This is a genomic window from Mammaliicoccus sp. I-M35 (genome assembly GCF_022386455.1).
GTDB lineage: Bacteria > Bacillota > Bacilli > Staphylococcales > Staphylococcaceae > Mammaliicoccus > Mammaliicoccus sciuri_A.
On sequence record NZ_JAJNIL010000001.1, the window covers coordinates 346,029 to 530,342 of the forward strand.

General features: G+C 32.4%; 174 protein-coding genes, 1 other RNA gene, 2 riboswitches and 4 other annotated features (1 of these 181 cut by a window edge). Of the genes, 38 read left to right on the top strand and 137 right to left on the bottom strand.

The genetic code is table 11. The features are described 5' to 3' along the window. Nucleotides 1-287: the 5' portion of a cysteine metabolism transcriptional regulator CymR gene (gene cymR / locus LQ679_RS01725; RefSeq protein WP_025904248.1), read on the bottom strand. Its footprint begins 133 nt before the window's first position; 287 of the gene's 420 nt are visible here — the first part of the coding sequence; its start codon is at nt 285-287; its stop codon lies beyond the left edge, outside the window. An 89-nt stretch (nt 288-376) separates the two neighbouring features. Between cymR and LQ679_RS01730 the strand changes: the two genes are divergently transcribed. After that, nucleotides 377-1,639 (top strand): replication-associated recombination protein A, encoded by a 1,263-nt coding sequence (locus LQ679_RS01730; protein WP_204188553.1) that lies wholly within the window; start codon nt 377-379, stop codon nt 1,637-1,639. 44 nt (nt 1,640-1,683) lie between these two features. On the opposite strand, the gene LQ679_RS01735 is transcribed toward LQ679_RS01730, so the two are convergent. The 61 genes from LQ679_RS01735 to LQ679_RS02035 all read right to left on the bottom strand — a co-directional run bounded on the left by LQ679_RS01735 (nt 1,684) and on the right by LQ679_RS02035 (nt 69,178). Further along, nucleotides 1,684-2,451 carry a tRNA threonylcarbamoyladenosine dehydratase gene (locus LQ679_RS01735; RefSeq protein WP_025904250.1) on the bottom strand — a complete coding sequence of 256 codons (768 nt, stop codon included), beginning with the start codon at nt 2,449-2,451 and terminating at the stop codon, nt 1,684-1,686. A gap of 53 nt (nt 2,452-2,504) precedes the next feature. After that, a non-coding RNA gene (gene ssrS, locus LQ679_RS01740) (6S RNA) lies at nt 2,505-2,697 on the bottom strand. A gap of 57 nt (nt 2,698-2,754) precedes the next feature. Beyond that, nucleotides 2,755-4,527 (bottom strand): aspartate--tRNA ligase, encoded by a 1,773-nt coding sequence (aspS, locus tag LQ679_RS01745; RefSeq protein WP_126477546.1) that lies wholly within the window; start codon nt 4,525-4,527, stop codon nt 2,755-2,757. Continuing rightward, nucleotides 4,527-5,792 carry a histidine--tRNA ligase gene (gene hisS / locus LQ679_RS01750; RefSeq protein ID WP_037588417.1) on the bottom strand — a complete coding sequence of 422 codons (1,266 nt, stop codon included), beginning with the start codon at nt 5,790-5,792 and terminating at the stop codon, nt 4,527-4,529. The genes aspS and hisS overlap by 1 nt, the downstream gene beginning before the upstream one ends. A gap of 322 nt (nt 5,793-6,114) precedes the next feature. Further along, a complete protein-coding gene (locus LQ679_RS01755; protein WP_204170021.1) occupies nt 6,115-6,987 on the bottom strand; it encodes an N-acetylmuramoyl-L-alanine amidase family protein in 873 nt (290 codons plus the stop codon). After that, nucleotides 6,984-7,436, bottom strand: a complete 453-nt coding sequence (dtd, locus tag LQ679_RS01760) for a D-aminoacyl-tRNA deacylase (RefSeq protein WP_025904254.1) — start codon at nt 7,434-7,436, stop codon at nt 6,984-6,986. The genes LQ679_RS01755 and dtd overlap by 4 nt, the downstream gene beginning before the upstream one ends. Before the next feature lie 13 nt (nt 7,437-7,449). Next, a complete protein-coding gene (locus LQ679_RS01765) occupies nt 7,450-9,639 on the bottom strand; it encodes a RelA/SpoT family protein (protein WP_025904255.1) in 2,190 nt (729 codons plus the stop codon). A gap of 119 nt (nt 9,640-9,758) precedes the next feature. Then, on the bottom strand, nt 9,759-10,277 hold the full coding sequence (locus LQ679_RS01770) for an adenine phosphoribosyltransferase (RefSeq protein ID WP_025904256.1): 519 nt from the start codon (nt 10,275-10,277) through the stop codon (nt 9,759-9,761). Beyond that, nucleotides 10,277-12,571, bottom strand: coding sequence for a single-stranded-DNA-specific exonuclease RecJ (gene recJ, locus LQ679_RS01775; protein ID WP_239762013.1), 2,295 nt, complete (start codon nt 12,569-12,571; stop codon nt 10,277-10,279). The genes LQ679_RS01770 and recJ overlap by 1 nt, the downstream gene beginning before the upstream one ends. A gap of 415 nt (nt 12,572-12,986) precedes the next feature. Continuing rightward, nucleotides 12,987-15,278: a protein translocase subunit SecDF gene (secDF, locus tag LQ679_RS01780; RefSeq protein WP_239762014.1), complete on the bottom strand. Its 2,292-nt coding sequence runs from the start codon at nt 15,276-15,278 to the stop codon at nt 12,987-12,989. Nucleotides 15,279-15,447: 169 nt separating this feature from the next. Then, nucleotides 15,448-15,711 (bottom strand): preprotein translocase subunit YajC, encoded by a 264-nt coding sequence (gene yajC, locus LQ679_RS01785; RefSeq protein ID WP_025904259.1) that lies wholly within the window; start codon nt 15,709-15,711, stop codon nt 15,448-15,450. Between the two features lie 12 nt (nt 15,712-15,723). Further along, the gene (gene tgt, locus LQ679_RS01790; protein WP_025904260.1) at nt 15,724-16,863 is read right to left on the bottom strand and encodes a tRNA guanosine(34) transglycosylase Tgt; all 1,140 of its coding nucleotides are present in this window, start codon (nt 16,861-16,863) and stop codon (nt 15,724-15,726) included. 15 nt (nt 16,864-16,878) lie between these two features. Then, entirely contained in the window at nt 16,879-17,904 is a 1,026-nt protein-coding gene (gene queA, locus LQ679_RS01795) for a tRNA preQ1(34) S-adenosylmethionine ribosyltransferase-isomerase QueA (protein ID WP_204170023.1), read from the bottom strand. Between the two features lie 16 nt (nt 17,905-17,920). Then, entirely contained in the window at nt 17,921-18,901 is a 981-nt protein-coding gene (ruvB, locus tag LQ679_RS01800) for a Holliday junction branch migration DNA helicase RuvB (RefSeq protein WP_411814786.1), read from the bottom strand. Nucleotides 18,902-18,929: 28 nt separating this feature from the next. Further along, a complete protein-coding gene (ruvA, locus tag LQ679_RS01805; protein WP_025904263.1) occupies nt 18,930-19,520 on the bottom strand; it encodes a Holliday junction branch migration protein RuvA in 591 nt (196 codons plus the stop codon). Between the two features lie 14 nt (nt 19,521-19,534). Next, entirely contained in the window at nt 19,535-19,996 is a 462-nt protein-coding gene (locus tag LQ679_RS01810; protein ID WP_025904264.1) for an ACT domain-containing protein, read from the bottom strand. 12 nt (nt 19,997-20,008) lie between these two features. Next, a complete protein-coding gene (gene obgE, locus LQ679_RS01815) occupies nt 20,009-21,298 on the bottom strand; it encodes a GTPase ObgE (RefSeq protein WP_204170026.1) in 1,290 nt (429 codons plus the stop codon). Between the two features lie 2 nt (nt 21,299-21,300). Next, nucleotides 21,301-21,867, bottom strand: a complete 567-nt coding sequence (locus LQ679_RS01820; RefSeq protein WP_232193780.1) for a Spo0B domain-containing protein — start codon at nt 21,865-21,867, stop codon at nt 21,301-21,303. A 157-nt stretch (nt 21,868-22,024) separates the two neighbouring features. Next, the gene (gene rpmA / locus LQ679_RS01825) at nt 22,025-22,309 is read right to left on the bottom strand and encodes a 50S ribosomal protein L27 (protein WP_025904267.1); all 285 of its coding nucleotides are present in this window, start codon (nt 22,307-22,309) and stop codon (nt 22,025-22,027) included. A gap of 10 nt (nt 22,310-22,319) precedes the next feature. Then, entirely contained in the window at nt 22,320-22,640 is a 321-nt protein-coding gene (locus LQ679_RS01830) for a ribosomal-processing cysteine protease Prp (protein WP_037588433.1), read from the bottom strand. Between the two features lie 3 nt (nt 22,641-22,643). Next, nucleotides 22,644-22,952, bottom strand: a complete 309-nt coding sequence (rplU, locus tag LQ679_RS01835) for a 50S ribosomal protein L21 (protein WP_016911517.1) — start codon at nt 22,950-22,952, stop codon at nt 22,644-22,646. A gap of 12 nt (nt 22,953-22,964) precedes the next feature. Next, nucleotides 22,965-23,038: a sequence feature (ribosomal protein L21 leader region), on the bottom strand. Nucleotides 23,039-23,097: 59 nt separating this feature from the next. Next, on the bottom strand, nt 23,098-23,601 hold the full coding sequence (gene mreD, locus LQ679_RS01840; RefSeq protein WP_037588435.1) for a rod shape-determining protein MreD: 504 nt from the start codon (nt 23,599-23,601) through the stop codon (nt 23,098-23,100). Further along, nucleotides 23,601-24,458 carry a rod shape-determining protein MreC gene (mreC, locus tag LQ679_RS01845; protein ID WP_037588437.1) on the bottom strand — a complete coding sequence of 286 codons (858 nt, stop codon included), beginning with the start codon at nt 24,456-24,458 and terminating at the stop codon, nt 23,601-23,603. Before mreC ends, mreD begins: the two co-directional genes overlap by 1 nt. 101 nt (nt 24,459-24,559) lie before the next feature. Next, nucleotides 24,560-25,003, bottom strand: a complete 444-nt coding sequence (locus LQ679_RS01850) for a DUF4930 family protein (protein ID WP_239762015.1) — start codon at nt 25,001-25,003, stop codon at nt 24,560-24,562. A gap of 369 nt (nt 25,004-25,372) precedes the next feature. Further along, a complete protein-coding gene (locus tag LQ679_RS01855; protein ID WP_037588440.1) occupies nt 25,373-27,121 on the bottom strand; it encodes an ABC transporter ATP-binding protein in 1,749 nt (582 codons plus the stop codon). Continuing rightward, on the bottom strand, nt 27,118-28,857 hold the full coding sequence (locus LQ679_RS01860) for an ABC transporter ATP-binding protein (RefSeq protein ID WP_204170028.1): 1,740 nt from the start codon (nt 28,855-28,857) through the stop codon (nt 27,118-27,120). Before LQ679_RS01860 ends, LQ679_RS01855 begins: the two co-directional genes overlap by 4 nt. Before the next feature lie 273 nt (nt 28,858-29,130). Continuing rightward, nucleotides 29,131-29,409 (bottom strand): hypothetical protein, encoded by a 279-nt coding sequence (locus LQ679_RS01865; protein ID WP_204170029.1) that lies wholly within the window; start codon nt 29,407-29,409, stop codon nt 29,131-29,133. A 44-nt stretch (nt 29,410-29,453) separates the two neighbouring features. After that, the gene (gene radC, locus LQ679_RS01870; RefSeq protein ID WP_037588446.1) at nt 29,454-30,170 is read right to left on the bottom strand and encodes a RadC family protein; all 717 of its coding nucleotides are present in this window, start codon (nt 30,168-30,170) and stop codon (nt 29,454-29,456) included. Then, complete coding sequence (locus LQ679_RS01875; RefSeq protein ID WP_239762016.1) at nt 30,160-30,885, bottom strand: prepilin peptidase; 726 nt, start codon at nt 30,883-30,885, stop codon at nt 30,160-30,162. Before LQ679_RS01875 ends, radC begins: the two co-directional genes overlap by 11 nt. A 176-nt stretch (nt 30,886-31,061) precedes the next feature. Further along, nucleotides 31,062-32,459: a YfcC family protein gene (locus tag LQ679_RS01880; RefSeq protein ID WP_204189006.1), complete on the bottom strand. Its 1,398-nt coding sequence runs from the start codon at nt 32,457-32,459 to the stop codon at nt 31,062-31,064. A 138-nt stretch (nt 32,460-32,597) separates the two neighbouring features. After that, nucleotides 32,598-33,860, bottom strand: a complete 1,263-nt coding sequence (locus tag LQ679_RS01885; RefSeq protein ID WP_126477556.1) for a bifunctional folylpolyglutamate synthase/dihydrofolate synthase — start codon at nt 33,858-33,860, stop codon at nt 32,598-32,600. Between the two features lie 8 nt (nt 33,861-33,868). Next, nucleotides 33,869-36,499, bottom strand: a complete 2,631-nt coding sequence (locus LQ679_RS01890) for a valine--tRNA ligase (RefSeq protein WP_204189008.1) — start codon at nt 36,497-36,499, stop codon at nt 33,869-33,871. A 40-nt stretch (nt 36,500-36,539) separates the two neighbouring features. Further along, nucleotides 36,540-36,752 (bottom strand) — a binding site (T-box leader). A gap of 48 nt (nt 36,753-36,800) precedes the next feature. Beyond that, entirely contained in the window at nt 36,801-37,871 is a 1,071-nt protein-coding gene (locus tag LQ679_RS01895; RefSeq protein ID WP_204189010.1) for an AbrB family transcriptional regulator, read from the bottom strand. 55 nt (nt 37,872-37,926) lie between these two features. Then, nucleotides 37,927-39,216, bottom strand: a complete 1,290-nt coding sequence (gene hemL, locus LQ679_RS01900; protein WP_037588456.1) for a glutamate-1-semialdehyde 2,1-aminomutase — start codon at nt 39,214-39,216, stop codon at nt 37,927-37,929. Nucleotide 39,217: 1 nt separating this feature from the next. Further along, nucleotides 39,218-40,201 (bottom strand): porphobilinogen synthase, encoded by a 984-nt coding sequence (gene hemB / locus LQ679_RS01905; RefSeq protein WP_025904284.1) that lies wholly within the window; start codon nt 40,199-40,201, stop codon nt 39,218-39,220. Beyond that, nucleotides 40,198-40,881 (bottom strand): uroporphyrinogen-III synthase, encoded by a 684-nt coding sequence (locus LQ679_RS01910; protein WP_191835664.1) that lies wholly within the window; start codon nt 40,879-40,881, stop codon nt 40,198-40,200. Before LQ679_RS01910 ends, hemB begins: the two co-directional genes overlap by 4 nt. A 15-nt stretch (nt 40,882-40,896) precedes the next feature. Continuing rightward, on the bottom strand, nt 40,897-41,820 hold the full coding sequence (hemC, locus tag LQ679_RS01915; protein WP_204189012.1) for a hydroxymethylbilane synthase: 924 nt from the start codon (nt 41,818-41,820) through the stop codon (nt 40,897-40,899). An 18-nt stretch (nt 41,821-41,838) separates the two neighbouring features. After that, on the bottom strand, nt 41,839-42,672 hold the full coding sequence (locus LQ679_RS01920; protein WP_037588464.1) for a cytochrome C assembly family protein: 834 nt from the start codon (nt 42,670-42,672) through the stop codon (nt 41,839-41,841). Nucleotides 42,673-42,692: 20 nt separating this feature from the next. Continuing rightward, on the bottom strand, nt 42,693-44,030 hold the full coding sequence (gene hemA / locus LQ679_RS01925) for a glutamyl-tRNA reductase (protein WP_204189014.1): 1,338 nt from the start codon (nt 44,028-44,030) through the stop codon (nt 42,693-42,695). A 74-nt stretch (nt 44,031-44,104) separates the two neighbouring features. Continuing rightward, the gene (yihA, locus tag LQ679_RS01930) at nt 44,105-44,692 is read right to left on the bottom strand and encodes a ribosome biogenesis GTP-binding protein YihA/YsxC (protein WP_025904289.1); all 588 of its coding nucleotides are present in this window, start codon (nt 44,690-44,692) and stop codon (nt 44,105-44,107) included. Between the two features lie 149 nt (nt 44,693-44,841). Continuing rightward, the gene (clpX, locus tag LQ679_RS01935) at nt 44,842-46,104 is read right to left on the bottom strand and encodes an ATP-dependent Clp protease ATP-binding subunit ClpX (protein WP_025904290.1); all 1,263 of its coding nucleotides are present in this window, start codon (nt 46,102-46,104) and stop codon (nt 44,842-44,844) included. Between the two features lie 123 nt (nt 46,105-46,227). Next, nucleotides 46,228-47,508, bottom strand: coding sequence for a trigger factor (gene tig, locus LQ679_RS01940; protein WP_025904291.1), 1,281 nt, complete (start codon nt 47,506-47,508; stop codon nt 46,228-46,230). Nucleotides 47,509-47,601: 93 nt separating this feature from the next. After that, nucleotides 47,602-48,531 carry a hypothetical protein gene (locus LQ679_RS01945; protein WP_126477560.1) on the bottom strand — a complete coding sequence of 310 codons (930 nt, stop codon included), beginning with the start codon at nt 48,529-48,531 and terminating at the stop codon, nt 47,602-47,604. Between the two features lie 2 nt (nt 48,532-48,533). Continuing rightward, complete coding sequence (locus LQ679_RS01950; RefSeq protein ID WP_239762017.1) at nt 48,534-49,157, bottom strand: NUDIX domain-containing protein; 624 nt, start codon at nt 49,155-49,157, stop codon at nt 48,534-48,536. Between the two features lie 149 nt (nt 49,158-49,306). Then, the gene (rplT, locus tag LQ679_RS01955; protein ID WP_025904294.1) at nt 49,307-49,666 is read right to left on the bottom strand and encodes a 50S ribosomal protein L20; all 360 of its coding nucleotides are present in this window, start codon (nt 49,664-49,666) and stop codon (nt 49,307-49,309) included. Between the two features lie 42 nt (nt 49,667-49,708). Beyond that, complete coding sequence (rpmI, locus tag LQ679_RS01960) at nt 49,709-49,909, bottom strand: 50S ribosomal protein L35 (protein WP_016910907.1); 201 nt, start codon at nt 49,907-49,909, stop codon at nt 49,709-49,711. Between the two features lie 25 nt (nt 49,910-49,934). Then, nucleotides 49,935-50,465: a translation initiation factor IF-3 gene (gene infC, locus LQ679_RS01965; protein WP_025904295.1), complete on the bottom strand. Its 531-nt coding sequence runs from the start codon at nt 50,463-50,465 to the stop codon at nt 49,935-49,937. A gap of 23 nt (nt 50,466-50,488) precedes the next feature. Beyond that, nucleotides 50,489-50,614 (bottom strand) — a sequence feature (ribosomal protein L20 leader region). Nucleotides 50,615-50,666: 52 nt separating this feature from the next. Beyond that, entirely contained in the window at nt 50,667-52,160 is a 1,494-nt protein-coding gene (locus LQ679_RS01970; RefSeq protein WP_159315695.1) for an amino acid permease, read from the bottom strand. An 88-nt stretch (nt 52,161-52,248) separates the two neighbouring features. Next, a riboswitch (Lysine riboswitch) is annotated at nt 52,249-52,421 on the bottom strand. Between the two features lie 69 nt (nt 52,422-52,490). Beyond that, nucleotides 52,491-54,419, bottom strand: a complete 1,929-nt coding sequence (thrS, locus tag LQ679_RS01975; RefSeq protein WP_037588475.1) for a threonine--tRNA ligase — start codon at nt 54,417-54,419, stop codon at nt 52,491-52,493. A gap of 314 nt (nt 54,420-54,733) precedes the next feature. Further along, the gene (gene dnaI / locus LQ679_RS01980; protein WP_204189016.1) at nt 54,734-55,654 is read right to left on the bottom strand and encodes a primosomal protein DnaI; all 921 of its coding nucleotides are present in this window, start codon (nt 55,652-55,654) and stop codon (nt 54,734-54,736) included. Beyond that, entirely contained in the window at nt 55,654-57,036 is a 1,383-nt protein-coding gene (locus tag LQ679_RS01985) for a replicative helicase loading/DNA remodeling protein DnaB (RefSeq protein WP_239762018.1), read from the bottom strand. The genes dnaI and LQ679_RS01985 overlap by 1 nt, the downstream gene beginning before the upstream one ends. A gap of 11 nt (nt 57,037-57,047) precedes the next feature. After that, nucleotides 57,048-57,506: a transcriptional regulator NrdR gene (gene nrdR / locus LQ679_RS01990; RefSeq protein WP_025904300.1), complete on the bottom strand. Its 459-nt coding sequence runs from the start codon at nt 57,504-57,506 to the stop codon at nt 57,048-57,050. Nucleotides 57,507-57,685: 179 nt separating this feature from the next. Then, nucleotides 57,686-58,720 (bottom strand): glyceraldehyde-3-phosphate dehydrogenase, encoded by a 1,035-nt coding sequence (locus tag LQ679_RS01995; RefSeq protein WP_191835670.1) that lies wholly within the window; start codon nt 58,718-58,720, stop codon nt 57,686-57,688. A 162-nt stretch (nt 58,721-58,882) separates the two neighbouring features. Then, the gene (coaE, locus tag LQ679_RS02000) at nt 58,883-59,479 is read right to left on the bottom strand and encodes a dephospho-CoA kinase (protein WP_191835671.1); all 597 of its coding nucleotides are present in this window, start codon (nt 59,477-59,479) and stop codon (nt 58,883-58,885) included. An 8-nt stretch (nt 59,480-59,487) separates the two neighbouring features. Then, a complete protein-coding gene (mutM, locus tag LQ679_RS02005) occupies nt 59,488-60,360 on the bottom strand; it encodes a bifunctional DNA-formamidopyrimidine glycosylase/DNA-(apurinic or apyrimidinic site) lyase (RefSeq protein WP_126477565.1) in 873 nt (290 codons plus the stop codon). 21 nt (nt 60,361-60,381) lie between these two features. Next, complete coding sequence (gene polA / locus LQ679_RS02010; RefSeq protein ID WP_191835672.1) at nt 60,382-63,003, bottom strand: DNA polymerase I; 2,622 nt, start codon at nt 63,001-63,003, stop codon at nt 60,382-60,384. A 191-nt stretch (nt 63,004-63,194) separates the two neighbouring features. After that, nucleotides 63,195-64,901: a two-component system histidine kinase PnpS gene (gene pnpS, locus LQ679_RS02015; protein ID WP_191835673.1), complete on the bottom strand. Its 1,707-nt coding sequence runs from the start codon at nt 64,899-64,901 to the stop codon at nt 63,195-63,197. Beyond that, the gene (locus LQ679_RS02020) at nt 64,894-65,604 is read right to left on the bottom strand and encodes a response regulator transcription factor (RefSeq protein WP_037588492.1); all 711 of its coding nucleotides are present in this window, start codon (nt 65,602-65,604) and stop codon (nt 64,894-64,896) included. Before LQ679_RS02020 ends, pnpS begins: the two co-directional genes overlap by 8 nt. Nucleotides 65,605-65,748: 144 nt before the next feature. Then, the gene (mdh, locus tag LQ679_RS02025; RefSeq protein WP_191835674.1) at nt 65,749-66,681 is read right to left on the bottom strand and encodes a malate dehydrogenase; all 933 of its coding nucleotides are present in this window, start codon (nt 66,679-66,681) and stop codon (nt 65,749-65,751) included. Between the two features lie 62 nt (nt 66,682-66,743). Then, the gene (icd, locus tag LQ679_RS02030; protein ID WP_025904308.1) at nt 66,744-68,012 is read right to left on the bottom strand and encodes an NADP-dependent isocitrate dehydrogenase; all 1,269 of its coding nucleotides are present in this window, start codon (nt 68,010-68,012) and stop codon (nt 66,744-66,746) included. A 47-nt stretch (nt 68,013-68,059) separates the two neighbouring features. Further along, a complete protein-coding gene (locus tag LQ679_RS02035; protein ID WP_037588495.1) occupies nt 68,060-69,178 on the bottom strand; it encodes a citrate synthase in 1,119 nt (372 codons plus the stop codon). 427 nt (nt 69,179-69,605) lie between these two features. Here LQ679_RS02035 and LQ679_RS02040 point away from each other — a divergent pair, with 427 nt between their 5' ends. Continuing rightward, complete coding sequence (locus LQ679_RS02040) at nt 69,606-70,961, top strand: amino acid permease (RefSeq protein ID WP_037588496.1); 1,356 nt, start codon at nt 69,606-69,608, stop codon at nt 70,959-70,961. 189 nt (nt 70,962-71,150) lie between these two features. Here the strand turns inward: LQ679_RS02040 and pyk are convergent, their stop codons facing one another. The 8 genes from pyk to LQ679_RS02080 all read right to left on the bottom strand — a co-directional run bounded on the left by pyk (nt 71,151) and on the right by LQ679_RS02080 (nt 81,939). Then, complete coding sequence (pyk, locus tag LQ679_RS02045) at nt 71,151-72,911, bottom strand: pyruvate kinase (RefSeq protein WP_126477570.1); 1,761 nt, start codon at nt 72,909-72,911, stop codon at nt 71,151-71,153. Nucleotides 72,912-72,941: 30 nt separating this feature from the next. Next, the gene (gene pfkA / locus LQ679_RS02050) at nt 72,942-73,907 is read right to left on the bottom strand and encodes a 6-phosphofructokinase (RefSeq protein ID WP_204168615.1); all 966 of its coding nucleotides are present in this window, start codon (nt 73,905-73,907) and stop codon (nt 72,942-72,944) included. A gap of 238 nt (nt 73,908-74,145) precedes the next feature. Beyond that, nucleotides 74,146-75,090, bottom strand: a complete 945-nt coding sequence (locus LQ679_RS02055) for an acetyl-CoA carboxylase carboxyltransferase subunit alpha (protein WP_239762019.1) — start codon at nt 75,088-75,090, stop codon at nt 74,146-74,148. Beyond that, nucleotides 75,083-75,952, bottom strand: coding sequence for an acetyl-CoA carboxylase, carboxyltransferase subunit beta (gene accD, locus LQ679_RS02060; protein WP_025904314.1), 870 nt, complete (start codon nt 75,950-75,952; stop codon nt 75,083-75,085). The genes LQ679_RS02055 and accD overlap by 8 nt, the downstream gene beginning before the upstream one ends. A gap of 18 nt (nt 75,953-75,970) precedes the next feature. Beyond that, nucleotides 75,971-76,426: a FadR/GntR family transcriptional regulator gene (locus LQ679_RS02065; RefSeq protein ID WP_025904315.1), complete on the bottom strand. Its 456-nt coding sequence runs from the start codon at nt 76,424-76,426 to the stop codon at nt 75,971-75,973. 19 nt (nt 76,427-76,445) lie between these two features. Continuing rightward, nucleotides 76,446-77,675 carry an NADP-dependent malic enzyme gene (gene ystJ / locus LQ679_RS02070; RefSeq protein WP_239762043.1) on the bottom strand — a complete coding sequence of 410 codons (1,230 nt, stop codon included), beginning with the start codon at nt 77,673-77,675 and terminating at the stop codon, nt 76,446-76,448. 134 nt (nt 77,676-77,809) lie between these two features. Then, the gene (locus LQ679_RS02075; protein WP_239762020.1) at nt 77,810-81,001 is read right to left on the bottom strand and encodes a DNA polymerase III subunit alpha; all 3,192 of its coding nucleotides are present in this window, start codon (nt 80,999-81,001) and stop codon (nt 77,810-77,812) included. A gap of 11 nt (nt 81,002-81,012) precedes the next feature. Beyond that, on the bottom strand, nt 81,013-81,939 hold the full coding sequence (locus tag LQ679_RS02080; RefSeq protein WP_204252566.1) for a DHH family phosphoesterase: 927 nt from the start codon (nt 81,937-81,939) through the stop codon (nt 81,013-81,015). 74 nt (nt 81,940-82,013) lie between these two features. Here LQ679_RS02080 and LQ679_RS02085 point away from each other — a divergent pair, with 74 nt between their 5' ends. Further along, on the top strand, nt 82,014-82,364 hold the full coding sequence (locus LQ679_RS02085) for a YtpI family protein (protein ID WP_049318664.1): 351 nt from the start codon (nt 82,014-82,016) through the stop codon (nt 82,362-82,364). Between the two features lie 34 nt (nt 82,365-82,398). On the opposite strand, the gene LQ679_RS02090 is transcribed toward LQ679_RS02085, so the two are convergent. Together LQ679_RS02090 and LQ679_RS02095 are read right to left on the bottom strand one after the other, a co-directional pair. Next, nucleotides 82,399-83,694 (bottom strand): DRTGG domain-containing protein, encoded by a 1,296-nt coding sequence (locus LQ679_RS02090; protein ID WP_037588511.1) that lies wholly within the window; start codon nt 83,692-83,694, stop codon nt 82,399-82,401. A gap of 195 nt (nt 83,695-83,889) precedes the next feature. After that, nucleotides 83,890-84,579: a metal-dependent hydrolase gene (locus LQ679_RS02095; protein WP_037588512.1), complete on the bottom strand. Its 690-nt coding sequence runs from the start codon at nt 84,577-84,579 to the stop codon at nt 83,890-83,892. Between the two features lie 111 nt (nt 84,580-84,690). Between LQ679_RS02095 and LQ679_RS02100 the strand changes: the two genes are divergently transcribed. Both LQ679_RS02100 and LQ679_RS02105 read left to right on the top strand, forming a co-directional pair. After that, entirely contained in the window at nt 84,691-85,746 is a 1,056-nt protein-coding gene (locus LQ679_RS02100; protein WP_103354277.1) for a M24 family metallopeptidase, read from the top strand. Further along, the gene (locus LQ679_RS02105) at nt 85,743-86,372 is read left to right on the top strand and encodes a copper homeostasis protein CutC (RefSeq protein ID WP_239762021.1); all 630 of its coding nucleotides are present in this window, start codon (nt 85,743-85,745) and stop codon (nt 86,370-86,372) included. The genes LQ679_RS02100 and LQ679_RS02105 overlap by 4 nt, the downstream gene beginning before the upstream one ends. A gap of 501 nt (nt 86,373-86,873) precedes the next feature. On the opposite strand, the gene LQ679_RS02110 is transcribed toward LQ679_RS02105, so the two are convergent. Together LQ679_RS02110 and ald are read right to left on the bottom strand one after the other, a co-directional pair. After that, nucleotides 86,874-87,767 (bottom strand): nuclease-related domain-containing protein, encoded by an 894-nt coding sequence (locus LQ679_RS02110; RefSeq protein WP_239762022.1) that lies wholly within the window; start codon nt 87,765-87,767, stop codon nt 86,874-86,876. Nucleotides 87,768-87,891: 124 nt separating this feature from the next. Further along, on the bottom strand, nt 87,892-89,004 hold the full coding sequence (gene ald, locus LQ679_RS02115) for an alanine dehydrogenase (RefSeq protein ID WP_204252562.1): 1,113 nt from the start codon (nt 89,002-89,004) through the stop codon (nt 87,892-87,894). Between the two features lie 232 nt (nt 89,005-89,236). Between ald and LQ679_RS02120 the strand changes: the two genes are divergently transcribed. Further along, on the top strand, nt 89,237-89,743 hold the full coding sequence (locus LQ679_RS02120) for a universal stress protein (protein WP_025904325.1): 507 nt from the start codon (nt 89,237-89,239) through the stop codon (nt 89,741-89,743). A 571-nt stretch (nt 89,744-90,314) separates the two neighbouring features. Here LQ679_RS02120 and LQ679_RS14765 read toward each other — a convergent pair. The 6 genes from LQ679_RS14765 to sppA form a co-directional block, all read right to left on the bottom strand. Next, entirely contained in the window at nt 90,315-90,443 is a 129-nt protein-coding gene (locus LQ679_RS14765) for a hypothetical protein (protein ID WP_257213200.1), read from the bottom strand. Nucleotides 90,444-90,571: 128 nt separating this feature from the next. After that, nucleotides 90,572-91,768: an acetate kinase gene (locus LQ679_RS02125; RefSeq protein WP_037588517.1), complete on the bottom strand. Its 1,197-nt coding sequence runs from the start codon at nt 91,766-91,768 to the stop codon at nt 90,572-90,574. 75 nt (nt 91,769-91,843) lie between these two features. Beyond that, the gene (locus LQ679_RS02130) at nt 91,844-92,788 is read right to left on the bottom strand and encodes a class I SAM-dependent methyltransferase (RefSeq protein WP_037588518.1); all 945 of its coding nucleotides are present in this window, start codon (nt 92,786-92,788) and stop codon (nt 91,844-91,846) included. Between the two features lie 60 nt (nt 92,789-92,848). Further along, nucleotides 92,849-93,349, bottom strand: a complete 501-nt coding sequence (gene tpx, locus LQ679_RS02135) for a thiol peroxidase (RefSeq protein ID WP_025905504.1) — start codon at nt 93,347-93,349, stop codon at nt 92,849-92,851. 79 nt (nt 93,350-93,428) lie between these two features. Beyond that, on the bottom strand, nt 93,429-93,980 hold the full coding sequence (locus LQ679_RS02140; RefSeq protein ID WP_204170161.1) for an RDD family protein: 552 nt from the start codon (nt 93,978-93,980) through the stop codon (nt 93,429-93,431). Between the two features lie 12 nt (nt 93,981-93,992). Further along, nucleotides 93,993-94,988: a signal peptide peptidase SppA gene (gene sppA, locus LQ679_RS02145; protein WP_204170162.1), complete on the bottom strand. Its 996-nt coding sequence runs from the start codon at nt 94,986-94,988 to the stop codon at nt 93,993-93,995. 85 nt (nt 94,989-95,073) lie between these two features. On the opposite strand from sppA, the gene LQ679_RS02150 reads away from it, so the two are divergent. Then, a complete protein-coding gene (locus tag LQ679_RS02150) occupies nt 95,074-95,877 on the top strand; it encodes an NAD kinase (RefSeq protein WP_025905507.1) in 804 nt (267 codons plus the stop codon). Between the two features lie 57 nt (nt 95,878-95,934). Here LQ679_RS02150 and LQ679_RS02155 read toward each other — a convergent pair whose 3' ends face one another. From LQ679_RS02155 to ezrA, 4 genes are all read right to left on the bottom strand, one after another. Next, complete coding sequence (locus LQ679_RS02155; protein ID WP_025905508.1) at nt 95,935-96,708, bottom strand: sulfite exporter TauE/SafE family protein; 774 nt, start codon at nt 96,706-96,708, stop codon at nt 95,935-95,937. Nucleotides 96,709-96,755: 47 nt separating this feature from the next. Then, complete coding sequence (thiI, locus tag LQ679_RS02160; RefSeq protein WP_037588526.1) at nt 96,756-97,973, bottom strand: tRNA uracil 4-sulfurtransferase ThiI; 1,218 nt, start codon at nt 97,971-97,973, stop codon at nt 96,756-96,758. Further along, nucleotides 97,963-99,108 carry a cysteine desulfurase family protein gene (locus LQ679_RS02165; protein ID WP_204252559.1) on the bottom strand — a complete coding sequence of 382 codons (1,146 nt, stop codon included), beginning with the start codon at nt 99,106-99,108 and terminating at the stop codon, nt 97,963-97,965. The genes thiI and LQ679_RS02165 overlap by 11 nt, the downstream gene beginning before the upstream one ends. A 145-nt stretch (nt 99,109-99,253) precedes the next feature. Beyond that, the gene (ezrA, locus tag LQ679_RS02170; protein ID WP_037588531.1) at nt 99,254-100,948 is read right to left on the bottom strand and encodes a septation ring formation regulator EzrA; all 1,695 of its coding nucleotides are present in this window, start codon (nt 100,946-100,948) and stop codon (nt 99,254-99,256) included. Between the two features lie 136 nt (nt 100,949-101,084). On the opposite strand from ezrA, the gene LQ679_RS02175 reads away from it, so the two are divergent. Together LQ679_RS02175 and rpsD are read left to right on the top strand one after the other, a co-directional pair. Further along, nucleotides 101,085-101,549, top strand: a complete 465-nt coding sequence (locus tag LQ679_RS02175; protein ID WP_037588533.1) for a GAF domain-containing protein — start codon at nt 101,085-101,087, stop codon at nt 101,547-101,549. Between the two features lie 225 nt (nt 101,550-101,774). Then, nucleotides 101,775-102,377 carry a 30S ribosomal protein S4 gene (gene rpsD / locus LQ679_RS02180; RefSeq protein WP_037588534.1) on the top strand — a complete coding sequence of 201 codons (603 nt, stop codon included), beginning with the start codon at nt 101,775-101,777 and terminating at the stop codon, nt 102,375-102,377. A gap of 54 nt (nt 102,378-102,431) precedes the next feature. Here rpsD and LQ679_RS02185 read toward each other — a convergent pair whose 3' ends face one another. Further along, on the bottom strand, nt 102,432-103,184 hold the full coding sequence (locus tag LQ679_RS02185; RefSeq protein ID WP_037588537.1) for a glycerophosphodiester phosphodiesterase: 753 nt from the start codon (nt 103,182-103,184) through the stop codon (nt 102,432-102,434). A 73-nt stretch (nt 103,185-103,257) separates the two neighbouring features. Between LQ679_RS02185 and LQ679_RS02190 the strand changes: the two genes are divergently transcribed. The 3 genes from LQ679_RS02190 to serA all read left to right on the top strand — a co-directional run bounded on the left by LQ679_RS02190 (nt 103,258) and on the right by serA (nt 106,548). Then, nucleotides 103,258-103,701 (top strand): SACOL1771 family peroxiredoxin, encoded by a 444-nt coding sequence (locus LQ679_RS02190; RefSeq protein ID WP_037588539.1) that lies wholly within the window; start codon nt 103,258-103,260, stop codon nt 103,699-103,701. 101 nt (nt 103,702-103,802) lie between these two features. Then, nucleotides 103,803-104,960 (top strand): pyridoxal-phosphate-dependent aminotransferase family protein, encoded by a 1,158-nt coding sequence (locus LQ679_RS02195; protein WP_239762023.1) that lies wholly within the window; start codon nt 103,803-103,805, stop codon nt 104,958-104,960. Next, nucleotides 104,953-106,548 (top strand): phosphoglycerate dehydrogenase, encoded by a 1,596-nt coding sequence (gene serA / locus LQ679_RS02200; protein ID WP_025905517.1) that lies wholly within the window; start codon nt 104,953-104,955, stop codon nt 106,546-106,548. The genes LQ679_RS02195 and serA overlap by 8 nt, the downstream gene beginning before the upstream one ends. A 53-nt stretch (nt 106,549-106,601) precedes the next feature. Here the strand turns inward: serA and LQ679_RS02205 are convergent, their stop codons facing one another. The 3 genes from LQ679_RS02205 to LQ679_RS02215 form a co-directional block, all read right to left on the bottom strand. Next, the gene (locus LQ679_RS02205) at nt 106,602-107,135 is read right to left on the bottom strand and encodes a hypothetical protein (RefSeq protein ID WP_239762024.1); all 534 of its coding nucleotides are present in this window, start codon (nt 107,133-107,135) and stop codon (nt 106,602-106,604) included. 144 nt (nt 107,136-107,279) lie between these two features. Next, nucleotides 107,280-108,395, bottom strand: a complete 1,116-nt coding sequence (locus tag LQ679_RS02210; RefSeq protein WP_159315528.1) for an HAD family hydrolase — start codon at nt 108,393-108,395, stop codon at nt 107,280-107,282. Between the two features lie 154 nt (nt 108,396-108,549). Beyond that, on the bottom strand, nt 108,550-109,179 hold the full coding sequence (locus LQ679_RS02215; protein WP_126477584.1) for a lysophospholipid acyltransferase family protein: 630 nt from the start codon (nt 109,177-109,179) through the stop codon (nt 108,550-108,552). Nucleotides 109,180-109,346: 167 nt separating this feature from the next. Between LQ679_RS02215 and LQ679_RS02220 the strand changes: the two genes are divergently transcribed. Further along, nucleotides 109,347-110,603, top strand: coding sequence for a S1C family serine protease (locus LQ679_RS02220; protein WP_239762025.1), 1,257 nt, complete (start codon nt 109,347-109,349; stop codon nt 110,601-110,603). Between the two features lie 59 nt (nt 110,604-110,662). Here the strand turns inward: LQ679_RS02220 and LQ679_RS02225 are convergent, their stop codons facing one another. The 3 genes from LQ679_RS02225 to tyrS all read right to left on the bottom strand — a co-directional run bounded on the left by LQ679_RS02225 (nt 110,663) and on the right by tyrS (nt 113,478). Next, complete coding sequence (locus LQ679_RS02225) at nt 110,663-111,517, bottom strand: TPM domain-containing protein (RefSeq protein WP_239762026.1); 855 nt, start codon at nt 111,515-111,517, stop codon at nt 110,663-110,665. Beyond that, on the bottom strand, nt 111,517-112,095 hold the full coding sequence (locus tag LQ679_RS02230; protein WP_049318639.1) for a LemA family protein: 579 nt from the start codon (nt 112,093-112,095) through the stop codon (nt 111,517-111,519). The genes LQ679_RS02225 and LQ679_RS02230 overlap by 1 nt, the downstream gene beginning before the upstream one ends. A gap of 120 nt (nt 112,096-112,215) precedes the next feature. After that, a complete protein-coding gene (gene tyrS / locus LQ679_RS02235; RefSeq protein ID WP_103361687.1) occupies nt 112,216-113,478 on the bottom strand; it encodes a tyrosine--tRNA ligase in 1,263 nt (420 codons plus the stop codon). Nucleotides 113,479-113,527: 49 nt separating this feature from the next. After that, nucleotides 113,528-113,717, bottom strand: a binding site (T-box leader). Nucleotides 113,718-113,817: 100 nt separating this feature from the next. Between tyrS and LQ679_RS02240 the strand changes: the two genes are divergently transcribed. Next, nucleotides 113,818-116,274 (top strand): transglycosylase domain-containing protein, encoded by a 2,457-nt coding sequence (locus LQ679_RS02240; protein ID WP_107565170.1) that lies wholly within the window; start codon nt 113,818-113,820, stop codon nt 116,272-116,274. Nucleotides 116,275-116,354: 80 nt separating this feature from the next. Here the strand turns inward: LQ679_RS02240 and LQ679_RS02245 are convergent, their stop codons facing one another. Continuing rightward, a complete protein-coding gene (locus LQ679_RS02245) occupies nt 116,355-118,022 on the bottom strand; it encodes a formate--tetrahydrofolate ligase (RefSeq protein ID WP_239762027.1) in 1,668 nt (555 codons plus the stop codon). Between the two features lie 165 nt (nt 118,023-118,187). Continuing rightward, complete coding sequence (acsA, locus tag LQ679_RS02250) at nt 118,188-119,900, bottom strand: acetate--CoA ligase (protein ID WP_239762028.1); 1,713 nt, start codon at nt 119,898-119,900, stop codon at nt 118,188-118,190. 149 nt (nt 119,901-120,049) lie between these two features. On the opposite strand from acsA, the gene LQ679_RS02255 reads away from it, so the two are divergent. Genes LQ679_RS02255 through LQ679_RS02265 form a run of 3 tightly spaced genes read left to right on the top strand, consistent with a single transcriptional unit; the run spans nt 120,050 to nt 122,483 of the window. Further along, the gene (locus tag LQ679_RS02255) at nt 120,050-120,685 is read left to right on the top strand and encodes a GNAT family N-acetyltransferase (RefSeq protein ID WP_239762029.1); all 636 of its coding nucleotides are present in this window, start codon (nt 120,050-120,052) and stop codon (nt 120,683-120,685) included. Between the two features lie 15 nt (nt 120,686-120,700). Further along, entirely contained in the window at nt 120,701-121,345 is a 645-nt protein-coding gene (locus LQ679_RS02260) for a CBS and ACT domain-containing protein (RefSeq protein ID WP_075578034.1), read from the top strand. After that, nucleotides 121,338-122,483: an acetoin utilization protein AcuC gene (locus LQ679_RS02265; protein ID WP_204189080.1), complete on the top strand. Its 1,146-nt coding sequence runs from the start codon at nt 121,338-121,340 to the stop codon at nt 122,481-122,483. The genes LQ679_RS02260 and LQ679_RS02265 overlap by 8 nt, the downstream gene beginning before the upstream one ends. A 52-nt stretch (nt 122,484-122,535) precedes the next feature. Here the strand turns inward: LQ679_RS02265 and ccpA are convergent, their stop codons facing one another. From ccpA to LQ679_RS02335, 14 genes are all read right to left on the bottom strand, one after another. Then, nucleotides 122,536-123,525: a catabolite control protein A gene (ccpA, locus tag LQ679_RS02270; RefSeq protein WP_025905288.1), complete on the bottom strand. Its 990-nt coding sequence runs from the start codon at nt 123,523-123,525 to the stop codon at nt 122,536-122,538. 260 nt (nt 123,526-123,785) lie between these two features. Next, a complete protein-coding gene (locus LQ679_RS02275; protein ID WP_037588564.1) occupies nt 123,786-124,865 on the bottom strand; it encodes a bifunctional 3-deoxy-7-phosphoheptulonate synthase/chorismate mutase in 1,080 nt (359 codons plus the stop codon). Nucleotides 124,866-125,122: 257 nt separating this feature from the next. Further along, nucleotides 125,123-125,785 (bottom strand): YtxH domain-containing protein, encoded by a 663-nt coding sequence (locus LQ679_RS02280; RefSeq protein ID WP_159315524.1) that lies wholly within the window; start codon nt 125,783-125,785, stop codon nt 125,123-125,125. Between the two features lie 91 nt (nt 125,786-125,876). Next, nucleotides 125,877-126,428: a DUF948 domain-containing protein gene (locus LQ679_RS02285; RefSeq protein WP_025905285.1), complete on the bottom strand. Its 552-nt coding sequence runs from the start codon at nt 126,426-126,428 to the stop codon at nt 125,877-125,879. 90 nt (nt 126,429-126,518) lie between these two features. Next, complete coding sequence (gene murC, locus LQ679_RS02290; protein WP_025905284.1) at nt 126,519-127,826, bottom strand: UDP-N-acetylmuramate--L-alanine ligase; 1,308 nt, start codon at nt 127,824-127,826, stop codon at nt 126,519-126,521. A 22-nt stretch (nt 127,827-127,848) separates the two neighbouring features. Beyond that, a complete protein-coding gene (locus tag LQ679_RS02295; protein ID WP_345772992.1) occupies nt 127,849-131,106 on the bottom strand; it encodes a DNA translocase FtsK in 3,258 nt (1,085 codons plus the stop codon). Further along, entirely contained in the window at nt 131,090-131,695 is a 606-nt protein-coding gene (ytpR, locus tag LQ679_RS02300) for a YtpR family tRNA-binding protein (protein ID WP_126477592.1), read from the bottom strand. The genes LQ679_RS02295 and ytpR overlap by 17 nt, the downstream gene beginning before the upstream one ends. Nucleotides 131,696-131,707: 12 nt before the next feature. Beyond that, nucleotides 131,708-132,586 (bottom strand): DUF1444 domain-containing protein, encoded by an 879-nt coding sequence (locus LQ679_RS02305; protein ID WP_025905281.1) that lies wholly within the window; start codon nt 132,584-132,586, stop codon nt 131,708-131,710. 155 nt (nt 132,587-132,741) lie between these two features. Next, the gene (locus LQ679_RS02310) at nt 132,742-133,056 is read right to left on the bottom strand and encodes a thioredoxin family protein (RefSeq protein ID WP_239748113.1); all 315 of its coding nucleotides are present in this window, start codon (nt 133,054-133,056) and stop codon (nt 132,742-132,744) included. Then, nucleotides 133,053-134,069, bottom strand: coding sequence for a PTS sugar transporter subunit IIC (locus tag LQ679_RS02315; RefSeq protein ID WP_159315521.1), 1,017 nt, complete (start codon nt 134,067-134,069; stop codon nt 133,053-133,055). The genes LQ679_RS02310 and LQ679_RS02315 overlap by 4 nt, the downstream gene beginning before the upstream one ends. Nucleotides 134,070-134,156: 87 nt before the next feature. Further along, nucleotides 134,157-134,885 (bottom strand): amino acid ABC transporter ATP-binding protein, encoded by a 729-nt coding sequence (locus LQ679_RS02320; protein ID WP_025905278.1) that lies wholly within the window; start codon nt 134,883-134,885, stop codon nt 134,157-134,159. Further along, nucleotides 134,882-135,601, bottom strand: a complete 720-nt coding sequence (locus LQ679_RS02325) for an amino acid ABC transporter permease (protein ID WP_191835880.1) — start codon at nt 135,599-135,601, stop codon at nt 134,882-134,884. Before LQ679_RS02325 ends, LQ679_RS02320 begins: the two co-directional genes overlap by 4 nt. Continuing rightward, a complete protein-coding gene (locus LQ679_RS02330) occupies nt 135,582-136,361 on the bottom strand; it encodes an amino acid ABC transporter substrate-binding protein (protein WP_058611995.1) in 780 nt (259 codons plus the stop codon). The genes LQ679_RS02325 and LQ679_RS02330 overlap by 20 nt, the downstream gene beginning before the upstream one ends. Before the next feature lie 87 nt (nt 136,362-136,448). Beyond that, entirely contained in the window at nt 136,449-137,525 is a 1,077-nt protein-coding gene (locus tag LQ679_RS02335; RefSeq protein ID WP_204258594.1) for a M42 family metallopeptidase, read from the bottom strand. A gap of 79 nt (nt 137,526-137,604) precedes the next feature. Between LQ679_RS02335 and LQ679_RS02340 the strand changes: the two genes are divergently transcribed. Further along, the gene (locus LQ679_RS02340) at nt 137,605-137,919 is read left to right on the top strand and encodes a hypothetical protein (RefSeq protein WP_204258595.1); all 315 of its coding nucleotides are present in this window, start codon (nt 137,605-137,607) and stop codon (nt 137,917-137,919) included. Between the two features lie 67 nt (nt 137,920-137,986). Here LQ679_RS02340 and LQ679_RS02345 read toward each other — a convergent pair whose 3' ends face one another. The 9 genes from LQ679_RS02345 to LQ679_RS02385 all read right to left on the bottom strand — a co-directional run bounded on the left by LQ679_RS02345 (nt 137,987) and on the right by LQ679_RS02385 (nt 147,206). Then, nucleotides 137,987-139,186 carry a MalY/PatB family protein gene (locus LQ679_RS02345; protein ID WP_037588582.1) on the bottom strand — a complete coding sequence of 400 codons (1,200 nt, stop codon included), beginning with the start codon at nt 139,184-139,186 and terminating at the stop codon, nt 137,987-137,989. After that, nucleotides 139,176-140,018, bottom strand: coding sequence for a YtnP family quorum-quenching lactonase (locus LQ679_RS02350; protein ID WP_232193771.1), 843 nt, complete (start codon nt 140,016-140,018; stop codon nt 139,176-139,178). Before LQ679_RS02350 ends, LQ679_RS02345 begins: the two co-directional genes overlap by 11 nt. A gap of 132 nt (nt 140,019-140,150) precedes the next feature. Next, a complete protein-coding gene (gene trmB, locus LQ679_RS02355) occupies nt 140,151-140,786 on the bottom strand; it encodes a tRNA (guanosine(46)-N7)-methyltransferase TrmB (RefSeq protein ID WP_025905271.1) in 636 nt (211 codons plus the stop codon). Nucleotides 140,787-140,799: 13 nt separating this feature from the next. Continuing rightward, a complete protein-coding gene (locus tag LQ679_RS02360) occupies nt 140,800-141,591 on the bottom strand; it encodes a phosphotransferase family protein (RefSeq protein ID WP_025905270.1) in 792 nt (263 codons plus the stop codon). Between the two features lie 263 nt (nt 141,592-141,854). Next, nucleotides 141,855-142,703: a D-amino-acid transaminase gene (gene dat, locus LQ679_RS02365; RefSeq protein WP_239748112.1), complete on the bottom strand. Its 849-nt coding sequence runs from the start codon at nt 142,701-142,703 to the stop codon at nt 141,855-141,857. After that, nucleotides 142,700-144,118 (bottom strand): dipeptidase PepV, encoded by a 1,419-nt coding sequence (pepV, locus tag LQ679_RS02370; RefSeq protein WP_037588588.1) that lies wholly within the window; start codon nt 144,116-144,118, stop codon nt 142,700-142,702. Before pepV ends, dat begins: the two co-directional genes overlap by 4 nt. Nucleotides 144,119-144,371: 253 nt before the next feature. After that, nucleotides 144,372-144,797: a YtxH domain-containing protein gene (locus tag LQ679_RS02375; protein WP_025905267.1), complete on the bottom strand. Its 426-nt coding sequence runs from the start codon at nt 144,795-144,797 to the stop codon at nt 144,372-144,374. A 63-nt stretch (nt 144,798-144,860) separates the two neighbouring features. After that, on the bottom strand, nt 144,861-145,568 hold the full coding sequence (locus LQ679_RS02380; protein WP_239762045.1) for a pseudouridine synthase: 708 nt from the start codon (nt 145,566-145,568) through the stop codon (nt 144,861-144,863). A gap of 3 nt (nt 145,569-145,571) precedes the next feature. Then, a complete protein-coding gene (locus tag LQ679_RS02385) occupies nt 145,572-147,206 on the bottom strand; it encodes a putative polysaccharide biosynthesis protein (RefSeq protein ID WP_025905265.1) in 1,635 nt (544 codons plus the stop codon). Nucleotides 147,207-147,328: 122 nt separating this feature from the next. Between LQ679_RS02385 and LQ679_RS02390 the strand changes: the two genes are divergently transcribed. Then, the gene (locus LQ679_RS02390) at nt 147,329-148,588 is read left to right on the top strand and encodes a BaiN/RdsA family NAD(P)/FAD-dependent oxidoreductase (protein ID WP_037588590.1); all 1,260 of its coding nucleotides are present in this window, start codon (nt 147,329-147,331) and stop codon (nt 148,586-148,588) included. A gap of 285 nt (nt 148,589-148,873) precedes the next feature. Here LQ679_RS02390 and LQ679_RS02395 read toward each other — a convergent pair whose 3' ends face one another. From LQ679_RS02395 to LQ679_RS02405, 3 genes are all read right to left on the bottom strand, one after another. Further along, a complete protein-coding gene (locus tag LQ679_RS02395; RefSeq protein WP_037588592.1) occupies nt 148,874-149,185 on the bottom strand; it encodes a rhodanese-like domain-containing protein in 312 nt (103 codons plus the stop codon). A 21-nt stretch (nt 149,186-149,206) separates the two neighbouring features. Continuing rightward, nucleotides 149,207-151,591 (bottom strand): leucine--tRNA ligase, encoded by a 2,385-nt coding sequence (gene leuS / locus LQ679_RS02400; protein WP_126477596.1) that lies wholly within the window; start codon nt 151,589-151,591, stop codon nt 149,207-149,209. Nucleotides 151,592-151,881: 290 nt separating this feature from the next. Next, a complete protein-coding gene (locus LQ679_RS02405) occupies nt 151,882-153,057 on the bottom strand; it encodes an MDR family MFS transporter (RefSeq protein ID WP_204168633.1) in 1,176 nt (391 codons plus the stop codon). Nucleotides 153,058-153,176: 119 nt separating this feature from the next. Between LQ679_RS02405 and mnmL the strand changes: the two genes are divergently transcribed. Then, nucleotides 153,177-154,136, top strand: coding sequence for a tRNA modification radical SAM protein MnmL/YtqA (gene mnmL / locus LQ679_RS02410; protein ID WP_204173750.1), 960 nt, complete (start codon nt 153,177-153,179; stop codon nt 154,134-154,136). After that, nucleotides 154,133-154,690, top strand: coding sequence for a tRNA 5-(aminomethyl)-2-thiouridylate-methyltransferase MnmM (mnmM, locus tag LQ679_RS02415; RefSeq protein ID WP_204168635.1), 558 nt, complete (start codon nt 154,133-154,135; stop codon nt 154,688-154,690). Before mnmL ends, mnmM begins: the two co-directional genes overlap by 4 nt. Nucleotides 154,691-155,407: 717 nt before the next feature. Here the strand turns inward: mnmM and LQ679_RS02420 are convergent. Together LQ679_RS02420 and LQ679_RS02425 are read right to left on the bottom strand one after the other, a co-directional pair. Next, nucleotides 155,408-155,815, bottom strand: coding sequence for a transcriptional regulator, SarA/Rot family (locus tag LQ679_RS02420; RefSeq protein WP_025905249.1), 408 nt, complete (start codon nt 155,813-155,815; stop codon nt 155,408-155,410). An 81-nt stretch (nt 155,816-155,896) separates the two neighbouring features. Continuing rightward, nucleotides 155,897-156,715: an alpha/beta fold hydrolase gene (locus tag LQ679_RS02425; RefSeq protein ID WP_025905248.1), complete on the bottom strand. Its 819-nt coding sequence runs from the start codon at nt 156,713-156,715 to the stop codon at nt 155,897-155,899. An 84-nt stretch (nt 156,716-156,799) separates the two neighbouring features. Here LQ679_RS02425 and LQ679_RS02430 point away from each other — a divergent pair, with 84 nt between their 5' ends. Continuing rightward, nucleotides 156,800-157,309 (top strand): gamma carbonic anhydrase, encoded by a 510-nt coding sequence (locus LQ679_RS02430; protein WP_037588601.1) that lies wholly within the window; start codon nt 156,800-156,802, stop codon nt 157,307-157,309. 42 nt (nt 157,310-157,351) lie between these two features. Here the strand turns inward: LQ679_RS02430 and LQ679_RS02435 are convergent, their stop codons facing one another. Continuing rightward, complete coding sequence (locus LQ679_RS02435; protein WP_025905246.1) at nt 157,352-157,687, bottom strand: hypothetical protein; 336 nt, start codon at nt 157,685-157,687, stop codon at nt 157,352-157,354. A gap of 499 nt (nt 157,688-158,186) precedes the next feature. Between LQ679_RS02435 and LQ679_RS02440 the strand changes: the two genes are divergently transcribed. Together LQ679_RS02440 and LQ679_RS02445 are read left to right on the top strand one after the other, a co-directional pair. After that, nucleotides 158,187-158,642 (top strand): DUF805 domain-containing protein, encoded by a 456-nt coding sequence (locus tag LQ679_RS02440; protein WP_239762030.1) that lies wholly within the window; start codon nt 158,187-158,189, stop codon nt 158,640-158,642. Between the two features lie 245 nt (nt 158,643-158,887). Next, nucleotides 158,888-159,892: a proline dehydrogenase family protein gene (locus LQ679_RS02445; protein ID WP_107577375.1), complete on the top strand. Its 1,005-nt coding sequence runs from the start codon at nt 158,888-158,890 to the stop codon at nt 159,890-159,892. Between the two features lie 40 nt (nt 159,893-159,932). Here LQ679_RS02445 and ribH read toward each other — a convergent pair whose 3' ends face one another. The 5 genes from ribH to LQ679_RS02470 all read right to left on the bottom strand — a co-directional run bounded on the left by ribH (nt 159,933) and on the right by LQ679_RS02470 (nt 165,640). Beyond that, nucleotides 159,933-160,403, bottom strand: coding sequence for a 6,7-dimethyl-8-ribityllumazine synthase (ribH, locus tag LQ679_RS02450; protein WP_025905243.1), 471 nt, complete (start codon nt 160,401-160,403; stop codon nt 159,933-159,935). 20 nt (nt 160,404-160,423) lie between these two features. After that, nucleotides 160,424-161,596: a bifunctional 3,4-dihydroxy-2-butanone-4-phosphate synthase/GTP cyclohydrolase II gene (locus LQ679_RS02455; RefSeq protein WP_037588609.1), complete on the bottom strand. Its 1,173-nt coding sequence runs from the start codon at nt 161,594-161,596 to the stop codon at nt 160,424-160,426. An 11-nt stretch (nt 161,597-161,607) separates the two neighbouring features. Beyond that, nucleotides 161,608-162,240, bottom strand: coding sequence for a riboflavin synthase (locus LQ679_RS02460; protein ID WP_204168594.1), 633 nt, complete (start codon nt 162,238-162,240; stop codon nt 161,608-161,610). 4 nt (nt 162,241-162,244) lie between these two features. Beyond that, nucleotides 162,245-163,291, bottom strand: a complete 1,047-nt coding sequence (gene ribD, locus LQ679_RS02465) for a bifunctional diaminohydroxyphosphoribosylaminopyrimidine deaminase/5-amino-6-(5-phosphoribosylamino)uracil reductase RibD (RefSeq protein WP_204168595.1) — start codon at nt 163,289-163,291, stop codon at nt 162,245-162,247. Between the two features lie 143 nt (nt 163,292-163,434). Beyond that, a riboswitch (FMN riboswitch) is annotated at nt 163,435-163,567 on the bottom strand. Between the two features lie 558 nt (nt 163,568-164,125). After that, nucleotides 164,126-165,640: an FAD/NAD(P)-binding protein gene (locus tag LQ679_RS02470; protein WP_103361433.1), complete on the bottom strand. Its 1,515-nt coding sequence runs from the start codon at nt 165,638-165,640 to the stop codon at nt 164,126-164,128. Nucleotides 165,641-165,892: 252 nt separating this feature from the next. On the opposite strand from LQ679_RS02470, the gene LQ679_RS02475 reads away from it, so the two are divergent. From LQ679_RS02475 to LQ679_RS02500, 6 genes are all read left to right on the top strand, one after another. Further along, nucleotides 165,893-167,047, top strand: coding sequence for a betaine/proline/choline family ABC transporter ATP-binding protein (locus tag LQ679_RS02475; protein ID WP_159315506.1), 1,155 nt, complete (start codon nt 165,893-165,895; stop codon nt 167,045-167,047). A gap of 13 nt (nt 167,048-167,060) precedes the next feature. After that, the gene (locus LQ679_RS02480) at nt 167,061-167,696 is read left to right on the top strand and encodes an ABC transporter permease (RefSeq protein WP_037588619.1); all 636 of its coding nucleotides are present in this window, start codon (nt 167,061-167,063) and stop codon (nt 167,694-167,696) included. 15 nt (nt 167,697-167,711) lie between these two features. Then, on the top strand, nt 167,712-168,662 hold the full coding sequence (locus tag LQ679_RS02485) for an osmoprotectant ABC transporter substrate-binding protein (RefSeq protein WP_037588621.1): 951 nt from the start codon (nt 167,712-167,714) through the stop codon (nt 168,660-168,662). Nucleotides 168,663-168,664: 2 nt separating this feature from the next. Continuing rightward, nucleotides 168,665-169,354 (top strand): ABC transporter permease, encoded by a 690-nt coding sequence (locus LQ679_RS02490; protein ID WP_025905235.1) that lies wholly within the window; start codon nt 168,665-168,667, stop codon nt 169,352-169,354. Between the two features lie 169 nt (nt 169,355-169,523). After that, nucleotides 169,524-169,883 (top strand): hypothetical protein, encoded by a 360-nt coding sequence (locus tag LQ679_RS02495; RefSeq protein WP_239762031.1) that lies wholly within the window; start codon nt 169,524-169,526, stop codon nt 169,881-169,883. 18 nt (nt 169,884-169,901) lie between these two features. Beyond that, complete coding sequence (locus LQ679_RS02500; protein WP_239762032.1) at nt 169,902-170,357, top strand: DUF6612 family protein; 456 nt, start codon at nt 169,902-169,904, stop codon at nt 170,355-170,357. Between the two features lie 930 nt (nt 170,358-171,287). Here the strand turns inward: LQ679_RS02500 and sagB are convergent. Together sagB and LQ679_RS02510 are read right to left on the bottom strand one after the other, a co-directional pair. Continuing rightward, a complete protein-coding gene (gene sagB / locus LQ679_RS02505; RefSeq protein ID WP_159315504.1) occupies nt 171,288-172,217 on the bottom strand; it encodes a peptidoglycan release complex glucosaminidase SagB in 930 nt (309 codons plus the stop codon). Between the two features lie 186 nt (nt 172,218-172,403). Next, nucleotides 172,404-172,625 carry a hypothetical protein gene (locus LQ679_RS02510; RefSeq protein WP_025905232.1) on the bottom strand — a complete coding sequence of 74 codons (222 nt, stop codon included), beginning with the start codon at nt 172,623-172,625 and terminating at the stop codon, nt 172,404-172,406. Between the two features lie 278 nt (nt 172,626-172,903). Between LQ679_RS02510 and LQ679_RS02515 the strand changes: the two genes are divergently transcribed. Continuing rightward, nucleotides 172,904-173,380 carry a sigma-70 family RNA polymerase sigma factor gene (locus tag LQ679_RS02515; RefSeq protein ID WP_037588628.1) on the top strand — a complete coding sequence of 159 codons (477 nt, stop codon included), beginning with the start codon at nt 172,904-172,906 and terminating at the stop codon, nt 173,378-173,380. A 76-nt stretch (nt 173,381-173,456) separates the two neighbouring features. Further along, entirely contained in the window at nt 173,457-173,927 is a 471-nt protein-coding gene (locus LQ679_RS02520; RefSeq protein WP_239762033.1) for a competence protein ComK, read from the top strand. Between the two features lie 42 nt (nt 173,928-173,969). Here LQ679_RS02520 and LQ679_RS02525 read toward each other — a convergent pair whose 3' ends face one another. Both LQ679_RS02525 and LQ679_RS02530 read right to left on the bottom strand, forming a co-directional pair. Then, nucleotides 173,970-174,791, bottom strand: a complete 822-nt coding sequence (locus LQ679_RS02525; RefSeq protein ID WP_037588630.1) for a DUF5996 family protein — start codon at nt 174,789-174,791, stop codon at nt 173,970-173,972. 24 nt (nt 174,792-174,815) lie between these two features. Next, nucleotides 174,816-175,271: a hypothetical protein gene (locus LQ679_RS02530; protein ID WP_126477607.1), complete on the bottom strand. Its 456-nt coding sequence runs from the start codon at nt 175,269-175,271 to the stop codon at nt 174,816-174,818. Between the two features lie 97 nt (nt 175,272-175,368). Between LQ679_RS02530 and LQ679_RS02535 the strand changes: the two genes are divergently transcribed. Then, nucleotides 175,369-176,040: a helix-turn-helix domain-containing protein gene (locus LQ679_RS02535; protein WP_239762034.1), complete on the top strand. Its 672-nt coding sequence runs from the start codon at nt 175,369-175,371 to the stop codon at nt 176,038-176,040. Here LQ679_RS02535 and LQ679_RS02540 read toward each other — a convergent pair. Both LQ679_RS02540 and LQ679_RS02545 read right to left on the bottom strand, forming a co-directional pair. Then, nucleotides 176,031-176,663, bottom strand: coding sequence for an HAD family hydrolase (locus tag LQ679_RS02540; protein ID WP_239762035.1), 633 nt, complete (start codon nt 176,661-176,663; stop codon nt 176,031-176,033). The two genes, LQ679_RS02535 and LQ679_RS02540, sit on opposite strands and share 10 nt — an antisense overlap. Nucleotides 176,664-176,730: 67 nt before the next feature. Then, on the bottom strand, nt 176,731-177,120 hold the full coding sequence (locus tag LQ679_RS02545; RefSeq protein ID WP_185805829.1) for a hypothetical protein: 390 nt from the start codon (nt 177,118-177,120) through the stop codon (nt 176,731-176,733). Between the two features lie 211 nt (nt 177,121-177,331). Between LQ679_RS02545 and LQ679_RS02550 the strand changes: the two genes are divergently transcribed. Then, nucleotides 177,332-178,681: a PepSY-associated TM helix domain-containing protein gene (locus LQ679_RS02550; RefSeq protein WP_239762036.1), complete on the top strand. Its 1,350-nt coding sequence runs from the start codon at nt 177,332-177,334 to the stop codon at nt 178,679-178,681. Nucleotides 178,682-178,777: 96 nt separating this feature from the next. Here the strand turns inward: LQ679_RS02550 and LQ679_RS02555 are convergent, their stop codons facing one another. From LQ679_RS02555 to LQ679_RS02565, 3 genes are all read right to left on the bottom strand, one after another. After that, nucleotides 178,778-178,942 (bottom strand): hypothetical protein, encoded by a 165-nt coding sequence (locus LQ679_RS02555; protein WP_162841912.1) that lies wholly within the window; start codon nt 178,940-178,942, stop codon nt 178,778-178,780. Nucleotides 178,943-179,038: 96 nt separating this feature from the next. Next, nucleotides 179,039-179,896, bottom strand: a complete 858-nt coding sequence (locus LQ679_RS02560) for a cation diffusion facilitator family transporter (protein ID WP_126477611.1) — start codon at nt 179,894-179,896, stop codon at nt 179,039-179,041. Between the two features lie 362 nt (nt 179,897-180,258). Next, nucleotides 180,259-180,969, bottom strand: coding sequence for a transaldolase (locus tag LQ679_RS02565; RefSeq protein WP_037588645.1), 711 nt, complete (start codon nt 180,967-180,969; stop codon nt 180,259-180,261). Between the two features lie 193 nt (nt 180,970-181,162). Between LQ679_RS02565 and LQ679_RS02570 the strand changes: the two genes are divergently transcribed. The 4 genes from LQ679_RS02570 to LQ679_RS02585 are packed head-to-tail and all read left to right on the top strand — an operon-like array spanning nt 181,163 to nt 183,116. Continuing rightward, nucleotides 181,163-182,014: an MBL fold metallo-hydrolase gene (locus LQ679_RS02570; RefSeq protein ID WP_037588647.1), complete on the top strand. Its 852-nt coding sequence runs from the start codon at nt 181,163-181,165 to the stop codon at nt 182,012-182,014. Nucleotides 182,015-182,060: 46 nt separating this feature from the next. Beyond that, entirely contained in the window at nt 182,061-182,363 is a 303-nt protein-coding gene (locus LQ679_RS02575; RefSeq protein ID WP_239762037.1) for a hypothetical protein, read from the top strand. A 43-nt stretch (nt 182,364-182,406) separates the two neighbouring features. After that, nucleotides 182,407-182,772, top strand: coding sequence for a fluoride efflux transporter CrcB (gene crcB, locus LQ679_RS02580; protein ID WP_126477612.1), 366 nt, complete (start codon nt 182,407-182,409; stop codon nt 182,770-182,772). Continuing rightward, the gene (locus tag LQ679_RS02585) at nt 182,769-183,116 is read left to right on the top strand and encodes a fluoride efflux transporter FluC (protein WP_037588653.1); all 348 of its coding nucleotides are present in this window, start codon (nt 182,769-182,771) and stop codon (nt 183,114-183,116) included. The genes crcB and LQ679_RS02585 overlap by 4 nt, the downstream gene beginning before the upstream one ends. A gap of 125 nt (nt 183,117-183,241) precedes the next feature. Here LQ679_RS02585 and LQ679_RS02590 read toward each other — a convergent pair. Next, the coding region (locus LQ679_RS02590) for an LPXTG cell wall anchor domain-containing protein (RefSeq protein WP_239762038.1) at nt 183,242-184,314 on the bottom strand (1,073 nt) is incomplete at its 5' end.

Genomic DNA, 184,314 nt, shown 5'->3' on the forward strand with positions numbered 1-184,314 from the left:
TCGTCTTCTATACCTTCAACAGGTGTAATTGGCCCCTCTAACAATCTAATCACATCACCAGCTGTAATTTCTGATGGTGCTTTTTGTAATTGATAGCCCCCTTTGGCACCTCTTACACTTTTAATAAGACCAGCATTACGTAGCGGTCCTACTAATTGTTCTAAATATAAATCACTTAAATTGTTTTCTTCAGCGATTGACTTTAAAGATGTACATCCTTGACCATAACGCTTAGTCAACGATATCATAAGTGTTAAGCCATATCGTCCTTTAGTAGAAATTTTCATGTACTACACCTCTTATTTTCTAAAAAAATATTATTAATTCATTTTATCATTTTTTGTACACTTTGAGTAATTAGAAAGGTTGATTCCAAATGAAAAACGAACCATTAGCTTATAGAATGCGTCCCCAAACGATTGACGATGTGATAAGCCAAGAACATTTAGTCGGTCCAAAAGCCATTATTAGAAGAATGGTTAACACTAAAAAGTTAACTTCTATGATATTTTATGGACCTCCGGGAATTGGAAAAACGAGTATCGCCCAAGCTATTGCCGGGAGTACTCAATATAAATTTAGACAACTTAACGCTGTCACTAACACTAAAAAAGATATGCAACTTGTCGTTGAAGAAGCCAAAATGTCTGGACAAGTTATACTTTTACTAGACGAAATTCATCGTCTAGATAAAGCAAAACAAGATTTCTTATTACCGCATTTAGAATCTGGCAAAATCGTTCTTATTGGCGCAACGACGTCAAACCCATACCATGCTATCAACCCAGCTATACGAAGCAGAACGCAAATCTTTGAACTATATCCTCTTAATGAAGATGATATCATCATTGCTTTAAACAGAGCAATTGAAGATGAAGAAAATGGATTAGCATCATACGCTCCTGTTGTAGACAAAGATGCTTTAGAATATTTCGCAAAAGCAAGTTACGGCGATGTGAGAAGCGCTTTAAATGCACTCGAACTTGCTGTACTAAGTGCTGATGTTCAAGATGACAAACGTCATGTCACGATTGAAGATGCGAAAGTTTGTATTCAAAAGAACGCTTTCCAACACGATAAAGATGGTGATCAACATTATGATGTTATGAGTGCATTCCAAAAATCTATTAGAGGTAGTGATGTCGACGCAGCGCTACATTATTTAGCTAGATTAATTGAAGCGGGAGATTTACCTACTATTGCAAGACGCCTTCTCGTAATTAGCTATGAAGATATCGGTTTAGCTTCTCCGGGTGCTGCAGCTAGAACATTATCAGCTATTGAAGCGAGTGAACGTCTCGGCTTTCCAGAAGCACGTATACCATTAAGCCAAGCGGTCATCGAGCTATGCTTATCACCTAAATCTAATTCAGCTATTGTATCTATTGATGAAGCTCTATCAGACATCAGAAAAGGTAAAGCCGGTTTAGTTCCGAAACATTTGAAAGATGGACACTATCAAGGTGCAAAAGAATTAGGAAATGCAATTGGTTATAAATACCCACATAATTATGAAAATGGATATGTAGAACAACAATATTTACCTGATACTTTAAAAGGCAAACAATATTATCAACCTAAACTCACATCTAAATCTGAACAAAAATTAGCAGAAATATATCGCAACTTAAAAAAATGAGGCTGGACGTATCCAGTCTCATTTTTTATTATCAAAGCTGTTAGCTATTTATCTTTGATTCTTTTTACTGGGATATCTTTCAAAATATCATTCACAACATAGCTTGCACAAATTAAACCAACAACGCTTGGTACAAAAGCATTAGATGATGGTGGCATTTGCGCCTTTCTAACTTTTGCGTTTTTATCGCCTACAACTTCTTTTACATCTTCTCTTATCATAATTGGACTTTCATCACTAAATACAACATTAATACCTTTATGAATGCCCATTTTTCTTAATTTTAGACGTATAATTTTCGCCATAGGATCTGTATGTGTTTTAGAAATATCAGCTATTTCAAATTTAGTAGGGTCTGTTTTGTTTGCAGCACCCATACTTGAGATAACATTAATACCTCTTTCTAAACACTCTTTCATAAGATGAACTTTATACATGATTGTATCACTAGCATCTACAAAGTAATCAATGTCGTATTCATTAAATAAAGCTTCGTAAGTTTCTTCAGTATAGAACATATGCAATGAAGTGACTTTACAATCAGGATTAATTAATTTAATACGCTCTTCCATTAAATCTACTTTTGATTGACCAATTGTTGTTGTTAATGCATGTAATTGTCTATTTACATTTGTGATATCTACATCATCTTTATCTATTAATATGATATGACCAATATTAGTTCTCGCTAGTGCTTCAGCAGCAAATGAACCTACACCGCCTACACCAAGGACAACTACTGTTTTACTTTTTAATAAATCTAAGCCTTCTTTACCAATCGCTAATTCATTTCTTGAAAATTGATGCTTCATCATTATTTACTCCTTTACACAAAAATACGCAAGACATAAAGTCTTGCGTACCGATAGAATCCAATTGTGCCGTAATATTAAGTGCTAGATCATTTTGGCCTGCTATATACAGGTGGGTGCCCTGTTTCTTATTTTGCATGTCCTCCTTACGAGGCGTATGCGCTATTAAGAAAACCAATTAGGCTCCCTTGATCAAAAGTGTTAGGTCAAAATATAAAAAGCTTATTACGAACACTTCAGATGACTACCTTATAAATTTATTTTATCATAATTCTTCTAAATAACAAGTATTTATACTTTTAATTATTTTTCATCTAAATCAAGTTGCAAATGTAATTCATGTAACTGACTGTTAGATACTTCACTTGGCGCATCTGTTAATAGACAAGAAGCACTTGCTGTTTTAGGGAATGCAATTGTATCTCTTAAGTTTGTTCTTCCTGACAATAACATAACTAATCTATCTAAACCTAAAGCAATTCCGCCATGTGGTGGTGCACCATATTTGAACGCTTCAATTAAGAATCCAAATTGTTCTTGTGCTTGTTCTTCAGTAAATCCAAGCGCTTTAAACATTTTTTCTTGTAGTTCTGATTTATGAATTCTAATAGATCCTCCACCTAATTCAAAACCATTTAAAACGATATCGTATGCATTCGCTTCAACATTTGTTGGATCAGTTTCAAGCATTTCTTCATGCTCTTTTTTAGGTGCAGTAAATGGATGGTGCGCTGCAACATAACGTTCTGATTCTTCATCGTATTCAAATAATGGCCAATCAGTTACCCATAAGAAATTATATTTATTTGGATCAATTAAACCACGATCTTTACCAAGTTTATTTCTTAACTGCGCTAAACTTGCTGCTACAACATCTTTTTTATCTGCTACAAATAATACTAAGTCTCCAGTTTTAGCTTCAGTTTGTTTTAATAATTCAGCAGTAATATCTTCATCAAAGAATTTGCTAATTGGACCGTTTAAGCCTTCTTCTGTTACTTTAACCCAAGCTAAACCTTTAGCTCCATATATACTTGCAAATGATTGTAATTGGTCGATATCTTTTCTAGAGTAATCAGCCGCACCATCTTCAACGACGATTGCTTTAACTTCTCCACCATTTTCAACTGCAGATTTAAACACTTTAAAGTCCATTTTTGAAGCAAGTTCTGATAAGTTAATCAGTTCCATACCAAATCTTGTATCTGGCTTGTCAATTCCGTATCTTTCCATTGCTTCAGCGTATGTCATACGTGGGAATGGCGTTGTAATATCAATACCTTTTACATCTTTCATGATACGTTTCATAAGACCTTCATTCATTTTGATAACGTCTTCTTGATCTACAAAGCTCATCTCGATATCGATTTGCGTAAATTCAGGTTGTCTATCCGCTCTTAAATCTTCGTCTCTAAAACATTTAACGATTTGATAGTATTTATCAAATCCACCAATCATTAATAATTGTTTAAATATTTGTGGAGATTGAGGTAAAGCATAGAACTCTCCATCATGTACACGAGATGGTACTAAATAGTCTCTCGCACCTTCTGGCGTAGATTTAGTTAACACAGGTGTTTCTACTTCGTAAAACTCACCTTCATCTAAGTAATTTCTTACTGCACGTGTAATTTGATGTCTCATTTTGAATGTTTGAGCTAAACTTTCTCTTCTTAAGTCAATATAACGATATTTTAATCTTACATTTTCATCAATATCATTCATATCTGTTATAGAAAATGGAGGTGTTTCAGATTCATTTAAAATTGTAATTTCAGAGACTTGTACTTCAACTTTACCCGTCTTGATTTTGTCATTAATTGATTTCTCGTCTCTTTTAGTTACTAAACCTTTAACTTGAATAACATATTCAGAACGGATTTTCTCAGCAACACTTAAAGCTTCTTGAGAGAAGTCTGGGTTAAAGACAATTTGTACAACGCCTTCGCGGTCACGTAAATCAATAAATATTAAACCGCCTAAGTCACGTCTTTTTTGTACCCAACCATTTAAAGTAACGGTTTGACCAATATATTCTTCAGTTATTTTACCAGCATATGTTGTTCTTTTTTCCATTATGATTCCACCTTTAAATAATTCTCTAATTCTGATAACGAAACAAGTGTCTTTTCACCAGTTTCCATATTTTTAACTTCCACTTCTTGTTTTTCTAATTCATTCTCACCTAATACAATCGTATATTTCGCATTTAATCTATCGGCTTGTTTCATTTGACCTTTTAATTTACGTTGTAAATAGTCTTTATCACAACTAATACCAGCCATTCTTAATTGATTGATTAATTGAACTGACATTCTATCCGCTTCTTCACCCATTGTTGCAATAAATAAGTCGATAGTTTCTTCTTCTTCAATTTCAATACCTTCAGCTTCAAGCGCTAGTAACAAACGTTCAATACTCAATGCAAAACCAATACCTGTTTCTTTAGGACCATCAAGTAATTCTAGTAAGCCGTTATATCTACCGCCACCACATAAAGTTGTAATAGCACCAAATCCTTCAGCATTACTCATTACTTCAAATGCTGTGTGTGTATAATAATCTAACCCACGTACTAAATTCGTATCTATTTCATACTCGATACCAAGTTCGTCTAATAAACTTTTTACCTCTTCGAAATATTGTTTAGAATAGTCATTTAAGTATTCCGTAATTTTAGGCGCATTTTTAACTGCTTCTTTATCTCTGTCTACTTTACAGTCCAATATACGCATTGGATTTGTGTGTAATCGACTTTGACAATCGCTACAGAAAGTATCAATTACTGGTTCAAAGTGCGCTTGTAATGCCTTAGTGTAATCAGCTCTTGATTCTGCATCACCAATACTATTGATGACTAATTTTAAGTCTTTCAATCCGAAAGATTTGTATATGTGTACGAGCATTGAAATAATTTCAACATCAATAGCAGGATTTTCTGATCCTATAGCTTCTACCCCGAATTGAACGAATTGACGATAACGCCCTTTTTGTTTTCTTTCATATCGGAACATTGGACCATTGTAATAAAGCTTAACTGGTTGATTAGGTTCACCTTGCATTTTGTTTTCGATGTAACTTCTAACAACACCTGCAGTGCCTTCAGGTCTTAATGTAATGCTTCTATCACCCTTATCTTTAAATGTGTACATTTCTTTTTGTACAACATCTGTTGAATCACCGACACCTCTACTAAAAAGTTCAGTACTTTCAAATATTGGTGTTCTAATTTCTTTATAATTATATATTTTCATTAACTCATGTAATTTGTTCTCAATGTATTGCCATTTATAAGTGTCTTTTGGTAATAAATCTTGTGTACCGCGTGGTATATTAATCATAATATTTCCTCCTTTAAAATATAAAAAGTCCCTTGTATGCATATACATACAAGGGACGAATTATCCGTGTTGCCACCCTAATTAGTATTTAATGATCCATTAAATACTCACTTAACAACATTATAACGGATGTTAACCGATCTTATTTTCGTAAGATTCCCTCTTCTTGTGTTCAAAAGTATACGCAGTATTCATATAACTTTCAGCAAATGTTATACTCTCTGTCTCCTACTATATCGGCATACTATTCAAGAATAAACGGTATATAATCTATTTCATAATTTATATTAATATTAAACCCATAATCTGTAGTAGTCAATATCTAATTTGAAAAGTAAACTTTCAAACCGTCAACAATACCTGTTTCTACAATGTGTCTATATTTTCTATCAACAATTAAATCTTCATCTGTAGGATTACTAATATAACCTAACTCTAACAATACAGCAGGCATTTTAGTTTGACGAATCACTTGGAAGTTTTCGTTTCGTACACCTCTATCAGATAGTATGGATTTTTGATTGATTGAAGTTTGTAACGTATCTGCAAATTCTTTTTGAGAATCATGATGGTAATAAACTGTTAAACCATGTGGTGCTGATGAATCTAATGCATCATTATGGATACTAATAAAGACATCTCCATCACCTTGTCTATCTTTTAATTTAACATATTCATCTTTAGTTCTCGTCATTTTCACTTTAGCGCCTTCAGCTTCAAGCATTTCTTTAAGTTCTTTTGCAGTTTTTAATGTAATGACTTTTTCGGTTACATCTTTATGTTTTGAACTCGATGCACCTTGGTCACTTCCACCATGACCAGGGTCTAAAATAATCACTTTTCCTTTTAATGGTTTTAATACTGGATTAACATCTTCTTTAATATCAAGATTTGTATGCCAACCAGCAATCCAGCCTTTTTCATTTTGATCATTTTTGACTTCGAACCATTTTCCTTCTCTATCTGTTATATCAAAACTATCTCCCTTTTTTACATCAAAGATAATAGGATAATAAGCGGCAGGGCCAGTTCTTAACTCACCATCTTCTTTCATAGATAATGTTTTAGGTTCGTCCTCTTTAGGAATCAATAAATAAATAATAATGATTAACAAAACAATCAGTAAAATGACAACACTGATGACAGGAACAGGCTTTATTCTCCTCTTTTTAAACCATAAATTAATTCGGTTCATTGAATGTTACCATCCTTACTTTCGAATATAATCGTAATTGGTCCATCATTGATTAATGACACATCCATATGTGCGCCAAACTCTCCTGTTTTCACGTTAATGTTATAAGAAGCTAACTGTTCATTAAAATATTCATAAATCTTTAATGCTTCATCTGGACTTTTAGCATTTGTAAATCCAGGTCTATTACCTTTTTTTACTGAAGCATATATTGTAAATTGTGATATCGACAAGATTTCACCACCGACTTGGTGTATATCTAAATTCATTTTACCTTCTTGATCTTCAAAAATTCTTGTCTTTGCTATTTTCTTAGCGATAACATCTGCATCTGCATAAGTAGATTCTTGTCCAACACCGACTAATAATAAGAATCCTTGTTTAATTTCATTTTGAGTATTTTCAGATGTCACTTTAGCTTGGCTTACTTTTTGTAGAACAACTTTCAAAAAAATTCACCTCTTAATTCCATACACGACTTACTGTATAAATATCGCCTAATTGTTTAATTCGATCAACAATTCTATATACGTCATTCACATTTTTAACCATTACGCTAATGTTAATAACAGCATTTTTATCTATATCAGCTTTACCTGAAACTTTTACTAATTGTACTTTAATGGCATTCACAACTTGAAGTACTTCGTTTAATAAACCATTTCTGTCGTAACCTGTAATTTCTAAGTCTACTTGATAATTTTTTTGTTCATTTGTATTTTTAACCCATTCAACATCGATTAATCGTTCGTTTTCGTTAACGATGTTTGGGCAATCTTTACGATGAACTTTAACGCCGTGACCTTTTGTAATATAGCCAATGATTTCATCACCAGGTATTGGATTACAACATTTAGAAAGTTTAATAAGCATGTTATCTAAACCTTCGACATAAACACCAGTATCTGTTCTAATATCTTGTTTAATTGGAATGGATTTATTGACTTCTTGCACTTGGTTAAGCGATTGTTTCTTACGTTCAAGTCTAAGCTTTTCTGTAAGTCTGTTAACAGCTTGTAAGGCAGTTATGCCACCAAAACCAACTGCAGCATATAAATCATCTTCATTTGAAAAATTATATTTTTCGTTAACAAGTTTAATGTTTTCAGCATTTAATACTTCATCTACATTGTAGCCATGCTCTTTAATTTCCGCTTCAATCATGAATTTACCTTTTTCAATATTGGCAGAACGGTCTTGTTTCTTGAAGAAACTGCGGATTTTACTTTTCGCACTTGAAGATCGAACGATTTTTAACCAATCTCGACTTGGCCCATATGAATGTTTACTCGTTCTAATCTCAACAATATCACCAGTAGATAACTTATAATCAATAGGAACGATTTTGCCATTAACTTTCGCACCTATCATTTTATTACCTACTTCACTGTGAACAGCGTATGCAAAATCAATTGGAACTGCACCATATGGCAATTCAACTACATCACTTTCAGGTGTAAAGACATACACTTTATCACTTTGAAGGTCATATTTTAAAGATTCCATAAATTCTTCTGCATCAGGTGATGTATTGTCAGTTTCAGCGATTTCTTGTAGCCAACTCATTTTTTGTAAATATTCTTCTGATTTATTGCTTAAATTTTTGCCTTCTTTATATGCCCAGTGTGCAGCAACCCCATGTTCTGCAATTTCATGCATTTCAAATGTTCTGATTTGTATCTCTAACGGATCTCCATTTGGACCAACGACTGTAGTATGCAGCGATTGATACATATTCTGTTTAGGCATAGCAATATAGTCTTTAAATCGACCAGGCATTGGTTTCCATAATGTATGGACAAGACCTAGCACGGCATAACAATCTTTGATTGAAGGAACGATTACTCTGATCGCAAGTAAGTCAAAAATTTGTTCGAATTGCTTTTTCTGTTTGACCATTTTTCTATAAATACTATAGATATGTTTAGGTCTACCACTTATGTCACCAGAAATATTCATAACTTCCATTTCAGACTCTATATCTTTAATCGCATTTGCAATATACGTTTCTCGTTCGCTTCTTTTCTTTTTCATCAAATTAACAATTCTAAAATATTGAACACTATCAATATATCTTAATGAGATGTCTTCAAGTTCCCACTTAATTGTATTGATCCCTAATCTATGCGCAAGTGGTGCATAGATTTCTAACGTTTCTTTAGCAATACGTTTTTGTTTTTCTTTAGGCATCGCTTTTAAAGTACGAACATTATGTAATCTATCTGCTAATTTAACTAATATAACTCGGACATCTTTAGCAATTGCTATAAATAATTTTCTATGATTTTCAGCTTGTTGCGTTTCTTTAGATTTATATTTAACTTTTTTTAATTTTGTAACACCATCTACAATAATGGCTACTTCTTCATTAAACATTTCTACCAAATCATCATACGTATAAGGTGTATCCTCAATTACATCATGAAGGAATCCAGCAACTATAGTTGGACCATCCAATTTCATTTCGGTTAAAATACCCGCTACCTGAATAGGATGCATGATATATGGCAAATTATTTTTTCTAATTTGTCCTTGATGTGCTTTAAAAGCCAAATCATAACTCTTTTCTACTAAACGATATGCATCTTCAGATAAGTAACTTTTAGCTTTATATAAAACATCATCAGCACTGTATGGATATTCTTTATTCATAGGGACACCACCTCATCAAATAAAATTCTCTTGAATATTACTATTATAGCAATTTTCAATAGTAATATGCCACCGTTAATTATAATAATTAAAAATAAAATAGCCACAAAGTGACTATTTTATTCATCGTATGAAATTAACGAAACAACATCGTAACCTTTTAATTTTTCAATGCCGTTTAAATATTTAAGTTCAATTAAAAATGCGATACCCACTACGATTCCACCTAATGATTCTACTAAGTGAATTGCCGCTTCAATTGTACCACCTGTTGCTAATAAATCATCTGTAATCAATACACGTTGACCTGGTTTGATTGCATCTTTGTGCATCGTTAACACATTTGATCCATATTCAAGATCATATTCATAACGAATTACTTCACGAGGTAATTTCCCTTCTTTACGTACTGGTGCAAAGCCAATACCCATTGCGTATGACACAGGACAACCAATAATAAATCCTCTTGCTTCTGGTCCAACTACAACATCAACTTGTTTGTCTTGAGCATATTGTACGATTTGGTCAGTAGCATACTTGTATGCTTCACCATTATCCATAATTGTCGTAATATCTTTAAAGTTAACACCTTGTTTTGGCCAATCTTGTACTTCTGAAACGTATTGTTTTAAATCCATTATACTTCCTCCTCAACATCACTTAACAATGAATGCATCCACTTAATTAATGATTGGCTATCATTGTACAACAATGTCTTTTCTATTTCTATTTGTTGTTTTCTTGCTTGATATAACGGTGCGTTTTGAATGTCATTTTTTCCCGCATCTTTATTTATTTCAATTATACCACGATTCATTGTAATAAAGTTTAACTCATAAAAGCAATTCAAAATGAATTTCAATTGATCAGGTTTAATTTTTAATGCTTCACATAATTTCATGCCATCATTTTGAATATTTGTTGATTGATTCATATATAAAGCTTTATAAGCTTGTTTGAACTTTTCATCACTTGGAATACCTTCAAAGTATGAATTTGTTTGCCCTTTAAATACTAAATAATATTTTTCGGCTTTAATATTAGATAAAGTTTGTTTGAATGATTCTAAATCTTGTGGTAAATCTCTTAACACACACGTTTCGACTTCATTTGGATACGTATCACCATAATATATATATTGCTCATTTATTTTCTCTGATGATGAGTTAATAACAAACAATGCATTTTCTTGATCAATTTTTAACAAGTCATGTTTATTTTTACTTCTATAATCAAAAATAGCATGGTTATTACTCAACGCTAAATCTTTAAGAATAATTTGTGGTGATTGATGTCCATTCCATTCATTAACATTTAAACTACCTGCAACATTGATTGTCGTATCATTAGAAATATCATGAATGAGATGTCCCGCATTCCAATGTAAAGCTGCAATATTTTTGTCTGTTAAAGTTAATTTAAGGTGTTTATTACCTTGACCGATACCTTTAACAGATTTAACCGAAACATTACTAATTGAAAATAGTGGTGCTAATAAATCAGTACCAAAAGGTCTTAATCTTTCTAAATCAAATATGTTATCAACCGTAATATCTGAAGTTTCTATTTCTGCATCAACGATTAACTGTGGTAATAATTTTTTACCTTCTGTTATGTTGTGCATATCTTCATTCAAAGCTTTCTTCAATGGTTCAATCGCGTCAATATCTAATGTCATACCAGCTGCCATATGATGGCCACCAAATTTACGAATTAAGTCGCTATGGTTTGTTAGAAATTCAAACATTGAAACTTGTTCAATACTTCTTGCTGAACCTTTAGCGTGGTTTTGCTCAATATCAACATTTAATACAATTGTTGGTAAATGATACTTCTCGACTATTCTTGAAGCCACAATACCTAATACACCTTCATTCCAATCTTCTTTTGCAAGTATTAGAAATTGGGCATTTTGTTGCATTTCAATTTCAGCTAGCTCCATAGCTTCATTCGTAATATTTTCAACGATTGCTTTACGTTCTGTATTAAATTGGTCCACTTCTTCAGCTAAGAACATCGCTTCATCGTCATCATCGCTCATAAGCAACTCTCCAGCTAATCTGGCATCATCTAATCGACCAACTGCGTTCAAACGAGGTCCGATAATAAAGCCAACTGTTTGTTCACTTACTTCATCCGTAAAATCAGCTACGGATAATAAACTTTTTATCCCTGGTAAAGGTTGTTCATTTAATATGCGTAACCCTTGTTTAACCATATATCTATTTTCATCCGTTAAGCTCACTAAGTCGGCAATCGTACCGATAGCAACTAGTCCTAAGAATGCATCTGATATATCTGATTTAAGTGCTTTAGAAAGTTTATATGAAACACCTACACCAGCTAAATATTTAAACGGATAATTAAAATCAGGGTGCATAGGGTGAACAATCGCATATGCATTAGGCTTTGTTTCGCCAAATTCATGATGGTCTGTCACAATCACATCAATACCAAGTTCATTGGCAATATCAATTTCGTGATGACCTTGAATACCATTATCCACTGTAATGATAAGAGAAACACCTTCATCATGTGCATTTCTAAATGCCGCTTCACTTGGTCCATATCCTTCAGTAAATCTATTCGGAATATACCAACCTACTGTAGCGCCCATAGACTCTAAAGTCTTAACGAGAATCGTTGTAGATGTGACACCATCTGCATCATAATCACCATATACTAATATTCTTTCATCATTTTCAATAGCTTTATGTATTCTCGAAGTTGCCTTTTCCATATCACTTAGTAACATCGGATCGTGGAATAACACTTCATTAGATAATAAACTTTCAATTTGTTCTTCAGACGTATAGCCTTTTGAAATTAAAGTTTTTTCTAAAAGTGGCGAAATTTTATATTTTTTTATGATTTGCGGATCAATATTTTGATTGAGCTCTGATTTTTTCCATTGATAACAAGCTTTAGTCATATCAAATCTCCTCATTTCTACTCAAAACATTATACATGAAATATCATACTTTCTCTACTAAACAAATAAAACATGAGCAAAGAGTATGTATGAATAAAAAGGCAGCTGTTAGTTACAATTTGTCGGGATTTTGTAATTATAGGGTTCCATAGTTACAATTCAGACGACTTTTGTAATTATGGGGCGCCTTAGTCACATTTCCTCCGACTTTTGTTACTATGGCACTCCTTAGTTACAATTCCCCGGACTTTTGTTACTATGGCACTCCTTAGTTACAATTCAGACGACTTTTGTTACTATAGGCTGCCTTGGTTACATTTCTATGGACTTTTGTAATTATGGGGCGCCTTAGTTAAACCTATATTCTAAAATAAAAAAGCACCTGCCCTTTTACTAAGGACAGGTACATGATTTATTAAACTAATATTTTTTCATCGTTAGATTTTTTCTCAGTATATACAACTAATTTACCATTTTCTGATTTTTTAAGTTGTCGTTTTTTCAAGATACCCCATAAAGGTACTGCGACGAATACTGATGAGAACACCCCGGATACTAAACCGATTAATAGTGCTAATGAGAAGTTGAAGATACTTGATGATCCAAGTATTAATAATGCGACAACTACGATTACAACTGTTAATACGGTATTGATTGATCTTGTCATCGTTTGTCTAATAGATGAGTTAACGATCATATCAACAGTTTCTGGTTTCGTTATCACTTTCACTTTACGTAAATTTTCCCTTACGCGGTCAAATGTAACGATTGTGTCATTAATTGAATAACCAATTATTGTTAGAACTGCTGCAATAAACGTAATATCCACTTCGAGTCTGAATAAACTGAATACTGCTACAATCATAAATACGTCATGTAATAACGCAAGTACTGCAGTTGTACCCATTCTCCATTCAAATCTAAAGGATACGTATAATACAATTCCTATTGCTGCATAAAGCATTGCTTTTAATGCGTTTCCAGCTAACTCTTGACCAACAACTGGTGAAACCGTACTTACGTTTGGATCATGACCCAATGATTTACCAAAGTCAGATTTAACTTTTTGTATTTCAGATTTGTTTAATGCATCTTTAAATTGTACGGTTGCCATTTTGTTTCCAGTTCCACTTGTTGTAACTTGTGATGGTTCTAACCCCATATCTTTAAACTGTTTTGAAACTTGTTCAGTCTTGATAGCTTGATCAGATTGTAAGTCAACACGTGTACCACTTGTGAAATCAATACCTAAATTCAATCTGAATATTGATACGATGATGGCACCAACTATGATTGTAATAATACTAAATGTTAATAATGGTTTAGCAAGTTTTACGAAATTAATTTTGTCATAGACTGTTCTTAAATCATGAACATCTAATCTTTCACTAATATCATGTCTATCTTTCTTAGAAACACCAAACCAATTGTATTTTTTCTTGAAGTAATTTGAGTTTACTAGTAAACCTAATAATATTCTTGTGAAGAATACTGAAGTTACAAAACTCATTAGAATCGCAAGTAATAACATTGTTGCGAAACCTTTTACTGAACTTTCACCAAATACGAATAATACGAGCGCTGCTAAAATTGTTGTTAAGTTAGCATCTAATATCGTAATAAATGAAGAACCAGAACCTTTTTTGAAGGCTTGTTGTAGTGTCCTTCCGATCCGTAATTCATCTTTTATCCGTTCGTACATGATGATGTTAGCATCAACGGCCATACCTACACCTAATACTAAGGCTGCAAGTCCAGGCAATGTTAATACCCCTGAAATAAAGTTAAATGCTACTAATGTTAAGTAAACATAAGCACTTAATGTAATGACTGCTACAACACCAGGTAATCGGTAGTAAATAAGCATGAATAAGAATATAATACCTACACCTATTGTAGAAGCAAGTACTGTTTCATCTAATGCATCTTTACCGAATTGCGCACCTACTGATGTAGAATACACTTCATCTAATTTAACAGGTAGTGAACCTGAATTTAATAAGTCTGCAATTTGTTTTGCTTCTTTAACGCCTTGTTCACCATTAAATCCACCAGAAATTTCAACATTTTCTGAATTGATTGGTTGGCTTACAGTTGCTGCAGAAATATATTTTGGCTCTTTACCTTCTTGTTCTTTTTTAGCTTCTTTCTCGTAACTGTCTCCTTTTTCATAGTCCATCCAAATGACCATTAAATTAGGATTCATTTTAGAAACTTTTTCAGTTACTTCTTTGAACTTTTTGGCATCTTTAAGCTTAAGTGTAACGGCTACTTCGTTTGTATTGTCCTTAAAGCCTTGCTTAGCGCCACCTTGAACTAAATCTTTACCAGATAGTAAAACTCTATCCTTTGCATCTCTGATTGTTAAATTCGCTTGTGTTGAAAGTACTTCACGAGCTTCATTCTGGTCTTTAATACCAGCTAATTGAACTCGAATACGATTACCTTCCTCAACTTGAATTTTCGGCTCAGAAACACCTAATACGTTTACACGTGACTCTAAAGTCTTTGCAGTAGATTTAACCGCATCATTATCAATCTTATCACCTTTGTCTAAAGGATTAACTTGATATAATACTTCAAAACCACCTTGTAAGTCTAGACCTAAATTTACATTCTTTGTTATATCTTTTGTTGTTGATCCTATTAAACTAAAAACCAACACTGCAAGAAGTAAAAAGGCTATAATTCTACTCCGCTTTTTCACGATAACACCTCTTACATATATTTAATTCACTATATATGTTATAGCATACATCAACTATAGTTGAATAGCCATAACATTCATGAATGAAAAAAAGACATGGATAACCATGTCTTTTAACATCAAATATGATACATAATATTAAACCAATTTCCTAAAAAAGTAAACTATTTTATGAAGGGTCTACTTGTTTGATAGCTGGTTTTTCAAATGTAATTTCGTGTCCTTTATCGTTTACAGAAACAACAACGATAGACTCATCAACTGCTCTAACTGTACCTTTGATACCACCGATTGAAGTTACTTTTTGACCCACTTCTAAACGGTTTAATAATTCACGATGTTCTTTAGCACGCTTTTGTTGTGGTCTGATCATTAAGAACCAAACAAGCGCAAAAATTAAGATAATAGGTAATAATTGTACTAATACTTCCATATTCAATCTCCTTTAAAAGTTTTTGGGGTTATCTACATTTAGTCCATACTGCTCGAAAAATTCATCTTTGAAATCAAGTAATCGATCTTCTCTTATTGCTTGGCGAATGTTCTCCATAAGTTTTAATAAGAAATACAAATTATGATATGTAGTAAGACGAATTCCAAATGTTTCATCTGCTTTAATCAGATGACGCAAATATGCTTTAGTATAGTTTCTACATGTATAACAATCACACTCTGGATCAAGTGGAGATAAATCTTGCTGATATTTAGCATTTTTTATAACGACTCTACCTTGAGATGTCATACATGTACCATTTCTAGCTATACGTGTAGGTAATACGCAATCAAACATATCGATGCCCCTAATAGAACATTCGATTAATGCGTCTGGAGAACCAACTCCCATTAAATATCTTGGTTTATTAAATGGCATTAATGGCGTTGTATGTTCAACCATTCTATACATGACAGGTTTAGGTTCACCAACAGACAAACCACCAATTGCATAGCCAGGAAAATCAAGTGAAACGAGGTCTTTAGCACTTTGCTCTCTAAGATCCTTATATTCTCCACCTTGGATAATACCAAATAAAGCTTGATCTTCAGGGCGACGATGAGCTTCTAGACATCTTTCCGCCCATCTTGATGTTCTCTCAATTGAATTTTTTACATATTCATATTCAGATGGCATTGGAGGACATTCATCAAACGCCATCATAATATCTGAACCAAGATCATTTTGAATATGCATCGCTTTTTCAGGACTTAAGAACAATTTAGAACCATTTAAATGATGTCTAAAATGTACACCTTCTTCTTCGATTTTTCTCATATCACTTAAGCTGAATACTTGAAAACCACCAGAATCAGTAAGTATAGGTCCATCCCAATTCATAAACTTATGTAATCCACCCACTTTAGAAATGATATCACTTCCAGGTTGTAACCACAAATGATAGGTATTACTAAGTATAATTTTTGCTTCCATTTGTTTAAGCTCTTCAGGGCTCATTGTCTTAACGGTTGCTTTAGTTCCAACAGGCATGAACATTGGCGTCTCAAATGAACCATGAGGTGTATGCACAATCCCGAGTCTTGCACCTGATTGCTTACAAGTTTTAATGTGCTCATATGTTACTGCAGGCATATTGTTACTCCTTTTCTATATTAAAATCATTGCATCGCCAAAACTAAAGAATCTATACTTTTCTTCAACAGCATGTTTATATGCATTTAAAATATGTTCTCTAGTTGATAATGCAGATACCAACATGATAAGTGTTGATTTTGGTAAATGGAAATTGGTAATTAATCCATCTATCGCTTTAAATTCATATCCCGGATAAATAAATATATCTGTCCAACCACTTTCTTCAACAAATTGGTCATTTTTAGATCGAATTGTTTCTAGCGTTCTTGTAGATGTTGTACCTACAGATATGATTTTATGACCACTTGCTTTTACACGATTTAATAAATCAGCCGTTTCAGCAGTCATTTGGTAATATTCTGAATGCATCTCATGATCATCTATATTATCTACACTAACTGGTCTAAATGTACCTAAGCCAACATGTAATGTAATAAAAGCAATGTGGACGCCTTTATCAGCGATTTCTTGTAATAAATGTTCAGTGAAATGTAAACCTGCTGTAGGCGCAGCTGCAGACCCAACTGCTTTAGCATAAACTGTTTGATATCTATCTTGGTCATCTAAACGTTCTTTAATATATGGTGGTAAAGGCATTTCACCTAGTTCATCTAATCTTTCTTGTAAAATACCTTCGTATGAAAGTTTCATAATGCGTCCACCTTGTTCAAGTTCTTTGACACAAGTCGCAATAATTTTACCTTCTCCAAATGACACAGATTGACCAACTCTAATACGTTTAGCTGGTTTAATCAATACTTCCCATTCATTATCTTCTTGTTGCGTTAGCATTAGCATTTCTACTTTTGCACCAGTTTCTTCTTTGATACCAAATAACCTTGCTGGCATAACTTTCGTATCATTTAATACTAAACAGTCCCCTGGTGAAAGTTGATTGACAACTTCTTTAAATGTTAAATCTTCTAATTCACCTGTTACTTTATTACATTTTAATAACCTACTGCTTTCTCTATCTAACAGTGGTGTTTGTGCAATTAATGATTCAGGTAAATCAAAATCGAAATCTTCAATATTCACAAACTTTGCCTCTTTCCTAATCCTTTTTTACGTCGAAGTGATCATAACTTAATGCAGTTGCACGACGACCTCTTGGCGTTCTTTCTATAAATCCTTTTTGGATGAGATAAGGTTCATAAACGTCTTCAAGTGTTATACGTTCTTCACCTATTGTAGCTGCTATTGCATCTAATCCAACTGGACCACCTTTATAATTATTCAGGATACAGTGCATAATTTTATAGTCTATATGGTCGAGTCCTTCTTCATCTACTTGCAATAAATCTAAAGCATGCTTTGTAATATCTATAGAAATTGCTTCGTCACCTTCTACTTGAGCAAAATCACGCACTCTACGTAATAAACGATTTGCTATACGAGGTGTCCCTCTACTTCGTTTAGATAACTCAACCGTGCTATTTTGATCAATGTCTACTTCAAATACTTCAGCAGTACGCTTTATAATTTCTTGTAAACTATTATCGTCGTAATATTCTAATCTAAGATGCACACCGAAACGATCTCTCAAAGGTGCTGAAAGGCTCCCGACACGCGTTGTGGCACCTACTAGCGTAAATGGCGGCAAATCGATTCTAATACTTCTTGCTTCTTCACCTTTACCAACAACGATATCTAAGAAGAAATCTTCCATTGCAGGGTATAACACTTCTTCAACAACTCTGCTTAATCGGTGTATCTCATCTATGAAAAGTACATCTCCAGGTTGTAGCGCAGAAAGTATGGCTGCTAAATCACCGGGTCTTTCAATAGAAGGTCCGCTTGCAGTTCGTAAATTAACATTCATCTCATTAGATATAATATGAGCTAAAGTTGTCTTACCTAGACCAGGTGGACCGTAAAGTAAACAATGATCTAAAGGTTCTTCTCTTAACTTAGCAGCTTTAATAAATATATCTAAGTTTGATTTAATATTGTTTTGACCAATATATTGATTTAAAGTATCTGGTCTTAATGAAAGTTCACTTTGGATATCATCTTCGTGCCCATGTTCATCCATTAATCGCTCATCCAAAAAATCACCTCATTTACTGAATAAGTAATGCTAAACCTCTTTTAACACAAGCATCTACTGAATCAAATGATTCTTTTTCTAGGTTCTTCTTAACTTTTGTAATTTCTCGTTTAGAGTAACCTAATGCTTCTAAAGCTAACAAAGCTTCTTCTAATACATCTTGACCGGCATCTTTACTTTCTGGGAATAACTCAGACTCTTCTGTGATGATTAATTTCCCTTTTAAATCAAGAATAATTTGTCTTGCTGTTTTTTTACCGATACCTGGAAACTTTGTTAAATATGATTCATTTTCATTTTCTATAGCAATTGCTACTTCATTAGGCGTGCTTGTCGCTAAAATTGCTAAAGCTGACTTCGGTCCAATACCTGTCACTTTAATTAAGCTTAAAAACATATCCTTTTCTTCAAGATTCACAAATCCATATAATAATTGGGCATCTTCACGCACAATTAATTGTGTATATACTTGCGTTTCTTTATCTAATTGAGATTGAAAACGATATGAGTTAGGTGTTTGAATTTCATAACCTATACCATTTGCCTCAACTACAATATGAGAAGGATATAATTGTGTAACGATTCCTTTTATATATGCATACATTTAGACAACTTCCTTTACATACTCATTCCAATAATTTCTACTTCATCAACATATGGACTTTCTTTAATTGCATCCATTAACTCTTCTAATGATAACTCAATATTTGCAGCATTAAGAGAAATAGTAATCGTTGCTCTATCCTTTATTGGTAGACTTTGATGTATGGTAAGTACAGAACCTTTAACTTCAGCAATTTTATTCAAGACAGTTGCGAGCATTCCCACTTCATCTTGTACATATAAAATTAATGTTAAATTTTTGGTCTGTTCTTCTAATCTATCAATTGGAAATATTGTATCTTTATATTTATAAAAAGCACTTCTAGATAAATTAAATTCTTTAACTGCATCATAAATCGTTAAATTATTATTTTTTAATAATGCATTTTTAACTTTGATTGTCTTTTGCACTGACTCTGGCAAAACATCTTCTCTGATTAAATAAAACCTTTTTGTTGATTCATTTGATTTTTTCAATTGGAACACGCCCTATTCGACAAATTCAAATTCTCCACCTAAAATTCTTACAATATCACCATTTGAAGCACCGCGTTCTCTTAAGGCATCATCAATACCCATTGAACGCATTTGTCTTGCAAATCTTCTAACTGCTGCATCACGATTAAAGTCCGTCATTTTGAATAATCTTTCAATCGAATTACCTGATACAACATAGGCACCATCGTCATCTCTTGTAATAACAAAATGATCTCGTGATTTTTCGTGTTTATAGACAACACGATGTACGCCAGTTTCTTCTTCGACTGAATCGAAGTCCATTCCTTCAGTTTCATCTAATAAATCAGCAATTTGATATAGTAGTTTATCAACGTTATGACGTGTAACTGTACTAATAGGAATAATATTAACATCTTCTTGAAGTTGTTCTTTAAACATTTCTAATTGTGTTTCTGAATCTGGTAAATCCATTTTATTCGCAACAACAATTTGTGGTCTTCTAGAAAGATTTTCATTATATGATTTTAATTCTTGATTAATTGTAACATAATCTTCATATGGGTCTCTGCCTTCCATACCACTCATATCAATTATATGAACAATTACTCTTGTACGTTCAATATGTCTTAAGAATTGATGGCCTAAACCAACACCTTCTGAAGCACCTTCAATTAAACCCGGTAAATCTGCCATTACAAATCCTCGACCATCATTTGTTTGGACAACACCTAAATTAGGTTTAATTGTCGTAAAGTGATAAGCACCGATTTTTGGTTTTGCTTTGGAAACGATAGATAATAATGTTGATTTACCAACGCTTGGATAACCTACTAAACCTACATCTGCCATAAGTTTAAGTTCTAACATGACTTCAAGTTCTTCACCAGGTTCACCATTTTCACAGAAATCTGGTGCCGGATTACTTGCTGAAGCAAATCTTGAGTTACCTCTACCACCACGGCCACCTTTAGCGACTGTAGCGCGTTGACCATGTTCAACAAGGTCAGCTAAAATCTCTTCATTTTCAGCATTTTTAATAATTGTACCAGGTGGTACTTTTAATATTAAGTCGTCTGCTCCACGACCGTGCATATTACTACTTTGTCCATTTTCACCTTTATCAGCTTTAAATTTTCTTTGGAATCTAAAGTCTAATAAAGTACGTAAACCTTCATCTACCTCAAATACGACTGACGCACCTTTACCACCGTCGCCACCTGCTGGTCCACCAAATGGAACATACTTTTCACGACGAAAAGCTACTAAACCGTTACCGCCATCACCAGCTTTTAACGATATTTTGACCTGATCTATAAACATGTTTACACCTCTATTTCTTTTATGTTAATAAAAAATTCTAATTCTATATGATTTTGACTTTCTGATAAAATTTCAACGTTATATTTAGAAAATGATTGTTCAATTTGATTAAGCTCCTGATTAGTCGCACTTAACCAAATAATCATTGTGACAAATTCCTCTTCTACTGTAAGACTAATATGAATATTTTTTTCATCCATATCGTTAATCACAACATATTTCAAATCATTAAATATATTTGCTAAAGTATTATCTGTTCTTTCTAAGTTCTTTTGATAATAATCGATATTTGAGTTGTCAATTTCAAATGTCCACTTAGAGCCTGACAAAGATAGTTTGTATTCAAATACATTATGAACAAATTTTCTACACGGTGCATTTAAAAACAACTGTTCTTGCTTGAGATTTTTGTACAATTCATCAATTAATAAATCAACCTCTTCATGTTTTCCTAACTGTTTATATGTATATAACAATTGGAACTGATTCACAAAATCATGTCTAGACTTTAAATACACATCTAAATTATTCATTCCATCACCTTTATTATCATTATTCATAACACTCATTATAACATTTTAATATTATGAATAAAAAAAGAAACTGCATTTCTGAATACCTTCATTATAAATAAAACGTACCATTCATATTTATATAAATAACTGCCAACATAATGATTGAGGCTGGGACAATTATACATGTCCCAGCCTCATCTAAATATAAAGATTATTCAGCAGCTGCGTATACAGATACTTTCTTTTTGTCACGACCAAAACGTTCGAATTTAACAACGCCGTCGATTTTAGCGAATAATGTATCGTCTCCACCGCGACCTACGTTTTCACCAGCGAAAACTTTAGTTCCACGTTGACGATAAAGAATAGAACCACCAGTAACGAATTGACCGTCAGCACGTTTAGCACCTAAACGTTTTGATTCAGAGTCACGACCGTTCTTTGTAGAACCTACCCCTTTTTTCGATGCGAAAAATTGTAAGTTTAATTTTAACATGAGTTACACCTCACTTGTAATTTAGTTTAATATATTGCCCATATTCTTCTTCGATTGTTTTCAAAGAAACGATAAGGCCTTGTAATAATATTTGCGCTTGTTCATTTTCTAAGTTTACACTACGTATATGAAAATATCCACCGTCGTCACTGTAATCTATATCAGGCGACTCATCAGTTAATCCAATGATAGCATTTGTTGTACCAAAGACAACTGCTGAAGCACCGGCACAGACTAAGTCTTTACCGTATTCACCTGAATCAGCATGTCCAGACATTTCAATATCTGTAACTTGCCCTTCTTGATTCAAACTAACATCTACATTAATCATAAATTATGCGTTGATTTTTTCGATTGTTAATTTAGTGTAAGGTTGACGATGACCTTGTTTACGTTTGTAGTTTTTCTTAGCTTTGTATTTGAATACAGTGATTTTTTTACCGCGTCCTTGTTTTTCAACTTTAGCAGTAACTGAAGCACCTTCAACAACAGGTGATCCAACTTTAACTGAATCTCCACCTACAAATAATACTTGGTCAAATGTGAATGAATCACCTTCATTTACGTCTAATTTCTCAACCCAAATTGTTTGACCTTCTTCTACTTTAACTTGCTTTCCGCCAGTTTCAATTATAGCAAACATACTTGCACCTCCTAATTTTTTAAGTCACGCCATTCATAGGTGACATACGTACTTTAAGACCTATGATCGAGCGGTTGTATGTAGCTAGAAACTACTCAACTTCAATAGAGTACCACCTACAGCTATTGATGTCAATAATCTTTCATTAATTAGTATTTCTTTCTAATAATTTTAATACAAATGGGAAAATGATGATTAAACATATTAAATTAAATATGACAGTTGGAATTAATCTAAATAGAATAATTTGGCCAATATTAATAGAGGCAATGCCTAAAAATCCATAAAAAACCATGACCCATATTTCAAGTAATACAACTGAAGATATTAAGAGAATAACCATCATCAAAATATCTCTATAAAATACTTTAAATAGTTTATCCATCATAATCACAAAAATAGCATATCCAAATGTATAGACACCGTATATACCGCCATAATAAATATCTGTAAAAATACCTGTAACGATTGCTAAAATAATGGCAACTTTAGGATTTTTGTATACAGCAATTATGAGTAAGTACAAAAATGTTAATCGAGGCACGATAATAAATGTCTCACCAAATAAATGTAAAGGTGATAAACGTGTTAATAATGAATCTAAGTAAAATAATAAGACACCAATTAAAGGAATAACGTAAAATCTCATTATTCCTCACCACTTTCTTCAGATGAAGGTATCGTTTCTGGATCACGTTTAGCAACATATACATGGTTTAATTCTTTAATGTTTGTAGATGTCTTGATGTAAGCAACTTTAGATAAACCATATTCATCATTTTCTACTTTTTCAACTTTACCAACTAATATACCTTTAGGAAGTTGGTCACCTAAACCATTTGTTACAACTTTAGATCCTTTTTTGATACTGTATTTATTATCGATATCACTAATAACAAGTAAATCTTTATCTTCGTCATATCGATTAATCATACCAAAGATATTATCATCATCTTGCTGTATATCTACTGAAAGCTTACTCGTTTTAACACTTGTAGATATTAATTCAACTTGTGAAGAAAATTGGTTTGCTTTTTTAATTCTACCTACTAAACCTTCACTCGTAATGACAGCCATATTTTCTTTCATGCCGCTCTTTTTTCCTTTATCAATAATGATTGTATTCATCCATTGATCTGGACTTCTACCGATTACAGTAGCTGATATTGGATTGAATTGCGAAATATCCTTCATATCCAATTCTTTTTTTAAGGCTTTGTTTTCTTTTTCTAATCTTGCTTTATCAGCTTTGATTTGATCTGTACTTTTTACTTCTTCTTTTAGTTTATCAACGTCTTCGTCTGAAGTGAAAATTCCAGAGAAGAAATCAGAAACAAAAGTAACTGGATAAGATACGATTCTTCCACCAAACGATGATGTATCACTCGCATATTGTTCACTAAGCGATGCAGATTGCGCTCTCACTGAATAACCAACAATTACAATTAATAAAACCATAGAAATTAGAAAAATCATTATTTTATTATTTTTAAAAAAATTCGACAATCCGAACACCTCTTAATCTTCAAATGACTCATTAACAATGATATTACTATTTTAGCTTACACAGCACTTTAAATAAAGTAAGAGACTGCCGAAATAAAAATTTAATATGCAGTTTTAGGTAATAATTCTATATTTGAGTGCATTGCACTTAAATCATTCATTAAATCTTGCTCTGTTTGATAAACATACATCTTTGGTTCCCCAAATTTATACAAGATATACTCTGTTCCTCTTTGCCCTGCAACATAGTTGTCGTCAAATCCCATACGTTCTAGTCCTGAAACATCCATGAATTCACTTTTATTGATCCAATTAAATGCTTGTTTAGTTTGACCTAATGGTACATTTTGTAATAATGGATTATCTTCAATTTTATAAGTTGCATTTGCATGTTGTGGAGCCATTTCTTCAGTCGTTTGTTCATTACTATGATCAAACGGATTTAAATCACTCAATGCTGGTACGTTTCTATATACAATAACAATGATAATGACAATTGCTAATAACGCTAATAAATTTCTAATTAATCTAAATAACCATCTCAAAATTATAGACACCTCTCATTCATTTATATTATACGAAAATTGCTCAAATATCATCATCGGGCTTTAGACCTAAATCTTTAATCATTCTGTAGTCTGATGTATTTAATGAGTTTATTCTTTATAATGAATTCAAGAGGTGATAAATTTGGAATTAATATATATATTTTTAGCTATCTTGTTTTTAATTATCTTTTTTAGATTTTTCGTTGGATTATTAAGAGTTGTAATAAAATTAGCAATCATCGCTTTAGTTATTTACTTCATATATCAAGGCGTACTTTACTTTATGTGACCGCAATGATGAGTTTAAAAAATATAAAACAATGGCCTGGGATAATATATCCCAGGCCATTAGTTTGTTTAACACGATTAATCTGTTAAAGACTGCATTTGATACATTTTGTAATATTGCCCTTCTAACTTGATTAACTCATCATGATTGCCTTTTTCAATAATGCGACCTTTATCAAGAACAATAATTTGATCAGCATTCTTAATCGTTGAAAGTCGGTGCGCAATAATAAATGATGTTCGTCCTTTAGACAACACAGTCATTGCTTTTTGTATAATTTCTTCCGTTTCAGAATCAATACTTGATGTTGCTTCATCTAAAATCAAAATTTCTGGATCAAATGCAAGTGCTCTCGCAAATGAAATGATTTGTCGTTGTCCAGAACTTAGTGTTCGACCCCTTTCTATAACTGGCTCATCAATACCTTTTTTAAAGTGTTCTAACACTCTATCTCCACCTACTGCATTTAAACTTTCAACAGCTTTTTCTCGTGTTACTTTAGGATCGTCTAATGTAATGTTGGATAAAATAGTCCCTGTATATAAGTATGGGTCTTGTAATACAATGCCCATATGTTTACGCATATCTCTTTTATCAGTCTTAATGGTCGGTATACCATCAATTTCAATTGTTCCATTAGTAGGATCATAGAATCTGAATAGTAAATTCATAATAGAACTTTTCCCAGAACCTGTATGTCCAACTAACGCAATTGTTTGTCCTTTATCGACATCTAAATTGATATCTTCCAAGACGTATTCACCTTCATTATAAGCAAACGATACATCTTTAAAATGTACACGACCTTCTATTTTTTTAGGCAACTGAATTTGATGTTCTGGCATCTTTTCTTCAGAGACATTCATCATTTCAAATACTCTTACGCAAGAAACTCTTGCCTGTTCTAATTGCCCCAATACATTTAATACACCAAACAATGGATCAAACAATCTTGTTATATAATTTACAAGAATATATAACGTTCCGACTGAAATTGCAACAGAAGAATTTAGAAATTGTGTTCCAAATACGACAATTAACATTAAAAACACAATACTTCTAATCGTACTTAACAAATTATGTTCTGTCAGCGAATCAAATTGTATGATTTTTTTATAATTGTTTAAATACGCTTGATTCATTTCATCAAAATCATTCATAATTTGTTTTTCCTGTTTAAATGCTTGAATGATATTCATACCATTTATAGATTCATTGATAAGTGCATTCATATCACTATTTTTTTCTCGAATGACATAGTTGTATTTACCCGTTACTTTTTTGTACCACAATAACCAAAGTATTACGAAAGGTATTGTAATCAATGCGATAAAACCAATTTTAATATTAATAAAGAATATCGCAATAATGACACCTATCATCGTAATAAAAGCTGAAATAAAGTTTGGTAATATAACAGTGAATAGTTCGAGTATCATTTGCGTATCATTCGTTATTCTAGCTACTACTTTTCCAGCTGGTAAATTATCAAAGTATTTAATCGGTAACTTTTGAACGTGTTCAAAGAGCTTAATTCTTAACTCTTTAATTACATCTGATCCTGCACGTTGAAGAACGAGTGTTTGAAAATAACTTAATATCGCATGAATAAGTGACACTACAAAGAACAAACTCAATAATAGTAGCACTGGTCGTAATTGTATAATTTGTGAAGCAGATGTTTTAACATAATGATCAATAATATACATCGCAACCAATGGCCCTAATAATTCGAACCCCACTGCTCCAATTAATATAACAATACCAATGATGAATCTTTTCTTATATTTGCTAACAAATGGAAAGAGTTGATTTACAATACTCACTTGCTATACACCTCCTTCAACCGTTGTCTTTCAAATTGAGATTTGTACCAACCATTCATTTGGAGTAATTGATCATGTGTACCTGACTCCGTGATTTCTCCGTGGTCCATGACAACAATTTGATTAGCATGTTTAACACCAGATAATCGATGTGTCGCAATAATGGTTGTTTTACCTTGTCTATATTTTTGTATATTTTGTATAATTTTCTTTTCAGTTTTTGCATCAACAGCCGATAGTGCATCGTCTAAAATTAATATTTTAGGATCCATTATCAATGCTCTAGCAATTGCTATTCTTTGCTTTTGACCTCCAGAAATAGCTATACCTTTTTCTCCTACTAATGTTTCTAATCCTTGAGGTAAACGTTCGATATCTTTTTCAAAGTATGCTAATTTGATCGCTTCTTCGATTTCATTGTCGGTAGCATTCGATTTACCAAATCTAATGTTATCTCTAATAGATCTAGAGAATAAAATATTTTCTTGAGATACATAACCAATTAAACTTCTTAAATCACTTTTTGAAATTTGATTAATATTAGTATCTCCAAGTACGATTTCTCCATCACCAGTAGGATATTCTTTCAAAATTTGTTTGATTAACGTCGTCTTCCCAGAACCAGTTGCACCAACAATACCTAAAGTTTCACCTTTACCTAGTATAATATTGATGTTGTTCAAGTTTATGGATTCACTTGATGGATATTTAAACACAACCGAATTCATACCTATATCATGTGAAGGCATACCTTTATTTTCTACATCAATTACTGTTTCCGCTTCATTTAATGTTTCTTCAACACGATCTATAGACGCATTACCTCTTTGCATAATATTAATCAAAATACCAACTGAAAACATTGGCCATACGAGCATATTTAAATATACGGTGAATGAAATTAGTCCACCAATTGTCATTTCACCACTGTTAACGAGAAATGCTCCATAACCTATTCCGATCACTTGACTCATAGCAGTGATAATAATCGTTATTGGTTGAAAAAACGCATCCATTTTTTCAACATTCATAAATTTTTCTACGACACTTTCGGTCATATTTTTGAAATCTTTGTTGAGTTTATCTTCTTGTACATACGCTCTTGTAACACGTACACCTTCAATAGACTCAAGAACACTGTCATTCATATCACCAAACGATTTTTGTGAAACTAAATAGCGTTTATGAATTCTTTTACCTAATTCAATTTCTAATATGGCTAGTAAAGGTAATGGAATCAGTGCAAATAGTGTAAGCTTCCATGACACTGTAATACCCATCGTTAATATTATCGTTCCCATAAATGTCGTAGAATCAATTAAAGTTAAAATCCCTATCCCTGCAGTATTTCTAATTTGATTCAAATCGTTTGTAGACTTTGCCATTAAATCTCCAGTTCGATTTTTCTCAAAAAATGTTGGACTCATAGATAAAAATTTTTGCATCAGTTTACGTCTCATAAGTGACTCAAGTATTTGAGAACCTGAAAAAATTAAAGTTCTCCAAATATAATTCACGATATAAGACAAAATTAATACAATTATAAAAATAATTACTAATTGATGATATATTTGTTCAGTCAAAGAACGGTCACTTATCTTATCTATAGTCTGCCCTACTATCCAAGGTGGCAATACTTCTACAACGTTCGCAATTAGCAACAGAATAATTGCAATCGTATATCTCTTCCAATGACCTTTAAAAAACCACATTAACTTTTTAATTGCTTGAAACATGTTGTCCCCCCTTAACCCCTATCATTAAACACAAAAAAGCACACGCATCCTTAAAGAAAGCGTGTGCTTAAATTACATTCTAAAGGAAGTGAATATACTACTCCCTAATGCTTCATATTTAACGTAGGGGTAGTGATGTATGATGTTGTTTGTTTATAAAATCTTCTTCTGATGTTTCTCATAAGTCACTACCTCCTCTCTCATAAATTTAAGTTAATGATAGCCTTTTCAAAAATTAATGTCAATATAATATCCGAAAATTTACAATTTTATTTATTTGTTTAATATTTTGTTTAAAATGAATAATGTAATTGAAACGAGAATACCCCAAGCAATTCCTGCAACAATTGAACCGAACATTAAATTAATTGAAAGTGCAGAACCATCTTTAGTTAAAGTAAGAATAATAGATGCTAAGAATACACCTATGATACCTAACACCAAAGTGATGCCATAGTCTTTTCTAACAATTGGTCGCTTTTTCTTGCGTTGAAATAAAGAAATGATAAATAGTAACGGTAATACGACAAATATGAACGTTATGATTTGCAAAATAAAAACTCCTGACTCATTTTTAATTACATTATAACATTGAATCATTCAGTTATATTATTAATTTCTAAGTCTTCACGCATGATATAGTCGTTTTCAAATATGCTAATAAATTCACCATCACCAATGATAATATGATCTAATAAGTCGATACCCATTAAATCACAACAATATAATATGCGCTTTGTCGTTTTAATATCTTCTAAGGAGGGTGTTGGATCACCACTTGGATGATTATGTGCAATCACAATTGAAGCAGCAGAATGCTTAACTGCCTCTCTCAATAAATCTCTCGGATGAACAACAGCCATATTTAATGAACCAATAAAAATCGATTGTTCATGTATAATTTGATTCTTTGTATTTAATAATAAAGCCACAAAGTGTTCTTGCTTTAAATATCTTAATTTTTCCATTAAATAATCTGCAACATCTTGTGGTTCATTGATTTCTACTTTGTCGAGAACAGTATTGCTATGCATTCTTTTAGCTAATTCAATAACTGCCAAAATTGTAATTGCCTTAGATTCACCAATGCCATTAACACTTAGCAATTCAGACAATGTTAAATGTCTTAGCTCTCTAGTATTTTCAACTAAATTCAATACTTTATTTGCACATTCTAGACTGGAGTATTGTTTGCTTCCTGAATTAATAATGATCGCCAATAATTCTCTATTTGTTAATTTATCCGGACCATATGATTTAAGTCTTTCTCTCGGTTTATCTTCATGTTGTAAATCTTTAATTTTAATAACCATAGTAGCCTCCTAAAAAATAATCATTAAGTTCAATTTGGAATAATTGTACAAATATAACTGCAAGTGTCAAAAAAGGAACGAGTGGTACTTTTTGAATTTTATTTCGTGTGATACATACATAAAGTGTGATCAATACACCCGCAAATATAAAAGTAAACATAAAACATAATATAAAATGTGATACCGATAAAATTAAACTGAGTAACGAAAATAATTTAATATCTCCATAACCTAGCCCTCCCCTTGATATGAAATATAAGATGTGCAAAATTAATATGATAATCAGTGCGTAAATAAATTGTTCTCGCGTTATTCCAAATAAATAAACACTACATACTAACATAATGATGAGCATATGATTCGGTATGACAAAATGATGGAAATCATAAATGGACAAAGGTATTAAAAAGATAATTAAGAGGTAATACAAAAGAGGATTTAGTTGAACTGTTGAAAGAATTGGAGTGAGAAATAGTATGCCTAAAAAGACTTCACAAATTAATAAACTTATTGGAATATCCTTCTTACAATAACGACATTTACCGCGCAATGCTACATAACTTACAATGGGTATTAAATCTATTGGTTTAAGTGATGTATGGCATGATTCACAAACAGAACGCTTCGTTAACAAATGAAAGTTCACTTTCTTCACACCCGTAAGTTGATACATATAACTTGCAATGATTGCACCGAATATAAACATTTTGAACATGCTTTTTAACTCCTTTTTGATATAAATTAATATACCAAATAACACCTCAATATTTATAATCGCATTTTGTTAGTAAATAGCTCTAATACTTTTAAACGCTTTATAAATCCATTAAAAAAACTTGAAAAACACCTAAAGATAGCATGTGTTTTTCAAGTTTTGTAAAATTTTAAAATTTAATAACCTAGGGCTAATGCAATAATAATACCAACTAAGCAGATAACAACCCACAGTAATAATAACTTCCAAATAAATTTAACCCAAGTTGTGTATGAGATTCCTGCTACAGCTAATCCTCCCATTAATGAAGCTGATGTTGGGAAAATACTATTACTCACTGCATCACCATATTGGAAGGCAAGTACTGCCATTTGTCTATTGATATTCAATAAATCAGAAATTGGCACCATTAATGGCATAGTCGTCATCGCTTGACCAGAACCAGATGGGATGAAGAAATTCAAAATCATTTGTATGATAAACATCATCCCTACCGTAATACTTGCTGGTAAATCTTGAATTGTATTTGTTAAATAATAAACGATTGTGTCGATAATTTTACCATTTTCTAATACAACGACGATTGCTTTAGCGAAGCCAACAATTAATGCTCCAAATAAAATAGACTGCATACCCTCGATTAATGCATCGAAAGTACCATTAAAACCTAGACCAGCAATAAAACCTGCCAATAATCCGACTAGCAAGAAATTGGCACTCATTTCATTAAATGACCAACCAAATGTAAAAATACCAAATACGTTAAAACATATTGCACTAATTAATAAAATTAAACAAAACATTTGTCGCTTTGTAAATCTACCAATTTCTTCTTGCGGTCCTATTTGATCTTTTTCTTGTTGTTCTAACTCATATACTAAACTTTTCTTTGGATTCTTTTTAACTTTTCGAGCGTAAAACATAACGTATGCAATACCTACAATTAATACACAAATATAAATAATTGTTCTAAATTCCCATCCAGAAAAAAGTGGAATTTCTGCAATCTGTTGAGCAACGCCAACTGTAAATGGGTTGAGCATTCCGCCGAGAAAGCCAGCAGCAGCGCCCATGATAATCATTGCAGCACCTGTCATTGCATCATATCCGACTGCTCTAGCAATCGCTATACCGATTGGAACAAAAATAATCGTCTCTTCAGCTAAACCTATAGAGAAACCAAGCAATGAAAAAATGAACATCGTTAGTGGAATCATTAACTTACCGTTTTTACCAAGCTTATTCATCGCGGCATTGACACCATTTGTAATGGCACCTGTCTTATGAATAATGCCAAAAGCACCACCAACTAAAAATATGTAAAAGATAATATCAGCACCACTGATTAATCCTTCAGGTATTGATCTAAATATTTCTAAAAAGCCAGAAGGTTCACTATCTACTAAATGATATGTACCCGAAACAACCTCTTCCCGATCATCAACAGACTTCCTGTCAAATTCCCCAGAAGGTATGACATATGTCAGCAAACAACTCATAGCAATAATGAAAAGCAATATAGCATATGTATGAGGATTCTTGAACCTTATAAATTTTCCAACTAAATCTTTCAAATTAATCCCCCCTATTTATAAGTACCATCATACACTATTATCAGAAAATATTGAATATTATATAAAAATCTTCGATTTTATTCGTGCATGCCCATAAAAAAATGCCGTCAAAGTCAATGACTTTGCCGGCATTTTATATTAATCTTTAAATAATTTTCTTACTTCACTAATAAAGTATAAACTTCCTGTTACAACGAGTAATTCTCCGTCGTATTGTTCAATAAATTGAGGATAGTCTTGAACTTTTTCAATATGGTGGTGCTCTAAATAATCGTATACTGCATCTATTGGTAATGCTTTTGGAAAATCAAATGTTGTTACATAAAATCTATTGGCTATTTCTTCTATGCTATTCATCATTTTCCCTATTGGCTTACCATCTATCGCTGCAAATAATACATCGATTTTTTTGTCAGAATAGTATTGTTTTAATGTATCTACTAACGCATCAATACTTTCTCTATTATGGGCACCGTCTATTAAAATAAGTGGTTCTTCTTGAACTTTTTCAATTCGACCTGACCATGTTGTATGTTCTATCGCATCAATCATTGTATTAAAGTTTAATTGAATCATACCTCTTTGATACATTTCAATAAGTGTTGTGATCGCTAGTGCAGCATTTTCATGCTGATGTTGACCTATCATTTTGAGTTGAATGTTTTCTAATTCATAACTACCATATCGATACGTAAATTCAGTATCATCTGATAGTACATGAAAATCGCGATCTAGTTCTAGACCTTTATTGTAATTTTTCTCAACTACTTCTCTAACGAAATGTAACGCATCTTTAGGCTTAATCGCATATACAAGAGGAACACTTGGTTTAATGACACCAGCTTTTTCTCTTGCAATATCCATATACGTATCTCCTAAAATATTAGTATGATCTAAACCGATACTTGTTAACACCGTCATTATTGGTTGAAATACATTCGTTGAATCATTTAAAGCACCTAATCCCGCTTCAATGATGACAAAATCTACAGGATGTACTGTACCAAAATATACAAACATCATTAATGTAATGATTTCAAATTCAGTAGCAGGACCTAAATCAGTTTCAGATTCAAGTCGTTCAGATATTGGTTTAACTATCTGAACTAACTCAACCAATTCATCATCTGTGATTGGTGTTCCATTAATACTGATTCTTTCATTGAAAGTGACAATATATGGCGATGTGAAAGTACCGATTTCATAGTTATTAGCTACTAGGGCTTCTCTTAAATAACTGACAGTTGAACCTTTACCATTTGTACCGACTACGTGAACTGCTTGAATCTTTTCTTCAGGATTACCTAATTTGTCGAGCATCCACTTCATTCTTTTAACGCCTGGTTTAATACCGAACTTCGTGCGTTCATGTATCCAGTGTAAACTATCTAAATAATTCATAAGATTTCCTAGCCTTTCAGTTGTTCAATTCTTGCTAATACACCATCATATTTTTCTTGATAATTAACTTTTTTATCTTTTTCTTCGTTAATAATCTTTTCAGGTGCATTTGCAACGAATTTTTCATTGCTTAATTTTTTATTAACACGATCTAATTCTTTTTGCCATTTTTGAAGTTCTTGTTCAAGTCTTTCTATTTCTTTATCCATATCAATTAAACCTTCTAAAGGTAATACAACTGTTGCACCAAATACAACTTCAGTCATTGCTTTTTCTGGAATATCAACTTTCGTATCAATCACTAGCTCACTTGGATTACAGAAACGCATTAAATAGTCTTTATTGTCTAAGAGTTGTTTTTTCACTTTTTCGTCTTTAGCTTCAATGTGAATTGGTACTTCTTTAGACATTGGCGTGTTCACTTCACGACGTGCTTGTCTTACAGATTTAATGATTTCAACTAATAGTTGCATAGATACTTTACTATTTTCATTTGATAATTCTGGTCTTACTTCTGGCCATGAAGCTTGAATAATTGTTTCGCCTTCATGTGGTAATGCTTGCCAAATATGTTCTGTTACGAATGGCATTAATGGATGAAGCATACGCATTGTTTGGTCTAACGTATAAGCTAGTACTGAACGTGTCATTTGTTTTTTAGCTTCGTCATCACCATTCATTGGTATTTTACTCATTTCGATATACCAATCACAGAATTCATCCCAAATAAAGTTATATAATACACGGCCAACTTCACCGAATTCATATTTATCACTTAAATCCGTAACGTTCGCAATCGTTTCATTTAATCGTGTAAGGATCCATTCATCTGCAACAGATTTTTCACCAGATAAATCTATATCTTCAAATTTAAAATCTTCACCGATATTCATAATGCTGAAACGAGACGCATTCCAAATTTTATTGATAAAGTTCCATACCGCTTCAACTTTTTCAGTAGAATAACGTAAGTCATGACCTGGAGATGAACCAGTAGCTAAGAAGTATCTTAAACTATCTGCACCATATTCATCTATTACATCCATTGGGTCAACACCGTTACCAAGTGATTTACTCATTTTACGGCCATCTTCAGCTCTTACTAAACCGTGTAGTAAAACGTCATTGAACGGCTTTTTACCTGTAAATTCTAATCCTTGGAAAATCATTCTTGATACCCAGAAGAAAATAATATCATAACCTGTTACTAACGTATTAGTTGGATAGTAACGTTTGAAATCTTCATTGTTTTCATCTGGCCAACCTAATGTTGAGAATGGCCATAATGCAGAACTAAACCATGTATCTAGAACATCTTCATCTTGAGTCCAATTCTCGATATCTGCTGGAGGTTCTTCACCAACGTATGTTTCACCTGTTTCATTATGGTACCATGCTGGAATTTGATGACCCCACCATAATTGTCTTGAAATTGTCCAGTCACGAATGTTTTCCATCCATCTATTGAATGTGCCTTCAAAACGTTCTGGTACAAAATTAATACGACCATCTGTATCTTGATTGTCTAATGCTTGTTTAGCTAATGGCTCCATTTTAACAAACCATTGTGTAGATAAATAAGGTTCAACTACTGCGCCACTTCTTTCTGAGTGTCCAACAGAATGAACATGTTCTTCTATTTTGATTAATTCGCCAGTTTCTTTTAAGTCTTCGATTAATTGTTTACGGCATTCAAAACGATCTAAGCCATTATATTTACCTGCAAGCTCATTCATCGTACCGTCTTCATTCATTACATTAATTTTTTCAAGTTGATGTCTTTCACCAATTTCGAAGTCATTAGGGTCATGAGCTGGTGTAACTTTCATTGCACCACTACCGAATTCAATATCAACATAGTCATCACCAATAATCGGTAATTCACGGCCAATAATCGGTAAGATAACGGATTTACCAATTAAATGTTTGTAACGATCATCATTTGGGTTAACAACGATTGCTGTATCACCTAACATCGTTTCAGGACGTGTCGTTGCAATTTCAATTGCGCCTTCTCCGTCTTTAAAAGGATATTTAATATGATAGAAATGACCTGTAATATCTTCGTGAATAACTTCAATATCAGAAATAGCTGTTTTAGTTTGTGGATCCCAGTTAATAATTCTTTCACCACGATAGATAAGACCTTTGTTATACATATCAACAAACACTTTTTTAACTGCTTGAGATAAACCTTCATCTAAAGTAAAGCGTTCACGACTATAGTCTAATCCTAAACCTAATTTAGCCCATTGAGCTCTAATAAAGTCAGCATATTCTTCTTTCCATGACCAAGCATGCTCAAGGAATTTTTCTCTTCCTAAATCATGTCTTGATAAACCTTGTTCTCTTAATTTACCTTCAACTTTAGCTTGAGTCGCAATACCTGCATGGTCCATACCAGGTAAATACAATGTGTCATAGCCTTGCATTCTTTTCATTCTTGTTAAAATATCTTGTAAAGTTGTATCCCATGCATGACCTAAATGCAACTTCCCTGTTACATTTGGTGGTGGAATAACAATTGTGTATGTTTCCTTGTCTTTATTTTCACTTGGCTTAAAATAATTATGATCTAACCAAAATTGATAACGGCCTTCTTCAACCTTTTTAGGGTTATACTTAGGTTCCATTTCCATTAAAATCACTCCCTTTATAATATAAAAAACCCGTCCTAATAAATAGGACGGGTTAAACCGTGGTACCACCTAAATTCAATATAATCACTTATATTGCACTCTAACGATTATCGCTCGCACACGCATTAACCTACTTAGTTTCAATTAACGTTCAATTTAAGGCTACCTTCAATCATCATTAATATGCATTTACACCAACCATGCACTCTCTATCATTAATCAATGATTTACTCTTCCTTGATAAATATTCGATTACTTTAATAATATAAGCAGAATCCATATAAGTCAATATTGATTCAATTTAATTTCCATATTTTCTAGATCTAACTGTTAAGAATATTTTAATTAACGGTGCAACGATCAGTAGAATAAAGAATATCCTAAATATATGATAACTTGATATCATCGCGACATCTCCACCAGTTTCTAATGCTACAACGATAATTTGAGCCATACCACCAGGTGCTGCACTTAAGAATAAGTCATTTATATTGTCGTCTATAAATATCTCAAATACAAAAACTAGTACAAATGCACCAATAATCAGTGATACATTTTGAAATGCGATAGCAAATATCGTTTTTTTCGTTAAATTATTAATTAAATCAGATATTTGAACACCTATTCTTATGCCAAATAATACTTGTGCAACGACAATGATCGGATAATCCAATGAAAAGATTTGTCCAGTATATAAATTCCATACTAATAAAACAAATATCGGTGCTAGTAACTGAGGTACAGGTACTTTAATTTTATAGAATATATAAAATAAAGCGAGGATACTTATTAGTATCACAAATAGTCCTGAGATATCTAGCGCTGTAAATATAGATGGCGCTTTTTCAATTTGTCCTGACGCCGTACCATCATTACCATAAATAGATGAAATAATTGGAACTAATATGACGACAAACATGATTCGAGATGTTTGAGTCAATGTAACGATTAATAAATCTGCTTTTTTATTTTCTTCTGCCATTATAACCATCTGACTTAAAGCACCTGGAATTGCACTTAATAATGCTGTTTCGAATGTAACATTTGCAATTTTTCTAAATGCTATAGACACAATTAACGCTAGTATTAAAATAAATACTGACATTAATATAATTTGTAGCCATTCATCTTTAATATCATGAAGGACAGTAGGCGTAAATGTTGAGCCCATTTGTATCCCTAATATAAGTAAACCGATATTACCTAACCATACTGGCCATTTAATCGTGCGTTTTAATACTTTAATCATTATTAAACTCGCAAATATAGGTCCAAACATCCACGGTAATATCATGTGAATACTTTGTAACACAAAACCGAGTATAATGGCTAACAAGCATACAAATACAATGTTCCATTTATTTCTATTCATGATTAACACCTCAAAAAGATTATATCATTTATGTTTCTATATTTTGAGGTAAGTTTTATTCGTTTGTAATTCTTTCTAATGCTGTATCAAAAGCTTGAATTGTTTTTTCAATATCTTCTTTAGTATGAGCAGTAGATAGGAATGTACCTTCAAATTGTGAAGGTGGTAAAAATACGCCTTCTTGAGCCATTTCTCTATACATTTTGCTGAATAGTTCTAAATCTGAAGAATTTGCTTCTTCAAAGTTAGTTACAGGTCCTTCATTTAAGAAATAACCTATCATTGAACCTGCTCGATTAACCGTAATCGGTACAGCGTGTTTCGCAAATACTTCTTTAAGACCTTTTTCAAGTAAATCTCCAAGTTCGTTAAAGTATTGATAGCTTTCTTCAGTTAATTCACTTAGTGTTGCGTAACCACTTGTCATTGCTAATGGGTTACCTGAAAGTGTACCAGCTTGATATACATTACCGACTGGTGCTATTTCTTCCATAATTTCTCTCTTACCACCGAATGCGCCAACTGGTAGTCCACCACCAATAACTTTACCTAAACATGTTAAATCTGGTGTCACACCAAAGTAACCTTGTGCACAGTTATAGCCAACTCTAAATCCAGTCATGACTTCATCGAAAATAAGTAATGAACCGTATTCTTTCGTAATATCACGTAAACCTTCTAAGAATCCTTCAACAGGTGGGACAACGCCCATGTTACCAGCAACTGGTTCAACAATAACGCCTGCAATATCTTCACCAAAGTGTTCAAATGCAACTTTTACTGCTTCTATATCGTTATATGGTACAGTTACAGTGTTTTTTGCTGTGCCTTCTGGTACACCAGGAGAATCTGGTAAACCTAAAGTCGCGACGCCAGAACCTGCTTTAATTAATAATGAATCACTATGTCCGTGATAGCAGCCTTCAAATTTCAATATTTTATTTCTGCCAGTATATCCTCTAGCAAGACGTAATGCGGCTAATGTCGCTTCTGTACCTGAAGAAACCATTCTTACCATTTCAATAGATGGCACACGTTCAATAACAAGTTTAGCCATTTTATTTTCAAGTTCAGTTGATGCACCGAATGAAGTTCCTTTATCAACTGCTTCATGTAATGCAGCTTTTACTTTTTCATGTGTATGACCTAGAATTAATGGTCCCCAACTTAACACATAATCAATATATTCATTACCATCTACATCATAAATTTTAGATCCTTGTCCGTGGTCCATAAAAATCGGTGGTGTATCTACTGATTTAAAAGCACGTACTGGACTATTTACGCCACCTGGCATTAAATTTACAGCTTCATCATAGGCATTTATTGAACGTTCATATCTCATATTAGTAGTCTCCTCCGTCTAAGTATTTACAAATATCTTTAGCAAAATAAGTAATAATCATGTCAGCGCCAGCACGTTTCATTGACGTCATTTGTTCCATCACGATTTTTTCTTCATCAATCCAGCCGTTTAATGCAGCTGCTTTTGTCATACTGTATTCTCCACTTACATTATATGCAACAATTGGTAAGTCTGAGCGATTACGAACATCTCTAATGATATCTAAATAGCTTAGTGCTGGTTTAACAATCATCATGTCGCAACCTTCTTTAATATCACTTTCTAATTCTCTGAATGCTTCTAATCGATTACTTGGATCCATTTGATAAGTCTTACGATCACCAAATGAAGGTGCTCCTTCTGCTGCTTCTCTAAATGGGCCATAGAAGCTAGATGCGTATTTAATACCATAACTCATAATAGGAATATTTATAAATCCTGCTTGATCTAAGCCTTCTCTAATTTCAGCAACAAATCCGTCCATCATATTACTTGGCGCAATAATATCTGCACCAGCTTTAGCTTGTGATACAGCTGTTTTCACAAGTAATTCTAATGATTGGTCGTTATCTACATCTTTTGTTTCTTCGTTTATCACACCGCAATGTCCGTGATCTGTATATTCACATAAACACGTATCCGCTACAACTAACATATCTGGAAATTTACTTTTAGATAATCGTGTTGCTTTTTGTATAATACCATCATCAATAAAAGCACCTGTTCCACAAGCATCTTTCTCATTAGGTATACCAAAGAACATAACACCTCTAATGCCTAAATCATAAGCTTCTTTAAGCTCTTGTTCTAATAAGTTTAAACTTAATTGATAAATACCTGGCATTGAAGATATTTCGTTTTTAATATTATCTTCTTCAATTACAAAAATCGGATATATTAAATCTGATTTATGAACATACGTTTCTTTCACCATATTTCTCATAACTTGAGATGATCTAAGTCTTCTATGTCTATCAAATTTCATGATTTTACCTCTTTCAAAATTGTATTTATCATGCCTTCTAATGTGTATTCTTCTGCTACTTTAGAAGGTTGATGATATGTATTTAACTTTCGCTCTGTTATCGCACCAATTGCATAAACTTCGACTGAGTCTGGAATTCGATGATAGTTATCAAAATAACTTGATACAGCCGATGAACTTGAAAAAGTAACATGCGTTACTTCTTGCTGTTGTATCAGTTCATGTACTTTTCTAACATTTTCTATATTTGTAACAGGTTCATATAGATGCAGTACTTGTACTTGATTATCCCATTTCATAAGTTCTTTCGCCAGTTTATCCCTAGCTTGTTTACTACACGGGATTAATATAGATTGGTTTGTGAACTGATCTTTAAATTCATGTAATAAACCTTCTTGAGTAAATGAATCTGGCATTAAATCTACTGGGATATTGTACTGATCTGCTATTTTTTTAGTTTTTGTACCGATAACAGCAATACGATCGACTTCTATTTGATTTAAATATGGTTCAAATATTTTGATCGCATTTACAGACGTAAAAATAAGCCAATCATAGTGCGGTTTTAAACAAGATTGTTCAAATTTGATAGGAACAATATCAATGAACGGATAATGACGAATTTCGACATCTTCACGTTGAACAGTTCTTGTACTTGTAACCACAATGATTGGCTTCATGTTAACGACTCCTTATTATGCTTCTTCGTTCAATTTCTTAATGATTTCATATGCACCTTGTGCTTTTAATTCTTCAGAAACTTGTTTACCTATTTCAACAGGGTCAGTTCCTTTTATTGTTGATTCATATCTTTCTTTACCATCTGGAGACATGATTAAACCTGTAAATGAAATTTCATCATTTTCAAGTGTTGCGTAACCAGCTATTGGCACTTTACAACTACCATCCATTTCATTTAAGAAAGTTCTTTCACATGTTACACATGTTTCTACATTCTCATCATGAACTGATTTAAGAATATCTAATAATTCTTGATCATCACTTCTACATTCGATACCTAGTGCACCTTGCCCTATAGCAGGTACCATCGTATCTTCTTGTAAATATTCAGTAACGATATCATCACTCCAGCCCATACGTTTTAATCCAGCTGCAGCAAGTATAATCGCATCGAAGTCTTCAGTTTCTAATTTATTTAAGCGTGTATCAATATTTCCACGAATCCACTTAATTTTTAAATGAGGATATTTTGCTAATAATTGTGCACCACGTCTTAATGAACTTGTACCAACGATACTACCTGGTTTCAAATCTGCAAGTTTGACATGGTTATTTGCGATATATGCATCAAATGGATTTTCACGTTCTGGAATACATCCTAATGTTAATTCATCAGGCAATTCACTTGGAACATCTTTTAAGGAATGAATTGCAAAGTCAATTTCATGATTGAATAATGCTTGTTGTATTTCCTTAACGAATAATCCTTTACCACCGACTTTAGATAATTGAACATCAACAATCTTGTCACCTTTCGTAACGATTTCTTTAATTTCAATATCTAAATCTGGGTGTTTTTCTTTTAATTTATCTATAAATTGCTGACTCTGCGTCATAGCTAATTTACTTTTTCTAGAACCTACAATAATTTTACGCATAATTTCCTCCACCATTGTTTAGTTAAACCATTGATGAAATCCTGAAAATTTTGAGACCACCAAATAATTTATCATACACACGAGAAACATCATAATATTTGCTATAACTAACGTTTTTGTGTTGATTGATTTTCTTACTCTTAAAAACAAATAAATACCATAAAGTAGTAAGACAATTAAGGAACCGACTACTTTACTATCAATCCATATTTCACTACCAATTATAATAAGTCCCCATTGAATGCCAAGTATTAAACTAATTAATAAGACTAAAAATCCTACTAATGTAAATCTGAATACATTTTGTTCTAATTGGTCAATACTGCCCATTCTAAAGAACTTTTGATTAAATTTTTTCTCTTTTAAATTTTTTCTTTGTAACAAATACAAAATTGCATGTGATGTACTCAATGCAAAAAGAACATAGCTTAAAATAGCTAAAGAAATATGTATTAAAAGTAATTCATTCATTATATTTGCAGCAGTATTTTCTGTGTCATACTGTTCTGGTCTAAATGTATGAATAACTAAAAATACAAATCCAATCAAATTGATAATAAAGACTGTTAAATCTGTGGATTTAAAATAATTTAAAACTAATGAAACAGTGATAATCATCCATGTATAAAAATAAAATCCTTCAAAAATTGTTAGTACAGGGAATTGTTTCGTTGTAACAATATACATGCACAAAAAGATTGTTTGAAAAATCCAAACAATCCCTAGCGCATAATACCCAAACTTTCTAACTTTAGAATTCTTTTGAATAAAGTCATAAAAATAGCACCCTAAACAAATCATGTAAATAATTAATACTATTTCATGCAAACGTACAGAAATTACATCTTGCATAGCATCACCATTATTTTGTATTAAGATTCAACTGTTTTAGCAGACAATTGATCTTGCTTTAATTCTTTCTTAGTTTCATTTATTCGCTCAACTTCACTTGAGATATTGAAGATTTCTTGGAATAATTCTAATTTTTCTTTTGATTTTTTGTCCGTTGATAATTCTTTTGCTTGTGTAATCGGATCTTTTAATAGTTGATTGACGATACTCTTCATGTGTTTAGAAATAACTTTACGCTCTCTGTCAGTCATATCAGGAAGCTTTCTTTCAACACTCATCATTGTATCTTGTTGTATATGTGATGCTTTGTCTCTTAATGCCGTAATAATTGGCACAACACCTAACATATTCACCCATTCATCGTGTTTATCAATTTCTTTAGCAATTAATAATTCAATTTCACGTGCTGCTTGTTCACGTTCAGCTAAATTAGCATCAACAAGTCCGTTTAAATCATCCACGTCATAATTAAACATTGAATCTAAATCATTTACACCTGGGTCTATATCTCTAGGTACCGCAATATCAATTAATACTAACGGTTTATTCCTTCTAAAACGCTCTACATCACGCATCATATCTTTAGTTAATACATAATGTTCAGCACTAGTAGAACTGATCACAATATCAGCTTCCATTAATGAACATTGTAATTCATTGATGCTTTTCGCTACACCTTTATACTGCATCGCAAGAGATTCCGCTTTTGCTACTGTACGGTTTAAAACAGTGATGTCTTTAACGCCACTACCATTTAAATTCGCAACTGCTAACTCAGCCATTTCCCCTGCACCAATGATTAATGCTTTCTTATTATCTAATTTACCTAAAACTTTTTTAGATAATTCGACAGCTGCATAAGATACTGAAACAGCATTTGACGCAATATCTGTCTCATGATGCGCACGCTTTGCTAAAGTAATTGCTTGTTTAAATAGACGGTTAAACATTGTTCCAGTTGTAACCTCTGTTTGAGCAATTTGAAATGCGTCTTTCATTTGACCTAGAATTTGAGTCTCTCCTAGAACCATTGAGTCTAGTCCAGAAGTCACTCTAAATAAATGTTCCACTGCATCATTCTCAGTTAAAACATTTGTATATTGTTTAATTGTATCTAAAGATTGATCAAACCAATCTGCTAAAAATGACTGAATATAATATTTACCAGTGTGGATTTGATCTACAACAGCATATACTTCAGTTCTATTACAAGTCGATAAGATTACACATTCTAATATAGATTTTTGATTGTTTAGTGTTACAAGCGCATTCTCAATTTCTTGATCATTAAAAGCTAGTTTTTCACGCATTGCAACATCTGCAGTCTTATAGTTTACGCTTACTACAACAACATGCACTTCTAACGCCCCCATTAATTTATGTCCAATGTCTAAATTATAACATTTCTAATCTAGAAATGTGAGTAATTTGTTTAAATAAATTGTGACAATAATGCCCAAATATTGTCTGTCTTATCTTTATTTAAAGATGAGTAACTAATCAATTTATCTTCAGGATCTAATTCTAATGTTTGTCTAATGATTTTCAAATGCTTTTGTACTTTACCTTTAGGAATTTTATCCTCTTTAGTCGCAATGACAATAGTTGGTATTTCAAAATGTTTCAGATAGTTATACATCAACACATCATCTTGAGTCGGTTTATGTCTAATATCAACTAATTGAATTACACATCTTAATGCTTCTCTAGTTGTTAAGTACTGTTCAATCATCTTACCAAACTGTTCTCTTTGTTTTTTACTAACTTTAGCATATCCATAACCTGGCACATCTACAAAGATAAGTTGCTCATCGATATTAAAGAAGTTTAATGTTTGTGTCTTACCTGGTTTCGATGACGTTCTTGCCACTTTTTTTCTTGAAATTAACGTATTGATAAATGTTGATTTCCCAACATTTGAACGTCCGCTAAGTGCTATTTCTGGCAAACCAGTCTCAGGATATTGTTTTGGATCTACTGCACTGATTATAATATCTACATTATTCGGATTAATTTTCATCGTTTTCTCCTACAAGTTTGTTTCTTTTATTATATCTTATCTTACTTATATTTTAAACACAGTAACGATAGGTCTATCAAATCACTTTTAAACATTAAAGAAGGCTGAGACAGTTAATAACATGTCTCAGCCTTTATAATCATATGTGATTATGCTGATGTTTTTTCATCATTGATTAAATTACCTTCACTATCATATAAGTTTGGTAATTTATGATCTCTAATTGTATCTTCAGTAATAACTACTTTACTTACATCAGAGCTAGATGGAATATCAAACATAATATCGATTAAAGCTTCTTCAATAATTGAACGAAGTCCACGTGCACCTGTTTTACGTTCTATTGCTAATTCACTAATAGCCGTAAGTGCTTGTTCATCAAATTGTAGTTCAACATCATCTAATTCAAGCATCTTAGTATATTGTTTAACTAACGCATTCTTAGGTTGCGTTAAAATATTTTTCAATGCATCAACATCTAATGTTTCAAGGTTAGCTACAATTGGAATTCTACCAATAAATTCAGGAATTAAACCATAAGCCTGTAAATCTTCAGGTCTAATTTGTGATAATAATGATTCTTCGTCACTAATTTCATCACCTGAACTACTAAAGCCGATAACTTTTTCACCAAGTCTACGTTTAATAACTTCATCAATACCATCAAAGGCACCACCAAGGATAAACAGAATATTTGTTGTATCTATTTGAATAAACTCTTGGTTTGGATGCTTTCTTCCACCTTGAGGCGGTACACTTGCTGTCGTACCTTCTAATATTTTAAGCAATGCTTGTTGTACACCTTCACCAGATACGTCACGTGTAATTGACGTATTCTCTGATTTACGTGCAATTTTATCAATTTCATCCACGTAAATGATACCTTTTTCAGCACTTTCAACATCGAAATCTGCTGCTTGGATTAATCTTAATAATATATTTTCAACGTCTTCACCAACGTAACCTGCTTCAGTTAAACTTGTTGCATCTGCAATTGCAAATGGTACATTTAATGATTTAGCTAACGTTTGTGCAAGCAATGTTTTACCACTACCAGTAGGTCCGATTAATGCAATATTACTTTTCTGTAATTCAACACCATCTTCACTTTCAGAAGGTTGTTGTACACGTTTATAATGATTATAAACAGCTACAGCTAATGATTTTTTCGCATTTTCTTGACCAATAACATAATCATTTAATTGTTCCATAATTTCTTTAGGTGTAGGAACATCAGTAAACTGTTCTGGTTCTTGTGACTTTAATTCTTCCTCTACAATTTCAGAACACAATTCTATACATTCATTACAAATATATACGCCACTACCAGCAACAAGTTTTTTAACTTGATCCTGTTCTTTACCACAAAAAGAACATTTTAAGTTTTCTTCACCATCGTTAAATTTAAACATTTTTACACCCCTATTCTTTTTAGACTATACTAAATGTTTTTTACTTTTTCAAATTAAACGGACTAAAAAAGAATAGTAGCAGAAATATTCTGCTACTATAGTTACTTTAATACCGAATAATTATTATTCTCCAGCTGATTCAGCTACTAATAAATCGATAACTTTTTGGATTTTAAGGTCATTAACTAAAATATCGTTATTACCTAATGTTGCTTTAATATCTTCAACAGATAATCCAAATTGTTCGCTCATTTTAGCGAATTCAGCTTCAACATCTGCATCAGATACTTCGATATTCTCTGCATCAGCAATAGCTCTTAAAGTTAAATTAGTTTTAACGCGTTTTTCAGCATCTTCTTTCATTTGTGCTTTAAGTTCTTCTTCTGATTGACCTGAGAATTGATAGTATAACTCAAGGTTTAAACCTTGTTGAGAAATACGTTGTTCAAATTCTTGCATCATACGATCTAATTCTGTATTAATCATAGCTTCTGGAATATCAACTTTTGCATTGTCAGTAGCTTTTGTAATAGCTTCTTCTTTTTCAGTTGCTTCTGCTTGATTAACTTTAGCTTCTTCTAAGTCTTTACGTAATTTTTCTTTATATTCATCAACTGTGCTAACTGATTCATCAAGTTCTTGTGCTAACTCGTCATCTAATTCTGGAATTTCTTTAGATTTCACTTCGTTAACTTCACATTTGAAAGTAGCTTCTTTACCAGCTAATTCTTCAGCGTGGTATTCTTCTGGGAATGTGACAACAACATCTTTGCTATCGTTAGCTTTAAGACCGATTAATTGTTCTTCAAATCCAGGGATGAATGATCCAGAACCAATTTCAAGATCATAACCTTCTGCTTGACCACCTTCGAAAGCTTCACCATCAACATAACCATCGAAGTTAATGTTAACAACGTCTCCTTCAGCGATTTCGCCTTCTTTAACTGTTAATTCAGCTTGACGGCTTACTGCATCTTCAATTGCTTGATTGAATTCTTCGTCAGTTACTTCACGATCTTGTTTCTCGATTGAAAGACCTTTATAGTCTCCTAATTCAACTTCTGGTTCAACAGTTACAGTTGCTTCAAAGATAAGTTCTTTACCTTTTTCCATTTGTGTAACGTCGATTTCTGGACGATCAACTGGGTTGATTTCTGCCTCTTCTACTGCATTACCATATGCTTCAGGTAAAATGAAATCTAAAGCATCTTGGTATAATGATTCAACACCAAATCTTTGTTCAAATAATGGTCTTGGCATTTTACCTTTACGGAAACCAGGTACATTAATTTGTTTAACAACTTTTTTGAATGCTTTGTCTAATCCTTTATCTACTTCTTCTTTAGGAACCGTAACAGTTAATAAACCTTGGTTACCTTCTTTCTTTTCCCATGTTGCTGTCATGAATAAAAACCTCCGTGATTATCCTAATTTTATAAATTTTCAACTCTTTAATTATAACATAGCTTTCTAATGTTTCAACTATAGTGTTTATATTCATTGCAATTTTTGAATGACTTCAATGAATATGTCCCAATCTTGTTGAGTCACACTTTCGTAGTTAGCGTCTATATTAAAACGTTCTGATAAAAGTTTCAAGTAACATGCAACTAAAACATCATCATTTATATCATTTAGTGTAATTGGATACAAAATAATAGCATGTTGGTTTAATAAACTTTTAGCTAACTCTATAGATGCTGGGCTATCAATTTCAAGTTGATCAATTACTTTAGGAATGATATTTTGTGTAAAATTTGTTCTTTCTATACCAGGTAATTCTGTCGGTATAACTGTAATATTCTCATCTATTTTATTGAATTTAACTTCAGCTGACCATTCGCTTAATCTTAAGTATTCTAATATTAAACTTTGCACATTAGGATGCAATACTTCATTCTCAATAATTTGAGCTAAAGTTAAATTAAATATACCTAAGTGATGATCAATTAAATCTATAAGTAGATTAATTTGTTCTTCAAATTGTGTTTCTTGAAATGTTCTTAATACCTCTGAAGCTTTCAATTGCCTTTGGTTCAACTTTTCTTTAGCCATATCTTGAATAGGTAGCAATGCCATTCTCGTAGCATGTTCGATATTTTCATCTTTAATTTGATTTATAATTTCAACTACCGTTTGATATTGTTCTAAAAAGTATAAACTTTCTACAAAATAAATGACTATTTTGTCATAGAATGGATGACCTTGATTCAGCAATATACTCGCTTCTTCTCGCAATTCAAGATAGTAACCGCAAGATTTTAAGACTTCACATTTCTTTATTGATAAGTCATCATCCATCTCAAAATGTTGCTCGTATGTTTCAAACAATTCATACGCTTCATCAAATTGTTCATTTCGAATCGCAAGATTAATATTGTTAACCAGTTGTTTTTTTAATTTTGGAAATGGAATAATTTCACTCAAGGTTACTCACCTCTTCTGTATATACCATCTATAATTAGACTACTCCATGTTTCATAATTCTTATGATTCAACAATTCTGTTTGATCAGCCCACTTAATTTTTAATGTATCTGTTTCGACTGCTTCAACGCTAGATTTATTAACTTTTAATTTAAAAACAACACCAATATGAACTTTTCCTACTTCATCTTGATCATCATTTATAAATCCAATTAACTCCATATTAGCTACATCTTGTTTATTTAAGCCAACTTCTTCTTCAAGTTCTCTTGCAGCATTCTCTCTGATTACCTCTTCAACTGTCACAGCTTCAGGAACATCATTCATATGTCCGCCTACGCCAATTGAACTTAAACCGTGTAATCGACTTTCGCCACCACCTGTTAATCTCTCATATACAAGTACTTCGTCGTCCTCATTTTCTAATATACAATATGAAATAAGTTGTTTATATGAAGGATCTTCTTCCATATCGCCACGACGTTTTGTTTCAAATCGACAAATTGTTTCATAAATATACTTAGTTTCTTCATCTTGAATAGATTTAAACCCATCAAATTGATAAGCTTCGTCTTTAAATATTAATTTACGTGGTACTACTGTAATCATTTCATCAAATTTAGACATAATAAACTCCTTATTCTTATTTCTACACTATTTTATCAAAGCGAATTTGAAGCGTAAAGAAGACGCACTTTCTACTATATTATTTCATAAAAAAAGCCATCAATAAAGTTAATAACTTTATTGACAGCTTATACAACAATGAAATGCAATTATTTAGCTAAAGCGTCTTTAGCTTTAGTAGCTAATTCAGCAAATGCTTTTTCGTCTGAAATAGCGATTTCAGAAAGCATTTTACGGTTAATTTCAATACCAGCTACTTTAAGACCATTCATTAAACGGCTATAGCTGATGTCGTTTTGACGAGCTGCTGCATTAATACGTGCAATCCATAATTTACGGAATTCACGTTTTTTCTGACGACGGTCACGGTAAGCGTAGTTACCAGATTTCATAACTTGTTGCTTAGCAACTTTATATAATGTATGTTTTGAACCAAAGTAACCTTTAGATAATTTTAAAACTTTTTTACGACGAGCTCTCGTCACTGTTCCACCTTTAACACGTGGCATGATAATTCCTCCTTAAAATGGACCATTAGTCCGCTATGTTTATTATTTTACGTACGTTAACATTTGTTTAACTCGTTTAGTATCTGATTTAGAAACTAATGAAGCTTTACGCAATTTACGTTTTGCTTTTGTAGATTTGTTTGCGAATAAGTGTGAAGTGAACGCTCTAGAACGTTTTAATTGACCTGAACCAGTTCTTTTAACACGTTTTGCTGCTCCACGATGAGTTTTCATTTTAGGCATTGAGATTTCCTCCTATAATTTCGGTTTATTTGTCGTTTGAAATTGGCGCTAACATTAAGAACATTGAACGCCCTTCCATTTTAGGTCTTTGTTCAACTGTTGCTATGTCTTTACAAGATTCTGCAAAGCGTTCTAACACACGTTGACCAATTTCTTTATGCGTGATCGCACGACCTCTAAATCTAATAGATACTTTAACTTTATCTTCTTTAGATAAGAATTTTTGAGCATGTTTCAATTTAGTTTCGAAGTCATGTTCTTCGATAGTTGGACTTAATCGAATTTCTTTAACATTGACTACTTTTTGTTTCTTACGCATTTCTTTTTCTTTCTTCTGCTGTTCGAATTTGTATTTACCGTAATCCATAATTCTTGCAACAGGTGGTTTAGCATTAGGCGCTACGATTACAACGTCTAAATCTACTCGTTCAGCCATTTCAAGGGCTTCATATTTAGATTTAACACCAATTTGCTCACCATCTTGGCCAATAAGGCGAAGTTCTTTTGCACGAATTTTGTCGTTAACTTGAGTCTGATCTTTAGCTATGGTTGACACCTCCTAGAATTTTACGAAGTCGTCCAAGAAAAAAAGAACGAATGCATAATGCACCCGTTCTCATCCATAAACTTTAAAGGTTTATTGTACCTGCTAACTGCTTTACGCGTCACTACAGGTGAGAAGCGGGTATGCTTCTACTTGGTCCGTTTCGTATTCAACAAAACTAATCTTACCAATTATAAACCCTTATGTCAATGTTTATTTAATATTCTTTTCAAATTCTTTCATATCCACATCTTGACTTAAGTCAACTTTATCAAGTGGAATCATTTTAGTTCTATATTTTAGTTTATGGAAAATATAAAACGCTAAAAATACAGGAATACCCATATAAGTAATGAAGAATCTTCTTGGTTCGAATTCACCAGTTTGGATGAAATCAACATCTTGTCCTACAATTACAATCGCACATAAAGCAAATGCAAACAATGGACCAAATGGGAACCATTTAGCTTTATATTTTAATTTAGTCTTATCATAATCTTGTAGATCAAATGCTCTTCTAAATCTATAATGGCTGATTGCGATTCCTAACCAAGCAATAAAGCCTGTCATACCTGAAGCAGCGATAATATATTCGTATGCGCCACCACTTAAATGCTCAATTGCAAATATAAGTATAACAACTACTGCTGTTGCAAATAATGCTGTGTATGGAACACCTGATTTATTTGTTTTTGAAAATACTGGTGATGCTAATTTATCTTTACTCATTGAGAATAGCATTCTAACTGAAGCGTACATACCAGAGTTACCTGCTGATAATACTGAAGTTAAAATAACAGCATTCATAAATGAAGCAGCAAATGCTAAACCTGCATTCTCAAATACTAGTGTAAATGGTGATTTCGCAATTTCGTCTCCACCCATTAAGTTTGGATTTGTATAAGGAATAATCATACCAATTACAAAGATTGCTAAAATGTAAAATAATAAAATTCTCCAGAATACTTGTTTAATCGCTTTAGGAACTGCTCTTTCAGGATTTTCAGATTCTCCAGCTGTAATACCAATTAACTCGGTACCTTGGAATGAGAATCCCGCAACTAAGAATACACCTAATACAAGTAAGAATGTATTAACGTTCGAGTCACCTAAGAATGGTGCATCACCTGCTACAAAGTTATCGAATCCTAAGTATTCGCCACCTAGTAAACCAAATATCGTTAATAAACCTACGCCAATGAAAATAATTACTGTAGCTACTTTAATAAATGCAAACCAGTATTCACTTTCCCCGTATACTCTAACTGAAAGTGCATTAAGGCCAAATATGATAACCATAAAAATGATACTCCATAACCATGATGGAATGATTTCTAATGGTTCCCAGTAACTCACAACTTGAGATGCAATTGTAATATCAGCTGCAACTGTAATAACCCAGTTAAACCAATAGTTCCATCCCAATGCAAATCCTAGTGAAGGATCGACAAATCGAGTTGCGTAAGTACTAAAAGAACCTGAGACTGGTAAATAAGTCGCCATTTCTCCTAATGATGTCATAAGGAAGAAGACCATCAAGCCAACTATTGCATATGCTAGTAATGCACCACCCGGTCCAGCATCTCTAATCGCTCCGCCAGAAGTCATAAATAAACCAGTACCAATACAACCACCGATGGCTATCATAGAGATATGTCTATCTTTGAGTTTCCTTTGAATATTGTTCGTTGATTTTTCTTGATTCATTGCTATTTCCTTTCTCCATTCCACAATCGAGCCACTAAAAAAGTCGCATATCTCAAGAGATATGCGACCGATATATGAACATTCCATACAAATTGGTAGCACATCACTTAGTGTGACAGTCCAGTATCTATTAAACACTGACCCAACAAATCATATTATGGATATGATTCGTTTCGGCGATGCACCCTTTCATTATTTCAACATACGCGCCATTTCGCTTCTGAATAATTACTCTTGAACATCGCAACCTCTAACTCATTACTGAGGAATATTTAATTAAATTTCACTATTAAAACTATACCCGATGATTCCAGAAATTTCAATAGGATATTACTTTTTTAGTCGAATTTCATCCACAATATTCCAGATGAATTCGTCTTTTTCAACTGTTTTTGAATCTTTTGATCCGTATTGACGTACATTTACTTCTTGGTTTTCTACTTCTTTATCACCGACTACTATTTGGTACGGTATTTTTTTCATTTGAGCTTCACGAATTTTATATCCCATTTTTTCGTTACGGTCGTCAATATGAACACGTACACCTTGAGATTTTAATTCATCGTTTAATGCTCTTGCATAATCGTAATGTAAGTCAACATTTACAGGTATAATTTCCACTTGTTTTGGTGCTAACCAAAGTGGGAATGCACCTTTAGTTTCTTCTATTAAGAATGCAGTAAATCTTTCCATAGTAGAAATTACGCCTCTATGAATAACAACTGGACGATGTTCTTCACCATCATTACCGATATAAGTTAAATCAAATTTTTGTGGTAATAAGAAATCTAATTGAGCAGTAGAAAGTGTTTCTTCTTTACCCATTGCTGTTTTAACTTGAACGTCTAATTTAGGGCCATAGAATGCCGCTTCACCGATTGCTTCTTCGTATGGTAATGCCATTTCATCGATTACTTCTTTAAGAACCGCTTGTGCTTTATTCCACATTTCGTCATCATCGAAGTATTTTTCTTTATCTTCTGGATCGCGATAACTTAATCTGAATTTGTAATCTTCGAAACCGAAATCTTTATACACATCAAGAATCATGTTAACAACACGTTTAAATTCTTCTTTAATTTGGTCTGGACGAACAAAGATATGTGCGTCATTTAAAGTCATACCTCTAACACGTTGTAAACCAGATACTGCTCCACTTGCCTCATATCTATGCATCATACCTAATTCAGCTATACGAATTGGTAACTCTCTATATGAATGACGACTATTTTTATAAATCATCATATGATGTGGACAGTTCATAGGTCTAAGCACAAGTTCTTCATTACCTAAATCCATTGGTGGGAACATATCTTCGTGATAGTGATCCCAATGTCCAGATCTCTTGTAGAAATCTACATTAGCCATAATTGGTGTATACACATGGTCATACCCCATTGCGACTTCTTTATCTACAATATAACGCTCTAATTCACGTCTAATAGTTGCACCATTTGGTAACCATAAAGGTAAACCAGCACCAACATCTTGGTTAGTAGTAAATAATTCTAATTCTCTACCGATTTTACGGTGATCACGTTCTTTTCTTTCTTCTAATACTTTCAAGTATGCTTTTAATTCTTTTTTATCAAAGAATGCTGTTCCGTATATACGTTGCAACATCTTATTGTTTGAGTCACCTCTCCAATAAGCACCTGCAGTAGATAACAATTTAAATTCTTTAATTTTTGAAGTTGAAGGAACATGTACGCCTCGACATAAATCTGTAAATTCACCTTGAGAATAAAGTGTTACATTTTCGTCTTCAGGAATAGCATCGATCAACTCTAATTTATACTCATCATTTTTAAAGAATGCTTTCGCTTCATCGCGACTTACAACTTTACGTTCAATTTTAAAGTTTTCATTCACAATTTGTTTCATTTCTTTTTCGATAGTTTCAAAGTCGTCACTAGAAATTTTATGTTCTGTATCTACATCGTAGTAGAAACCACCTTCGATTACAGGACCTACGCCAAACTTCACATCTCCGTATAATCTTTGTAAAGCTTGTGCCATTAAATGTGCAGTTGAATGTCTCAACACTTCTAAAGCTTCGTCGCTTCCAGGTGTAACGATTTCAATTTCCCCATCATTTTCTAAAGGTCTTGTTAAATCTACTAACTGACCATTAAATTTACCAGCCACAGCTTTCTTTCTTAAACCTGGGCTAATAGATTGAGCGATTTCTTCAGTAGTTGTGCCTTGTTCAAACCCTTTCACATTACCATCCGGAAACTTAATATTTATCTCACTCATAACGACTTCCTCCTCTTTTTTATTAAAGAACACAAAAAAGAGACCTCATCCAAAGGGACGAAATCTCTCGCGGTACCACCCTCATTAACGCACTTAACTTATAAGTACGATAACTCTACATAAGATAACGGTCTTGAGCCGAATGTGGATTAACACATCATGTATTGAGGGAGTAACTATTTATATTGCATTATCTCAATTCCAGCTCAATGAGACTCTCTGTGAATGCTTTATAGACGTCATGTCCTCTAAATTTGTATATTCATTTAAGATAATTCAATTATACAACTCTACTGTAAAATATCAAGCTAAAATTAAGCGCGATAGTTTTTACCATCTAATTCATATGGCTCAGAGATTGTTTTAATACGTTCCATTATTCGACTAGCTTTTGTGATTTCTGCACCTTGTCGTGTCTTGCTCAAATGAAATTCTAACTCTTCAAAGTTAAAATTCGAACTAAAGAATGTCGGTAATTTATGGACCATTCTATAATGCAATAATGGACCCAATATTTCATCACGAACCCATGGTGTCAGTTCTTCCGCACCAATATCATCTAGCATCAACACTTTAGCTTCACGTGCCGCTTCAAATCGACTACTGAATGATCCGTCATTAAATCCATTTTTAAGCACTCTAATAAATTCAGGCAAATATATAATTGTAGAAGGTTGCTTTTTGACTTTTAGCTGATTTGAAATTGCACCTAATATATATGATTTACCCGTTCCGAATGGACCATGAATATATAGTCCTTTAACTTCATCACCAGCTACAATTTTATTACAGATATCCATAGCCTTCTTAATAATTTGCATACGAGATTCATTATCGATATATATATCTTTGATCGTCGCTTTCAACGTTTCTTCTGGCATTTGGAATGATGTCACTAAACTTGATTCAAATCTTTGTTCATCGTATTCGATTTTGTTCGGACATGGTAAGTACCTTGTTTTGATGTGGTCATTCTCAATGTATAGTTCAGGTACATGACCTTTCACAAAGTTGATACAAGTACCATAACTCCCACATTTCTCACAACATTTCGATTGATCTTTATATGCTTGTAGTTGATCTAAATCTCTATCAATCATTTCGTTCGTTAATTCAGATTGATGTTCTTCTAAAAATGCCTTTACCTCTTTATGAGACAATGTATCTTTTTTAATTTTTTCTAATCGTTTTTGAAAATCTTTATTTTGTTTCAAATGTTGTCCAAGTGGTTCCATTATTGATCACCTTCTTTCCAAAAAGCTTCCATTTCTTTTTGAAGCGCTTGTTTTCTTTTTTCAAACGCTGCATCTGATTCATGATCATTTTGTTTCTCTTCTTTAGTTGATTCAGAAGATTTTTGTTTTAATAACCATTCTGGTGTCTTTTCAATTGATTTTAATTTATATGGGTTATTTGCATTATTTTTACGTTCTTTTTTCTTCTCAGCTTTTTGTTTATCAAGATTTTTAACATAATGATAAGCTTCTTCAGCTGAGGATAATTTAAGTTTCTTCCAATTCGAAGCTATTTCTTCAATATATGCTTTCGGTAACTGCATATTATTTTTAAACATTACATACTCTAACAAGATGTTAATTACACCATACGGTAATTTTTCGCGTGTAATAATATCTTCAACAGTTCTCTTTTGTGCAATTGTTGGTTCAGATTGCGTAAATGATGATAACACGTCTATTGGACTTGTCGTATCCAACAGTTCAAACCATGACAACAAAGAGTTCACTTCACTGTTTTCAGCATGCGAATTTGCTTTAGACTTTTCATTTTTTAAATCTAAAGTCGGCAATTCACCTTCATGCTCGATTTGATAGATTGTACGTGCATGTTTTCTTAAATCTTGTAGTGAAATCGTTTGGTTCTCTGTAATGGATTTTAAGATAATAGACTTCATTTCAACCGGTGTAATACCGTATAATGTAGCAATTTGTATGATGACTTCTTTCGTCTGTTTATTTAAAATCTCTTTAGAAATTAAATGATTACTCAACAATAACTCTAACATTTCAAAATCAAATTGAACGTCTGACAAATCGAGTCCCTTACTTTTATATTCGGGTCGAATATTGATATCATCTTGTTGTTCAACATTCGTCAACTTTGGCACTTTAAATACATCAGTAAAGCTCTTGGTCACTTCATGAAAACCTTCTGTTGTCACACTGTCATCTTTATATCTATTTTTTAATCTAATATATCTCGACTTCCCAATTTGTTGATATAAAAATACAGATAATAAAGGATCATTAAAAAATTGTTCTGCTGTAGCAGGTTGCTCTAATTGATAAATAAATGATTGCGCTTCTTGATTCGTCTTAAAATATGTCTTCAGTAAGCCAATACCTTCTAACAAGTCTAAAGCATCTCTAAAGCTAGATAAATTTATTCTTAAATCATTCATAATTGTATAATGATTATACGCTTCTGTTTCATGATGATAATTAAACTGCGATAAATATAAATAAACACCAATTGCATCAGTTCCAATTAATGGCGTATATAAACTAACTAATATATCTTGATGTACATGTGTATAATTATAATTCGATTTAACATAGAAGCCATCACTTGGCTTGATACCACTAAAATATTCCGCCATTAATACTCACCTTACTTTCGGTCTTTCAATATGCCTTGCATAGACTTTAATAATTGATCGACATCTTTAAATTCTCTATATACTGATGCAAATCTTACATAAGATACTTGATCGACATCCATTAAATGTTCCATAACTTTTTCACCAATATCATTTGAAGATACTTCTGTGTTACCTTCAGATCTTAATTCTTTTTCAACTTGATTTGTAATTTCTTCTAATTTTTGATAAGCAACCGGTCTTTTTTCACAAGAACGTACTAAACCGTTTAATATTTTATCTCTATTAAATGTTTGTCTTGCGCCGTCTTTTTTTACGACGATTAAAGGTGTGAGCTCTACTCTTTCAAAAGTTGTGAAACGAAATCCACATGATTCACATTCTCTTCGTCTTCTAATTGCTACTAAATCATCCGCGTGTCTAGAGTCTACAACTTTGGAATTTTCATATTTACAGTTTGGACATCTCATTCGTTTCACCCCTCATATACTTATTACATAGGTTGATTATACAGTAGTTTGTTATTTTTTTAAACGCTCACTACTTTTCAAAATGCACTTATAGATACTTAACAGTATTATTATTCAATAAAAAAACGTAATGCGGTATTTAATTTACCACATTACGTTTTAAATGTACCTTATATCACTTATGAAATTTTTTGTTCTCTCACTTCTGAAAGTATTTGAGCAATTTGTTTTGCTAGTTCAACAACTCTCATTGAGTAACCCCATTCATTATCATACCAAGCAAGTACTTTCACTTTATTATCTGCAATGACCATTGTAGATTGTTCATCAACGATTGCTGAATGTGGATTCGTTTTGAAATCAATTGAAACAAGCGGCTCATCATTAACATCCATAATCCCTTTTAATGGTCCATTACTAGCTTGACGTAATGCTTCATTCACTTCTTCAACTGTTACATTTTGTTTTAAATCGACAACTAAATCTACAAGAGAAACATTAGAAGTTGGTACTCTTAATGCCATTCCATGCATTTTCCCTTCTAATTCAGGTAATACAAGTGACAATGCTTTTGCTGCACCTGTTGAAGTTGGAATGATACTATCCGTACAAGAACGTGCTCTTCTCAAATCTTTATGAGGATTATCTAAGTTCTTTTGGTCATTCGTAAATGCATGTACAGTTGTCATCAATCCATTTTCGATTCCAAATGTATCATTTAAAACTTTGACTACCGGGCTTAAACAATTCGTTGTACAAGATGCATTTGAAACAATATCAAAATCATTTAAATCAAGTGCATCATCATTTACACCTCTAACAATTGTTTGAACATGGCCACCTTTAGATGGTCCTGTTAAAATAACTTTCTTAGCGCCAGCGTCAATATGTGCAATAGCTTTATCTCCATGATTAAATTTACCAGTTGCTTCTATAACAATATCAATTCCTAAAGTTCCCCACGGTAATAATTTAGGATCTCTTTCAGATACAAGTAAAATTTTATGACCATCAATGATGATGCCATCTTCAACTGCTTTAATTTCTCCATCTAATTTGCCATGTGTAGAATCATACTTAATTAAATGAGCAATTGTTTCTGGTGGATATGAAGCATTAATAGCCACAATATTTAAATCATTTGATTTAAGTGCACCTCTTAAGACCATTCTTCCAATTCTTCCTAAACCATTAATTGCGATATTTTTCTTCATAGTCGAGAACCCCTTTTAATGTGATATACTATTTATTGCAATTAGTATATCACATTAAAAGTTTGTTGAAAACGTTTTCTATTATCTTTTTCTAAAATAATTTAAAAAAGTGGAAGAATAACAAATGCTATTCATCCACTTTCATTTTAAGCTTATTTAATTTTAAAGATTTAATGCCTTATTATTAAGTAAATCATCAATATTTTGATGTAAATCCTCTAAACTTCCATTGTTATCAATTATACAATCGGCTAATGCTTTCTTTTCATCTATTGGTATTTGTGATTGTATTCTTGCTTCCGCTTCTTCATCACTTAACTGATTACGTTCTTTAAGACGTTGTATTTGAGTTTCTTGATCTGTATAAACTAACCAAGTTTCATCGACTGTATTTTGCAATTTGTTCTCAAACAATAACGGAATATCCATTATGACATTTTTACCATGATTTAATGCCTCTTCTTTTTCTTTATCCATTATTGTTCTTACTATCGGGTGAATAATATTGTTTAGCTTTTCTCGCATTGTTGAATCTTTAAATACAATAGAACCAATATATTGTCTATTCATTTCACCATCTATAATTGCATCTTCTCCAAATACTTCTTTAACTTGTTGTAGACCAACGCTACCTTTTTCGACTGCTTTTCGACTAGCTACGTCGGCATCTACTATACAAAACCCTTTATCTTGTAAAATACGAGATACTGTAGACTTGCCGGTAGCAATACCTCCAGTTAAACCTATTACTTTCGCCATTTTTACACCTACTTTTGACAATTTGGACAATAGTGCGTGTTTCTTGTGGCAATGACTTTTTGTAATACTTGCCCGCCACATTGACCACACACTTTTTTACCATATATTCTATGCTTTTCTTGCATTGTCCCTTTTTCACCATCTGCATTGTAGTAATCAGATATACTTGAACCACCGTTATCGATACCTTCTTGTAACACGTTAACCACTTCATCAAAGACCGCTTTACGTTCTTTTGAAGTTAAGTCTTTCACAGGTCTCATCGGAAGAACGCCCGCTCTTAACAAAGCTTCACAAGCATAAATGTTACCGCAACCTGATATAACTGTATGGTCCAATATCGCGACTTTAATTGGTTTATTGATAAATTTATTTGACATCACTTTATTTAAGTAATGTTGGTAAGCTTCTTCAACAAACGGTTCTGGTGCAATTTTTAAGACTGAAGGATATTCACTTAAATCTTCCAATGCTCTTAATTCACCAAACCTTCTAATATCTGTGTATATAAGCTGTAATCCGTTATCTAATTCAAATATAACGTGCCAATGCTTCCTATGGTTATCAACTTCAATATGACTTAAATCTGGAACTGTAAAAAATGCCCCCGTCATACCGAAGTGACACATGATAACATTGCTATTTTCACCGTTATCAATTTCCATAAAAATATATTTACTTCTACGATAGACACTCATAATCTTGTAATGTTCAGTACGTTCTTTGAATACAGCTAATGAACTACCTTTTATAATTGTTTCTTTACCTGTCGATTTGCCCAATTCAACTTTTTCTGAAAAAGTTACATTTTGTATTGTGGCACCGACAATTTTAGGTTCTATCACTTTTTTAACACTTTCTACTTCTGGTAACTCAGGCATATATAATCTTCTTTCCTTTTATTATTTAGCATCATACCATGTTTGTCCTGAACTAGATTCTACACTTAATGGCACAGATAACTCGAGTGCATTATCCATGATGTCTTCTACAAACGGTTGAAATGCTTCTAATTCATCTTCTGGAACTTCAAATATTAATTCATCGTGTACTTGTAATAATAATTTAGCTTTAAAATCTTTATCTTTCATCTTATTCGCAAATTGTACCATTGCTAATTTAATAATATCCGCTGCACTACCTTGAATTGGTGTATTCATAGCTGTTCTCTCAGCAAAACTTCTTAAATTAAAGTTACGATTTGTGATGTCTGGTGTATATCTTCTTCTGTGAAGTAGCGTTTCTACATAACCTTTTTGTTTAGCATCTTGTACGATTGTATCCATATATTCTTTTACTTTAGGGAAACTGTCTAAGTAATCATCAATAAATTGCTTAGCAGCTTTTCTTGTAATACCTAAACTTTGACTTAAACCATAATCACTAATACCATACACAATACCAAAGTTAACTGCCTTTGCTTGTCTTCTCATATTTGAAGTTACTTCGTCTTTACTGACATTGAACACACGCATTGCAGTTGTCGTATGAATATCTTCATTAGCAGTAAAGGCTTCTTTCATATGCTCGTCACCAGTAATATCTGCTAATACACGTAATTCGATTTGAGAATAGTCAGCAGCAAAAATAACGTGATTTTCTTTACTTGGTCTAAATGCTTTTCTAATTTTTCTACCTTCTTCTAATCTTATAGGTATATTTTGTAGATTAGGATCTACAGAACTTAAACGACCCGTTTGAGCTAATGTTTGATTAAATCTTGTATGAATCTTACCTTCAGACGTAATCATTTTTTGCAATCCTTCAATATAAGTAGATTGAAGTTTAGCGAGTTGTCTATAGACTAATATATCTTCAATAATTGGATGTTCATTGCGCAGTTGTTCTAACACATCAACTGCAGTTGAGTATCCTGTCTTTGTCTTTTTAATAATTGGTAGTTTTAAATCTTCAAATAATACGACACCTAACTGTTTTGGTGAATTAATATTGAATTCCGAACCAGCATGATGATGAATTTGTTCAATCAATTTATCGATACGTACTTTCAAGTCTTCTTGCATTTCAACTAAAGTATCTTTATCAACCGTTATGCCGATATATTCCATTTCAGCTAATACACGTGCTAACGGTAATTCTAAATCATCGTGTAGACTTAATTGATCTTTTTCATCTAGTAATTCAGTCATTTTATCTTTTGTTTCATAAACTGCTGTTACCTTTTTAGCGATACTTTCAAAAAGCATATCTTCTTCTGGGACGTGCAACTTTTTACCTTTGCCATATATACTTTCATCATTCGGTACATAATAAATGCCAAATTCTGATACAACTGAGTATACATCATCAATTGTTCTAGAAGGATCTAAAATGTAACTCGCTAACATTGTATCGAACTGAATACCATTAATTTCAATACCTAATCTTTTACATAATATAATCGTTTTTTTAGCATCATAAGTTGCAAATGTTACTTGATCATTTTCAAGCCATTGTTGTAATTTTTTATGTTCTTTTAAAACATCAAGAGAAACAACATAAGTTTCGTCATTTGCATGAATCGCAAATCCAAGTATATCTGCTTTTAAATAATTAGCTTCGTTCGTTTCAAAATGAATAGCCGCTTCAGTTACATTATCAAAATCAAAGTCATCAATATCAGTTGAGTATTTAATCTCTCGGTCATCTGTTGCTTCAGCACTTGCATCCATTTGATCAAGCAATTGTTTGAATTCTAATGTCTTAAATAACTTTATCTTCTCGTCATTACTTTGTTCTGTAAGTTTCAAGTCATCAATTGTGACTTCAATAGGAGACTCACGATTAATCGTAGCTAGCTCTTTACTTAACTTAGCATTGTCTTCGTTATCTATTAATTTTTCTTTCATTTTTGATTTCTTTAACTCATCAATATTTTCATAAACACCTTCTACAGTCTCAAACTGTTTCAGTAATTTAATCGCTGTCTTCTCACCAATTCCAGGCACACCTGGTATATTATCTGACTTATCACCCATAAGCCCTTTCATATCAATAATTTGGTTAGGTACTAAACCATCATATTTTTCAGCGATAAATTCAGGTGTGTAATGATCAATATCTGTTACACCTTTTTTTGTATAATAAATCGTTACATTTTCACTTGCTAGCTGAGTTAAATCTCGATCACCCGTAATAATGATCGTCTTAATATTTTTCTCATCCGCTTCACGAGATAATGTACCGATAATATCATCCGCTTCATAATTTTCTAATTCATAATGTTTAATATGATAACTTTCCACAAGTTGACGGATATATGGTAATTGGCTTCTTAATTCATCCGGCGTCTTCTCACGACCACCTTTATATTCACTGTACATATTATTTCTGAAAGTTGTTTTTCCAGCATCAAAAGCAACCATAAAATGAGTTGGCTCTTCTTCTTTAATTATTTTATCTAAAATCATCGTAAAACCATATATAGCATTAGTATAAACGCCAGCTTTATTTGTTAATAAAGGCAAAGCAAAAAATGCTCTAAATGATAAACTATTACCATCAATCAGTACCAATTTTTCCACAATAAGATACCTCCATCTTTATATTGATTATATTTTATCATATCTCACAATATAATAAGATTGTTTCGCATAAATAAAAAAAGCGAAATACACAATGTATTTCGCATAATCATCAAAATGAAGGGGTCTATGTTTATTCTATCTGTTCATGATTAATTCAATATGAATAAATTGTAAAGATTGTATGAAGATTACTTATTAAAGAGTTTCACAATAAAGTTAGATCCTTTTCCAACTTCTGATTCAACTTTGATTTGTCCATTATGCGCTTCTACAATATGTTTCGTAATGGATAAACCAAGTCCTGTTCCTCCTGAATCTCTACTACGCGCTTTATCTACACGATAAAATCTTTCAAAAATTCGTTTTTGTTCATCTTTAGATATACCTATACCATTATCTTTCACAGAAATGATTTGACCATCATCTACTTCTTTAATGGTTATAATAACTTCACTAGATTTCGGTGAATAACTAATGGCGTTCGTTAATAAATTAATCAACACCTGTGTTAATTTATCTTTGTCACCATATCCATACACTTCTTTATCGATATGATTTGTAATGTGTATGTCTTTTTTAGAAGCAACATTTGATACTGTATTAATCGAATGTTCGCCAATTTCTGTTAAAGATATTTGTTCTTTCGGTATCTCGCTATTTTGTTCGATTTTTGATAACTCGAGTAAATCTTGAACAAGTGATTGAATTCGATTAGATTCATCTAACATAATATTTAAGAACATATCTAACGATTCGGGATTATTTTTAGCACCATCTAATAATGTTTCCGCAAATCCTTTTATCGATGTAATTGGTGTTCTTAATTCATGAGATACATTAGCCACAAAATCTTTTCGCATATGTTCTAATTTCTTCAACTTCGTTATATCATGCATAACGACAACTAAACCTAATAGATTTCGTTTTTTTCGGGATAATACTGGAATAACTGAAACTTCAAAGAACTTATTATGAACATCATTGATATACATTTCGACTTGTTCAAACATAGGTTTTTCTAATTTTAACGCTTCGTTCATCATCTGTATAATCTCAACATTAGGCATTGCTTCTTTAAATAACTGTCCTTCTGAATGACTGTTTCTATCAAATAAGTCATGATACGTCTTGTTTGCGATGACAATATAACCTTCTCTATCTAACATTAAAATTGCACTTGGAATATTCTCTAAAGTCGTTTCCAATCGATTACGTTGCAATTTCTGTTCATTATTTAAATTATCTAATGTTCTAGCAAGTTCATTCGTATTAACAAAGAGTTCTTTCGTTTCTTTCACATTACTTTCTGGCACTCTAACACGATATTTACCAGAAGCCAATAATTTAGTAGCGTATGTCACTTCTTTAATTGGATGAATATAAGAAGTGTTAATATATCGAACGACAAAATAAATTAAAGGTAATGTAAAACATAAGACTAACAATAAATATTTCCAAATATCTTTTTGAATAATCGCTATCGTATCTGTATGTTTTGCAATGACAACTGTATAATCACCATACGTTCTTGCATACATGACTTCAGATTCTGACTTGTCTACTGCAAAATATTCATCAAAAGCTTTTGCATCAGATATAGCTTGCTTTTTATTTTGATTAAATATATTTGTATCTTTTTCACTTGAACGATATAACACTCGTCCATCTTTTTGCAGTAAAATATCTTGATCAAAGACACTTAAAATATCTTTAAGATTTTCAGGATTATTTTTTGCAATATCGTAAACTTTTTTGGATTCAGTCTTTAATAATTTTTGCTGTTGTTTAGAAATTAAATCGTAACTAGAATTATGAAGGAAAAACCCTAATATAAGAAAACTTACAACAGTAACCGTTGTAAGTATAATTAGTAATTTATTATAGAACTTAATCATTATTCTTTGGTCTTTCTAACTTATAGCCTAAACCTCTCACCGTTTTAATGAATTGAGGTTGTTTAGGATTTTCTTCAAGTTTATCCCTCAAATGACTAATGTGCACATCGACTATTCTAGAGTCTCCAGCAAATTCATAATTCCAAACTGAATTCAACATATGTTCTCTAGTTATCACACGACCTTGTCTCTCAATAAGGTAAAGTAAAAGTTCGAATTCTTTTGGTGTCAATTCTAATAACTCATCATTTCTATACACTTCAAAGAAGTCAGGTCTAATTCTAATTGCACCTAGAATAATATCTTCATCATCATCTATGTTTTTATTTTCAACTTGCCCAACGCGTCTTAATATAGCTTTAACACGTGCTACAACTTCACGAGGTGAAAATGGTTTAGTCATATAATCATCTGCACCTAATTCTAGACCTAATACTCTATCAAATTCATCGTCTTTAGCTGTAAGCATAAGAATGGGAACTTGGTTTTTATCTGATCGAATCGTTTTACAAACTTCAATTCCATCTTTCTCAGGTAACATTACATCTAATACTACTAAATCTGGTTTCTCTTCATTAACTTTCTCTAACGCTTGAACTCCATCATAAGCTACAATTACTTGGTAACCAGCTTGTTCTATATTATATTTAAGCAATGTAACGATAGATTGCTCATCGTCTACTACCAATACTTTTTGTGACATTCAAGGTCCTCCTTAAGCGATTTAATATAATTATAACTTAAATTATTAAAAAAATAATGGTTATTTAGAGAACTTTACAAAAAGTTAACACTAGCTAAATAAAACAGACGCATTCAAAGCAGAATGCGCCTTTTAACTGTTATTTTATTGTAAAATATTCTTTACTGCTTCAACAGATTGAGCAGATTCATCAAGTAATTGCTTTTCTTCGTCAGTTAAGTCTAACTCAATGACTTTTTCAATACCTTTAGCACCTAATACAGTTGGTACACCTAAATAGATGTCTTGATAACCATATTCACCTTCTAAATAAGCAATTGAAGGTAATACTCTCTTTTGATCTTTCAATATTGCTTCTGTCATTTCAATTAAAGCTGCTCCTGGTGCATAGTATGCCGAACCGTTACCAAGTAAATTAACGATTTCAGCTCCACCTTTTCTTGTTCTATCAACAATTTCAGCAATTTTTTCTTCAGATAATAACTTTTCTAAAGGTACGCCACCAGCTGCTGAGTATCTAATAAGTGGAACCATTGTATCTCCATGACCACCTAATACAAATCCTGTTACATCTTTAACAGAAAGGTCTAATGCTTCTGCAACAAATGTTCTAAATCTAGCAGTGTCTAATACGCCAGATTGACCAATTACGCGCTCTTTCGGAAATCCTGATTCTTTATACACTGTATAAGTCATAGCGTCTACAGGGTTTGTTAAGACTAAGATAACGCAATTAGGTGAGTATTTAACAATTTCTTTCGTTACAGATTTCATAACATTTTGATTCGTTTGTACTAAATCATCACGTGACATACCAGGCTTTCTTGCAATACCCGCTGTAATAATGACGACATCTGAATCTTTTGTATCTTCATAATTAGCAGTACCCGTTACTTTTGAATCAAAGCCTAATACCGGTGCGCTTTCTGCAATATCTAACGCTTTCCCTTTTGTTGGGTTTTCAGATTGAGGCATATCAACAAGTACAATATCACCTAACTCTTTTTGGGCTGCTATAAATGCAGCTGTAGCGCCAGTAAATCCTGCTCCAATAATTGAAATTTTCTTTCTTGCCATGTTGTTCATCTCCTTATAATAAAAGGAAGGTTAATAAATAACCTTCCTCAAATAACAATCTATTATGGTAAATTTTTAATTAATTCATCAGCGAATTCTGAAGATTTAACTTCAGTTGCGCCATCCATTAAACGAGCAAAGTCATATGTTACTACTTTAGAAGCAATTGTAGCTTCAACAGATTGTGTTACTTTGTCAGCAGCTTCTTGCCAACCTAAGTGTTCTAACATTAATACACCACTTAATAATACTGATGAAGGGTTAACTTTATCTAAACCAGCATATTTAGGAGCTGTACCGTGTGTCGCTTCGAAAATTGCATGTCCTGTTTCGTAGTTAATGTTTGCACCTGGTGCAATACCAATACCACCAACTTGAGCTGCTAATGCATCTGAAATGTAGTCACCGTTTAAGTTCATTGTAGCTACTACATCAAATTCAGCAGGACGCGTTAAAATTTGTTGTAAGAAGATATCAGCGATAGAGTCTTTGATAATTAATTTACCTTCAGCCTCTGCATCTGATTGTGCTTTATTAGCAGCATCTTTACCTTCTTCTTCAACAATTTTATCGTATTGTTGCCAAGTGAATACGCGATCTCCGAATTCACGTTCAGCTAAATCGTAACCCCATTTTTTGAAAGCACCTTCAGTGAATTTCATAATGTTACCTTTATGAACTAACGTAACATTTCTACGATTATTATCGAATGCATAGTTAATTGCTGCTCTTACTAATCTTTCAGTACCTTCTTTAGATACTGGTTTAATACCGATACCTGAAGTTTCAGGGAATCTAATATTTTTAGCACCCATTTCATTTTGTAAGAAGTCTATAACTTTTTTAGCTTCATCTGAGCCTTCTTGGAATTCAATACCAGCATAAATATCTTCAGTATTTTCACGGAAGATAACCATATCTGTATCTTCAGGACGTTTAACAGGTGAAGGAACACCTTTGAACCAACGTACTGGACGTAGACAAGTGAATAAATCTAACTCTTGACGTAAAGCAACGTTTAATGAACGAATTCCGCCACCGATTGGTGTAGTTAATGGACCTTTAATAGCGATTAAATATTCTTTAATCGTTTCTAAAGTTTCGTTTGGTAACCATTCACCAGTTTCATCGAATGCTTTTTGACCTGCTAATACTTCTTTCCATTCGATTTTCTTTTCGCCATTATATGCTTTTTCTACAGCTGCATCTAATACTCTACTTGCTGCATTCCAGATATCTGGTCCGATTCCATCCCCAATAATAAATGGGATAACTGGATTATTTGGAACATTTAAAACGCCTTGATTTGTTGTAATTTTTTCTGCTGTCATTATATGATTCCTCCATTAAATTTGTTAGTTATATTATATTCATTAAATTAACGATTTTCAATTGGTTCATATTTACGATCACGTTCACCAGTATATTCAGCTCTTGGTCTCATAATTCTATTTGTTCTATATTGTTCAAGAATATGTGCTGTCCAACCTGACATACGGCTAATCGCAAAAATTGGTGTGAATAAGTCGTGATCAATACCCATGCTGTGATATACAGTTGCACTGAAGAAGTCAACGTTAGGTAATAATCCCTTTTCTTCTTTCATAATTTCAGCAATTCTTAAAGAAATTTCAAACAGTTCTTTTTGACCTGATTCATCTGTAATACGACGACTCATTTCTTTTAAGTACTTCGCTCTAGGATCACCATTTTTATAAACTCTGTGTCCGAAGCCCATAATTTTTTCTTTGTTTGCGATTTTTTCTTTAATGTAATCATCAGTTTTGTCGACAGTACCAATTTCAGTTAACATTTTCATAACTTGTTCGTTAGCACCACCATGTAATGGGCCTTTCAATGCGCCAGCTGCTGCTGTCACACCTGAATACATATCAGATAATGTCGAAACCGCTACACGTGCTGTAAATGTTGAAGCATTGAATTCATGGTCAGCATGTAAAATTAATGCTTTGTTAAAACCTTCTACTTCAACATCAGTTGGAACTTCACCTCTTAACATATATAAGAAGTTTGCTGCATATGTTAAATCTTTTTTAGGTTTTACAACTTCTTTACCTTGTCTTACACGAGAAAATGCTGCAACTAACGATGCAACTTTTGCTTGAATTCTAATTGCACGTTCATAGTTCATTTCTTCATCAAATTTTTCAGCATCTGGATCGAAATGCGCTAAATAAGATAATGAAGTACGTAATCCAGTCATTGGATGAACTTTATCAGTCGCATAATCTTCAAAATGTGTATACATTCTAGGGTTTAGAGTCATATATCCTAGTAGTTTCTCATTTAGTTCAGCTAATTCCTCTTTGTTTGGTAATCTTAAATTCCATAGTAAAAACATAACTTCTTCGAATAAAGCATTTTCAGTTAAATCATCTATTTCATAACCTGCATAAGTTAATTGATTATCTATGATTGAACTAATTTGAGTTTCAGAAGCAATGATGCCCTCTAACCCTTTTGCTACTTGTGCCATAATAATATCCCCCTTACTAAATAATTGCCCATATATGTAATGGCTTTCATCTATCATTATATATAATTTCTTGAGTTTTGTGAATGCGAAGGACTTTTAAACTTTAAATTCTTTAGTAATTTTAGATGAATAAAAATAAACAGTTGTAATTTTATAATTTTTATAATATTGCTATAGTAAATTAAATATATCCCGAAAACGTGAACACAAAAGGATTTACGAGTGAGTAATACCCTATCATTTTTATCAGAATACGTCATTTCGTCGTTCATCCATTCATTTTTATTATTATATATGATAAAAATAATAAATCATGTTAACAGGTATCAAACAGTTGTTAAACATTCATTTTTTAATTGCTATTTTCTTACAGTAAGCGCATAATAATAACATAAAAGTTTGTATATGAAAGAGGGATAAAGTTTATATGGCTAACAATTTACAAAGGGAGTTAAGCAATAGGCATGTACAACTTATTGCGATAGGTGGTGCTATAGGTACAGGCTTATTCTTAGGTGCTGGTGAAACAATCAGTTCAGCAGGCCCTTCAATACTACTGACCTATATTATAATAGGTTTAATTTTATTTCTGTTTATGAGAGCTTTAGGGGAAATATTACTCTCAAACACTGATTTTCATTCTTTTGCAGATGTCACACATACATATATCGGCCCATTCGCGGGATATATAACAGGATGGACTTACTGGTTCTGTTGGATTGTCACTGGTATGGCTGAAGTAACTGCAGTAGCAAAATACATAAGTTTTTGGTTTCCTGACATACCAACATGGATTACAGCATTATTTACAATACTCATATTAATGACAATGAATTTAATGACTGCTAAACTATTTGGTGAATTAGAGTTCTGGTTCTCTATTATTAAAATAACAACGATCGTAGCATTAATCGTTGTCGGTATTATCATGATCGTAATGGCATATGAAACACCATACGGTACAGCTTCACTAACACATATTTGGGATCATAATGGTATTTTCCCAAATGGTATGAATGGTTTCTTCTTATCATTCCAAATGGCAGCATTCTCATTTGTAGGTATTGAATTAATCGGTGTTACAGCTGGTGAAACGAAAGATCCACATAAGACGATACCAAGAGCGATAAATAGTGTTCCAGTTAGAATTATGCTTTTCTATGTAGGTTCACTTATTATCATCATGTCAATTACACCTTGGGACAAAATCGACCCTGCCGAAAGTCCATTCGTAAAATTATTTGGACTGATCGGTATTCCAATCGCAGCAGCAATTATCAACTTTGTTGTCTTAACAGCTGCAGCTTCATCTTGTAATAGTGGTATTTTCTCAAATAGTAGAATGCTTTATGGATTATCACAAAATGGACAAGCAAATAAAAGTTTTGGCCAAACAAATAAAACTGGTGTCCCTTATAAAGCAACACTATTTAGTTGTTTCTTATTAATGATCTCAGTACTTTTAAATTACGTAATTAAAGACGCTGGTGAAGTATTTAAATATGTAACATCAGTTTCAACTGTTCTTTTCTTAGTAGTATGGTCATTAATTATTATTGCTTATATTAGATATCGTAAAATATCACCAGAATTAAACAAAGCTTCTGATTTCAAATTACCTGGTGGTGTTCCAGTAGCATGGATTACATTAATATTCTTTATTTTCGTATTCGTGTTATTGATGACAAATAAAGTGACATTAATCGCTATATTAATTACACCAATTTGGTTTATCATTTTGACATTCATGTACTTTAATCAAAAACGTAAAGTATTTAAATAAAGTAAATTAAAAACATCTCATTTTCTTGAGCAAATCAGAAAATGAGATGTTTTTTTGTAGCCTTATTTAGTAGTCATATATAGGAACCAGTATTTGCACTTTTAGCCAGAACTGCTAATAACGGCATATGCATCCATAAAATCAAAAAAGAGACTAGGATATCATATCCCAGTCTCTATCTCACATATATTATAATACGTTAGCATATCCTTCGAACACTTTGTGTTGTTTAGGATCTAATGTAATTAATGTACCATCTGCTATTTTTTCGCGAGCGCCTTCTACACCTACGATAGTTGCTACGCCTAAGTTAAGGCCTACAACTGCAGCGTGTGAAGTTAATCCGCCTTCTTCTGTTACAATTCCTTTAGCATTTTCTAAATATGGAACCATATCAGCATCTGTTGATTGTGTAATTACAATTGACTCACTTAAATCTTTTCCTTTTAAGTCGTCAGCAGTATTTGCTACTACAGCTTTACCTACTGTTGAATGATGACCGATTCCTTGACCTTTAGCCAATTCGTCACCTACTAAATGAATCTTCATTAAGTTAGTTGTACCTGTTTCACCTGTTGGTACACCTGCAGTAATAATGATTAAATCACCATTATCAACTAAACCTGTGTTAACAGCTGTTGATACAGCATTATTTAATAATTCATCAGTTGTTTGTTTACCTTTTTTCACAACTGGTAATACGCCCCATACTAATGTCATATGACGAGCAGTTGTTTCATTAGGTGTAACTGCAATAATGTGTGAATGTGGTCTATATTTAGAAATTGTTTGCGCTGTAGCTCCACTTTCAGTTGCTGCAACAATTGATTCCACGTTTAAGTTTAAAGCTGTATGTGCAACTGATACACCGATTGCATTAACTAAATTTGTATCGATCATTTTTGAACGATCAGATAATAATTTTTTGTAATCTTGAGCTTCTTCAGCAGCTACTGCAATATTTTGCATTGTACGTACTGCTTCTTCAGGATATAATCCCGCTGCAGTTTCACCAGATAACATGACTGCATCTGTACCATCGTAAATAGCGTTCGCTACGTCACTTGCTTCTGCTCTTGTACAACGTGGGTTTCTTTGCATTGAATCTAACATTTGTGTTGCTGTAATAACTGGTTTACCTAATTTATTACATTTTTGGATTAATTGTTTTTGTACCATTGGAACAGCTTCTGGTAAAATTTCAACACCCATATCACCACGAGCAACCATTAAACCATCTGAAACTTGAAGAATTTCATCGATATTTTCAATACCTTCTTCATTTTCAATTTTAGGAATAATTTTAATAAAATTATTTTCTTTTTCTTCTAAAATTGCACGAATATCTAATACATCTGATGGACGTCTTACGAAACTAGCTGCGATAAAGTCTACACCTTGTTCGATACCGAAGCGGATATCACTAGCGTCTTTATCCGTAATACCTGGAAGGTTTACTTTAACACCAGGTAAGTTAACACCTTTTTTATTTTTTAATTCCCCAGTATTTTCTACTGCACAGTGAACTTCACCTTTAGCGATATCAATTGATTTAACTGTAAGTTCAATTAAACCATCATCAAGTAGAATTGTTGATCCAACTTCTACATCTTCTGCTAATTTTTCGTAAGTAACTGAGAACGCTTCTTTAGTACCTTCTACTTCAGTTGTTTTAACTGTTACTTCACTACCTTTAGTAAGTTCAATTAAACCATCTTTCATGTTATGAGTTCTAATTTCAGGACCTTTTGTATCTAATAAGATACCAATATTTTTATTTAATTTAGAACTTACTTTTCTAATTGTATCTATACGACCTTTGTGTTCTTCATGACTTCCGTGAGAGAAGTTCAATCTAGCAACGTTCATGCCTGCAAGCATTAATTTTTCTAACATTTCTTCTGATTCTGATGCTGGACCTATCGTACATACAATTTTTGTCTTTCTCATATTAAAATGACCTCCGTAGTTTTTCTTTTTTTATATAGATAATTGATGTGCTAAATTATACATTTTCTTGTCGATGTTATGTTCTGCTTGGAATATTTCATCAAAATGCGTACATGTTAATTCATTTTGTTGGATTCCAACTGCTTTAGCACTATCACCTTGCATAAGTAATTCAACTGCATAACCGCCTAAACGAGAAGCAAGTACTCTATCCATTCCAGTAGGTGTACCACCTCTTTGAATGTGGCCTAAACATGAAACGCGTGTATCAATGTTAATAAATTTCTTCAATTCTTCCCCACATTGATGACCAGTCATGACACCTTCAGCACAAATAATGATAGAATGTTTTTTCCCTCTATCCATACCATGTTGAATTTTTTCAGCGATTTCTTCAATGTCTGATTTAACTTCTGGAATTAAAATTGTTTCCGCTCCAGCTGCTAATCCTGACCATAGCGCTAAATCACCAGCGTCTCTTCCCATTACTTCAATAATAAAAGTACGTTCATGACTTGATGCTGTATCTCTTATTTTATCGACAGAATCAATGATTGTGTTAAGTGCTGTATCAAAACCAATTGTAAAGTCTGTACCATTAATATCGTTATCGATAGTACCGGGTACACCGATTGTTTTAAGATTTTTAGCTTCTTCGCTTAATCTTTGTGCACCTCTATAACTTCCATCTCCACCGATAACAACTAATCCTTCTATACCTCTTTTTTCAAGGTTTTCAATTGCTTTCGCACGCACTTCTTTTTCTTTAAATTCTGGACATCTAGCAGAATAAAGGAATGTACCACCTCTTTGAATCATGTCACCAACTGAACCTAATTCAAGTTTTTTGATATTATCATTTATTAAGCCTAAGTAACCTTGGTATACACCATAAACTTCAATATCATGATAAATAGCTTTACGAACAACTGCACGAATTGCTGCGTTCATCCCTGGTGAATCTCCACCGCTCGTTAAAACCGCAATTTTTTTCATAAATATACAGACCTCTCTTGTTATATGATTGTTAATTTAAAAATAACACAAATATTGGCTTGATTCCATTAAAACTACTGTTATTTAAATATGTAAACGTCTTCTTAAAAAAAGATTCCAACTTTTGTAATTTTTCAAAAGTTGGAATCGCTTAATTTTAATTCAATTATGCACATATACATAAATTTATGAAAAGAAATTATATCAGTATAAATGATTGCTTGTCATTTTAAATATACTAATCGATATAACTTCCTATATTACGATACTTATTAAAACGATCTTCAACTAAACTTTCTGCATTTAATGTTCTTAAGTCTGAAAGATGTTTTTCAATTGATGTCTTTATAAGTGATGCTTGTGATTCTAGATGTTTATGAGCACCACCAAATGGTTCTTTAATAACTTCATCTACAACATCTAAATCAAATAAGTCAGGTGCTGTAATTTTCATTGTTTCAGCTGCCATTTGAGCAAGCCCAGAATCTTTCCATAACAATGCTGCTGCACCTTCTGGAGAAATAACTGAATAAGTACTATTCTCTAACATAAGTAGACGATTGGTTACGCCTAATCCAAGTGCGCCACCACTTCCGCCTTCACCAATAACTATAGAAATAACAGGTACTGTTAAAGATGCCATTTCGACTAAGTTTTTAGCAATAGATTCACTTTGTCCACGTTCTTCTGCAGCTTTACCTGGGTATGCGCCTTTCGTATCAATGAATGTAATGATTGGTCTATTAAACTTTTCAGCCTGCTTCATTAAACGCAATGCTTTACGATATCCCTCAGGATGTGCCATACCAAAGTTTCTATAAATATTATCTTTAGTGTCTTTACCTCTTTGATGACCTATAACAGTCACAGGTAAGCCATTAAAGTAAGCCAATCCACCTATTAAAGCTGGATCATCACGGAAAGTACGATCACCGTGAAGTTCGATAAAATCATCAAATATGTAAGGGATATAATCTAAAGTTGTAGGTCTTTCTTGTAATCTCGCAACTTGTACTCTATCCCAAGGCTTTAAATTATTATAAATGTGTTCAGTTTCTTTTGTTAAAGTGGCTTCCAATATTTCTATTTCATCTGTTAAGTCTACACCATGTTTTTCTTGATAAGATTGTAGAGATGCTATTTTTTCTTTAATTTCTTCTAAAGGTTTTTCAAATTCAAGCATTGTCTTTCACCTCGTTATGATGCATCTTAAGCACAGTACTTAAAGTTTTATACATATCTTTTCGATGTACAACTTTATCTAATTGGCCATGTTCTAGTAAAAATTCTGCAGTTTGGAAATCGTCAGGTAGTTTTTCACTTATCGTTTGTTCAATGATTCTTCTACCAGCAAATCCAATTAAAGCTTTCGGTTCTGCAAAGTTCAAATCACCTACTGAAGCAAAGCTTGCTGAAACGCCTCCAGTTGTAGGGTGTGTCATATATGAAATGAATAGTAAGCCTTTATCACTATGACGTTTAATGGATACACTTGTCTTTGCCATTTGCATAAGTGAGATGATGCCTTCTTGCATTCTTGCACCACCACTTGCTGTGAACAATACAAATGGTAAATTGTGATCTGCACAATAATCGACAATTCTACAAATTTTCTCTCCTACTACTGCACCCATACTACCCATTCTAAATCTTGAATCCATAACACAAATACCATAAGGAATACCGTCAATTGACGTTACACCAGTAACGACTGCATCATTTAAACCAGTGCTTTTTCTATCTTTTTCTAATTTTTCTTCATATCCAGGAAATTCTAATGGGTTTGAAGCAGTCATACCAACATCAAACTCTTTAAATGCATCTTCATCACTCACAGCTCTAATTCTATCGTGAGCAGTTAATGCAATATGATGATCACAGTTAAAACAGACATTTAAGTTTTGAACGAGCTCTTTTGTATACATGATTTTTTTACATTTAGGGCATTTAGTCATGATACCTTCAGGCACGTCATTATCTTTACTGTTTTGAACAGTTACATATTTTTTCTTTTTCTGGCTTCGATTGAACAAGTCTTTAAACATGTCACTATCCCCCTGATTTTATTTACAATTGTCTCTTTCAAATCTATCACTATATTGAGAGAGTAGCTTCCAAATCATATACATAATTTGATTATTATTATTTGAAACAAGTTCTTCTTTTGAATTTGTTTCAATGTTATTGTGTTCTTCACAGAAATTTTCAATCATCCATTTTAATTCATTGATTTCATCTAGCTGTGATTCATTATGAATTAAGAACCTTCCGATTAAATCAAAAAGCTGGTGCTGGTACATATCACTTAAGAATGTACCTTCACCTCTTCTAGTATGTATCACCCCTAAAAGTTCTAATGCTCTTAGGGCTTCTCTGATACTTGAACGTCCAACATTTAAGGTTTCACTTAAAAATCTTTCGGAAGGCAGTTTTTCACCCACTTGAATATTTTTTTCAACAATAATTGACTGAATTTGTTCGACAATCTTGATTAATCCTTTTTGCTTTTCTTTATCCAACGTGAGTCTCCTTCCAAAATTATGACAAGTCTGCTAATTCATATGTTCTACGTTCTATTTCATCAACTTCAACTTCAATACGTGCTACACCTGATTCCATACCAGCTTTTGCTACTGCTTTCGCAACGTATGGTGCAACTCTTGGATCGAATGGCCCAGGAATGACATAATCAGCGTTTAATTCTTCCTCTGAAACAAGGTTAGCAATTGCTTCTACTGCAGCTTGTTTCATTTCTTCATTTATATGAGTTGCACGAATATCTAATGCTCCTCTAAAAATACCAGGAAATGCTAATACATTATTAATTTGGTTAGGGAAATCAGAACGTCCTGTACCAATAACTTTAGCACCCGCTTCTTTTGCTATATCTGGCATAATTTCAGGAACTGGGTTAGCCATAGCAAAGATAATTGGATCTTCAGCCATAGTTTCAACTAATTCTTTAGTTAATGCGCCTTCAACAGATACACCTACAAATACATCCGCATCTTTAATAACATCTGATAATTGACCTTCTGTTTTGTCTTTGTTTGTCCATTTCGCAACAAAGTCTTTAGTAGGATTCATACCATAAGGACGGTCTTCGTAAATCGCACCTCTAGAATCACACATAATCATATTTCTTACACCATAACTGTATAATAATTTAATAATTGCAATACCAGCTGCACCTGCACCGTTTAAAACAACTTTTATATCGGATAATTTTCTGTCAGTAATTTTCAATGCATTAATCAAACCAGCAACAGTTACGATCGCCGTACCATGCTGATCATCATGAAAGACAGGTATTTTAGTTTCTTTTTTTAGACGTTCTTCAATTTCAAAGCATCGAGGTGCTGAAATATCTTCTAAGTTAACGCCACCGTAGTTAGGTTCTAATAATTTAACAGTATTCACAATTTCATCAACGTCTGTCGTATTAAGTGCAATTGGCACACCATCTACACCAGCAAAGCTTTTGAATAAAACTGCTTTCCCTTCCATTACAGGTATACTTGCTTCAGGACCAATATCACCTAAACCTAATACAGCTGTTCCATCTGTAATTACAGCTACTGCATTTGATTTCATTGTATAGTCATATACTTTTCTTACGTCTTCATGTATATCTTTACATGGTTCTGCAACACCTGGAGAATAAGCAAGACTTAATTCCTCTTTATTAGTAACTTTAACTTTGGCATAAACGCCTAATTTACCTTGTTTTTCTTTATGCATATATAGTGCATCATCTCTTAATGACAAAATAATCATCCCTTCATTGTATGTATCTATCCCTTTATTATACATTAAATTTCTATAATTAAATTAAAAAATTCTTCATAGTGGTCAGACCACCATGAAGAATACTATAGCATAAATTATTTAATTAATAAAGCCTATAAAAGACGTACATTTTCATAACCTATTTTATGAATAAATTCTTCAAAGTTACCATGATTTAAGTTTAAATAACCAAGCATTTTTGAACTATAATCTTTATCATTAAAATACGTTACTTTAATATGACGATCGTGGTCATTTGTTATCCACTCAGCTAAATCTTCTACATTTCTTACGACGACTTCTTTTGTCGTATTAAATTTATGTTGTTTAAATGCTTCTAATGTATCTATTTGATTAATAATCATTTGTGTCTTACCATTTCTTTTTTCGAATTTGCCATTGATAATTACTGGGACATTTGTAATATCAGTTGTTTCAATTTGTTTATATGCATCAGGGAATATAACCCCTTCAACTTCATTTAATCCGTCTATTAAATTGACAAAAGCCATATTTTGTCCTTTTTTAGTTCTTATTTTTCTTAGTGACGCAATCATTACGAGCATCGGTACTTTATTATAGTCTATTCTTAATGGATAAATTGATAAATATTGATGTTGATTGAATAATGAAATGATTGGATGCTCAGTTGCATAGAACCCTAAGTATTCTTTTTCATATTCACTTTTCATAAGATTAGGCATTTCTTCAACTTCTTTAAATTCTTTCTTAACGTTCAAACCTAATTCTTTCAATAAATTATTAGAATCTCCGACAGACTCGCTACTTTCATAAACATCGTCAATAGACTGTAACAACGTCGCTCTAGTCTGACCAAAATCATCTAAAGCGCCAGCATATATAAGTGCTTGTATCAATTTCTTACTTTTAGCCTTACTTGGTAATCGATGTACAAGATCAAACATATCTTTATACGTTCCGTTTGTTTTTCTTTCATCAACAATGACTTTTACACTTTGATAACCAACGCTTTTAATTGCACCAAGTGATGTATATATACCTTTTTTAGTTGCTTTATAGAACCATTCACTATGATTAATGGACGGTGGATATATTTTCACACCAATTCTTTTAAGTTCTGTTACCATTTGTTCTGTCTTAACTTCATTACCAACTACATTAGAAAGAATCGCAGCATAAAAGTATGTCGGATAATGCACTTTCAAATAAGTCATGATATACGCAATTTTACTATATGCAACTGCATGTGCTTTTGGATAACCATAGTCTGCAAACTTCAGTATTAAATCAAATATTTTTACAGCTGTTGATTCCTCGTAACCTCTTTCCAAGCTACCATTCACGAAATGTTTTCTTTCATTTTCTAACACTGCTCTGTTCTTCTTACTCATCGCACGTCTCAAAATATCCGCTTCACCATATGAGAATCCTGCGAACTTACTCGCAATCTGCATAATCTGTTCTTGATAAATAATAACGCCATAAGTTGATTTCAATATCTCTTTTAAGTCTGGATGTAAATATTCTATCTCTGCATTTTGTCTACGTCTTTTAATATATGTTGGTATTTCTTCCATCGGTCCAGGTCTATATAAAGATGTAACTGCTACTATATCGAGAAAATGGTCAGGCTTTAACCTTTTTAATACACTTCTAACACCTTGAGATTCAAGTTGGAAAATACCTGTTGTTTCACCTTTAGACAATAGTTGAAAGACTTTAGGATCATCAAAAGGAATTTTTTCAATATCTACAATTTGATTTTCTTGATATTTCACTTGATTGACCACTTGTTGAATAATCGATAAATTTCTTAAACCAAGAAAGTCGATTTTTAATAGACCGATCTTTTCAGTTTCTGTCATCGTCCATTGCGTTAAGACACCTGTATCACCCATCATCGTAGGTACAAATTGGTGTAAAGACTGATCATTAATAATGATACCTGCTGCATGGGTCGATGTATGTCTCGGTAAACCTTCTAATTGTTTACTTAGTTGAAACCATTTTTCATGCAAATGATTCTGGTTAACAAATTGTTTAAACGCATCATCTTCAAATGCTTCGTCTAATGTAATACCTAATTTATGCGGAATTAATTTTGAAATGTAATTGAGTGTAGCATCATCAAACTGCAATATTCTACCTACATCTCTTGCTACTGCTCTCGCTTGAAGATGACCGTATGTTACAATCCCAGCAACACGATTATCACCGTATTTTTCTTGAACATATTGAATTACTTTATCTCGCTTAGTATCTTGAAAGTCGATATCAATATCCGGCATCGTCACACGTTCAGGGTTTAAAAATCTTTCAAATAACAAATCAAATTCAATTGGATCGATAGTAGTAATATTTAAAATAAAACTAACTAGAGATCCACCAGATGAACCACGTCCAGGTCCAACTAATACGTTTTGATCTTTCGCATAATTGATTAAGTCACTAACGATTAGGAAGTAATCTGAATATCCCATTTTCACAATAATATCGTATTCGTATTGAAGCCTTTTTTCATATACTTCATTAAATTGTGGATACTTGCCTTTATTCATCATTAATAATTCCCAAAGATATTCATCACTTGATTGATTATTAGGTGTTTTATATTTTGGTAATAAATCTTGATGATACTCAATTTCGACCTGACATTTTTGAGCTATTTCGTCTGTGTTTTGTATGTACGCTTCATCTACATTAATTTGCGATATATCTTCTTTAGTTAAAAAATGATGATTTAAGTTTTGTTGAAAATCACTCATCGTTAATTTTTCATTATTTTTAATTGCATGAAGTGCAATTAAACTATCACCATCATCTTCATTCAAATAAAGTGCAGACTTCATAAAAACTTTCTTATGATTCATATCAATCGTAGAATCATGTGAAATATATTTATCATTGTCATCAATTGTTATAGCTTGGAATAAATAATAGTTGGCTTCATTGATTTGTTTACCAATGATTATAAGTCCTTCTGAATAAGCATTCACCCATTCAATGGGTGCTGAAAATCGTTCTTTTATGGAAATAGCAGAAGATAATTTAATTAAATTATGATAGCCTGTTATATTTTTAGCTAAGACCACACATTCAACTTGATTGAGTTGGTCATCTAAATAAATAGTTAATCCGAAGATTGGTTTTATATTTTCTTTTATACATGCATCATAAAATTGTAAAGCACCGTGCAGAACATTTAAATCTGTAAGAGCAAGCGCTTGATAATTTTCATTTTTAGCTTTTTGAACAACATCTGGGATTCTAATACTTGAATTAAGCAAATCATATGATGAATGAATATTTAAATGACTTACCATGCGCTCACCTCCTATATTTCAGATTTAATATCTGCTGCTAATGCATCAAACTCTTCCCAACTATATACAGATGCACCTGAAGCATTTGGATGTCCTCCACCGTTATATTTAGCTGCGATATGATTAATTTTTATGCCTTTTGAACGAATTCTACATCTTATTTCTTTACCTTCATCAACAGCAAATACCCATGCTTTTAATCCTTTAATATCTGAAACAGTATTCACGAATAATGAAGCTTCGTTAGGTTTTAAGTTGAATTGTTCAAGTATATCTTTCGTAATTTTAATTGAACAGAATCCTTCACCATCATATTTGAAATTCTGAAGAATATATCCTTGGAAGTGAAGTAAAGCTGGATCTCTTTCACTCAATTGGTTAAGTAATTTAGTACGTTCGAATTCTTTCGTCATTAACTCTGCTGCAACTTCCATTGTATGTGTAGACGTATTATCAAATAAGAATCTACCTGTGTCACCAACGATGCCTAAATATAGCACTCTACTTGCTTTCTCACTTACGTTTGAACCATTTAAATTCCATGATTTATTTAAATCAAAGATAATTTCACTTGTAGATGATGCTTCTGTATTTACAAAATTAATATCACCATATGAGTCTACTGGTGGATGATGGTCAATCTTAATTAATTCGTCACCAGTATTATAGCGACTATCATCTATACGTGGTGCGTTTGCTGTATCACAAACAATCACAAGTGCGCCATTATATGTGTCATCTGCAATTTCATCCAAATCTCCAATAAATGTTAACGTCGGTTCAGGTTGACCGACTGCATATATATGCTTCTCAGGAAAAGCCTCTTGTAATATATATTTCAAACCTAATTGAGAGCCGTATGCATCTGGGTCTGGTCTAACATGCCTATGTATAATAATTGTTTCATATTGCTTTATTTTATTTAATATTTCTTCCATTGTTATCCTTCTTTCTTTATATTTACTTATATTTTATTAATTGATATAATTCGACTTGGTAGGAGGAATCAAACATGTCATCTGAAATTATGTCTACACTTGTTGCTTTGGCAGTAACAATTATGATTATTGCTTTAATATTTGCTATTTTAAATTTAGCACGTTCATTTAGAACGAAACGTGACGTTAGAAAAGCTTATCATAAAGCGCGTTCAAGATTTTACTTTGGTATATTTATGATCGCATTTGCAGCAGACCAAGTATTGTTATTCCCAACATTAGTCACTTATATTATTGTTTTAGTATTATTATTCTTTGGTATTTTAAACGTATCTTATGGCTATAGAGCAAGTAAATACTTTAAAGGTAACTTACCTATTGAGAACAAAGCTTGGGAAGAATTCGAACAAAAAAAACATCAATAATATTTTAAAAAGCGTTGTATCACATAACGCTTTTTTATTTTTCGAGAATTTGACACATCAGTAATGCTTTCGCAACAGTCGCACTACCGCTCACCATCGTAACTTCGAATTTAGCAAATATTCTACCGATATCTAATGTTGTAATTTTCACTTCTACATCGTCATCAATTTGAACAGTTTTTAAATAATAAATATCTATATGTTCAATCATGATTTCTGATTTTTTCATTTTTCTTATTTCATAACGTAACGCTTCTTCAATAACTGCAATATAGACGGATTTCGTTAACATACCGAATTGATTCGTTAATTGTGGAGATATATTCACCACAACATTACCATTGTCCATTGTGATTTGCTTTGCAATTTGGTCATGAATCGTTTCACCTATTTGTGGTTGTCTACTCATTAATTGCATCGTCTTTAATACATCTTCACGAGAAATAATTCCGATTAATACTTTAGAGGTTGATACAACAGGCAACAATTCAATCCCTTCCCAAATCATGAGGTGGGCACAAGTTGCGATTGTCGTATTTAAATGTGCAATGATAGGTGATTTTGTCATCAACGTCCTGATACTTTTATCTTGTTCTTCATTTACAATATCTTTACTCGTTAAAATACCTACAACTTTCATTTCGCTATCAACAACTGGAAAACGCGTATGAGATGTTTGTTGAGATAATTCATTCCAATCTCGCACTTTTTGTTTATCATCTAAATAAGAAGTTGATTCAATAGGAATCATAATATCTTCAACCATTAAAATTTCTTTTTTAATCATTTGATCATATATAGCTCTATTAATAATATTGGCAACTAAAAATGTATCATAATTTGATAAAATAATCGGAAGTTCGTGTTCGTCAGCGTAGTTTATAATATCTTCATTCGCTTCAAAACCACCCGTAATTAAAACAGCAGAACCTCTTTTTAAAGCTTCCATTTGTACATCTGATCTATTACCAACAATCAGCAATGTATTTTTAGTTAAATATTTAACGACATCATTTAATTCCATTGCACCAATTGCAAATTTTGATAAAGTTTTATATAAGCCTTGTTTACCGCCCAATACTTGACCATCCACAATTTTAACAATTTCATTAAATGTTAAATTTTCAATTTGTTCTCTAGATTTTCTCTCAATTCTAACTGTCCCTACTCTATCAATAGATGCTACAAGCCCTTGATTATCCGCTTCTTTAATTGCACGATAGGCTGTACCTTCAGAGACGTTTAAATCTTTCGCTATCTGTCTGACAGAGATTTTATGTCCAACAGATAACGATTCAATATACTTAATAATTTGCTCATGTTTCGTCATGTTTATACCCTCTATCAAATTTTATGAATTACTTTCTATTATACATTTTTAATGTCTTAAATGATATCTTAAAAATTAAATAAAAGATTGAAACAACGCTTATTAAATTAAGTATTTTATACAGATTTACTTCTTAAACTTAAAAGCTGAGATGACAAAATCATCTCAGCTTACTAAACTTACTACCATATTCATTTATAATTCTACCGATTCACCAGGTTTTAAAATGTGAACTTCTGATTCCGTTACAGCTTTTTCAAAATCTTTAGGGTCTTGTTTAATAAAGTCAAATGTATCGTAATGAATAGGTACTACTTTTTTCGGCTTGATAAATTCATTAACTGCATAACTTGCATCATCAATGCCCATTGTAAAGTTGTCGCCTATCGGAATAAAGCACAAATCAACTGGGTGTCTATCTGCAATTAATTTCATATCGCTGAATAAACCAGTGTCACCTGTATGATAAATTGTACCCGCTTCAGTTTCTAATACAATTCCAGCTGGCATACCTAAATAGATGATTTCTCCATTTTCTTCTGTAAAGCTATTACTATGAAAGGCTTGCACATATTTTACTTTTCCAAAATTAAATTCAATATTCCCACCAATATTCATTGGATGTAAGTTTTCTAATCCGTGTTTATTAGATAAATAATCAATCGCTTCAGGTAACGCTATAACAGTTGCACCAGTTCTTTTTGCAATGCTAACAGTATCACCTAAATGATCGCCATGACCATGAGTTAATATAATATAATCTGCTTCTACTTCATCTGCCGTTAAATCTGATAATGGATTCCCTGTTATAAATGGATCCACAATCACTTTATGTCCTTTACTTTCAAAATAGATTACTGATTGTCCATGAAATGATACTTTCATGAATCTCCCTCCTCACATTGTCTTTTCCGTATATTATATACCCTAAATTTGAATTTATGAATCAAGAAGTCTAAAATAATGATGTAAGAAAGAGATTTGGGAGGAAGAATAATGGAACATAATGAAATTGCAACATTTTTAAAAGATAAAGGTGCGGACGCAGCATGGATTACAACGCCTTTAAACATCTTTTATTTAACAGGTTATTTATCTGAACCACATGAACGTCTATTTAGTTTATTAGTCACTAAAGATGGTGAAGAAACACTATTTTGTCCAAAAATGGAAGTAGAAGAAGCTAAAAATGCAGGCTTCACTGGAAACATCGTTGGATACTTAGATACAGAATCACCATTCGATTTAATTGAACAACAATCTTATAAAACTTTCGCAATTGAATCAGAGCATTTATCAGTTAAAAGACTTCGTGAAATTGAAAAAGCATTTAATGTTGAAACAATTGTTGATATTGATCAAGTATTGAAAGATATTAGAAATGTAAAAACAAATGACGAGATTGAGTTGTTACAAGAAGCGGCTAAATATGCAGATTTAGCGATTCAAGCTGGCGTTGATAAATTAGAAGTTGGCGTTTCTGAAATTGAAGTATTAAATCATATTGAAACAACTATGAAACAACATGGTATTTCTAAGATGAGCTTTGATACTATGGTATTATTCGGCGATCATGCAGCAGCTCCTCATGGTACACCAGGAGAAAGAACTTTAAAAGAAAACGAATATGTACTATTTGACCTAGGTGTCATTTATAAAGGTTATTGTTCAGATATCACTAGAACTGTTCCATTCGGTACACCTTCTGATAAAGCACAAGAAATTTACAATGTCGTACTTGATGCTAACAAACAAGCGATTGAAATGATTAAACCAGGTGCTAAAATTGCTGACTGCGATAAAGTAGCTAGAGATATTATTAGCAATGCTGGTTATGGTGAATACTTCCCACATAGACTTGGTCACGGACTTGGATTAAGCGTCCATGAATTCCCAGACATTTCCAGTGCTAATACGGATGAATTCAAACCAGGCATGGTATTAACAGTTGAACCTGGAATATACGTTCCTGGTGTTGCTGGCGTTAGAATTGAAGACGATATCGTTGTAACTGAAGACGGACATCGCATACTAACAGGCTACCAAAAATGATTAAAGAAGCTTGTGTAGAAACAATTTCGCAAATTGAACAAGCGATTAAAAATGGTGCAAATCGAATAGAACTTTGCGACAACCTTTCAGTTGGTGGGACAACACCAAGTTACGGAATGGTAAAGATTGCAGTAGAACTATGTCATCAACATAACGTCGAAGTCGCTGTCATGATTAGACCTCGCGGTGGAGATTTTAACTATAATTATTTCGAATACGAAATCATGCGACAAGATATATTACAATTGAAAGATTTGAAAGTTGATGCATTTGTATTTGGCTGTTTAGATGAACACGGACATCTTGACGAATGGAAGATGAAAGCATTAAAAGAAACATGTGGTATCATACCTGCAGCTTGTCATATGGCGTTTGATTCTATTAATCCCTATCATCAATTAAAATCATTAGACTGGTTAATTAAACACCAATTCAGTCGCCTACTAACACATGGCGGACCTAGTGATAGTGAGATATTTGATAACATTAACCATTTAGGTAAATTGTTGATTCACTCAAAAGGCAATATCACAATCATGCCAGGTGGCGGACTCAATAAAGATAACTTATCACAACTCATAGAAGACATACCATTCGATGAAGTACACGGTACAAAAATCGTATAAATAGAAAAACCTGAGACGAAATTCGTCTCAGGTTTTTTGGTGGAGTTATTGATATATTTTATGGGTTTATATTAATGTTTTTGTTGGTGTGGGCGGGCGCTTAGTTACACTTTCGACGACTTTTGTTACTATGGAGTGCCTTAGTCACACTTCGACCGACTTTTGTTACTATGGGCTGCCTTAGTTACAATTCCACTGACTTTTGTTACTATGGACTGCCTTAGTTACAATTCCACCCACTTTTGTTACTATGGAGCTCCTTAGTTACAATTTCCCCGACTTTTGTTACTATGGACTGCCTTAGTTACAATTCCACCCACTTTTGTTACTATGGAGTGCCTTAGTTACAATTCCACCCACTTTTGTTACTATGGGTGGCCTTAGTTACAATTCAACCGACTTTTGTTACTATGGAATACCTTATAAGATTTTGATACACCCTATGTACCAAAAACTAAATAATTTACGGATGTTATTTGAAAAATATCACCTTCACATATTTTAACTTTTTTCTAGATAAAATTTCTTATTTCGCATATTTGTATTTTTGAAGTATTTATTACATACTCTTCTAACTGTATGTTTTGGTATAGGATCACACCATGCTTGAGCTTCAATAAAATCAAATGGTTTTCTCTTTATGATAAAAAGTTCTTTTAAATTGAAATATATTAACTCTTCAAGCCCTAACTGCTTTTTACAGTAACAGCATGTATAGTTATGTTGGTTTTTCTTATAAGTAATAGTAAATAATTTTCTACAATTTGGGCATCTTAAACCAGATGCAACTTTATCTTCAAGAATATTGATATCCTTTTGGTAAAAGGTTGAATGAATAGATTCATATTGCTTAAAAATATTTAAGATTTCTTGATTAGCTTCTTGATGATTTGTATCAATGAGATGAGGAACTATAGAAAGTTCTTGAGGAAGTAGTATTGCTTGATTTTGTGGTCTTTTGCCATGTAGATTGAAATGACTGTTTGTAAATATAATAAAGGTTTCAATTTCTCTTGGAATGTTGTGAGTATTAACGATTGATTGTATATTGTTTTCTATTTTATTTGTTTGTAAATGTGGTGACGGGTATCTTAAACTATTCGTACATTTAATATATTCTTCTTCAAAATACCAATCGCCAGTATAGTGTTTAACTTCGAAAATATAGATTTTTGTTGATGAAACAACTAGAAAATCAATTTGTATATGATTTGAGCTTCCTATTTCTAAATTATATAGATATTGAACATCAACGATAGTGTCTAATATTGCTTTAAAATACATTTCTCCTTCCAAACCAGATTGGTTAATATACAATTCTTTTCTTTGATCAATATTCAAATTCGTTCTGCCTTCGATTGCTTTTAGATAAGAAAAATATTCGTTTTTATTCATGTAATCACCTGCTGTTAATAATAATATGTAATCAAATTATAGGTATTCCACTCATTTTCAGCAAGTTGCATAAATTAAAAAAATGTCCAACTCAGCAATCTGAGTTAGACATTTTTTAAAAATTTTATCTCAAAACTTCTTGATAAGGTGTGTATTCTTTATCAAAAGCTTTTGCAACTTCTTTATATGTTAATTTACCATGTATTGTGTTTAATCCTTTAGCAAGTGCTTCGTTATCTTGACATGCTTTAACGTAGCCTTTGTTTGCTAATTGAATTGCATATGGAGTTGTTGCATTATTTAATGCAATTGTAGATGTTCTTGGAACTGCTCCTGGCATATTAGCAACTGCATAGTGTACGACACCATGTTTAACATATGTTGGATCATCGTGTGTCGTAATTCTATCTGATGTTTCGAATGAACCACCTTGGTCAATCGCGATGTCTACTAATACTGAACCTGGTTTCATTTTCTTAACCATTTCTTCAGTTACAAGTTTCGGTGCTTTAGCGCCTGGGATAAGTACTGATCCAATTACTAAATCACTTTCAACAACTGCTTCTTCAATATTTAATGGTGATGACATCATCGTTTGCACGCTTGCACCAAATAGATCATCTAATTGTTGTAAACGTGTAGGATTTAAGTCAATAATCGTAACGTCTGCTCCAAGACCAACTGCCATTTTAGCAGCATTTGTTCCTGCTTGGCCTCCACCGATTATTGTTACTCTCCCTCTTTTAACACCTGGCACACCAGATAATAATATTCCAATGCCTCCGTGTGTTTTTTGTAGGAATTGCGCACCAATTTGAGTTGACATTCTTCCTGCTACTTCACTCATTGGCGCTAGTAAAGGTAATGAACGATCGCTTAACTGAACAGTTTCATAAGCAATTGCAGTTACTTCATTTTCTAGTAATGCATTTGTTAAAGATTCTTCAGCAGCTAAATGTAAGTATGTAAATAGGATTAAGTCTTTCTTGAAGAACTGGTATTCTTCTTGTAATGGTTCTTTAACTTTCATAACCATTTCAACATTCCATGCTTCTTCTTGACTTACAATTTCTGCTCCAGCTTGTTGATAATCTTCGTTAGTAAATTGTGAACCTAACCCTGCCTCAGTTTCTACTTTAACAACATGATTTTGTGCAACTAAACTTGCCACGCCACTAGGTGTTAATGCCACCCTATTTTCGTTATTTTTTATCTCTCTTGGTACTCCAATAATCATTTTTCATTCCTCCTTGTTTTTATCATAACGCCACAAATTTGAAAGCGCAATCATTATTATTCAATTTTTATATTATCCTTATTTTCTAAATTTTTTAAATTTTCTTACTACAACCAATTTTAACATACATTATATAAAAATCGTGTAAATTCCCTATTATTTAAAAGTTTATAATGTTATTTTTTCAGAAAATTATGATATAATTAAACAAAAGAACTAGGAGGCGGTTTCTATGTTAAGTTACAAAAATATTTTAATTGCAGTAGACGGATCAACTGAATCAGAATGGGCTTATAATAAAGCTGTAGCCGTTGCTAAACGTAATGACGCTAAATTAACAATTGTTAACGTTGTAGATTCTAGATCATATGCAAGTGTTGAAGCCTATGATACTCAAATAGTAAATAAAGCAACAAGTTTTGCTGAAAGTTTATTATCTGGATATAAAGAATTCGCTGAGAATAATGGTGTTCATAACGTAGCGACTAAACTTGAATTCGGATCTCCAAAAACAGTTATTCCTAAAAAATTAGCAGTAGAATTTGACGTAGATTTAATCATGTGTGGTACTTCAGGATTAAATGCAGTAGAACGATTTATCGTTGGTTCTGTATCAGAATCAATTGTGAGAAACTCACCATGTGACGTTCTAGTAGTAAGAACAGAAACAATGCCTGAAGATTTCGAACCAGTTGTAGCAACAAAAGAACTATTCGAAGAACACCACGAAGGTAAATAAATAGACAGAAGAAAAGCGTTCAGTCGTAATGGCTGGACGCTTTTTTCATTTTTAAATAGATTTTTATAAGTTTTTTAAATCTCGTGAGTTTACTCCGTCTTTAACTCACATGTTCACCAATCTCGTGTGTTTATTCCGTCTTTAACTCACATCTTTTTCAATCTCGTTTGTTTACTCTACCTTTAACTCACATCTTTTTCAATCTCGTGAGTTTATTCCGCCTTTAACTCACATGTTTTCTAATCTCGTGAGTTTACTCCATCTTTAACTCACATGTTCACCAATCTCGTGGGTTTACTACCTCTTTAACTCACATGTTTCACAATCTCGTGAGTTTATTCCACCTTTAACTCACATGTTTTCTAATCTCGTGGGTTTACTCCACCTTTAACTCACATGTTTTTCAATCTCGTGAGTTTATTCCGCCTTTAACTCACATCTTTTCTAATCTTGTGAGTTTACTCCACCTTTAACTCACATCTCCCCTCAATCACATAAACCTATTACTCATTTTCACATATTTTCTATACTAATAAAAAAACATTCAACCTTATGGCTGAACGCTTTTAAATTAGTTTTGATTATTATTTTGATTTTTTAAGTTTTGATTATTTTCTTGTTTTTGTTTTCTTGATTGTTCTTTAACGACTCTACGTGTAACGATTCTAACTAATTTCATTAATGCTCTTTCTGGTCTCATTTATATATCCTCCTTAGAACATGCATTACTTACATATAACCGTAGAATCACTTTTTAAACATAAAAAAACGAGACTGGCATCTTATTCACATATAAGATACGCCTGCCTCGCTTTAAAATATACTTTATTATCCTAAGTTACCAAATTTCACAACATCACGTGCGATCATAACTTCTTCGTCAGTTGGAATTACAATAACTTTTACTGGTGAATGTGGGTAGTTGATGAACGCTTCTTCTCCACGTAAACCTGTGTTTAAGCGTTGATCCCAATAAACACCCATGAATTCTAATCCTTCTAATACTTTAGCACGAACTGTGTCAGAGTTTTCCCCTACACCAGCTGTAAATACAATTGCATCTAAGCCGTGCATTCTTGTAGCATATGACCCCATATATTTATGGATTCTAGATGCGAATACATCTAATGCTAATTTAGCACGTTCGTTACCTTCGTTAGCGTCTTGCTCGATATCTCTTAAGTCACTTGATGAACCTGAGATACCAAGTAAACCTGATTCTTTATTAAGGATATTTAATACTTCTTCAGCATTTTTACCAGTTTTCTCCATGATGTATGGAATTAAAGCTGGGTCAAGGTTACCTGAACGTGTACCCATTGTAACACCTGCTAATGGTGTGAAGCCCATTGAAGTATCAACTGATTTACCACCGTCAATTGCAGCAATAGAAGCACCATTACCGATATGACAAGAGATAATTCTTAATTGATCTAAAGGACGATCTAATAATTCTGCTGCTCTTTCAGATACATATTTATGACTTGTACCATGGAAACCATATTTACGAATACCGAAATCTTTATAGAAGTTGTAAGGTAAGCTGTATAAATATGATTCTTCTGGCATAGTTTGGTGGAATGATGTATCGAATACTGCAACATGTGGGATACTTGGCAATAATTTTCTAAATGCTTTAATACCCATGATGTTTGCAGGATTGTGTAAAGGTGCTAAATCAGTTAATGATTCGATTTTAGCTAATACATCATCAGTAACAAGTGCTGATTCTGGGAATAATTCTCCGCCATGAACAACACGATGACCAGTACCTTGAATGTCATTAATGTCTTCGATGATATTGTGCTCTTTTAAAGCTTCAATCATGATGTTTACTGCAACTTCATGATTTTCAATATCTAATGTTTTTGTGATTTTTTCCCCGTCAACCGTAATTGAGAAAATTGAATTTTTCAATCCGATACGTTCGATTAATCCTTTTGTGATAACTTTTTCTTCAGGCATCTCAAATAATTGGAATTTTAAAGATGAGCTACCAGCATTAATTGCTATAATTTTTGTCATTTAGACTTCCTCCTGATAATACTATTCTATACTATTTAAACACTAATACAGTTATGAATCAAGCATTAATACAGTTTATAAAGAATGATTTTCTTTCATCCATTCATCTACTTCAGATAAAAACGTTTGCAATTGAGATTGTGCCTTGAAATCTGGTATGTTTGCTAGCAATACTTCAACGCTCTTAGTAATTCCAGGGTCTTTCTTCTGTAAAATCAATAGTGATTTACGTGATTGTTCTGTCTTGAACAGTGAATTAGGAAAGTTTAAAAATGCTTGCATTTCTGTTTCTGTTGCAATATATTTTTGAAGCTGTTTCACTTCTTCGCCTTCAAAGATATTTGTTGGTACGATTAAGAATACATACCCACCTGGTCTAGTTGCTGTAACAGCTTGTTCTAATAATAAATAATGACTATAACTATGCCCTTCATCAAAGCCTAATTTCATCTCTTTACTGCGTTCATCAAGTGGATAATATCCGACTGGTAAATCGCCGACAATGACATCTGCTTCTTCTAATGGTAGTGGCATAATAGCATCTTGTGGGTATACATCAAATGGTATTTCTAAGAAGTTAGCTAAATGTATACTTACACGTTGTAATACAGGATCTACTTCAATCAAGTGGTGCATCAATGTCTTGTCTTGATTTTGTTCATTGATTGTTGCACTCAAATGTCCTGTACCACTTGCAATATCTACAATGTTTAATTCTTTTTTGTTTTTATTAAATAAGTTTACAAGGTAGCTTAAAATAAACCCAATTGAATCTGGCGTCATTTGATGATTGGGTTGTATTACTTCTTCTTTTAATAAACTTAAATAAGCAAATTGGAACGCTTTTCTTCGTTCTTGTAATGTTGATTGTTCTAAAAGATCTCTTTGGTTTGTATAAATGTCTTCCATCGCCAAACCAAGATTCTCTATATAACTTTGTCCATTCTCGTCGTGGAGGTCTTTACTTTTTACATCAAGTTTTTCAAATAATACTTCCATCATATTCTTTTCTTCAGTCATAATTGCCCTCTTTCGTATAAAAAGCTGTCCACTAAATGGACAGCAGTTTATGGTTGTTAATTAGTCTAAATTTTTGAATGCTTCTAAAGCTTTGTCATAGTCAGGATGGTTTGTACCTTCACTCACTATTTCTGCATAAACAACTTTATTATCTTTGTCCAAAACAAATACTGAACGTGCTAATAAACGAAGTTCTTTCATGATAACACCATAGTTCTCACCAAATGATAAATCACGGTGGTCACTTAATGTAATCACATTATCTAAACCTTCAGCTGCACACCATCTTTTTTGAGCAAATGGTAAGTCGTTAGAAATTGTTAAGACAACGCCATCTTGTTCATTTGCAGCTTCTTCATTAAATTTACGTGTTTGTTGACTGCACACGCCTGTATCTAAAGAAGGTACGGCACTAATAAGTTTCTTTTTACCTTCATAGTCTTTTAATGTCTTTTCAGATAGGTCGTTTGCTAATACAGTAAAATCAGGTGCTACTGAACCTACTTTAACTTCCTCACCTAATATTGTAATTGGTTCATTCTTGAATGTAACTTGCGCCATAAAAAAAGCCTCCTTATTCTTGATAAATATATTTTATCATGATTAAAGAGACTTTAAAATTCTTTTGATTATAACTTAGTTATCCAATCATATTTTGGAAGTCTTTTCTCATTTGAACATATTTGTTTTTGAGAACGACTGTTTCCCCAAAATAGTCATGAATACCTTTATGCTTTTTCGTAAATGCTACTACAATATATGGAATGCCTAACAATGCGCCAGAAATAATTCGTCCGATCCATTCTCTAAATAGGACATCCTTCAATTTGAGCGGTTGAGCATCTTCTCGATAGACACTTAAACCTAAAATCATCTTGCCTAGTGTTGCTTTAAAATAATACGTCATCAACACGAAATATAAATAAAATATTAAGGCACTAGCCATATTTTCAACACTGAAGTATGGCACCCATAGATAAGAATCATTGATATCTGTAAGTGCAAATATCGGACTTAACACAATACCTTTAAATCCTGCTAAAGCTAAAATATCGATGATATAAGCTAAAAATCGGACCCAGAATCCAGCAAATACGATGGATTTAATATCAGACATATATTTATTGACAGTACGCTCAATTTCACTTTGTTCACGTGTAGTAGCGACTTGTTCATAACTTGTTTCTGTCATTACAATCCCTCCTTATTCACCGTATAAATACATAGGTTGTGGTGATTTATTCGCTTTAATTAAGGCTTCATATTTAGTCATATCATCTAAACCTATCATAGAAGAAAGTTTACTTTTAGCAGCCATTGGGAAGTTTAAGAATCCGCCTGTTGTATCATATGTTACAACTTGTGCATGTTTGGATTTAATGTCACTTCTTAATGCTTTAATAGCATCATCTTCATAACCAATTTCATCAATTAAACCGTTTGATTTAGCTTGTTGTGCTGAATAAATTCTACCGTCAGCTAATTTCTTAACTTCTGATTCTGACATATGTCTACCATCTTTAATGACATTTACAAATTGTTTATAACTATCATCAATAATGGATTGCATGATGTCGCGTTCTTCTTTCGACATTTCTTTCATAGGGTTCAAGATTTGTTTATGTTTACCAGAAGTTACAGATTCATCTTTCACACCTAAATCATTCGCAAGTTCTGAATAATTAATGCTTGAGATAATAACCCCAAGTGAACCTGTTAATGTTTGTGAACCTGCATAAATTTTGTCTGCTGGTGTTGAGATATAATAGCCACCTGATGCTGCCATATTTTTCATTTGAACATAAACTTTTTTATCTTTAGCTTTAATTTCTTCTAATTTTTTATGTATTTCATCACTTTCATATGTTCCACCACCTGGTGAATTGACAACTAGAAGTACACCTTTAACTTGATCGTCTTTTTTAATTTTATCAAGTTGTTTTAAGAAGGATTGATGATTATACCCTCCACCACTAAATAATGACTCTTGGACACCTGTATCTTGAATGGTACCATCTACTGATAATTTAACAATTTTGCTACTACTATCACTACCAGATACGACAGACTCACTTATGCCATCTGAATCTGTTACTGTTTTTTTCCACGAATCGTCTAAAAATATGCCAACTGTGCTGACAACTATACCACCTACAACTAAAACAGCTGCGATGATTATCGCAATAATTCGTTTAGACATAGTATCATCCTTTCTATTTTAAATATTTACATTTATAATAATAACAGACTTTAATAATAACTGTAACTTTTGGGAGGAACAAATTATGACTTCGTATAAACGTATTTATTTATTTAGTTCAAAAGACCGTGACGTATTAGAAACACGTGAAAAAATCCAGAAAGAAATGGAACCACACGGATTTGAATTTGTTTCAAATTACGATGATGCAGATATTATTGCTTCAGTCGGGGGAGATGGGAGTTTCTTACAAGCTTGTAGAAAAACAAACTTTAATAAAGACAAAGTATATATTGGTATTAAAACACGACTAGATCAGAATTATTTATATGTAGATTTTAGTATAGATGACATTCCACATTTAATTGAATCTATTGATTCTCATGAAGTAAGTGTGAGAAAATATCCCGTCCTAGAAGTAAACTTGAATAACCAAATGTCTTATATGTGTTTAAATGATTTTTACATTAAATCAAGTGTCATCAAGCCGATGAAGATGGAAATATACATTGACGACGAATACTTCGAAGCATTCAACGGAGATGGTTTATTAATTTCAACACCAACAGGATCAACTGGATATAACAAATCATTAGACGGCGCAATTATTGACCCTAAAATTAGAAGCATGCAACTAACTGAAATCGCATCACTGAATAACAATAATTTTAGAACAGTGAGTAGTTCAGTAGTATTGGGTGATACAAGAACCCTTAAAATCATTCTTGATAAAGAAGGTAACTATTATCCAATTATGGGACTAGATAACGAAGCATTAAGCATACAAGAAACAGACTTTATTTCACTTAGAATTCAAGATAAATATATTCGAACACTGAAATTACCTCAGAATTCATTCTGGAGTAAAGTACAAAGAAAATTCTTATAACAATAAGCAACAACCCATAAACTAAAACACCTTAGCGCATAGACGCTAAGGTGTTTTTTACATAAAGTGACTACTAATATAGTCATATAGATTTTTGAGAATTAACGTTATCGTTACAATAATAAATAATACTTTAACGTAAGATACGCCTTTTTTGATAGCAAATGTAACCCCTAAATACGAACCGATAACCATAGATACTGCCATACTTAATCCATAGATATAATTGACATGTCCTAAAACCATAAATAACAGTAATGCACCTATGTTAGAAGCAAAGTTTAAAAATTTAGCATTTCCGGCTGCGTGTAAATAATCAAGACCAATCATTAATAAAGCAAATAGGAAGAATGATCCTGTTCCGCCTCCGAGAAATCCATCATAATAACCAATTACCGTTACACCAATAATAAACAAGATTGCTTTTTTAAGTGACAATTTCTTATATCGATTAATGTCTCCCCAATCTTTCTTTACTATTGAGTATATGGTTACAAGTGCCAATATAATGATTGCCAATGGCTTTAAATATTCTGGTGGTAAATATGTAGCAGTAATCGCACCGAATATCGAACCTACAAAGGATAATGGAAATAATTTACCTACAATATCGAAATCTACTTTCTTCGCTCTTATAAATTTCATCGTACTCGTAAATGAACCGAATGAACTCGCTAATTTATTTGTACCTAGAGCTGTAGCTGGATCCATTCCCACTGCTAGTAATGCAGGTAAAGAAATTAATCCTCCTCCACCTACAACTGAATCGATAAACGATGCAATTAAACCAAACAAAATAATGATTAATAATATATTTAAATCAAACTCCATATGGATATCTCCTCTACTTTAATGATAACGACATCCCAACGTTCGTATTAAAGTAGTTCATCCATCCATTCGTCTTTTTGTTGATTCAAATCATCGTGCTTAGAAATTGTAAGTGTTTCTACATTTTTAACCGCTTCATCAATTAGTGGACCAAAATCAAATTTAGATTCAAAATATTCCACTTTTTCTAATTTAGGATTTGTCTTTGGATTTTTTGGTGTAAATATCGTACAACAATCCTCAAATGGTTGAATTGATAAATCAAATGTATTAATAGCTTTCGCTTTTTTAACAATGTCTTCTTTATCAAATGTAAGTAACGGACGCAAAATTGGCATTGATGTTACGCTGTTAATGGCATACATACTACCTAAAGTTTGACTTGCTACTTGTCCTAAGTTCTCACCATTTACAATTGCATGTGCACCAATTTCATGTGCCACTTTTTCAGTAACTCTTAACATCATTCTTCTTGTACTTGTCATTGTATAGCTTTCTTCAACGACTTTATGAATTTGCTTTTGAAGTTCTGTAAAAGGTACAATATGCAATTTGATATCGCCTGTTAAATGTGCAAGTTGTTTTGTTAAATCGATTACTTTTTGTTTAGCTTGTTCACTTGTATACGGTGGACTATGAAAATGAATAGCTTCAATTGTCACGCCTCGTTTCATTACTTCCATACCTGCTACTGGTGAATCGATTCCACCTGAAAGCATAAGTAATGTTTTACCACCAGTTCCTACAGGTAATCCACCAGCGCCTTCAAGTACGCGGTTGTACATATAAATAGCATCTTTACGAACTTCTACTTTAATTTTATGATCTGGTTGTTTAACATTTACTGTTATATGATCAGTATTTTGAAGTACATGACCGCCTAATTCTTGTTGCAATTGAAAAGTATCAAGTTCAAACGTTTTATCTGCACGCTTGACGTCAATTTTAAATGTGTCACCATCTTTAAAATCATGCGCAAACTTTAAAGCGACTTCTTTCATTAAATCTAAATCTTTTTCAATTCGAACTACTGGACTTACAGAATGTACGCCAAACACAGTTTGAATTCTGCTCATCATTTCTTCAATGTCAGAACCTTCGTGTACATCGATATACATACGGTCACGATTTGCACGTACTTTATAACCTTGAAGTGGCATTAATCGGCTTTTGATATTTGCTTTTAATTTATTCACAAACATATTTCTATTACCTGTTTTTAAAGTCAGCTCTCCGTATCTCACTAATATGTGATCATAATTCATATTTTATTAACTCCTTTACCTCTTTATATACTTTATCAAAGGCATCTTTAAAACGTTCTATTTGTTCATTCGTTAAATCTGGTGCAATACTTATTCTTATACTTCCTTCAATAACAAGGTTGCTTAATCCCATTGCTTTTAACGTTTCATTATGAGAACTTTTCTTTGAAGAACATGCACTCGTTGTAGACAAATAAATTTCAAATTTAGAAAATGCATTGACTAATACTTCACCTTTAACACCTGGAAAAGAAATATTTAAGATATATGGTGCTGCATCGATTGGTGAATTAATCAAGACACCTTTATATTGTTCGACAAACGCTCTAATTTCTTTACCTCTTTGACTTAATGCTTGAGCATTATCTTCCATATGATCGTTCATTATTCTCATCGCTTTTGCTAATGCAATATTGACAGGTGCATTAACTGTACCGCTTCTTAAGCCTTGCTCTTGTCCGCCACCAAATATAATTTGTTTAATCGATTTAATTTGTTTAATTGCCAAAATACCTGAACCTTTTAGTCCGTGAAATTTATGTGCGCTTAAACTATAACTATCCGCTAAATTAATATCTAATGGTACTTTCCCAAAACCTTGTACACCATCTACATGAAAATGCACTTTAGGATATTCTTCTAAAATTCGACTAATTTCTTCAATCGGTTGAATTTGTCCCATTACATTATTAACATGCATACATGTAACAAGTACAACATCATCGTTTAATAATTCTTGTAAAGATGATATATCTAATTTGCCATCATTCGTCGTTTTAATATATTTCAAATTAAAACCTTCGTCCTCTAATCCTCTCATCGTTTCAAGAACTGACGGATGTTCCATCTTTGTTGTAAGGATTGTATTACCAAATCTCTTTTTCGCTTTGGCCATCCCTTGAAGTGCGATATTATTCGATTCAGTAGCACCACTTGTAAATATAATATTGAATGGATCTTTTAAATTTAAATATTGTTTAATATTTTCTCTTGCTTTATCAAGTAAATGAGCAATCTTTATGCCGGCAGAATGAGGACTATTTGGATTGAAAAAGTATTGTTGATTCATTTGTGTATATGTTTGGATAACGTCCTCATTAGGCTTTGTCGTTGCAGCATTATCAAGATATATCATACTGTCACCTCTTTTTTTCATTATATAATGATACCACAAGTCATTTCGTATAGATATACTAATTGACTTAGAAAAAACATCCACTAACTCAGAAAAAAAAAATAAAGGCAAAGACATTTACCATGTCTTCGCCTTTATGACGTTCTTATCGTTTATTTACATCTTCTTCTATTTTTTCACTGATACCAGGTTCTACTTTTTCAAGTGCCGCTTCAGCTATTTCAATAGCACGTTTATATCTATTGTTAGCAAACAGTCTTTCTGCTTCATTAAGACTCTTATTCAGTTCATTATTTTCTTTTCTATATCTATTACCATATTGAATTAATGTTTCAGCATGAACTGCATTGATAAGTACATCTGTTGTTTCATCTTCAAATTTATTCATTTGAAGTACAATGTTACTTACTTTATCTTTCACATATTGTACATTAATAGGTCTTTGACTAAAGATTTTATTTACTTCACGAATTTCGTGATCAATTTCATTTTTCATAATGATAAATCTTTCAGGTACACTTGGTAAATTAGATGCTAATAAATTTCTATATATTTCTTCTTTCTTAGATTGAACACGTAATGTATTTTGTTGAGCTGTAGCTTCGTCTTCTCTAAGAGAAACTAAATGATTTTGTATTTTTTGTTGATTATCATTAATTACTTTAACATGTTCTTCTATATAGAGTAGATTATCTTCAACTTCACTATAGCGTACATTTGTTTTAGCCATTTCACCTAAAATTTCATCGTATACACTGATTAAGTTTTGAATTTCATTCTCATACTGTCTTACTTTATGTACATCTTCTTCAGAAATATAATAGTTCTCTTTAACATATTCAATTTCAGTTTGAAGTGTGTAGTTCATATCTTTAGCATGGAATAATTCATCTGTAATAATTTCTTTAGATTGTTCGACAGTATTTTTAGATTTCACTTCATGTTCGATTAAATCATACATATCATCTAAAGAATCATTAATTTCATTAATAATGCTTTCTGCTTTCGTTAATTCTAATCTCCCAATCAATGGTTCAACTAAATTTAATTTGCCACGTAAAGTTTGAAGCGTCCCTTCTACTTTAACGTGTTCAAGGTTATAACCTTCAACTTTCAAATCTCTACATCCAAATTTCAAGTCTTGGAATTGACCTGGTAGTTCTTTTTGTACATCTTTAATTAATAATGGAATTTCCTCCATATCTTCTTGCATACGTTTCATATCCGTATTCAATTGATCGATATGACCACTTGCTTTAATGTAGTGTCCATCTTCAACAAGTTCTTCATATTGTTCAATTCTAGGTAGAAAAGCTTCGATGTTTTTTTCGATTAGTTCAGCAGCATCCCCAAACTGGTGTCTATTCGCTAATACTTCTCTCTTCGTTTCTCTATAAATCTGTTTAGATTCATCGTATAGTTTGTCGCTTGTTTCCACTGTTGTCATTAATTCTGTAACACTCTGAGTTAAGCGCGTATATTTCTTTTCTATACCATCCATTATTTTGTTAGCATCAGCAATACTTTCTTCTGACTGTGAGAACTTAAATTTATCAAGTTCTGCATCAGCATCATGAATTTTTGCATCTACAACTTTTAAATCTTCTTGTAAAACAGTTTGCCATTCTCTCTTAAATTGGTCATACTTGTCTTTAGCTTCACCATGGATATTTAATTTTTTAAGCTTCGCTAATTCATCTTGAAAAGGTAATTGCTTAATTTTTTGCTTACGCTGCTCAGTCTCAGTAATCAAATTTCGCTTTGATGTACGCAACCATAACATTATACCAATACCAATTAATATAATGATTATAACTGCAAGTGTTATATAAATTGCCATTATGTATTCTCCTCCTAAATCGTTCTCTTTATTATAACGTAAAATATATATCCAACAAACCTTTTTCTATGCAAAACATATTCAAAATCATAAAATAGTAATATAATTCAAATAAATATTGAAATGAGGAATAAAAATGTCAGAACAACAACTAGATTATTCATTACTCAACCGCCAATTAGATGGTTTATTATCAGGAGAACAAGATTTAATTGCTAATTTAAGTAATGCATCTGCGTTCATCAACCAATTCTTACCAAACATTAATTGGGTTGGATTTTATCTTATTAAAAATAATGCCTTAAAACTTGGTCCATTTCAAGGATTACCAGCTTGTGTAGACATTGAAATTGGTAAAGGGGTTTGTGGAACAGCTGTTGCCGAAAAGCAATCACAACTTGTTGAAGATGTTAATCAATTCCCTGGGCATATAGCATGTGATGCTAATAGCCAATCAGAAATCGTTATACCTATATACTATAACAAAGAAATCATCGGTGTGTTAGATATAGATGCACCTGTTAAATCAAGATTTAATCAAACTGATCTTGAAGGCTTAGAATTACTTGTCAAAACACTAGAAAAGCATATCCATCTTTAAAATATAAATTGACATTAACTAAACAAAAATGTATAATAGCTTTTGTGTGAATTAACGAAAGTAGCAGTTAAATATTATAAGGCTCTATGTTATTCCCAAAGAAGGCGTGTTGTGTAACCGCGGCTGCAAGGTGAAGGCACACAAATATAACATATCCCTATGAGCATTTAACATTCTTTCTTGTTTCTTCATAACAATCAAACAAGAAAAAGGAGGAACTTCAAAATGGCAAGATTTAGAGGTTCAAACTGGAAAAAATCACGTCGTTTAGGTATTTCATTAAGCGGCACAGGTAAAGAATTAGAAAAACGTCCTTACGTACCAGGACAACACGGTCCAACTCAACGTAAAAAATTATCTGAGTATGGTCTTCAATTACAAGAGAAACAAAAATTACGTTACATGTACGGAATCAACGAACGTCAATTCCGCACTATTTTCGATAAAGCTGGTAACATGAAAGGTATCCACGGTGATAACTTCATGGCACTATTAGCTTCACGTTTAGACGCAGTAGTTTACCAATTAGGTTTAGCTCGTACGCGTCGTCAAGCACGTCAATTAGTTAACCACGGTCACATTACTGTAGATGGCGCTCGTGTTGATATCCCATCTTACACTTTAAAACCAGGTCAAACTATCGGTGTTCGTGAAAAATCACAAAAATTAAACATCGTATTAGAATCAGTTGAATTAAGTCATCACGTTCCTGATTACTTATCATTCGATGCTGACAAATTAGAAGGTACTTTCGTACGCGTTCCAGAACGTAGCGAATTATCTGCTGAAATCAATGAACAATTAATCGTTGAGTACTACTCTCGTTAATCTTTGTTCAAACAAAACCACTTTCATTTCGAAAGTGGTTTTTTATTTTATATTTTATGACTTCATCCATTCATCTAATAAATGTGCATAATCCGATATTAAACCATCAACACCTATATCTAACATTTTTTGAGCCGTAGATTTATCATTTATCGTATACGGTAATACCTTAAGTTGCGATGCATGTGCTGCCTCTACAAATTTTCTCGTTACAATTTTATAATTCGGATTAATATAATTTGCATACTCCCCTATTTTCTTAATTGCCCTTTTACTTATAAAACGGTCTTTCTTCTTAATCAATACACCTAATTCTATTTCTGGCCATAAACTGTTTATTTGTTGAATTGAATTTCTATTGAATGACTGAATGATAATTTGATTGTACGAAATATCATGTTGTTTGATCATAGCAATAATATCTGATTCGATATTTGGATAGTTTTCTGGTTGCTTGATTTCTATTAGAAGCTTTATATGAGTGTCTTTTATTAATTTAAGTACATCTTGAAATAATGGAATTTGTTCACCAATATATGCTTGCCCTTTCCATTTACCGACATCATATTTTTTCAATGTTTCATATGTTAATTTATTGATTACCCCTTTTTCTTGTGAAGTACGGTTCGTTGTTGGATCATGAATAACAACAAGTTCACCATCCATCGTTCTATGTATATCTATTTCAAGAACATCTATATTGAATTCTATTGCACGTTTAAAAGAAATCATTGTATTTTCTGGTGCTAATGATGGAACACCTCTATGTGCAACTTTTAATTTGCAATTTTGATTATTCACATTCATTGTCTACTCCTTTAAAATCAGTCATACTATAGATTATACCCAAATATTTTTAATTATAGAAAGGAACATGAATATGACAACACATATTTTTAATTTAAAAGGAACATGGACTAAAGGCAGAAATGCTTCTGGCCATATTACAACTGATAATTTATCTACTCGAGTATCAATCCCTGAAGTAATGGACGGACCAGAAATCGGTACAAATCCAGACGAGATGTTACTAGGTGCAGCTTCAACTTGCTATATGATTACATTGGCAGCAATGATTGAACGCTCTGAAATTGATATTGAAAGAATCGAAGTAGATTCTAAAGGTCATGTTGATTTCGAAGATGGCGTGATCACTTATAAAAAAATAGAACATTTCCCTATTATTTATTTATCTGAAGAACCAGATGAAAATTTACAAAAAAGATTAAACAGACTTGTTCAAAAAGCAGAAGAATCTTGTATGATAACACGTGCTTTAGCTGGTAATGTTCAAGTTGTAGCAACAGGTGAAATAAGATTTTAGTAATGAAAGCGTTTTAATCAGAATTTTCAATAAATTCACTATTATTTTACTATTTTCTTTGCTACAATATAGAACATAAATTCAGTAAGGAGTGTATATATATGTATCAGCATGATTCTTTATTACTCGCACCAGGTCCTACAACTGTTCCTAGGGAGATTTTAGAAAGTATGAATCAACCTATGACAGGACATAGAACAAAGGAATTTAGTCAAATTATCCATCAAGCATCGAGAGATTTACAAACAATTTTTGGGTCTAAACACCCTGTTGCTATTCTAACTTCATCAGGAACAAGTGCTCTTGAAGCAGCTATGGTTAATGTAGCGAATCCTGAAGATGATATTGTCATTATTGTTTCAGGCGCTTTTGGGGATAGGTTTAGAAAAATCGCATCCTCATATCCATTTAAGGCACATATTTTTGAAGTTGAATGGGGAAAAGGTGTCGATTTAAAAGAATTTGAAACATATTTAAACTCACTTAATGTTGATGTTAAAGCCGTATTCACACAATTTTGTGAAACATCTACTTCTGTTAAACACCCTATTAATGCTTTAGGTAAGTTAGTTAAACAATTTAATCCTGACATCTATTTTGTAGTCGATGGCGTTAGTATTATTGGGGCTGTTGAGGTAGATATGGAACAAGACAACATCGATGTGCTCGTTTCAGGTAGTCAAAAAGCAATCATGTTACCACCTGGAGCAGCTTTTGTAGCATATAATGATAGAGCTATCGAAAGGTTTAAAGAAGTGACAACTTCAAGATTTTATTTAGATTTAAATAAATACATAACTTCTTTAAACGATGATTCAACACCTTTCACACCAGCTGTATCACTTATTAGAGGTGTACAAACTTATTGTGATTTAATTCAAGAAGAAAAATTTGAAAATACAATCAAAAGACACGAAGTATGTAAAACAGCCGTTCGAGAAAGTTTAAAAGCTTTAGATATGGAACTATTAGTTGAAGATGAATTTGCTTCACCTACTGTAACAGCTTTCGTGCCAAATAAAGATGAAGTTAAGACGATTAAAGATGAATTACTTAATAGATTCAACATTACAATTGCAGGTGGACAACAGCATCTTAAAGGAACAATATTAAGAGTTGGTCACATGGGTAAAGTCTCTCCAAATGACATGTTGCAATTTATTAGCGCATTAGAAATTATACTTTCAGAAATACGAGAACAATCAGTACTTGGTAAAGGTGTTTCAAAATTCCAGGAGGTAGTTAATCAATATGTTTAAAGTAATTGTAGTCGATCCAATATCAGAAGAAGGTTTAAAAAGTTTAACAGATCATGAAAAATTCGAAATAGACATCAAAACTGGCTTGAGTGAATCAGAAATCGTTAACATTATCGGTGACTATGATGCTTTAATCGTAAGAAGCCAAACTCAAATCACACCCCCTATTCTAGATGCAGCAAAAAATCTTCGCGTTGTAGCTAGAGCTGGTGTTGGTGTTGATAATATTGATATCGATCACGCAACTAAACAAGGTATTCTTGTTATTAATGCGCCTGATGGTAACACTATTTCTGCAACTGAACATTCTATGGCAATGATTCTTTCTATGGCTCGAAATATTCCAGAAGCACATCGCTCTTTACAAGAGGGTAATTGGGATAGAAAAAAATATCGTGGGACTGAATTATACAAGAAGACACTTGGCGTAATTGGTGCAGGTAGAATCGGTTTAGGTGTTGCCAAACGTGCTCAAAGTTTCGGCATGAACATTCTTGCATTTGACCCTTATTTATCTAGCGATGATGCGAAACGTTTAGAAATTACGAGAGCAACTGTAGACGAAATTGCTGAACAAGCAGACTTCATTACAGTGCATACCCCTCTTACACCAAAGACTAAAGGACTTGTAAATGAAGACTTCTTCAATAAGGCGAAACCTAACTTACAAATCATCAACGTTGCTAGAGGTGGTATTATCGATGAAGATGCCTTAATTAAAGCACTTGATGAAGGTAAAATCGAAAAAGCCGCTCTAGACGTATTTACTGAAGAACCAGCAAATAACACACCGCTTACGCAACATGAAAAAATCATCGTAACACCACATCTTGGTGCTTCAACTATTGAAGCTCAAGAAAAAGTTGCAGTATCTGTTGCAAATGAAATCATTGATATCTTTGAAAATAATAACGTCTTACATGCTGTAAACGCACCACAAATGTCTGGTGAAGTTGAAGCAGAACTTAGACCTTTTGTTGAATTAAGTAGAACAACTGGTGAAGTTGGTATCCAACTATTTGAAAAAGGTCCAAGAGAATTAAAAATTAAATATCATGGTGAAATTGCATTAGATGATACAAGTTTAATTACAAGACAACTTGTTATGGGTGTCTTACAACAAGACTTAGGTGATCATGTTAATTTAATCAATGCACTCGTATTGTTAAATGAACAAGGTGTAACGTATCAAATCGAAAAAAATAGTAAAAAATATGGTTTCAGCAACTATATTGAATTGGAATTAGTGAACAAAGATCATTCTATTAAAATCGGTTCAACTGTATTAAATGGTTATGGACCTCGTATCGTAAGAATCAATGACTATCCAGTAGATTTCAAACCAGAAAAGCATATGTTACTTATCCATCATAATGACAGACCAGGTATCGTAGGTAAAATGGGACAAATCTTAGGAGAACATGGCATTAATATTGCTTCAATGCACTTAGGTAGACATTCTATCGGTGGAGAAGCATTAATGATATTATCAATAGATGATGAAGCTTCAGATGAAACAATAGATGACTTATTTGCTATTGATGGCTTCCAAAGCATTAAAAAAGTCGAACTAAATAAACAACTATAAACAATAAACCACGTTTTAGCATTCAGCTAGCACGTGGTTTTTATTATGCATATTTAACTAACAAATGCTTTCAGTACGAGTCTTGCTCGATTGTTGTTCATTTCATGAATATCATAGTACGTTAAGATATGTAACCTTAAATCATTGATCAATTTTTCTTCAGATGATTTACCAATACTTTTCACTTTACCAACAATCCATAAAATAAATGACGTTAAAACAGTTTGAGAAACGTCTTTCATATATTGTTGATCATGAGATATATCAGATTGCTTGATATCATTAATCAGACTATAAACCTCTTTACTCACTATAAATTCTTTAGGACTCGTATCAATCACAATCTTTAGTTCTTCGACAGTTTGCGCTTTATAAAGTGTCCCCTTTTCTTTAATTTGCCGTAATTCATTTCTAGTACTGTCATAGCTTAAATTAAGAAATTGAGCAATCTCTTTTATTAAATCATCACTATACGAATTAGGATCTTGCTTATTGAGTTTAGAAATTTTCTTATGAGAGAACCCAGTTTGCCTTATAAAGTGGTTTCTATCAGCATCATGATTTTTAAGTAAAATATCAATATACATAATTCCAACCCCCATTTGTTTTTTCAAAATTTTTCCACAGTTCTATTATACAATATTTGTAAGTAAATATTGTAATGAAATCTTATAAAATTTTTATTCATCAAAAAATCCCACAATTCTTTGATGATTTGTGAGATTTTCAATTTATAATAATACGTTTCTAATATCTAATACGTTATCTACAATAAAATCAGCATCATAATCTTCTAACTCTGCTCTTGCTGACTGACCTTTTAATCCAGTGAGTGTGCCTATAAATGTTGCACCTGTTTTTTGTGCACTCAATAAATCAGCTAATGAATCACCTACTATATATATATCTTGCTCACTAAACACTTGTTCTTGTTCTTTAATATAAGTTAAATAGTTCTCTGGGTCATTTCCACCATTCGCTATTAAATAGCTAAACGGATTTGGTTTACCGAGTGGTTTAAATTCTGGATATGTTGTTTCTGCTTTAAGCACTTCTGATGCTGTTCCAATATGGAATTCATCAAATTGTTTTAACCAACCGATTGTTTCAAATGGAACGATTGTTTCTGTTCTTGGTCTACCTGTAGCAATACCAATTTGATAGCCTGCTTCTTTCAAATCTTCTAGCAATTGTGTCACTTCATCCACATCAGCTAACACTACTTCTTCTTTTATATAACCATTTTTAAAAGTTGTACGAGGTGTCTTATGTTCAACTTCTTGATATAACTCAGTACCTAAGTACCATTCTTGATATACTTCTTGTGCTACATCCCAGAACTTACTTTTCAGTTCAAAAATTGAAGCATCTTCTACATTTAGTTCTTCTTGTGCAAAAGCGATAAGATCATGATAAATATTTTCTTTACCGGAAGTCGCTTTAGATAAAAATCGACGAGGAGTTTCTATATTTATCTCTTTACCTACTATTTGTTGAGCATAATTTTTCAAAGTATTGTCGTCAAAGTTAACGTTACTCAAGTCAAGATTTGTAGCTTTTGATCGCTTTAACAATTCAATTAAATGTGTACTAATCACAATAAAAAGCATATCCCAGTTAGAATTTAAACCTAAAGACTTAAGTTGATTCAGAATTTGATCATCAATAAATATGTCTTTTCTAATTTGTTTAATATCTTGTTCGTCTAATGTTTCTATGTCTACTGTTCCTTTTAAGTTTAAAAAAGCTTCACTATGTAAAATTTCATAAACTGTTAAAGCAGAAACATCAAAACATCTTTCTTCACTTAAAAAAACACCGTCTACATCAAATAATACTTGTTTCATATTATGCCTCCATTTTTTGAACATTCTGATTATAATTTTAGCATAGATTATTACTGAATACAGTAGTATTACAACATAAGATAAATGAAAACGTTTTAGTTTAAAATACAAAAAAATCTTACAAGCAAATGGTCGCTTGTAAGATTTTTAAATGTTATTTTTGTCTAGATTTCTGAGCGATATACGTCACTTCTTTTTGTAAAGTATTCGTTCTTTCTTCTAATAAAGTCATAATTTTAGCGATTTTTTCACTTTTCTTCATATCACTTGGAAAGTCGTTTGGATCAATCGGATCTCCAAATTTAATAAACGACTTTTGTCTAAATCCAAAAATTGATTTAACTTGTTTAGGTCCTTCAAAAGCAGCTGGTACAATCGGTTTGTTACTTAATACAGCAATCGTTGCAGCCCCTCTTTTTAATGGTGCTTCTCCTGTTTCTGCTCTATGACCAGATGGGAAGATACCGACACTTTTACCTTCATTTAATAATTTAACAGGTATTTTTAAAGTACTTGGACCTGGTTTTTCTCTATCAACTGGAAATGCATTCAATGAATGAAAGAACTTATCTGACCAGTCTTTCGAAAACAATTCCTTTTTAGCCATATAATTAATTTCTGTAGGATATAAACTTAAAGCTAACATGATCACTTCTACATATCCTGTATGTGTACATGTAACGATATAAGGTTCATCAGGAACTTTTTCTTTGTCGATTGCTACAATTTGTTTCCCGAATTTTTGAAAAATAGTATGTAAAACAGTACTCGCAAATTTATACATTTAATGACCACTCTCTTCTTAATGATATACATATTCTATCATTGTCGTACTTACGTAACAAGTTTTCATACAAAATATTGTAACAATTTAAAACGACCATATCATTAGCTTTTTAAAAGAATTTCTATAATAATTATTTTATGGACAGTGTTTAAGGAGGCAATACAATGGATCAAAATCAAAATGAGGATCAACAAAATATTAATAAGACAACTTCAAATGGTTACTATTACAAACAAAAAAATAAAATCCCTTGGTATCAAAGTTGTCTTATCCCATTTATTTCTGGTATTTTAGGTGCGGTATTAATACTCGCATTATATATCGGCGGGACTAAAATAGTAGATGTATTTAGCAATTATAATGATGAAGCAAATATTACAAAAGCACCAGCTAATGAAAAAGGTGGCAATATTAAAGATAATAAATCAAGTAACAAATCCGTTTCTAAAATGATTGAAGATGTTTCACCTTCAATTGTAGGTGTTATAAACAAACAAAAAGCAAGCGGACTAGAATCATTTTTCGGTGGTAACAACTCCGAGGATTCAGATGGGTCTGGTGATTCAGAAGAAACGGGAACAGGTACAGGCGTGATTTATCAATCTAATGGTAATAGTACTTATATCGTAACGAACAACCATGTTATAGAAGGTGCAAATGAAATAGAAGTTCGCCTTCACAATGATAAATCAGTGAAAGCCAAACTTGTCGGTACAGATGTTATGACAGACTTAGCAGTATTAAAAATAGAAGGCAATTATAATATAAAACCAATTAAATTCGCAGATTCATCTAAAGTTAAAGCTGGTGAAACAGTATTTGCTTTAGGTAACCCATTAGGTGTAGAATTTGCAAACAGTGTGACTCAAGGTATTATTTCTTCAGAAGAACGTACGATGAATGTACAAACTTCTCAAGGTGGTACAGAAGCAACAGTTATTCAAACAGATGCTGCCATAAACCCAGGTAACTCAGGTGGCGCATTAATCGACTTAAACGGTAACCTTATCGGTATTAACTCAATGAAAATTTCAAGATCAGATGTAGAAGGTATCGGCTTTGCAATACCAAGTAATGAAGTAAATAATATCATTAAAGATATTATGGATGACGGTAAAGTAACACGACCTTATATCGGCATCAGCATGATTTCAATAGATGATATACCAAACCAATATAAGAAAGAATTAAATCTCACTACAGATAAAGGTGTTTACATTTCTGAAGTAGATAAAAAAGCAGACAACGGGCTTAAAAAAGATGATGTCATCACAAAAGTAGACGATAAAGATGTATCAGACGTTTCTGATATTAAAAATTATATCTACACTGAGAAAAAACCAGGTGACAAAATCACAATCAAATACATTAGAGATGGCAAAACACATACAACAAAAATCACATTGAAAGAACAAAACTAATTCAAAAAAGCATGCAACTCATATTGAGTTGCATGCTTTTTCTATATACATATTTCAAACTAGAATCCTCTACCTGCGCCACCGCCAGAGAAGCCGCCTCCTCCGCCGAAGCCACCTCCGGAGAATCCTCCACCTGAGAAACCGCCACCAGAACTACCTGATGAGCCTCCAAAGATAAATGGACCAGTCATACCGCGTCTTGTACCTCTTCTATTTCCACCTCTTGGAGGTCTACCGCCTCCATTTTTGAAGTAAATAATGAAGAATACAATAATAAATATGATAAAGATGATAAATGGTATTTTTCCTAACCCACTACTTTGTGGTTCGTCTTCTGTGAACTTTTTACCATCGTATCCGTAACTTTTAGCTACTTCATCCCACACTGCATCATATAAATTTGTTAAACCTTGACTGTAATAAGCGTTTGCTTTTTTAGTATCTTTAGTTTGAGCAGCTTTCTTTTGGTAAGGCATGAATTTAGAATCGATCAATTCCCCAACTTTAGAGTCATTGAGGACACCTTCAAGTCCATCTCCAACTGCTATATCAATACCTCTATTATTGTTCTCATTACCGTTATCCATATTTAATAGGATAACAATCCCACGATTATGCTTTTGGTCACCAACTTTATAGTGTCGCCCCGCTTCTAACGCATAATCTTGGCGAGGTGTTTGACCTATTGATTTCATCGTCATTAACAAGATATCTGCATCTGTTCCATCTTGTAATTTTTGACCTTTTTGATTAATTTTGTCTTTATCTTGATCAGACATTAATTTAGCATGATCTTGTACAAATACAGGCTGTTCTAACTTAGGAAATTTATCATCAGCTGCATGTACGACATAACTTAGTGAAAAAAAGCTAACAATAAGCAAGACACAAAATCGTTTAAACATTGATTTCATTAAGATTCGTCTCCGCCAAAGTCAACTTTTGGTGCATCTTTAGCTTCACCTTTGGCTTGGAAATATTCTTTCTTATCAAAATTAAACAATCCTGCTACGATACTAGATGGGAATCTACGAGTAGCTTGATTATATTCATTAATAGATTCATTATAATCTTTTCTAGCTACTGCAATTCTATTCTCAGTACCAGCTAATTCGTCTCTTAATCCTGTAAATTGCTTATCTGCTTTTAAATCTGGATAATTTTCACTGATAGCAAGTAAACGACTTAACGCACTATTAACTTCTCCATTTGCTTCTGCTTTTTCTTCTGGCGTATTCGCACCTGCTAATTTACTACGTGCATCTGATACATCTTTAAATACTTTTTCTTCATGTTTCGTGTAACCTTTAACTGTATCAACTAAGTTAGGAATTAAGTCAACACGTCTTTGAAGCTGATTATCAATATTAGATAATGACTTATCCGCTTCTTCTTCAAGTCCAACTAATCTATTGTATGGACCGATCATAAATAAGCCAATAATAACAATTACTGCTACAACAACAATAATTGGTCCTAAATATTTTTTCATTAAATGTCTCCCTTTCTTGTTATAAATAAATGGTCTTCTTTATTATACAATAAATACCATATGTATGCGAAAAAAGACTGAGACAAACATCGTTGTCTCAGCCATTAAAACTCATAAATATTAAACGTATTTAACCATTGTGTATTTCTTTTTACCTCTTCTAACAATTGTAAATTCATCATCTATTTTATCTTCGCTTGAAATCTCGTGGTTAACATCTTGAATACGTTCACCGTTTAAGTAGATTGCACCATTTGTGATATCTTCACGTGCTTGTCGTTTTGAAGGAGAAACACCTGCTTCAATAATAAAGTCAACAAGTTGTACAGTTTCAGAACTTACTTCAGCTGTTGGCACGTCTTTAAAACCTTCTACGATTTCAGATTTTGTTAATGATTTAATATCGCCTTTAAATAGTGCATCTGTAATTCTTTTAGCTTCTTCTACAGCTTCTTCACCATGTATAAAGCGAACCATTTCTTCAGCTAATACTTTTTGAGCTTCTCTTAAATGAGGTGCTTCTTCAACTGTTTTTTCAAGTCTTTCAATTTCTTCTCTATCAAGGAAAGTAAAGTATTTCAAGTATTTCACAACATCAGCATCTTGTGAATTAATCCAGAATTGGTATAACTCGTAAGCTGATGTTTTACTTCTATCTAACCATACAGTACCTGATTCAGATTTACCGAATTTTTTACCATCTGCTTTTGTAACAAGTGGAATTGTGAAACCGTAAGCTTCAGTGTCACCGTACATTCTTCTCATTAAATCTAATCCTGTCGTGATGTTACCCCATTGGTCTGAACCACCGATTTGCATTTTACAATCATAATTACGGTTTAAGTATCCGAAATCAATTGCTTGTAAAATCATGTACGTAAACTCAGTGTATGAAATACCTGTTTCTAATCTTGTCTTAACAGAATCTTTCGCTAACATGTAGTTTACACCCACGTGTTTAGCGTAATCTCTTAAGAATGAAATTAAGTCTATTTCTTTTAACCAATCTTTATTGTTAACAAGAATCGCTGAGTCTTCACCTTCAAAATCAAATATTTTATGCATTTGATTCATGATTCCTCTTACGTTAGCTTCAACTTGTTCATCAGTTTGTAATTTTCTTTCTTCTGAACGTCCTGATGGGTCACCAATCATACCTGTACCACCACCGACTAAGACGATTGGTGTGTGTCCATGGTTTTGGAAACGACGTAATGTTAAATATGGTAATAAATGTCCAATGTGCAAACTATCAGCTGTAGGATCTGCACCACAATATATTTTAACTGACTCTCTATTTAATAAGTCTTCAATTTCTTGTTCATCAGTTTGTTGATAAATTAAACCTCTCCATTTTAAATCTTCTAAAAGTTCATTTGTCATTATATTTCCTCCTCTAAAATAGAATATAAAAAAGCACCCTCACAAAAAATGTAAGGGTGCTTGAATACACGGTACCACCATACTTATGATGTAAATACATCATCACTCTTTAATGTTACGTACATTAAAAACGTTGAACTTGTTGTTATAAAGGTGTATTCATCATTATCACTTTATCAGTTCGCAGCACCACTGACTCTCTTAAAAAGAAAATAATCACTACTTCTCCTTTAGTTCATTACCTTATGCAATTAATTACAAAGTATAATGCTAACTTTTTTAAAAGTCAACACTAAACATATATGTTATAATATTGATGATTAGATTGGAGGTAAAAATTTGAGTTCAAATCAGTCTAAAAACAAACTTAAAGAACAATTTAATCGTTCAAGTAAGAAATATAAAGATACTTTTAAAGAAACAAAATGGTCCCCAAAACTCATATTCCATACTACATACAATGTAATAAGCAATTTATTTTTCATTATTGTATTTATTAGTTGTTTATTATTAGCTTTAGGATTGGGTATTGGCGGCGGATACTTCGCAGGACTTGTCAAAGATGAAAAAGTAATGTCTAAAAAAGAAATGAAGCAACAACTTTATTCAATGACAGAAAGTACATCTGTTTATTTTGGTTCTGGAGAGTCACTTGGTCGATTAAAAAGTGATGTCCAAAGGGATGTTATTAAAGGGAAAGACATAAGTAAGAATGTTAAAAATGCACTTATATCAACAGAAGATGAAGACTTCTATAACCATAACGGTATTGTACCTAAAGCTTTTATAAGAGCATCAGTACAAGAAGTACTTGGTAGTGCTAATTCTTCTGGCGGGAGTACATTAACGCAACAACTTGTTAAGAACCAACTTTTAACTAATGAAACATCATTTGAACGTAAAGCTAAAGAAATGCTACTTTCAATGAATGTTGAAAAGAACTTATCAAAAGAAGAAATTATTGATAGTTACTTAAATGTCGTTTCATTCGGAAGAAATTCAAATGGTTCTAATATAGCGGGTATTGAAGCCGCTGCTCAAGGTGTATTTGGTAAATCAGCTAAGAATTTAAACATCGCACAATCTGCGTATCTTGCTGGATTACCACAGAATCCATACACATACACACCTTTCTTACCGAATGGTGATTTGAAAGATGATGAATCCTTGAAATACGGCATCAATCGTCAACACTATGTTCTGAAAAGAATGTATCAAGAAGAAAAAATTACGAAAAAAGAATACGATGAAGCATTAAAATTCGACATCAAGAAATCATTTGTTGATAAAGTTGAAGAACCTAATCAGAAATATCCATTCTTAACTGAAGAAGTTGAAAAACGTACTGTCGATATCCTTAAATATCATTTAGCTAAAGAAGATAATATTTCTAAGAAAGAACTTGATCAAACGCCAGTTCTTATGACGAAATATACTGAAAAAGCTAATCAAGCTATGCGAACTGAAGGTTACCGTGTAGATACAACGATTGAAAAAGATATGTACGATAAACTTCAAGAAGTTAAAGATAATTCTGGTAGCTACTCTTGGGATAGAGAAGCAAGTTATACAAACAGTGAAGGTAAAAAAGCTTCCAAAGAGTTCCAACATGAAGTCGGTGCATTATTAAAAGAAAATCAATCTGGTAAAATTCTAGCGTTCGTTGGTGGTAGAGATTACGAAAAATCACAAATCAATCATGCAACAAGTGCTAAACGTTCACCAGGTTCAACAATGAAACCATTACTCACTTATGCACCAGCATTTGAAAATGGATTAATCACACCAAACACTGCCCTACTGGATAAAAAATTCGACTTCCAAGGTTATTCACCTGATAACTACGATAGAAGAGAATTTGGACCAGTAACAGCAGATTATGCTTTAAGAAATTCTTTAAACTTAAGTACTTTAAGATTGTATAGCAATGTTCAAGACTACAAACCATGGGAAAACTTAAATAAAATGGGTATGACCGTACCTAAAGATATCCAAGATGGTTTAGCCTTAACACTTGGTACAGCAGACTTCACATTAGAACAAGATGTGAATGGTTACAGTACTTTAGCTAATAAAGGTGAATATAATGAAAGTTATATGATTGAATCTATTAAATCACGAGATGGTGAAGTGATTTATCAACACAAAAAAGATCCTAAACGTATCTTTAGTGAATCAACAACATATTTAACAACAAGTATTTTAGAAGGTGTACTTGATGACGGTTCAGGTTATCAAATTAAGAATTCATTTGACGGTAACTGGGCTGGTAAAACAGGTACATCACAAGATGCTAAAGATAGCTTGTTTGTAGGCTATACACCAAAAGTTACACTAGGTATTTGGATGGGTTATGACCAACCAATAACATTTGATGAAGACAGTCATTATCAATTATTTATGTGGAGAGATATGGTTAATGCATTATCTTCTACAGATAGAGAAAAATTAGGATACGATAGTGAATTCTCTAGACCTAGCACAGTTAAAGAAGACACAATTTGCCAATACACAAATTCTACAGGAAGCTGTAGTAGTGGTGAATCTAAATCTTCTACATTAATATCTGACAAAGTCGATACTTCGAATAAAGATATTAATTCTGACTATGTATTAAAACGACTAGGACAAGCAATTGATACAAACACATCATCAAAAGTTAAACCTAAAGAACGCGTCTCTAAAAATTCTAAAGAAGCTTGGTCATATAAATCAAGCAGCAATAATAGTAGTTCAAACAGCAATAGCAAGCCATCCAGTGGTACAAGCACCGCACCACCAAGTGGCAATAATTAGATAAACTTTCTAGTTCAAAATAAATAACACCTCATTTTCAGTGAAAATGAGGTGTTATTTTTTGTTGACTTATATTCTATTTAGAATAATCCTACTGCAGAACCGTCTTCGTTAACATCCATATTTAATGCTGCTGGTTTCTTTGGTAAACCTGGCATTGTCATGATGTCCCCTGTTAATGCTACGATAAATCCTGCACCAGTTCTTGGTGATAATTCTCTAATTGTTATATCAAAGTCTACTGGTGCACCAAGTTCTTTTGGATCATCTGTAAATGAATATTGTGTTTTCGCCATACAAACTGGATATTTATCCCAACCGTTTTCTTTAATTGTCTTCAATTGTTTTAAGGCTTTATCACTGAATTTAACAGATCTACCGCCGTATACTTTCTGAACAATTGTTTCTATTTTTTCTTCTATAGATAAATCCAAGTCATAAAGATGTTTAAAGGATTGTGGCGTTTCTAATACTTTTAATACTTCTTTAGCAAGTTCGACGCCACCTTTTCCGCCTTTTTCCCAAACTTCTGTTAAAGCTACTTTTACGTTATTTTCTTTACACCAATCTAAGACAACTTGTACTTCATCATCTGTATCGTGAATAAACGCATTAATTGCTACAACAGGCTCAACGCCAAACTGTTTAATATTATTGACATGTCGTTCTAGGTTTACGATACCTTGTTGAACAGCTTGAACATTTTCTTCTTTAAGATCAGTTTTTGCTACACCGCCATGCATTTTTAACGCACGAATAGTTGCGACTATAACAACTGCACTTGGATCAAATCCAGCTTTGCGTGTTTTGATATTTAAAAACTTCTCTGCACCTAAATCTGAACCAAATCCACTTTCTGTTACGACGATATCCGCTAACTTTCTAGCAGTATTCGTAGCAATAATTGAATTACATCCATGCGCAATGTTCGCAAAAGGTCCACCATGTACTAATGCAGGTGTGCCTTCTATCGTTTGTACAATGTTAGGTTTTAGCGCGTCTTTTAAAATAAGTGTTAAAGCACCTTCTACTTTTAAATCACGAACCGTTACGGGTTGCTTATCCACATTATAGCCAATTGTAATGTTAGCTAGATTTTCTTTTAAATCTTTAATGCCGTTTGATAAACAGAATATAGCCATTATTTCAGATGCAACAGTGATATCAAAACCATCTTCTCTTGGTACACCTCTTGTTGGACCACCTAAACCAACTACAACTTGACGTAACTCTCTATCATTCATATCAAGTACACGTTTCCATTCAACTCGTCTAGAATCAATATTAAGTTCGTTACCTTGATAGATATGATTATCGATAAATGCTGACAACGCATTGTTTGCAGTCGTTATCGCGTGTAAGTCACCATTAAAATGTAAATTGATTTCTTCCATTGGTAAAACTTGTGCATAACCACCACCTGTTGCGCCACCTTTCATACCAAATACAGGACCAAGTGAAGGCTCTCTTAATACGACCATTACATTTTGATTAAGTTGATTAAAGGCATCTGCTAATCCAACCGTTACCGTTGATTTACCTTCACCAGCTGGCGTTGGACTTAAAGCTGTTACAAGTACAACTTTACCTTTTTCCTCTAGATCATTTAGCTTTGTAATATTAACTTTTCCTTTATAGTGACCATAAGGTTCCAAAGCTTCATGAGAAATCCCCACCTTCTCAGCTATTTCACTAATTGGTCTTAAAGTACTTTGTTTTGCAATTTCTAAATCTGATAAATGACTCAACATCGTTCACTCCTTAAATTTATATTACAAATTAAATATTAAATGACATATCCTAACACTATTAGGATATACAATTCACTCATAAAAGTCGATATGTAAGCTACTTTTATTCAAATTTCCCGTAAAAAAGATCACGCCAATTATATGACGTGAACTTTATTTAAATTAATCTTCAAGCGTAGATAAGTCACCTGCTGGTAAATCTAATTCCCAAGCTTTAAGTACACGTCTCATAATTTTACCTGAACGTGTCTTCGGTAATTTATCTTTAAATTCAATCTCACGAGGTGCTGCATGTCCAGCTAATCCTTCTTTAACAAACTTTCTAATTTCTTCTTTAAGTTCGTCTGATTCTTCATACCCATCTCTTAAAGCAATAAATGCTTTAATAATTTCACCTCTTACTGGGTCAGGTTTACCGATAACACCCGCTTCAGCAACAGCTGGATGTTCAACAAGTTTAGATTCAACTTCAAATGGACCTACACGTTCACCAGCAGTCATGATGACATCATCAACTCTACCTTGGAACCAGTAATAACCATCTTCATCTTTATATGCAGAATCTCCTGAAACATACCATTCATCATTGATAAAGTAAGAATCATATTTAGGTTGGTTATTCCAAATTGTTCTCATCATTGATGGCCAACCTTTTTTAAGGGCTAAGTTACCCATTCTATTCGGTGGTAATTCATTACCTTGATCATCTACAATTGCTGCTTCAATACCTGGTAAAGGTTTACCCATTGAACCAGCACGTATATCCATAGATGGATAGTTTACAATCATATGTCCACCTGTTTCAGTCATCCACCATGTATCATGTACTCTATGATTAAATACGTTATGTGCCCATTTAATAACTTCAGGGTTTAACGGTTCACCTACTGAAAGCACATGTCTTAATGAAGAAAGATCATATTTACTAACAACATCATCGCCAGCACCCATTAACATACGTAGTGCAGTTGGCGCAGTATACCAAATCGTTACGCCATATGTTTGAATAAAGTCATACCAGCCTTCTGGCGAGAATCTTCCACCGACGATACAGTTTGTAACACCATTTAACCATGGACTAAAGATACCATATGATGTTCCAGTTACCCAACCTGGGTCAGCTGTACACCAATAAATGTCATCTTCTTTAAAGTCTAATACATATTTACCAGATATATAATGTACGATCATAGCCTCTTGAACATGTAATACACCTTTAGGTTGTCCTGTAGAACCTGATGTATAATGTAAGATCAATCCATCTTCTCGATCTAACCATTCAATATCAAATTCTTCACTTGCTTGTTCAAATGATTGATTGAAATCAATGTATTCATCACTTACATCGTCATCTACAACGACAATATGTTCAAGGTTTGGTAATTCATCTTTCGGAATTCTACCAACTAAATCGTTCGTCGTAATGATAACTTTAGCTTCACTATTTTCTAATCTGTCTTTAACTGCTTTTTCCATAAAGGCTTCGAATAATGGACCTACAATAGCCCCAATCTTCAAAGTACCTAATAAAGAGAAATATAATTCAGGTGTTCTAGGCATAAATATAAATACTCTATCACCTTTTTGTACATTCGCTTCATTTTTCAAGACATTTGCAGCTTTATTACTCGCGATTTGTAATTCTTTAAATGTATAACTATCTTGTCTATTGCTATCTTTATAATGAAGTGCAATTTTGTCCCCTTTACCATTATCTACATGACGATCTATACATTCGTAAGCCATATTTATTTTTCCAGTTTCACTCCAACTGAAATTCTTTTCGATATCTTTCCAATTATGATTTTTTACTGTTTCATCATAATCAGCAAGGTTATAAGAATCATTTAATGCTTCGTATACTTCGACTTTCATTTAAATCTCCCCTTTTATGAATGTAATCGTTTTCAATAAAGCCTATTTACATTATAATATAAATAGATGATACTTTTCAAAAAAATTTGATTATTCAAAATACATATTACAAATATAGAATATCATACTTAATGAAAGGAGGTACAACATTGAAATTCAAGAAGACTTTTATATCTGAAACTGTCCCCTATGATAAAGACACAGATATTATCGTTGAAGGACCTGTACATCCAGATGAATTACGGAACATGACTTTTGATGAAGGACTCAATAGTTTTAGAGTATCTAAAGAACAATTTGAAGCGATCATTGAAATTGCTGAATTACCAGAAGGAAGAATAATTATTGCACGTATTGATCAACATATTATTGGTTATACAACATACTTATACCCTGACCCATTAGAGAGATGGTCAGATGGTAATTTACCGTATATTCTAGAATTAGGCGCTATTGAATTGTCTTTAGATTATCGTAAATATGGTCTAGGTAAAAAAATGCTTCAACTTGCTATGAAAGCACCAGAAATGGAAGATTTCATCGTCATTACAACTGAATATTATTGGCATTGGGATTTAAAAAACAGTGGTTTAGATGTTTATCAATATCAAAAAATCATGCATAAAATGATGGCTGAAGGTGGATTAGAAGTGTTTGCAACAGATGATCCTGAAATTATTAGTCATCCAGCAAATAGCCTAATGGCAAGGATTGGACAAAATATTCAACAAGAACAAATGGAAGCATTTGATAAGCTCAGATTTATGAATCGATTTTTCTTTTAGAGGGGGTTTAAATTTATGTTAGTTGAAAAAATTATGACATCACCTTGTACGACAATACAAAGTGATAAATCTATTGAAGATGCTTTAGTATTAATGACACAAAAAGAAATTAGACATTTACCGATTGTTGATGAAGAAGATCATTTACTCGGTATTATTTCTGATAGAGATATAAAAATGGCACTGCCTAGCATATTATCTGATGACGAGCCCAATAAAAGTTTGTCATTATCTGTTTCAAAAATTATGAGACGCAATGTGATACGTTGCCATCCACTTGATTTTGTAGAAGATATTGCACTAGATTTTTATGAAATGTCTATCGGTTCAATTCCAGTTATTCGAGATAATAAAGTAATTGGTATCGTAACCCAAAAAGATATGCTCAATACATTTTTAGAACTTACTGGCGTGACTATGCCTGGTTCTATTATTGAAGTACATATTGATGATAAAGTTGGCGCACTTCATGATATTACAAGAATATTTAAAGAACAAAATATTGATATCTTAAACGTTCTTGCATATGCAGATCAACAAGATATTAATAAGAGATACCTGATGTTACGAGTGAAATCAATGAATCCAGAGAAGATATACAAATTATTAGAAGAACAAGATTACCATGTCATCTATCCGTTTGGTATAAAAAATGACTAATGTTAAATATGTATATTCTGAAGATTTATTGAAATATCGTTTTTCAGATAGTCACCCTTTCAATCAAATGAGACTTAAATTAACAACTGATTTACTCTTTGATTTAGGGGTATTAACCGAAGCGCATATTATTCCACCTCGGGTAGCGACTGATGAAGAACTTCAACTCGTACATGAACCAAATTATATAGAAGCAATAAAGAAAGCTGGCAATGGTGAATTACCATTAGAAGAATATGATAAATACGGATTAAATTCTGAAGACACACCACAATTTGTAAATATGCATGAAAATAGTGCACGTGTTGTTGGTGGAACTTTAAGTGCAGTAGATGCTGTTATGTCTGGAGAAGCAACAAGAGCATGCCATCTTGGTGGTGGCTTACATCACGGCTTTAAAGGTAAAGCGAGCGGATTTTGTATATATAATGACAGCGCTGTTGCCATTCAATACATGCAATCAAAGTATAATCAACGCGTCTTATATATTGATACAGACGCTCATCATGGCGATGGCGTACAATGGTCATTTTATACAAACGAAGACGTCATGAACTATTCTATACATGAAACTGGTCGATACTTATTTCCAGGCACTGGTGCGTTAACAGAACGCGGTGATGGTAAAGGATTTGGAACCACAGTCAATGTACCATTAGATGCTTATACAGAAGACGATTCATACATAGACGTCTTTAAAGATACAGTAGAAGCCGTTTGTAAAGCATATAAGCCAGATGTCATACTTAGTGTAAATGGTGTGGATATACATTATTTAGATCCACTCACACATTTGAGCTGCACACTTGATACATTGTATAAAATACCTTATATCGTTAAAGGTTTAGCAGACAAATATTGTGATGGCAAAATCATTATGATTGGTGGCGGTGGCTATAATATATGGCGCGTTGTACCTAGAGCGTGGTCACATGTATGGTTTGCACTAAATGACCTACAAACACCTGAAGGCTCGCTACCAGATTCATGGTTACAAAAATACCAATCACACGCACCATTACCACTACCTTCAACTTGGATAGATGAAAAAGAAGACTATACTGAAATACCAAGAAGAACAGAAATAACAGAAAAAAATAATAATACTAAATTAAGAATATTAGACTGGTTTAATTAAATATTAAAAAAGACGACTGAAACATATCCATTGTTTCAGTCGTCTTTTTATACTATTTAGTTGTACCTCTATATTCTACTCTATAAGGTAAAATCACATTAGGTTCATCAATTTGTTCGTCATTCATATATTTAGTTAATAATCTCATACCAACTGCACCAATATCATATAATGGTTGTGTCACACTTGATAATTGAGGTCTAACCATATGAACTAATCTTGTATTATTGAAACTTACAACTTGTAAATCATTTGGTACATTAACGCCTGCATCTTGTGCTGCGTGTACAATACCAATTGCTTGTTCATCACTAATACATAAAATAACATCCGGCTTATCTTGAGAAACAGCCTCATAAGCACGGCTACCATCTTTATATGTTTCATTACCAACAAATTTAGCATTGTCTTCGATTTCAAGGCCAGCTTCTTGAAGTGCAAGTTCTAATCCTTTAAAAGCATCATCTTGTGCTTTTTCTGAATATCCCCCACCTACAAATGCAAATTTCTTAGCACCTTTCTTAATCAATGACTCAGCAATTTCTTTACTAGCTTCTGTATAGTTAATGTTAACTGAAGCAAGTTTAGAATCTTTGTCATTTGTACCAGAAACGACTACTGGTACTGATGATTTATCAATAAGATCTACTGTTTCGTCTGTTAAAGTACCACCTAAGAAAATGATACCGTCAACTTGTTTACTTAATAAATTATTAAATATCTCTTGTTCTTTTTCACTATCATTATCAGAATTTGAAATGATTGTATGATATTTATACATAGTGGCAATATCTTCTAATCCACGAGCTAATTCAGAATAATAAACATTTGAAATGTCAGGAATAATTACCCCAACAGTTGTTGTTTTCTTGCTTGCTAAACCTCTAGCTACAGCATTAGGTCTATAATTTAATCTTTTAATGACTTCATTTACTTTATCACGTGTTGAAGGTTTAACATTTTGGTTACCATTTACGACACGTGAAACTGTTGCCATTGATACTTTTGCTTCTCTTGCAACATCATATATTGTTACAGTCATAATATCCTCCTATCTTGAAAACGTTTTCTACTTTATTCTAGCACGTTTTCATAATGTTTTCAAAGTATATGAAAGCGAACTCACAATTACCAATTATAAAAGATTATAGAGGTGTTGTCGATACAATTGCTCTAATATTTTTGGTTTTTGTGTAAATTGTAAATAGTTTTTCAGAAAACAAACGAACATATGTTAATTTACAACATAAAAAAACTGGCGAAAAGTTATGATAACTTTTCGCCAGTTGATGTATATGAATATTATTTTTCGTATAATTTAGCAGCTTCAACGATTTCTTTGTAGAATGCATCAAATTCGTTTAAGTCCATTTGTTGACCAGCATCACTTAATGCTACTGATGGATCAGGATGTACTTCTGCCATTACACCGTCAGCTCCAACTGCTAATGCAGCTTTAGCACATGGTAACATAATATCTTTACGTCCAGTACTATGCGTAACGTCAACCATAACTGGAAGATGTGTACCTTGTTTTAAAATAGGAACTGCTGAAATATCTAATGTGTTTCTTGTAGCTTTTTCATATGTTCTAATACCACGTTCACATAAGATAATGTTATTGTTACCTTGTGAGTGAATGTATTCTGCAGCGTAGATGAATTCTTCGATAGTTGCAGAAAGACCACGTTTTAATAAGACAGGTTTATTTGTTCTACCTGCTTCTTTTAATAACTCAAAGTTTTGCATGTTTCTTGCACCAATTTGGAATACATCTAAGTATTCATCAGCCATTTCAAAGTGTGCAGGATTTACAATTTCACTTACGATATTTAAACCGTATTTATCTTTAGTATTTTTAAGAATTTTTAATCCTTCTTCACCTAAACCTTGGAAGTCGTAAGGAGAAGTACGTGGTTTAAATGCGCCACCTCTAATGAATTTTTCGCCTCTATCAGCTAAATCTTTCGCAACTGCATCAACTTGTTCTTGTGATTCTACAGAACATGGACCGAATACGAATGATTTTTTATTATTACCAATAATTGCACCATTGTCGAATTGTACAATAGTATCTTCTGGTTTTAATTTACGAGAAACATATAAATGTTTTTCATTTTCAGATTTTTGTAAGTCAGTAGAAGCTTTAAAGATCTCTTTAAATAATTGCTTAATAGTATTGTCGTTATATGGTCCTTGGTTATTATCAATTAAATGATTTAACATTTCTTTTTCACGTTGTGGATCATATACTTGAGTACCTTGTTTACGTTTTTCTTCACCAATTTTTTTAGCTAAAGTACCACGCTCTTGTAATAAAGCTAAAATTTCATCATTAATACCTTCAATTCTTTTTCTTAAATTCTCTAATTCATTTGACATCCTTTTCACCTCATGTAAACAATTTAACTCACATACTTTAAAGCGATAAAATATATAAGTAATTAGATGTTAGTATAACAATTAAAATGCTCTGATTCAACCCCAACATCTCAAAAATATTAAAATTTATTACTAATCAGACTAATAAAGTATATTTTAATTTATAATAGTGTTCATTACAATATAAAAAACTACCGAAAAGTTATGTTATGACTTTTCGGTAGTACAAATAATATGCGTTAAACATCACTTATTTATTATTTTTTATCGAAAGTTTTTTTCTCTACAACTGTTTTTGGACCTTTTAAGTCTTCATTTTCTACTTCAGATTTAATTGCACTTTTTTGTGCTTTTAATTCTTCGTCGCCTACATCGTCAGCTGTTACAACGCCTTTGTTAGCTTTCTTTTCAGCTTGTTTAGATTTTACTTCTTCTGCTTTTTTCTTAGTTTCTGTTTTCTTTTCTGAAGCTTTTGTTTTAACTTCTTCTTTTTTGTCAGCAGCTTTAGCTTTTACTTCTTCCGCTTTTTGACTAGCTTCTTCTTTCTTATCAGCAGCTTTAGCTTTCACTTCTTCTGCTTTTTCACTAGCTTGAGCTTTTTTATCTTCAACTTTAGTTTTAACTTCTTCTTTCTTTTCTTCAGCTTGTGTTTTGATTTCTTCAGCTTTAGATTGAGCTTGAACTTTTAAGTCGTCAGTTTTAGTTTTAACGTCATCGATAATTTTGTTTGATTTCTCACTTAAATCATCTTGTAATTCTTTCCCTGATTTAGGAGCTAGTAATAAACCAACAATTCCGCCTACTACTGTACCTAATACTACACCAAATACAAAATCTCTACCGTTTGTATTTTTTTCATATTCAGCTTCATACGTTTCTAAACCATGTGTATATAAATCTCTATTGTATTTGTTTTCCATTATATTTTCCCCCTAATTTTATTAAAGAAATCAGGCTGTGACATGTTTAAATGCCTCAGCCTGAAAAGATAGTTATTTGCTTCCATGCACTTTATTTTTTCAAGCCTGCACCAATTTTATCTTCATCTAGGTTGTCACCTGATGTTGTTGTTTCATTGTAGTCTTTCGGCACTTGCGCTTCAAAATCTTTAGAAGCATTTACATTATTTTTGTATGATACGTTACTTCTACGATCTCTTCTTAATTGCCATTTATCTGCAACTTCCATTGCAACATTTGACCATTGAATAACTTGAGAAATCTTATCTTCATTTTGTGAGATATTGTGAGTAATAGAATTTGTAACTCTATCTACTGAATTATTAAGTGTTTGTACAGAATCTCCAACACCTTTAACTGCATCTACTACTGAGTTTAAGCGTAATGATTTATCTTGAATATCTTCAGTTAAACGATTTGCTTTGTGAAGTAAATCAGTAGATTCACGTGTGATACCTTGTATTTGGCCTTGAATGCCATCTAAAGTTTCATTAATTCCTTTAACTGTTTTTAATAATTGCATTAAAAATAGTGCTAAGACAACACAAATAATTAAAAATGCAACCGCAGCAATTATGCCTGCTATTGGTAAAATCCAATCCATACTGAACGCCTCCTAATAATTATAAAACTAATCTTTATTCGATTTACTAATATTTAATACCCTCACTATTAAAGTATAAACATATTATATTTAATGTGATAGTGAAGAAACATAGGCTTTTTGAACTTTTTGAATATCTCCAGCACCCATAAATAGTATAACACCATTATCATGCTTTTGTAGCTGAGAAACTGATTCTTCGCTTATTAAATCCGCATTAGGAATTAATGCTTTTAAATCATGTATTGTCAGCTCACCTTGTTGTTCTCGAATAGAACCAAAGATGTCACATAAGTATACTTTATCAGCAAGGTTTAAACTTTCAGCAAATTCGTTTAAGAAAGTTTCTGTTCTTGAAAATGTATGAGGTTGAAATACTGCAACCACTTCGTTTTCAGGATATTTTTTTCTAGCTGATTCAATTGTAGCATTAATTTCTCTCGGATGGTGTGCATAGTCATCGATTAAGATTTGATTGTCGTAAAAACTTTCACTAAATCTTCTTTTTACACCACCAAATGTTAATAATGCTTCTTTAATATTTTCAATATCTAGTTTTTCTAAATGACAAATTGCAATAACTGCTAATGCATTTAGAACGTGGTGATCACCATACATAGGTGTTGTAAATGTACCTATAAGTTCATTTTTAGATTTAAAGTAAACATCAAATGTTGTACCTTTAGAAGACGTTTGAACATTGTCAGCATAGACATCATTGTCATGCTCAAAACCGTAAAAGTAAATTGGAACATCAGCTTTAATTTTTCTAAGCTCAGCATCATGTCCCCAAGCAACGATTGCTTTTTTAACATTACTAGCCATCTCTTGGAATGCATTTGTTACGTCTTGTAAATCTTTAAAATAGTCCGGATGATCAAAATCAATATTTGTCATAATCGCATAATCTGGATAATAACTTAAAAAGTGTCTTCTATATTCACAAGCTTCAAAAGCAAAGTATGAGCTATCAGGTAATCCCATACCTGTTCCATCACCTATTAAGAATGACGTTTTTTGATCACCATTCATGACATGTGATAATAATCCAGTTGTCGATGTTTTACCGTGTGCACCTGTAACTGCAACTGACGTATATTGGGACATAAATTCACCTAGGAAAATATGATATCTTTTCACTTCAAGTCCCATTTCGTATGCTTTAGCTATTTCAGGGTGTGTATCTGGAAAGGCATTACCTGCTATAACAGTCATACCTTCTTTAATATTTTCAACATCAAATGGTAATATTTTAATGCCTTTATTTTTTAATGCTATTTCAGTAAATACTGTATTCTCTATATCAGAACCTTGTACTTTATGTCCCATGTCGTGCATGATTTGTGCAAGTGAACTCATACCTGCACCTTTTATGCCGACAAAATGAAATAATGTCATTTCATGTCACTCCTTCTATTTCTTAAATGTTAGTTTCTCTTTCTTCTATCATATCTTTAGTAATGAGTACATCTCTTGGTTTAGAGCCGTTAGGTCCAGATATATAACCTCTCTCTTCAAGGTTATCAATCATTCTAGCTGCTCTATTATATCCAATTTGGAAATGTCTTTGTATAAGTGAAGTTGAAATATGACCTTCGTTTAACATAAATTCACAAACTTCATCAAACAGTGCATCAGCAGGTTGTTCATTTACCTTTTTCAACAATGTTTCTTCTTTGAATAGATAATTTGGTTTCATTTGACTACTTACATTTTCTACTGTTTCGTCAATTTCATCATCTGATACAAATGCACCTTGAACTCTTATCGGTTTATTCATACCGTTACCAAGATATAACATATCACCATTACCAAGTAATTTCTCTGCTCCACCAACATCAAGAATTGTTCTAGAGTCAATAGAAGACGATACCATGAATGATATTCTTGTTGGTACGTTTGCTTTAATTAAACCTGTAATCACATTGACGGATGGTCGTTGTGTCGCAAGAATCATATGTATACCACATGCTCTAGCTTTTTGTGCAATTCTAGCAATAGATTGTTCAACTTCTTGAGGTGACATCATCATTAAATCAGCTAACTCATCTATAACTATAATGATTTTTGCCATTCTTTGCTCGTAATTTGCTTTCTTATTAAATGCCGTAATATTTCTAACATGTAATTCTGCAAAACGTTTATATCTACGTTCCATCTCTTCAACAGCCCATTTTAAACTAGCAGTTGCGGCTTTAACATCCGTAATAACTGGCGCAACTAAATGCGGTAAATTATTATACGGTGCAAGCTCTACCATTTTAGGATCAATCAGTAATAGTTTCAGCTCATCTGGATGATTTTTATAAAGTAAACTTGTTAAAATAGCATTAATACATACTGACTTACCAGAACCTGTAGCACCGGCAATGAGCGCATGAGGTGTCTTTGCAATATCCATTAATAGCGGCTCGTTATTTATTTTAAAGCCCATAGCTACAGTTAGTTTACTCTCTGCTTGTTGGAAAGGTTTAGACGTAATCATTTGGCCTAACGGAATCTTTTTAGGACTTTGATTAGGCACTTCGATACCTACAAAACTTGTACCCGGGATAGGTGCTTCAATACGAATATCTTTAGCAGCTAATGCCATTTTAATGTCATCTTGTAAAGCAGTAATTCTAGATACTTTAACACCTTTTTCAACAGATAATTCAAATCTCGTTACAGTTGGCCCTTGTATCATATTTACTACATGTGCAGGCACATTAAAATGATAAAAAGCTTCATCTAGTTCTTTTTTCTTTTCCTCTAACCATTCACTATTATCTTCTTCCTCGACAACATCATCTAATATAGATACTGGTGGAAGTACATAAGATGGTCCTTTACGTTTAACAGCTTGGTTAGACCCATGTTGTTCGTTTTGAGTTTCACTTTCTGCTTGTTGTATGTTTGATGTTTGTGTCTTGTTGATATTTGATGAACTCTTAAATGCTTGATGTTTACGCTTATCTGAAGGTGTCATCATCACGTTAAATGGTGAAGACTTTCTAACAGGTTTAGGCTTCAAGATAGGTTCGTGAGAAGTTGTCTCTTTAGGTTCTTCAGGTTGTTGAACCGTGTCCTCTACTTCTATAGGATCGTTATTTGATTCTTCTGCAATAACATTATCCGCTTCTTCTGTTTCAGTATCACTTTCCACATCAACATGATCAGACTCGAATAAGCTTTCATCTCTATCTTCTTCAGTTTCGTCAAATGTTAATAAATCTTCAGCATTTTCGATTGTATCTATTTCTTCAGCTTCAGAATCAGAATCTTCTACTTCTTCAAAATAAATATCATCTTCGACAAATTGTTCTGATTGCGTAATGGATGCATCATTGTCTTCTTCGAGAGAATCATGCGTATCGATTATTTCTGAAGGTTCGATAACAGCTTCATTAGAATCATCATTATCTTCTTCAAAATACTGTATTGCTTCAGCTTCCGTACTGTCTTCAGCATTATGAATTTCTTCTACTTCATTGTTTGATTCTACTTCTTCAAATTCTGAAACTTCCTCTTCATTTGAATCGTGAGTTGAGTTGACTTCTTCTTGTTCAGCATCAACTTCTTCAACGATTTCATCAACATTGTCTTGCTGAATGTCGTCTTCTGTATCATCAAAATCCAAGTCTATCTCTTTAAATTCATATGTAGTTAAATCATTGACATCTGGTTGTAACGCATTAGAATTAGCCGTCTCATCATGTAAGTCGCTTGTTTCATCTTGATGTATGTCATTTTGTAATTCATCGTGTAAGTCTTCTTGTTCATCTTCCACGTCTTGATAATCTTTTGGATCATTTTTAATATATGAAGCTTGTTGTTTTAAGTAATAGTCTTGATTTTTAATTTGTGACTTTTTCTCTTCTGAATCAAGACTGTTAAGCTCTTGTTCTCTTTTTTCTCTTAAAGCTTTTTCAAATTGTTTTTTCTTTTGAAGTTTCTTCTCACGTTCTTTTCTAATTTCAGAAACAATTTGTGAAGCATAAATATTTTCAATGTTAATCGTATTGTCCGTCTTTGAATAAGTAGGGACATCTCGTACGATTTCACTACTTTGTTTACGTTTATTTTCTTTTACAGCATCATTTTGTGAAGATTGAGCTGAATGATCTTTCAAACCACTATTAGGAACTTCTTTTTGTTTTCTCATACCGAATATTGCTGAAGGCACTTCAGAAGCTTTAAATTTTGGCTGATGTAAAGCATTTAATCTCTCTTGAAATTGATAGTCATCATGATGACGTTTACTGTTGTCGTATCGTTGAGAAGATTGTTTACTTTTCGTACCGTAATGATGTGTTACATCCTGGTCATAACTTCTTGACTTCTTAGCAGGTTCATATGAATCTACATTACGATTTCTTCTACGTCTTCTTCTATTCGTTGGAAAAGAAGCTGAGCTTTCATCATAAAATCTACTATCATGATATTTCTCTTCTCGTTGACTTGTTTCATTATCACGTTGATGATGCTCTTGATTGGATTGCTCTTCATATTCCATTTGTATCGGAAATCTAAATTTGCCTTTAGGTCTTCTATAAATTTCTTCATTAGTTGAATCGTCATCTGGATGATGATCAAAAGACACTTGATCGCTTTTTTGCTTTTCATTTTTTTGTTCATTTTTCGATTGCCCGAATATATCATCAAACCAACTCATAGGTTCACTACCTTTCGTCTTCAAAGAATGGTGTTCCTACAGTATAACTATCATCTAGTACCATTATACCTTTTTCTTTTGGAGCACCTTCTAAATCAAGTTCTTTCATTGAACAAATCATACCGCTAGAAGGAACACCACGTAATTCTGCATCTTTAATAATCATTCCACTAGGCATTACCGCTCCTACTTTAGCAACAACAACTTTTTGTCCTTGATCAATATTTGGAGCGCCACATACAATTTGTAATGTCTCATTTCCAACATCAACTTTACATACTGATAGTTTATCTGCATCAGGATGTTTTGATTTTTCAGATACGTATCCTACTACAAACTTAGGAGATAAATCAACGTCTAATTTATAATTAATATTATTTTTCTCTAGTAAGTCTTGAATACTATTAATGTGTTTCTCTTCAACTTTAATATTGCCATTGCCTTCTATTTGAACATATTTAGAAGCATTGAATATATTCAATCCAACAATTTTATCTTCGCTTTTGATAATTGTTAAATCATTTTGAAAATCATATTCTAATCCTTCAGTTAAAGGTTCTAAAGTAACCATTAATACGTCGCCAACACCATTTTTATTATAAAATAAATTCATTTCTCCTACTCCTTACAATCTTTTTTGATTATTTTTCATTTTTTTAAATATTTCTCTATTTTTTTCTAAACGCTCAATAACTTCTTGGTTTCTCTTACGAGAGTGATTTTTACCTAAAATAAATATTGGTTCTAAAGGTTTATCAGGTGTATAAGAGAATGATAATGATGTTATTGGCACTAAGCCATTTTGGAAGAATTGCATCGTCATTTGCGCTACAATATCATATCCAATTTCATTTTTAATATCACAAATCACCAATACATCTTGATGAGGTGTAGCTAATAACATTTCCCCTTCAATATTTTGATAAACATCTTTTAAGAATGTTTGATTGAGAATTCGTGAAGCATCATATCCATCATTCGTGTTAATGAAGTAGAATGTATTGCCTTGAACTTCATCAGACTTGTAAGTTGTTTTTCTCTTTTTAATATTGAATAACGCTTGCTCTTTAATTTGTTCTTTCGTTAAATTAAGTTCACTGAGCATAGACTCATCTATTAGTCTATAAGTATTTCCTAAATCAAGCGCATAATATATATTTGTTTCAGCTGTATGTTCATCAATGACAAAAGGTGTACCTTCTTTCGTTTCTTTATGAAAACTAGTAGACCTTATGACAGGCAAGATCTCAATCTTATTAATTTCTTTATTAGATTCATCTTGCATTGCATTTATAGTTTCAGTGACGTAATAAACAATTTCGTCTATTGTTTTATTACCGTTATTTTTATATTTAGCAATAATCGGAGCTAATTTAACTGAAAGCCCTTTTTGATTATCCGTTCGTTCAATTCTTAAACTTTCATTTTCCCTATCAAACTTAAAATTTGCATCTAAAGTTTTCAATCGGTCTTTTAATAAATCTCTCATTTGAAAGACATTCATACTTAACACTCCTATTTTTATACCTCTATATAGTTTACAACAAATCGCAGTTATGTAACAGTGATAAACATATTTAAATGAAGTTAAATAAAATAAAAAAGCAGGTAATTCGAAAATAAAAGAAACTTTTTTCGACCTGCTTTTTTTATATAAATTTAATTATTTAATCCATCAATAAATTCACTAATTTGTGGAATTGTTTTTCTTTCTTTACCAACGTATCTATCAAGTTCTTGACCGTTGTTATAAGCGATAAAACTTGGAATGCCCATAACATCAACTTCTTGGCATAAATCAATAAATTCATCACGATCAACTGATACGAATTGATATTGATGATATTTCTCTTCAAGTCCAGGTAAATCAGGATCTATAAAATGACAATCCGGACACCAAGATGCTGTGAACATAAATATTGTTGGTTCGTTAATCAATGATTTGTATTCTTCGATTGACGTTAATTGTTTCATTTCTTTGCACTTCCTATCATTAATGTTTGTTGACCATCTTTAATTATATGATACTTCTTCAACAATTGATAAACAAATAAACTGATTACAGCTGGTAATAAGAAATGGAAGAATGCAATTTGTAAGTATACTTCAGTCGTACTACCCATTGTTTTAATCGTCATAATTTGCCCTACAAGTCCACTTGAACCCATTCCAGCACCAGCAGCATTATTTTCCATTGGCCAAAAGACTGTCATAATTGGCGCTACGACAATACTTGCTACGACTGGTGGTATTAATATAAAAGGCTGCTTTAAATAATTTGGAATTTGAAGTTTACTTGTACCAATACCATGAGCAATAACACCTGAAATACCATTATCTTTATAGCTTGTTACTGCAAATCCGACCATATGACAACAACCACCTATCGTAGCTGCTGCTGCCGCTGTTCCACTTAAGCCAAGCATTAACGCTAAAGCTGCACTTGAAATTGGACTACTTAGTGTAAGTCCAACTATAAGGCTGACGAATATCCCCATTAATAAAGGTTGTTGATCCGTACTTAATTGTATCCAGTTTCCTAATGCTTTCATAAATGCATCGATAAATGGTGCTATAAACTTTGCAATTGCTGCACCTATAAATAACGTTAAAATCGGTGATAAAATAATATCTATTTTAGTTTTGCCTGAATATAATCTTCCAAGTTCACTTGCAAATACTGAAGATAAATAACTACCTACAGCGCCCCCTTGTTCATATCCATACATTCCTGTTACAGCAGTTGTAAATATAATGAGTGGTGATGCGCCTAAACCGTAACTCACTGCTACCCCTACCCCAGCTCCAGTTAAAGTTTGAGCTAACTTACCTATTTCTATCATCATTGAAGTATCAAAATATGTATTTAATGATTGGCCTAAAGTTTCAATAATCAGTCCAACAATTAATGTGCTAAACAAACCTAAAGCCATATAACTTAATCCATCTATAATTGTTCGATTAAAAAAAGATTTTACGCGTTCCATTTATTCACACTCCTTAAAAGGATTATACAATAAAAAATACACATGTCATTATTTAAATTAAAATAATAACATGTGTATATTGAAACTTTATACTTCTATAACATTTAGAAATTTCTTCAATGCGTCTGTTTTCGGTTGAGTAAACATTTCTTCCGGTTTACCTTCTTCACCGATTAAACCATCATGAATGAATATCATTCTATCAGAAACTTCTCTAGCAAATCTCATTTCATGTGTAACAATAACCATCGTCATACCTTCATTGGCTAAATCTTTAATAACTTTTAATACATCATTCACTAACTCTGGGTCTAATGCTGATGTCGGTTCGTCAAATAACATCACTTTAGGGTTCATTGCCAATGCTCTCGCAATCGCCACACGTTGTTGTTGACCACCAGATAAAGCATGAGGTCTTTGATCTTTAACACTTTCTAATCCTACTTTTTCTAAAAGTTGAAGTGCTTCGTCATATGCTTTTTGTTTATTTACTTTTTTAACAGTAACTAAACCTTCCATAACATTTTCAATTGCTGTTTTATGTGGAAACAAGTTGTAATTTTGAAACACCATACCAGATTGTTTACGTACTTTAATTTGGGACTTCTTATTATCTGCCGTGTACGTTTCGCCATTAACAACTACAGTACCTTCAGTCGGAATTTCTAATGCATTCATCATTCTCAATAAAGTTGTCTTACCAGAACCTGATCTCCCAATTAAAGTAATTACTTCACCTTTATCTACTGAAAGATTAATCCCTTTGATGACTTCTTTATCATTAAATGACTTTTTAATATTTTGAAGTTCAATCATGAACGATACCCTCTTTCAATATAAGATTCATAGTAAGATTGAACGATTGATATGATAAAACATACAATCCAATACAATATCGCTACTAGTAAATAAATCGTTAAGAATTCATATGTTGTAGAAGCGACTTCTTGTGCTTTTCTAAACATTTCTGCTACTAAAATAAAGCCAAGTAAAGACGTATCTTTAATCAAGCTTAAGAATGTATTACCTAATGCAGGTACTGAAACTCTAATTGCTTGAGGTAATATAATTCTTTGTACAGTTTGTTTATAATTCATACCAATCGAGTATGCCGCTTCAGTTTGACCTTTCGGAATAGACATAATTCCACCTCTTAAAATTTCAGATGCGTATGCACCTACATTAAAAGAAAGACCAATTATCGCAGCTATGACAGGTGACAAAGTTAATTGATTGTCTGCATTTCCTGTTGCCAATCTACCAATCTCAGGGATTCCGTAAAAGATAATGAATAATTGAACAATCATAGGTGTACCACGAATGATTGAAACATAAAAACGTGCAATCCCTTTTAGAACTTTACTACTTGATATACGCATTAATGCTGTAACTAATGCCAAGATTAAACCAAGTACAAAAGTAACTAAAGTAATAGGAATAGAATATTTAACTAGACCCTCTAACATCGGTAGAAATGCTTGTTTGGCAGCATTTAATGCATGAAGTTGCTCATCATTTAGGCTCTGAAACATTAGCGCCAAACCATTTCTTACTTATTTTTTCTAATTCGCCATTATCTTTTAAAGTTTTTAGACCTTTATTAAAATCTTTAATCACTTTGTCATCTTCTTTTTTACTAAATGTAAATGCAGATTGACTTTGTTCAGCATCACCTTGAATTGCTTTTATTTTAGCGTTAGGTTTTTGCTTTTTATAATCTAAATATGAAACATTATCATTGAAAGTACCTTCAACACGATTTGATTGTAATAAATCCATCGCTTGGTTGAAGCCATCTACTTTAGTAATATCTGCACCTTTAGATTTTGCAAGTTTACCATAGTTAGATGTTAAAGTTTGTGCTAACTTTTTACCTTTAACGTCGTCGAATGATTTAATGTCTTTATTATTCTCATTTACTACTAATACACCATTTGAATAAGTGTATGGATCTGAGAATTTATATTTTGCTTTTCTTTCATCGTTGATACCAACTTGGTTAGCAATCATGTCAAAACGTCCTGAATCTAACCCAGCAAACATTGAATCCCATTGTGTTTCTTTAAATTCAACTTTGTATCCCATTTCTTTAGCAACTGCTTTTGTTACTTCTACATCATATCCAGTTAACTTATCATTTTTATCATGGAAGCTAAATGGTGAATACGTACCTTCTGTACCTACTACAATTGTTTTATCATCTTTCTTGCTACTTTCTTTCTTGTCGTTGCTGTTTCCACATGCAGCTAACACAACAATTAATGCAATAATTAAAAATATACCCTTTTTCATTTATACATCCCTCTATTCTTAGTATCCAAATCGGAATAAACATATTTTAGACCGAATTACAACTACTGTCAATTACTAAAATCTGGACTATTTAAATTTCAAATATTCAATCTTTTCTGAACTTAAATTTAACACGATTTCATTGAGTAATAATTTTGCACTTTCGTAATCTCTTGCGTCATAAATAGCTTTACTTGTATGGATATATCTAGCACAAACACCGATTACCGCAGTTGGGATACCTGTTAGAGCTTTATGAATTTCTCCACCATCTGTACCACCTGGTGATTGGAAGTATTGATGATTAATTTCTTTTTCTTCAACCATTTCAATTAAATAATCTCTCATTCTTTCAGATAAAATCATCGTACGATCTAAAATTCTAATTAATACACCTTTTCCTAAAGCACCTGATAAGCCAATGTGTCCTTTCATATCATTTGCAGGTGAACAATCCACAACTAATGCTAAATCTGGTTTGATTAAATTCACACTTGCTGAAGCACCTCTTAAACCAACTTCTTCTTGAACATTTGCGCCTACATATAAATCAACATCAAGCTCTTCATCTTTAACTGCTTCGAGTAATTCTAATCCGACTAAACAACCATATCTATTGTCCCATGCTTTAGCGAGTATTCTATTCTCTGTTAGTTGTTCAAAATTCGTACTTGGAACAATTGTATCACCAATTTTAATGCCCATTTCTTTTAATTGATCAATGCTTTCTGCACCAACATCTAAAAGCATATCTTCAATAGCAACACCTGACTCTTTACCAGTTCTAAAATGTTTAGGGATACTGCCAACTACGCCGTTATAGTATTTACCGTCACGCGTTTTTAACTGTAGTGTTTGTGATAGCCATACGTCTGATGACACACCGCCAAGTGGTGTGAACTTTAACATACCCTCTTTTGTCATTTCAGTAACCATAAAGCCAATTTCATCCATATGAGCTGCTACTAATACTTTAGGAGCATTTTCTTTTTTGGATTTTTTCACACCATAAATACTGCCCATATTATCACCAATAATTTCATCAACAAATGGTGCCATTTTTTCTTTTAAATATTCACGTACTTCATTTTCAAATCCAGGTACAGCGTGTAATTCTGTTAATTCTTTCATTCTATTAAGTGTTTCTTGTCTAATTTGTGTCATTGTAAATCTCCTTATTGAAATATTTATCTATCATTCAGTCTTTGTGTTAAACTTAAATTAAATAGAAGGAGGCATGGTCATGCAGAATAATAAGTTCCGCTTTTTCATTATATTATTGTCCATTTTTACTGGTTTAGGAATTATTGCTTCTATCGTATATGCTAAGCAATATAAACCATATAGTTGTGAAGAAATACTTAAACAAGTCAAAGCACAATTTAATAATGTTGAAGCCTCTTATATATTACATATCCCAAAGACCTACCAAAAATTCGGCATTGAAACTAAAGTTGTGCATGGTGGTATTACCGTTAACAATGATGATAAACAAGTACACTATGAATTTATAGCCGATGCCTTTAATGGCCAAGTCATTGATATATTTGAAATTTAATAAGTTTAAAAAGATGAGTCTGAGTGATTAATTTAAACCTCAGACTCTATTTTTTATGACTGAAACATTATTCAACTTCACCGTGATCTAGTGCGTCGAATGACTTTTTAATAGATTCTAAACCGCTTCTTAATTTTTCTTCACTACAAGCTAAATTCATTCTGAAATGATGACTTTCTCCAAGCTCATATGAATGTCCGATGCCTGTTGCAAGTTTACCTACAGATTGCAATGCTTTTTGAACATCACTTTCTACGTAACCACTTTTAGAAAAGTCTATCCAAGCTAAATATGTCGATTCAGGTTTAATGAACGATAACTGATCAGACATTTCATTTTTAATAAATTCATCTAAGATGGTCATATTCTTCTCGATATGCTCATTTAATTGATCTACCCATTCACCTGCTTCATTATAGGCTACTTTAACTGCTTCAACAGCCAATGTATTTGCAGCAGACAATCCATAATATGTTGCCAATTTACGATTGAATTGTAATGTGAAATAGCGATGTTTTGTAATCATATAACTACTTGCTAAACTCGCTAAGTTAAATGTTTTACCTAATCCAGTAACAACAAGAATTGGAGAATCTAATGTCATTTCATTTGTCATAGAATAGAATCCATTTTCACTTCTCACAAAATCCATATGAATTTCATCAGAAACAATAAAGACATCGTGTCTTTCACAAACATCTTTCATAAATGCACATTCTTCTTTCGTCCAAACTTTACCTGTTGGATTATGAGGACTACACAGTACTAACACTTTAACATCATCACGCGCTGCCATTTCTTCAAATTGTTCTTTATCCAACTCATAACCGTTATCTGTCGCTACTAATGGAGATTCGACAGCAACTCTTTTATTACCTTCAATTAAATTTAAAAAAGCATTATATGAAGGTGTATGTATTAAGACACCTTCGCCTTCTTTCGTAAATTCACGTATAACTTCAGTTACCGTAAACAAAATACTTGGCACATAATATATATCATTCTTTTGGATGTTCACAGAAAATCTTGTTTTGTACCAATTTTTAATCGCATTTAAATATGCTTCTTGCTTCCATACTAAATAACCGAAATGTGCTTGATCTAATTTATTTTTCAAATGGTTAATAATAAAATCAGGTGTCTTAATATCCATATCAGCGATCCAAAATGGTTCTAAGTTCTCATAATCATAAACTTTACGTTGTCCATCATATGCTACTGTTGCTGTTCCCCTTCTATCAATCACTTCATCAAAATTATATTTCAATTAAATCATCCCTTCTTATTTCTTCTTTAATTCCCTTCGTTTGTTCATCAAGCTTAAGCGCAAAATAATTGGCATCATGATAGAACACGAACCAATAATCTTCTTTAATATATCTCTGTAAAAGCCTTTCCTTAGCATTAATAGAATCCATTGGATAGTCATCATAAGCTGTAACCCATAAAGGATTCAGATGGGCTAATGTAGGCAAGATATCAGCCATATGCACAGCTTTCACACCATTACTTTCAATTTCAATGACACTATGCCCAGCGCTATGACCACCAGTATGTATCATTTTAATGCCTGGAACGATTTCCATCGAATCCACAAATGTTACAACTTGATGTTCAATACCTTTATAATTTTGTTCCCAATATGTAGCACTACTTCGTATATTTGGGGCTCTCAATTCATTCCATTCAATTTGTGATGTATAAATTGTTGCATTTTTAAATACTGATTGACCATCTGCAGTTGTAAGTCCACAAGCATGATCAAAATGCATATGAGACATCAATACAATATCAATATCATCTATGGTCAAATTAAATTGCTTTAATGAGTTACTAATATCACTTTCATAAGTTGTACCATAGTTTCTTTTTTGTTTATCTGTTAATTTACCATTACCTATCCCAGCATCAATTATAATATTGTGTTCATCTGTTTGAACGAATATAGGATGTGTTACGAGAGGTATTTGATTAAGTTCATTAGGCGGATATTTTTTAGTCCACAATGCTTTTGGAACGACACCAAACATTGCACCACCATCCATTTGAGTAATACCACCTTGTAATGGATATAATTTAAAATCACCTATATTTAACAAGAAATTCCCCTCCAATCATTTATTATTATTTTATCACTAATTAGAGTAATGAACATCTTTCATGATTGCTACAACACATTAGTTAAAAATGGCATAAAAAAAGAAGTTAGAATCATAACGATTCCAACTTCCTTATTTAAAGCTTGCTTCCATACGATAGATTCTAAAACCTCTACTAGAGAATTTATCTTCGTATTCAGTACGGATATTATCTTCAGGCTCATCTTCATGTAAATTCAAATTAATATAATCAAATGACATACCATATTGAGACATACTTTCTAAACTATACTCAAATAATCCTTGATTATCTGTTTTGAAATGTATTTGCCCATCTTTTTTCAAAATATGCTGATAAATTTCTAAAAAGCTAGAAAAAGTTAATCTTCTTTTAGCATGTCTTGTCTTTGGCCATGGATCTGAAAAATTCAAATAAATTCTAGAAACTTCATTTTCAACAAAATACTCTGTTAATAATTTAGCATCTTGATTAATCAATTTAATATTGTTTAATTCCATTTCTTTAACTTTTTCAAGAACACGGACCATAACATTTTTATCTTTTTCAATTGCTACGTAATTGATATTAGGATTTTGTTTAGCCGTCTCAGTAATAAATCTACCCATACCAGTTCCGACTTCAATATGAATGGGTTGATCTTTATCAAACCATTCTGCCATCTTATATTGATGATTAAGATCTACATCTACTATATTGGGATGATCTTTTAAGAAATCGTCAGCCCAAGGTTTATTTCTCATTCTCATTCAAAGTTACTCCTTATATAAATACATTTCTTGTCATCACTTCATTTAAGAAGTGTAACCAATCATTCATATCTTTATAACGTTTTTTCTCTTCATACCACTCTACCATTGCGATAGCTTGAATCAATGTATACCACTTCATACGTTTCTTTAAATCATGCGTATCGTTAATGCCATACATACTTAGCCAATCTGACCAATCTTTCTCATCAACATAAGTATATAAAATCATTCCGATATCAATAGCTGGATCTGCAATCATTGCACCTTCCCAATCTACTAAGAAAAGTTCATCTTGATCAGATAAAAGCCAATTATTGTGATTCACATCTCCGTGTATGACTGTATAGAATCTACTGTCTAATGTTGGCATGTTATCTTCTAAATATAACAATGCTTTTCTCACAGTGCGATTAGACAATACATGTCGTGACAATGAGCTGTTAATTTTATTAAATAAAATCTCTGGATGCATAGGTTTCATTTCCATACGTTTAAGCATATTTAATAATTGTTTAGAAGAATGTATTTTTTTAAGAAGTTTGGCAACACGGTTAGAATTCATTTCATCTTGGACTAACTCTCTACCATTTTTCCAATGTTGTGCAGTTACAACTTCTCCTGTTTCGATTCTTTTTGTCCAAACTAATTTTGGCACGATACCTTCAGCAGATAATGCTGTTAAGAAAGGACTTGAATTACGTTTTAGGAAGAGCTTGCGGCCATCTTGTTCTGCCATATATGCTTCACCAGATGCACCACCTGCTGAGTCTAATGTCCATCCTAATTGATAAAAATGTTCCAACCTATCCACCTCACTTTCAATAAAAGAAAAAGAAAAAGACTCAAGAATATTCTTTTTCAAGAGTCATATTTTAATCTTAAAAATTTTTGTTTAATTTTTGTAATTTTAGTGCGCTTGATTTAAATTTTATTATCTTTCGGTTAAGATTTCAACCTCATAAATGAAAACTTTCGAGTATTTTGAACCTATTCATATACAATAAGTCTTATAAATTCAGTATCCACTTGAATTACTTAAGATATTAAAATTACACTAAAAAATTTTTATGATTTTGACTCTATATAATTATTAAATGCATTTTGTAATTGCTTCGTAATTTGTCCGACTTTTCCGACACCTATTTTTTGATCATTTACTTGCACAACTGGCATGACTTCAATAGATGTACTTGAAATAATCACTTCATCTGCATTATTTAAGAAATCTAATGTAAATGATTCTTCAATAAATGGAATATTTAAATCCTCGGCTAATTCTTTTATAACACGTCTCGTAATCCCATTAAGAATTAAATTATTTGCAGGATGTGTATAAATCTTGCCATCTTTAATCGCATAAACGTTACTTGAACTACCTTCTGTAACTGTTTCGCCTCTATGCATGATTGCTTCAGCAGCATCATTTTGTGTAGCTTTCTCTTTTGCTAGCACGTTACCTAATAAGTTCAAGCTCTTAATATCACATCTTAACCATCTGATATCTTCAACTGTAATAGCTTTAACACCATTTTCTAATTCGTCATATGGTCTGTCATAGCTTTTAGAGAATGCTGAAAATACAGGCTTTGTACTTGCATCAGGAAACGGATGGTTTCGAGGTGCAACACCACGTGTCACTTGAATATACACGCCACCATTTACAACATTATTCTTTGCTGCTAATTCTTTTGTTACTTCTGTTAAACCTTCAACAGAATACGCGTCTAAATTAAGTCCGATTTCTTTCGCACTTCTAAATAATCTTTCATAGTGTTCTTTAGATGTAAATACTTTACCATCATATATACGTATGTATTCGTATATGCCATCACCAAAATTATAACCTCTATCAGAATAGCTAACCTTACCTTCAGATTCATCAACAAACTCATCATTTATATAAATATAACTCATTCATCATCACCCTTTACACAGACATTGTATATAGCTTCTAAATAAATTGCAGTTGCATTAAATAATTGTTTTTTCGTGATATATTCATTTTTTTGGTGCATTAAATCTTCAGAATCTTTAAACATCGCACCGAATGCCACACCTTTATCTAAGTTTCTAGCATATGTACCGCCACCGATTGTATACGGCTCGGACTGATCACCTGTTTGATTGCGATATGCTGATAATAATTTTTCAATGAATGGATCATTTTTATCTACATAATGTGGAACTTGGTGTTTGTCCATTTCAATGTCGAAGCCTTTTTCTTTCACTTCTTCAGAAAAACGAGACATTGACTGATCGAAATTAAAGCCTTCTGGATATCTTAAATTAATACCAAATTGACCACCATCTACATCTGTATAACTCATAATACCTGTATTAGTCGTCACTTCACCCATTTCTTCAGTAGCAAATTTCATACCCATTTTTTCACCTTTTGGAGAATCAACTAAATATTCATTTGCAAATTTCACGTATGAGCTCGCGTATTTATCTAAATTTAATTCATTTAAGAATTGAATAAGGTATAACCCAGCATTCACACCTAATGTAGGATCCATACCATGAGCTGATTTACCATGAACAACGATGTTTAAGAATCCTTCATCAATTGTTGTTTCGCCTTCAATCTCATGTTCATTTAAAAATGATTCAAATTTCTGAACAACATTCGTCATTTGTTCTTTGATAAGTAATTTAGCTTGAGCAGTATCTGGTACCATATTGAATCTTTCACCTGAGAAGAATGCTTTTAATTCTACTTCAGGCTCATCATTATCTTCCACATAACCAGATTGAACGATGTTGAATGTTACAATCCCTTTTTCTCCATGGATTAGAGGGAATTCTGCATCTGGTGCAAAACCTACTGAAGGCATTTCTTCAGTTTCAAAATAACGATCTGTACATTTCCAATCAGATTCTTCGTCAGTACCTACAATAATATGTATTCTTTTTTTCCATTCGACTTTCATATCTTCAAGTATCTTAACGGCATAGTATGCTGCAATTGTTGGTCCTTTGTCATCAAGTGTACCTCTTGCAATAATTGCATCTTCTGTTTCTACAGGTTCAAACGGATTAGAATCCCATCCAGCACCTGCTGGCACAACGTCGACATGGCAAAGTATACCTAATAAATCGTCACCTTTACCCGCTTCAATTCTACCTGCGATATTGTCTATATCAACGTGAGAAAATCCATCTCTTTCCCCTAACTTATACATATAATTTAACGCTTCTTTTGGACCTGGTCCAACTGGCGCATCGTATGTACTTGCTGCATCATCTCTTACACTTTCGATGCTTAATAGCCCCTTTAAATCATTTATAATATCTTCTTCATATTCTTTAACTTTATTTCTCCACATCGAAAATCATCTCTTTCTTAACTTGAATAGTTATCTATATAATACATGATATTTTTGTAAATATGAAATAGAATTACCGATAAATTTTTAATTTTTTATGCGAAAAGTTATTTCCTTTTACGTACGACTAAAGTCTTATATAAAATTATTTTTTTGAATCTTATTATTTCCCGACACGACAAAAGTTGTTAACAAAAAAACTAGGACAAATAAGTTGCCCTAGTTTTAGCCAATATTGAACATAAGAAGAAAATTATTTCTTCAAGTCTTCTTCTGTAACAACTCTTAAATTGTTGTTTGCAGTTCCGCCTTCATCATCAAATTTAGCTTCTCTTTGTTCAGTTGGATCTTGATCCTCTTTTTTTAGACGAGATTTAGCATTTGATGCATAACCTTTTGGATCTTCTTTTGCTTTTTGGAATTCATTTTTTGCCTTTTCTTTAGCTGACTCTTTATAAGAAGTTGGATCTTCTTTATATTTTGAGTACTCGTCTTGTGCTTTACCTTTTAGTTCATTTGCTTTTTGTTTAGCATTTTCTTTGTAATTCTCTGGATCTTCTTTATATTTCCCGTATTCATTTTTTAATTTATCTCTATTTTCTTTTTTAGATAAGACAACTGCTGCTGCAGTTCCCCCTAATACTACTAACGTTCTAAATAATCCTGCTTTTTTAGCCATTTGTATCCACCTCTATTTAGTTAATATTTATTATATTACCCCGAGGAAATCTTTCTAAACATTTTAAACAGATAAATTTAAAAGTTTAAAATCTTCTTCTAACAAATGTCTATACTCACCAAGTTCTAAACGTTCATCAAGTTCTAAATCAGCAATTTGAACACGTTTTAAATAAGTCACTTCACAACCTATCGCATGAAACATTCGCTTAACTTGGTGGAATTTACCTTCATAAATCGTAACGTAAGCAATAGAGTCTTCCCCATTTTCTACAATTTCTAATTCACTTGGAGAAGATGTAAAGTCTCCTAAATCAATGCCTGCTTTAAAAATATCTATTGCATCTTCTGAAATGTGTCCAGATACTTCAACATAATACTTTTTAGCGACTTTTTGTTTCGGACTCATAAGTTGATGCGAGAATTTACCATCGTTTGTTAAAAGTAATAAACCTTCTGTATCTTTGTCTAAACGCCCTACCGGGAATAAATCTAAATGCATATATTCTGGGACAATATCAATGACAGTTTCATGTTCATCATCTTCTGTTGCTGAAACGAATCCTGATGGCTTATTCATCATTAAATAAACAACTGGTTCATATTCTATCGGAATATCATCAAATGTTATGACATCTTCTTCTGGATTAATATGCATTTCAGGTTTCTTAACGATTTCATCATTAACGGTAACGAGATTTTTCTTTAGAAACTTTTTAACTTCTTTTCTTGTTCCGATACCTGAATTTGCTAAAAATTTATCTAATCTCATCATTTACACCCACTTAATTTTGCGTCTAATTTTTGCAGTTAAATCACCTAAAAATTCATCCGCTAAACGTGAACGCATTGTTAAATATCCATATACGATTACACCTACACATCCACCTACAATAAGTGTGATAAGCGCACCTAATTTTGATGTTGGATCAATGATTAATGACACAATAAAGTAACTTAACTCAACGAATAATACCATGATTATAGTATAGAAAGTAATTCTTAATGTATGGTAAATTGTGATATTAAATTTAAAGTCTGCATATTTATATAGAACTACACAATTTAAGATAACAGCTACTAATAATGCGATTGCCGTACCAATAACAGCACCTAACGTATGGAATACCATAATAAGTGGTAAGTTAATAACTGCTTTAATGACTAATGACGCGATAACGATCCATACTGTTAAGGCTTGTTTATCAATACCTTGCAACATTGAAGCTGTTACAGATAATAATGCGATTAAAATACTAACTGGCGCATACCAGAATAATATTTCTGTACCCATTGGATTGTAACTATAGAACACGTTATATAAAGGCTGTGCTAATACCATAATGCCAAGTGATGCTGGAACTGTTAAATATAATAATACGCCTAATGATTTTCTGATTTGATGATGCATTGCATCAATTCTACCTGAATTGTAAGTATTCGTAATAAATGGTACTAAACTCACTGCAAATCCTGCTGCAAGAGATGTCGGAATCATAACAATTTTATTAGTTGTCATACTTAGCATTGTGAAATAAATATCTTGTAATTCACTGCCTACACCCGCCATCGCTAACCCAGTATTATGTGTAAACTGGTCGATTAAGTTTATAATTGGGAAACATAAACTTACGATTACAAATGGAATACTGTATTTAATGATTTCTTTATATATTTTGATATACGATACATCAATATCACTTGTATCTTGTTCAACTTCTGCTTTTATTAAATGTCTTCTCTTCATCCAAAAATAAAGTAAAGTCAGTAATGCGATAATTGCACCGATACCAGCTGCAAAAGTTGCAACTTGGTTGGCCATTAACACAGAACCATCCATGACATTTAATACGATATAACTTCCGCCAAGTATAAATGCGATACGTGCTACTTGTTCAGTTACTTCAGATACAGCTGTAGGACCCATTGAATTAAATCCTTGGAAGATCCCTCTCCATGTTGCGAGTAATGGAATAAATAATACTACAAAACTTATTGTTCTAATAACAGTTGTAATATCTTCTATACCCCATCCACCTTCTATACCACCTTTATTTGCTAAAGTTAATTGAGCAATAGTTGGTGATAAGAAATAAAGTAATAAAAATCCGATAAATCCTGATACCGTCATAACTAAAAAGCTTGACCGGTACAATTTTCTACTTACTTTATAAGCACCTAATGCGTTATATTTAGATACATATTTCGCAGCTGCTAAAGGAACGCCCGCAGTTGCTATTGTAATCATGATTGTGTATGGTTGATAAGCATATGTAAATGGAGCAAGATTTTTTTCATCGCCTATAATAGCGTAAAAAGGTATTAAATAAAGAATACCAATTACTTTTGTTATTAAAATACTTGCAGTAAGTAGGAAGGTTCCCCTTACTAGCGCTTTACTTTCTGACATAATTTCATCCCTATCTAATTTACTTTTAAATTTAATAATAACAGGTTTATTTCTATTCTACTACTTTTTTAAAGACACATTATTCGTTAAAATATTATTACATCGACTTATGGAGGTAACTTATGTATCACACAATAATTATCGGCGCTGGACCTAGTGGTTTAATGGCCGCATATAGTGCAAGTTCAAATGGTAAAAACGTCTTGCTACTCGAAAAGAAAAAAGGCTTAGGACGAAAGCTCCGCATATCTGGTGGCGGTAGATGTAACGTTACCAACCGCTTACCTTATGAAGAAATTATAAAAAACATTCCTGGTAATGGAAAATTCTTATATAGTCCATTTTCAACATTCGATAATGAATCTATTATACAATTTTTTGAATCTAGATCTGTACAATTAAAAGAAGAAGATCACGGACGAATGTTCCCTGTTTCAAATCGCGCTCAAGATGTTGTTGATGCACTAGTTGATTCCATTAAACAAAATGGTGTAGAAATACGCCAAGAAACTACAGTATCATCTGTTGAAAGTGAAAATCAACAAATAACAGGCGTCACACTACAAGATGGTACATTTATCCCTGCAAAGACTGTCATCATCGCATCAGGCGGTTGCAGTGTACCACATACTGGATCGACAGGAGACGGGTATAAATTCGCTGAGTGTTTAGGTCATTCCATAACAGAACTATTCCCAACAGAAGTACCAATTAAATCTAGTGAACCATTCATTAAAAACAAAACACTTCAAGGATTAAGTTTACAAAATGTCGGACTATCCGTCCTCAAGAAAAATGGTAAACCTAGAATCACACATCAAATGGATATGTTGTTTACACATTTTGGCGTTTCAGGACCAGCAGCATTAAGATGTAGTCAATTTGTTTACAAAGAACAAAAATCTCAAAAGAAAACCGACATACAAATGTCTATAGATGCCTTTCCAGAAATTAAAGCACATGACTTAGAACAACAAATTGTAAAAAAATTAAAAGACGAACCAAATAAAGCAATTAAAAATGCACTAAAAGGACTAGTCCAAGAAAGATATTTACATTTTATCTTACAACAGTCAAGTATTGATTTAGATGTGACATACCATCATCTGTCCCAGCAAGCCATTCGAACATTCGTAGAAAACCTTAAATCATTTACATTCACAGTAAATGGTACACTTCCACTCGATAAAGCTTTCGTAACAGGTGGCGGTGTTAATATTAAAGAAATCGAACCTAATACAATGGCATCCAAAATATGTGCAGGACTATACTTCTCAGGAGAAGTACTAGATATCCACGGTTATACAGGTGGCTATAATATAACAAGTGCACTTGTCACAGGATATGTAGCAGGCTATAACGCAGCACAATTTAATGATTAAAATTCTATAGCATGCTTTTAGTGTGAGCTGTGATTTATGACATCCTTATTTACAAAACTGGCTAGAATTGTTACTAACTCTAAATAATATTATACTCACACATATTTTAAGGCTGAGACATAATGTAATGTCTCAGCCTTATATAGTGTCTTGGCAGTAGATGACTGAATTGAAAATGCGCTTGTACCAAGCTTTCTTCAACTCTAGTCATCCTTGCCGGGGCGGAACTACGAAATCTTTTTATACAAATTAGATTTCTGTTCCGCTCCCTTATTTATTTCTTCATTAAATTCTTTTGTTTTCTAAACCATCGTCGCCCCACTCATTCATGCCGCCTTCTACGTTTACTGCATCAATGTCGTGGTCATTTAAATAATCAACTACTCGAGCACTTCTAACGCCACCTGCACATACAATATAATATGTTTGGTCTTTAGAGAAATGATCTAATTCATTTGGAATTTCTCCCATTGGAATATGTTTAGCACCAGGGATTACACCTAATGCTACTTCATGATCTTCTCTCACATCAACTATATTAATTGGACTATTAGATGTAATTTTTTCTGCTAATTCTGTTACTGTAATTTCTTTCATCACTAGAACACTCCTAATTGATTAATTTGCTACGATATTAACTAACTTTTGTGGAACTGCAATCACTTTACGGACTGTTTTACCTTCAATCGCTTCTTTGATTTTTTCATTATCCATCGCAACTGCTTCCATTTCATCTTTCGATAAATCTTTAGAAATTTTGATTTTGTCTTTTAGTTTACCGTTAACTTGGATAACAATTTCTATTTCGTTATCTACTAGTAATGACTCATCAAATGTAGGCCATTCTTCATAAGATAAAGTATCGTTATGACCAAGTTTTTGCCATAATTCTTCAGAAATATGTGGCGCAATTGGTGATAACATTTTAACAAAACCTTCAGCATATGTTTTGCTGATTTGATCTTGTTTATAACAATCATTGATGAATACCATCATTTGACTGATTGCAGTATTGAAGTTTAGTGTATCGAAGTCTTCAGTTACTTTCTTAACTGTTTGGTTATACACTTTATCTAGGTCTGGTGTTTCGTTTTCAACGACCTTATCCGTAATGTTCCCTTCTTCAGTAACAAATAAACGCCATACTCTATCTAAGAAACGACGTGAACCGTCTAATCCATTTTCACTCCATGCAATTGCTGCATCTAAAGGACCCATGAACATTTCATATAGACGTAATGTGTCTGCACCATGAGAACGTACAATATCATCAGGGTTAACAACATTACCTTTTGATTTACTCATTTTTTCATTACCTTCACCAAGAATCATACCTTGGTTAAATAATTTTTGGAAAGGCTCTTTAGTTGGTACTACACCGATATCGTATAACACTTTATGCCAGAATCTTGAATATAATAGATGAAGCACGGCATGTTCTACACCACCGATATATAAATCAACAGGTAACCAGTGTTTAAGTTTTTCAGGATCAGCTAATTGTTCATTGTTATGAGGATCGATGTATCTTAAGTAATACCAACAGCTTCCTGCCCATTGTGGCATTGTATTCGTTTCACGACGACCTTTCATACCTGTCTTAGGATCTACAACATTAATGAATTCATCGATATTAGCTAAAGGTGATTCTCCTGTACCTGATGGTTTAACTTGATCTGTTTCAGGTAAGATTAATGGAAGTTCTTCTTCAGGAACAGTTGTCATTGTACCATCTTCCCAATGAATAACTGGAATTGGTTCACCCCAATAACGTTGTCTACTAAATAACCAATCTCTTAATTTATAGCTTACTTTTTTATGACCGATACCTTTTTCTTCTAGTAATTCAATTGCTTTAGGTACCGCTTCTTCTTTTGTTAAGCCATTTAATACATCTGAATCAATCATTTTTCCATCTTCATCGTATACTGTGATGATATCTAAATTGAATTTCTCTGCAAACTCAGCATCTCTTTCATCATGTGCTGGAACTGCCATAACTGCACCTGTTCCATAACTAATTAACACATAATCAGCAACCCAAATCGGCATTTTTTTACCAGTGAATGGGTTTGTTGTAAATGCACCAGTGAATACACCACTTTTATCTTTTGCTAAATCTGTTCTTTCTAAATCAGATTTACGTGATGCTGCTAATTTATATGCTTCAACAGCTTCTTTTTCATCTTCAGTCGTAATTAAATCTACTAAAGGATGTTCTGGTGAAAGTACGGCAAAAGTCGCACCGTAAATTGTATCTGGACGAGTTGTAAATACTTCAAATGATAAATCCGTATTATCAATATTGAATTTTAATTCAGCACCTTCAGATCTACCAATCCAGTTTCTTTGCATATCTTTAATAGATTCAGGCCAATCTAATTCATCTAAATCTTCTAATAAGCGATCTGCATATTCAGTGATTTTTAATACCCATTGTCTCATTGGTTTACGAACAACTGGATGTCCTCCACGTTCTGAAACACCATCAACGATTTCTTCATTAGATAATACTGTACCTAAAGCTGGGCACCAGTTTACTGCTACTTCATCAACATAAGCTAATCCTTTATTATATAATTGAATGAAAATCCATTGCGTCCATTTATAGTAGTCTGGGTCAGTTGTATTCACTTCTCTATCCCAGTCATATGAGAAACCTAGCTCTTGAATTTGTCTTTTAAAAGTCGCAATATTTTTAGCTGTAAATTCTTTAGGGTCATTCCCTGTATCGATAGCATATTGCTCAGCTGGTAAACCAAATGCATCCCAACCCATTGGGTGAAGTACATTGTAACCTTGCATTCTTTTATATCTTGAGACGATATCTGTAGCTGTATAACCTTCAGGATGTCCTACATGTAAACCAGCGCCAGATGGATACGGAAACATATCTAAAGCGTAGAATTTCTTTTGTCCAAGATTATCGTTAGCTTTAAATGTTTTGTTAGCTGCCCAAAAATCTTGCCATTTCTTTTCAATTTGTTGATGATTATAATTCATTTGTTCGTTCCTCCTATAAAATAAAAAAAGCCATCCCAACCATCATAACAGTTGGGACGACTTGAATAAATATGCCGCGGTACCACCCAGAATTCACAATTAAGTGCGCTTCATTTATATGGTTTAAGATTGCTTTTAATAAATAATAAATCGTTCGTAAGTTCACTTAATGGATATCATCAGTTCACAGCACCACTGACTCTCTTAAGATTCGCATTAAAGCTACTTTACTTATATACATCCTAATATTATGCAATTTCAATATATTTTGCAAGTCTTATTTATTAATATCATGTATCTTGCTTTGGAATACCTCTATCATAAATGTATAAGAAGTAATAACCTATTAAAATAAGTATTATCATACTGTAAAACATCATTTTCATATCAAACATATCAACTATTACGCCACCTACAACTGGCCCGAATGCTTTCCCTACTGTTGAAGATGCGTTTACAATACCTTGATATGCACCCATTCTGCCTTTAGGTGCTAATTTATTTGCGATTGCAGGCACTGCTGGCCATACAAACATTTCTCCAAATGTTAAAATAACCATCCCTACAACAAACATTGTAAATTGCTCAGCAAAACTTGTAATGACATAACTTAATATAAAAATCGTCAGCCCTATAAACATTTGTAATTTCAATTTCTCTTTAAATCTATTGATAAATGGTGCAATTAAAGGTTGCCCTGCTAATATCAATACACCGTTTATTGTCCAAAGGAAACTATATTGTTTCAAGGAAATACCAACTGATTGTGTATAAGTTGCAATTGTTGTTTGCCACTGAACATATCCGATCCAACATAAACTAAACATAATACATAGAAGTATAAGTGCAGTGAATTTACTTTTATCTTTAACTTGCATAGCACTCGTGATGCCTTCATCATTTTTCAAATGAATATCTAAATCTATGTTGTAATATTTTAACGCTATTATGATAAACACGACATATAGTAGTAAGTTCGCCATAAAAATATAATTAAAGCTAAAATCCGCTACAAATCCACCTGCTGCAGCCCCAATAGAAACACCTAAGTTCTGTGCAAGATAAATTGCATTAAATGTTGTGCGTCCTCCGTTAGGCCAACTCGCAGCAGCCATCGCATAAATAGCTGGCACAATTACGCCTCCACCAAAACCAAGTATCACAAGCCAGAAAGGATACCATGGCCAATCATTTAAAAAGTTTAACCCGATTAAACTTAAAATATTTAAAATAGACGCAAAAATAATAGAACGAAACCCACCAATTTTGTCGAATAAACTTCCGCCTAATAAATTCCCAATTACACTCCCGAATGCATTAATCATTAAAACGATACCAGCTGTACTTAAACTCTTACCTAACTCTTCATTCATATATATTGTATTAAGTGGCCATAAGAAACTTGATCCTGTAATATTGATCGCCATTCCTATGATGAGCATTTTAACAATTTTCGGCATTCTCAAGGATTTCGACCTCCTCTCAAATTTTGTCAATTTTAATAGTCTAAACCTTTTTCTGCAAAAGTTCAATATTATATGTTAAAATGCTTTAGATAAGTTTGTAGAACAGGATGTGAAATATAATGACAGAACAATTCCGTTATGCATTTGATAACAAGAGATATCATACATGGAATTATCATTTAAGAAATAAATTTGGTGAGAAGATTTTTAAAATCGCAATAGATGGTGGATTTGATTGTCCAAACCGTGACGGCACAGTAGCTCATGGGGGTTGTACATTTTGTTCAGCAGCCGGGAGCGGTGACTTTGCAGGTAATCGTGCAGAACCAATCCATGTACAATTTAAAGAAATTAAAGACAAAATGCATGAAAAATGGTCTGAAGGAAAATATATCGCTTATTTTCAAGCTTTTACAAATACGCATGCGCCAGTTGAAGTATTAAGAGAAAAATACGAAGCTGCTTTATCAGAAGAAAATGTAGTTGGACTATCAATTGCGACAAGACCAGACTGCCTACCAGATGATGTTGTAGAATACTTAGCAGAATTAAATGAAAGAACATATTTATGGGTAGAACTTGGTTTACAAACTGTACACCAAGAAACATCTGATTTAATTAACCGTGCTCATGATATGAAATGCTATTACGAAGGTATCGCTAAATTAAGAAAACACAATATCAATATTTGTACACATATCATTAACGGTTTACCTGGTGAAGATTACGATATGATGATGGAAACTGCGAAAGAAGTCGCACAAATGGACGTTCAAGGGATTAAAATCCATTTGTTACACTTACTTAAAGGTACTCCAATGGTTAAACAATACGAAAAAGGTATGCTTGAATTCATGACTCAAGATAATTATACGCAACTCGTATGTGACCAATTAGAAATTTTACCAGAAGAAATGATCATTCATCGTATTACGGGTGATGGTCCTATCGATTTAATGGTTGGACCTATGTGGAGTGTAAATAAGTGGGAAGTCCTTAACGCTATAGACAATGAACTTAAAGAACGTGGCACAATGCAAGGATCTAAATTTAAGAAAGCAGAACAAGTTCAAAAATGATTGTTCAAGGAATCTTACCATTCGCAAGAGATTTAATAGCAACACATATAACGGACAAAAGTATCGTAGTTGATGCAACATGCGGTAACGGCAACGATACACTTTTCCTTGCAAATCAAGTTCCAAACGGAGAAGTATATGCGTTCGATATACAAGAAGAAGCCATTAAAAATACTAAAATCAAAACTGAAGCATTTAGTAATATCCATTATTATCAAACAGGTCATGAAAATGCAGCACCTATAATAAAAGAACGTCATCAGCAAATTGATGCTTCAATATTTAATTTAGGCTATTTACCAAAAGGCGATAAACATATTACAACGAATGCACCGACAACAATTAAAGCAATTGAAAGTCTATTCGAAATGACAAGTAAAAATGGCATCATCGTATTAGTCGTATATCCAGGACACCCAGAAGGCCAGATAGAATCTAACGAAGTCATCAATTACGTAAGTTCAATAGATCAACAATCAGCACACGTACTTCGCTATCAATTTATAAACCAAAAAAACAATCCACCATATATATTAGCAATAGAAAAAAGATAAAAATGAGTAAAATGAGTAAACGCAAACCTTAGGAATAGGTTTGCGTTTTTTTTATGTGTGAGATTTGAGGTTTTTTGGATATATTCGGTGGTTAAGCCAAGACTTGGGTGATCTCTTGGCTTTATTCAGCACTTAAGCTAAGACTTGGTCCATCTCTTGGCTTTATTCAGTACTTAAGCCACGACTTGGTTCATCTCTTGGCTTTATTCAGTACTTAAGCCATGACTTGGTTCATCTCTTGGCTTTACTCGCTACTTAAGCCATGACTTGGGCTATCTCTTGGCTTTATTCAGGACTTTAGCCAAGACTTGGGCTATCTCTTGGCTTTATTCGGTACTTAAGCCAAGACTTGGTCGATCTCTTGGCTTTATTCAGCACTTAAGCCAAGACTTGGGCTATCTCTTGGCTTTATTCAGCACTTAAGCCAAGACTTGGGCTATCTCTTGGCTTTATTCGGTACTTAAGCCATGACTTGGTTCATCTCTTGGCTTTACTCGGTACTTAAGCCATGACTCGTGGGTTTATTCCACCTTTAACTCAAATGTTTCTCAATCTCGTGAGTTTACTGCTTCTTTAACTCACATCTTTTTCACTCTTAAACTGCTCACTCATTTTTTTAACCTTCTTCTTTCTTAATTCTTGAAGCCAAAACCTATATACCTCCCCAAAATTCCTCGAAAATGACAAAACGCAAACCTGATCATCAGGTTTGCGTTCTTATATATTACATGTATTAACGATTGATTCAAATTGTTTTTCAAAATGTTCTTTTCTATTCTTGATTTCTTCACAAGCGAAATCGATTATTGCATCTTTCTTGTCTTCGAAGTCTTTATTCACTTCAACGATTACTGTTCTTTCATCATTCTCTGGGCGTACTTTTTTAATCCACCCTTTTTTCACAAGGTTATTGTATAATCTTGTTCGTTTGTATGGCTTGATATCTATATAACCATCCAATTCTTTCAAACTCATTGATCCATTATTCCATAACATGATTAATGTAAGAAACTCTTCTTTTTCTATATCAAACTTTTCTTCGATTTTATAAAAAATAATATTTATATTTTTTTGAATATCATCTAATAGAATTAAGTCACTTACGTTATTTACTTTCTCTGTCATAAACTCGCCCCCAACGTTCTCTATATGTGTTATATACCCGATATAGTAACGCTTAAGCTTATTTGTATGATATTTTATAAATTATTCTGTTTCATCATCTATTAATAATCCTACATAGTGAATCCGATTATTCATAAATGAAATGATATATTTCATAACATTTTCGCGTTCTGGTTCATTATGTACTTCGTGATTAAGTCCATGCCAAGCTTTGAAATATAATTCGTTTGTATTGATTGTTTTACCGATTTGTCGAATTGATTCTGTATCTACTATTTTATCTTCTGTACCTAGCATCAGCAATGTAGGAATTGGAGATATGTGGTGGATATTTTCCATAGTTGCTTTCATCGTTTCTAAAATGGTCTTATACCAATGGTAACTCACTTTATTTAACATTAAAGCATCTTTATTCGTATCATCTATTACTTCTTTATTTCTTGTTAAACTTTCTACTTTAATACCTGTATCAAATTTAGCATCTTTCGCGACTGTACCGAAACTTGAAGCTAAGAAATTACGTCTTGTTGAAATATTTTGTTGAAAAGCAACTAGCGGTGAAATCAATAGTACGCCTTCTACTTTTAAATCTACTTTTTCTAATAAATTAAGAAGAATAAGTCCACCTAAACCAACACCTAATGTAAATACTGGTAAGTGATATTCTTCTGCAATAGATATCCATTCAAGTACTTGCTCATGGTATTCTTCAAATTTATCAACATGTCCTCTATGTACACGGGAAGTTTGTCCTTGCCCTTTTAAGTCACCCATAATAACGTGGTAACCTTCTCTTCGTAGCTTAGTGATTACGTATGCGTATCTTCCTGTATGTTCTAGCATATTATGTACAATTACTACAATTCCTTTAGCTTCTTTCTCAGTTTCCCATTTCCACATAATATATTACTCCTTTTACCTATATAGCTACTTTTTTGTTAAACTTAGTATAACAAAATTTTTCAAAAGAATGGAGAATCTTGAATGATTAAATCTTTTAAAGGTCAAAAACCACAAATCGATCAAAGCTGTTATATTGCTGAAAATGCAACTTTAATTGGTGATATTACAATCGGTCCTAAAAGCTCAGTATGGTTTAACTCAGTTATTAGAGGAGATGTTGCCCCTACAATTATTGGTGAAGGTGTTAATATCCAAGATTTATGTTGTTTACACCAAAGTCCTAACCAACCACTTATAATAGAAGATTTTGTAACAGTTGGTCATAAAGTGACATTACATTCTAGTATTATTCGCAAGCACGCGTTAATCGGAATGGATTCAACAATTCTTGATGGTGCAGAAATTGGAGAATATGCATTTATCGGTGCTGGGTCACTCGTTCCACCAGGAAAGAAAATACCACCACATACGTTAGCGTTTGGTCGTCCTGCAAAAGTCATTAGAGAACTGACAGAAGATGATTATAATGAATTAAAAAGAATCAATGCATCATATATTGAAAAAGCTGAGATTTATAAAGCAGATCAATAAATAGTAAAAAGGATTGAGACTCGATGTCCCAATCCTTTTTTGTTACGCTATTTTAAATTTGCTATGCATAAACGGTAATTTTACAACGATATAAGCGATAATTATTTCATAAAACATCGAGAAGAACTTCTCAAAGAAGAAGACAACATTCTGAACTAATATTGTGCCTATACCTGCCCCACTAAAGTGGTAGTTAACGAGTAAGAAATTATCAATAATATTTAAAGCAATGATTGTTATAAAAACTGTCCATGACTTTTTAGTAATCATCGCCACTAAAATTGCTATAATACCAATCACAATTGGCTCAAAAATAAACAATTGCACGAAACTATCTAAAGGTTTTCCAAACATATAAAATGCCATATCCCTAAACATCCCGATTTCTCCTTTACAGTCATTTCTAATACATTCATTATATCACGACAAACTAACTATAATTATTAAGATACTTTAAAGATTCATCGCTTTCCTTAACATAAAATTAACATTAATAGCCATTAAATCTTTACATTGAATTAGCAATCAATTCATATTGTCGTGTTACTTTAAAGATGTAACATAAGACGCCTTTAAAGGAGCATGATAAAATGCATTTCTTTAAAAAAATAATTATTTCTTTGTTTATATTCACATTTCTACCACATGCAATTAGCATAGCAGCAGAACCCATTTCACCAAACTATGAGCAAGTAACTTCAACATCAACCACTACCCCATAACAAACAACAAATCGAAATTTAATAACTAGAAAATTAGAAAGAAACTGATTAAGACGATCAGTTTCTCTTTTTATAGTTTAAATTCCTTTTTTATCCATTTATGTATATAATAGTATTAATTACATCTTAGAAAAGTATTATTGGAGGGATTTATTATGGTGCATTACTACAAACTATTTTGGTTAAATGCTTTTAATATTCACGGTCGATCTAGACGTAAAGAATTCTGGTATCCAATACTTGCTACAATCATTATCACTTTGCTGGGAAATCTATTAATTAGATTGATACCTATTCCTGAACTTATTACAGTTGTTATTTCTTTCATATTTAATTTCGCAACTTTTATTGCTTCTATTTCTGTAACTAGTAGAAGATTCCATGATTTAAATATGACAATGACATTTCCAACTATAACTTATGCAATTACTTTCACTTTAGATATTTTGTATAGTTTATTTAATAGTTACGTTACAAGTACAACTGTTAGTGTAATATATGCTGTTTTAATGATTATCTGTTTCTTTTTGAATCTAGCAATACTAATTATGGCGTGTGGTGACGGACATAAAGAACCAAACAAATATGGAGAAAGTCCTAATTACGCTTAAGATTTAATTGTTCAATGGCATTATACAAATCTATTTAAACTACATTAATATACGTGTATATAATATCTAATTTCGGACAAAATATTGTCAATATTATGGAACGCCTTACGGGGGCGTTCTTTTTCGTGTCAGAATTCATAATTAGTATAATTTTACATTATATTAAAAATGTAAACGCTTAACTAAATTTGTATTTCCATGATAAAATAAATTAAATGAACATATATATTTAAGGAGGACTTGCTATGCCTGTCGTAAAAGATTTTTTTATTGCATTATCTAACAACAAATTCATGAATGAATCAGCTAAGAAAATGGGTCCTGCACTAGGTGCAAACAAGGTCGTAGCGGGCGTTGATATTGATTCAACAATCGATACAGTTGAAAGATTAAATATGAAAGGAATTTCATGTACGTTAGATAATCTAGGGGAATTCGTAACATCACGTCAAGAAGCTTTAGAAGCTCAACAAAATATTGTTGAAATTATGCGAAGAAACTACAATGCTAATATTGATGCGCATGTATCTATTAAACTTACACAATTAGGTCTTAATATAGATAGAGAGTTTGCTTATCAAAATACGAGAGAAATTTTATTAAAAGCTCATGAATACGGAAATACATTTGTAAACATCGATGCTGAAAAATATGAAGATTTAGTTGGTACTACTGAAATAGTAGATAAACTTAAAGGTGAATTTAAAAATGTAGGAACAGTTATTCAAGCATACTTATTTGATGCTATGAATATTATGGATAAATACGATGATGTACGTTTACGATTAGTAAAAGGTGCATATAAAGAAGCACCACATATTGCTTTTCAAACTAAAGAAGAAATTGATAAAAATTATATAGCATTAATTGAAAAAAGATTATTAACTGCTAAAGCATTCACTTCAATTGCAACACACGATCATAATGTTATTAATCATGTAAAACAATTTGTTAAAGATCATAATATTTCAAGAGATTCATTTGAATTCCAAATGTTATATGGTTTTAGAACAGATTATGCATATCAAATTGCTAACGAAGGCTATAACTTCTGTATGTACGTACCATTTGGGGAAGATTGGTTCGGTTACTTTATGAGAAGATTAGCAGAAAGACCTCAAAATATTAATTTAATGTTATTAGATATCTTTAGTGAAAAGAATAAAGGAAAAATCGCTATCGGAGCTAGTGTATTAGCTGGCTTAACCCTATTAGGTATTGGCGGCATTGCTAAAGGTAAGAAGAAATAACATATAATAAGCCAGGACGCTTGTCCTGGCTTCATTGGTTTTATATTTGTGTTTCGATATTTTTAAGTAAGTTTGCCATTTCTATTGCAGCTAAGGCAGCATCTCCACCTTTATTACCTGCTTTTGTTCCTGCTCTTTCAATCGCTTGTTCAATTGTTTCTGTCGTTACGATTCCAAATATTACAGGTACTTCAGTTTCATCGTTTACTTTAGAAATACCTTTCGCAACTTCATTACATACATAATCATAATGTGTAGTCGCCCCTCTAATGACACAGCCTAATGTTACGACTGCATCGTATTTACCTGACTTCGCTAACTTTTTAGCTACTAAAGGAATTTCATACGCACCAGGTACATATGCGACATGAACATTTTCTTCTTCCACATTATGTCTGATTAAAGTATCTTTAGCACCATCTAATAAACGACCTGTTATAAAATCGTTAAATCTACTCACGACGATTGCTACTTTTAATTGTGATCCATCCATTTTACCTTCAAATTTCATTTTAAAAACTCCATTCTATTTTATATTAAATGTCCCATTTCATGCTTTTTAGTATTGATATATGATGCGTTTGTTTCGTTCGGTTCAATTACAACTGGAACTCTATTAGAAACATGTATACCTAAATCTTGTAATTGATTAAATTTATCTGGATTATTACTGATGAGTTGAATTTCTTCTATATTAAAGTATTTCAAAATCTGACTCGCTTCAGTATAATCTCTTAAATCCGCTTCAAAGCCTAAAGCTTCATTAGCAGTAATCGTGTCATAACCTTGTTCAATAAGTTCATATGCTTTAAGTTTATTGATCAGACCTATTCCTCTACCTTCTTGAGGTAAGTATAAAATCATGCCACCATGTACTTGAATGTATTTCATTGAATATTCAAGCTGCTCTCCACAATCACATCTTGCACTATGGAAAATATCACCTGTCACACATTCAGAATGAATACGTACATTCATACCATTTTTGATTTCACCTGAACTAATGACAATATATTCTTTATCGTCTAATTGAGATGTAAAGCCGTACATATCGAATTCACCGTATGAAGTTGGTAATTTAACTTTAGATTCAAGATGAATAATTTGATCATGTCGTTTTCTATATTTCACAAGTTCATCAATCGTTATCATTAACAAACCATGTTTACGTTTAAATTGATATAAATCATCTCTACGAGCCATCGTGCCATCATCATTCATAATTTCACAAATAGCACCAGCTGGTTTCGCTCCAGAAAGTTTCGCTAAATCAACACAAGCTTCTGTATGACCTATTCTTTCAAGAACACCATTGTCTTTAGCTATTAATGGAAATACGTGACCTGGTTGAACAAATGCTGTTGGTGACGTTTCATTTATTAAGGCTTTAATCGTATCTGCCCTTTCAAAAGCACTTATACCTGTCGTACTCGATGCATGATCAATACTTACAGTAAATGCAGTCTTATATTTATCACCTGTTTCAGTCATCAATTTCAAACCAAATTGTTGAGCAATTTCACTGCTAATCGGTGCACAGATTAAACCTCTCGCATGTGTAGCCATAAAATTAATCGTTTCAGCTGTTAAATACTCAGATATAGCGACGAGGTCACCTTCATTTTCTCTATCTTCATCATCTACTACAATAATCGGTTTACCACTTTTAAGTTCTTGTATGGCATCTTCTACATTATCAAACATGTTATAGCCTCCTAAAATCCTAGATTTAGTAATTTCTCTTCGGATAAATTTGAATGATTTTGTCCTGTTGCTTTCTGCACATATTTAAATAACAGATCCGTTTCAATATGTACGCTGTCGCCTTGTTTTTTATTAACAAAGATTGTACGATCTCTCGTTTCAGGAATTAAATGAATTTCAAATTTTTGAGGATATAATTTGAAAATTGTCAAACTAACACCATCAACTGTGATAGATCCTTTATCAATCATTTGATTTAATAAATGCGCTTCTGCAGATATTTCAATAATCCATTCATCTTGTCTTTTTGAAATATGTTTAATAATGCCTTGACCATCTACATGTCCACTTACAAAATGACCGCCAAATCTTCCATTCGCTAACATCGCTCTTTCAAGATTGACTTTGTCATTCATTTTCAAATGTTCTAAATAAGTTACTGAGATTGTTCCAGTAATCACTTCCACTTTAAAAGTAGAACTTGCTTTCTCAGTAACGGTCAGACAAACACCATTAACAGCAACGGAATCACCTAGTGATAAATCATCCATTATTTCAGTGGCTTCAATTGTTAATGTTTTAACGCCTTGGTTTGTACTTGTATTCTTGATTACACCAACTGTTTCAATGAGTCCTGTGAACATCTTGTCACTTCTTTCTTAATGTTATTTTAAGATCTCCACCAATGATTTCTGTTGATATAATTTCAAATAATTTACTATTGGATAAAGGAACGACATCTTGCGTTTGATAATATTGATATTTTCCTTGACCACCAATCATCTTCGGGGCTTGATAAATAATTAATTGGTCTACTAAGTCTTGTTCAATAAACTGACTTACAAGTTTAGGACCTGCTTCAACCATCACTTGAGCATATCCTTCTTCATATAAATCTTTCATAATCGTTTTTAAATTTGATAAATCACTGTTCTTAACTTTAATATGTTGATTCTCATACGTGTGAAATGATTCCGAACTCGTTACAACAACGACAGGATTATCTTCATCTTTGAATATCTCATAATCACCTTCAAAGCTTGATTGCTCTGTTAATACAATTCTAGTTGGATTACTTAACTCAGGATTACGAGAAGTTAATAATGGATTATCTTCACGAACTGTCATCCCACCTGTAATAATGGCGTCATGTTGTGAGCGCAATTTTAATACATCTTGTTTAACTTCTTTAGAAGTAATCCATTTACTTTCTTTGTAATCTGTCGCAACTTTACCATCTAGACTCGTAGAAATTTTCAAAGTGATAAATGGTATTTTCGTTCGTTGTTGTTGAAAAAATGCTTCATATAAGTCTTCTGCTCTTTTAGAAGGCTCATGTTTTACATCTATCCCAGCTTCGTACAACATTTCATGACCACTATTTTTAAGAGAACCATCTTTGACTGCATATACAACTGATTGAATACCGTTGTCGATAATCGCTTTCGCACAAGGTGGTGTTAAACCATAATGTGAACAAGGTTCTAAAGAAACATATATTGTTGCACCTTGAGCTTCTTCACCTGCCATTTTTAAAGCTTGTATTTCAGCATGTGCTTCACCCTTTTTTAAATGTGCTCCAAAACCTATGATTTTATGATTTTTAACAATAACTGCACCAACAGAAGGATTCGTACCCGTCTGTCCTTGTACCCGTTCAGCTAAATCAATTGCAAAATCTAAATATTGATTCATTTCTTTACCTCCTAAAAATAAAAACCACCGAAAATCACTTTTCGGTGGTTGGGAGTAAAAATGTATCACGAAATAAGCCTTTTATGAAAAAAGACTTTAACATTTTAAGTATAACGAAATAAGCGTATAACATACGCTGTCGTCTATTCTTTCTCCCATCCAGACTATACTGTCGGCTTCAGAATGTTACTGAATCAGCCATAAATGAAAAATCACTTATGGGTCGCGGGCTATTATACCGCCGGTTGGGAATTTCACCCTGCCCCGAAAGAATATATTATTAAATTATATATCAGTAATCACTGATGACATCATTCTATACCATTTCACTAAGAATTACAAATGAAGAAGTTAAATTTATTTAGCTGGTGTTTGTCTGATGGTTTTAAAAAACTGATAACGGCGGGCGTTGTGAACACTTCTGGCCAAACTTGTTCATAACGAGGTTGTTGTGAACACTTTTGATGAAACTTGTTTATAACGGGGGCATTAGTTACAAAACTCGCCTGAATTGTTACTAACACACTCGTTATTTGCACTTCTTGCCAAACTTGCTAATAACAGTATCAGTATTTGCACTTTGTACCAAAACTGCTAATAACGGCACCAGTATTTACACTTTCAGCCAAAACTGCTTTAAACGCCCCATCACCCGTACACATAAAAATAGAGTCTGGACATAATGTAATGTTTCAGACTCTTTTAGCATCTTGGCAGTAGCTGACTGAATTGAAAATGCGCTTGTATCAAGCTTCTTTCAACTCTAGTCATCCTTGCCGGGGCGGGACTACGAAATCTTTTTATACAAATTAGATTTCTGTCCCGCTCCCTATTCTATTTCTTTTTTGATTTCGCCTTTTTAACTTTTTTTCTTTCTTCTAATTCAACATATAAGTCATTGACTGCTCTTACGGATTGATCGACTAATAATGAAACGCCATTTACGTCAAAATTAACACCACTTGTTAATTGTCCAATGACTTTTAAATTAGGCATTGTACCGAATTTAGGACTAATAACTTCATTTGAATATGGCATGACTAGAATACCTCCAAATGGATGAGCAGCTATAATTTGTTTGTTCTCTAATCCTTTAATAAAATGCTCTTCTTCTGTCAATTCTGATAAATGTTTTTTAGGACCAGTCGCATTAATAACATAATGGTAACTTGATTCTTCTTGTTCACCTTCGTATTTAATTCTAAATTTACCGTAATATTTTCGTACATTTTCTAATCCTTCTTTAACGACAATGTCTCCATTTTCAATCCATTCGATTAATTGCTTAGCAGACGATTGAGGCATTGGATTCGCATTACGTTTAAAGTGATGTCCATACTTTTCTAAAAATGTCGTCTTATCATCAAGTGTCATGGCATTCCAAACAGGAATCATATGATGTTTTACTTCTTCAACAAATGATTGAAAATGCCCTACCTCATCTTCATGTCTTAAATCATATTTCATATTCGCTACATTATCTTTTTTAAATCGATAAAGCATTTTCTTCAAGTTAATATTTTGATATTCACATTCTTTTGCAAAGAGATTTTCTATTTCTTTTAATGGTGCGATACCTTTATGCGTCTTTTTTAATTTTTCTATTGCATCTTTCGTAATATACTTCAAATTGATTTCATGTTTAATACCTCTGACTGTCGGAAATTGAGCATGTCTTGATGCTACAGTTATTGGCAGTTGTTTATGATTTTCCATTACAAATCTAATGACATCTATTGAACTAAGTCCTGTTCCAATTATCGCAATATCGTCATTTTCTTTTACATCACGCAATGCTTTAATTGTTGGATATGGTGATTCAATATACCCTTTTAATCCAGATAAATTGTATGGATCTTTATAAGGTAAAGTTCCAATAGTCAAAAATACATAGTCATATTTTTGACATACCGCTTCATCATCTTCTATATAACAGACATCTATTTTATATTGACCTCTTTCATCTTTAATTTCTTCGACATAGCAACTATCAACTTTATGCTTATGTACGAATATATTATCGTGTTTATTTAACAAGTCATTCAAAATAGATTTCATATAATGACCGAATACTAATCGTGGTAAATATTTAGCTTTTCCATAGTCAAAATCATCATTTTTCTTATACCATTTCTTAAAATCTTTCGTATCATCAGGACTTAAAGACATTTGATTAGCTGGTAAGTTAATGAGTAAGCGATCACTATCATTTTGAAATGGCTTGCCCATACCCATATCTTCGACACTATCAAATATATCGACCGTAATTTTCTTAAACTTTTTATGTTTTGCTAATTGATTTAATGTACTAACACCAGCAGTTCCCATTCCTATTATTGCTACTTTCAAATTGTCCCCCTCCAAATCTTTCAATGCATAATATGCAAAAAATACCGAATTTTATAAATCTATTATACATGTGAAAAACACGACTTGTCTTTATACATACTTCTAGCCTAATTCACACTTTTTGTATTTATTCCTTTTTTTAAATAACAATAAACATAAATTACACGATTTGGGCGATTTTCATAATTATGCAACTAATGTGTTATAATAATAAACGTCATTATTATAAATTTCAAAAAAAGGAGAAGTGTTATGTTATCAATCCAAGACTTAACTAAAGTTTATCGTGGCGGTAAAAAAGCCGTTAATAGCATCAATATGGAAATTGAATCTGGTGAATTCATAGCTTTTATCGGTACGAGTGGTAGCGGGAAGACAACTGCTTTAAGAATGATTAACCGTATGATTGAGCCAACTAGCGGGACAATTACGCTTGACGGGAAAGATTTAAGCAAGATGAATCCAGTTAATTTAAGAAGAAATATAGGTTATGTCATTCAACAAATTGGTTTAATGCCACATATGACAATACGTGAAAATATCGTATTAGTACCTAAATTACTTAAATGGACTAAAGAAGAAAAAGAGAAAAAAGCTAAAGAACTTATTAAATTAGTAGACTTACCAGAATCATATTTAGATTTATATCCATCTCAATTATCTGGTGGACAACAACAACGTATTGGTGTTGTAAGAGCACTTGCAGCAGACCAAGATATCATTTTAATGGACGAACCATTTGGCGCGTTAGACCCTATTACGAGAGATACATTGCAAGACCTTGTAAAAACGCTACAACAAAAACTTGGTAAAACCATTATATTTGTTACGCATGATATGGATGAAGCAATTAAATTGGCAGATAGAATTTGTATTATGTCTCAAGGTGAAATCATTCAATTTGATTCACCAAACAATATTTTAAAAAATCCAGCTAATGATTTCGTACGCGAGTTTATCGGTCAGAACAGACTTATTCAAGATAGACCTAACATACGTGTTGTTGATGATGCAATGAAAGATCCAATTGCCATCACTTCTGAGAAGACTATTGACGAAGCTGTTTCAATTATGAGAGAGCGACGCGTAGATACGCTATTTATTACAAATGTAAAAGGTAAACTTGTCGGATATATTGATATTGAAGATTTAAACGAAGGATATCGTAAAAAATCAGACATTATCGATATTATGCATCGAGATATTTATACAGTTAAGACAGGTACGATGCTTCAAGACTCTGTTCGTACAATTTTAAAACGAAATGTGAGATTAATTCCTGTGGTTGATGAACAATATTACATAAAAGGTGTTATAACAAGAGCAAGCTTAGTAGATATTGTTTACGATTCTATATGGGGACAACCTGAAGAAGCAGAAGCAACTGAAAAAAGTGATATCAAATAAGGAGTGAAAAATAGTGATTGAATTCTTACAAGTTAACGGAAACGAACTACTTCAGAAAACACTGGAACACTTCTATATTTCATTATTAGCTTTACTTTTAGCAATGATCGTAGCGATACCGCTTGGCATTTTATTAACACGAACTAAAAAGTTAGCCAAAGTCGTATTATCTATTGCAAGTGTTCTACAAACCGTTCCGTCATTAGCAGTATTAGCACTTATGATTCCTTTCATAGGTGTTGGTAAATTACCTGCCATTTTAGCATTATTTATTTATATCTTATTACCGATTTTAAACAACACATATATCGGTATTAATAATGTTGATAAAAATGTTAAAGCAGCTGGACTAAGTATGGGTATGACAAAATTCCAAGAAATGTTCATGATTGAATTACCACTTGCTATATCAGTTATTATGAGTGGCGTACGCTTATCAAGTGTTTATGCAATCAGTTGGGCAACATTAGCAAGTTTCATTGGTGCTGGTGGTTTAGGCGACTTTATCTTTAATGGTTTGAACTTATACCAACCTGATTTAATTATTGGCGGTGCCATAAGTGTTACATTAATTGCGCTTATTATGGACTTTGTACTTTCTAAAGTTGAACTATGGGTTACACCTAAAGGGTTAAAAGTTTCAAGATAAGGAGGAAATATAAACATGAATAGATATTTTAAACTGTTATTGCCTATCATGGCTTTATCTGTCATTTTATCTGGATGTTCATTACCTTTTCTTGGCGCTTCAGGTGATGAAAACTCAATAAAAATAGGTATGCAAAACACAAGTGAATCACAAATTATGGGACATATAGATAAATTGATGATAGAACATGAAGCTAAAAAAGATAACGTAAAAGAAAACAACATACAGCTTATCAATAATTTAGGATCATCAACTGTTACATTTAATGCTCAAAATAGTGGTGATGTTAACATTTCAAGTGCAAGATATACGGGAACTGATTTAACAGGTGCATTGGGTAAAGACCCTATCACTGACCCTAAAAAAGCTTTAAAAGTAGTGAGAGATGCATTCGATAAAGATTACGACCAAAAATGGTATGGTTCATATGGTTTTGAAAACACTTATGCCATGATGGTTACGAAAGAAACAGCGAAGAAATACAACCTTAAAAAAGTTTCAGATATGAAAAAAGTAGCAAACAAATTAGAAGCAGGCGTTGACTCATCTTGGATGAAACGTCCTGGCGATGGATACCCAGCATTTAAAGAAAAATATGGTTTCGATTTTAAACGTACTCGTCCAATGCAAATTGGTCTTGTATATGATGCGTTAAACACAGGTAAAATGGACGTTGTTTTAGGTTACACGACAGACGGAAGAATTGCGAGCTATGATTTAGTTGTGCTTGAAGATGACTTGAACTTCTTCCCTCCATATGATGCAAGTCCATTAGTTACAAAATCTTTAATTAAAGAAAAACCTTATGTTGATCGTGCAATGAATAAATTAAGAGGAAAAATTTCAACAGAACAAATGCAAAAATTAAACTACGAAGCAGATAATAACCTTAAAGAACCTGCCGTAGTAGCTGAAGAATTCCTTAAAAAGCACAATTATTTTGACGATGAAAAGGATGGTGAGTAATAGTGGTTGATAATCATGTATGGTCACAATTAGTCGATTATTATGCAACAAATGGTGGATATATATTTCAACTTTTTCTAACTCATTTACTTATTTCTGTTTATGGTGTGTTATTTGCGGTTATAATAGGTATACCAGTAGGAATTTTCATTGCTAGATATTCTAAATTATCCGGCTTTGTTATTTCACTAGCTAATATAATTCAAACGGTTCCAGCACTTGCCCTACTAGCTATACTAATGCTTGTAATGGGTCTTGGTTCTAACACTGTTGTTATGACAGTATTCTTATACGCTTTATTACCGATTATCAAAAATACGTATACTGGTATTAATAACGTAAATTCAAGTATTAAAGATGCTGGTAAAGGTATGGGTATGACTTCACGTCAAATCTTAACGATGGTTGAACTTCCCCTTTCTTTATCTGTTATGATCGGTGGTATAAGAATCGCATTCGTTATTGCAATTGGTGTTACTGCAATCGGATCATTTATTGGATCGTCTACACTTGGTGATATCATTATTAGAGGTACAAACGCTACTGATGGTACATCACTAATCTTAGCCGGTGCAATCCCTACCGCTTTATTAGCAGTATTAAGTGATTTATTTTTAGGATATATTGAAAAGAAATTAGACCCAACAAAGAGAAAGCAAAAAGGTCCACAACCTCAAACACTTTCGGAGTGATATTAAATGAAATTTATATTTAAAGTAATTGTAGCAACTATTGTTATTTTAATACTTTCACCTAAGAAAAAACTCAAATAATTTACATTAATAACTTATGTAATTATATAATTTTTTGCTATTATTAATTGCATAGTGTTTGTATAGTTAAAACAAAGGAGGAAGTAATATGAAATATAGAATACTTGGAAGTTTATTTTTATCATCAACACTTGTTTTAGCAGCATGCGGGAATGGCTCAGATAGTTCAGATTCTGATACAAAATCAGAAAAGAAAGATGACACTAAAAGTTCTAGCCAAGTCGTAAAAGACTTACAAAGTAGTGCGAAAGATGTTAAAAGTTATCATACTGATAACAAAATCGAAGTTTCTGCTGAAGGCGAAGATAGTCAAACTGTAGAAGTTGGCATGGATGTTGATGAAAAAGAAACAGCTAAATTAGATATGGACCAAGCTGGACAAAAAATGTCAATTTATGTACAAGGCGATAAAATGCTCGCTAAAGTAGATGACCAATGGGTAGACTAATCTTCTCAAGTAGAAAATATGAATATCGATAGTTCTCTAGATCAATTAAATTATGAAAAATACGCAAAAACTTTAAGTGCTTTTAAAGATGCGAAAGCTAAAAAAGTTGACGATGGATATGAACTTACATATGACATCAAAAACAAAGAAGATTTTACCAAGTTAGCTAACGCCTCAGGTAACAAAGATCAACTAGAACAATTTGAATCACAAGTTGATAAAGTTAAAGGTAATGCTGTATTGAAAGTAAATAAAGATAATCATATTGATTCATACAAATTAAATGCTAAATTAACTAAAGATGACGAAACCGCTGATATGAAGACAAACGTCACATATAATAAGTTAAACGAAATTGATGAAATTAAGATTCCAGATGAAGCAAAAGACGCTAAGAAAATAGAAGACTTACAAGGCGGATCATCTAGCTCATCAAGCAGTAGTTCATCAAATAGTTCAGATAAAGCATCATAAATAGTAAAGACTCGAGGTTAATGCCTCGAGTCTTTTTTGATTTGGATAGGTGCGGTCCCTTGTGAACACTTCTGGCTAAACTTATTCATAACGGGTGCCTTGTGAACACTTTCGCCCAAACTTGTTCATAACGGGGGCCTTGTGAACACTTCTGGCCAAACTTGTTCATAACGGGATTGTTAATTACAAAACTTGGCCAAAGTGTTACTATGGACTGCCTTAGTTACAAAACTTGGCCAAAGTGTTACTATGGACCTCCTTAGTTACAAAACTCAGTCGAAGCGTTACTATAGACCGCCTTAATTACAAAACTCAGCTGAAGTGTTACTATGGACTGCCTTAGTTACAAAACTCGGCTGAAGTGTTACTATGGACCGCCTTAGTTACAAAACTTGGCCAAAGTGTTACTAACGGCCTCCTTAGTTACAAAACTCGGCCAAAGTGTTACTAACGGCCTCCTTAGTTACAAAACTCGGCCAAAGTGTTACTATGGACTGCCTTAGTTACAAAACTCGGCCGAAGTGTTACTATGGGCTGCCTTAATTACAAAACTCCTGAGATTTGTAAACAAGGAACTCGTTATTTGCACTTCTCACCAAACTTGCTATTAACGACACCAGTATTTGCACTTCTTGACAAAACTGCTAATAACGGCATCACTATTTGCACTTCTTATTAAAACTGCTAATAACGGCACCAGTATTTGCACTTCTCACTAAACTTGCTAATAACGACACCAGTATTTGCACTTCTCACCAAACTTGCTAATAACGACACCAGTATTTGCACTTCTCACCAAACTTGCTAATAACGACACCAGTATTTGCACTTCTTGCCAATACTGCTAATAACAATAGTCCATTACGACTACTTCTATACTCCACTCACACAAAAAAGACTCGAGACGTTTGTCCCGAGTCTTCTTAATTACTATTTTTCTTCTTGTTTATCTAATTTTTCATCTAATGCTTTGATTGAAAGTGACTTATCTGTATCTTCGTATTTATATACGATATAGTACTTTCCTTCTGTTTTAAGTTCGTTATAGAAATCTGCTATTATACGTGCATTACTTTGTGCCCATTTGATATCTGTTGCGTATTGATGTACGCCTGGTTTCTCTGGGTTCCATCTCATACTATATAATGTGTTTTGCTCTGGGTTTGATAAATAATGATCATGTATAAATTTCGCGCCACCTGATATGGCTTTTTGAGGTGTATCCCAGCCTCTTTTTTTAGCGTAATTTGCGCCTGTTCCGATAGGATCACTGTCTAAAGCACCGACACCATAAAAGTTATAATACTTTTTACCATCAGATTCTTCTTTAGATTTCGTTACTTTCCCTTTCTCAGTTAACATGACACCATTTGCTAATTCACTTTTATTATTACCTGTTTCTAATATCGCGTGAGATATTAAATACACTTCATTAACATGCTCTTTCTTAGCAGCATTTAAAAATTCTGTTGTATAATCTTCAAGTACTTCTTGCTTTCTTAACATATGATGAATTCGTTTTTCTTCAATTCCTTGATACTCTGATAAGTTCAGAAATTGATATACTTGTTTTTTATCATTTAAGATTTTTTCTACATCCATCACTTCATATATTTCGCTTCGTGTTGCATTTTTCCAATTGCCTGACTCTGTTGCTACTTGCATTTTCGTATCATTTTTATATTGTTTATTTACTGCTTTACTTAAAGTTAATGGAACTTCTACATTATCTTCTTGTTTATCTACTTCATAAAATTTCAAATGATCTGAAATCAAATAATAAAACAGGCCAACAATAACTAACAAGACTATTGATAATATGACTAAATTTTTAATGGTTTCTAGCCTGGCATTCTTCATCGTTTCACCTCTGTGTTTGTAAACCACCATCAATCATAATTTATTACCTAATTTTTACAATTGCATTAAAGTTTACTCTTTATATTCTATAGGATAAGGGCTTATTATTCAAAAATAAGAATGTTACGTTTTAATTACTATTATATTTCAACAAAAAAAGCAAACATGCTTTGAAAGTATGTTTGCTTATTTATAAGTTGAATAATTCATAAATATAAATGACATTGCCGCTGATCTATTCTTATAGTTATAGTGGCTTAAATTGATTGTACCCTCTTCTTCGCCATTTCTATAATTCATAAATCTGTTTACGTTGTTAATCATTACAAAATCTGCGTTATCTCTTATCGTATTCAAGTCATTATTTCTTGCAAAAAAGTGTTCTAAATTTAGATGTTCGTAATCCATATGATGAGCCTCCTAATCTTTGCCCCAATAAAACATATGTCCATATATATAACCAAATATACACGTTTGAAGCGAAAATGTAAATCATTTCAATCTATGTTTTTATAAGATATTTTCGAGAAAAAGTCTTTATTTTTTCGAAATAATCTCATAAATTATGTTCTATTTTAAAGTTTGTCCGTTTTTTTAATATTTAACTGATTTTTAAAGTGCTTATTTATTATTTACAATGCGTTTATCCGGAAATAACCGTGTGCATGCTCACCAAAGAGGACAACATGAAACAACACAAATTTGAACATTATTATAAGCAATATAAAAATATGATTCATTATTTACTGCATCGATATCATATCCAATACGGTTACGAAGATTATTATCAACTGTTATTAATTAAACTATGGACTGAAATTGAGCGTTATGATTTTTCAAAGACCGCTTCACTAGATAAATATTTATATACGAAATTAAAGTATTACCTCATTGACTGTATCAGAAAGCAAAGTAAAGATTCAAACCGTGTTTCCCCCACTTCAAATCATGAAATGTTAGATCAAAGCTTCATTGAAACTCATCAATTTGAAACGTTTAGTATGTTAGAGATTTTGTCTCAAGATGAACTCATGTGGTTAAAGCTAACATTACAAGGCTTCTCAACTCAAGAAATTGCGATATATTTAAATAAAAGTGAATCGTCTATTAAGTACTATCGTAAAAATGCACGACGTAAATTAAAATCTCATTTTTTATTTTAATTACAAATGAATCTTCAAAAATTACAATCATTTTTTCCAAAATTTAAGTAACATGTTATATAGGGAGGTGTATCAAATGACTTTGATCAACCCTAATATGACATTACTGAAATACGCTGATGATTCAGCTTATAGATTCCAAATCGAATATTTAGATCAATCAACCGTTTATACTAACCACTCTATCCCCTATCTTATTAACGAAGCACTGAAAATTGAAGGTGCAAGTTTAAAATCAAGAGAACGTTACGCCAAATATGTCCTAAAAATTTCTAAACTTCTTCCCATTCTTATCTATGCCACTGAAGATTTCGTATTATTTCCAACAAGTGCTAAATCTAACGACAATTATATGTTGATTAACAGTAAACACATTGTTCATATCGACGCATACAAACATTACACTAAATTGTTATTAATTAATCAGCATACGAAAGTGATATATCATGAATATCCTATAATCAGTAGAAAGCTCGGTGAATCATTAAGACTCATTCAGTTTCAAAAGCATCATCTTAACAGACTAAATCTACCCTCAAATATATAAAAGCCGTTACGCTTTATTTGCGTAACGGCTTTATTTGTCATGCTATATTAACTTGCTACTTACACCTGATAACAATGCTTGGTATGCACTATTAAAGAATGTCAGCAGTACTTCATCTCTTCTAATAATACTTTCTAAATCTTCTTCATAAATTAAAAAGCTTCCATCTTTACCATTATATTCAGCATATGATGGTTCTACTTGTTTCAAGTTGATTTTATCTTGCTTAAACGGATTAATCTTAATAATATAATAAGGAGACTCTCTATATTTATCTCCAAAGTAATAACAAAGTGATACCGTATACTCATCATTACCTTCTACGTAAAAAATAGATGTTACATCAAATTTATCCCAAAACAATCCTGTTTTGACATCTTTAATATTTCTTGAATGCAAAAATTGATAATGATCATATTGAGCTTGCTGCATTAATCTAAGTGCATGATATGCAGTCTTTGGATTAAAGATGCGTTCTTTATCATCTTCATCTAGCGTTTTTTCATATGGAATATTATATGGCTTCGTATTGATTGCAATATCAATGCCGTTATCATGCAATGTATCAAATATAAAGTGATAATATTCTTGAATTGTACGTCCAGATTTGACGATCATTGATTCTTCCTTTTCATCTATTTTAACGATTAATAACTGATCGATTAAATCTAAGTTAATTTCAAATGTATGGTTGTCCTTTTTTAATTCACCTGTAGATAGCCCAACTTGATTGACAGTTAACATAACGTGCTTATATAACGGTTCAGGTGTATTCACAGCTAAACAACATTTCCCCATAATTTGAACAATATATCTTATTGTTGCACGTGTATCACGCCATTCATCAAAATATAACAAGCTCATCTACAACACCCCCTAATCAGTAATCTATGAAAATTCTTTAAATCTTCTAGCGATTAATAAACGCCTTGTAAAGAATGCATTTACCCATTTGATACCTTTATAACCTATAAAAAATAACACAATACCTATAACAAGGTATAAGGCTTGTAATGTTAATGCTTCACCAATTGGTTTTGTGAAATATAATGTAAATGTCCCTAATATCAACAAAGCAGCTGTTATTAAAATGCCCGCCATTAAGACATTTCCAAATAATAGTCCACCTAACGTAATTACTTTATATAAACTACTTGGTGGTGTTGCTTTATCTATAATTTCATTTTCTACAAATTCATTCACAAATTTACTTGGTTTACCATATTCATCGATTAAATTTTTATCTGCATGATGGTTTAATTTTTCATGCGCTATATTTTTTTCTTTTTTATTGATAAACCAAAGCTTTTTATAAACAATGGATTTATATTGTTCGTTATTCATTACACACCTCTAAAATTCATTAATATTTTAATTATAACATTAATCAATCACTACGTTGATTATTTTTCAAAATTGCTATTTTGAAGGAGTGAAAATAATGTTTAATTTTAATATCAACTTTATTTCACATGAAAATAAATGGATTTATCATAATGAATACGCATCGATCATATATGTCACAAATGGTTATATTAATATTTTTTATCATACATCGAATTACATGATGACATTGAATAAAGGATTTTTGTGCATTGTACCATATGATGAATATAGCTTTATATATGCAGTTAATGGTCAAATATGTATACTGAATATTAATAAATTATTAATATATACGTTAGCTTCAAATATCTATGAATACTTCTTACTCAAAAATTTCTATCCTATTATTCAGTCTTTCAAATTTGATAAAGTATATGATCACTTAAATACGCTTAATATTCTTGCACCTTATCATAAAGATCAATTAACGACGACCGTTTCAACGCGTATCATTGCGTTATTAGATGATATTAAACAGCCACCTTATCCTAAAATTTCAACTAACGATTCTTATGTAAGTCTTTACCACCACAATCATTATAGAAACCGTCATTTGTTTGAAGCTACTGTGGCACTTATCTTCAATTCAAACCAATCTATTTCAGAAATAGCTTTAGAATATGGCTTTTATGACCAAGCTCATTTTACAAAAGTCTTTAAAAATCATAGAAACATGACGCCGCTTCTTTTTAGAAAAAGATACAATGTCTATTCACATTACAAATAGCGATTGATAATCTCTTCAGCCTCTATATTCTTTGCTAAAATATTTAATGAATCAAAATTCAAATCTTCTGTAATTTCATGCGTTATAACGATTACGTCCATACCAGCATCTATTGCAGCTTGTGCACCATTCGTCGTGTCCTCAATTGCTAAACACTTTTCTGGTTCTACTTCAAGATCATGTGCTGCTTGAATGTATAATTCTGGATTCGGCTTAACAAACGCAACATCTTCACGCCCTTTTATAACATCGACATATTTATCTAATTCTAATCTTTGTACATTAGGCATAATATGTGCTTTATAACTACTAGTCGCGATACCCATTTTCTTTTGATTTTGAGTACCATATTCTATTAAATCTTTAACCACTGGTTTAATAGGCAGAGATTTCGTACCTTCATAATCATCTTCAAACATCTCTTCTAAAGCCTGTTTTGAACCTAAAGCATTCAATATTTTATCATTTAATGCTTCTGATACTGATCCTATTGAAGCTTTATATTCATCTAAACTTATCTTTTCGTTATTCTTTTGTTCAATGTGTTTATTTAACGTGTTAAATAAATTAATTTCTGTATCTATTATCGTACCGTCAAAATCAAATATGATTGCATCGTACATGTTCATACACTCCATTCTAAAAAAATAAGAGACTAGGACTATTCTTAATCCCGGTCTCTTATTCTGATTATAAATCTTCTGATTTAAGTGTCAATTCTAAACGATCGATAATGTTCTCTAATTGTATTAAACTAAGTGATTTTTCCTGTGCAATGCGTTCTCTATTTGTTGCTAAATATTGCACGATATCATGTAATGGGATAATAGAACCTTTTTCTGTCCCATTCTCTTCAATAATAAATAAGCCATCTGACTCATTTAAGTTTAATTCATCTTGTTTGGCATTTGATAAATCATTCTTAAAATATACTGAACCATGAGGAAAATCTTGATGCTTTCTTTCTTCTAAAGAAATGACTGCATCGTGTATATTCTCTTGATTTAATCCATTGTAAAATTGATTAATAATTTGAGTACGATTATCGTGATCGTCGAATAATTTTAGGTTTGTTAACATAGTCATTCACCTCATCCCGTTGCTTATATTTTAACATCTTAAACTGAATATTTAGAGTATTTTATTATTACATTTTCAAGTCATTTATTACATAATTTTTTCGGCATTCACGAAAGCGTCAAAAATTACGTCGTTTCCATATTGTAATTAATTTCAAAAAATAATAATGTTAAATAGAAGTTATACATTATTTGAAATAGAGGTTGAGTACATGAACAAAAGTTTTAATCCATTGAGACGGTTACATTTTTATGCAGCTTTCTTTATCACACCTTTATTATTAACACTCTCACTTACAGGTATTGGTTATTTATTTTATACAAATGTAGAAAATAATATTTACCATGATGAATTTTTTAAAGATAGCACTACGAAAGGTCATCAATCATTAGATGATGCTATTCAAGAAATTAGAGATGTATATAAAGGATACGACATTCAAAAGATTAGTATTATGGATGAGCCATACAATAACAGAGTTACAATCGGGAATGAAGATGGAGATTCACGCTATATTTTCTTGGATGAACATAATCAAAGAGTTGCAAATCAAAATGCTAAATATACATATTCCAACGTATTAAGAGAAACACATAGTTCATTATTCGTTGGTGGAAGTTTTGTAAATTATTTAGTTGAGCTAGCTGCATGTTGGACAATTTTTATGATTATATCAGGTATTTATTTAACTTTTAAATCAAAAGCATTGAATCCAACTAAAAAGAAATCATCATTCTTATTTAATAGACGATTACACGCGATCATAGGACTTATTATTGCAATTCCTATATTCATAATCGTTCTAACAGGCTTACCATGGTCAGCACTTATGGGTAAACAAATTAACCAATTTGCTGAGGATCATCCAAAGCTCGGCTATACAGCATTACAAGCTAACCCACCAGAATCAGAAGATAATGAATTACCATGGGCAACGCGTACTAAGGAGAAACCTTCATCTAAAAAAGATCCACATGCCGCACATCACGGTTCTATGAGTAATGTGATTGGTACAGATGGACAACAAAGTTTAGAAAATATTATCGCAAGTGCTGAAGAAAATGGCATTAAAAAGCCATTCTCTATCGTTTACCCTTCTGATGAAAAAGGTGTATTCACTGTTTCGAAAAGTAGTAATACAGGTGTTACAGGACTAGACGTTGCACCAAAAGAAGAAACAACAGCATATTTCGATCAATATTCAGGTAAACTTTTAGATAAAGTAGACTATGATGATTATGGTATTATCGGTAAATGGTTCAGTTTCGGCATACCTTTACATGAAGGTCATCTATTTGGAACTGCAAATAAAATCATTAACCTATTAGTTTGTTTAGCCTTTATTGGTGGCATTACATTTGGTTTCTTATCATGGATGAAAAGAAAGAAATCCAACTCATTTAGCGCACCAATAAGAACTAGTAATCAAATTCCAATTGGACTCATTGTTTTCCTAGTTATACTAGGAATCGCAATGCCATTATTCGGATTATCACTTATTCCAGTCGCAATTATTGAATTCTTCTTATGGAGACGACATAATAGATTAAATACAGTGTAAATAAAAAGCATATCACGCATCTGAAATTAAATTCAGATTAAGCGTGATATGCTTATTTTTATACAAATATTTAATGCATTCATATATTCATTAAACTTAGCTATTAGCCTCGTCATAATCATTACAAACTGCTTCAAGTAAGTGTCTTAAATCATGATCATCCATATCATCTGGAACTCTAACTTTTATAAGATGATTTTTATCAGTAATAACATGAAAATAATGATGGTCATTCTCATATCCTTTTCCTAGTATTTGCATGAATAACATCCCCTTAGATATATATCAAACACTCATACACTAATAGTATCATACTTATTTAATTTATTTTAATATTTGAATTTCATAATAAATTGTTTACAAGTTAGGCTCAGGATGTACATAAGATGAATAAGCGCCTGCTTCTTTTAATTGATGTTCAACTAAATCACAAATATCATGTGCTTCATCTAATGTTAAATCTTTATCTACAATGATCGTTACATCAAGAAATACACTATTACCATGATAACGCCCTTTTATAGATGGTACGTCTAATACGCCCTCTATATTTTCAATTTCTTCTATATAATTATTTAAATCTTTTTCATGAAAACCATCACTCAACGTGAATATCGATTCTTTAAAAATCGTAAAACCAGTATAAACTATAATAAAGCCAAGAATGACAGCAAGAATAATATCAATTATAGGTAGACCAAACTGTGTAAATATAAGGCCAATACCAGTACCAATGCTGACTAACGCATCAGACAAATTATCTTTTGCTGCTGATTTAAGTGATGTGCTTTTAGTCTTAATCGCTAATTTCCAATTAAACAAATATACTAAAATCATAATAATACCACTTATAAAACTGACCCATATCGTCAGTGTGCTAGGTTCACTATAGTCACCTTGAAGTAATTTAGGAATGTTGCTAGAAATAACTTCTATCCCGACAAACATAATGATAAAAGATACAATTAAAGTTGTAATATTTTCAGTTTTCATGTGTCCATAAGGATGATTCTTATCTGCAGGTTTGACCGAAATCTTCAACCCTACTAGTACTGCCACAGAAACAAATATATCCGTTAAGTTGTTTAAACTATCCGCTTTTAATGCAGCTGAATTATAAGTTGTCCCTACTACATATTTCAAAATAGAAAGAATAATATAAGTAACTAAACTTATATATGCGCCACGTTGTGCAATTCTCAAATTATTTGCCATTTCCAACACTCCAATTTTTTCACTGAAATATGATTATATAACAAAATTTGAGACAAGTTAATGAATTAGTTATCGTAAAATAATATAAATTATTTCGCATATTTATGTTTTAGGCATACCTATATTTCAAGTACATATACTCTTATAATATAGTATTTATATATCTAAAAATTTTTAGTATATGTTCAGATATTATTTGTTACAATGGCCACCCTTGGTTACACTTCCACCGACTTTTGTTACTATGTGCCGCCTTAGTTACAATCCGCCCTACTTTTGTAACGTCTAAAAATCATTTTACTTACAAAACTAAAAAACCCAACAAAGTTAGTTAACTTTGTTGGGTTCGATGACCTTCATACTTATAAAATACTTAATCCGCTAGCTTTAATATCTTTAGCAAATCCTTGAACAGTATCTACAGATAATTCATTGATATCTCTTCCGATGTTTGGTACTTTTGCTACTACATCTTTAGGACATGTAATGATATCTACGCCAATTTCGTCTGCTTGAATAACGTTAAATAATTCACGGCAACTTGCCCATAATAATTTAACGCCTTCTTTACTATGACAAACTTTTTCTGATTCTTTCATTAATGGTAGTGGATCTACACCTGTATCAGCAATTCTACCTGCGAATACTGAAACATATGTTTCAACTCCTGGTTTAATTGCTTCTACTATTTCTTTAACTTGTTCAATTGTATAAACAGCAGTGACATTAACTTTAACATCACTTTCTGATAATTTTTTAATTAAAGGAATCATTGATTCACCTTTTGTATTTACAACAGGAATTTTGACAAATACGTTTTCACCGTATTGTTTTAAAATTTCTGCTTCTTTAGCCATTGTTTCTATATCATCTGCAAATACTTCAAATGAAATTGAAGCATCTGGTATTGCTTTAACGACATCTTCAGCAAATGTTTTATAATCCGTTACACCTGCTTTTTTCATTAAACTTGGATTTGTTGTGAAACCATCAACTTCTTTATTCTGATAGGCTTGTTTCATTTCTTCAATGTCTGCACCATCAGCAAAAACTTGTACTTTAAGATTACTCATGAATTTCATTCCTTTCTACATGTTGTGCATTTATCGTACCATAATTTGCAATCGCTTACTAAATTATTTGTTTAAAACGACAATATCCGAGTTATTTTAAATGTATTTTGAGGTGCTTTATGGCATAATAAGAATAAATATAAATCAAATAATATTTTTTAAGTAATATAAATTGCTTAGGTGGTGTATTTTGATGGCTGATAATATAGAAACAATAAAGCATTTCAAACTATATACGACCGGTTCATTTTTAGGTGACGAAGCAGTCATCAATAATAGTCCTACGAGCCGAGTTGAACGGTACTATATTTTTTCCTACTATTTAGAAATTAATGATTTCAAAATACTCATAAATACAGGCTTTTCCGAACATGTGAAACCAAGTACGGATTTAAAAACTTTAAAATTATTTCGCAGACAAGACTATAAAGTGTACGAAACTTTACCAAGTCAGTTGCTGAAAGATCATGTACATCCAGATGAGATCGATTATTGTATCATTACCAATTTTTCAAGTCATCATCTCGGTTATTTAAACGCGTTTAAAAATGCGACAATCATAACTTCAAGTGAAGCTTATCATGATTTTATTACACAACAAGTTTCCAACAACAATAACCTTCAATTAAGCTTTCATGTTATGCCGGATAACTTTAAAGAACGCATTGAATTTGTAGAAGATTTTGTACAAACTGAACACCCTATTTTGGGTAAAGGATATAAAGTCTTCAATCAAGATGCTTTAGTTAGCTATGATTTGCCAGGAGCCATGCCAGGTCAATTTGGCTTAATGATGACATTCTCTAATTTAATGATTTTTATGTGTAGCGATGCCGCATGGTGCCGTTCAAATATTCAAAAGAATGACCTTCCTACTAAAAGATTGTTGCGCAAAGCATACAACGGCGAACTTTTCATTGAAACCCATTTAAAGCTTATTGATTTAAAAGAAAATGCGAATACCTCTCTTTTTATCATTCCTAGTCATTGTAAAAAAATGGACGACTTTGAAGAAGTAATGGAATTATTAGATGCAATAAAATAATTTATATGATAACATAAACGATTATACGGAATTTTTGGAGGGCATCATGGATAAAGCTAAACGCTATTTATATATATCAATTATACTTATTATTATTAGTTTATTTTTAAGTGCACAAAATCCACTTTTAGAAACGATGTTTGGATCTTTAGTTTCACTCGTACTAATAAGTAGTATATTAAACGGTATTTTATTATTAATTGCTGTCTTTACAACTGATAAGTCAATTAAATATCAAACTGATAAACACTCAACATTATCAAAATTGAATAAACTATTACCAATTGTTTTATTCATCGTCATTTTATATCATATTGTCGTTATAATAAGATTTTTCGGAATAATTTAAGGGAAACATAATGTTTCCTTTTTTTAATGAGGAGGTTTATTAAATGGTATATTTAGCAATATTTTTAGGCGGTGCTATAGGTGGAGGGCTAAGATATTTAGTTTCGTTAATGATCACTAATGACGCTTTCCCGTTCTCCACCTTAACTGTTAACGTAATCGGAGCACTTTTAATGGGTATTTTCTCTACATATTTCATTAGCTATTTCAAAGCACATCCAAATATTAAAAAATTAATTACAACAGGCTTCTTAGGTGCTTTAACAACATATTCATCTTTAAGTTTAGAAACAGTCGAGCTACTAGAACGTGGACATATATTTCTTGCAGGCACATATTTACTCGTTAGTTTACTTCTCGGTTTCATATTTATTGCAATAGGATATAGGAAAGGAACTGATGAAGCATGACGTTATTATATATTATGATAAGTTCAGGTATAGGTGCTCTTTGCAGAAATTTCGTGAATGAATTCTTCACTAAACTATATACAAATCACTTCCCAGTAGCTACTCTAACTGTTAACGTAATCGGAAGCCTTATAATAGGATTTGCCGCACAATATTTAAATGATAATAGTTATTCATATGCAATTATCGCAATAGGCTTCTGTGGAGGATTTACAACATTCTCTACTCACTTTTTAGAAATTTATGAACGATACTTGTTAAAATCATATAAAATGATGACTATTTATATCGTATCAACAGTCATACTATCAATCGGAGCATGTTATTTAGGATATCACTTATAAAACCTCTTAAGTAAAAGGTTCATTTAAATCAATGACAAAATAAAAAGGACTGATAAGAATAAATTTTTTCTTATCAGTCCTTCTGTTTTTAAAAGTGTTTATTTTTAGTTAAGACTCTAACTATTTTACTTATCGGTCTTAGAATCTTTTTTCTTTCTTCTAAATGTTAAAATTCCACCAAATAACGCAATAACAGATGCAAATAAAGTTAAGTTTTTATCTTGTTCACCTGTATCTGGCAATTCTTTAGAATCATTTCCATCATTTGATGAATTGTCTCCATTATCTCCTGAGTTGTCGTTTCCACCGTTTGATGAATCGTCTCCGTTATCTCCTGAGTTGTCGTTTCCACCGTTGGATGAGTCGTCTCCATTATCTCCAGAGTTATCGTCACCGTCATCATCGCCGGGATTGTTACCATCATTTGATGAATCATCTTTTACAATTATAACGAAAGTTGTCGTTGTTTCATTGCCTTCACTATCTCTAGTTACAACTGTAACAGTGTATTCACCAGCTTTTGTCGGTGTGCCTGAAATTGTATTTGTTTCTGGATCGAATGTTACACCGTCTGGTAAGCCACTTACTTCATGTGTCACTGGTTTTCCACTATTATCTTTGCCATTCAATGTTACATCTTTTATTGGCGTATTTACTTCTGTTATTTGATCTTCAATTGGATCTACCGTTGGTGCTGTTGTATCTTCTACTGTAATCGTAAATGTTGTTTCTGTTTTGTTGCCTGATTCGTCTGTTGTAACTACTGTTACATCATAGCTACCTACTGTTGTTGGTGTACCTGAAATTGTATTTGTCTCAGGATCATATGTCACACCTTCGGGTAATCCTGACACTTCATGTGTCACTGGTTTTCCACTATTATCTTTACCGTTAAGTGTTACATCTTTGATTGGCGTATTTACTTCTGTTGTTTGATCTTCAATTGGATCTACCGTTGGTGCTGTTGTATCTTCAACTGTTATTGTAAATGACGTTTCTGTTTTGTTGCCTGACTCATCTGTTGAAACTACTATTACTTCATAACTACCTACTGTTGTTGGAGTACCTGAGATAGTATTCGTTTCTGGATCATACGTCACACCTTCTGGTAATCCTGACACTTCATGTGTCACTGGTTTTCCACTATTATCTTTACCGTTAAGTGTTACATCTTTGATTGGCGTATTTACTTCTGTTG

Excerpts from the sequence above, each read along its gene's own strand:
- ribH (WP_025905243.1), bottom strand. The coding sequence starts at position 160,403 with ATGAAATTTGAAGGTAAAATGGATGGATCACAATTAAAAGTAGCAATC.
- LQ679_RS02120 (WP_025904325.1), top strand. The coding sequence starts at position 89,237 with ATGTTAAGTTACAAAAATATTTTAATTGCAGTAGACGGATCAACTGAA.
- LQ679_RS01860 (WP_204170028.1), bottom strand. The coding sequence starts at position 28,857 with ATGTTTCAAGCAATTAAAAAGTTAATGTGGTTTTTTAAAGGTCATTGG.
- LQ679_RS02185 (WP_037588537.1), bottom strand. The coding sequence starts at position 103,184 with ATGAATGTGAATAATCAAAATTGCAAATTAAAAGTTGCACATAGAGGT.
- LQ679_RS01755 (WP_204170021.1), bottom strand. The coding sequence starts at position 6,987 with ATGAACCGAATTAATTTATGGTTTAAAAAGAGGAGAATAAAGCCTGTT.
- ald (WP_204252562.1), bottom strand. The coding sequence starts at position 89,004 with ATGATTATTGGAGTACCAAGAGAGATAAAAAATAACGAAAATAGGGTG.
- LQ679_RS02175 (WP_037588533.1), top strand. The coding sequence starts at position 101,085 with ATGTCAGAACAACAACTAGATTATTCATTACTCAACCGCCAATTAGAT.
- rplT (WP_025904294.1), bottom strand. The coding sequence starts at position 49,666 with ATGCCACGTGTTAAAGGTGGAACAGTGACGAGAGCTCGTCGTAAAAAA.
- LQ679_RS02320 (WP_025905278.1), bottom strand. The coding sequence starts at position 134,885 with ATGATTGAACTTCAAAATATTAAAAAGTCATTTAATGATAAAGAAGTC.
- pfkA (WP_204168615.1), bottom strand. The coding sequence starts at position 73,907 with ATGAAAAAAATTGCGGTTTTAACGAGCGGTGGAGATTCACCAGGGATG.
- LQ679_RS02325 (WP_191835880.1), bottom strand. The coding sequence starts at position 135,601 with ATGTTTCAGAGCCTAAATGATGAGCAACTTCATGCATTAAATGCTGCC.
- LQ679_RS01920 (WP_037588464.1), bottom strand. The coding sequence starts at position 42,672 with ATGCAAGATGTAATTTCTGTACGTTTGCATGAAATAGTATTAATTATT.
- ruvA (WP_025904263.1), bottom strand. The coding sequence starts at position 19,520 with ATGTATGCATATATAAAAGGAATCGTTACACAATTATATCCTTCTCAT.
- LQ679_RS02570 (WP_037588647.1), top strand. The coding sequence starts at position 181,163 with ATGGCTGATAATATAGAAACAATAAAGCATTTCAAACTATATACGACC.
- tyrS (WP_103361687.1), bottom strand. The coding sequence starts at position 113,478 with ATGACAAATGAACTTTTAGAAGATTTAAAATGGAGAGGTTTAATTTAT.
- LQ679_RS02285 (WP_025905285.1), bottom strand. The coding sequence starts at position 126,428 with ATGGATTGGATTTTACCAATAGCAGGCATAATTGCTGCGGTTGCATTT.
- LQ679_RS02275 (WP_037588564.1), bottom strand. The coding sequence starts at position 124,865 with ATGTCAAATGAATTAGAGAATTTAAGAAAAAGAATTGAAGGTATTAAT.
- ytpR (WP_126477592.1), bottom strand. The coding sequence starts at position 131,695 with ATGAATTTATTTTATAATAAAAATGGTGTTGGCGACGTATTAATGGTT.
- LQ679_RS02510 (WP_025905232.1), bottom strand. The coding sequence starts at position 172,625 with ATGGATTACGAACATCTAAATTTAGAACACTTTTTTGCAAGAAATAAT.
- LQ679_RS02055 (WP_239762019.1), bottom strand. The coding sequence starts at position 75,090 with ATGCTTGAATTTGAAAAACCTTTAGAAGAAATTAAAGAAAAAATAGCA.
- accD (WP_025904314.1), bottom strand. The coding sequence starts at position 75,952 with ATGTTTAAAGACTTGTTCAATCGAAGCCAGAAAAAGAAAAAATATGTA.
- mutM (WP_126477565.1), bottom strand. The coding sequence starts at position 60,360 with ATGCCTGAGTTACCAGAAGTAGAAAGTGTTAAAAAAGTGATAGAACCT.
- LQ679_RS01950 (WP_239762017.1), bottom strand. The coding sequence starts at position 49,157 with ATGTCTAAATTTGATGAAATGATTACAGTAGTACCACGTAAATTAATA.
- LQ679_RS02040 (WP_037588496.1), top strand. The coding sequence starts at position 69,606 with ATGGCTAACAATTTACAAAGGGAGTTAAGCAATAGGCATGTACAACTT.
- dat (WP_239748112.1), bottom strand. The coding sequence starts at position 142,703 with ATGAGTTATATTTATATAAATGATGAGTTTGTTGATGAATCTGAAGGT.
- recJ (WP_239762013.1), bottom strand. The coding sequence starts at position 12,571 with ATGACTAAAGCTTGTTATCAATGGAAAAAATCAGAGCTCAATCAAAAT.
- trmB (WP_025905271.1), bottom strand. The coding sequence starts at position 140,786 with ATGAGAATGAGAAATAAACCTTGGGCTGACGATTTCTTAAAAGATCAT.
- LQ679_RS02075 (WP_239762020.1), bottom strand. The coding sequence starts at position 81,001 with ATGGTAAGTCATTTAAATATTCATTCATCATATGATTTGCTTAATTCA.
- LQ679_RS01820 (WP_232193780.1), bottom strand. The coding sequence starts at position 21,867 with ATGAGTGTTATGAATAATGATAATAAAGGTGATGGAATGAATAATTTA.
- dnaI (WP_204189016.1), bottom strand. The coding sequence starts at position 55,654 with ATGGAACCACTTGGACAACATTTGAAACAAAATAAAGATTTTCAAAAA.
- LQ679_RS02110 (WP_239762022.1), bottom strand. The coding sequence starts at position 87,767 with ATGAATAAAAACGAATATTTTTCTTATCTAAAAGCAATCGAAGGCAGA.
- rplU (WP_016911517.1), bottom strand. The coding sequence starts at position 22,952 with ATGTTTGCTATAATTGAAACTGGCGGAAAGCAAGTTAAAGTAGAAGAA.
- LQ679_RS02540 (WP_239762035.1), bottom strand. The coding sequence starts at position 176,663 with ATGTACGATGCAATCATATTTGATTTTGACGGTACGATAATAGATACA.
- LQ679_RS02150 (WP_025905507.1), top strand. The coding sequence starts at position 95,074 with ATGACTTCGTATAAACGTATTTATTTATTTAGTTCAAAAGACCGTGAC.
- yajC (WP_025904259.1), bottom strand. The coding sequence starts at position 15,711 with ATGGAAGTATTAGTACAATTATTACCTATTATCTTAATTTTTGCGCTT.
- LQ679_RS02530 (WP_126477607.1), bottom strand. The coding sequence starts at position 175,271 with ATGAATAACGAACAATATAAATCCATTGTTTATAAAAAGCTTTGGTTT.
- hisS (WP_037588417.1), bottom strand. The coding sequence starts at position 5,792 with ATGATTAATATACCACGCGGTACACAAGATTTATTACCAAAAGACACT.
- hemL (WP_037588456.1), bottom strand. The coding sequence starts at position 39,216 with ATGAGATATGAACGTTCAATAAATGCCTATGATGAAGCTGTAAATTTA.
- mdh (WP_191835674.1), bottom strand. The coding sequence starts at position 66,681 with ATGGCAAGAAAGAAAATTTCAATTATTGGAGCAGGATTTACTGGCGCT.
- LQ679_RS02555 (WP_162841912.1), bottom strand. The coding sequence starts at position 178,942 with ATGCAAATACTAGGAAAAGGATATGAGAATGACCATCATTATTTTCAT.
- LQ679_RS02340 (WP_204258595.1), top strand. The coding sequence starts at position 137,605 with ATGCAGAATAATAAGTTCCGCTTTTTCATTATATTATTGTCCATTTTT.
- thrS (WP_037588475.1), bottom strand. The coding sequence starts at position 54,419 with ATGAGTGAGATAAATATTAAGTTTCCGGATGGTAATGTGAAAGGGTTT.
- LQ679_RS02330 (WP_058611995.1), bottom strand. The coding sequence starts at position 136,361 with ATGAAAAAGGGTATATTTTTAATTATTGCATTAATTGTTGTGTTAGCT.
- LQ679_RS02260 (WP_075578034.1), top strand. The coding sequence starts at position 120,701 with ATGTTAGTTGAAAAAATTATGACATCACCTTGTACGACAATACAAAGT.
- icd (WP_025904308.1), bottom strand. The coding sequence starts at position 68,012 with ATGACAGCAGAAAAAATTACAACAAATCAAGGCGTTTTAAATGTTCCA.
- LQ679_RS02335 (WP_204258594.1), bottom strand. The coding sequence starts at position 137,525 with ATGACACAAATTAGACAAGAAACACTTAATAGAATGAAAGAATTAACA.
- LQ679_RS02280 (WP_159315524.1), bottom strand. The coding sequence starts at position 125,785 with ATGGAAAACAAATACAATAGAGATTTATATACACATGGTTTAGAAACG.
- radC (WP_037588446.1), bottom strand. The coding sequence starts at position 30,170 with ATGGTTATTAAAATTAAAGATTTACAACATGAAGATAAACCGAGAGAA.
- LQ679_RS02195 (WP_239762023.1), top strand. The coding sequence starts at position 103,803 with ATGTATCAGCATGATTCTTTATTACTCGCACCAGGTCCTACAACTGTT.
- coaE (WP_191835671.1), bottom strand. The coding sequence starts at position 59,479 with ATGGCGAAAGTAATAGGTTTAACTGGAGGTATTGCTACCGGCAAGTCT.
- ribD (WP_204168595.1), bottom strand. The coding sequence starts at position 163,291 with ATGAATCAATATTTAGATTTTGCAATTGATTTAGCTGAACGGGTACAA.
- LQ679_RS02500 (WP_239762032.1), top strand. The coding sequence starts at position 169,902 with ATGAATATCGATAGTTCTCTAGATCAATTAAATTATGAAAAATACGCA.
- LQ679_RS02080 (WP_204252566.1), bottom strand. The coding sequence starts at position 81,939 with ATGGAAGAAATATTAAATAAAATAAAGCAATATGAAACAATTATTATA.
- LQ679_RS02095 (WP_037588512.1), bottom strand. The coding sequence starts at position 84,579 with ATGAAAGTATCATTTCATGGACAATCAGTAATCTATTTTGAAAGTAAA.
- LQ679_RS02085 (WP_049318664.1), top strand. The coding sequence starts at position 82,014 with ATGTCATCTGAAATTATGTCTACACTTGTTGCTTTGGCAGTAACAATT.
- LQ679_RS02305 (WP_025905281.1), bottom strand. The coding sequence starts at position 132,586 with ATGAATGTCTTTCAAATGAGAGATTTATTAAAAGACCGATTGAAAACT.
- LQ679_RS02515 (WP_037588628.1), top strand. The coding sequence starts at position 172,904 with ATGAAACAACACAAATTTGAACATTATTATAAGCAATATAAAAATATG.
- LQ679_RS02225 (WP_239762026.1), bottom strand. The coding sequence starts at position 111,517 with ATGAAATCAATGTTTAAACGATTTTGTGTCTTGCTTATTGTTAGCTTT.
- LQ679_RS02380 (WP_239762045.1), bottom strand. The coding sequence starts at position 145,568 with ATGAGATTAGATAAATTTTTAGCAAATTCAGGTATCGGAACAAGAAAA.
- LQ679_RS02485 (WP_037588621.1), top strand. The coding sequence starts at position 167,712 with ATGAATAGATATTTTAAACTGTTATTGCCTATCATGGCTTTATCTGTC.
- LQ679_RS02390 (WP_037588590.1), top strand. The coding sequence starts at position 147,329 with ATGTATCACACAATAATTATCGGCGCTGGACCTAGTGGTTTAATGGCC.
- rpsD (WP_037588534.1), top strand. The coding sequence starts at position 101,775 with ATGGCAAGATTTAGAGGTTCAAACTGGAAAAAATCACGTCGTTTAGGT.
- LQ679_RS02375 (WP_025905267.1), bottom strand. The coding sequence starts at position 144,797 with ATGGCTAAAAAAGCAGGATTATTTAGAACGTTAGTAGTATTAGGGGGA.
- LQ679_RS01730 (WP_204188553.1), top strand. The coding sequence starts at position 377 with ATGAAAAACGAACCATTAGCTTATAGAATGCGTCCCCAAACGATTGAC.
- LQ679_RS02205 (WP_239762024.1), bottom strand. The coding sequence starts at position 107,135 with ATGTATATTGATATTTTACTTAAAAATCATGATGCTGATAGAAACCAC.
- LQ679_RS02190 (WP_037588539.1), top strand. The coding sequence starts at position 103,258 with ATGACAACACATATTTTTAATTTAAAAGGAACATGGACTAAAGGCAGA.
- LQ679_RS02445 (WP_107577375.1), top strand. The coding sequence starts at position 158,888 with ATGCCTGTCGTAAAAGATTTTTTTATTGCATTATCTAACAACAAATTC.
- LQ679_RS02520 (WP_239762033.1), top strand. The coding sequence starts at position 173,457 with ATGACTTTGATCAACCCTAATATGACATTACTGAAATACGCTGATGAT.
- clpX (WP_025904290.1), bottom strand. The coding sequence starts at position 46,104 with ATGTTTAAATTTAACGATGGTGAAGAAAACTTAAAATGTTCTTTTTGT.
- LQ679_RS02535 (WP_239762034.1), top strand. The coding sequence starts at position 175,369 with ATGTTTAATTTTAATATCAACTTTATTTCACATGAAAATAAATGGATT.
- LQ679_RS01735 (WP_025904250.1), bottom strand. The coding sequence starts at position 2,451 with ATGAAGCATCAATTTTCAAGAAATGAATTAGCGATTGGTAAAGAAGGC.
- pnpS (WP_191835673.1), bottom strand. The coding sequence starts at position 64,901 with ATGATTAAGTTCTATAATAAATTACTAATTATACTTACAACGGTTACT.
- mnmL (WP_204173750.1), top strand. The coding sequence starts at position 153,177 with ATGACAGAACAATTCCGTTATGCATTTGATAACAAGAGATATCATACA.
- rpmI (WP_016910907.1), bottom strand. The coding sequence starts at position 49,909 with ATGCCTAAAATGAAAACTCATCGTGGAGCAGCAAAACGTGTTAAAAGA.
- LQ679_RS02460 (WP_204168594.1), bottom strand. The coding sequence starts at position 162,240 with ATGTTCACAGGACTCATTGAAACAGTTGGTGTAATCAAGAATACAAGT.
- LQ679_RS02430 (WP_037588601.1), top strand. The coding sequence starts at position 156,800 with ATGATTAAATCTTTTAAAGGTCAAAAACCACAAATCGATCAAAGCTGT.
- LQ679_RS02210 (WP_159315528.1), bottom strand. The coding sequence starts at position 108,395 with ATGAAACAAGTATTATTTGATGTAGACGGTGTTTTTTTAAGTGAAGAA.
- serA (WP_025905517.1), top strand. The coding sequence starts at position 104,953 with ATGTTTAAAGTAATTGTAGTCGATCCAATATCAGAAGAAGGTTTAAAA.
- LQ679_RS02100 (WP_103354277.1), top strand. The coding sequence starts at position 84,691 with ATGGAACATAATGAAATTGCAACATTTTTAAAAGATAAAGGTGCGGAC.
- crcB (WP_126477612.1), top strand. The coding sequence starts at position 182,407 with ATGGTATATTTAGCAATATTTTTAGGCGGTGCTATAGGTGGAGGGCTA.
- LQ679_RS02220 (WP_239762025.1), top strand. The coding sequence starts at position 109,347 with ATGGATCAAAATCAAAATGAGGATCAACAAAATATTAATAAGACAACT.
- LQ679_RS02125 (WP_037588517.1), bottom strand. The coding sequence starts at position 91,768 with ATGACAAAAATTATAGCAATTAATGCTGGTAGCTCATCTTTAAAATTC.
- mreD (WP_037588435.1), bottom strand. The coding sequence starts at position 23,601 with ATGAGATTTTACGTTATTCCTTTAATTGGTGTCTTATTATTTTACTTA.
- pyk (WP_126477570.1), bottom strand. The coding sequence starts at position 72,911 with ATGAGAAAGACAAAAATTGTATGTACGATAGGTCCAGCATCAGAATCA.
- LQ679_RS02395 (WP_037588592.1), bottom strand. The coding sequence starts at position 149,185 with ATGAAAGAAATTACAGTAACAGAATTAGCAGAAAAAATTACATCTAAT.
- LQ679_RS02545 (WP_185805829.1), bottom strand. The coding sequence starts at position 177,120 with ATGTTAACAAACCTAAAATTATTCGACGATCACGATAATCGTACTCAA.
- LQ679_RS01890 (WP_204189008.1), bottom strand. The coding sequence starts at position 36,499 with ATGGAAATGGAACCTAAGTATAACCCTAAAAAGGTTGAAGAAGGCCGT.
- sagB (WP_159315504.1), bottom strand. The coding sequence starts at position 172,217 with ATGAAGAATGCCAGGCTAGAAACCATTAAAAATTTAGTCATATTATCA.
- ezrA (WP_037588531.1), bottom strand. The coding sequence starts at position 100,948 with ATGGCAATTTATATAACACTTGCAGTTATAATCATTATATTAATTGGT.
- LQ679_RS01895 (WP_204189010.1), bottom strand. The coding sequence starts at position 37,871 with ATGAATAGAAATAAATGGAACATTGTATTTGTATGCTTGTTAGCCATT.
- LQ679_RS02575 (WP_239762037.1), top strand. The coding sequence starts at position 182,061 with ATGGATAAAGCTAAACGCTATTTATATATATCAATTATACTTATTATT.
- LQ679_RS02130 (WP_037588518.1), bottom strand. The coding sequence starts at position 92,788 with ATGACTGAAGAAAAGAATATGATGGAAGTATTATTTGAAAAACTTGAT.
- ccpA (WP_025905288.1), bottom strand. The coding sequence starts at position 123,525 with ATGACTGTAACAATATATGATGTTGCAAGAGAAGCAAAAGTATCAATG.
- LQ679_RS02440 (WP_239762030.1), top strand. The coding sequence starts at position 158,187 with ATGGTGCATTACTACAAACTATTTTGGTTAAATGCTTTTAATATTCAC.
- LQ679_RS02525 (WP_037588630.1), bottom strand. The coding sequence starts at position 174,791 with ATGAGCTTGTTATATTTTGATGAATGGCGTGATACACGTGCAACAATA.
- acsA (WP_239762028.1), bottom strand. The coding sequence starts at position 119,900 with ATGAAAGTCGAAGTATACGAAGCATTAAATGATTCTTATAACCTTGCT.
- LQ679_RS02475 (WP_159315506.1), top strand. The coding sequence starts at position 165,893 with ATGTTATCAATCCAAGACTTAACTAAAGTTTATCGTGGCGGTAAAAAA.
- LQ679_RS02385 (WP_025905265.1), bottom strand. The coding sequence starts at position 147,206 with ATGTCAGAAAGTAAAGCGCTAGTAAGGGGAACCTTCCTACTTACTGCA.
- rpmA (WP_025904267.1), bottom strand. The coding sequence starts at position 22,309 with ATGTTAAAATTAAACTTACAATTTTTCGCATCGAAAAAAGGGGTAGGT.
- LQ679_RS02550 (WP_239762036.1), top strand. The coding sequence starts at position 177,332 with ATGAACAAAAGTTTTAATCCATTGAGACGGTTACATTTTTATGCAGCT.
- LQ679_RS02560 (WP_126477611.1), bottom strand. The coding sequence starts at position 179,896 with ATGGCAAATAATTTGAGAATTGCACAACGTGGCGCATATATAAGTTTA.
- tgt (WP_025904260.1), bottom strand. The coding sequence starts at position 16,863 with ATGCCTGCAGTAACATATGAGCACATTAAAACTTGTAAGCAATCAGGT.
- LQ679_RS02495 (WP_239762031.1), top strand. The coding sequence starts at position 169,524 with ATGAAATATAGAATACTTGGAAGTTTATTTTTATCATCAACACTTGTT.
- tpx (WP_025905504.1), bottom strand. The coding sequence starts at position 93,349 with ATGGCGCAAGTTACATTCAAGAATGAACCAATTACAATATTAGGTGAG.
- LQ679_RS02020 (WP_037588492.1), bottom strand. The coding sequence starts at position 65,604 with ATGTCACAAAAAGTATTGGTAGTAGACGATGAGCAATCTATCGTTACA.
- hemB (WP_025904284.1), bottom strand. The coding sequence starts at position 40,201 with ATGAAATTTGATAGACATAGAAGACTTAGATCATCTCAAGTTATGAGA.
- LQ679_RS02265 (WP_204189080.1), top strand. The coding sequence starts at position 121,338 with ATGACTAATGTTAAATATGTATATTCTGAAGATTTATTGAAATATCGT.
- LQ679_RS02165 (WP_204252559.1), bottom strand. The coding sequence starts at position 99,108 with ATGATATATCTTGATAATGCTGCAACGACAAAGCCTAATGAGGACGTT.
- LQ679_RS02035 (WP_037588495.1), bottom strand. The coding sequence starts at position 69,178 with ATGGCACAAGTAGCAAAAGGGTTAGAGGGCATCATTGCTTCTGAAACT.
- sppA (WP_204170162.1), bottom strand. The coding sequence starts at position 94,988 with ATGTCTAAACGAATTATTGCGATAATCATCGCAGCTGTTTTAGTTGTA.
- pepV (WP_037588588.1), bottom strand. The coding sequence starts at position 144,118 with ATGTGGAGAAATAAAGTTAAAGAATATGAAGAAGATATTATAAATGAT.
- LQ679_RS02090 (WP_037588511.1), bottom strand. The coding sequence starts at position 83,694 with ATGACGAAACATGAGCAAATTATTAAGTATATTGAATCGTTATCTGTT.
- leuS (WP_126477596.1), bottom strand. The coding sequence starts at position 151,591 with ATGAATTATAATCATCAACAAATTGAAAAGAAATGGCAAGATTTTTGG.
- LQ679_RS01770 (WP_025904256.1), bottom strand. The coding sequence starts at position 10,277 with ATGGATTTAAAACAATACGTTTCAGAAGTACAAGATTGGCCAAAACAA.
- LQ679_RS02230 (WP_049318639.1), bottom strand. The coding sequence starts at position 112,095 with ATGAAAAAATATTTAGGACCAATTATTGTTGTTGTAGCAGTAATTGTT.
- LQ679_RS02140 (WP_204170161.1), bottom strand. The coding sequence starts at position 93,980 with ATGACAGAAACAAGTTATGAACAAGTCGCTACTACACGTGAACAAAGT.
- LQ679_RS01875 (WP_239762016.1), bottom strand. The coding sequence starts at position 30,885 with ATGTTCAAAATGTTTATATTCGGTGCAATCATTGCAAGTTATATGTAT.
- LQ679_RS02565 (WP_037588645.1), bottom strand. The coding sequence starts at position 180,969 with ATGAGTAATCTTAAAGTACAAGTTTTTGCTGATGGTGCAGACATTGAA.
- LQ679_RS01830 (WP_037588433.1), bottom strand. The coding sequence starts at position 22,640 with ATGATTAATGTAGATGTTAGTTTGAATCAAGAAGGGCAAGTTACAGAT.
- LQ679_RS02315 (WP_159315521.1), bottom strand. The coding sequence starts at position 134,069 with ATGGAACGCGTAAAATCTTTTTTTAATCGAACAATTATAGATGGATTA.
- LQ679_RS02215 (WP_126477584.1), bottom strand. The coding sequence starts at position 109,179 with ATGTATAAATTTGCGAGTACTGTTTTACATACTATTTTTCAAAAATTC.
- obgE (WP_204170026.1), bottom strand. The coding sequence starts at position 21,298 with ATGTTTATAGATCAGGTCAAAATATCGTTAAAAGCTGGTGATGGCGGT.
- LQ679_RS01970 (WP_159315695.1), bottom strand. The coding sequence starts at position 52,160 with ATGAATCAAGAAAAATCAACGAACAATATTCAAAGGAAACTCAAAGAT.
- hemC (WP_204189012.1), bottom strand. The coding sequence starts at position 41,820 with ATGCGTAAAATTATTGTAGGTTCTAGAAAAAGTAAATTAGCTATGACG.
- mnmM (WP_204168635.1), top strand. The coding sequence starts at position 154,133 with ATGATTGTTCAAGGAATCTTACCATTCGCAAGAGATTTAATAGCAACA.
- LQ679_RS02585 (WP_037588653.1), top strand. The coding sequence starts at position 182,769 with ATGACGTTATTATATATTATGATAAGTTCAGGTATAGGTGCTCTTTGC.
- thiI (WP_037588526.1), bottom strand. The coding sequence starts at position 97,973 with ATGAATTATGATCACATATTAGTGAGATACGGAGAGCTGACTTTAAAA.
- LQ679_RS02420 (WP_025905249.1), bottom strand. The coding sequence starts at position 155,815 with ATGACAGAGAAAGTAAATAACGTAAGTGACTTAATTCTATTAGATGAT.
- yihA (WP_025904289.1), bottom strand. The coding sequence starts at position 44,692 with ATGAAAATTAATCCGAATAATGTAGATATTATAATCAGTGCAGTAGAT.
- LQ679_RS01910 (WP_191835664.1), bottom strand. The coding sequence starts at position 40,881 with ATGAAGCCAATCATTGTGGTTACAAGTACAAGAACTGTTCAACGTGAA.
- tig (WP_025904291.1), bottom strand. The coding sequence starts at position 47,508 with ATGACAGCAACATGGGAAAAGAAAGAAGGTAACCAAGGTTTATTAACT.
- LQ679_RS02310 (WP_239748113.1), bottom strand. The coding sequence starts at position 133,056 with ATGAAACAATTAACGTCAATCGAAGAATACAAATCATTGATTAACGAA.
- LQ679_RS02455 (WP_037588609.1), bottom strand. The coding sequence starts at position 161,596 with ATGTTTGATAATGTAGAAGATGCCATACAAGAACTTAAAAGTGGTAAA.
- LQ679_RS01765 (WP_025904255.1), bottom strand. The coding sequence starts at position 9,639 with ATGAATAAAGAATATCCATACAGTGCTGATGATGTTTTATATAAAGCT.
- nrdR (WP_025904300.1), bottom strand. The coding sequence starts at position 57,506 with ATGAGATGTCCAAACTGTAAATATGAAAATTCCAAAGTTGTAGACTCT.
- murC (WP_025905284.1), bottom strand. The coding sequence starts at position 127,826 with ATGACATTATTTCATTTTGTCGGCATAAAAGGTGCAGGTATGAGTTCA.
- aspS (WP_126477546.1), bottom strand. The coding sequence starts at position 4,527 with ATGGAAAAAAGAACAACATATGCTGGTAAAATAACTGAAGAATATATT.
- LQ679_RS02105 (WP_239762021.1), top strand. The coding sequence starts at position 85,743 with ATGATTAAAGAAGCTTGTGTAGAAACAATTTCGCAAATTGAACAAGCG.
- LQ679_RS14765 (WP_257213200.1), bottom strand. The coding sequence starts at position 90,443 with ATGAGACCAGAAAGAGCATTAATGAAATTAGTTAGAATCGTTACACGT.
- LQ679_RS01885 (WP_126477556.1), bottom strand. The coding sequence starts at position 33,860 with ATGAATTATTTAGATAGTTTACACTGGATACATGAACGCACGAAGTTC.
- LQ679_RS01995 (WP_191835670.1), bottom strand. The coding sequence starts at position 58,720 with ATGAAGAAAAATATCGCAATTAATGGTTTAGGAAGAATTGGAAGAATG.
- ruvB (WP_411814786.1), bottom strand. The coding sequence starts at position 18,901 with ATGGATGAACATGGGCACGAAGATGATATCCAAAGTGAACTTTCATTA.
- LQ679_RS02155 (WP_025905508.1), bottom strand. The coding sequence starts at position 96,708 with ATGGAGTTTGATTTAAATATATTATTAATCATTATTTTGTTTGGTTTA.
- LQ679_RS02425 (WP_025905248.1), bottom strand. The coding sequence starts at position 156,715 with ATGTGGAAATGGGAAACTGAGAAAGAAGCTAAAGGAATTGTAGTAATT.
- LQ679_RS02435 (WP_025905246.1), bottom strand. The coding sequence starts at position 157,687 with ATGTTTAGGGATATGGCATTTTATATGTTTGGAAAACCTTTAGATAGT.
- LQ679_RS01985 (WP_239762018.1), bottom strand. The coding sequence starts at position 57,036 with ATGGCGGAATATTTTAGTGGTATCAAGCCAAGTGATGGCTTCTATGTT.